Below are 221539 nucleotides of genomic sequence, written 5' to 3'. Positions count from 1 at the left end.
GGCTTCCGCGCAGGCTGCGATAGCGTCGCAGCAAGCGCATACGGCCTGCGCCACGGCGTCCGGCGCGGCCGCGAAGGCGGCTGAACCGGAAGCCAGCAGCACCAGGGCTGCGAGGGTGAGAGTGCGTTTCATGGTTTTGATCTCTGTTTGATTGAATGAGTTCGGTCATCTTCAACAGGATCAGCGTCGTGGGGGCGGGTCGTCCGCCTCCACGGTGAAATCGGCATGCCGCGCATCAAGGGATGGATAGAGGACAGACGCATAGACCCGTGCGGGGGTGGATTCACCGCCCTGGGGGACAAGGCCCTGGCAGATGGCCAGACACGCCTTATGGCATGAGATCCTGACGGTCTTCGGCTCGCACGGGACGCCGTCGCCGCTCATCGACATGGACGCCATATCCGGATCGACCGGAGCTTCGCAGGCGATCGAAGCGGTGGACACGAACAGCATGGCAAACGCCGCGAGCAGCGCGGTCGTCAGTCGGACGAGGTCATGACGCAGGAACGGCATTGTCTGATCATACTTCAACGGTCGGCGGAGCGACGATCTCATTTTGATCATTGCAATCGAGCCTACAGAGACGCCGGGGGCGGCAGGGTTCCCATGACCGCCACGACGCCGATCAGGGCGAGTCCCAGACCCGTTTCGATCAACAGGCTGCGCCGGAGCGCGCTCATGGCGGCGACGGAGGGTTGGCCCGTCTCCAGCGCAGAGCCCAGTGTCGGCGTCAGCCGGAACCGGTTGCTCGCCGCCAGCGCAAGCATCAAACCGAAGAGGACGAGCTTGGCGACCAGAAGCTGGCCGTAGAGGTTGCCCGCGATCGACGCCACGCGCTCGGGACCGATCAGGAACCAGCTGTTCACGAGACCGGTCAGCACCAGCAACAGGACCGCGAGCGTTCCAAGGCCGGCGAAGCCATGCAGGGCGCGATGGATTGCAAGGTCGTCCGGACCGGCTCGGCGCAGAAGCAGGGCCGTCAACGCCGCCAGGGCGCCCAGCCACAAGGCCGCTGCCACCGCGTGAATGATGTTGGCGACAAGATGGAGGGGCCCGCCAGGGCCCTCGGTGGCCGCGCCGTGACCCGTCCACGCGAAGCTGGCGGCCACCATCAGACCCAAGGCGGCCGTCACGCTCCAGAGCGCGCGACCGGGTTTCAGGGCGACCAAGGCGACGAGCCCAAGCAAGGCGGCGGCGGCCCGCACGACCATCGCCATGCCCAGGGCCGTGCCGGTGACCATGAAGGACAGGGACGCGGGTTTGACGGCTTCGCCCAGCGACCCCGCCATGACGGCCGTCTGTGCCACCAGGGCGGCGAGCGAGCCGAGCGCGACGATGATCGCGGCGAGGCGCAATGTCGGTCGCGACCATTCCAGGTTCGGCGCGTCGGCGTCTTTGAAGCTGTAGAGAAGGAACAGCGGCGCGCCGAGAAGGACGACGCCGCCGCCGTATTGAAGCCAGCGAAGCGCGATGACCGCGACTTCCAGCACGGCGTCAGCGCACCGTGAAGGCGTAGGATCCCGTCATGCGGTGGCCGTCGCTCGACGCGATACGCCAGTCGACACGGTAGGCGCCGGCGGCCAGCGGGCGAGCCAGCGCGCCCGTGAGGGTCCTGCCGTCCTCGGCCACCGAGGTGCGGATCGCGATCTTCTCCCCCGCCGCATTGACGACGTCGAAGCCGGAAAAGGCGGGAACGCTGCGTTCGCTGAAGGTCAGGATCAGCGTCCGGGTCGCGGCCACGGTGGAGTCGGGCGCCGGGGTGGCGCTGACCAGGCGAGCGTGGGCCGCCGCCGGTCCGGCGGCGAAGGCCACGACCGCCGCGACGGCGATGAAGGGCGCGGGGTGGAAGTAACGCATACTCAGTCTCCAGACGTTTGGCCGGTCCCGGCCTTCTGCTTCTCTACGCGCCACACGACCGCGTCCCTCATGAAGAGGAAGCGGGCGGCGGCTGAGGCCTTCCCCCGCACGCCGGGGTCAGCGGCGACGCTTCTCGAGGAGCGCCTGCATCTGGGCGATCTCCGCCTGTTGACCACGCACGATGCCGTCGCACAAAGCGATGATCTCCGGATCTGTCAGGGAGGCTTGCTCGCACATCAACACGGCCCCGGAATGGTGCGGGATCATCGATCGCAGGAATTCGTCGTCGCCAACGAACGCCTGGGTGCGCATGCCGATGAAGCTGCCGACGAAGATCACGGCCGCGACCGCGCCAATGGCCAGGTTTGTTTTGCGCGACGGGTACATGGACCGCATGAAGACGAGCATGAGGACCGCCATCGGCGCGACCATCATCAGGGTCATGTAGACGTTGTTCAGGTTGAGATAGAAGTGACCGAGCGTGGCGATCATCGTGTACATGACCAGGTACATGATGACGAAGTCGAGCGCCAACTCCAGGTACAGGCTTCGGTAAGGGCCAAGTCCACGAGCGTTGCCTTGACCGCCGTGGTCCATCTGTTGATGAGACATCGTCCGTATCCTCTTCAGAAATTTCAGTTCGTCATCGCCTGCCGCTGCGAATGCTTGGAGACTGCGGTCAGCGTCTAAATCAATCCGGCCCGTCACAGCCGGTTCCTCCCTTAGGTGGGTGGGCGGACTGTTGATTGCCTATCTTGGCTAAAGCCTCACCGCGCGCAGTCTCAGCGCATTGCCGATGACGCTGACCGAGGAGAGCGCCATTGCGAGCGCCGCAAGGGCAGGCGAGAGAAGCCAGCCGAAGACGGGATAAAGCAGGCCAGCCGCCACGGGGATGCCAAGGGCGTTGTAGCCGAAGGCGAAAACGAGGTTCTGGCGGATGTTGCCCATCACCGCACGGGACAGATGCCGTGCGCGCACGATGCCTTGCAGATCACCGCCCAGCAGCGTGACGCCGGCGCTCTCGATGGCGACGTCCGAACCCGCCCCCATGGCGACGCCGACATCGGCTGCGGCGAGGGCAGGGGCATCGTTGACGCCATCCCCCGCCATGGCGACGATCCGACCCTGCGAACGAAGCTGTTGAACGACAGACGCCTTGTCCTGCGGCAGAACCTCCGCCTGGACTTCGTCGATGCCGAGGCGACGCGCGACCGCTTCGGCCGTCGTCCGGTTGTCCCCGGTCATCATCACCAGCCGCAGACCGGCCGCTTTCAGCGCGAGGATCGCAGCCGGCGTGGTGGCCTTGATGGGATCGGCGATGCCGATGACCCCGGCCGCCTTTCCGTCGATCGCCACGAATATGGCGGTGGCGCCGTCGTGGCGAAGGGCCTCCGCCTTCGGCTCCAGCGCGGAGACGTCGATCGAAAGCTCGCCGAGAAAACGGGTGTTGTCCAGGGCGACCTGGCGGCCCTCAATCGTCCCGCGAACGCCGCGACCGACCGGGCTGTCGAAGTCCACGGCCTCGGTAAGGGGGATGTCCCGGTCCTTGGCTGCCCGGACAATCGCGTCGGCCAACGGATGTTCGCTGCCCCGCTCGAGGCTGGCCGAAAGACGCAAGATGTCGGCTTCAACGAAGCCGAGGGCGGGCAGGATCGCCGTTACCGACGGACGGCCCTCCGTCAGGGTGCCGGTCTTGTCCAGAACGAGAGTGTCGACCTTCTCGAAGCGTTCGAGCGCCTCGGCGTTTTTGATCAGGACGCCGGCGTGGGCGCCACGTCCCACCCCGACCATGATCGAGATCGGCGTCGCCAGACCCAACGCACAGGGACAGGCGATGATGAGCACCGAAACGGCGGCGACCAGGGCGTAGGACAAACGGGGCTCGGGACCGACCAGGCCCCAGACGACGGCGGCGAGCAGGGCGATCGCGATCACCGTGGGAACGAACCATCCGGAGACCGTATCGGCCAGCCGCTGGATCGGGGCGCGACTGCGCTGGGCCTGGGCCACCATCTGGACGATCTGCGACAGCAGGGTGTCGGCGCCCACCTTGTCGGCGCGCATGATGAAGGATCCGGTCTTGTTGAGCGCGCCGGCCACGACGCGGTCGCCGACATCCTTGGTCACCGGCATGGACTCGCCGGTCACCATGGATTCGTCGACAGCGACCCGACCCTCCAGGAGTTCGCCATCGACCGGGATCTTCTCTCCGGGCCTTACCCGCAGGCGGTCGCCGACGGCGATCTGGTCAAGCGAGACATCTTCATCGACGCCGTCCGCCCGGATTCGGCGCGCGGTCTTGGGCGTGAGGTCCAGCAGGGCTCGGATCGCGCCCGACGTCTGTTCGCGGGCGCGCAGTTCCAGAATCTGCCCGACGAGGACCAGCACGGTGATGACCGCCGCCGCCTCGAAATACACCGGCGCGCTTCCGTCGGCCTTCAGGAAGGCGGGCGGGAACAGGGTTGGCGCGACGACGGCCACGACGCTGTAAAGCCATGCCACGCCGACCCCCATGGCGATCAGGGTGAACATATTCAGCCGCCGGGTGCGCAGCGATGTCCAGCCGCGCTCGAAGAAGGGCCAGCCGCACCAGAGAACCACGGGGGTCGCCAAAGCGAACTGGATCCAGTTCGACATCTGGCCCGGGATGAACATGTGGAGATTGGCCAGGTGTCCGCCCATTTCCAGGGCGAAGACCGGCAGGGTCAGGACCAGACCAACCCAAAAGCGTCTGGTGAAGTCGATCAGCTCGTGGTTGGGCGGGGCTTCCGCCGTGACCGTCTCCGGCTCAAGCGCCATGCCGCAGATCGGGCAGGAGCCTGGGCCTTCCTGCCGGATCTCGGGGTGCATCGGGCAGGTGTAGATGGCGCCGGGAACGGCCGGCTCGGCCTCCACGCGAGGGTTCAGGTAACGCATCGGATCGCCGATGAATTTGGTCCGGCACCCCGCCGAGCAGAAGAAATAGTCCTGACCGCCATGACTGGCTCGGTGAGCGGTAGTCGTGAGATCGACCGACTTGCCGCAGACGGGATCCTTGACCGTAGCCGCGCCATCCAAGGCCTTCGCCCCGCAGCAGGCGTGACCCGAGGCATGATTGTGAGGATGCGTGGACATGTCGCTCTCTCCGGCTGACCGAAGGGCTCACATATACCCATGGGGGGTATATCGCAAGATACCCGTCTGGGGTATATGGGGGCGCTCAGGAGGACAGGCCGCATGCAAACCGACACGAAACCCAAAGTCCTCAACAGGCTCAGCCGGATCGAAGGCCAGGTGCGGGGAATCTCCCGCATGGTTGAAGATGACCGGTATTGCGTCGACTTGCTGACCCAACTTCAGGCCGTTCGAGCCGCGCTCCATCGCGTGGAGACCGAAGTGCTACGGGATCACCTCGACCACTGCGTCATGGGCGCCATGACCGGCGACGATCCCGAGGATCGCAAGGCCAAGGCCGGCGAGCTGATCGAGCTCTTGGCGCGGGCCGGACGGTAGAGTTGGCGGAACGAATGGGCCCTCCTGGTCGCTAACGTCGGATCCCAAGGAGCCGTCATGAAACGCATCAGCCTCGTCCTCGCCGCCTGCGCCTTGGCTACGGCCTGTTCCCCGCAAGCCGAAGAGCCCGCCGTAGCCGCGCCTGAGGCCGCCGCAGCGGCGGACGCCCATGGCGGAATGGAGGGCGGCATGGCTGCGCCTGCGCCCGGCGACTCCGTCGCCACCCAAGGCTACAAGGCATCGATGAACACGATGATGGAGGCGATGCCTCCCTTCACCGGGGACGCGGACATCGACTTCATGACGCAGATGCGAGGTCACCACGTCGCAGCCGTCTCGATGGCCCGTGTGGAGCTCGCGCAAGGCAAGGACGCCCAAGCGCGGAACCTGGCCCAGGCGGTGATCTCGGCTCAGGAGCGCGAAATCACCCTGATCGACGCCTGGCTCGCCCAGAAGGGAGCGTCAGCGACTCCCGCCGCCTGATCGCGAGATCAGGGCACCGCGTCCGAGGACCAACGGATGTGCGTAATCCGCCATCTGTCGTCCTCGTGGCGAAAGACCGATCGGCCAGTCCCGCCGTCGTCGAAAATCAGGACGCCGTCGGCCGCAAAGCCAGTGCGGCGTTTGCATTCCGGTCGTCGAGCGCGGCATGACAGGCATCGACGACGCTTGTCGCTATCGCCATACGATCGAGCCGGTAAGCTCGACGACGAACATGCGCATGAGATACAGTGTACGTCCGAGTGATGGTGCAAAGTGGCAAGGCGAATCGAACTCGTTGCATTGCATCTCGGTGCTCAGAAAGTCCGATAGACCGCAAAAGATGACGAATTCACGCAAATGTTATTGCTTAGAATTTTCTGAATGTTTTCAGAATACTTCCCGTTTGTCGGTTATTCAATCGGTCCGGCGACCGATATGCGAGAAAAAACCCCAAGCCGATCAGCGGCTTGGGGTAATTTGTGTAATCGAGTGGGAATAATTCAGGGCTCTCGATACCTTTCGAAATCGCTTCCGAATGTCCTTCTAAGTCGCTGACAAAAAAGTGAATTCTCTCAGGCCGAACATCATCACGGGAAAGAAGCCGCTCATGAAGACGCCGGCGGTCGGGTCGCCGGAAAAGAAGCGGTTCAGGTCGCCGGTCGCGCCATGATAGTCCCCGACCACGAACCAGGCGACATTGTTCAGGATGTGATGCAGGCCGGTGATGACCAGCAGTCGGTTCAGCGCGCCATAGACGAACAGGCCGATCTCGCCCGATCCCACTACCGTCCGGCTGAACGTCTCGATGGCCTGGTCGATCAGGCCGAAGGACAGGCCGACCACGGCGGCGAGGGCCACGGCGGCGCAACCGGCGACGATGGGCACGAACCGCCGCCCGCCGAAGAAGGCCAGATAGTCTGGCAGTTTCAGATCGGAAAAGCGGTTGTAGGCTGCGCCGGCGATCAGTCCAGACACGATCCCGATCGGCACGCCCAGCCGGGTCATGGCGCTGTCGCGAAATGTCTTGACCGCCGTCGCGGCGGCATCGGCGCCCAGCCCGACCGTGAGGTCATGAGGGGTGGAGATCAGGGGCTTGGCCGCCTCGACCGTGATCAGATAGGCGACCAGACCGGCCAGACCCGCGGCGCCGTGATTGTCGCGCGCCAGGCCGACCGCCACACCGACCGCGAAGAGCAGGCCGAGATTGGCGAACACCGCCTGGCCTGCCGCCGAGATGAAGGCGATGTTCAAAAGGTCCGGCTGGCCCAGACGAAGCAACAGGCCGGCGACGGGCAGGACGGCGATGGGCAGCATCAGGGCGCGGCCGAGCGGCTGGAGGCCTCCCAGCAGGTTGAGGCGGACGCGCCGATTGGCGGCGGGCTTCGCTTGATGAGAGGGGGCGGATGTCATGGGGCGCTCTCTCGTCGGTCAGTGTTGTCGATGCGCGGCGACGAGGGCGCGCACGGCTTCGGGTCCGTCCTGGGTCAGGGCCTTGCGCGCCAGGTCAATGCAGTCCGGCAATGTCAGTCCACGCACCACGGCCTTGATTTCGGCGATGCGGGCGGGCGCGACGGACAGTTCGCGAACGCCCAGGCCGATCAGGATGGCGGCGGCCGCGGGGTCCGACGCCATGCCGCCGCAGACGCCGATCCATTTCAACCCGGCCCCCTTATCGGCCGCCTGACCGATCAGGCGCAGCACCGCAGGGTGCAGGGCGTCGAGCTGGGCCGCCAACGCCGGATTTTGGCGATCCATGGCCAGGGCGTACTGGGTCAGGTCGTTGCTGCCGATGGAGATGAAGTCGATCTCGGGGAGCAGCAGGTCGACGGTGATGGCCGCCGCCGGGGTTTCGATCATGACGCCCAGAAGCGGGCGATGCGCGCCGGTTTCCTTCAGCGCTCGGTCGAGCAGGGCGCGCACCTGAAGGATTTCGGCGCGAGAGGCGATCATGGGCAGCATGATGCCGATGGGCCCCTCGGCGCGCACCCGGCAGGCCGCCCTCAGCTGAGTCAGCAAGAGGTCGGGCCGGGCCAGGCCGGAGCGAACGCCGCGCAGGCCCAGGGCGGGGTTGTCTTCCGGCGGGGTCGGCATATAGGCCAACGGCTTGTCGCCGCCGGCGTCCAGCGTCCTCAGAATGAACGGGCGGCCCCGCAGGGCGTCGGCGATGGCCTGGTAACAGGCCAGCTGCTCGTCCTCGCCGGGCGGCGTCGCCCGGTCCAGGAACAGAAATTCGGTGCGTAGCAGGCCGCAGCCTTCGGCGCCGCCCGTCACGGCCGGCGCGGCCTCGGCGACGTGGCCCAGATTGGCGAAGACCTCGACCCGAACGCCGTCGGCGGTGTGGCAAGGCGTGTCGGCGAGGGCCTGCGCCTCCTTGCGGCTGCGGGCGGCGGCGTCGCATCGGCTTTGCGCCTGGGCCTGACGCGCGGCGGTCGGATGCAGGATCAGTTGCCGGTTGTCGGCGTCAAGTATGGCCAGGGCGCCGGCCTCGGCCTGCTCCAGGTCCGGCCCCAAGGCGACCAGGGCAGGCAGACCTAGAGCCGCCGCAAGTATCGCCACATGGGAGGTCGGGCCGCCCTTGGCGATGCACAGGCCGCCGATCTGCCCCGGTTGCAGGCCGATCAGCTGCGAGGGCAAAAGGTCGTCTGCGATCAGGATGACGCCCGGCCCCAGGTTGGCGGCCGTCTGCGGCGCCGCCCCGGTCAGGACCGCGACGACTTGATGGCCCAGGTCCGTCAGATCGTCCGCACGCTCTGCCATCCGCGGGTCGCTGAGACCGCGGAACAGGGCGGCGGCGGCCTGCAGCGTCTCGCGCCAGGCGTAGGCGGCGCTGCGGCCCGCGCGGATATGAGTGATCGCTTCCTGCAGCAGAATGGGGTCGTCAAGAAGACCGAGGTGCGCCTGAGCGATGGCGCGCTGTTGCAGGGCGCCTTGGGTCGTCGCCCGCTCCAGCCGGTCGCGAATGACGCAAAGCGCATCGCCCAAGGCGGCGTGTTCGATCTCGACGCCCTGGCCGTCCATCGGGACTGAAACTTCGGCGGTCTGCAACCGAACTGTGCGGCCGAGGGCCAGGCCGGGCGAGGCGGTGACGCCGGTCAGAGTCCATTCGCCGTCCTCCGTCCTCGTCAGGAGCGAAATGGCGGCGGCGGCTGAAGGACTGCTGGGGCTTTCGTCTTTCGGCGCCTCCTCCTCCAGGCCGCCTTCGATCAGGCGCATGAGGGCGTCCAACGCCTGATCGGCCTCGACGCCCGAGGCGGACAGTTGCAGCAGGTCGCCGTCCGTCGCGTTCAGCCGCATCAAGGCGGTGGCGCTGGCGGCCGAGGCTGTGCGACCGTCGATCGCGATGCTCACATCGGCGTCGAACGGTCTGAGAATGGCGACGATCCGGGCCGACGGTCGGGCGTGAAGGCCGTGGGGCAGTGTGGCGCGCACGGTCCGCATTACGGTCGGCGTCACAGCAAGGTCGCTCGTCGCGACCATGGGACGGACGGCCAGCACGGGGTCTCCACACGAAACGCGGCGACGCGGGCCGAGCAAGCGGACTTGTTCCGCACCGCCCGTCACGATCATGGGGGAGATCAGATCGCGCGCCGTCTCGGCCGCCCGGTCCAGATCGACGGTCAGCAGCAGGTCGCCGGTTCGCACGCGGTCTCCGGCCGCGACATGCGTGGTGAAGCCTTCGCCCTTCAGCGCCACGGTGTCGATCCCGACATGGATCAGCAATTCCACCCCTTCATCCGATTTCAGGGTGACGGCGTGTCGGGTGACGGCGACGTCCACGACGACGCCATTGAACGGCGCCCGCACTGCCTCTTCGATCGGGTCGATCGCACCGCCTGGCCCGACCATGCCCTGGGCGAAGGCGGCGTCGGGCGTGTCTTCGAGCGGCGTCAACCAGCCGGCGAAGGGCGCATGGATCAGGATTTCGGTCATCGCAGCCGCCTCAGATCACCCGCAGTCCGCCCCGCCACACCCCGCGGGGGCGAAGCGCGGCGTCCAGCCACAGCAGATCGGCTCGGGCGCCGGGCGCCAGCACGCCTCGGTCATCCAAGCCCAGAAAGGCGGCGGGCGAGGCCGAGGCCATTTGAACGGCCTGTCCGACGGAGGCGCCCATCATGTCGACGGTGCCCCTCACGGCCTGATCCAGCGTCAGATCGGCCCCCGCAAGAGCGCCGTCTTCGCCCACATAGCGGCCGTCGCGCACCAGGATGCGACGGCCGTCGATGACGAAGGCGTCCATCTGGACGCCGATCGGCGGCATGGAATCGCTGACCAGGTTCAGCCGCTCCGCGCCCTTGACCCGGAACGCCAGCCTCAGGGCGACGGGATCGACGTGAACGCCATCGGCGATCAGACCACACCACGCCTGGGGATCGTCCAGGGCCGCGCCGACCAGGCCGGGCGCGCGATGATGCAGGGGCGACATGGCGTTGAACAGATGGGTGACGCCGCGTGCGCCGGCCTGAAAAGCCTGGCGGGCCTGGGCGACGTCGGCGTCGCTGTGGCCCAGGCTGACGATCACCCCGGCCCGGACCATGGCTTCGATCTGGCCGGGTTCGCACAGTTCGGGCGCCAGGGTGATCATCACCCGACCCCGACGCGGACGGGTCAGCAGCGCCATTGCGGTCTCGTCCAGCCGCCTCATCCGTTCCGGCGTGTGGATGCCGCGCCGTTCGGGGCTGATGAACGGACCTTCGACGTGGACGCCCAGCACCTGCTGTTCGCCCGCCGCGATCGCCGCATCGACGGCGTCCAGGGCCTGGGCGATGATGTCGGGCGTGGCGCTGACCAGGGTGGGCATGAAGCCTGTGACGCCGTGCGCCAGATGCGCCCGACCGATGGCGGCCAGACCCTCTGGCGTGGGGTCGTCATTGAACAGGACGCCGCCGCCGCCGTTCACCTGAAGGTCGATCAGGCCGGGGGACAGCCAGCCGCCCTCCAGATCGACCAATTCGTCGCCGTCCTCGGGGCCGGCGACGGTTTGCATGGTGGCGATACGGCCGTCGATGATCGTCAGACGGAACGGCGTCTCGACGGCGCCTTGCGGCGTCAGCACCTGACCGTTGGTGAAGTTAAGGTGCGACGAGGCTGAACCGGTCATCGGGTTTCCGTCACCTTCTTGAGGAAGGCCGGTCGGTCCGGGTCCAGACCGCGTCGCCGCGCCAGGGTTTCGGCGAAACGGTAGAAGCTCTGAATCTGTAAAATCGGCTGGATCGCCGGATGGGCGGTCAAGGCCGGTAGTCGCATGACCAGCGGCAGGGTTTCGGCGGTCTCGGCGACGGCCATAGCGACGGCGGCCCCGCGCGCGGCGAACTCGGCGCAGGCGGCCGCGACATCTTCGCCCCCGGCGTCCGACCCGGCGAAGGCCAGGACGGGAAATCCGTCGCGCACGATGGCCATGGGGCCGTGGCGCACCTCGGCGGAACTGAAGGCTTCGGCGTGGAGGGCGCAGGTCTCCTTGAGCTTCAGCGCCGCCTCGCGCGCGACGCCCAGGCCGTAGCCGCGTCCCAGAACGAACAGGCTGCGGTCGCTATCCAGCACCGGCAAGGCGTCGGACCAGTCGAGTTCGAAGGCGGCCTCAAGCTGCTCCGGCAGCGTCGTCAAGGCGTTTGTCAGAGCCGCGTCTTCGCTCCAGGCCGAGACCAGCGCCGCTTGGGCGGACATGGCGGCGATGAAGGATTTGGTGGCGGCGACCGACCTTTCCGGCCCGGCGGACAGGGGGAGTAGCACGTCCGCCGCCAGCGCCAGAGGCGAGGTTTCGTCGTTCACCAGGGCGACCAGACGCGCCCCGCGGTCCCGCCACGCCAGGGCGCTGGCCAGCAGATCGGGGCTGCGGCCCGATTGAGATACGGCCAGGCACAGCACATTGGCGCCGATCCCGGCGGCGGGAACGGCGCCATAGACCGAGGCGACCGAGGGCGCGGCGGCCGCGACAGGAACGCCGCACAGGGTCTCGATCAGATATTTTCCATAAACCCCCGCATGATCTGAAGACCCCCGCGCGCACACCACCACGCAGGACGGCGGGCGTGCCCGAAGGTCTTCGGCCAACCGCATCAGCGCATCGGCAGTGGCGGTCGTCTGCCGCCTGACGGCCTGAGCCGCCTCGGCGGCTTCCGAGAACATCAACGAGGTCAAACGCCCAACTCCGCCACCATGTCGTAAGCGTCGCCGCGATAGAAGGAGCGGGTCAGCTCCACCGCGCGACCGTCCTCGAGAAAGGCGCGCCGTTCGATCATCAGGCCGGCGTCGCCGGCGTCGATTTCCAGCAGCCGCCCGCGTTCGTCGCCCGCCGTCAGGGCGCGCAGCCTTTGAAGCGCGCGCACAGGGCGGAAACCGGCCGTGTCCAGCGCTTCATAGAGCGAGGCGCCCACGACCTCGATCGACGGCAGGGCGAAACCCGCGACGGTCGAAATCTCAAGCGCCATCGGCTGACCATCCGCAAGCCGCACCCTGCGGAAGCGATAGACGGGCGAACCGGGCGACAGGCCGAGGGCCATGGCCTCCTCGGGCGTGACTACGCCGGCGCTTCGGCCCAGCCAGCGGCTGCCTGGCGTGCGGCCCCGTGAAATCATGTCTTCGGAAAAAGAGGACAGGACGGCGAAGTTCTTTTCGACCCGCTCCGGGCGCGGCGCGGCGTCGGCGACATAGGTGCCCGATCCGCGACGACGAATCAGAACCCCGTCACGCACCAGCCCGTCCAGCGCCTTGCGCACCGTGACGCGGGATAGATCGTAGGTGTCGCAAAGCGTGCGTTCGCTGGGCAAGGCCGCGCCAGGCGCCAGCCGATCCTCGTTCACGGCGGCGCGCAGGGCGCGTTCCAGCCGCAGATACAACGGGCCCGACCGGCCCAGGCTGCCGATCTGCCGGATATCCGATGTCGGCAAAGGGGCTGTGATCGGCTTTTGCAATGATATGGACAATTCTGATTGTAAATGCAGAGTGCCACTTCTGAACCAGTTTGCGATCCAGTCAAGACGGATTGGGCATTGGTCTGAAATTGGTTGGAGCGGAGGCGGCGATGTTGAATTGCAACTTTGGGCAGCGGTGGGCTGGAGCGGCGCTGGGGGTGATACTGCTCGGCGGGACGGCAGGCGGGGCCTGGGCCGACCCTGTCGGGCTGATGCCCCTGCCGCGCGACGTTCGGGTGACGGGCGCGTCGAGAGAGGACGAGGGACTTCGCATCCAGGCCCCGTTCGCGGTTCGGTTCGACGGCTATCAGGACGCCCGTCTTCAGGCGGCGACGATCCGGTTTCAGGGCGACGTCAGCAGATTGGCGGGTCTGAGCGAGACTTCGGCCGGGGCCGTGGGGCCGGCCCTGATCATCGTGACCCGGCCCGATTCCAAGGCGAACCAGCTTGGGGCCGTCGAAGCCTATAGGCTGAACGTCGGCGCGGACGGCGTGCGCCTGACGGCCGATGGCCCTGACGGGGTGCTGAGGGGGCTGGCCACCCTGCGCCAGTTGCTGGAACGTCGCGGCGAGAACGCTGTCCTGCCCTATGTGGAGATCGACGATGCGCCGCGCTTCGCCTGGCGCGGGCTGATGATCGATACGGCGCGCCACTTCATGACCCTGGAGACGCTGAAACGGCAGGTCGACGCCATGGAACGGGTCAAGCTGAACGTGCTCCACCTGCACTTCAGCGACAACGAAGGCTTCCGTATCGAGAGCCTCCGCTATCCGCGCCTGACCACCGTCGCCAGCCACGGCCAATATTACACTCAGGACCAGGTCCGCGACTTGGTGGCCTATGCGGCGGCGCGCGGCGTTCGCGTCGTGCCCGAGATCGACCTGCCGGCCCACACCGGGGCGATCATGACCGCCTATCCCGAACTGGCGGCCGGCGCCTTCGACCCGAACAACCGAATCTCGATGTTCGGAGCGGCGATGGATCCGACCAAACCCGAGACCTACGCCTTCATCCGGGGTCTGCTTGAGGAAATGTCGGGTCTGTTTCCCGACGCCTACTTCCACGTCGGCGGAGACGAGGTCGCGGCGGCGGCCTGGACGAACAATCCCGCAATCCGCGCCTATATGGCCGAGCGCGGCTATGCCGACGCCGTCGCCTTGCAGGACCACTTCTTCGGCGAGGTGAACAAGATCGTCAAAGGCCTTGGACGAACATCCATGGGCTGGGAGGAGGTCGCGCATCAGCCGATCGACGACGATGTCGTCGTTCAGGCCTGGCGCAGTTCCCAAGCGACGGCCCACGCCACGGCCCAGGGCAATCGCGTCGTCGTCTCGGCGGGCTATTATCTGGATTTGCTGTGGTCGGGTGCGGATCACTACGGTCGCGATCCCCTTGATGTCGAGGCGACGCCGCCGGACAGCCCCGAGAAGGTCCTGGGTCCGAAGCCCGAGGGGCCGCTTGACGCGGCCCAGGCCGCCCTGGTCATCGGCGGCGAGGCTCCGCTATGGGCTGAAACCGTCACGGACGAAATGCTGGATGGGCGGTTGTGGCCACGCGCGGCCTTGATGGCGGAACGCTTCTGGTCCGGGGCCGAGGTTCGCGATCCGGTCGACGCCGCGCGACGGGGCGTCGTGGTGCAGGAGGCGCTGCGAACGCAGGGGCTGATGGACGACCAGCATAGACGGGCCATGGCCGCTCGCCTGGCGGCGCACGATGCAGACGCGGTCGAGACGCTGGCGTCGGTGGTCACGCCTGTTCGCAACATGGGGCGGCTCACGGACGTCTTCGCCGCCTTCCGCAGCGGTCGGCCGCCTCAGATCCCCAGCCTGACAGCCCTGGTGGATGTGTCAGCGCCCGACAGCGTGGAACTCTATCGTCTGAGAGGGTGGGCCTCGGCGCTGGTTTCGGGCGACCGATCCGCCGCTGCGCCTTTGGCGGCGGCGCTTGCGGGCTATCGCGACAACCATCCGCGCTTCGTCGCGGCGGCCCAGGGCGTTCCCGCGCTGGAGGCCGCCGTGCCGGCTTCGGAGGAAACGGCGCGGTTGGCGACTGCGGGCATCGCGGCCATCGACGCCATCGTCTCGGGCAAAGCCGCTCCGGCCGAATGGCGAACCGAAACGGCGGCTCTGCTGGCGAAGCAGGCCGAGGCGGAGGCGGCGTCGTCCAACGTCTATAAGATCATGGGCGGCGCGCCCCAGCCGCCGGCCTTGGTCCTGATGGGGCTCGCGCCGGTCGTGAAGACCCTGTTCGAGGCGGCGCCCCAATGACCGGACGGCGCAGGCATACGGCGAGCGACGCCGTGAAGCTCGCTTTGCTGATGGTGATCGGGGCGAGCCAGTTCCCACCGGTCCCGGCTACGGCGCAGTCCGCGTCGACTGCGACGACGGCCGCTGTCGGCATGGTCGACGATCCCTGTCCCGTCATGCCGGAGGAACCGCCGTCGGTCCGGGCCTTGGCCGAAGCCATGCTGGGTCCGGCGCCGGCCGACGTTCCCGCCCTGCTGGCCCTGACCCAGCAGCCGGACTTCCAGACCTATGACGCCGCCAAGAAGGCGCGCGAAGCCAGGGACTGGGCCGGGCTGTGCGTTTATCGCGCCGACAATGCGCGGATCATCGCCTCGGGCGTTCGGCCCGACGTGGTGATGATGGGCGATTCGATCACCGAGAACTGGGCGCGGGCGGTCCCGGATCTGATCGATGGCGTCCGCATAGTGGGGCGAGGAATCGGCGGTCAGACCAGCGGTCAGATGCTGGTGCGTTTCCAGGCGGATGTCCTGTCCTTGCGCCCGCGCCGCGTCCACCTCATGGCCGGCACCAACGACGTCGCCGGCAACGGCGGCCCCACCAGCCCGGACGCCTATCGCAACAACATCGTATCGATGACCGAACTGGCCCGGGCGAACGGGGTGGAGGTGGTCCTGGCCGCCATTCCGCCCGCGAACCGCTTCTTCTGGAACCCCGCGATCCAGCCGGCGCCGCGCATCGCCGAACTCAACGCCTGGCTCAAGGCTTATGCGGAGGAGAAGGGCTATTGCTTCATCGACTATGTCCCGGCTCTGGCCGACGACCGTCGCGGAATGCGGTCGGACTACAGCATCGACGGCGTTCACCCGAATCGCGCTGGCTATGCGGCCATGCGCGATCTGCTGATCAAGGCGATGGAAAAGACCAATTAGCGACAATTACGGTCATTCCAGACCAATTTGTTGTTCTGACGATCACAGCCGCGTTGCCCCACGTCGGTTCGACCATATGAAGCTTGCGCTATTTTACGGTCAGTGCTGACTATAAAGTTGGAACCGGGCGATCCCAACGCACCGGCGGATCAAGAAGGAGGGTTGAGGGTGGGCAGGTTTACGATTTCCCGACGGCTGACGCTTTTGGCGGCGACAGCCTTGAGCGCAACGAGCCTGACAGGCGGAGCGGCCTTGGCGCAATCGGCGTCGTCGGCGGGTGCGGATCAATTGGACGAGGTGGTCGTCACCGCCACCCGTCGCGAGCAGCGCCTTCAGGATGTGCCGCTTTCGGTCACGGCCGTATCCGGTGAGGCGCTGGAGAAGAGCAACTTCCGGGAGGTCAGCGACCTTCAGTATGTCGCGCCCAACGTGACCTTCTCCTCGACGAACCCTGTCTCCAACGGCGGCGGCTATCAGGTGCGCGGCGTCGGTACCCAGACCTATGATGGCGGCGTCGAACAGACGGTAGGCCTGGTGGTCGACGGCGTCGTCATCGGCCTGCCGCGCGATCCGGGCGCAACGGGCTTCGCCGACATCGAGCGAGTCGAGGTCCTGCGCGGTCCACAGGGCACGCTGTTCGGCAAGAACGCCTCGGCCGGCGTGATCCAGATCGTCTCCAAGAACCCCCGCATCGGCGAGTTTTCCGGCAACCTGGACGCCGCCTATGGCGAGCGCGACGAACAGATCGCGCGCGGCGCCCTGAACATTCCATTGGGATCGACGGCGGCCCTGCGCCTTGCGGGCTTCCACAACTCTCAAGACGGCGCCATCCCCTATGTGCTGCACGGGGGCCATGTCGGCGACCGGGACAATCAGGGCGTTCGCGGCAAGCTGTTGTGGCAGCCCAGCGACGCCCTCAGTCTGATGCTGACTGGCGAATACCAGACGGGCTTCGCCCGCGACTCAGTGATCATCCACCAGCTCGGGACCAACACCCGCTACAACGCCCTTTTCAACCAGTTCGCGGTCAAACCGGGCCCCGATTCCTACCGAGCCTATGACGACGGCGACTGGACGGCCGATACGACGGTGAAGGGCGTGGCGCTCCAGGCCGATTATCGCCTGGGCGATTTCACCCTGACCTCCATCACCGCCTATCGCGCGTCGGAGATGACCCAGCTTTCGGACATCGACCACGCCCCGATCAACATCTTCAACAACAGCGATGGAGGGCTGGATAGCCACCAGTTCACGCAGGAACTGCGCCTGACGTCGCCGGCGGGGGAGCGGCTCGAATATGTCGCGGGCCTTTTCTACTACAACACCGACGTCAAGGGTTGGACCACCCAGGGCGGGGACATCCTGAAATTCGTCTATAACAATCCGGCCTATCCCTCGGCGGTGCTCTACGGCGAGCGCATCCAGAGCAGTGAGACGGAAAGCTATGCCGCCTATGGTCAGGCGACCTATGCCCTGACCGAAAAGCTGAAGCTGATCGGCGGCCTGCGCTACACCAACGATAAGGTCGATGGCTCTCTGGTGATCAATCCCGTGCCGGGCCGCATGGTGCTCGGGGCTGGCGGCATGGTTCCTTACTCAGGTCAGGTTTCGGCCGATAACGTGTCGGGCCGCGTCGGGATTCAATATCAGCCCAGCCGCAATCTGATGCTCTATTCGACCTATTCGACCGGCTACAAGGGGCCGGCGATCGACAATCTGAACGGCGTGATCAGGAAGTGCGCCCAGAAACCGTTGAGAGCTACGAGGCGGGGGTCAAGTCGACGCTATGGAATGGTCGGTGGATGCTGAACGCCGCCGTCTATTCCTCCGACTTCAAGGACTTTCAGGCCCAAGCCCTGGACATGACATCGGCGACGCCGCGTCTGGGCCTGACGAACGCCGGCTTGATGCGTGCGCGCGGTGTGGAGCTGGAGACGAATCTTCGCCTGACCTCGCATCTGACAATCGGCGGCAGCGCCAGCTACAACGACGCGGAATACAAGGACTACATCGGCTCGTGCTATACTGGCCAGCCGGTCTCGCCGGTCGTCGGGCAGGGCTGCTATCTTCAGCCGGGAACCACAGGCGTCTATGTCGCCAACCTGGCGGGCGAGCGTTTAACCAATGCGCCAAAGTGGAGCTACAATGTACGCGCAGCGTATGAACGGCCGGTAGGCGGCGGGCTTCGTTTGGATGCATCGACGAACTGGGCGTGGCGCGATGACGCCTATGCGCTGACGGCGGACAAGGCCTCCGTTGTCGACGCCTACGGCATGTTGAACGCCAACCTTGGCATCGGGGCTGAAGACGGCTCCTGGCGTTTGGGGCTGTATGGCCGCAACATCCTGGATCAGATGTTCTTTGCATCGTTGCCGTCGTTGAGCCTGCTGAACGCCTTCAATACGGGCGGTCGCGAGCGCGCCATCAGTCCCGACGCTTTCCGCACCATCGGCATGAAGCTGAGCGTGGCGTTCTGACACTCTCCTGAGCCTGCCATTTGGCAAGGGCCGGACCTGTCTGCAGGTCCGGCCCTCTTTTTTCGGCCGAAGCGTGCTGCCCTATCTGAGCGTGGCCAGTTCGGCCTGCAGGGCCTCCAGTTTCTCGTCGGTGATCGCGCCCTGGCTGTAGGGCTGGATGGCCTTCAGCGACATGGTCTTGATCATCGGATAGGCCGAATGGTCGAAGATCGCGCCCACATGTTTGATCACCAGGGCCTTGGCGGCCGGATCGGCTTCCAGGGTTTCCAGCGGCGTGGCGTCCACCGAGAAGCGTGGCTGGGCATTGGCCGGAGCGGACTGCGTCTGGGGCGGGGCGGCTGGGGTCTGGGTCTGGGCGTGGGCGGCGCCGGCGGCGGCGGCGATGAACAGCATCGATGCAGCGGACGTCAGGGCGAGCTTTGTCATTCCGATACGGGTCCTTTTGTCGCGGCCTCCGAAATGAAGGCTCAGTTACAATCATTATTGACCGTTTTTGATTTCGTCCATACCGTCGCGATGAACGGGAAGACGCCGACCCGGGCCGAACGCGGCGAAACAAGGAGCGCGCCTTATGAATCGTCGTCATCTCCTTCTTGTCGGACTGGGGGCGAGTGCAGCGGCGACCGTGGTGGAACAGGCGGACGCTTCGACGGCGCGCCGAACCCCGCCGCGCCGCAACGAGGGCTTTCTCTGGGGGTCCGCCGGGGCGGCCTATCAGATCGAAGGCGGAAATGTCGCCAGCGACCTGTGGGTCATGGAGCATGTTCAGCCGACCATCTTCCGCGAACGGTCGGGCGATGCGGCGGACACCTACAATCGTGTCGAAGAGGACATCGCCCTGGCGGCGTTCCTGGGCTTCAACGCCCACCGGTTCTCGATCGAATGGTCCCGTATCGAGCCCGAACCCGGTCAGGTTTCATTAGCCGCCATCGCCTACTATCGAAAAGTCTTCGAGTGTGTTCGTCGTCACGGCATGACGCCCGTCGTCACCTTGCACCATTTCACCTCGCCCCGCTGGTTCGCGGCGGCCGGCGGGTTCGAGGTCCGCGAAGGCGTCGATCCCTTCGTCCGTTACGTCGAGATCGTCAGCAAGCATCTGGGCGATCTGTTCGGGCCGGTGGTGACGTTCAATGAACCGAACTTGGGCGGCCTGTTGTCGTGGGGCGCGCTGACGACGCAGTTGCGGCCGATCATCCAGGCCTCTCGCCAGGCCGCGGCCCGAGCGGTCAACGCCGAACATTTCGCGCCCCTCGTGCTGGGCGATTTCCGTCTTCAGACCCCGATCATCATCGAAGCGCACGAGCGCGCGCGCGAGGTCATCCGGCGTGAGACAGGCGGGCGCGTCCCGGTCGGCCTGAGCCTGGCGGTCAACGACGAACGCCCTGGCGGTCCCGACGCCCGCGTCGAGGCCAAGCTGGAGGATGCCCTGCTGCCCTGGTTGAGGGCCGAGGGCGATTTCGTCGGGGTCCAGAACTACACCTACAGCCTGGTCGGTGCGGACAAGGACCTGCCCAATCCCGACGGGGTCGAGCTGACGCAGATGAACTATCCCTTCGCGCCCGAGGCGCTGGAGGGCGCGATCCGTCTGGTGGCGAAATACTGGAACAAGCCAATCTACGTCACCGAGAACGGCATCGCGACCGAGGATGACGCCCGTCGCGTGGCCTTCATCGACAAGGCGGTTCCGGGCGTCTTCGCCTGTATGCGCGACGGCATCGATGTTCGCGGCTATATCCATTGGTCCCTGCTGGACAATTGGGAGTGGTTCGCGGGTTTCGGACCTAAATTCGGTCTGGTCTCGGTGGATCGCACCACCTTCCAGCGTACGCCCAAGCCGAGCGCCGCCCACCTGGGCCGGATCGCACGTGCGGGCTTGCCGAGAGACCTGCGATCGTGACTTTCAAAACCCCGGCCGTCGCCAAACCGCCCCGTCGCACACAGGAAAGCCGCAGCGCCGAGACCCGCGCCAAGCTTCTGGCGGCCGCCATTCAGTCGCTGCACGCGCGCGGCTATGCGGCCACCACCACCATGGTCGTCGCCGAGGACGCAGGCGTCAGCCGGGGCGCCATGCTGCATCAGTTCCCGACCAAGGTGGACTTGATGCTATTCTTGGTCGAGACCGTCTATCAACAGGAGATGGTGCTCTACCGCGAGAGGTTGGGGGCCATCGAAGACCCGCGCGAACGGCTGCTGTCGCTGCCCGAAGTGGCGTGGGAGGTGCTGTCGCGCCCCGAAGGCGTCGCGGTGCTGGAGATTCTGCAGGGCGCGCGCAGCGACGCGGAACTGGCCCGTCGGCTCAAGCCGCTTCAGATCGCCATCGAAAAGGATTCGTTCCAGGCGGTGGACCGCGTCGCCGAGGCGGCCGGGATTCCGGTGCCGCCCGTCGTTAAACGACTGATGGTGTGGTCCGTGCGCGGCCTGTCGATCGCCGAGCTTCTGGCAGAGGAACCAGGCGAAATGATCAAGTCCGTCAGGCTGCTACGGCGCCTGATGGCGCTTGGACTCGAAATGGGCGGCGACGCCCCCGTTACGGCGAGCGCGGGTTTTCGCGTGCGAGGCCGCGTCAAGACAAAGGAGACGACATCGTGAAACTGCTCGGACTGCTCATGGCCTCCACCCTGCTGACAGCGCCGGCCGGGCTGGCCGCAGCCGATGGCGCGGACAGCGGCGTCGCCGCCTCTGCGGCGTCGCAGGCCGATCGCCCGTGGATGAACACCGCCCTGTCGCCGGACGAACGCGCCCGGCTGGCGGTCGAGGCGATGACGCTGGACGAACAGATTTCGCTGATGCGGACCCAAATCGGCTTCGGCTTGCTTTCGCTGGGCATTCCGCTGCCGGACAGCGTGCCGGAGACGATGCGCAAACATACGCCCGAGGGCGCTCTCGGCTCGGCCGGCTTCATCGCTGCGATGCCGCGCCTTGGCCTGCCCGCGATCCAGATGACGGACGCCAGCCTGGGGGTCGGCAATCTGGGCGGCTTCCTGAGGCGGGGAGACGAGGCGACAGCCCTGCCGTCCAGCCTGGCGCTGGCGGGCAGCTTCAACACCGATCTGGCGCGCCAGGCCGGTCGCGTCGTCGGCGCCGAGGCCCACGCCAAGGGGTTCAACGTCCAACTGGCCGGCGGGGTCAATCTGACGCGCGAACCGCGCAACGGCCGGAATTTTGAATATGCGGGCGAAGACCCGCTTCTGGCGGGGCTGATCATCGGCGAGACCATCGCCGGCATTCAGGACGAGCATGTAGTCTCGACCTCCAAACACTATGCGTTGAACAGCCAGGAGACGGGCCGTTTCGTCTATGACGCCCGCATCGACGAGGGGGCGCTGCGCGAATCCGACCTGCTGGCGTTCGAGATCGCCCATGATCGCGGTCAGCCCGGAGCGGTGATGTGCGCCTATAACCGAATCAACGGGGTCTACGGCTGCGAAAGCCCATTCCTGCTGAACCAGGTCTTGAAGGCCGAATGGAAATATCCCGGTTGGGTCATGTCCGACTGGGGAGCGGTTCACAGTCTTAAGTCTTCGCTGGATGGGGGGCTTGATCAGGAATCGCCCCAGGACGATCCCTATTTCGACACCCTGAAGACCGAGGTGGAGGCGGGGCGCATCCCGGCGTCTCGCGTGGCGGAATCGGCCCGACGCATCCTGCGCAGTCTGTTCGCCGTCGGGGCGGTGGACGATCCGGCGGCGCCCGGCGGAACCATCGACAAGGACGCCCACGCCGCCGTCGCCGAGCAGATCGCGCTTCAAGGCATGGTGCTGTTGAAGAATGAAGGCGGCATGCTGCCGCTGGCCGCGACGGCGCGGAAGATCGTCGTCATCGGCGGCTTCGCGGACCGCGGCGTGATCGCCGGCGGGGGCGGGTCCTCCCAGGTCATGCCGTATGGCGGCAGTTTCCGCGACACGCGCGGTCGGGAAGGCGTGGCGGCCCTGCTGACGCCGGTTTACGGGCTGGATTCGCCGCTTAAGGCGTTGCAGGCGCGCCGACCCGACGCCGACATCCAGTTCGACGACGGTTCCGATCCGGCGCGTGCGGCCGCGCTGGCGCGCATGGCGGATGTCGCCATCGTCTTCGCCACCCGCCCCGAGGAGGAGGGGCTGGACGCGGAAAACCTGCTGTTCCCGCACGGTCAGGACGATCTGATCGCCGCCGTCGCCGCCGCCAATCCGCGCACCATCGCGGTGCTGGAGACCGGCAATCCAACCGCCATGCCCTGGCTGAGCCGCGTCGGCGCCGTGTTGCAGGCCTGGTATCCGGGCCAGCGCGGCGGGCAGGCCATCGCGCGCCTGTTGACGGGCGATGCAGCGCCTTCGGGCCGTCTGCCGATGACCTTCCCCGCGTCCGTCCAGCAACTGCCCCGTCCTGAAATCCCCGGCTTCGATCCGGCGATGCGGACGCCCCTGGGCTTGGGCAAGCCGGTCGAGCCCTTCAATCTGGACATGAACGAAGGTTCCGATGTGGGCTATCGCTGGTTCGAGCGGACCGACGCCAAGCCGATGTTCGCCTTCGGCTATGGCCTGACATACACCACCTTCGATTATCGCCGCCCCAGCTTCCACGGCGGCGACGGCCTGACCGCAGAAGTGACGCTGATCAACACCGGGTCGCGGGCGGGCATCGAGGTCGCCCAGCTTTATGCGGCGCCGCCGGGACGCACGCACCGTCTGGTGGGTTGGGCGCGGGTCGAGCTTCAGCCTGGCGAAAGCCGCCGCGTGACCATCAGCGCCGATCCGCGTCTGCTGGCGTCTTGGGACACAGAGGCGAAGGGCTGGCGACGGGCCGGCGGGCGGTTCGACGCCTATATCGGTCGGTCGGCCGAGCAGGTCGAGGGGCGCGCCCAGGTGCGGATCGGCGCCACGGCGGACGTGCCGCGCACGCTGGGCGGGGTTCGCTAGAATGCGGGCGGGGTTGGCGCTGGCCGCCGCGTTTGTGGCCGCCGTCGCCGGTCCGGCGGCGGGCCAGGATCGGGCGCCGATCGTTCGGGTCGAGCAGGGGCGACTGACCGGAACGGTGCAGGACGGCATCGCCGCCTGGCGCGGCGTACCCTATGCCGCCGCCCCGGTCGGACCGCTGCGCTGGCGTCCACCCCAGGCGCCGGCCCGGTGGAGCGGCCTTCGCGCAGCCGATGCGCTCAGCCCCGACTGCATGCAGGGCCGAATGCCCAATCTCCCCGGTGTGCGCCCGACGCCGCCGGCGCCGCTGTCCGAAGACTGTCTCTATCTCAACGTCTGGCGGCCCCAGACTACGCCGCGCGGCGAGAAGTTGCCGGTCATCGTCTGGATACACGGCGGGGCCTTCGTCAACGGCGGATCGTCGGACGCCGTGACCTGGGGCGACGCCCTGGCGCGACGGGGTGTGGTGGTCGTCACCTTCAACTATCGCCTGGGGCGTCTGGGCTTTTTCGCCCATCCTGAACTGACGGCGGAACATCCCGAAGACGGGCGCGGCAACTATGGTCTGATGGACCAGGTCGCGGCGCTGAAATGGGTCCGGCGCAACATCGCGGCCTTCGGCGGCGATCCGGCCAATGTCACGGTGATGGGGGAGTCGGCGGGCGGCATCGCCATCAATCTGTTGTTGGGTGCGCGGCCGGCCGAGGGTCTGTTCGACAAGGCTGTGATCCTGTCGGGCGCCGGGCGTGATTTCCTCGGCGGCGGACGCAGCCTGTCGCAGGACGCGCCTGGTGCCTTGTCGGCCGAAAGTCAGGGCAGGGCGCTGGCGACACGGCTGGGCGCAAACGATCTCGCGGCCCTGCGCGCCCTTCCGGCGGACCGGATCACGGGAGATCTGAACATGGTGACGCTGGTCATCGGCGGCCCGGCGGCCCTGTTCTCCGGCCCGATCCTGGACGGTCAGATGGTATCGCGCTCGCTGGAGGCCCAATACCGCGCCAACGGTCAACGTCCCATGCCCGTCATCGTCGGCGCCACCTCGGCCGATCTCAGCCTTGAACGGGCGTCCGATAAGGATGTGGCCTTCGCTCAGTTCGGAGACCGCGCCGATGAAGCGCGCCGCCTGTACGATCCGGCCGGGGATGTCCCCATCGACGGAATCAATCGCGCCATCGGCGCCGACCGCAACATGATCGAGCCGGCGCGGTTCGTGGCCCGATCCTTCGCCAGCCAGGGCGCGCCGGTGTTCGAATATCGTTTCGGCTATGTGGCGCAGGAGAAAAGGGCTGCAGCGCCGTGGGGTGCGGACCATGCCTCTGACGTGCCCTACGCCTTCGACCGGGTGCAGGCGTCCCTGGATGCGCCGACGGCGACGGACCAGGCGACGGCGACGCGGTTCGCCGACTATCTGGCCCGCTTTGCCCGCACCGGAAATCCGAACGGACCAGGCCTGCCGCAATGGCCGATCTACGGGGCCGACACGGACCAGCTGATGTCGATCCGGCCAGACGGCGCGTTCGTCGGAGAGGCCGATCCCCTGAAGGCGCGTCTGGACCTCATGCAGGGGGCGGCGGATCGCCGCTGGACGGAACGGCCGCAATGAACCGCCGTGCCTTCCTGACGGCCGCAGCGGGCATGACCGTCGCCGCAACCGCGCGGGCCGAAAGCCGTGCCGTCGCGCCCCCGTTCGATCTGGGCGTGCAGTTGTGGATGGTGCGTCAATCGATGGCGCGAGACTTTGAGGCCACGCTGTCGGCCCTGGCCGCCCTGGGCGTGCGTCGGGTCGAACTGGCCGGGGCGCCCCAAAGGTCAGCGGGGGAACTCAGGTCCGAGCTGGACGCCGCCGGTCTGGCTTGCGTCAGCGGCCACCTGCCCCTTCTGCACATGACAGATGCTGAGGCGGATCGCCAGTTTGCCTTCGCCGGCACGCTGGGGATGAAGACGGTGATCGCGCCCACGCCGGGCCGGGCGGACTTGCTGGATCTGGCGCCTGACGCTCGTCTCGCCGCCCTGATCGCCCGGCCGCTGGTGGCGGACGACTGGCGCTGGAACGCAGACCGGCTGAACGCCTTGGGCGAACGCGCCAGGGCCGCCGGGCTGGCCGTGGGCTACCATAACCACAATGTCGAGTTCGCGCCGCTGGACGGCGAAGAGACTGGCATGGCGCTCCTGCTGTCGCGCGTCGATCCGGCCCAGGCGCATTTTCAGATCGACGTCGGCAACGCCGTGCTGGGCGGCGCTGATCCCGTCGCCCTGTTGCAGCATTGGCCGGATCGTTTTCGGTCGGCCCATCTGAAGGACTGGCGCGCGCCGCTGACGCCGACCACGGGTCTGGCGTCGCCGCCTTCGGCGCCCTTTGGCGAGGGCGTGATCGACTGGTCGCGTTGGCGGGCCGCCTCGGCGCGCGCGGGACTGGAAACCTCCTTCATCGAACGCGAGAACCTGCCGGTCGAGGACGAGGTGGCGGGCGCCGCCCAGGCGTTGAACTATTTCGCCGAACTTCAGAGGTCTGTCTGATGCGAAAATCGCCCCTCATGTCCGATACGTCCCGTCGCCCTTGGCGGTTGGCGCGCCGGCTGGCGGGCGGCGTTGTGGCGGCGGCTTTGGTCCTCACGACCGTCCTGGTTGCCCGAACCCTGATGCTGAAACCTCAGGACGTTCCGGTTGCGGCCGCACCTGCGACGCCCGCCTTGTCCGTGAACGTCGCATCGGCCGCCGCGCGCCTGGGCGCGGCGATCCGTTTCCAGACGGTGTCGCATCAGAACCCTGCCGAGGACGACCGCAGCCAGTGGCTGGCCCTGCATGACTGGATGGCGCATACATATCCCGCCTTACATGCGGCGGCCCGTCGCGAGGCCGTGGGCGGCGACGGGCTGATGTGGACCTGGCCAGGACGCAATCCGGCACTCAAGCCCTTGGTCCTGATGGCGCACCAGGATGTGGTGCCGCCCTCGCCGGAAACCCTGTCGGAATGGACCTATCCTCCGTTTGGCGGGCAGGTGCGCGACGGCTTCGTCTGGGGGCGGGGCGCCATCGACGACAAGGGTTCTCTGGTGGCCCTGCTTGAGGCGGGCGAGGCCCTGGCCGCGCGCGGCTTCCAGCCCGAGCGCACGGTCATTATCGTCTCCGGTCATGACGAGGAGACGCGCGGGCAGGGCGCGCAGGCGGCGGCCGCCCTGTTGCGTCAACGCGGCGTTCGCGCTTGGATGGTGTTGGACGAAGGGTCCGCCATCATCGAGGACCATCCGGTCACAAAGGGACCGGCCGCCCTGATCGCGGTCGCCGAAAAGGGTTATGTCACCCTGAAGGTCACGGCGCGCGGCGACGCCGGCCATTCCTCCGCGCCGCCGCAAAGCACGGCGGTCTCGGTGCTGGCGCGGGCGATCACGGCCATCGAGGGACAGGCCTGGCCGCTGCGTTATGACGGGCCTTCGCGCGAGGGCTTGCGCGCCCTGGCGCCCCACGCGCCGTTCATGACGCGGTTTTTTCTGGCCAACGACTGGCTGTTCGGCGGTCTGCTGGCGAAACAGATGTCCAAGAACCCAGCCGGCGCAGCGGGTCTTCATACGACCATCGCGCCGACCATGCTGAGCGGTTCGCCCAAGGAGAACGTCCTTCCGCAAACCGCTTCCGTCTGGATCAACTATCGCATTGCGCCAGGGTCGTCCGTACAGGCGGTTCTGGCGCGCACGCGCAAGGCGGTGAAGGGTTTGCCGGTCGCGGTCGAACTGGAGGGTGCAGGCCGTGAACCGTCGCCCATTTCCTCGACCGAAACGGACGCCTATGCCTATCTGGCCGACGCGGTGGGCGAAATCGCGCCGGGCGTGCCCGTTGCCCCGTCCCTGATGATCGCGGCATCCGATTCTCGCTACATGACCGGCGTCGCGGACTCCGTCTTCCGCTTCGCACCCAACCGCTTCGCCATGACCGAACTAGGCCGCATCCACGGGGTGAACGAGCGCATCAGCCTGGACAATCTGGAGCGTAACATCCGTTTCTACGGGCGTTTGATGGTTGGGGAAAATCAAAACGGGAGGACGTCATGAAGCTTACACAGGCGTTGGCTGCTTTGATGTCGGCGCTGGTGACGACGTGCTGTTTCGGCCTGTCAGCCATGTCGCATGCTGAGCCTGCTCCGACTGGAGCATCCGACATCCATCCCTTGACCCCCCGGCCGGTTGAGCGGATTCGTCCGCCCGCATGGGACGCGGCCGAGCAGATGATACTGTGGTCAGCCGGCGCGCCGGGCCTTTCGGACTACAAGCCCTTAGCGGATATTCCGGGGTGGCCCGGTTCCTTTCTGAAGTCGACCCCTGCGCCGTCACTGCACATCTGGCGGCCTCGGCTCCCTAACGGCCGGACCTTGCTCGTCATTCCGGGCGGGGGCTATCTGTTCGTCTCCATCGCCAATGAGGGCGTCGAAATCGCCGAACGGTTCGCGGCCCAAGGCTATCTGGTCGCCGTGCTTGACTATCGTTTGCCCGGGGAAGGGTGGGGGGCGCGCGCCGATGTTCCTCTTCAGGACGCGCAGAGGGCTATTCGTCTGCTTCGTCTCCATGCGAGCGACTATGGCGTGCGGCCTGACCGGGTCACCGTTCTTGGCTTTTCCGCCGGAGGGCATCTGGCGGCCAGTCTGGCCGTTTCGTTCGACGAAATCGTCTATGGCGCGCAGGACGCCGCAGACGCCCTGAGCGCCCGGCCCGACGCCGCCGCCCTGATCTACCCGGTGCTGTCGATGGAGGCGCCGCTGGCGCATGCCGGATCGCGCAACCTGCTGCTGGGCGGATCGCCGTCCGATGATCTGGCGGCGAAACGCTCGCCGATCCGTCATGTCGATGACCGGACGCCGCCCTCGTTCCTGGTCCACAGCTGGGACGACGACACCGTCAACCCAGATAACGTTCTGGCTTGGAGCACCGCAGCTCATGCCGCCGGGCGGCCGCTGGAACTGCATCTTTTCCAAGAAGGAGGGCATGGCTACGGATTGGGCATACCGGGGTCGCCTGCGACGGTGTGGCCTGATCTGCTGTTGCGTTGGCTTGATCGTCAGTTTCTTGACTAGGCTCAGGACCCATTCAGGCGTTTCGGAAGCCTTCGAAATCGCTTCCGAGGTGAAATCCTATGATGACGGCGGTTCGATCCGAGCCGCGCCTTGACTTCGCCGGGTTGCGGCGCGACCTAGCCGCCTCGCTTTCGAGGTCGTTGATCCCCCATGTCCGTCAAGGTTCGTTTCGCCCCGTCGCCGACGGGTAGGCTGCACGTCGGCAATGTCCGCACCGCCCTGGTGAACTGGCTGTTTGCGAAAGGGCAGGGGGGGGCGTTCGTGTTGCGTATCGACGACACCGACCTGGCTCGCTCGACGGCCGAGTTCGAACAGGGGATCGAGGACGATCTGACCTGGCTGGGGATGACGTGGGATGAACGCCACAACCAGTCCAAGCGGTTCGACCGATATGAAGAGGCGGCGGAGAGGCTGAAGGCCTCCGGGCGTCTCTACCCAGCCTATGAGACGGCCGAAGAACTGGACCGTCGCCGAAAGGTGCAGTTGTCGCGCGGCCTGCCGCCGATCTATGACCGCGCCGCTCTGGAACTGACCGAAGAGCAGAAGGCCGCCTATGAGGCCGAGGGCCGTCGCCCGCACTGGCGCTTCAAGCTGGATGGCAAGCGCGTCGCCTGGGAAGACCTGGCGCGCGGCCATGCCGAGGTCGACACCGCCTCGATGTCCGATCCGGTTCTGATCCGCGAGGACGGCCTGTTCCTCTACACCCTGCCGTCGGTTGTGGACGACATCGACATGGCCATCACCCACATCATCCGGGGCGAGGATCACGTCACCAACACCGGCGCCCAGATCGAAATCTTCGAGGCGTTGGGCGCGCCCGTGCCGGGTTTCGCCCATATGCCTCTGCTGGTCGGCGCGGACGGGGCCGCCCTGTCGAAACGGCTGGGGTCGCTGTCGATCAGCGATATGCGCGACCAGGGTTACGAGCCCATCGCCATCACCAGCCACCTGGGCCGGATCGGCACGTCGGACCCGCTGGAGGTCGCCGAATCCATCGCGGCGCTGGGGGCCGGCTTCGCCTTCTCAAAGATGGGCCGTTCGCCGGCGCGCTACGACACGGCGGATTTGGACCGGCTGAACGCCCAGGCGCTGCACGTCATGCACTATGAGACGGCCAGGCCGCGGCTTCAGGCGCTGGGCGCCGACCTGGGCGAAACCTTCTGGTCCGTTGTGCGGGGCAATCTGAACAAGTTCGCCGATGTCGTTGAAATGGCGAAGATCATTCAGGGGCCGATCCAGCCGGTGATCGAGGACGCGGCCTTCATCGATGCGGCCGCGAAACTGCTGCCCGACGTGATCGACGAAACCGCCTGGCCGACCTGGACCAACGCCGTGAAGGCTGAGACGGGCGCCAAGGGCAAGGCGTTGTTCATGCCGTTGCGGCTGGCGCTGACCGGCCAGGCCCACGGGCCGGATATGGCCGCCCTGGCGCCGCTGATCGGGCGCGAGACACTGCAGCGGCGTCTGAGAGGCGAGGCGGCCTGAGCCGCCTCGACCCTTTGCCGGATCAGGCGTTGCAGACGGCCAGTTCTTCGGCGCTGAGTTCGACGCCCTTGTAGGCGAAGGCGGTCACAGGGCCGAACTTCTGAACCACGCGGCGGCAGGCGCGCGTGGCGGGCTGCTCCGTGCCGCCAGCGGCTGTGCAGGTCGCGCCCTCGCAGGACCAGCGAGCGCCGTCGATGATGGTGGCGCGAGCCGGCGCCTTGGCGGCGTCGGCCAGGGTCAGGCGAGTGGCGGCGGGCGTCTGGGCGACGGCCGGAGCGGCGGCGAACAGGGCGGCGGCGATAAGCAGGGCGCGCATGGGAAACTTTCCGCATCGAAGAACGGCGTCTTGCCGCCGCGTCCCCAATGTCAGTTTCGGATAAAAACTGTCAATACGTCGGCCGCGAATATAAGCGGCGATCACTTAGCGACGATCATGTCTTTGCTGCGGCGCCTCGGGAGTCTGGAGCTGGGCCCAGGCGTCCTCCACCGTGTCGGCGACGGTCCAGGCGTCCAGGAACGAAGGTGGGGTCATGCCCTCGTTCACGCTGTGGCGCATCAGGGCGAAAAACCCGTCCCAGAAGCCGTTCAGGTTCAGAAAGACGACCGGCTTGTGGTGCAGGTCCAGCCGTTTCCATGACAGCAGTTCGACCACCTCTTCCAAGGTGCCGATGCCGCCGGGCGCCACGACGAAGGCGTCCGACTGATCGTACATCAGCTGTTTGCGCTCGTGCATGGAGGTGACGACAACGGTCTCGACCTCGTCGAACAAGCGTTCGCGGCTGCGCAGGAACGCCGGCATGATGCCGACGACGCGGCCGCCCGCCTCATGCGCGCCCCGCGCGGACGCCCCCATCAGCCCCACGCCGCCGCCGCCGTAGACCAGCCGCCATCCGGCCTGGGCCGTTGCGCGGCCAAAGGCGTAGGCCGCCTCGGCATAGGCGGGGTCGGCGGTCTCGGAGGCGCCGCAGAACAGACAGACGGACGGGCCGTCGAACGGCTGGAACGAAACGGGGGGCAGGGACATGGGGCCTCGAACAGAACGAATGCCGGTCCGACCCATGGCCAAACCGGCGGCGCTCGCGCTAACACCAGCGCGAGCCGCTGGGTCGCCAGTCCTATATCGTCGAGGCCAAGGATGAAACGTCGGATCAGCATCGCGATCGTCGCGGCCCTGGCGGCGGCGGGCGCGACGCTGTCGGCCTGTTCGCGGGGCGATGGCGGGGTGGCTGGACCGGCTGGCGCGGAAAAGGCATCGCCGTGGGTTCGGCCTCCGCTGATCGACGGGGTGACGCGCGACGGCGGCGTGCTGATCGTGCGCGGGGCGGCCGATCCCGACGCCCGCGTGGTGCTGCGCGCACCGGACGTGGCGGCGGTGGCGGTCAACGCCGATGCGGCCGGGCGTTTCGAACTGAGGCTGCCGCCGCTCTACGGCGACATACGCCTGACGCCTGAGGTGCAGGTGGGCGAGGATGCCGCCGTCTCACCCGAAACGCTGGTGGTGATCCAGGGCGGAGCCGGGCCGATCGCCCTGATCGCCGCAGGCCAGCCGACGATCAGGCTGGACGGAAGGGGCCTGCTGGACGCGGTGGATTCGGATGGATCGACCCTGATGATCTCGGGTCCGGCTGGGCACAAGCCGCCCGTCGTCGCGGTGGGCGGGGTTGCGGCCAACGTCGCGCCGGCGTCGCGGGGGCGCTGGCGGGCCATGGCGGGCCGGGCGGGCTCCGTGGAGATCGTCGTGGACGGCCAGGCCTTCGACTATCCTGGAGACGCCGGGGAAGGCGGATTCTCCATCGCGCGCGCGGGCCAGGGATGGCGCATCAATTGGCCGGTGCAGCCCAACGGCCATCAGAGCGCCTGGCTGCCGGATCGCCCCGCCGCCGCTCGTTGAGATGTTGGAAACCAATTCGGTTAACGAATGAGAGCGCCCTTAAGGGCGCCATCACCGAACCTAGCTTCAGCCCGGCGGCCCCCTGCCGGGCTCTTTTTTGTCGTCGGCGTCCTCGGTGCGGTCGCGGAAAAGGGCTGCACGCGCCAGAAGGATCAGCGTCACCGGCGTCGTCACCGTCAGGAAAAGGCCGATCAGGATTTCGCGCGGCATGAAACGCCCTTCGACCGCCGTGAACCAGACGATGGAGGCCGCCAGCACCAGGGCCATGCCCAGGGTGGCGCCTAGGGTCGGGGCGTGCACCCGCTCGTAGAAGGTCTTGAGCTGGGCCAGGCCGATCGCGCCGATCAGCGACAGGGCGGCGCCGGCCAGGGCCAGGCCCGCGACCACGAAGGCGACCCAGGGGGGAACTTGGTCGGCGCTCATTCGATCACCTCGCCACGCATCAGGAACTTGGCCAGGGCGACGGTGGCGGCGAAGCCCAGCATGCCGATGATCAGGGCGGCCTCGAAATACAGCTGGCTGTTGGTGCGCACGCCGAACACGACGACCAACAGCATGGCGTTCAGATAAAGGGTGTCCATGCCCAGCACGCGATCCTGGGCGCGCGGTCCGCGAACGATGCGCCAGACCGCCAATCCCATGGCGCAGACCAGCATCAGCTGGGCCAGGCCTAGACCCCAGACCAGAACCGCCGCCGTCATTCGAAAATCTCCATCAGCCTGCGCTCGTAGCGGTCCTTGATCAGCCGTACCCATTCCTCCTCGTTGACCAGGTCGAGCACATGCAGCAGCAGCCGGCCGGTCGCCGGCTCGTATTCGACCCACAGGGTGCCGGGGGTGCTGGTCACGATGATGGCCAGGACGGCCAGGGCGTAGCGGTCGCGGAGCTCCAGCGGCACATGGATGAAGCCCGAGGTGCGACTGCGCCGCCGCCCCGCCACGATGATCTGCGCCACCGCCCAGTTGGAGCGCACGATGTCGGCGGCGACGTCTGCAAACAAGCTGAGGATGGCGGAAGGGCTCTTCACCCGCACCCGCTCGACCCTGAGGGCCAACATGATGGCGGGGGCGAAAAGCGCGATCAGCAGCCCCAGGGCGAGCGACGGCGGGGCGAGGGAGTTGCTGAGCAAAACGGAGGCGACGAACAGGCTCGCCGAGAGGATAGGGTAGGGCAGGATGCGTCTCATCGGCCGCCTCCGCTCAGGACGGCCTGAACATAGGCCTGCGGATCGGCCAGCCAGGCGGCGGTATGGTCGGTATAGACCAGGGCCGGGCCAGCGAAGACGGCCAGCAGCACGCAGGCGGCCAGGAGGCCCGCCAGGGCCGTCGCCTCGGCCGCGCCGACGACCAGGGCGGGAGCGTCGTCGTCGCGCGTCCAGATGGCGCCGACGCCCAGGCGGGTCAGGCCGATCAGGGCGCCGATGCTGGAGACCGACAGCACGGCCGTCAGAATCCAGGGCGCCGGGCCGCCCTGGCGCACCAGGGCGTCGATCATGGCCAGCTTGCCGACGAAGCCCGCCAGCGGGGGCAGACCCGCCAGCATCAGGGTGCAGATCAGGAACGCGCCGCCCAGGGCCGCCACGGCCGCCGGGATGACCAGCCCGGGCTCGTTCCTCTCGTCGTCGTCGAAGGGGTCGCGATATTCGTCGTCGAACACCGCCCGCGCCTCGCCCACGTCGGGCTCGCGGCCTCGCTGTAGGATCTCGGCCAACAGGAACAGGGCCGCACAGGCCAGGGTCGACCCGATCAGGTAATACAGGGCGCCGCTGAGCGCCGACGTATCGCCGACGCCGAGGATGGCCAGAACCGAACCGGACGAGATCATGACGCCGAACCCGGCCGCCCTGGACAGGTCGCGCGAGGCGATCAAGCCGAATGTGCCGAAGGCGACGGTCGCCAGGCCTCCGACCAGCAGCCAGGTCAGGCCGAACCCGGCCGACGCCCCGGCCTGGACGCCGAACAGCAGCAGGCTGAGCCGGATCACCACATAGACCCCGACCTTGGACAGGATGGCGAATACGGCGGCCGAAGGGGCGCTGGCCGCCGAATAGGTCGAGGTCAGCCAGAAGCCCAGCGGCCACATGGCGCATTTTATCAGGAAGGCCGTGCCCAGCACGGCCGCCCCGACGTGGAACAGGCCCAGGTCGCCGGCCGCGACGCCCGGAACCCGCACCGCCAGATCGGCCATGTTCAGGGTGCCCGCGACTCCATAGATCAGCGACACCCCGATCAGGAACAGCAGAGACGCCGTCAGATTGACGGCGATATAGAGCACGCCGGCCCGAACTCGCGCCTCGCCCGATCCGTGCAGGGCCAAACCGTAAGAGGCGGCCAGCATGACCTCGAAGAAGACGAACAGGTTGAACAGGTCTCCGGTCAGGAAGGCGCCGTTCACCCCCATGATCAGCGTCAGAAACAGGGCGTGGAAACGCGGCCCCGCCCGATCCCATCGCGCCAGGGCGAAGATCAGGGCTAAGCCGCCCAGCACGCTGGTCAGGGCCACCATCAGGGTCGAAAGCCGGTCCGCCACCAGGACCACCCCATAGGGCGCGGCCCAGTCGCCCAGGCGATAGACGCGCGCCGTGTCGCCGCCGCCCGCCGCCCCGGTCGCGCTTTCGTGCAGCAGAACCAAAGCCATGGCCAGTATGGCCGCCATGGCCGCCAGGCTCAGCGACGCCTTCAGGATGCGCCGACGCTCGTCGATCAGCAGCATGGCCGCAGCGACGGCCATGGGCAGCAGGATCGGGCCGATGATCAGATGGTCGTGCCAGTGGGTCATGCATCCGGCTCCTTGCCGTCCACATGGTCGCTGCCGGTCACGCCGCGCGCCGCCAGGATGACGACCAGAAACAGGGCTGTCAGGGCGAAGCTGATGACGATGGCCGTCAGCACCAGGGCCTGGGGCGTCGGATCGGCGTAGCGGGCGGGCTCCGACACGCCGTCGACCAGAACCGGCGGAGCGCCCGACTTCAACCGCCCCATGGCGAAGATGAAGATGTTGACCGCATAGGACAGCAGCGACAGGCCCATGATGACCTGGAATGTCCGCGGGCGCAGCATCAGCCAGACGCCCGACGCCGCCAGGACCCCGATGGCCAGGGCCAGAACCAGCTCCATCATGACGGTTCTCCCTCAGGGTCTGTCTGTTTGGGCTTGCGCAGCGACTGGTGCGCCAGGGCGACCAGGGTCAGGACGGTGGCTCCGACGACCAGCACCACCACGCCCAGGTCGAACAGGACAGCGCTGGCCAGGGGCACGCGGCCCAGGATCGGCACGTCGGCGTACCGGAACCAGGAGGTCAGGAACGGCCGGCCGAACACCCAGGCGCCTGCGCCGCTCAGCACCGCGATCACCAGGCCGGCCCCGATCCAGTTGATCGGGCGGATGGTCAGCCGCTCCTCCACCCAGCGCGCGCCCGAGGCCATGTACTGCAGGATGAAGGCGATCGACAGCGCCACCCCCGCCGCAAATCCACCGCCCGGCAGATCATGGCCGCGCAGGAACAGGTGCACGGCCAGCAGGATGATGAAGGGGAATATCCAGCGCATCACCACGCGCGGGATCAGCATGGTTTCCTTCAGCGTGTCGCCCTCGGACCGATGTTCGTGGTCGCGGTCGGATGCATTCTGAACCCGCTGCTGCGTGGGCCCGGGAAGGCTGTCGTCGGCGGGCCGGAACCGGCGCAATAGGGCGAACACGGTCAGGCCGACAATGCCCAGCACCGTGATCTCGCCAAAGGTGTCGAAGGCCCGGAAATCGACCAGGATCACGTTGACGATGTTGCGCCCGCCCGCATCGCGATAGGCGTGCTCGACGAAATAGCGCGAAATCCCCTCGACCGGCGGCCGGGTCATGACGGCGTAGGCTATGGCGGACAGCGACAGGCCCGCCGCTCCGGCCACGATCAGGTCCAGACGGCGGCGGCGGCGAGAGCGGCGCTCCATCGCCGCAGGCAGGCGGATGGTCTCCAGCCGCTTCGGCAGCCAGCGCAGGCCCAGCAGCAGAAGGACGGTCGTGACCACCTCCACCAGCAACTGCGTCACCGCCAGGTCGGGCGCCGACAGCCAGATGAAGGAGATGCAGCTGGCCAGGCCCGCGCCGCCCATCAACACCACCGCCGCCAGCCTGTGATACTTGGCCTGCCAGGCGGCGGCGACGGCGCAGGCCCCGCCGGCCAGCCAAAGGCCCGCGAAAGCCCAGTTGGACAGGGTGAAGGTCGGCGTGATCGGCACGATGACCAGACCCGCCCCCAGCGCCGCCAGCCCGCCGGCCAGCAGGGCGACCAGAACGATGGCTCTGAGCTGGGGCTGCTGGCGCGCCGAACCGAAGACGCGCACCATCGCGTCGGATCCCTTGAACAGGCCGGTCATGGCCTTTTCAAACAGCCACCCGCCGTTCAGCCGCTTCCAGCCCCAGGGGGCGCCGCGCGGATTGGCGTTGATGCGCCGGCCGAACACGACATACAGCGCCACGCCGCCTGCCAGGGCGACGATGCTGAGGATCAGCGGCAGGTTGAACCCGTGCCACAGCGCCAGGCTGTAGTAGGGCAGGTCGAACCCCAGAACCGACACGGCGGCGCTTTTCAGGAAGGGGCCGACCGTCACCGCCGGGAAGATGCCGACCACCAGGCACAACCCCACCAGCACCTCGACCGGACGACGCATCCAGGCCGGCGGCTCGTGCGGGGTGCGGTCCAGTTCGGTCGGCGGCGGGCCGAAGAAGGTCGTGTGGATGAAACGCAGCGAGTAGAGGACGCTGAAGGCGCTGGCCAGGGTCGCCAGTGCGGGCAAGATCAGGTTCAGGCCGTGGGTGTTCACGCTGGCTACCGCCTCGGCCAGGAACATCTCCTTGGATAGAAAGCCGTTCAGCAGGGGCACGCCCGCCATCGCCGCCGCCGCTACCATGGCCAGGGTGGCGGTGTAGGGCATGAAACGGAACAGTCCGCTCAGCTTTCTCATGTCGCGGGTGCCGGCCTCGTGGTCGATGATGCCGGCGGCCATGAACAGGGACGCCTTGAAGGTGGCGTGGTTCACCGTGTGGAAGATGGCGGCGATGCAGCCCAGCGGACTGCCCAGGCCCAGCAGCAGAACGATCAGCCCCAGGTGGCTGATCGTGGAATAGGCCAACAGGCCCTTCAGATCGTGCTGGAAGATGGCGCACCAGGCGCCCAGCAACAGGGTCGCCAGCCCTGCGCCCCCGACGATCAGATACCAGCTCTCGGTACCGGCGAAGACCGGCCAGAAGCGGATCAGCAGAAAGACCCCCGCCTTCACCATGGTCGCGGAATGCAGATAGGCGCTGACCGGCGTGGGCGCGGCCATGGCGCGCGGCAGCCAGAAATGGAAGGGGAACTGGGCGCTCTTGGTCATCGCCCCCAGCAGAATAAGCAGCAGGGCCGGCAGACAGAGCGGGCTGGCCTGAATGGCCTCCCGCGACGCCAGCACGACGTCCAGGTCGTAACTGCCGACGATCCGCCCGATCAAAATCATGCCGACCAGCAGGGCGACCCCGCCCGTCGCCGTGACCGTCAGCGCCATGCGCGAACCCTCGCGCGCCGCCGGGTTCTGGTGCCAATAGCCGATCAGGAGAAAGGAAAAGAGGCTGGTCAGCTCCCAGAACATCACCAGCTGGATCAGATTGCCCGACAGCACCACCCCCTGCATCGCCCCCATGAAGGCCAGCAGGAAGGAGAAGAAGCGCGGTACGGGATCCTTTGGCGACATATAATAGCGGGCGTAAAGGACCACCAAGGCGCCAATGCCCAGGATCAGGGCGCTGAACAGCCACGAAAGCCCGTCCAGCCGCAGCACCAGATTGACCCCCAGCGACGGCAGCCAGGGGATTTCGAACTTCAGCGTCTCTCCGTCCTGGAACATGGGCCACAGTGCGGCCAGACACCCCAGACTGACCAGGGCCACGATCCACGACAGGATGGCGGCGGCCGTGCGCGCATGACGCGGCAGGCCGGCCGCCGCCATCGCACCCATGAAGGGCAGGATCAGGATGATCAGGAGAAGAAAGCTGATGGACATGAAGGCGGCGCGTCTCTCCGAACACCGGGGGGCTTTGCCGAACGCTCAAGGTTCGGCAAGGTTCTCACCTAGGGGCTGGCGCAGGGGCCGTCAAAGCGACACCGGGGCGCGGCTGGAACGGTGTGGTCTCGGCTTCGGCGACAAGCGCGACAGCCCGGCTTCAAAGGGCGTGCGAACCGCGTCGACTGGCGAGAGCGGCCCTTCGGCGTGGGGGATTCGACGATGCGGCGAGCGGCTTTCACGCGATGGCGGCGCATCGGCGCCGACCGGCCGCTCATAGGTCAGCGTCGACGCCACCGTCCAGCGTCAGCTCTTGCAGCAGGGCCAGGAAGGCCCGCACGGCGGGGTTCGCCCTTCGACTTTCAGGCCAGAGGGCGGCGATGTTGTTCCGCTCGACGGCGAAATCGGACAGGATGGGGACCAATTCGCCGCGCGCCACATAGGGCGCCGCGATAAACGTCGCGAGCATGCCGATGCCGCCGCCGGCCGCGACAGCGGCGACCAGCGCTTCGCTGGCGTCCGCCATGATCCCTGACGGGGGAACGATCTCGATCTCCCGCTCGCCGATCCGAAACGGCCAGCGATAGGATTGCCCCGTGCTCTGGTAGCGCAGGTTGACGGTGTCGTGCCCCTCCAGGTCGTTCGGGCGCCCCGGCTCGCCCCGCTCGGCCAGATAGCCCGGCGATGCGAAGGCGCAGAGCCGATAGGGCACCAGCCGGCGCCACAGGAGCCGCGAATCCGCGGGCTCCCCGATCCGCACCGCGACATCGATGCCCTGCTCGACGATGTCGACGATCTGGTCGCTGAGCCGCAGATCGACCATGACGTCGGGATAGCGCCTGCGAAACGCAGGCAGGGCTGGTCCGATCAGATGGATGCCGATCGTCAGGGGCGCTGCGATCCGCAACGTGCCCGACGGCGCCGACCGGGCCATGATCGCGGCCTGCTCGATCTCCTCGGCGTCGCGCAACAGTCTGAGGGCGCGCTCGTGCAGGTCGCGGCCTTCCGGCGTCAGCGTCAGCGAGCGGGTCGTGCGGGTGAAGAGCGACACGCCCAGGCGCTGTTCAAGCCGTTGCACGCTTTTGCTCACCGCCGAAGGTGAGATGGAGAGCGAGCGGGCGGCGGCCGTATAGCTGCCCATCGACCCGGCCCGCGCGAAGGCGATCAGCCCGGTCAGCCTGTCCAGGCCGATCTGTTCCTTCATGGCATGATTAAAGCGACACAGGCCGGCATTATCAACCGAGTCCGCGCTGTCTATTTGTCGATCCTGATCGCATCGACGGTCTCGTCCCGAGAACGCGACGTTCAACACACCGATGCTCACAGCCGTCTCGCCGAGGCGGAGGGCTGGTCGAGCCATGAGGATCACGGAATGTCGGAAAAGACGATGAAGGCGATACGGCAACATGCGTTCGGCGGTCCGGAGGTGCTGCAATATGAGGATGCGCCGCAGCCCACCCTGCAGTCCGGCGAAGTGCTTGTCCGTGTTCATGCGGTCGGCCTCAATCCCCCTGACTGGTATCTGCGCGACGGGCTGAAGATACTGCCCCCGGAGTGGCGGCCGCCGGTGCAATTCCCGCTGATCCTGGGAACGGACATCTCGGGCCGCGTGGCGGAGATCGCGCCGGACGTCCAGGGGTTCGCGGTCGGCGACGAAGTCTATTCGATGGTGCGCTTTCCTACCGGGATGGGAGAGGCCTATGCCGAATATGTCAGCGTGCCGGTCTCCGATCTGGCGCACAAGCCGGCCGGGATCGATCATATCCATGCCGCCGCCGCGCCGATGTCGCTGCTGACGGCATGGCAATTCCTGATCGACGAAGGCCATGATGCGCCCAACCCGCTCCAGCCGGCCCCGCACGCGCCGGTTCCGCTCGAGGGGAAGACCGTGCTGGTCAACGGCGCGGCGGGCGGCGTCGGCCATTTTGCGGTGCAGATCGCCAAGTGGAAGGGCGCGCATGTGACCGCGGTCGCGTCGGGCCGGCATGAAGCCTTCCTGCGCGATCTCGGGGCCGATGCGTTCATCGACTATACCCAGGTCACGCCCGAAGACGTGGTGCACGATGTCGATCTCGTCGTCGACGCCATCGGCGGACCGACGACCGCCCGCTTCCTGCGAACGCTTAGGCGCGGCGGCGCGCTGTTCCCGATCTTCGGTCTTGGCGCCTCCGGCGGTGAAGAGGCGGAGCAGCGCGGCGTGACCGTCTCGACGACGCAGGTCCGTTCCAATGGCGCGCAGCTGGAAGAGGTCGGCCGCCTGCTGGATAACGCGACGATCCGCGTCGCGATCGACAGCGTCTTCCCGCTCGCCGACGCCCGCAAGGCGCACGAGCGCGCGGCCGAGGGCCACATCCGGGGCAAGATCGTGCTGACCGTGGACTGACCGGCGCTGAGGGCGGCGCGAGCCGGATGGTTCGTGTTCGCCCGGCCGTCTCCAGCGACAAACCAGGCCACGCTTCGCGGATTCCACCAAGTATCGACGACAACGGGGAAACGGCGGTTCGCTCAGGCAGTCGCCTCCTCGTCACGATGATCGGCGTCCCCGCGCTTCCAATAACCCGCCGCGTGAAGATTCTCGCGCGCGACCCGCCACTCCTGGACGGCGTGACGGCGAATGGCCTGGACGATGGACGATTCCGCCGCCACGAACACCAGCGTCTCGGGGCCCGGCGCCGACATCGCCCTGGCGGCCGCGACCAGTCTGCTGTTCGCGCCCCGACCGTCCCGGCAGAGCCATTGGAGGTTCATCGCCGCAGCGCTTTCGATCCGCTGCTCCTCCGCGCGATCCTCGATTTCGACGAAGACGTCGGCGCGCGTCGCCGCCGGCAGCGCCTCCAGGATGCTCGCCATCGCCGGCAGCGCCGTCTCGTCGCCGAACAGCAGATAGTGCGTGTGGTGCGGCTCCAGACGAACGCCGCCGCGCGGATGCGGCTCGCTGATCTCGAACCGGTCGCCCGCCTTCGCCTGCATGGCCCAGTTCGACGCCGGCCCGGCGTCTCCATGGACGACGAAATCCATGTCCAGCGCCCCGGTTACGGGATCGAAGCGCCGGACCGTATAGGCGCGTCCGCCGACGTCCGTCTCGCCGGGAACGAAGACCTTCAGCCATTGGGCCGGCAGCCCCTCGCGATAGGTCGTCAGGCGACGCCCGTCGATCGTGATCCTCCGCAGGCGCGGGGTGACGGACTGGACCTTCTCCACCGTAACGGCGTGCAGGGTGTAGGGCGGTCTGGCCATGAGGAACGCTTTCCTTTCTGCTGAAGGTCTAATATGTGAGCCATAACTCACATCGCCTACTCGCATTCCCAAGGCGCTTTCCATGATCGAGCAGCAACGGCCCTCTCCCCGAAAGCGGCCGAGACAAGCGCGCGCGCAGGAGACGGTCGCCGCCATCGTCGAGGCGACCGCTCGCATTCTGGAGGAGGACGGCCACCGTGCGTTCTCGACGAATGCGGTCGCGCGGCGGGCGGGGGTCAGCATCGGGTCGCTCTATCAATATTTCCCGGACAAGGACGCGCTGATCGGCGCCGTGGTCGCCCGGGAAGGTGATCGCTTGTTCGAGGCGGTGGAGACGGCCGCGTCCGTTCAGCCCGGCCAGGAAGCCATGGAGCGCCTGATCGACGCGGCCGTGGCGCATCAGTTCGGCCGTCCCGAACTCGCCCGGCTTTTGGATTTCGAGGAGGCGCGCCTGCCGTTCGACGCGGGCGTGCGCAGCCTCGACAAGCGCTTCAGGAGGCTGCTTGGCGAGATTCTCCATCGGGAGGACATGCCCCCGCAGGCGGATCCTCCAGCGGCCGCGCGCGACATCCTGGCGATCGTCAAGGGGATGGTGAACAGCGCCGGCGCCGAGGGCGAGCGCGACACATCCGGTCTGGCGCGGCGGGTGCGACGGGCGGTCTTCGGCTATCTGGAAACGGCATGATCCCCACGAGGGCTGGCACTGGCTGGCGACTGTCGATGACCGGAGTGTCGAACTTCACCACCATCATGGACCCGACGTTGAAACAGGACGGCCAGGGGTTCATTCTTGCGTCCCTGCTCTCTCTCTTTCTCGGCGCGGGAAACCGCGACAGTTCCGCCGGCGGCGTGGAGATGGCCTATTCCTGTTTCGCTTCGAATCCTCTGCATCGAAGACGACCCGATCGCGCAGCGTGAGATCGTCGCCGAACTGAGTCGCGCCGGATTTCTGGTCGAGGCGGTGGCCGACGGGGCCGAGGGGTTCAAACGCGCGTTGGAGGGCGACTATGCGGCGGTGACGCTCGACCGCAACCTCCCGAGCATGGACGGCCTCGAGGTCGTCCGGCGGTTGCGCGAAGAGGGGCGCGTGACGCCCGTCCTGATGATCAGCGCCTTCAGCGATGTCGATGACCGCGTCCGGGGCCTGCGCGCGGGCGGGGACGACTATCTGGCGAAGCCCTTCGCTTCCGAAGAGATGGCCGTCCGGGTCGAGAGCCTGATCCGTCGCCACGCGGCGGACTATCGCGAATCGTCTCTGACGATCGGTGATCTGGAGCTGGATTTCATCACCCGTTCGGTCCGGCGCGCGGGCGTGCCCATCGAGCTTCAGAATACCGAGTTTCGACTGTTGCGGTTTTTCATGCTGCATCCGAACGAACTGCTGACGCGCGCGGTCCTTTTCGAACAGGTCTGGAACTATCATTTCGACCCGAAGACCAATCTGATCGACGTCCATCTCGGTAGGCTGCGTCGAAAGCTGGACGGCGACGATGCGCCCAGCCGCATCGAGACCGTGCGGGGGAAGGGATTTGTGTTCCATGGCCGCTGAGGCGCGCGACTTCCAGGGCTCGCTGGCCCTGTGGCGGACCACTCCGTTTCGATTGCTCGCCATCCATGGGGCCGTCTTCCTGGCGGGCGTCCTAGCCCTGACGGGCGGCGCCTATTTCACGGCGGCGCGCTATCTGGGCGAACAAGGCGATCAGATCGTCATCGGCCAAGCGGCGGCCTTGCGCCGCCTGCCGCCCGAGACACTCGCCAATCAGGTCAGGCAAGCTCAAAGCGAGGATGTCCGCGAGGTCAGCCACTATGGACTCCTGGGCGCGGACGGGCGACCGATCGCCGGCGACGTCAAACGCATCCCCGTGACCCTGCCGTGGGATGGCATGCCTCACCCGCTGCACGACGGGGCGTTTCAGCCGGGCGCTCGCGGCCTGGTCGCAGTCCTGGATGACGGCCGCATTCTGTTCGTCGCCTATGACGCCAAAACGCTTTCCGGGGTTCGCGACATCCTCATCGCCTCGAGCCTGTGGGCGGCGGGCGGCATGATCATAATCGGTCTCATCCTGTCGGCGCTGACAGGGCTGGGACCAATCCGACGTGTCGCCCAGACGCGCAAGGCCGCTCAGCGCCTCAAGGACGGCGATCTTTCGGTGCGCTTTCCAGTGACGCGCCGGGGGGACGAGATCGACGCCCTGTCCGATGTGATCAACACCGTCATTCCCGAATTGGAGCGGTTGCTGCTGGAGGTGAAGAGCGTGGGCGACGCCGTGGCCCACGACCTCAAGACCCCGCTTAACCGATTGCGCGCCGATCTGCACCGCGCCCTGCAGATCTGGGAGCAGGGAAATCCCCGTGGAGAGGTCGCCGACGCCCTGGAGGCGACGGATGTTCTCCTCGGACGGTTCAAGGCGATCGAACGCATCGCCGAGGTGGATCGCCGCGATCGGCGTTCCGGCTTCGCCCCGTTCGAGGTGCGCCGACTGATCCTGGATATGGAGGAGATGTTCGCGCCGCTCGCCGAGGAGGCTGGCCTGCATTTCGAGGTCGAAACCCCGCTGCGCCTCGTCCTGGTCGCGGACCAGGAGTTGCTCGCCGAGGCCCTGTTCAATCTTCTCGACAACGCCGTGAAGTTCAACGAGGCGGGGAGTCGGGTGAAGCTTTTCGCCCGGATGCAGGGCGGGGACCTGTGGCTGGGCGTCGAGGACGACGGCCCTGGAGCGCCGGATTCCGACCTTCAGCAGATCACCCAACGCTTCTTCCGCAGCGCCCGGGACCGCGGGCGTCCCGGCGGCGGTCTCGGCCTATCGATCGTCGCTGCGGTGGCGCGACTGCACGCCTATGAACTCCGCCTCGAGAATCTGCGACCGGGGCTACGGGTCTCGCTGATTTGTCCGGACCCGGCGGCTCAGGGCGCGGCGGTTTCGGCGGACACGGTCATGGGCTTGCCGGCCTCCACCACATAGGTGGTGACGATCTCGGTCGGCTCGGGGCCGTTGCGGAAGCTGTGGGGCGTGTTGGGCGGGACCAAGGCCGCCGTTCCCGGCGTCAGGGTCTGGTCGGGGCGGCCTTCGATGCTCAGTACGCCGCCACCCGACAGGATGTAACCGGACTCGATACCGGGATGTTGGTGGCGCGGCGCCGAGCCGTTGGCCGGCACCGTCACTCGCATGATCATGGTCTCATAGCCGGCCGGGTAGGGCGTCCGCATGATTTCGACCTTGTTGCGGCCTTCGGCACCGGTCGGCGCGGCCTCCTGGGCGATCGCCGGGATGGCGGCGGCGGCGGCCAAGATCGAGAAAATGACGAGAGGCGTACGCATTTCAGGCTCGAGTCAATTGCGATCGCCATCGCGGCGACGCCTCAGTGAAACCTCTTCCCCGGTCGTCCGGCCATTAAATCCTTATTTAATTGCCGCCGGGCCTGGCCGTGGGGATTCACGGGCCTTGTCGCGCAGACCGTTCGCACGGTCCGCGCCTGTTTTCGAGAGACCGTTTCATGAGCCAGTCTTCGGACGCGCCGAGCCGCCTTCGTCTTCCCGCCGCCATCTTCTTCTGGATCTACGGCGGCCTGGCGGTGCTGACCGGCGCCGCCCTGACCTGGGGCGGCGTGCATCTGATCGCGCTTGGCGGCTCATGGTACTACGGCCTGGCCGGCGTGATGACGATGGCCGTCGGCGTCCTGCTGATCGCCAGACGTTTCGCCGGCGTGTGGCTTTACGCGGCCTTGGCGGCCGCCACCCTGGTCTGGGCGCTGATCGAAGCTGGTTTCGACGGGTGGGCCCTCATTCCCCGGCTGGACTGGCTGATCGTCATGGGACTGCTTCTCGCCGCCGGTTTCGCCCTGGCGCGCGAACGGCTGACAGGGTTCCGAGGGCGCGCCCATCTCATGCTCAGCGCCGGTCCCGCCGTCCTGGCTCTGGCGTTGATCCTCGCGCCCCTGGCTGTCGATCCTCACGTCGATCTCGCCGATCCCCACCTTGCCGCCGACCGCCCCGCCGCGCCGTTCAGCCGGATGGGCGTCGTCGCTCCCGACGGCAATGTCTCCGCCTCGAACACGGCGGCGAACTGGACGGGCTATGCAGGATCCAATCTCTCGAACCATTTCAGCCAGGCCGATCTGATCACGCCGGCCAACGTCGGCGGGCTCGTGCGGGCCTGGGAAGCCCACACGGGAGATCTGCCGGGGCCGGGCGTCACGACTGACTATCTGAACGAGAACACGCCGCTCATGATCGGGCGCACCCTCTATGTCTGCACCCCCACCCAGCAGGTCGTGGCCTATGACGCCGCCACGGGCGCGGAGAAGTGGCGCTTCAATCCTCAAGCCGACGCCAAGGCCCTGAAGACCGCCGGCGCCTACTGCCGCGGCGTGGCCTACTACAAGGCCCCGGCGGGCGTGACGGACTGCCCCGAACGCATCCTCTGGGGCGTCACCGGCGGTCGGCTCGCCGCTGTCGGCGCGCGCACCGGTCGGCTGTGCGCCGGCTTCGGCGAGAACGGCTATGTCGATCTCAAGAAAGGCATCGGCGATTTCACGCCCGGCTATTTCGGCAACACCTCCGCGCCGATCGTTTCACGGGGGCGGGTCATCATCGGCCACATGGTGCGGGACGGCCAGGACCGGTTCGCGCCGTCCGGCGTCGTCCGCGCCTATGACGCCGTGACCGGCCGGTTCAGCTGGGCCTGGGATCTGGGACGCCCCGGCGACACGAGCGAGCCGGGACCGAACGAACACTACACCCCGGGCACCCCGAACGTCTGGGCGCCGCTCGCCGCCGATGACGAACTCGGTCTCGTCTATCTTCCAACCGGCAACGCCTCGGGCGACTTCTTCGGATCCACCCGCACGCCGCAGGAGGAGGAATACACGTCTTCGATCGTGGCGGTGGAGGCCGAGACCGGGCGCGTGCGCTGGCATTTCCGCACGGTGAATCACGACCTGTGGGACTTCGACATCGGCCCCCAACCGAACCTGGTCGACTGGCCGACGAAGGGCGGGTCCCGACCGGCCGTGATCCAGGCGACCAAGTCGGGTCAAATCTTCGTCCTGGATCGCCGCACCGGCCAGCCGATCATGCCCGTCGTGCAGACCCCCGCGCCCCAGGGCGCCGATGGCGGCAACTGGACCGCGGCGACCCAGCCGATCTCGCCAGGCATGCCGATGACGGTCGGCGCACCCGGCAAGACCCCCGAACGGCTGACCGAGAGCGACGCCTGGGGGATCAGTCCGTTCGATCAGCTGATGTGCCGGGTTCAGTATCGGCGGCTGCGCTACGACGGCATGTTCACCCCGCCCATGGTCGGCGGCACCCTGGCCTATCCGGGCAATCACGGGGGCATCAACTGGGGCGGCGTCTCGGTCGATCTGCTGCGGGGGCTGATGGTGATCAACACCAATCGCCTGCCCTATGTGGAGCGCGTCATTCCGCGCGCCGAGATCGATGCGGCGGGGTCGAAGTCGCTGAACCAGAAGGGCTCGTCCAAGGGCTTGATGCCCCAGGTCGGACTGCCCGTGGGGGCGATGAAGGCTCCCTGGCTATCCGTCCTGGGCACGCCATGCATCGCGCCGCCCTGGGGCTATCTGGCCGGCGTCGATCTGCGGACCCAGGAGGTCGTATGGAAGCGGCCCTTCGGCTCGGGCTATGACACCGGCCCGCTCGGCATCAAGTCCCGGGTGCGGCTGCAGATGGGCACGCCCAGCGACTCCGGCGCCCTGACGACGGCGGGAGGCGTGACCATCATCGGCGCCACGCTGGACAATTTCATGCGCGCCTTCGACACCCAGAGCGGCGAAATGTTATGGGAAGAGCGCGTGCCTGCCGGTCCTCAGGGGGCTCCGCTGACTTACGAACTGGACGGCAAGCAATATGTCGTGGCGGTCGTGGGCGGCCATGCGCGCCTTGGAACGACGTTGGGCGACAGCGTGATCGCCTGGACCCTGCCGTCGCGCTGATCTTCAAGCATTGATCGAAAGGATATCGGCCATGGATCGTCGAACCCTTCTATTCTCGGCTGGCGCGGCGGCTCTCGTTGGCGGCGGGGCGGCGGCGCAGGCGTCCGAGCCCATTGCGACGTTGCGCAACGTCAGGATCGCCGGGCAGGCTGGCGAAGCTGTCGACCTGCGTTTGCGTGACGGCCGGATCGCTCAGATCGGCCGGTCGCTGCCGGCGAGCGACGGTCAGGACCTGGACTTGAGCGGCAAGTTCGTCTCGCCGGGCCTGATCTCCGCCCACTGCCACATCGGATCGGTCCAGGGCGTCTCGGTCGGCGCTCAGTTCTACACGAGGGAGAACATCGCCCGCCAACTGGGCGTCTACGCCGCCTATGGGGTGACGACCATCGCCTCGCTCGGACTGAATACAGACCTGTTCTACGCCATTCAGCGCGACGTGCGGACAGGCGCCATTCAGGGCGCGGATCTGTTCGGGGCCGATCGCGGCTTCGGCGTGCCGAATGGCGGCCCCCCGGCCCAGGCCACGTCCGCCCAACTCTTCCGTCCCGCTACTGAGGCCGAGGCGCGCGCAAATGTCCGGGAGAGCATCGAACGAGGCGCTGACTTCATCAAGCTTTGGCTCGACGACTTTCAGGGGGCCCATCTCGTCAAGATGGATCCTTCCATCTATCGCGCTATCATCGACGAGGCGCATAGAGGCGGCCGGAAGGTGATCGCGCACGTCTACTACCTCGAGGACGCCCGCGCCGTGCTGGAGGCCGGCGCCGACATCCTGGGCCATGGCGTCCGCGACCGGCCGGTGGACCAGGCCTTCATCGACCTGATGAAACGGCGCAAGGCCGCATGCATTCCCACCCTCGGTCTCGACGAGGCCTTCTATCTGTTCGCCGAACAGCCGGAGTTGCTTCAGACGCCGGCCCTTTCCGGCGCCCTTGATCCAGCGCTTCGAGCGCAGTTGTCGAACCTGCAATGGCGGGCGGGGACCCTGTCCAATCCGGCCTTGCCTCAATGGAAGGCCGCTTTTGCAACGAACAAGGCCAACGCGGCCGCCTTGCACCGGGCGGGCGTGACCTTGGCCTTCGGGGCGGATTCGGGCCCCATGCCTTTGCGCATTCCGGGCTTCGCGGAACACCGCGAACTCGCGCTGCTGGTCGAGGCCGGGCTGTCGCCGCGCGAAGCGATGACGATCGCGACCGAGGGGACCGCCTCTGTGATGGGTCTGGCGGATCGCGGTCGAATTCAGACGGGGATGCTGGCGGACCTCATCGTCCTTCCCGCCGACCCCTTCGCAGATGTTCGGACGATCGATCGGATCGAGGCGGTCTATCGTCTCGGCCGGCGTGTCGTCGCCACGCCCCGGGCGAGCTAGACGTTGGGCCGCCCGAGTCGCATCTTCAGACCGAGATGGTCCGAGGCTTAAACTGCGGTTGAGCTTTGCGGCTTCTCGGCGGACGCCGCTCGCAGTCCCGGGGTTTTCCGGTAGGTCGCCAGTGCCTGACCGACCACCTGGTCCATGTTGTAGTATCGGTAGGTCGCCAGCCGGCCCACGAAAACGACATCCGGCTCGGCGGCGGCCAGCGCCTCATACTTCTTGAAAAGCGCCTGGTTCTCCTCGCGCGGGATCGGATAGTAGGGGTCGCCGTCGGCCGCTGGATACTCGTAAGTCAAACTGGTCGCGTCATGGCGTTGGCCGGTAAGATGCTTGTATTCGGTGATCCGCGTGTAGGGCGTCGCCTCGTCCGGAAAGTTCACGGTCGCGACCGGTTGGACCCACGGCTGGTCCAGGGTCTGGTGGCGGAACCGCAGGGAGCGATAGGGCAGTTTTCCGTAACGGAAGTCGAAATATTCGTCGATCGGCCCAGTATAGACGAGTTGGTCATAGGCGACCTCGGCCATCACCTCGCGGAACTCGACACCTGTCCGAACGTCGATGTTGGGATGGTCGAGCATGCGTTCGAACATCCTTGTGTAACCCTCCAGCGGCATGGCCTGAAAGGCGTCGGTGAAATAGCGGTCGTCCGTATCGGTTCGGGTCGGAACCCGCGAGGTGACGGACTTGTCGAGGTCCGAAGGGTCCAGGCCCCACTGCTTGCGGGTGTAGCCCCGGAAGAAGGTCTCGTAGAGGTCCCGGCCGATCGCCGAGACCACCACGTCCTCCGAAGTGCGCACGATCGGCACAGGCTCGGCGCGCGTCGCGAGGAAGGTCGCCGCCGCCTCGTCCGTCTGCAGATCCAGGTCGTAGAGTCGGTTCAGGGTGGTGCGGTTGATCGGCATGGGGACGAGCATTTCCCCGATCTGGGCGAGGACGCGATGCTCATACGGACGCCAGCGCGTGAACCGTGACAGATAGGCGAAGACGTCGACCGAATTGGTATGGAAGATGTGCGGGCCGTATTCGTGGATCATGATCCCCGCCGCATCGAGGTGATCGAAGGCGTTGCCGCCGATGTGAGGCCGGCGATCGACGACGAGGACGCGCTTGCCCGCGTCCGCCGCCAGCCTTTCGGCCATCACCGCTCCGGCAAAGCCGGCGCCGACCACCAGGACATCGTAACGTCCGCTTGCACCCCGGGCGGGTCTGGCTCGCCTCTGCGCTCCTTTGGCCGCCCGCTGCGCCTGAACCCGGTCCAACTGGGCCGACATGCGCAGCAGCGTCTGATCCCACGACAGGTCGGCGAGCGCCTCGTCGACGTCGTCGAGCCAGGCGCCCGCTCCGCTTCGCGCCAGGGCGACGGCCTCGTCGCAGGCGGCGACAAAAGCCGCTGACGTGCCGGCGATCCAAACCGCCGAGAGGTCGCCGTAATGCCGCTCGACATCCCGGATCGGCGTCGACACCACGGGGCGTCCGCCGGCGAGGTATTCCGGCGTCTTGGTCGGGCTGATGAACCGGGTCGATTCATTGATGGCGAACGGCATCAGCGCCACGTCCCAGGTCGAAAGAGCGGCGGGCAGATCGTCATAGTCTCGCGGTCCGACGTATTCGATATTGTCGCGGCGCGGCAGGTCGGCTTCCGAAATCTTGACCACGGGGCCGACCATGACCAGCGTCCAGTCCGGCCGGGCGTCGGCGAGGTCTGCGATCAGCTCCAGATCCATCCGTTCGTCGATGACGCCGTAGAAGCCTAGCCGGGGACGGTCGCCGGTTCCCGCAGGCACGTCGCGAGCCTGGGCGAAATGGGTTCGGTCCACGCTGGAGGGAAACGGATGGATGTCGGGGTGGAGGTGCCGCTTCGCCTCGAATAGGCTGTAGCCCCCGGTGAACATCAGGTCCGCCGTGGCGATCAATTCCTGCTCCAGCGGACGCAGGCCTGACGGCGCGAAGCGGAAATTAGCCAGTTCGTCCATGCAGTCATAGACGACCAAGGAGGCATCGATATGCCGCGAAATCGGCAGCATCATCGGCGTGTAATACCATAGGATGGGATCGGCCACGTTCCAGGCGGCGAGCAGATCGTCGAGCAGACTGCGGAGGAGAGCCTGCAGGTCGTCCCCGGACAGGCCGTGCGGCGTGCGGGGGGTGACGACGACAACACCGCTTTGCGGACAGGGGCGCGCATCCATCCGGGCCTTTTCCCCCGGCCCCACCGGCGTCGGCTCCTCGACATAGAAGACAGGCCGATCGGCGGCGAAGCGCGTCATAAGATGTTGCGGGCGTTGAAAGACGAAGTCCCAGCGCAGGTGGGACAGGCAGACGATGGGCGAAGCCATACCGGTTCGGCGGGGCAGGGGAACGACGCGAGCGTCAGCGGCCGGGGACGACGGGGTGTTCGACGAGGGGGGCATGGGCGGCTTCCGGGCGTGACTAGGCGACAAGGGGTTGGGGAATGCAGAGCGGAGCGGTCGACGGCAGGGCAAGCCGGTCGGGGCGGTCCCACCACCCCGGCTGAAGATCGGCGGCAGGGGGTCCGCCCGAGGCGAGGCGGCGTACGGCGGTCCCCAGCGGCGTCTCGGGGACTCCCGGCGCGGCGGCGTCGAACACACCGGCTTCGTAACGGCCGTCGTCCTCGGTCAGCAGGCGGTCCCAGCCGACCGCGCCGAGCAGGGACCAGACGGTCACGGCCTCCACGGGCACGCCGGCTTCACGCGCCGCCAAGGCGGCGCGCCAGCACTGGTTCAACCAGACGGCCTGTTGCTCTGGATCGCAGCCCAGATGGCATTCGGTCACGGCGACCGGCAGGCCGTAACGGGCGTGCAGCGTTTCAAGGTTCCGCCGCCAGCCGGGGGTCCAGTCCGGCAGGGCGCGAACCGATTCGGTGTCGGCATAGGCCATCCGCCCATTGCCGCCGCGCAAGTTCGGCGGGTAGCGATCGATCCGGTGGTCAAGGAAGCGGTCGCTAGTGACATAATAATTCAGTCCGATGACGTCCGGCGGGGTGGGGGCGCCCGCCAAGGCGAGCAGCCGCGACGTCAATCCGAAGGCGGCGAGGCGCGCATACAGCGGATGACCGGGGCCGACCCGCCCGCAAAGCAAATCCCACGTCATCAGCCGGCGGTCGTTATCGAAAGCGGCCTGGGCCGCGCAGGGCGGGGTGGCGTCCGTCCGCCCGAAATCCTCGGTTTGAATGAGGCGGGCCTGCGGAACGACGCGCCGGATCGCCCGCATGGCCAGGCCTGTCGCCTCGATCTGGGTCAGCAGGGCGTTCCAGAACGCGGCTTCATCCCGAAGCCCGGGATGCCAGAGGCCGTAAAGGCAACTGAACCGCGCGGTCGTCAGCGGTTCGTTCACCGGCGTCCAGTCCGTCACCCAGGGATAGCGCTCAGCCACCCGGGCGGCATGGGCGGCTAGCCCCTCAGCAAACGAGGGCTGGGTCAGGTCGGTCCAGGTCGGGCCCGAGCCGTGGTGGATCAGTCCCACGATGGGGCGCACGTCAAGGGCCCGCAGGCGCAGCATGACAGCGTCCGTCCAGCGCCAGTCTAGGATACCGGGCGCCGTTTCCACCTTCTCCCAAAGCACGGCGACCCGGAGCGCCCGCAGGCCGAGGGCTGCGAAACGGTCCAGGTCATCGAGGCGGTTCTCATGGCCCGTGAGCTTGAGTTGATCGTAGGTCCGGTCGCCGACACGATTGACCGTGCACTCCGCGCCGCCCCAGAGGTCGAGCCCCGCCATGCTCAAGCGGCTGCGCCGATGGTGCGGTCGAAGCCGAACCGCGGTGCCTTGCGCCAAGCCATGGCCGTCGTAACGATCTCGTCCAGAGAGGATTGTTCGGCGCGCCATCCCAGCAGCCGTCCGGCGCGGGAGGGGTCCGCGACGAGCGCGGCGGGATCGCCCTCGCGGCGCGGGCCGATCGAATAGGGCGTCGCGCGCCCCGTCGCGCGATCGATGGCCCCGACGACATCGAGCACCGAATGGCCGGCGCCGGAGCCCAGGTTGATCGCCTCGAAGCCGTTGGGGCTAAGGGGCGCGGTCAGCGCCAGGACGTGAGCCCGGGCCAGGTCGCAGACATGGACGAAGTCGCGCAGGCATCCGCCGTCAGGGGTGGGATAGTCCGCACCATGGATCGTGAGCGCCGGTCCCAGGCCCAGCGCCGCCTCGATGGCGAGCGGGATGAGATGGCTTTCGCAAGCATGGGCCTCCCCCAGTTCGCCCGAGGGGTCGGCGCCGGCGGCGTTGAAATAGCGCAGCGCCACACCTTCCAGACCATAGGCCCGAGCATGGGCGGCGATCAGCCGCTCGGCGGCGAGTTTGCTTTCGCCATAGGGATTAATGGGAGCCGTGACCTCGTCTTCGTCGAGACGGCCGAGATCGTCGGCGACGGGCTGGCCATAGACCGCAGCGGTCGATGAAAACACCACTCGCCTGACCCCGGTCTGCCTCATCGCGCCCAACACCGCCGCGACCCCGTTCAGGTTGACGTCCCAAAACAGGTCTGGCGCGATCACCGATCGGGCGACCTCGATCAATCCGGCGAAATGGATCACCGCATCGACCTCGAAGAGTTTCATGACCTCGGCGAGGCGTGCCTGGTCCCGAACGTCGCCCTGGATCGACGATCCCCAGCGGACGGCGTCCCGGTGGCCGTTGCTGAAATCGTCATAGACGATAGGCCGCAGGCCGGACTGCGCCAGCGCCTTTGCGGTGTGCGAACCGATATAGCCGGCTCCGCCAGTGACCAGGACGGTCTTGAGGGTCATGAAACATCTCTCCGCATACGAAGAGAAGAAGACAACTTCCTCATCCGTTCCAAAAGTCGCCTAGCGGTCTTTTTGGCCCGCTGGCTTGTATGTGCTCGGCCCAGCAAAATTCTGATAGACGCTGCTGTCAGGGTGAGCACCCGGCCCGACGCCCCGCTGTAATCTTCGTGCGCAGCGAACCGCGTTAAATGGGAAGCGGATGGAAAACTCCGCCGCGTGAACCGTCTCCAAGGGCGCGAGTTGAAGGCGAATGTCGACTGATGATCCACAAACCTGTCGTCGCGCGCTTCGGGAGATCGGAGAGATCGCCGCCGTGGCGCGCTTGCCCGATACCCAGATGACGGACCGGGAAGCGCTGGAATCCATTTCCGCGATCGCCGAATGGGTGGACGAAGAGACATCGGGCGCTCAGCCGGATTGCGGCAGCATCATCCAACGCCTCAATACCCTGACGGCTGACATCGACTTCGACGCCCTGACGGATGGGGAGGCGCTCGTCCTTTTCAGGACGGTCCTTGAAGCGCTCCGCCGGGTCTGACGCCAGATGGGACTCCGCTCAGGTGAAAACGTCGCCTAGACGACTTTCGGAACAGGCGGTCAGAGGGGCCGGTTAGCGCTTGGTCATAACCGGAGCGGCCCAAATGTTCATGCACAACAAACGTCTTATGTACACGGTCCGGGTCGCCGAGCCGAACCCCGGCCTGGCGACCTTGATGCTGGAGCAATTCGGGGGACCGCAGGGCGAACTGGCTGCGGCGATGCGCTATTTCACCCAGGCCCTGGCGGAGGAGGATCCGGGCCGCAAGGACATGCTGCTGGATATCGCGACCGAGGAACTGAGTCATCTCGAGGTCATCGGCTCCATCGTCGCCATGCTGAACCGCGGCGCAAAGGGCAAGATGGCCGAGGCGGCGCTGGAGGAGGCCGATCTCTATCTTTCGCTGAATGACCGCGGGGAAAGCCACACCACGTCGATCCTGTACGGCGGCGCGCCGGCGTTGGTGAATTCGGCCGGGACGCCCTGGACCGCCGCCTATGTGGATTCGATCGGCGATCCCACGTGCGACCTGCGCTCCAACATCGCGGCGGAATCGCGCGCTAAGATCGTCTATGAACGGCTGATCAACGTGACGGACGACGTCGGGATCAAGGATGCGCTGGCCTTCTTGATGACACGCGAGGTCGCGCACCAGAAATCCTTCGAAAAGGCGCTCTACGCCATCGAGCCGAACTTCCCGGCCGGAAAGCTGGGCGGGCTGCCCGAGTTCAGCGACAAATACTACGACCTCTCGCGCGGCGAAGGCGATGCGCGCGGGCCCTGGAATGAAGGCGAACAATGGGAGTTCGTGGACGATCCCGACCTTCAGTCGGCGGTCGATGGGGGAGACGGAACCGCGAGCGTGGACCTGGACAAGGCGGACAGAGCGGCGGTTGCGGCCTTCGCGGAGCGGACCGCGTCGAACCCGGCCAGCAACCCTGTGACGGGCGCCGACCTCGGGGCCGGTCCCGGCGCGGGCAAGACCACGCAACTGGCGGAATAGGCGCGATTGGTCGACCTGATGCCGCGATTCTTCTTCCACCTGCGGGATCACCGTTTCACGCCCGACGAGATCGGGGAGGAATTCCCGGACGTCGGGGCCGCCGGCCGGGAAGCGCTGCGGGTCGCCGCAGACATGTTGCGCGACATGGACGAGCTTTCCGGCCGGGCGGATCTCGCCGTCGTCTGCACCGACGCTGCGGGCGAGGTGGTGTCGGCCGTCTGCGTATCGCAGCCGCCGGTCGAGGACGCCGGCGCCTTGCTGGCCGGCTGGCGCGAGCAGGCGGGACGACCATGTCGGGAAGGACCGCCGGCGTTTATGTGAACGACGATCTCGCGCAACGGCTGCGCCGCCCGAGCGTTGCAGGGCAGGTCAGGGCGCGAGGGCGTGAAGTGGACAGGCTTGTCGAGAAACTGCGTCGACGGGACGATCTAAGCCGCGAGGAAGAGGCCGCGCTCCGTGAGGTTCTCGGCGAAACCCAGATCGCCGCCGCCGGGACGGACATCATTCGCGAGGGCGATCGCCCCGAGTACAGCACCCTGCTGATCGAAGGTCTCACCGCGCGATACGTGACGCTGGGCGATGGCGGACGTCAGATCACCGAACTGAACGTCAGCGGCGATTTCATCGATCTGCACAGCTTCGTTATGAAACATATGGATCATGGGGTGATGGCCTTGACGGACTGCGTGATCCAGCCGGCGCCGCACGTCGCGCTGAGGCGGCTGACGGAAAACCATCCCCACCTTTCGCGGCTGCTCTGGCTCGACACGGTGATCGACGCGGCCATCCACCGTCAGTGTATCGCCTCCATGGGTCGGCGCAGCGCCCTGGCCCACATGGCGCATCTGCTGTGCGAACTGTGCACGAGGCTGGCCGTCGTCGGCGCCGCGCCGGATCGGGCGTTCGATCTTCCCCTGTCGCAGTCTGTCCTTGCCGATGTTCTCGGCCTTTCGACGGTGCATGTGAACCGGCTGATCTCGGAACTTCGCACCCGGCGGCTGCTTAACTGGGCGCAGGGAAGGGTCGTCGTTCTCGATTGGGACCGGCTGGTGGAACTGGCCGAATTCGATCCTGTATATCTGAGACTTCAGTCCGAGCCCGTGTGATCTCGCCGAAGCGACGCACGGTGAAGCCGTTCACCTATGTGAATGCGCAGCTGTCGAAGAAATCCCATGGTGCGGCATGACAGAGGCTCCCCTGCTGGCTTCCGCCGCGCCGATCACTGCCGAACGCCGACTTTCGGACCCGGCCGCAGGGGGCGAACCCACACAGGTCGCCGAACAGACCTTGCAGCTGTGGCGGGCTTTTGCGCCGTTGCCGCCGGAACGACGGCGCTGGGCGCTGGCGAAGGGTCGGGTGGAGGTTGCGGCTGCGGGCCAAGGGTTGGCCGTCAGCGACGAGGTCGCCGTGGTGGTCGCCGGCGTCTTGTGCGTCCATGTCGGCGGCTCGGGGCTGTCGTCGGACATTCTGGGACCCGGCGACGTCTTCTCCACGGGGTCCGGCCGGCAGGTCGCGGGGAACTGGATCACCGACGGACTGGTCTATCGGACATCGCTGGCCGACTGGACTGAGACGGCTGGCGTGGACGGTCTGTCTCACCTGCTCGAAGCGGTCGACCGGAGCAAGGTCCGCCTCGAGCGAGGTCTGCGGTGCGCATCCCGGCATCGTGCGACCGAGCGCGTCGCAGACCTGCTGTGCGCCCTGCATGACGTGACAGGCCTGACCACGGCCCCGCTGTCCCAGGAACGCCTGGGCGTGATGCTCGGCCTGCGTCGCACCACCGTCAATGCGTCGTGCCGCGCCCTTCACGACGCCGGTCTGACCCGCACGGCGCGCGGCCAGATTCGTCTGACCAGCATCGACGCCTTGAGAAGCACGGCTTGCGGCTGTCGCCGCATGGCGCAGTCATCCTGACGGCCGATCGTGAATCTGATCCGCTGACGGAACCGTTTGCGTAGTTTCGTCAGCGGATCCGGTTCAGGCTTAGGCGTGCGGCTTGAGGACGACCTTCGTCCATTCGTTCGGATTGTCGTGGAAGTTCTTGTAGGCCTCCGGCGCCTGTTCCAGCGGCAGGCGGTGGCTGATCAGGTCGGTCGTGTCGATCTTGCCCTCGAGCACCAGTTGAAGCAGTTCGGGCAGGTATTTCTGGACGTGAGTCTGGCCGGTCTTGATCGTCAGGCCCTTCTGCATCATCGCCCCGATCGGCAGCTTGTCGCCGATGCCGCCATAGACGCCGGGGATGGAGACGCGGCCGCCCTTGCGACAGGCCATCAGGGTCTCGCGCAGCACATGCTGGCGATCGGTGCCCAGCTTGGTCTCCTGCTTCACCGCGTCGATGATATTGTCGGGCGAAAAGCCGTGCGCCTCCATGCCGACGGCGTCGACGCAGGCGTCCGGCCCGATCCCGGCGGTCATCTCCATCAGGGCCTCGCGCACCTTGACCTCATGATAGTCGAGGACCTCCGCGCCGTTGGCGCGGGCCAGTTCCAGACGACGCGGATGGTGGTCGATGGCGATGATCCGCGCGGCGCCCATCAGCCTGGCGCTCTTGATGGCGAACAGGCCGACAGGCCCGCAGCCCCAGATGGCGACCGTGTCGCCCGGCTCGATGCCCGCATTCTCGGCGGCCATCCAGCCTGTGGGGAAGATGTCGGAAAGGAAGAGCACCCGCTCGTCCTCGATCCCGTCCGGCACGACGATCGGCCCGATGTCGGAATAGGGGACGCGGACATATTCGGCCTGACCGCCGGCGTAGCCTCCCGTCAGGTGCGAGTAGCCGAACAGGCCGGCTGTAGGATAGCCATAGGCGATTTCCGAGGCGTCGGACTTGTCGGCGGGGTTGGAGTTGTCGCAGGCGGAAAACTGATGCTTGCCGCAATGGAAGCAGGAGCCGCAGGCGATCACGAAGGGGACGACCACCTTCTGGCCGACCTTCAGGCGGGTGTTCCCTCTCCCGACCTCGATGACCTCGCCCATGAATTCGTGGCCCAGTATGTCGCCGTTCGACATGCCGGGGATGACGCTGTCGTAGAGGTGCAGGTCCGATCCGCAGATGGCGGTGGCCGTTATCTTGATGATCGCGTCTCGCGGGTTGACGATCTGCGGATCGGGGACGGTGTCCACTTGAACATTGTGTTTTCCGTGCCAGGTCAAGGCGCGCATGGGGTTTCCTCCGGGATCAGAAATGGCGGTCGGCGCGGGGCGCAGCGTCGGGCGCTTTCGAAGTCGGGATCTCACCCGTCTCCATCAGTTGTTTGAAGCGGCGCAGCTCCCGCCAGGCCTGCACCCGGGGCTCGCGCTGAAGCACCTTGGCGACCAGCTTGCCGACGGCGCCGGCGGGCGGGTCGTAGCTGATGAGCACGCGGACCTCCGTGCCCCGACCGAAGGGGTTGTCGCGGAACTCGACCCAGCCCTCGTGGTCGACATCGCTTTCCTCGGTCGATCGCCAGGCGATGTATTCTCCCGGGCGTTCCTCGGTGATCTCGCTGGCGAGTTCCATGTCGACGCCGGCCGGGCCGGCCACGGTCCAGCTTGAGCGTTTCTCATCGAGAATTTCCACGGATTTCACATTTTCCATGAAGCTCGGGAGGTTGGCGAAGTCCCGCCAGTAGGCGTAGAGCGCGTCCCGCGGTCGATTGATCATGACGGCGCGTACGCTGGTCGCGTCATATGCGCCCTCTACCCGATCGTCATCGGTGAAGGCCGGGCTCTGCACGTCGGCGTGGGTGGATAGGGGTTCGGACATAACTAGGATTCCTGAACTGTCTGAGGGGTGTCTGAGCCGCAGGCCGGGCGGCGCGCCTCGAAATCGAAGCGGTCTCCGCTCGACAGGACGTGGGTCTTGACGTCGAAGATCGACAGGGCGCGATCAGCCTTGGCCTCGGCGATGTTGGAGTGGGTCGCCGCCTCTCCATCGCCCATATGGACGGCGCCCGAACCGATCACCCGCCCGGCGCAGCGCTCGACGAGCAGGGCGGTGTCCTCGTCGATGTCGGCGAAATCCAGGCCGATGACCCCTGCGGCCCGGCGGGCGATCAGATTGGCGGTGGCGCGCAGGATCACGGTCTGCCCGGATGACGGCCTGGCGTCGGGCGTCAGTCCCTGGCGCGTCAGGACGTCGAGCGCCGCCGCGTCGTCGAAGCGTAGGCGGGTCATCACCGCTTCTGGCCCTCGCCACGCCAACTGCCTGGTCGTCGAGGCCGCAAAGTCCATCGATAGCCCTGATTCATCGCCGAACCCTTCATCGGAAGTGGAACAATCCTTCGATGGACCAACGGTTCCAGTGTCCGATTTGCGACTCGTCATCATCGGCAACAATCGGAAAACACTCGGGAACTTGCTCTCTCTCTTTCTCTTTCTCTTTCTCTTTCTTTCTCGTCGACTGGTTCGAGGCCGGACGTGGATCGGCGCGGAACGATTGGGGGGCTGTCGCCCTGGATAGGCGTGGCGGCTCGCTGCGGCGACCTCGACCGGGGGCGTCTACGGCCGCGCCAGGACGGGTCGGGGACCGGTCCCTTGAACTGTTGCAAACCGGACAGACGGAACCGAGGCGGCGCTGCGGTCTTGAGTGTCGAAACCCCCGGAGCATTCATGTCGCTGATCGATAAGGCCCTTGCCGCCATCACGCCCCAGCCGTCCGCCGAAAAGCGGGCAGAGGCCACCGAAAACGCCCGAGCCGTCGCATCGCGAGGCGATTGGCTGTCCGCAGTTCTCGACCATCACGATCAGATTCGGGAAGCCTTCGCCGTCGGTCGTGCAGCAAGGACGGCGGCCGAACGGACAGCGGCCATGAAGGCCTTGGCCCTGGTCCTCAATGGTCATTCGTTGGCCTAGGAACTGGTGCTCTATCCCGCGCTCGCCCAGGCGGGCGAAAAGGCCCATGCCGCGCATGCCTATCTGGAGCAGACGACGGCGAAAGCGCAGATGGCCGAACTCGAAAACATCGCGCCTTCGAAAACCGCCTGGATGGACAAGTGGGAACACATCGAGGGCGCGGTTCTGACCCATATGTTCGAGGAGGAGAGCGATTGGTTCCTCACCCTCAAGGACAAGGCGGAACAGCCGACGCGCCTGACCGAGCGCTATCTTGAAGAGTTCCACCGCTACGCCGGCGCGGCTTGAGGTCGGTCTGACGTCGTCTGGCCGCCCGCCGTTCTACCTGTCTGAGCCCGATCACCGCCCTGCTATCCATTACGGCGCCCGGATCGGGATACGAAGAGCTGCGGAAACGCCGTGGCGCTTCACCCAGGCGGGTTCGCCCTGGCGAAGCCGCAGGATCGGCGGGATCGGGTCGCGCTGAGAATGTGAGGTCGCCCGACATTCTCCTTGCCACCCCGGCCGCTGCGTCGCACTAGACCGGCCCGATGTCAGTAAACTCAATGATCCGACTGGAAGGCGTGACCCGCCGGTTTCGCACCGCCGCCGGGGAGCGCACGGCCCTGGATGCGGTCGATCTGTCCGTCACGGCAGGCGAGGTGTTCGGGGTGGTGGGCCGCTCCGGCGCCGGCAAGTCGACCCTGGTGCGGACCATCAATCTGCTGGAACGGCCCGACGCCGGCCGTGTCTGGGTGGGCGACCAGGACCTGATGGGGTTGAAACCGGCGGCACTGCGCGCCGCACGCCGTCGCATCGGCATGATCTTCCAGCATTTCAACCTGCTGCACAGCCGCACCATTCGCGACAACGTCGCCCTGCCTCTGGTGCTGGAAGGCCGCCCCCGCGACCTGATCGCCAGACGGGTCGATGAGTTGATGGAGCGGCTGGGTCTGGCGGAGCACGCCCGTAAATACCCCGCCCAACTGTCCGGCGGCCAGAAGCAGCGCGTCGGCATCGCCCGCGCCCTGGCCTGCGAACCGTCGATCCTGCTGTGCGACGAGGCGACCAGCGCGCTCGATCCCGAGACGACCGAGGACATCCTGTCCCTGCTGGACCGGCTGAACCGCGACCTGGGTCTGACCCTGGTGCTGATCACCCACGAAATGGAGGTGGTGCGCCGTGTCTGCGACAAGGTGGCGGTGATGGAGGGGGGGCGGATCGTCGAGACGGGCGCTACCGCCGATGTCTTCCTTAATCCTGGCGCCCCGGCGACGCGCAGCCTGCTGGCCGAGGGCGAAGCCCGCACGGCGACGCCGCGCCCTGTCGGCGGCATGGTCGCGCGTCTTGTCTTCCGTGGCCAGCAGACCTTCCAGCCGGTGCTAAGCCGCGTTTCGCGCGAAACCGGCGTCGATCACGCCATCCTGGCCGGCCGCATCGGCCGGTTCCGTGATCAGCCCTATGGTCAGCTGGAGATTTCGTTGCTGGGCGGCGATCCGCAGGCGGCGATCGAACGGCTCAGGGCCGAGGGCGTCGAGGTGGAGGTGATGGGCTGATGTTCGGTTCCAATATCGACTGGACCATCGTCGCCGAGGCCGCCGGCGACACAATGCTGATGCTGGTCGCGTCTCTGGCGATCACGATCGTCCTGGGCCTGCCGCTGGGTGTGGCCCTCTACGCCACCGGGCGCGGGCGAATATTGGAGAACCGCATCCTCAACGCCATTTTGTCCTTTGTGGTCAATGTGCTCCGCTCGGTGCCCTTCATCATACTGCTGATCGTCATGCTCCCCGTGACGGTGCTGCTGGTCGGCACGTCGTTGGGCGTAGCCGGGGCCATTCCGCCCCTCGTGGTCGGCGCCGCGCCCTTCTATGCGCGCCTGGTCGAGACGGCCCTCAGGGAGGTGGAGCGCGGCATGATCGAGGCGACCCAGGCCATGGGCGGCACGACGTGGCAGATCGTGCGCCGGGTGCTGCTGCCCGAGGCGCTGCCGGGCCTGATCGCCGGCGCCACCGTCACCGCCATCGCCTTGGTCGGCTACACGGCCATGGCCGGGGTCGTGGGGGCGGGCGGTCTGGGCGACCTGGCCATCCGCTTCGGCTATCAGCGGTTCCAGACCGACGTCATGGTGGTGACGGTAGTTCTGCTGCTCGTCATCGTACAAATTCTGCAAGTGCTCGGCGACCGTTGGGTGGCTAGGTTATCGCACCGCTAGGTCGAAGGTTTTCCCATGCTGCGCCGCTCCGTTTTCCTGTCCGCCCTGGCTCTGGCCCTGGTTCCCGCCTTGGCCGCCTGCGGGCGCCAGGCGGCGGACGGCAAGGGGCCGCTGAAAGTCGGCGCGACCGCCGTGCCGCACGCCGAGATCCTGGAACAGGTGAAGCCGATCCTGGCCAAGGAAGGGATCGACTTGCAGATCGTCGTCTTCAACGACTACGTCCAGCCCAACACTCAACTGGCCGAGAAGCGGCTGGACGCCAACTATTTCCAGACCAAGCCCTATCTGGACGAGTTCAACGCCGGTCGCGGCGCGAACCTGGTCACGGTCGCCGGCGTCCATGTCGAGCCGCTCGGCGCCTATTCCCGCAAGCACGGGACCCTGGCGGCCCTTCCGCACGGCGCCGAGATCGCCCTGCCGAACGATGCATCCAACACCGGCCGCTCATTGTTGCTGTTGCAGGCGGCGCGCCTGATTGCCCTGAAGAAGGGCGCCGATCCGTTGCAGACGGTGGCGGACATCGCGGGCAATCCCAAGGGGTTCCGTTTCCGCGAACTGGAGGCGGCCACCCTGCCGCGCGTTCTGGACCAGGTCGATCTGGCGGTGATCAACACCAACTACGCGCTGGACGCCGGCCTCAGCCCCCGCAACGACGCCCTGACGCTGGAGGGCGGCGACAGCCCCTATGTGAACTATCTCGTCGCCCGCGCCGACAACCGCGACGATCCGCGCATCAGGGCTCTGGCCGCCGCCCTCACCAGCCAGACGATCAAGGACTACATCAACCGCACCTACGCAGGCGCCGTCGTCCCGGCCCGATGAAGGTCCGGCCAGAACTGGCGAACGCCCTGCGCCATCTTGCCGGTCACTGCCAGCTAGGCCATCGTGGCATGTGTCAGTTGGGTGACACACTGTGCGAAAACCTCATGTCGAACCTTTCGCGCTGGAGTATCGGCGTTTTCGACATTGTCGTCTTCGAAAGCCCCGTGCCAACCTTCGGCCATGGGGGTATCCGACGAAAGGGCGCTGTGGCTGGCGAGCAAGGTGATGCCGCATGAGCCTGCGGTGCGGGCATGGTTGCGGCGGGGCGCGGCTGGAGCGGATGTCGACGACATCATTCAGGACGCCTATGCCCGACTAGTGACCTTGCCGGAAGTCAGCGGCATTGCGAACGTTCGCGCCTACTTTTTCCGCACCGCCCGTTCCGCGGCCGTCGACCGGCTGCGGCGTCAGAGCGTGGTGGCCATCGACGTGGTCGCAGACATCGACAGGTTGCAGATACCGCTTGACGCCGTCACGCCCGAGGACGAGGTCGTCGGACGAAACGAGCTGCAATTGCTGGCGCGAATGATCGCCAAACTGCCTGAAAAGACGCGCAGAATTTTCCTGCTCAGTCGGGTTTCCGGCCTTTCCCAGAAGGAAATCTCGCGCAAAACCGGCACGCCGGAAAGCACGGTGGAAAAACACATCGCCAAGGCCTTCGTTCTGTTGATGGCCGCCTACGCCGATGGAGGATATGATGCCCCCGGTGCGTCAAGGATGCGCGATGCACGTGACAGGCGAAGGATTCATGTCGGAGACGGAAACGGCTGAGGTGATCGACCAGCGGGCCGCCTCATGGGCGGCGCGGCTGGATCGCGCGCCGCTGACCGAGACCGAGCGGAAGGAATTGGACGCCTGGATAGGGGGCGACACCCGTCGTCTGGGCGCATTCGCCCGAGCCCGCGCGGTGGCCGTGCACAGCCGAAGGGCGGTCGCTCTGGGCGAAGCGCCTTGCGCTTCGGCGCAACCCCCTGTCGCCTCGCGGCGCGCCTTGCTGGCGGCCAGCGTCGCGGTCGTTTCGCTGGGCGGAGCCGGCTTGGCCGCCGCCTATTGGCGGCGGTCCCAGCGTTTGGAGACCATGCGGGGCGAAATCCGTTCCGTGGTTTTGGATGACGGCAGCATCGTCAGCCTGAACACGCTGTCGCGTGTCAGCGTCAGGTTTTCTCGTGATGTGCGCGAGGTCGTGATGATGTTCGGCGAGGTGTTGTTCGAAGTGGCGGGCGCCGACCGGCCCTTCGTGATCCGGGCGGCTGGCGCGACAATGACCACGCAAACGGGCCTTTTTCTTCTGAAAAGGCTGGATCAGTCGCCGTTGCAGATCACGACGCTTAAAGGAGCCTTGAACATCGTGTCGGGGCGCCATCAGAAGCTGGAATTGGCCGAGAACCGAACTCTGGCCGTCGGCGGCTTCGCCGTTCAGCACGCGCTTCAGCCAGGCCGGGTCGATGATCGCCGGGCGCAAGGTCTTCTGGCTTGGCGCGAAGGCAAGGTAGCCTTTCATGACGACACCCTGGCCGCCGCCGCCGCCGAGTTTTCTCGTTTTCGAGGCGCGCCGATCCAGTTCGACGGCGAGCAGATCGCTCAGATGCGCATCACGGGTTTATTCGAGGCCAACGATTCAGCCGCCTTCGCCAGAGCCGTCGCTCATAGTCTGAATTTGCGAGCGGAGATCGGCCCTGAGAGAATTCTGCTAAGCAAGGCCTGAAAATCGGCAGCCACGTGGAGGATTCCTGCGTCCGCGTCCGTCTTTGCATCAGTCCGGCGTGTCCGGGGGAACATAGGCAGACGGATCGGGGGATCTCATGGTGTCGTGGAAAAGACGTTTGGCGGCCGGCGCGGCGGGGGCGGTGCTTGTTTTGGCGGCGCATGGCGTCCAGGCCCAGGTCAGGCAATTCGACGTGCCGGCTCAACCGCTGGCCCAGGCCATTCCTGAACTGGCGCGCCAAGCCGGTGTGACCATCTCGGCCCCAACCGCCCATCTGGCGGGCCGCTCAGGTCCGGCCGTCTCGGGTTTCATGGATGTCGAGGATGCGCTGAACGCCCTCGTGGCCGACACAGATCTCTATGTCGCCTCGCACGAGGGGCTGACGATCGTCCTGCAGCGACGGGCCGAGGGTGATACGAGCGCCGCCGAGGTCCAGGAGGTCGTGGTGGTCGGCAGCCGGATCGCCGGGGCGCGGCTTAACGAGGCGCTGCCCGTCACGATAGTCGATCAAGCCGATCTGGACGCCATCGGGGCGGCGGATGGCGATGACTTGTATCGCGCCATCGCCCAGATCGGCGATGTCGGCTTCAACGATGCCGACACCGACAACGGCGGCATCAACAATGCGCGCGGCGACGTGGCGTCGATCGATCTGCGCTCCATCGGCACGGGCAACACCCTGGTCCTGCTGAACGGTCGACGGCTGGTGCCGCACCCCGGCACCCAGGTCGAGAGCTTCGTGCCGGTCCAGACGGTGAACACCAACGCCATTCCCACATTCGGTCTGCGCCGGGTCGAGGTGTTGGCCGACGGCGCGGCGGCGCTCTACGGCACCGACGCCGTGGCGGGCGTCGTCAACAATGTGCTGCGCGACAACTTCGAAGGCTTCACCGCCCAGGCCGCCATGGGCCAGGACGAAGGCGGGATGGAAGAGTATTCCTTCGACTTCCAGGCCGGGAAGGATTTCAACAACGGCAAGACCAACGTCTCGGTCATGGGCGGCTATCTTACCCGCGACCCGCTTTATATCTGGGAACGAGACTACGCGACGGTCGCCGGTCGCTTGGCCCGCTTCAATGGTCGGGCCGCAGGGCTCGACTACGGGACTTACAGCACCATCACCGCCTGGGCCGAAGGCATTCGCCTGAACCCCACAACGTACCAGCCCGCCGGGGCCACCACGCGCATGAACGGCCAAACCCTGACCGCCGCCAGCGGCACTTTCCACGTTCAACCCAGCACCAATCCGGGGTGTCTGGCTAACGGTTTCATAGCCGGCACTTGTTTCGACAACTCGACGCTGGCTACGACGACCGACGACAACAATCTTCGCTACGATCTCGACACGATGCGTACGATCTCATCGGCGGTGGATCGGGCGAACCTGTTCACGTTCGTCAATCATGAGTTCGACAACGGCGTCGAATTCTTCGGCGAGCTTGGTTACTACTGGGGCAAGACCTGGTCGCAGCGGCAGCAGGACACGCCGCTCGACACCCAGCGCGTGCTTATGTCGCCGACGGCCTATTGGAACCCGCTCGGCGCGGTCGGGGTGACGGCGCGTTTGCCCGGATTGACCACCGGCACGGGTACCGCGGCCTTTCCCAGCACGGGCGCGGCCGTGCAGATTCAGGACTTCCGGTTCTCGGACTTGGGCTATCGCACCATCGACGTGGATAACGTCACCACCCGGTATCTTGGCGGCTTGCGAGGTCATTGGCGTGGTTTCGACTGGGAGAGCGCCCTCCTGTACAGCAAGGCGAAAACCACCGATAAGATGGACGGAATCAGCATGACCGGCCTGCAGGCCGCGATCAACCTGACCACGCGAAACGCCTACAATCCCTTCGTCGGCGGCGACTTGAACAGCCCAAAGGACGGCGCGTTCGGACTTAACGACCAGGCGACGATCGACTCTATGTTGGTCAAGGTTTATCGCGAAGCCGAGACCGAGCTGATGCTTTGGGATTTCAAGGTCTCGAAGGGCGACTTCTACGCCGTGCCGGCCGGTCACATCGGCGTGGCCGCCGGACTCGAGGCGCGCCGCGAGACCTTCTCCGAAGATCGCGATCCGCGGCTGGACGGCACCCTGACCTTCACCGATCTGGCCGGGCAGGTGTCCCAGAGCGATGTCATGGGCGTGTCCTATACGCCGGACAGTCATGGCGCACGGAACGTCTATTCGGCCTTCCTCGAATTGGCGGTGCCGGTCGTCTCGCCGGAAATGAACTTGCCCTTCGTTCAGTCGATCGACGTGCAACTGGCGGGGCGGATCGAGAACTATTCGCTGTTTGGCACCGTGGGCGCGCCCAAGGTGGCCATGGCCTATCGTCCGAACGGCTGGCTGATGTTCCGGGGCGCCTGGTCGCAGGGCTTCCGTGCGCCGAACCTGCTGCAACTGCACCAGCCCGATTTCGAACGCTCCAACGCTCGCCGCGACTATGCGGCCTGCGCGGTGCAACTGGCTATCGGGGCCATTCCGAACCTGACCACCAGCAACGACTACTGCACCAGCGAAGACCGGATCGAGAGCCGTTCCGGCAACAAGGATCTGAAGGCCGAGGATTCCGAAAACCTGAGCTTCGGCATCGTTCTGGAGCCGGAGCTGTGGTCGGACAAGTACGGCGACCTGACCTTCACCGTCGACTACTGGAAAATCCGCCAGGAGAATCTGGTCGGCATCTTCGGCGGCACCAACCAGCTGATCATGGACTACTATTTGCGTCAGATCGGCAGCACCAACCCCAACGTGATCCGCGCCGCGCCCGACGCCCAGCAGATCGCCGACGGAACGGCTGCGGGGCTGGCGCCCGTCGGCACCTTGTTGTCGATCAAGGACGATTATCTGAACCTGCAGCCGCGCGAATCAGAAGGTCTGGACTTCAGGCTGTACTACAGCCTGCGCGACACACCGCTGGGCGACTGGCGTCTGAGCATTAACGCCAGTCAGAAGCTGAAGCTCTTCCAGGAGGCCAGCGAACAGCACCAGGTCCTGTTGGACGCCTTGGCTGACGGCGTGATCTCGGGCGTGAACGTGGGCGGCGTCGAGGATTTGATCCGTCGCAACGGCCGACCGGAATGGAAGGTGACGGCCTCGCTGACGTGGGATCTGGGGCCTTGGACCGCTGGGTGGTATTCCAGCTATGTCTCGGAATTCTACGACACCAGCGCAACCTTCGTGGATTCAGACCAGTACTGGATCGTGGACGATTGGCTGACCCACAATCTATACGTCCAGTATCAGCTGCCCCGCAGCGGTCCTCTGGGCGGGATGCGCATCCGCGTCGGCGCCCGCAACATCTTCGACGAGGATCCGCCGCTGACCGATGACCGCTTCGGCTACTCGGGCAGCGTGCACTCCAACCGTGGTCGCTGGTGGTACGCCAGCATCCGCAAGTCCTTCTGATCGAAGGGCCGGGCGGGGTCTGATCGCCGCCCGGCCGTCTTGGAGCAGACCATGTTTTCCATTGCATCCTCGGCCGGGTCGATCCGGCCGGTGCGGACGCTCGCGCGTATGTGGTTAGGCGCGCCCTTGTGGCGACGCATCCTGTTGGGGCTGGCGCTCGGCGCGGTCGCTGGCCTGATTTTGGGCGAGCGGGCGGCCGAGTTGAAATGGATCGGCGACCTGTTCGTGCGGCTGATCCGCATGCTGGTGACGCCGCTGGTCTTTGTGACCGTCGCGGCCGGCGTGGCGGCGATGTCCGATCCGGCGCGGCTTGGGTCGGTCGGGCTCAGGACGATCGTCCTTTATTTCGGCCTGATGCTGATCGGCGCGGCTCTAGGCTTGGCCATAGGCGCGCTGATCCAGCCTGGCGCCGGCATCGACCTGGCCGGCGTCGTGCCGACGCCGGTGGGCAAGGCGCAGCCAATCGCCGACACCCTGATGAATATCGTGCCGATCAATCCCGTCGCCGCCCTCGCAGGGGGCGACATTCTGGCGGTGATCTTCTTCGCACTTCTGATCGGCGGCGCCCTCTTGGCGGCTGGTGAAGAAGGGCGCCCGCTGCGCACCCTCCTGGATTCGTCGTCGGCCGTCTTATTGCTCATCGTGCGTTTCGTCATGGAGTTGGCGCCGTTGGGCGTTTTCGCGCTGATCGCCTGGGTGATGGGGACCAGCGGCCCCGCCGCCTTCGTCAGCATCTTTCGCTTGGCGTTTTGTGTGCTTCTGGGCGCGGCCTTTCAAACCCTCGTTATTCATGGCGGAATGCTGCGCCTGTTGGCGCGTGTTCCGGTCTTGCCGTTCTTTCGCGACATCGCCGACGCCATTGTCGTAGCCTTTTCCACCTCCTCCAGCGCAGCAACCTTGCCGGTGGCTCTTAGGGTCGCGCAGCGCAATCTCGGCGTGGGATCGGCCGTCGCCTCGACCGTTCTCCCGCTGGGCGTGACGCTGAGCATGGACGGCACGGCCATGTACGTCGGGCTCCTGGCGACTTTTTCGGCTCAGGTGTTCGGCGTGACGCTGGGTTTCGCTGACTATTTGGCCATCATGGGGGTCACGGCCCTTGTGGCCTTGGGCACCGCCCCTGTGCCTTCGGCGTCCCTTTTCCTTTTGGCGGCGGTGCTCTCGGTTATCGGCTTGGGGCCGGAGCAGACCGCACTGATCGTCGGCTTCATCCTGCCCTTCGACCGGCCGCTGGACATGATCCGCACCGTTCCGAACTGCACCAGCGACCTGTCTGTAGCGGTCGCCGTCGCGCGGATGGAGGGCGATCTGGACCTGGACACCTACAAGGCGAGGCCGATCGAATGACGATGCGCAAAACTCCCCTGGCGATCCTAGTCGCCATCGCCCTTTTCTCGGCGCCTCAGGTGCAAGCGCTGACCCGTCCGCAGCAGGTCGAAGGGCCAGACCAACCCCAGGCGCTGCTGAACTATGACTCCGTCCACCATCCGCTGATCTCCACCACTGGTATGGTGGTCAGCCAGAACGACATCGCCAGTCGTGTAGGCGCCGAAATCCTGGCGCGGGGCGGCAATGCGGTGGACGCCGCCGTGGCGACCGGTTTCGCTCTGGCCGTGACCTTGCCGCGCGCGGGCAATCTGGGCGGGGACGGCTTCATGCTGGTCCATGTCGCCGCCGAGAACCGCACCTATGCGTTGGATTACCGCTCAGCCGCGCCGCTGGCGGCGCGACCGGCAGACTACGACGCCAATCCACGTGACGCCCGTTACGGCTATCGAGCGCCAGGGGTTCCTGGGACGGTCGCGGGCCTCGCCCACGCCCATAGCCGCTGGGGCCGTTTGCCGTGGGCCGAGGTAGTCGAGCCCGCGCGCCGTCTGGCGGCGGACGGCGTTCGCCTTAGCCACGACGCCGCCTACGCCATGTCCTGGTCGAAGGGGGGGTTGAGCCGGTGGCCGGCGGGGCGGGCGGTGTTTCTACGCCCGGACGGCACGAGTCGGCAAGCTGGAGACCTGTGGATCCAGCCCGATCTGGCCTGGACCTTGGGCGAAATCGAGCGCGATGGGCCCGACGCCTTCTATCGAGGCGCGGTGGCGGATCGCATCGTGGCCTCCATGCAGGCTCACGGCGGCTTGATCACTCATGAGGATCTGGCCCGATATCGGCCGGCGGAACGAACGCCGATCGAAACCGACTACCGCGGCCATCGGGTAGTCACCATGCCGCCGTCCAGCGCCGGCGGCGTCATGCTGCTGGAGCTTCTGAACATCGTCGAACGTTTCGATCTGAAGGCCATGGGCGCCGATACGGCCGCCAGCCTGCACGTCATGTCCGAGGCGATGAAGTTGGCTCAGCTGGACCGCACCCGCTACATCGGCGATCCGGCGTTCAGTCGTCTGCCGACCGAACGACTGATCTCGCAGCCCTATGCCGATCGACGCTCGGCGCTGATCTCGACCGACGGGGTTCTGGCCGCCCCCAGCCTGGTCCCCGGCGATCCGTGGGAGGTGGAGGGCGTCGACACCACCCACTTCTCCGTCGTCGATGCGGACGGGAACGTCGTGTCCAACACCTATACGCTGGGATCGTCCTTCGGCTCGGGCGCGGTGATCGACGGGGCGGGCTTTCTGCTGAACGACCAGATGAAGAACTTCAACCGGCGCATGGGTTCGGATGGACGGCCGATCACGGCCAACGGCATGGAGCCGGGCAAGCGGATGATCTCGACCATGGCGCCGACCATCGTCTTCAAGGACGGTCGGCCCTGGCTGGTCACAGGGACGCCCGGCGGATCGACCATACCCAATAGTCTGTTCCAGCTGATCGTCGATGTCGTCGATCACGATATGAACGTGGCCGAGGCGACGGCGACGCCGCGCGTGCATCAGGATGGGGCGACGGGTCGGCTTCAGGTCGAAAGCGGCCTGAATCGCGACACGATCCGGCTATTGGAAGCCTTGGGACATCGGGTGGAGGTCGGGCAGACCATCGGCAGCACCCAGTCCATCCTGATCGAAGACGGCGCCTTGCTGGGCGCCGCCGATCCGCGTCGCCCGGATTCGGCGGCGGTCATTCCTTGACGGCGAAATCCTGAACACAACGGAGCAAGCTGAGATGAAGCGAACCATTCTGGCGGCGGCCGCCGTGGCCGCACTTCTGTGCGGTGCAGGCCCGACCTGGGCGCGACAGGACGCGCCCGGCCCATCAATGCCCGCAAGCGCTCATGTCGAGGCCGAGCGCGTGACCTTTCGCAGCATGGACGCGCCACGCACCGAACTGGTCGGCTATCTGTTCAAGCCCGCTGTTTCGACCCAGCAGGGCGGCGCGCCCGCCGTGGTCCTGATGCATGGGCGGGGTGGGGTCTACTCGTCTTTGGCGAACGGGGTCTACGAGGCCTCGACCCTGACGCGCCGTCTGAAGTTTTGGGCCGATTATTGGACCGAGCGCGGCTACTACGCCTTGGTCGTCGACAGTTTCGGGCCGCGCGGCTATCCGACCGGCTTCGCCGCCGGAACCTATGACTCCCGGCCGCCCGAGGTGAACGAAGTGACGGTTCGCCCGCTGGACGCCTATGGAGCGATGCGTTTTCTGCGTGGGCTGGACGGCGTCGCCGACGACCGCATCGGCCTGATGGGCTTCTCCAACGGGGCCAGCACGGTCCTGGCCGCCCTGGCGGACGACAAGCCGGGCGATATGCGTCGTCTGGGCTTTCGGGCGGGCGTGGCCTTCTATCCCGGATGCGGTCTGCAGAACCGCTTCCGCCAAGGCTACAAGACCTACGCGCCGGTGCAGGTCTTCATCGGTACGGCGGATCAGGAGGTCTCGCCCGACAGCTGCCGGCGGCTGGTGGAGCGCGCGCGGGCGGCGGGCGCGCCGGTCGAACTGACCGTTTACGAAGGCGCCGTCCACGGCTTCGACGATCCCAGCCGCAGCCGTCAGTCGGTCGCGGCGAATGCTGCGGCGACGCAGGATGTGCGCCAGAGGTTGGCCGCCTTCTTCGAAGCGCAGTTGACGCCGCGCTGAGCGCAGAACCCGCATGAAGAGGGGCGAAGACCTCAGTCTTCGCCCCCTTTCGTTTGGCTGCCTGCCGGTTACGGCGCCGTGGCGGGGCCGTAGAGCAGGGCGTTGAACAGGAAGCGAACCGAGGCTCGCGCCTGGGCGCGGTTGATCACGTCCGGTCCCAGTACGATCACACGGCCCTGTCCCAGGGGGGCGTCCACAAGGGCGGCGGCGCCCGCCAGCTTTTCAGGGCCGATGGCCCAGCCGCTGGAGACGACCGTCGGACTGGGATAGCGGCCGGCGATCCGGGCCTGATCGCGCACGGTGAAGGCCGCGTTCTCGTCGAAGAAGACGTTCAGCCGCTCGGGCGCGCCGAAGGCTAGGGGATGGCTCTTGTCCACGTCGATCGACAGAAGGGCGCCCGGAATGAACAGTTCGGTCGAGGGCAGGGGACGAGCGCGGCCGTCGACCATGGTCGACAACACGTCGTCGATGGGCGCGCCCAAGGCCATGGCCAGGCGGTGGGCCGACCCAGCCGTGACCACCGTGCCGCCCGCCTGGGCGAAGGCGGCGATCTGGGGCAGGGTGCGCTCGGCGGTGATGTCGCCCAGCCAGGCGCGATAGGCTTCCGGTATGGTCTCCGGCGCGGGCTGGCGACGCCCGGTTCCATTCGGAAAGTCGCGAGGCAGCAGATCGGGTGCGAAGACCAGGACATCGAAATCCCGCTTCAGATCGCCGGCGTCGAGGCGCTGGGGATAGACCACTTCGAACGGAAACTCGAACTGCTCCAGAAGCCAGCGGGTCCAGCCGGCCGACATCGAGCCGCCATAACGGTCGACCAGGCCCACGCGGATCGGCTTCAACGCGATCGCTTCGCCGCCGGGTTTGGCGTCGACCGCCTCGGCGTTCAGGCCCAGGTCATCCACCGCTTGACGCACCAGGGCGCTAGAGGCGTCGCTGGCCGGAATCCACAGGGCGCCGGGGTCCAGCATTCGGCCGTCCGCGCGCGTCGGCTGGCGTAGCCAGAAGACCGGCTGTCCAGCCTTCAGCAGGCGGTTGGTCAGGATGAAGCCGTTGACGGGGGCATGGTCCACGACGAATCCGGCCTGGCCCCGGCCGCTCAAACGCCCGGGCGGCGTTGCGATCAGGTCCGGCACGCGCTCCAAGGGCGCATCATAGGCGTCCAGAATGCGGTCGAACTTCACCCCCATCTGCAGCGCCAGCGTATAGCCGGTGGCGTCATAGGGCAGGGCGGGCGGGCCGCCCGGATACTGCAGATCGTGCGGGTGATCCTGCGGCTCGAACATGTCGAGCACATGGGGGCGATAGGCCTGGTTGGTCCGCACCACATAGGACCCGGCCGGATAGGTCTTGCCCGCGATGGTGAAGGCGCGGGTCGCCCGGTCCACGTCCACCCCGGTCTTGATCAGGCTGTTCAGGAAGGCGACGGCGGTGGGCAGGTCGGCCTGGTCCGCCGGGATCACATAGGCGCGCGGGTCGCGCTGGGCCGGATCGCGCAGCACCTTGTCATAGAGCGACGGATCGACCGCGCGGCCCGACCGCTCGCCCGCCGCCGCCTCCTCCAGGGCGTCGATGCGCGCGGGCGTGATGCGCCAGGTGTCGGTCTCGCCCCTGGCGATGGCGTTGGCGCCCATTCGCCAGATGTTGAACAGCAGCCGGTCGCGGTTGCGCGAGGCATAGTCCAGCACCGCCCGGTTGATCGACAGCGAATAGTCGATGGACTGCCTGAACCGCCACGTCTGCGGCGCGATGGGCGCGGGCAGATCGTTGCGCGGCAATTGCTTGTCGGGAACCAGGGCGATGCGGCTGGGCGACGGATGGCCGGTGATTTCGGTCAGTAGGCCCACGGCGTTGTGGAAATAGGTGACCGACCGTTCCATGCCGTTGTTCCAGGTCGAATAGGAGGCGCCGCTGCGCATCGTCGCGCCAGGCTTGCCTTCCTCGATCAGGCGGTTGTGCATGGCGGCGGCGACTTCCGACAGGGTGGTCATCGCCATGGGGTCGTAGTTGTAGTTGAAGGGGTCGCGGAAGGGCGGCATGAACACCACCGTTCCGGCCGGCGCGGTCTGGTGGTGGTTGTAGACGATCTGGGGGAACCACTCCCTGAACAGCATCCGGTTGACGTTGGTCGTCTCCGTCATCGCCGACAGATAGTAGTCGCGGTTGTTGTCGTGCCCGACATAGGCCTGATACAGGCGCGGCAGGCTGGCGAACTCGCGCTTGGTCGGATCGGCTTCCCGCATATACCAGTCCGACACTAGATCCCAGCCGTCCGGGTTCAGCGGCGCGAACAGGATGATGACGTCGTCCAGCACCCTCAGCGCTTCGGAATCCTGGGCCGTCAGCCATTCGTAGACGGCCGCGATCAGGGCCTGGGGCGGCACGGTCTCGGTGGCGTGCAGGCCGCCATCGATCCACACGACCGCCTTGCCTTCGGCCGCCAATGCGCGGGCGGCGGCCTCGTCCACGCCTTCGGCCTTGGCCAGGCGGCGGGCGATGTCGCGATAGTGGTCCAGACGGGCGATGTTGGCCGGGGACGAGACGACTGCGACATATTGGGTGCGGCCCTCGGTCGAGCGGCCGATCTCCAGCAGTTTCATCCGGTCCGACTGGCCGGCCAGGGTGTGAAGATAGCGTTCGAACTGCCGGTAGTTGATCAACCGATAGTCTTCGCCGACCGCATGACCGAACGCCTGCTCCGGCGTCGTGATCGTCTGAGCGCGGGCCATAGGCGCGCACAGGGCCAGGACAAGAGCGGCCAAGGCCGCTGCGGAATGCAGTTTCATGGTCGTGGCCCCTCGCCGCTGCCGTCAGGATCAAGGACGCAGCCCGCCTCCCGAATCCTCCATCGAAACCTCTATCGCGACTTGCAGTCAGCACCAATCAGCGGGCTCACGGGCTCAGAACCAGCCCTTGAGGCCGACGACGACCTGGGCGCCATCGCGGTCGCCGCCATGCGCCCGGACCATGTCTGCGGTCGATCCGAAGGCGCGGGTCCATTCGACGCCGAGATAGGGGGCGAACTCGCGCTTGATCTCGTAGCGCAGGCGAAACCCGGCCTGGATCGACGACAGGCCGGCGCCGATCCGCCGTTCGGGATTGTCGCGGGCCGAAAGCGCCACCTCGACGCGGGGTTGCAGGATCAGCCGTTGAGTGATGCGCTGGTCGTGTTCGGTCTCGACGCTGGCGGTTAGATCGCCCTGGGTGGACAGGAAGGCGGCCGCGTCGATTTCCAGCCAATAGGGGGCCAGACCCTGAAACCCCAGCACGGCGTGGGTCGTATCCGGCCCGTCGGGAAGAATATCCTGACGCACGCCGGCCTGCAGGTTCCAGAAGGGAGAGATGGCGCGGCTGTAGAGGGCCTGGAGTTCCGCCTCGTGAAGCCGACCGTGCGGATCGCCTTCGCCCTCGGCCTTCCACCAGAAGCGGTGGATGTCGCCGCCGGTCCAGCCCTGGGCGTCCCATACATAGGCGTCGGGGCCGTCGCCGAATCCCGCCTCCAGACGCTCGATGACGACGGCGGTCGTGCGGATGTCGCCGTTCTCGACGACCAGCAGACGACGCGAGGCGGTCATGGCCTCGGCGCCGAAGATCGCATCGGCGGCATGGGCGGGGCCGGTCAGGGCGGCGGCAGACGGGGCGGCGGCGGACGGCGGGTCTTCCGGCGCGGGCGTCGCCATGCCGCCCATGTCGTGACCGGCGTGCGGATCATGCGCCGACGAGCCGGGCGCCGGCGTCATGACATGGCCTGCGTGAGGATCGACGGTCTGGGGCGACGGCAGGGCCTGGACGGCGAGCGCCAGGGACGTCAGGGTCAGGAGAAGACCGCTCATGCGAGGTCTCCGTCCAGCGGTCGCACCGTCACCACATTGAACATGCCGGCGTGCATGTGCATCAGCAGATGACAGTGGAAGGCCCAATCGCCCGGCGCGTCGGCGGTCAGGTCGAACGCGACCTTGGACCCCGGCGCCACATTGACCGTGTGTTTCAACGGCTGATGGCCAGCCGGGCCGCCCGTCACCAGTTCGAAGAAATGGCCGTGCAGATGGATGGGGTGGGACATCATCGTGTCATTGACCAGGGTCACGCGCACCCTTTCGTTCCGCTCGAACCGGATCGGCTCGACCAGTTCGGAGAATTTGCGCCCGTCGAAACCCCACATGAACCGCTCCATATTGCCGGTCAGGTGGATCTCCAGGCTTCGCGACGGCGGGCGTGGGTCCCTGTTGGGGCTAAGGGAGACCAGATCGGTATAGACCAGCACCCGGTGCGGCGCGTCCTGAAGGCCCAGAGGCCGTTCGCCCAGACGGTCGGCGGGCGCGGGCGAGATTATGTCGACGCCGACCCCCACGGCCATGCCCGGCGGCGCCTTGGACGGATCGCGCATGGACATGGCGCCATGATCCATTGAGCCGTGGTCCATGTCCGCCATTGCGCCGTGATCCGTGCTCTCCATCCCCATGTCGCGCGGGGTCAGGTTCGGAACGGGTCTCAGCGCCGGAACCTCCGCCGTCATGCCCAGGCGCGGCGCCAGGGTCGCGCGCGCCATGCCGGATCGGTCGATGGCCTCGGCCACGATCGTATAGGCGCGGTCGTCGGTCGGACGGACGACGACGTCATAGGTTTCGGCGACCGAAATCTGGAACTCGTCGGTTTCGACCGGGCGGACGTTCTGGCCGTCGGCGCCCACCACGGTCATGGCCAGGCCGGGGATGCGGACGTTGAAGATCGACATGGCCGAGGCGTTGACGATGCGCAGGCGCACCCGCTCGCCGGGCCGGAACAGGCCGGTCCAGTTCTCCTGAGGCCCGTGACCGTTGACCAGATAGGTGTAGGTCGAGCCGTTGACGTCCAGGATGTCGCGCGGGTCCATCCGCATCGACCCCCACATCCGTCGTTCACGCAGGCCCATCCGGTCCGAGCCGTCGATCAGGCCGGATAGAGTGGTGCGCTGGCGATTGAAATAACCTGGCCTCTTCTTCAGCTTGTCCAGAATTTGGTGCGGATGCAGAAAACTCCAGTCCGACAGCACGAGCACATGCTCGCGGTCATAGGCGACCGGATCGGCGCCCGCAGGGTCTATGACGAGCGGGCCGTAATGGCCCATCGCCTCCTGCAGGTTCGAATGGCTGTGATACCAGTATGTCCCCGCCTGTCTGACCGGGAATTCATAGACGAAGGTCTCGCCGGCCTTGATGCCGAGGAAGCTGATGCCGGGCACCCCGTCCATCTGGAAGGGCAGCAGCAGGCCGTGCCAGTGGATCGAGGTGTCCTCGTCCAGGGTGTTGGTCACGCTCAGGCGCGCTTTCTGGCCCTCGCGCAGCCGGATCAGGGGGGCGGGCAGGGTTCCGTTCACCGTAACCGCATGGCCGGTGCGGCCGCCGACGGTGAACGTGGAATGCCCGACCGTCAGGTCGATGTTCGGACCCGTCAGGGTCGGCAGATCGGCCCCGATGCCCGACGATCCCGTCTGCGCCCAGGCCGGCAGGGCGGATTGCAGCGCCATCAGCCCGCCGCCGGCGGCGACGCCGCGCAGCAGGCTGCGGCGATCCAGTGAAGCCTGTCTCATATCGCCATCGCCAGCATGGCGACGGCCATGGCTATCATCATCAGGTTTTCGGTCAGGCTGACGAAGCCCAGCGGCACGTTCGACGATCCGCCGACGCAGGCGCATTTCAGTTCGCGCCGGTCGATATAGACCGCCTTGAACACCGAGGCCGCTCCCACGCCGCCGATGAACAGGGCGACCGGGGCCGACAGCCAGGTCAGGGCGCCGGCCAGCATCAGAACGCCCGCGCCCAATTCGGCGAAGGGATAGACATAGCCGTAGACCGGCCATTTCTGCGCCAGCAGGTCGTAGTTCAGGAACATGGTCGAGAATTTCTCGACGTCCTGCAGCTTCAGCATCGCCAGCAGGCACATGGCCGTCGCGATGAAGTTCGGCAGGATCGACAGGCTGGCCAGGGTCCCGAACCTCAGCCAGGCGATTGCCGCTGCGATCAGCAGGGCCACGGCGAACACGGCCAGGACGGGCGTATAGCTGGTCGCGCCGGGCGCCGGGACCTTCTGCCCGAAGAAGCGGCGCAGATCGTCGTGCCCGCCGATCCGTTGTCCGTCGATGAAGGTCTGGGGCGTGGTCCTGACGTCGTGTTCGGCCTTGAAGGCGTCGGTTTCGGCGCGGTTGGTCAGGTGGCGGTCATCGACCCGGTAGCCTTTGCGCTTCAGCAACCACAGGGATTTTCGGCCGTAGGGGCAGACATGCTCGGGCATGACCATCCGATACAAGGTGGCGGTCTTTTCGGCTGCGGGCATCGGCTTTCCGGAAAGGCTGACAAGGGGATTTCGCCCGTGTACGGTCTGTACCGTGGTACGGAGTCAAGCGATGGTGATGACGATCGGCCGACTGGCCAAGTCCGGCGGAGTAGGAGTGGAGACGATTCGCTACTATCAGCGGCGTGGTCTGCTACGCACGCCCTCGGGCGAGGGGACGACCCGGCGATATGAACCCGCCGATCAGGATCGCCTGCGCTTCATTCGCCAGGCGCAGACGGCGGGCTTCACTCTGGCACAGATCGGGGAATTGCTGACCTTGGACGCCGGGACGGATCGCACCAAGGTCCGCGCCATCGCTAAAGGCCGGATCGCCGAACTGGACCGTCAGATTGCGGAGTTGCAGGGCGCGCGGTCGGCGCTGCAGCGGCTGGCGTCGGACTGCGCGCGCAGCCAGGACGGGCCTTGCCCCATCCTGAAGGCGTTCGAACAGACTGTTACGGCGTAAAGTCGATGGTGCGTTCGAAGGGAGCGTCCACGGGGCGGCCGTTTTCCGTGATCGGCGTGACCTCGGCGTTGTTCATCAACGCCAACGCCGCCTCGCCGAAGCCATAGCCTGGCTTGCTTTCTTCCAGCACGACGCAGTCGGCCACATGGCCGGACGCCAGGGCGGTGCAGCGCAAGCGGACGCTGAACCGCTCCTGCGGAACGGTCGAGGCCTTCTGAACCTGCGCTGGTTTAAGATCGGCCAAGCCGCGGGGCAGGGCGTCGGTGGGCGCGCCCAGCAGGGTCGTCATCAGGGTCAGGCCGAGGATCAGGGTCATGGCGTGTCTCGCTTACGCCCTATTAAGATTTGATCGCGACCAATGTTCCACCGACCGATGAACTGTGTTCGGGGGCGTGTCCTGCGCGGCACAGATCGCCTCAGCCGGCCGCCCACGAATGGGGCCTCAAGGCGTCGCTGCGTTCGGCGCATAGCGTCTTTAACCAGGCGCGCACCGTGCGGAGTCGGGCGGTGTCGTGGACCTCGCGGTGGGTGGCCAGCCAGAACCGTCGCTCGAGCAGGATCGTGGGCAGCACCCGCTCCAGGCCCGTCGCCATGAAACAGGGCAGGACGCCGATGCCGCCGCCCGCGGCGATGATCTGCCTCTGCGCCTGGATCGAGGAGGAGGCCAGATGCGGCGTCAGGCCGGGCCGGATCTCGTCCAGGTATCGCAGTTCCGGCGCATAGATCAGATCGTCGACATAGCCGACGATGTCGAAGCCGTTCAGCGCCTCCACCGTCTGCGGCGCCTCGGCGCGCCAGATAGTCGGGGGCGGCGTAAAGGGCCAATTGATAGGGCGTCAGCGGCTCGACGATCAGCCGCGCCGCATCCGGCGCCGCCAGCGTGATGGCCATGTCCACCTCGCGGCGGCTGGGCGACAGAAACCCGGCGTTGGCGGCCAGTTCGATTCGCAGGCCTGGACCGGCGCGCCGCAGGTCCGCCAGCGCCGGGGCCAGCAGCGTCACGCCGAACCCCTCGGAGGCGCTGATGCGGACCACTCCGGCCAGCGTTTCCGGCTGGGTCACGCGGGCGACCGCTTCCATCGCGCCCTCCGCCTGAAGGCCGATATCCAGAAGCTGGGCGCCGGCCGCCGTGAGGTGCAGGCCTGTGGTGGAGCGCACCACCAGCGTCGATTTCAGCGCCGACTCCAGCCGCGCCACGCGACGGCCCACCGTCGCCGCATCCACTCCCAACCGCTGCGCCGCGCCGCCCAGCGACCCCGCCCTGGCCGCCGCCACGAAGATGCGCAGATCGTCCCAGTCGAACACGGTCCATGCCCCGCAAAAATGCAGATCGGTTCCTGCAACTTCGCATTATCGGGCCCGGCTTGGCGATGCTAGCAAGGCGGACACAAGAAAAACGATCATGGGAGACATCCAGGCCATGCGCGACATTCGCCATTTCATCGACGGCGCCGCCTTCAACGGCGCGTCCGGGCGCTTCGCCGATGTGTTCGACCCCAACACCGGCGAGGTGCAGGCGCGGGTTCAACTGGCCGGCGTCGGCGAGGTCGATCGCGCAATCCAGGCGGCGCAGAACGCCTTCGACGGCTGGGCCTCGACCAACCCGCAACGCCGCGCCCGCGTCATGTTCGACTTCAAGCGCCTGGTGGAGGCGAACATGGACGAATTGGCCGAACTGCTGTCCAGCGAGCACGGCAAGGTCGTCGCGGACTCCAAGGGCGACATCCAGCGCGGGCTGGAGGTGATCGAATTCGCCTGCGGCATCCCCCACGCCTTGAAGGGCGAATACACGCAAGGGGCCGGTCCCGGCATCGACGTCTATTCGATGCGCCAGCCGCTGGGCGTGGTCGCCGGCATCACCCCGTTCAACTTCCCCGCCATGATCCCGATGTGGATGTTCGGCGTGGCCATCGCGGTGGGCAACACCTTCGTGCTGAAGCCGTCCGAGCGTGATCCGTCGGTGCCGGTGCGTCTGGCCGAACTGATGCTGGAGGCCGGGGCGCCGAACGGCGTGCTGAACGTCGTGCATGGCGACAAGACGGCGGTTGACGCCATCCTGACCCACCCGCTGGTGCACGCCGTCAGCTTCGTCGGGTCGTCCGACATCGCCCACTATGTCTATCAGACCGGCGCCGCCAACCATAAGCGCGTCCAGGCCATGGGTGGGGCCAAGAACCACGGCATCGTCCTGCCCGACGCCGACATGGATCAGGTCATCAAGGACCTGTCGGGCGCGGCCTATGGCTCGGCCGGCGAACGCTGCATGGCCCTGCCGGTGGTCGTGCCGGTCGGAAAGAAGACGGCGGACGAACTGCGCGACCGGATGGTGGCGGAAATCCCGACCATGCGGGTCGGCGTCTCGACCGATGCGGGCGCCCACTATGGCCCCGTCGTCACCGCCCAGCACCGCGACCGCATCGCCGGCTGGATCGAGAAGGGTGTTCAGGAAGGCGCCGAACTGGTGGTCGACGGCCGCGACTTCAGCCTGCAGGGACATGAGAAGGGCTATTTCATCGGCCCGTCGCTGTTCGACCATGTGAAGCCCGAGATGTCGTCCTATCAGGAGGAAATCTTCGGCCCGGTGCTGCAGATCGTGCGCGCCGAGACCTTCGAGGAGGCGCTGGCCCTGCCGTCGAACCACCAGTACGGCAACGGCGTCGCCATCTTCACCCAGAACGGCCGCGCGGCCCGCGACTTCGCCGCCCGCGTTAATGTCGGCATGGTCGGGATCAATGTGCCGATCCCGGTGCCGGTCGCCTATCACACCTTCGGCGGCTGGAAGCGGTCGGCCTTCGGCGACATCAACCAGCACGGCATGGAGGGCGTCCGCTTCTGGACCAAGACCAAGACCGTGACGGCGCGCTGGCCCGACAGCGAACTGGAACACGCGGATTCGTCGTTCGTCATTCCGACGATGCGCTGATCCAAATACGATCCGTCACCCTCGCCCTTGTGGCGAGGGTCCAGACGCCCGGTGGTCGGAGTAGGCCCCCAGGCGTCTGGGTTTATGGATCCTAGGCGCAAGGCCTAGGATGACGAGTTGAGGTGGCTATGGATTTCGCCCTTAACGACGACCAACGCGCCATTCAGGACGCGGCGCGCGTCTTCGCCGACGCCGAACTGGCGCCGCATTCGGCCCGCTGGGACGAGGACAAGCATTTCCCCGTCGAAGTGATGAAACAGGCGGCCGAGATGGGCTTTTGCGGCATCTATACGGGTGAGGAACACGGCGGCATGGCCCTGGGCCGGGTCGAGGCGGCGCTGATCTTCGAGGAGCTGTCGCGCGGCGACGTGGCGACGGCGGCCTTCATCTCGATCCACAACATGGCGACGTGGATGATCGACCGCTTCGGCTCCGACGACCTGCGCGCGCGCTTCGTGCCGTCGCTGGTTAGGATGGAGCGGCCCTCAAGCAGCGAAGCGATAGGGCCACAAGGATGGATCGCCAGCTATTGCCTGACCGAGCCGGGTTCGGGGTCGGATGCGGCGGCGCTGCGGACCACGGCGGTGCGCGACGGCGACCACTATGTGCTGAACGGGTCCAAAGCCTTCATCTCCGGCGCAGGCGCGTCGGACGTCTATGTCGTCATGGTGCGGACGGGCGGGGAGGGGCCGAAGGGCGTCAGCGCGATCGTGGTCGAGGCCGGCACACACGGCCTGTCGTTCGGCGCGCAGGAGAGGAAGATGGGCTGGAACGCCCAGCCCACCGCCATCGTCCAGTTCGACGACTGCCGCGTGCCGGTCGCCAATCTGCTGGGCGAGGAGGGGGCGGGCTTCCGCTACGCCATGGCCGGGCTGGACGGCGGGCGCCTGAACATCGCCGCCTGTTCGCTGGGTGGGGCGCGGCTGGCGCTGGAGACGGCGCAGGCCTACGTGGCCACGCGCAAGCAGTTCGGCCGACCGATCGGCGAGTTCCAGGCTCTGCAATTCCGTCTCGCTGACATGGCGACGGACCTGGAGGCGGCGCGGTTGATGGTGCTGCGCGGCGCCTGGGCCATCGACACCGATCACCCCGAAAAGACCAAATGGTGCGCCATGGCCAAGCGGCTGGCCACCGACGCCTGTTTCCACATCGCAGATGAGGCGCTGCAGCTTCACGGAGGCTACGGCTATCTGAAGGACTATCCGCTGGAACGGATCGTGCGCGACCTTCGTGTCCACCGCATCCTGGAGGGCACGAACGAAATCATGCGCGTCATCGTCGCGCGGGAGATGGCGAAATGAGCGAAGCGGAGCTCATCACCCGCGTCGAAAATGGCGTCGGCCGCATCACGCTGAACCGCCCCAAGGCGATCCATGCGCTGAACCGTACCATGTGCGAGACGATGATCGCGGCGCTGCTGGCGTGGCGCACTGATGCGACAGTGCAATCCGTTCTGATCGACCACGCGGGCGAGCGCGGCTTCTGCGCGGGCGGCGATATTCGCATGATCGCCGAATCCGGGGCGGGCGACGGCGTGCAGGCCAAGGCTTTCTTCCTGGCGGAATATCGGCTGAACGCCCTGCTGTTCGGCTATCCCAAGCCGATCACAGCCATCGTGGACGGCGTCGTCATGGGCGGCGGGGTCGGGATCTCGGAGCCGGCGGCGGTCCGCATCGCCACTGAACGGACCACCTACGCCATGCCCGAGACCGGCATCGGCCTGTATCCCGAGGTCGGGGGTGGTTGGTTCCTGCCGCGCCTGCCGGGCCAGACCGGCGTCTGGATCGGCCTGACGGGCGCGCGGCTGAAGGCGGCGGACACAGTGGCCCTGGGCATCCACACCCATTTCACGCCCAGCGAGGGCGTCGAGGCGTTGAAGGCCGATCTGCTGGCCGCCCCCGGCGATCCGGCCGCCGTGGCTGCGCGCCACGCCAAGGACGCAGGGCCCGCGCCGCTGGCGCCGCATCGCGCGGCCATCGACCGACTGTTCGCTTTCGATACGGTGGAAGAGATTTTTACGGCGCTTGAGGCCGATGGGTCGGATTGGGCTTTGACGCAACTGGCGACGCTGAAGACCAAGTCGCCGACTTCTCTAAAGGTCACGCTGCGCCACATTCGCCAAGGCGCCAAGGCCGCGTCGTTCAGCGACAACATGGCCGTCGAATATGCGATCAGCGGTCGGATCGGCGGCACGCACGACTTCCAGGAAGGCGTAAGAGCCGTGATCGTGGACAAGGACAATGCGCCGCGGTGGTCGCCGGCGGACCTGGCGGACGTTCAGAACTCGACGCTGGACGCGCTGTTCGCGCCCCTGCCGGACAATGAAAAATGGACGCCGCTGCCCTGACAGCGACGCCGACATAGGGAGAGAGACCATGACCAAGATCGCCTTCATCGGCCTGGGAAACATGGGCGGCGGCATGGCCGCCAACCAGGCCAGGGCCGGGCATGCCGTCGCCGCCTTCGACCTGTCGCCCAGCGCGCTGGAGCGGGCCGCCTCAGTCGGCTGCGCGCCTGTCGGTTCGGTCGCCGAGGCGGTCAAGGACGCCGAGGTGGTGATCACCATGCTGCCCGCCGGGCCCCATGTGCTGAAGGTCTATTCCGAACAGATCGTGGGCGCGGCGCCCAGCAGCGCCCTTCTGCTGGACTGCTCCACCATCGACGTCGAGACGGCGCGAAAAGTGGCGGACCTGGCCAAGGGCGCGGGCTACGCCTTTGCGGACGCCCCGGTGTCGGGCGGCACGGCGGCGGCGGACGCCGGCACCCTGGCCTTCATGGTCGGCTGCGACGAGGTCGATTTCGCGCGTGTCGAGACGGCCCTGGCGCCGATGAGCCGCATCGCCATCCGCGCCGGCGATCATGGCGCTGGCCAGGCTGCCAAGATCTGCAACAACATGCTCTTGGGCATTTCCATGTTGGGAACGTGCGAGGCTATCGCCCTGGCCGAGAAACTGGGGTTGGACCCCGAACGGTTCTTCGAGATCGCGTCCAAATCCTCGGGCCAGTGCTGGAGCGTGACCAGCTACTATCCTTGGCCGGGCCCGGTTCCGACCGCGCCGTCCAACCGCGACTACCAGGCTGGTTTCGCCGCGGCCATGATGCTGAAGGACCTGAAACTGGCCCAGGACGCGGCCGCCAAGTCGGGCGCATCGACGCCGCTGGGCGCCCAGGCCGAAGCCCTCTACGCCCTGTTCGACGGCATCGGCCATGGCGGGCGGGATTTTTCGGCCGTGCTGCAACTCCTGCGCGGGCGACTTTCAGAACTGGACGTTTGAAGAAGTTTCGATTCTTCGCGACCTGAAGCCGAACGGCGGTTGCGGCGGCTTATGGCGGGGCGCCTGCGACCAAGCCGCGCGGGCGGCATGGGCGTCCACCTGCGGGTGTCGACCAGGTGATTGGAAATAAACAAGATTCTAGGCTGGTCCTGCGATGGCTATGCCCCGGCGCCCCGTCGGCCATGCTCTCGCTGCCGCAAATTGGTTGAATTGCGACCGTCGCCCGCTTGCGGCCATGATGAGTCCTATGCCATGTAACCGCTTACATTCTATATCGACGGATCTTCGATAAGAGGCCGGGACGATAGGTCAGGGAGACGAAGATTGGACATGGCCGCACCGACCGCCGCGTCGTCCAACGGGCGGGAAAGGTCGCCTCTCGGCAAGGCCGCCACCATGCGCGACGTGGCCGAGCGCGCCCAGGTGTCGGTGGCGTCGGTCTCTCGCGTGCTGAACGGCCTGGGCGTCACCTCCGACGCCACGCGTCAGCGTGTGCTCGATGCCGTGGAACATCTGCGATACGTCCCCCATTTCGGCGCCCGCAGCCTGTCGACCAGCAAGAACGACACCATCGGCGTGATCCTGCCGGACCTGTTCGGCGAGTTCTTTTCGGAACTGATCCGGGGCATGGACCTGGCCGCGCGGGCGCATGGCAAGCATTTGATCGTGTCCAGTTCGCATGACGGCGCCGACGACACCCTCGCCGCCGTGCGCTCCATGCGCGGGCGGGTGGACGGGATGATCGTCCTGTCGCCTCATCTCGGCGCCGCCAACCTGGCCTCGGAGTTCGCCGGCCGGATGCCCGTGCTGCTGATGAACGGCGGAACGGCCGAGGCGGGGCGCGCCTCCATCGTCATCGACAATCACGGCGGCGCGGTCGCGGCGGTCCGGCATCTGCTGGGCGGCGGTCGTCGCCGCATCGCCCATATTCGCGGCGCCGGCGGCAACGTCGAGGCCGACACCCGCGCCGCCGGCTATGTCGCGGCCCTGGACGGCCAGGCGCCGATCATCGTCGAGGGAGACTTCTCGCAGGCGTCCGGCCACCGCGTGGCGACCCGGTTGCTGGCTATGTCCGAGCGCCCCGACGCCGTCTTCGCCGCCAACGACATGATGGCCGTCGGCGCCCTGCTGGCCTTTCAGGAGGCCGGGGTGCGCTGTCCCGAAGACATCGCGGTGGTCGGTTTCGACGACGTGCCTATCGCCGCCCTGATGCGGCCCGCGCTGACCACCATGCGCGTCAATATCGCGGAAATCGGCCGCCGAGGCGTCGAACGCTTGATCGGCCTGGTGCAGGCTGGCCAGAGCGTCGACGCCCAGGACACCGCTTGCGAAATCGTTCGGCCGATCCTGGTCGAGCGCCAGTCCACCGCGGCGGCTTCGTCCGCCAGGTTCAACAAAGGGTGAGGGCCGTCATGCCGACGCCAGCCGATCCCATCAGGAGGGGAGAACTCAGGATGAACCCGTTCACTACACGCAAGGCCGCCTTGGCCGCCGCCTCGGCCATCGCCATAAGCTTGGCGGTCGTCGGCGGCGTACAGGCGCAGAACGCGACCACCACGCTTAGGGGCGCGGTCTTCGACGGGCAGACGGCCGAGGCCGGCGCCACCGTGGTCGCGACCGAAGTATCGACCGGCTATGCCACCCGATCGCGCGTCGGAACCGACGGGCGTTACGTGCTGTCTGGCCTGCGCCCAGGGACCTATCGGGTGCAGGTGACGAGCGCGGATGGTCAGACGGCCGAGGAAACCGTGACCCTTTCGCTCGGCCAGGTGGGCACGCTGAATCTCGACGTGGGCGCGACCGGCGCGACCGGCGCGGCTACGGAGGGCGCGACGGAACTGGGCGACATCGTCGTCACGGGGCGTCGCGTGTTCGAGGTGCGCACGCCCGAGGTCGCGACCAACGTCACCCAACAGCAGATCAACAACCTGCCGCAGATCAGCCGCAACTTCCTGAACTTCGCCGCCCTGGCCCCCGGCCTGCGCGTGACCGAGGACGACACTGAACGGACCATCTCGGCCGGCGGCCAGACGGCCCAGGCGATCAATGTGTTCATCGACGGTCAGAACCGCAAATCGCTGATCAACGACGGCGGCGTCGCCGGTCAGGACGACAGCCGCGGCACGCCCTTCCCGCAGGGCGCCGTGCAGGAATTCCGCGTCATCAGCCAGAACTTCAAAGCCGAGTACGAACAGGCCGGTTCGGCGATCATCACCGCCGTCACCCGCTCGGGCACAAACGAGTTCCACGGCGACGCCTTCGTCTTCTACCAAGACCCCGACTGGGTCGAGCAGGACGAGGTTTCCCGTCGTCGCGGCGCCGAAAAGGCCCCGGTGCGTCGTCTGCAATACGGCGCCAGCCTGGGCGGGCCGATCATCCAGGATCGCCTGCACTTCTTCGGCGCCTATGAGCGCAAGGACGAGGACCGGGTCGCCCAGTCGTTCCTGAACCGGACCGAATACAGCGACTTCTTCGCCGGGGACCTCGGCACCGTCTCGACGCCCTACGAGCAGGACGTCTTTTTCGGCAAGCTGTCCTGGCAGATCGACGACCGTCAGCGTCTGGAACTCAGCACCGAATACAAGACCGAAGAGGACATACGCGGCGCCAGCGGCCAGAACGCGCCCAGCCGCGCCGCTCGCAACAATGGCGAGACCCAGGCCTTCAACCTGCGTCACCAGTTCCAGGGCCAGCATTTCCTGAACGAGTTCTCGATCGACTATCTGAAGTCGAGCTACGAGCAGTCGGTGATCAACGGCGGCGACTATGGCCGCCAGTATGTGATCTTTAACGACAACCTGCCGGACAGCCCCTCCAACCCGGCCAGCGCGGGCTTCCAGTATAACGTCAACAATCGGAACTCGACCGTCTTTACCGCCGGCGGACGCGCCGACGCTCAGTTTCTGGAACAGAAAAGCACGACGATCCGCAACGATCTGACCATACCGGACCTGGAATGGATGGGCACGCACACCATCAAGATGGGTGCGAAATATTCGATGCAGAACTATTTCGTTCAGAAGGATTTCGGTCGCAATCCGACCTTCACCTACGACATCGACGCCCGGCCCGAAATCAATGGAAGCCGTGAGATTCCCGTCGCCGTGGATCTCGGCGTCGCCGTGCCGCCGGCCGATGTGGATAACAACGTCATCGGTCTCTACATTCAGGACGACTGGCAGATCACGGACAAGCTGGAAATCAACCTCGGCATCCGGTGGGACTACGAGGACAACGCCGTCAACAACGACTATCGCACGCCCGATTCGATCCGGGACATGCTGGCTGCGATCCAAAATCTGCCAGGTTACGATTTCCCGTCCTATTTCAATCCGAACGACTACATCTCCGACGGTGATCGCAAGGCCTTCAAGGGCGCGTTCCAGCCCCGCTTTGGCTTCTCCTACGATGTCTTCGGGGACGAACGGACGGTCGTCTTCGGCGGAGCCGGCCGCTACTATGATCGGATCGGTTTCAACTTCGCCTTCGACGAGCGTTTCAAGCCGTTCCAGTTCAACAAGACCATCTATTTCACGCGTGATGGGTCGCCGATTCAGACGGGCACGGACGGGTCGGGCAATCCGACCTTCACCAACACCGTGGCGTGGAATGCGTCCTATCTGACGCCGGCCGGTCTCGACCCTCTGCTGGCGGCGAGCCCGGGTTCAGGCGAGGTGTTCCTGGTCAAGAACGATTTCGAACCGCCGCGCACCGATCAGTTCAACCTCGGCGTACGCCAGAAATTCGGCGCCTGGCAGACGGCTCTGACCCTCGCCGCCGGTCGCACCAAGGGCGAGTCCGCCTGGTACATCGCCAACGCCTTGAACGAGACCGGAGGCCGCTTCAACGGTCCAAACCCGACATCGGTCGGATTCCCCCAGTTCCGCAACGCCATCTTCTTCCAGAACACGGACAAGGAACGGGAGTACAAGGCGATCTACATCACCGCCGACAAACCCTATAACGCCGAAGACCGCTGGGGCTTCAACGTCGCCTACACCTATATGGACGCGACCCAGAACGGCAGCCGGGACAACGGCTACGGCGCTTTCGACTTCGACTACAATGTGCCGGCCCTGTCGCCCAAGTATCGGTCGTCGACCGACGAGCGTCATCGTATCGTGGCCTCCGGTACGCTGGGTCTGCCCGCTGACTTCCTGCTGTCAGGCATCGTCACCCTGGGTTCGGGAATGCCGTACAACATCAACGATTGTCCGGACGCGCCGGCCGGCGGCCCCAACATCTGTTGGAACGCAGGAAACCCCGAGAAGCGAGCTTTCCTGCCTGGCCTCAACTTCGCCTATCGCCAGGTCGATCTACGCCTGACCAAGGGCTTCGATGTCTTCGGCGGACAGCGGGTGGAGTTCATCGCCGACGCGATCAACATCTTCAACTTCACCAACTACAAGTCCTTCGACACGGGCTTCAACAGCGCCCGCTATGGCGCGGGAACCGAAGTCTTCCTGCCGACGCGCAGCTTCCAAGTCGGTCTGCGCTACTCCTTCTAAGACCTGAGCCTGGGCCGTCTTTCGCTTGTCGGAAGGCGGCCCCTTCTTTTACGTTTCTGTTGTGCGAGCGTGCCCATGAACCGCCGAAACTTCCTGATGCGAACAACGGCGGGTGCGGCGGCTCTGGCGGTCGGGGTTCCGGTTATGGCCGAAGCGCGACAGGCGGCGAATTCGGCGGTCACGGGAGCGGTCAACGGGACGCAGCGGCGGCCGTTGCGGCTGGACCGTGAGATCGAGGAGCTTCAGGAGAGGACCTTCCGCTGGTTCGTGAAGGTCACGGATCGCCGGACCGGGCTGACGCCGGACCGCTGGCCCACGCCGTCCTTCTGTTCGGTGGCGGCCGTCGGCTTCGCCCTGACCTGCTGGCCCGTGGGCGTCGAGCGCGGCTGGATGAGCCGGGCCGAGGCGCGCGAGCGCACCCTGACCACGCTGCGCTTCTTCCATGATTTGCCGCAGGGGCCGGAGCCGACCGGGACGGCGGGGCACAAGGGCTTCTTCTATCATTTCCTAGACATGGAAACCGGGCTGCGGTTCGCGCAGAACGAATTGTCCACCGTCGACACCGCCCTGCTGATCGGCGGCATGCTATTCGCCGCCCGCTACTTCGACGGCCGCCACGCCGACGAGGCGGAAATCCGCCAGAAGGCCCAGGCCCTCTACGAGCGGATCGAATGGCCGTGGGCCGTGATCCGCGACAACCGCATCACCATGGGCTGGCATCCCGAAAGCGGCTTCATCCCCTCGGACTGGCACGTCTATAACGAGGGGATGCTGGTGCTGCTGCTCGCCATCGGCAGCCCGACGTATCCGGTGTCGGTCAATGTCTGGCACGAATGGGCCGCCAGCTACGACGAGAGCTGGACCGACCGCTGGGGCAGCTGGCACCTGAACTTCGCCCCCATCTTCGGCCATCAGTACAGCCATATGTTCATCGACTTCCGCGGCATCCAGGACGCCTGGATGCGCGGCCAGTCGGCTCAGTTGGGCGAGCAGCTCGACTATTTCGAGAACAGCCGCCGCGCCGTCTACGCCCAGCAGAAATACGCCCACGACAACCCGGGCGGCTGGGCGGGCTATACGTCCGAGGTCTGGGGGCTGACGGCGTGCGACGGGCCGGGCGATTTCAAACAGCTGATCGACGGCAAGGAACGCGAATTCTTCAGCTATTCCGCGCGCGGGCCGGGCGAACGCGACGACGGCACCCTGGCGCCGACGGCGGCGGCCAGCTCCATCGCCTTCGCGCCGGAGATCGTCGTGCCCTGCGTCAAGGCGATGAGGGCGAAATACGGTTCGGCCATCTATACGGAATGGGGCTTCCTCGACAGCTTCAACCCGACGCTGACGGTGCGGGACGGGCCGCTGCAGCACGGCCGGATCGTGGATGGCGTCGGCTGGGTGGACGGCGACTATCTGGGCATCGACCAGGGGCCGATCGTCATCATGACCGAGAACCACAGGTCTGAGTTCGTCTGGCGTTACATGCGCGGCGAGCCGAATCTGCGGCGGGCGCTGGACATCGCCGGCTTCACCGGCGGCTGGATGAACGGATGAACCTGGCGCCCCATAGACGCGGCGCATTGGCCCTGATGGCGGGCGGGGCGGCGGCGGCCTGCGCCCCGCGCCGATCAGGCGAGATCGTGCTGCGTTTTTGGGCCATGGGCAACGAGGGTGGGACGGTGGGCCAGCTGACGCCCGAGTTCGAGCGGCGCCATCCGGGCGTCCGCGTCGAGGTTCAGCCCCTGCCGTGGACAGCGGCGCACGAGAAGCTGCTGACCGCCTACGCCGGGGCCTCGCTGCCGGACGTCAGCCAGATCGGCAACAGCTGGGTGGCGGAACTGACGGCCATCGGCGCCCTGTCGCCGACCCCGCCCGAGGCCGCGAACCTGCTGAGCGACCAATTTCCGGCGGTGCTGGAGACCAACGAGATCGGCGGCCGGGCCATGACGACGCCCTGGTATGTCGATACGCGGCTGCTGTTCTATCGCAAGGATCTGCTGGCCCGCGCCGGGTTCGGGGCGCCCCCGCAGGACTGGGCCGAATGGAAGCGGGCGATGCACGGCGTCAAGCTCGCAGCGGGTCAGGGAAACTATGCGATCCTGTTGCCGCTCAACGAGTTCGAGCAGCTTCTGACCTTCGGGCTTCAGGTCGACGAACCCCTGCTGCGCGACCGGGCCACGCGCGGAAACTTCTCCAGCCCCGGCTTCGTTTCGGCCCTGGCCTTCTACAAGAGCCTGTTCGACGAGGGCCTGGCGCCGCTGGCGTCTTCGACGCAGATTTCCAACGTCTGGACCGAGTTCGCCAAGGGCTATTTCAGCTTCTACTTTTCCGGCCCGTGGAGCGTGGGCGATTTCCGCAGCAAGCTGCCGGCGTCGTTCCAGCCGCAATGGGCTACGGCTGGGGTGCCGGGGCCGAAGGGGCCGGGCGCGTCGGCGCCGGGCGGGTCCAGCCTGGCCGTATTCTCTTCGTCCCGGCATCAGGACGCGGCCTGGGCTCTGGTGCGATACCTGTCGGAGCCTGCCGTCCAGGCGCGTTTCAACGCCATCGTCGGCGACCTGCCGGCGCGTCGGAGCGCCTGGGGCCTGGCCCAGGTCGAACGCGACCCTATGCTGGCGCCGTTCAAGGGGCAGCTGGAACGGGCCAGGGCCGTGCCCAAGGTCCCCGAATGGGAACGGATCGTCACCGAGATGCAGATCGTCGCCGAGCGGATGGTGCGTGGCGAACATACGCCCGAGAGCGCCGCCGCCGAGATCGACCGCCGCGCCGACCGGCTGCTGGAAAAGCGCCGCTGGATGATGGAGCAGGGCAGGGCCGCATGACCGCCGCCGATCCCACAGTCACGCCGGTCAGGCGGGCGCGCGGCGTCGGCGCCCGCGAGCGCGCGGCCTGGGCCTTCGTGGCACCGGCATTGATCGCCATCGGCCTGTTCTTCGCCATTCCGGTGCTCGCGGCCTTGCTGCTCAGCCTGACCGATTTCGACATCTACGCCCTGGCCGACCTGGACAACCTGCGTTTCGTCGGGCTGCAGAACTATGAGCGGCTGCTGACCAACCCCCTGTTCTGGGGGGCGATGAAGAACACCCTGACCTTCGCCGTCCTGGGCGTTCCGCTGTCCATCGCGGCGTCGCTGGCGGCGGCGGTGATCCTGAATGCGCGGGTGGTGAAGTGGCGGCCGATCTGGCGGGTGATGTTCTTCGCGCCCTACGTCACCACCCTGGTCGCGACGGCGGTGGTTTGGCGCTATCTGCTGCACACCCGCTACGGCGTGATCAACTGGGGGCTTGAGAGCATCGGCCTGCCCGCAATCGACTGGCTGGGCGACCCCTCCACCTCCATTCCCGCCATCCTGATGTTCGTGGTCTGGAAGATCTTCGGCTACAATATGCTGATCTTCCTCGCTGTGCTGCAGACCGTGCCGGACGACCTGTACGAGGCCGCGCGCATCGACGGCGCCGGGCCGTGGAAGCAGTTCCGCCATGTCACCCTGCCGGCCATCGCACCGACCCTGCTGCTGGTCTCGATCATCTCGGTCGCCAGCTTCTTTCAGCTGTTCGCCGAGCCCTATGTGATGACGCAGGGCGGGCCGGCCCAGAGCACGGTGACGGTGCTGTATTTCATGTACGAGGAAGGTTTCAAATGGTGGAACCTGGGCTCCGCCAGCGCCGTCGCCTTCGTCCTGTTTTTGTGCATCCTGGCCATCACCCTGGTCCAACTGGCCGTCGCCAAGCGGGTGGGGGCGTATCAATGAGTTGCTCCCCTCACATCCGTCATCCTCGCCCTTGTGGCGAGGATCCATACGCTCGGTGCATCCGCAGGGTGCGCCATCGTCGGACACCGGGAGTCTGGATCCTAGGGACAAGCCCTAGGATGACGACGAAAGAGGAGGAAGGACGATGAAACTTCGGTCCATCCTCCTCAACCTCGCCGTCGCCTTCATCGCCCTGGTGGTGCTGTTCCCGCTGGTCTGGATGGTGTCGGTCAGCTTCATGGCGCCCGGCGAAGCGGCTGTCTTCCCGCCGCCGCTGTGGCCCAAGACCTGGACGCTGGAGCATTATCGCGACCTGTTTTTGAACCAGGGTATGGGCCGCTATCTGTGGAACAGTTTCGCCCTGGCGACCCTGGCGACGATCCTGGCCTTGGGGTTCACGGTCCCGGCCGGCTACGCCTTCGCCAAGCTGAGGTTCAGGGGACGCGAACGGCTGTTTCAGTTCCTGGTCGCCGCCCTGGTGGTGCCGGCCCAGATCGGCACCCTGCCGCTGTTCCTGATGCTGAAGGGGATGGGGCTGGTGAACACCTATGCCGGGGCGCTGGTGCCTTGGCTGGCATCCATCTTCGGCCTGTTCCTGGTGCGCCAATATGCGCTAAGCATTCCCGACGAGATGCTAGAGGCCGCACGGATCGACGGCGCCGGCGAGGGCCAGATCTTCCGCCGCGTGGTCTTGCCGACGTTGCAGCCGATCATCGTGACGCTCGGGCTGTTCGTCTTCCTGGGCAGTTGGAACGACTTCCTGTGGCCGCTGATCATCTTGACGGACCAGTCAAACTACACCCTGCCGGTCGCTTTGGCGGCCCTGTCGCGCGAGCATGTGCAGGACATCGAACTGATGATGGCCGGCGCCGTGGTCACGGTCGCTCCCGTGCTCATCCTCTTCCTCGCCCTGCAACGCTACTACATCCGCGGCATGCTTGCGGGCAGCGTGAAGGGGTGATCTTCGAAGCCGTTCCTCCGCTTCAAGTTCGTCATCCTAGGCCTTGTGCCTTGGATCCATACACCCGGTGTCGAAGGCGCGCCCCGCTCTCGACGGAGTCTATGGATCCTAGGCACAAGGCCTAAGGATGACGGGGAGAGGAGACTGAATCTGGAGCAGTCCGAATGCGTTCTCTGACCTCGGCCATCGCCCTCGGCGTCGCCCTGATGGCCGCCCCCGCCTTCGCCCAGCAGACGAAGGTGCTGGATGAAATGGAGGACGCCGCCGCCTGGACGGCCGACGCCTCCACCGACGTGTCCTCGACCGTGTCTTCGGTCGCGGGGCATGACGGGCGGGCGGTGCGGCTGACCTACAACTTCAACGGCAAGGCGGGTTACGCCTTCGCGGCGCGCGCCCTTCCGTTCGACCTGCCCGACAACTATGAGATCAGCTTCTGGGTGCGCGGCGCGGGGCCGACCAACACCTTCGAGGTCAAGTTCACCGACGCCTCGGCCGAGAACGTCTGGTGGAAACAGACGGCCCGCTATGATTTCCCCGAAGGCTGGACCCGGTTCGTCATCAAGCGGCGCCAGGTGTCCAAGGCGTGGGGCCCCAGCCCCGAGACCGAACTGCGCCGCGCCGAGCGGGTCGAGTTCGTCGTGGTGGCGGCCGAGGGCGGTCGCGGCTTCATCGACATCGACCAACTGTCGATCCGCGAACTGCCGCTCGATCCGGCGGTCCCGCCCCAGCCGGTCGCCAGCGACGGCCGCTCGCCTTCCACCGCGTCGCGCGCCGTGGACCTGAACGCCAGGACCGCCTGGGCCCCGCCGATCGACGGAAGCCCGGTCCTGACCCTGGACCTGGGTTACGAGCGCGAGTTCGGCGGCCTGACCCTGCGCTGGGGCGAATGGGGCGCGGCGGCGGGCTATCGCGTCTCGACCTCGCTGGACGGGCGCGACTGGCGGGAACTGGCGAGAGTCGCGGGCGGAAACGGCGGCGTCGATTGGCTGAGGACGCCCGAGGCGACGGCGCGCTGGCTTAGGCTGGAACCGCTGAAGCCCGTTCCCGCCTCCGATGTCGTCGGTTCGTCCGGCGCGGGCCAGCGGCTGGGCGCGGCCCAAGCGACAACCTATGCGCTAAACGAGATCGAGGTCGAGCCGCTGGCCTTCGGCGCCGACGCGACGGTGTTTGTCGAGGCGGTGGCCAAGGAGAATCGGCGCGGCCTTTATCCGCGCGGCTTCTCCGGAGAGCAGTCCTATTGGACGCTGGTCGGCGTCGACGGGGGCGGGGAGAGCGGTCTGATCGGCGAGGACGGCGCCATCGAACTCCGTCGCGCCGGACCCAGCATCGAGCCTTTCGTCGTCGACAACGGCCGACTGATCACCTGGGCCGACGTCGGCATCCAACAGGGCTTGAGGGACGGCGACCTGCCGATCCCGAAGATCACATGGACCGCCGACGACTGGACGCTGAAGATCACCAGCTTCGCCGACGGCGCGCCGGATCAGGCGCAGCTGTGGGGGCGCTACGATCTGACCAACACCTCGCCCCATCCACTAACCTTGACCCTGGCCCTGGCCGCACGGCCCATGCAGGTGAATGCGCCGCGCCAGTTCCTGGCGATTCCCGGCGGGGTCAGCCCGGTCGAGAAGATCGCCTGGGACGGCGGCCAGCTGATCTTGAACGACGCGGTTCGGGTGCAGCCGTTGGCGACGCCGGATCAGGTGGCGCTGGCGACCTTCGATACGGGCGGCGATCCGCAGTCTCTGGTCCTGCCGTCGGCGCTGCGTCCAGCGGGCGATCCTGCGGCGACGACGGACGCCACGGGTCTGGCCTCCGCCGCCCTGACCTATAAGGTGACGCTGCAACCCGGCGAGACGCGCACCGTGGGTTGGGTGTCGCCCCTGTCCGGCAACGCCCTCGCGCCTGAGCCGATGGGGCAGGCGGCGGCTGTGCTGGAAACGGTCGAGACCCGACTGGCGGCCGAATGGCGCACGAAACTTGATCGGGTCGAACTGACCCTGCCGCCGGCGGCCCAGCGGATCGAGGACGCGCTGAAGTCGTCCCTGGCCCATATGCTGATGTCGCGCCAGGGGCCGATCCTGCAACCCGGCACCCGCAGCTACAACCGCTCCTGGATCCGCGACGGGGCGATGATGGCCGAGGGGCTGAACCGGTTGGGCATGGCCGAGCATTCGGCCGACTATCTGCGCTGGTACGCCCCCTATGTGTTCGAGAACGGCAAGGTCCCTTGCTGCGTCGATGCGCGCGGCGCCGATCCGGTGCCCGAGAACGACAGCCATGGCGAGTTCGTCTTCCTGGCCGCCGAAACCTATCGCTACACCAAGGACGAGGCCCTGCTGCGTCAGGTCTGGCCGCAGGTGCAGAAGGCCATCGCCTATATGGACGAGCTGCGCGCCTCGACACGGACGGCGGCCTTCCAGACGCCGGACCAGCGCCACCTGTACGGCCTGCTGCCGCCGACGATCAGCCACGAGGGCTATTCGGACAAGGCGGCCTATTCCTACTGGGACGATTTCTGGGGGCTGCTGGGCTACAGGGACGCGGTCTTCATCGCCGAGACCCTGGGCGACCCAGAGGCCGCCGCCCGCTACGCCGCCACCCGAGACCAGTTCGCCGCAGACATCCGCGCCTCGATCACGGCGACGGCGGCGCATCATGGAATCGACTGGATCGCCGGGGCGGCGGATCGGGGCGACTTCGACGCCACCTCGACCACCATCGCCCTGTCGCCGGCGGGCGAGCAGGATAATCTGCCGCCAGAGCTGATGGCGCGAACCTTCGACCTCTATTGGGAAAACTTCCAGAACCGGCTGAGCAACCGCACGGCGTGGAAGGACTACACCCCCTATGAATGGCGGTTGGTCGGGGCCTTCGTGCGGCTGGGCCAGAAGGAGCGGGCGCTGGCGGTGCTGGACTTCCTGATGGCCGACCGCCGGCCCGAGGCCTGGAACGGCTGGGCCGAGGTGGTGGGCCGCGACAAGCGCGAGCCGCGCTTCATCGGCGACATGCCCCACGCCTGGATCAGTTCCGACTATATCCGCTCGGCGCTGGACCTGTTCGCCTACGAGCGGGACCGCGACCACGCCCTGGTGCTGGCGGCGGGCGTGCCGGAGCGGTGGCTGGATACGCGGGAGGGCGTCGGGGTGCGCGGTCTTCGCACTGCTTACGGCCCGCTGACCTACGCCTATCGCAAGGAACGGCGGGGGTATGTGCTGACCCTGGGCGACGGCGCGACCCCACCGGGCGGGTTCGTGCTGCAATGGCCGGCGGGGCAGGGGCGGCCCGAACGGGTGCGGATCGACGGTCGTGCGGCGGCGTGGTCAGGCGACGAACTGACGATACCGGTGGGCGCGCGGCGGGTAGAGATGCGTTGAAGAACGGCTTCCTTCTCCCGGTAGGAGAGGGATCAGAGTCTTCGGAACGCCTTGCCGTTCGCGTCGAACAGGTGGGCCTGTTTGGCCGGGACGTGCAGCGTCAACCGCTCGCCGGCCTTGGCCCGCAGGTCGCCCGCCAGCTGAATCGTCAGCGTATCCTCGGACGCCGGATGCTTCAGGTGCGCCATGGTCGTCGCGCCCAGGGTTTCGACGAACATGACCTCGGCGGTCATGGCATCGTCGTCGCCGGTCATGGTCAGGTGTTCGGGGCGGACGCCCAAGGTGACGGCGTCGCCGGCCTTGGCCGTTCCCGCATCCACGGCGATGCGGATCGTCTCGCCCGCAGCGGTCTTCACCGTCGCGCCGGTCTGAGCCGCCTCGACGATTTCGGCGGCTAACAGGTTCATCTTCGGGCTGCCGATGAACCCTGCGACGAACAGATTGGCGGGGCGTTCGTACAGGTCCATCGGCGCGCCGACCTGTTCGATCCGCCCGCCGTTCAACACCACGATCCGGTCGGCCAGGGTCATGGCCTCGACCTGGTCGTGGGTAACGTAGATCATGGTGGTCTTCAGTTCGGCGTGCAGTCGCGCGAACTCGTAGCGCATCCGCACCCGCAGGGCGGCGTCCAGGTTGGACAGGGGCTCGTCGAACAGGAAGACCTGGGGCTCGCGCACGATGGCGCGGCCGATGGCGACGCGCTGGCGCTGGCCCCCCGACATGGCCTTGGGCTTGCGGTCCAGATAATCGGTGATGCCGAGCGCCTCGGCGGCGGCGCGGACGCGGCAGTCGATCTCGGCCTTGTCCGTCTTGGCCAGCTTCAAGCCGAAGGCCATGTTCTCATAGGCCGTCATGTGCGGGTAGAGCGCATACGATTGGAACACCATCGCGATGCCCCGGTGGGACGGCGACAGGTCGTTGACCATGCGGTCGCCGATCCAGACCTGGCCCGTCGTCGCCTCTTCCAGACCGGCGATGGTGCGCAGCAGGGTGGATTTGCCGCAGCCCGAGGGGCCGACGAAGACCACGAACTCGCCATCGGCGATCTCCAGGTCGACGCCCTTCAGCACCTCGACGGCGCCGAACGCCTTCTTCACGTCGACCAGACGGACGTTCGCCATGCTTCCTGTTTCCTGCGGCTTCTATTTTGGCGCACCGTAACCGGTTACATCGCCGGATCAATGGCGTCCGTGATGTCTGCGCGATCCGTCGCGGCCGGGCGCGGCGTAGCGGGCAAGATGGCCTGGTCGGCGACGAAAATTGCAAAATTGCAAAATTCGTCTTTCACAAAACGGCCCCGCTGGCTAGAAGCCGCCACCGACCGCAGGGGGAACGACGATGGCGCAGCGCAGGCTTTTGATGGCGACCGTTTCGGGCGCGTGGCTGGCGGCGGCTGCGAGCGCTCCCACCCAGGCGCAAGACGGGGCTCAGGACCAGGCGCAGGTGGAAGATGTCGTCGTGACCGGCTCCCGCATCGCCGGCGGCGACCGGATCGCGCCGGTCGAGACGGTCGGGCGCAACGTCATGGACGCGGCGGGGGTCGCCGACGCCTCGCAACTGGTGCGGCTGGTCACGGCCAATGCGGGATCGGAAGCCCAGGTCGATCAACTGAACCAGCCCCAGAGCTCGGGCACGGCCCAGTTCAATCTGCGTAATCTCGGCCTCGGTTCGACCCTGGTCCTGGTGGACGGCCAGCGCTGGACGACCAGCGCCGTTGTCGCAACCGACGGCGCGGCCTTCGTGGACATCAACTCGCTCGTACCCATGATCGCGCTGCAGCGGGTCGAGGTGGTCAAGGACGGGGCCTCGGCCGTCTATGGCTCGGATGCGGTGGCCGGCGTGGTCAACTTCATCACGCGTCACGACGTGGGCCGGCCCGAGGTTTCGGCGAAATACGCGGTCGCCGACGGGTCGGAAGAGAGCGTGATCCAGGCCATCGGCGGACTGGACCTGCTGGGCGGGAATCTGACGCTGGCGGCGTCGCATTTCCACCGGTCGGCCCTGGGATCGGACGAACGGGACTTCACCCAGGCCGAACGCTATGGCCGGGCGGCATGGACGGCCGTGACCAGCTATGGCCAGCCGGGGGCCTATTTCCGGCCCAGCGGCAATGGCTTTTCGCCCGACCCGGCCTGCGGAGACCCGGCCTTCGCCAGCGCCTATCTGAATACGCCGAGCGACGCCTTCTGCCGGCTGGACTATTCGGACTTCTTCGACCTGGCGCCGGAGGAGACACGGACGCAGGCGTTCGCCGACTGGCGTCGGCCTGTCGGACAGATGAACCTGTCGCTGCAAGGCGCCTGGTCGTCGACCCGGACCCGCGCGCGCCAGACGCCGTCCCTGCCGATCCTGGCCCAGTCGCTAATGGTCCCGGCCTCGCACCCCGACAATCCGTTCGGCGAGGCGGTGCTGTTCCGGGGGCGGCTGCTGGGGGCGGAGGCCGGGGCGTCGGCGGCCGATTTCGAATACGAGACCTGGCGCCTGTCGGCGGGTCTGGACGGACAGTTCGCCAATGGCTGGACCTGGACCCTGGCCGCGACCAGCAGCCGCCAGCACGTCGCATACGACAAGCCCGACACCATCGGCAGCGCGTTGCAAAGGGCGCTGAACGGCTTCGGCGGGGCGGGCTGCGATCCGGCGACGGGGACGGCGGGCGTCGGCGCCTGCCAGTATTTCAATCCGTTCGGCAGCGCTTGGCTGGGGACCGGCACAGCCAATGGCGCAGCCCTGATCGACAGCCTGATCGGCTATACCGGCCTGCGGGGCGCGGCGAGCCTGACCACGGCGGACGCCGCGACCAGCGGTCAGGCCCTGGCCTGGGGCGGCGGAGCTATCGATCTGGCGCTGGGCGTCCAGTATCGCCGCAGCGGCTTCCGGCACGACTGGAGCGATCTGGTCAACGCCGGAGACCTGCTGACCGCCGGCTATTCCCCCGACTTCGAGGGCGATCAGGAGGCGTTGGCCGCCTTCGCCGAGGCGCGCCTCCATCTGGGCGAGCGGATCGAGGGGCAGTTGGCCGGCCGCTACGAATCCTACAACGGGGAGGGACGGTTCAGTCCCAAGGCCGCCATCCGCTGGGATGCGACGGACAGGCTGGCGTTGCGGGTCTCATGGGGCCAGGGCTTCCGCGCCCCGTCCGTCTACGCCCAGTCCGGGGCTCAGGCGTCGCAGCCGTCGGTGTTCGACCGGGGCGCCTTCGTCTTCGTCAACACCCTGACCTCGGGCGATGCGGGGCTGAAGCCCGAGAAGTCCGAGAGCCTGAGCCTGGGCGCCTTGTGGCGGCCGCTGGACGGGCTGGAGTTCAGCCTGGACGCCTGGCGTTTCGACTATGCGGATCAGGTGATCAAGGAGTCGGCGCAAGGCCTCATCGACCAGGCGGCGGCCGATACGGCGGCGGGGCGGACAGGAACCCCGGCGCAGGCGCGCATCACCCGCTCGCCCAGCGGCGCCCTGACCTTCGTGCAGCTGTATTTCGTCAACGCCTCGTCCATCGAGACGCAGGGGCTTGATCTGGCCGCGCGCTATGGCCGCGACCTGTGGGGCGGGCGGGCGACGGCGTCGGCGACCTGGACCTATGTCGACCGCTACGACATCCGGTTGAACGACGGTGCGGCCCGGACATCGGGCGTCGGCTCGACCAATCTGAGCAATATCGGCCGGTCTTTGCCGCGCAATCGCGGGGAGTTCGCCCTGGGATGGAGCGGCGGGACGAGCGCCCTGACGGCCCTGGTCCACTATACCGACGGCTATCGCAACGACCGCAGCGGCATAACCGATACGACCATCGCCAGCCAGACGACGGCGGATATGCTGTACAGCCGCACCCTCGGCGCCGATATCGACCTGGCGCTGGGCGTGGTCAATGTGTTCGACAAGGCACCGCCCCTGGCCCAGTTCGCCCTGGGCTACGATCCCGTCGTCGCCGATCCGCGCGGGCGGGTGTTCAGCGTCGCCCTGACCAAGCGGTTCTGAGGCCAGAGCGCGTTTGCGCCCGCAATCGGTCGGTGTATGCATGCCCTTGCAAGGGGACGATCCATGACGACCGACGGCGAGACGCGCAAACAGGCGCTCAAGGACCTGTCCGAGGACGCCCTGGGCTTTGGCGGCGTCGACATCCGCACGGTGCGGGATCTGCTGATTCGTCCGCGCCTGGTGCTTCAGGCCTGGATGATCGAGGGGCCGACCGGCGGCGGGGTCTACGCCAAGCCGCTGAAGCTGTATCTGGGGCTGAACGCGATCTTGATGCTGATCGTGTTTCTGCGGGGCGGAATCGACGGGGTTCTGGATCAACTGCCGCCGGACCTGCTGACGTCGCTGATCACCCAGTCGGGCAAGTCGCGCGACGCCTTCATGGCTGCGGCCGATGGCTGGATGTCGTTCGTCACCGTGCCGCTGATGGCGCCGCTCTACGCTCTGGCGGCCCTGCCGTTCCTGCGTCTTTGGGACGCCGAGGACCTGGGCTGGCGTCGAGGCTTTCGCGCCGCCTTCGCCTATCTGAACGCCTGGACCGTGCCGATGACGCCGCTGTTCTGGTTCGTCTTCGGCACGGGGCCCGTTGCGATGATCGGCAGCATCGTCCTGTTCCTTCTAGGCGTGGCGACTTTCCTGAGGATGGGCCGGGGGCGTTGGTATCGCGGGGGCGCCGTCGGCCTGGGCAAGGCTCTGGTGCTCCAGATCGCCATCAGCGCCGTCATGATGGTCGGATCGCTGCTGATCGCCGGCGTGGGCGTTCTGGCGGGCTTGTTGGCCTGAAGGCGGGCGACGCTTTAAGGGGGGCGGCTTGGGTGAAGTCGGCGCCTGAGCTAAGTCCGCCGCATGAGGAGCATCGCATGAACCCCACCCTTTACGGCATTCCCAACTGCGACACGGTCAAGAAGGCGCGGGTCTGGCTGGAGCAGCATGGGATCGACCATGTCTTCCACGACTACAAGAAGGCCGGGGCGGATGCGGGCCGGCTGGGCCAGTGGGTCGACGAACATGGGTGGGAGACGGTGCTGAACCGCGCCGGGACCACGTTCAGGAAACTGCCGGACGCCGACAAGGCCGGAATCGACAAGGCCAAGGCCGTCGCCCTGATGCTGGCCCAGCCGTCGATGATCAAACGGCCGGTGCTGGACCTGGGCGACAGGCGGCTGGTCGGGTTCAAGCCCGAGCTTTACGAGGCCGCGTTCAGATAAGCCGCAGCGTCGCGGCGACGCCGAAGTGATCGGACGGATATTCGCCGTTCGTGGGCGTGTCGCCGAACAGATGAGCAGCGACAGGCGCGAAGGCCGATCGCTCGGCGAAGATGTGGTCGATGACGCGGTTCGGGTGGCCCTTGGCCGGGTTCAGGGTGGTGGCGACCGAACCACGCGGCAGGACGCTGAAGAAACGCGGGCCGGTGAGGACAGACAGGCCGGAATCGTCCTGGGCGGCGTTGAAGTCGCCCAAAATCACCAGGGGCGCGCCGTCGTTCGGCAGCCAGTCCAGCAGGGACGCGATCTGGCGCGCCCGCACCGAGCCGGCGTCGTCCTGCCAGGCCAGATGGGTGACGACCACATCGACGGGGCGACCCTGGACCGTCACGCGAAGACGCAGGGCGGTTCGATAGTCGTCCAGCGGCTGAAGCCGGGTCGAGGCCTCGGTCAGAACGGGCAGGCGGGTGAGAAGGGCGTTGCCGTAACGGCGAGGCGCGCCCTCGGGGTCGGTGGAGACGAAGGCGACGCGATAACCGCCCAGCTCGCGCGCCAGCATGGCCGCCTGATTTTCCAACCCGACGGCGGAGTCCTGCAACACCTCCTGTAGGGCGATGACGTCGGCGTCCTGAGCCTTCAGCGCCGCGACCAGCAACGGACGGCGCGCCGCCCAGTCGCCCTGATCGTGCCAGATGTTGAAGGTGACGAGCTTGAGTTCGACTGCCGGACGGATTGGCGGGACCGCGGCGCAGGCCGCGAGCGGCGTCAGCGCCACGGCGCCCAGCAGGCTGCGGCGCGCCATCATATGGGGATCAGTCCTCGACCTCGGTGCTGGGCCGGTCGTGGCCGTCGGCGCTTTCCGTGACCCACTGGCCGTTCGCAGTCTCGTATTCGATGGCGGCGGTCTGGTCGGGCACCTTCTGCTCGCGGGCCGCGCGGACGGCGGCGGCCTTGGCGGCGTCGTGGCTGGCGAAGGTTTCTGAATAGGTGCCGCCGAACTGGTAAGCCCAGCCGCCGTCGTGTTCGACGATGCGATAGGTGACATGAGCCATGCGGCGCTCCTTTGCAGATGACCCGGACGTTAGACCGAACCGACCGCGAGGCAAACCATGCGGCGAGCGTCACCTTACGAAGATTTCACGTCCTCCGGCGCATCCGTGCTCGCGTCCCGCAGCCTCTTGTCGTCAGAAGGCCGCCGCATCAGGCTGCTGCAACCGATCAAGAAAGACCGCGTCATGGATCTGACCCCCATCATCATCGTCTTCATCGTCTTCGCCTCGATCGTCAGCGTGATCGTGGGCCCGTCCTTCCTGAAGAATCGCGAGCGGCGCGAGATGCAGCTGACGGTCCGCCATGCGGTGGACAACGGCCAGACCCTGCCGCCCGAACTGATCGACGCCATGACCAAGGACGTGGAGAAGGGGCTGCCCTCTCGCACCAAGGACATCCGCAAGGGCGTGCTGAGCCTTGCGGCCGGCGTGGGCGTCGGCGGCTTCGCCCTGGTGGTGCAGAGCGCGACGCGCGACTGGGGCAATGGAGAAAGCGCGCTGTTGGGCGTCGCCTGCATCCCCGCAGCCATCGGAATCGCCTTTATCGTCCTGGGCTTCTTCAACCCGAACAAGGCCTGACGTTCACCTGAAGGGGGAAACGTCATGAGCAAATCCTTGCGCGATTTCCACGACGTCGAGCTGGCGGCCCAGGCGGCCGCCGGCGGACGGCGGGAGTATGGCGAACTGGTCCGCCGGCACGGCTCGGCGGTGCGGGGCCTGTTGCGCCGCATGGGGGCCGCGCCGTCCCTGGCCGACGACGTGGCCCAGGACGCCTTCCTGCAGGGCTTCCAGCGATGTTCGGAGTTTCGCGGGCAGGGGACGTTTGCGGGCTGGATCAAGAAGATCGCCGCGCGCCTGTATCTGAAACGAGTGGCCAAGGAAGCCCGCTATGTGGCCGAGGCCGAGGCCGAACGGGCGGATGTCGGGATCGACCACGGCGGCCTGATGGATCTGGACGAGGCGCTGAAGACCCTGAGCGAGAGCGAGCGTGTCTGCGTGTCCCTGTGCCACGGCGCGGGGATGTCCCATCCCGAAATCGCTGCGGCCATGAATTTGCCGCTCGGCACGGTGAAGTCCCATGTCAAACGTGGTCTGGATAAACTCCGCGCGCGGCTGTCGCCTGCGCACGGCTCAGGCGGGAGGTCGGTCCATGTCGGCTGACGAATTCGATCCGGCGATCGAACGGCTGTTCGCGCAGACGCCGCGACTGGCCGACGAGGCGCTGTTCCTGGCCACGCTCCAGGCCAGGCTGGAGAAACGCTCGCGCTGGCGCGCCCTGACCCTGACGGCGGCCGGACTGGTCGGCGGGGGCCTGGCGGTGCGCGAGGGCGTGAACTTCAACTTCACGGCCGAGGGCGACACCACCCTGTCGCAGGCGGCGCACGCGGCGGCGATGACGGCGCAGGGGGCGGCCCGGACCGGGCTGCAAGCCCTGGGTTTCGGCGATCTGGGCCTGGGCGGTCTGGACCTGATCGGCGGTTCGGGGGTGCTGACCTTCTGGATCGCCGCCGGGGCCGTGATCGCCCTGTTGGCGGCGGGCATGATGAAGCTGTCGCAGGACGTGTGAGGTGACACCGGGCGGACGCGGGCCTATCTGACGCCCTTACGCTAGGGAGGCCCCAAGATGTCCGTTCACGTTCAGGAGACCGTCAAACGCTTCTCCGTGCCCGATATCGCGGGGCGCAAGGGGGGCGAGCCGATCGTCTGCCTGACCGCCTATGACGCGCCGATGGCGGCGCTGCTGGACCCGCATTGCGACGTGCTGCTGGTCGGCGACAGCCTGGGAATGGCCGTCCACGGCCTACCCAATACGGTCGGCGTGACCTTGGAGATGATGATCCTGCACGGCCAGGCGGTGATGCGGGGCGCTCGACGCGCCCTGGTGGTCGTGGACATGCCGTTCGGCTCCTACGAAGGCGGCAAGGAGACGGCCTACGCCAACTGCGTGCGGGTGATGAAGGAAACCGGCGCCCAGGCGGTGAAGCTGGAGACCAGCGTCGAACTGGCCGAGATCGTCGCCTTTCTGGTCCGGCGCGGCATCCCGGTCATGGGTCATGTCGGCCTGCGTCCCCAGGCGATCCTGGCCGAGGGCGGGTTCAAGGCCAAGGGACGGACCGACGGCGAGCGCGACCGGGTGCTGGCCGAGGCCCGCGCCACGGCGGAGGCCGGCGCCTTCTGCATCGTGATCGAGGGCGTCGCCGAATCGTTGGCGCGCGAGATCACCGAGACGCTGGATGTCCCGACCATCGGCATTGGGGCCTCGGCTGCCTGCGACGGCCAGGTGCTGGTGGTCAACGACATGCTGGGGATGTTCGACTGGACGCCCCGGTTCGTACGCAAATACGCCGATCTGCGCAGCGAGATCGACCGGGCCGCCGCCGCGTTCGCCGCCGATGTGAAAACCCGCCGTTTTCCTGCCGAAGTCGAGACCTACTTCTCGAAAAAGCCGGCGTCGCAGTAACGGACGACGTTGCGGCCCATGCGCCGACCTTCTAGGGTCCGCGCCGGTTTGCATTCGAGATTTTGGGGCGACGTTTCAGTGGTTGATGTCTTCGAGCAGGTCGAGGAGGAGCTTCGCTCCGAGAAGTTGAAGCGCCTCGCCCGCACCTGGCTGCCGGTCGCCGGCGTCGTGCTGGCGGTCGCCCTGATCGGCGCCTTGGGCTGGTGGGGCTGGGACAGCCTGAACTCCAGCAAGGCCGCCAAGGCCGCCGAAGCCTATGATCGCGGCATGGAGGCCTTGCGCGCCGACAAGCCGATGGACGCCCGCGCCGCCTTCGAGGAGGCGGTCAAGGAGGGCAACGGCGCCTATAAGACCTTGGCCCTGCAGCAGCAGGCCGGCCTGGCCGTCAGCGCCAACAAATTCCCCGAGGCGGTGCGCCTGTTCGACGAGGCGTCCAAGGCGTCCAGCGATCCGATCCTGTCCGATCCGCCCGCGCTGAAGGCCGCGTTCCTGATCATGGACACCGCGTCGCTGGCCGATATCGAGAAGCGGCTGGAGCCGCTGGCGGAGGACAAGCGCCCGCTGCACGCCTTCGCCCAGGAAGCCCTGGCCCTGGCCCGCCTGCAACACGGCAAGACCAAGGAGGCGCGCGAGGTCTTCGTCCAGTTGCAACTGGGCCAGGACGTGCCGGATTCGATCCGTCAGCGGGCTCAGATCGCCGTGGAAAGCATCGACGCCGGAACCGTCGGCGCGCTGAAGCCCATCATCGACGCCGCCGCCAAGGCCACGCCGCCCGCCGCCGGCGCCGCCAACGCACCGACTCCCTCTGCGGCTTCCGCGGCCCCTGCGGCCGCGTCCGCCCAACAGTGACGACCCCTTTTAGGACGCCCCAGATGAACCGAGTTCTGAAAGTCGCGCTGATCTGCGGCGTCGCCGCGACCATGGCGTCGTGCGGCACCGTGCGCCGCAACCTGCCCTTCGGTCTGGGCGGCAAGGAAGACGCCAAGGCGACGGCCTCGGCCGGCGACCGGATTTCGGTGCTGGAATTCGATCAGCAGCTGGCGCCGTCGGCCGCCCTGTCCGGCCGCGACTTTTTCCTGCCCGGCCCGCAGGCCGTCACCGCCTGGACCCAGCCCGGCGGCACGGCCGAGAACCTGGTCGAACACGTCATCGCCGCTCCCGAGTTCCAGATCGCCTGGAAGCGCGGCGTCGGCTCCGGCTCGGCGCGCGTCGGCAACGTCATGGCGCCCATCGTGGCGGCGGACGGCAAGGTTTTCGTGCTGGACGGCGAATCGACCGTCTCGGCGGTGTCGGCCGACACCGGCGCGGTGCTGTGGAAGGTCAATGTCAAGAACACGGATCGCGACCGCAACGGCGGGTTCGGCGGCGGGGTGGCCGTCGGCGCGGGCAAGGTCTTCGTCTCGTCGGGCTATCGCTCCATGTCGGCGCTGGACGCCAACACCGGCGCGGTGATCTGGACCCAGCAGGTGGACGCCCCGATCCACGGCGCCCCGACCGTTTCTGGAAACCGTGTCTTCGTCGTCGACGTGGACAGCCAGTTGTTCGCCTTCGACGCCGCCACCGGCGCCCAGGACTGGACCTATCGCGGCATCGCCGAGCCGGCGCGGGTGATGCGCGCCTCAAGCCCGGCGGTCAGCGGCACCACGGTCGTCGCCCCCTTCGCCTCGGGCCAACTGGTCGCGCTGAGCACTCTGAACGGCCAGGCGGTGTGGGAAGAGACCCTGTCGCGCACCAGCCGCACCAGCGCCCTGTCCGAGGTCCGCGACGTGGCGGGCCGCCCCGTCATCAGCCGGGGCATGGTCTATGGCGTCAGCCATTCCGGCGTCATGTCGGCCCTGGACCTGCGCTCGGGCCAGCCCAAGTGGCAATTGCCGGTGACGGGCGTCAACGCGCCCCTGCCGGTCGGGGACGCGGTGTTCGTGGTTTCCAAGGCGGGCCAGTTGATCACCGTCAACCGCGACACTGGCCAGATCTACTGGACGCGCGAGCTGAACGAGGGCCGCGAACGCCGCGAGGGCGGCTTCCTGACCTTCGGCCGCCGCACCATCCGTCCGCAATGGTCGGGGCCGCTCCTGGCCTCCAATCGCCTGGTGATGGTCAATTCGTTCGGCGAGGCCGTGGCGTTCGATCCCAAGACCGGCGCCGCCCAGGCCACGCTGAAGCTGGGCGCCCCCGCCTATATCGCCCCGACCGCCTACAACGGCGCCCTCTATGTGCTGACCGATAACGGCCAACTGATCTGCATCCGCTGATTTTCAGCCCGAACTAAGCTAGAAGGCCGACATGGCTCTGAAGGTCGCCATCGTCGGCCGCCCCAATGTGGGCAAATCGACACTGTTCAACCGCCTCGTCGGCAAGCGCCTGGCGCTCGTCGACGATCGCCCCGGCGTGACCCGCGACCGGCGATACGCCGACGGCAACATCGGCGACATGGACCTGACGCTGATCGACACGGCGGGCTACGAGGACGTCGCCGACGACAGCCTGGAAGCCCGGATGCGCGAGCAGACCGAGGCCGCGCTGGACGACGCCGAACTGGTCATGTTCATGATGGACGCCCGCGAGGGCGTGACGTCGCTGGACCGGATCTTCGCCGAGCGCCTGCGCCGGGTGCACAAGCCGATCATCCTCTTGGCCAACAAGTCCGAGAGCCGCGAGAGCGGCGGCGGCGTCGGCGAGGCGCACGCCCTGGGCTTTGGCGAACCCGTCGCCATCTCGGCCGAGCACGGCGAAGGGATGGCCGATCTATACGCCGCCATCGTAAACGCCTCGCAGGACATCTTCGTCGAGGAGATCGACGAGCCGGACAAGCCGATCCGCATCGCCGTCATCGGTCGGCCGAACGCCGGCAAGTCCACCCTGATCAATCGCCTGATCGGCGACGACCGGCTGTTGACCGGGCCGGAAGCGGGCATCACCCGCGATTCCATCTCGGTCGACTGGTCGTTCGAAGGCAAGAACATCCGTCTGGTCGACACGGCCGGGATGCGCCGCAAGGCGCGGGTGCAGGAGAAGCTGGAGAAGTTGTCGGTCGCCGACACCATCCGGGCCATCACCTTCGCCGAGGTGGTCATCCTGATGATGGACAAGGACGACGCCTTCGACACCCAGGACCTGCAACTGGCCGACCTGGTCGAGCGGGAAGGGCGGGCGCTGGTCTATGTCGCGTCCAAATGGGACCTGGAGGAAGAGCCCCAGTCCCGCATGGCCAAGCTGAAGGCCATGGCCGAGGACAAGCTGCCGCAGTTGAAGGGTTCGCCCTTTGTCGCCCTGTCGTCGCACAGCGGCCGGGGCGTCGAACGGCTGATGCCCGCCGTGCTCCAGGCCTATGACACCTGGTCGGTCAAGGTGAAGACCAAGGACCTGAACACCTGGCTGTCGATGGCGACCCAGCGGCACCCGCCCCCCGCCGTTGACGGCAAGCGGATCAAGCCGAAATACATCGCCCAGACCAAGGCGCGGCCGCCGACCTTCGTGCTGATGGCCAACCGGGCCGAGGCGATGCCAGAGCACTACAAACGCTATCTGGTCAATTCGATCCGCGAGAGCTTCGACCTGCCCGGCACGCCGATCCGGCTGAACGTCAAGTCCAGCGGGAACAACCCCTATGCCGAGGGCGGCGCAAAGTCGGGGCCGGAACGGTTCAAAGGCGCGGCCAAGACCGCCCCCCGCCGCGTGCAGAAGGCGGAAAAGGAGGAGGCCCTGTCCCGCCTGCCCGGCAAGGCGTTGGAGCAGAAGAAGGCGCGCAAGGCGCAACCCAAGATGCTGGGCGGCCTGAAGGCCAGCGCGTCGAAAAAGGCGGGTTCGTCCGTGGCGGTCCAGAAGGGCGCCCGCGGCGGCGCCCGCCAGGTCTCGCGCTCGGGCCGCGTCCGCACCGGCCAGAAGGGCGGCGTCAAGCGTTGAGGGTCGCGCGCTGATCCCATGAGCGAAGCGTCCACCGTCCTGCCCGACCGGCCGACCGCGCGCTGGCTGATCCTGGACAAGCGGGGGCGGGTGCTGCTGTTTCGCTTTGTCTATGCCCAGGGGCCACTGACGGGGACCGCCTTCTGGGCCACGCCCGGCGGGGGCTGCGAACCGGGCGAAACCTATGAGGACGCCGCCCGGCGTGAACTGTTCGAAGAGACAGGGCTGAGCGTCGCCGATCCGGGGCCGCAGGTGGCGCGCGTCCGTGTGCGCTTTCGCCTTCCGGACGGGCGAATGGCCAATGTGGACCAGCGCTTCTTCCTGCTGCGCACCCGGGATTTCGACCTGTCGCCCGAGGGCTGGACCGAGGAAGAGCAAAGGGTGCTGGTCGAACACCAATGGTGGGATGTCGCCGACATCCGGGCGTCGAATGAAACGATCTGGCCCACGGAACTGGCCGAGATGCTGGAGGGTATCAGCTAGGAGTCGTTCAGATCAGCGCGTCGGGCGTCGGACCGGCCCGCCAGTCGCGGAACCTGACGCTCAGGGGCGGCTGAACGTCGGCGCGGGCCAGGTCCAGGATCAGGGGAGCGATCTCGGAGGGATGGGGCAGGGCGGACGGGTCTTCGCCGGGATAGGCCTGGGCCCGCATGGCGGTGCGCATCCGGCCGGGATCGACGATGCTGACGCGGATCGGGGTGCTCTCGACCTCGTCGGCCCAGGCCTTCATGAGAGCCTCGGCGCCGGCCTTGGTCGCCGCATACATGCCCCAGAAGGCGCGGGGCGCGGTCGCCACGCTGGTCGTCAGATGGATGGCCCGCCCAGCGTCCGAGGCGCGAAGCAGCGGCTCCAGCGAGCGGATCAGGCGATAGACGGCGGTGAAGTTGGTCTTTTCGACCTTGGCGAACTCGCGCGGGTCGGCGTGGGCGACCGGCGTCAGGCCCGACGGCCCCATGGTCGCCGCCGCGTGAACCCAGATGTCCAGCCGCTTGAACCGCTCGAAGATCGCCCCGCCCAGCCGGTCGATGCCGCCGCCGTCCACCAGGTCGAAGGGAACCAGGGTCGCATGGCGGCCGGTGGCGGCGAAGATGGCGTCGTCCAGTTCCTCCAGTCTGCCCTGCGTCCGCGCCGTGGCGATGACGTGCGCCCCGGCCTTGGCCAGCGCCAGGGCGCTCTCGTAGCCAATGCCGCGCGAGGCGCCGACGACAAGGGCGATACGGTCGTTCAGTGGAAGTTCGGACATGGCCGCTGATAGCGCGGCCCGCCCCTTCAAGCCAAGAGCCGGGACCTAGGCGCTGACCAGCAGGGACAGTTGCCTGGCGCCGAACTCGCGGCCGCCTTCCTCGATCTCGCGATCCAGCAGGCGGGTAGGATAGTCGCCGGTGAAATAGTGGTCGGTGAACTGAGGGTTGGCGTTGTCGCGGCCGGTTTCGCCCATGGCGCGGTAAAGGCCGTCGATGGACAGGAAGCCCAGGGAATCGACCTCCAGCAACTCGCGCATCTCATCCAGGGTCTTGTTGGCGGCCAGCAACTGGGCGCGCTCGGGCATGTCGATGCCGTAGAAGTCGGGATAGAGAATCTGCGGGCTGGCCGAGCGCAGATGGACTTCCGTGGCGCCGGCGGCGCGCACGGCGCGGACCAGCTTCACCGAGGTCGTGCCGCGCACGATGGAATCGTCGATCAGCACGACTCGCTTGCCCGCCAGGGCCGATCTATTGGGGCTGTGCTTCATCCGAACGCCCTTCTGGCGGGCGCCCTGGCTGGGCTGGATGAAGGTGCGCCCCAGATAGTGGCTGCGGATGATGCCCATTTCGTAGGGAATGCCGCTTTCCTGCGCGTAGCCCAGGGCGGCGGGGACGCCAGAATCGGGCACCGGCACGACGATGTCGGCCTCGACCCCCAGTTCGCGGGCCAGGCCCCGGCCCATCTCCTTGCGCACCTCATAGACCGAGCGGCCGTTCACGACCGAGTCCGGGCGTGAGAAATAGACGTACTCGAACAGGCAGGGGCGGGCGGCGCGGGCGGGGAAGGGCTTGATCGATTCCAGGCCGTTCTCGTCGATGACCACGACCTCGCCGTGTTCGACGTCGCGCACGAAGGTCGCGCCGATCATGTCCAGCGCGCAGGTCTCGGACGCCAGCACCCAGGCCTCGCCGATCTGGCCCAGCACCAGGGGACGGATGCCCAGCGGGTCGCGCGCGCCGATCATCTTGTGGCGGGTCTGGGCGACCAGGGCGTAGCCGCCCTCGATCCGCGCCAAGGCGTCGATGAAGCGGTCGACGATCTTGGCCTTGCGGCTGCGGGCGATCAGATGAAGGATGACTTCGGAATCCGAGGTGGACTGGAAGATGGCCCCTTCGCCGACCAACTGGCTGTGCAGGAATTTGAAGTTGGTCAGATTGCCGTTGTGGGCGATGGCGATGCCGCCCTGGTCCAGGTCGGCGAACATCGGCTGGATATTGCGCAGGAAGCTGCCGCCGGCGGTGGAGTAGCGGGTGTGGCCGACGGCCGCCCGCCCCGGCATCCGCTTCATCAGGTCGGCGCCGCCGAAGGCCTCGCCCACCAAGCCCTGGTGCCGTTCGGTGTAGAAGCGCTCGTTCTTGATGCTGGCGATGCCGCAGGCTTCCTGGCCGCGATGCTGCAAGGCGTGCAGGCCCAAGGCGACGACGGCGGAGCCCTCGTCCTCTTCCGCGCCCCAGACGCCGCAAACGCCGCACTCCAGCCGGAGTTGATCGTCCTCCGGCTCGCGCCAGTGTTCGCGGTGAACGACGGGATCGGCGATTTGGTGGCGCATCGTGGGCTCCGATGACCTGGGGAAACTTAAGGGGCGGCTTCGCGGCGCGAGTTAGGCTCTGATTGCGTCGGGGGCAAGGCTTCGCCGTCGGAAAACCCCCTGCGTACGGATGAATCGACAACGGGCGCGATGGCGTCGGCGCCCCGACCGATGCTGGGCAGGACGATCTGGATCGTTCGCGCACCCAGTGCGCTGACCGGATAGAGGGCGGCGCCGGAGAGCCAGCGCGGCGTACGCTCGCCCGGGAGGGCGGCGACGACGACCAGGTGCACCGCCCCGATCAGGATCAGGGCGCGCAAGCCCCCGATCACGAAACCGAAGACCCGGTTCGCCACCCCCAGATGCGGATGGTCCCTGGCCCCCTTAGACAGCATTCCCCCGATCAAGCGCAGGCCGAAATAGATCACGAAGAAGGTCAGGACGGCGGCCAGGATCGACCCGGCCCATTCGGGATCGACCAAGGCGCGGGCGAACCCTGCGGTCCAGGGCAGGGCGATCAGGGCGACCAGGGCGGCCAAGATTGCGCTGAGCAGGGTGATGATCTCGCGCACCCCGCCCCGCACCCAGCCGGCGGCGACGGAGAACAGAATCACCACGATGGCGAAGACGTCGTATCCGGTCACGTGGGCCTTGCTCTCCAATGCGCCTCGCCAACCCCTTGGCCCGTCATCCTTAGGCTAGGCCCCGGATCCATGCGCCGGCCGCCGCCGGCGAGCCCCGTCCTCGACGGAGTCTATGGATCCTCGCCACAAGGGCGAGGATGACGAACTGAGATGAAGGCGCGACCGTCGATCCCCTAATAGCGGTTCTGCGAGATTCGTTCGACCACATCCGTCAGGCGGGCGGCGGATGTGACCTTGACCCCCTTAGTTTTGGCTTGAAGCGCGGGGCCCAACACCTGGTCGAAGCCCAGCTTCTGCGCCTCGCGCAGCCGGGCTTCGGCGCGACCGACGCTGCGGACCTCCCCCGACAGGCCGATCTCGCCGAAGACGACGCAGCCCTGGGGCAGGGACGTGTCCAGGGCCGAACTGATCAGGGCCGCCGCCGCCGCCAGGTCCGCCGCAGGCTCGACGATGCGCAGGCCGCCGGCGACGTTCAGATAGACGTCCTTGTCCCCGAAACCCAGGCCGCAACGCGCCTCCAGCACCGCCAGCAGCATGGCCAGGCGGCCCGAGTCCCATCCCACCACGGCCCGGCGCGGCGTGCCATAGGCGGACGGTGCGACCAGGGCCTGCATCTCGACCAGCACCGGCCGCGATCCTTCGATCCCGGCGAAGACGGCGGCGCCCGGCGCCCGCTCCTTGCCCTCGCCCAGGAAGAGGGCCGACGGATTGGCCACTTCGCGCAGGCCGCTGTCGCCCATTTCGAACACGCCGATCTCGTCGGTGGCGCCGAAGCGGTTCTTGCCGGCCCGCAGAATGCGGAACGGATAGCCGCGCTCGCCCTCGAAGGTCATGACGGCGTCGACCAGGTGTTCGACCACGCGCGGGCCGGCGACCTGGCCGTCCTTGGTGACGTGGCCGACCAGGACGATGGCAGGGCCGTCGTTCTTGGCCAGGCGCACCAGTTCGCCGGCGCACGCCCGGACCTGGGTGATGGAGCCGGGGCCGCTGTCGTGCACGTCGGACCACAGGGTCTGGACCGAATCGACGATGACGATGTCGAACCGTTCGCGCTTCAGCGTGCCCAGGATTTCGCGCAAGGCCGTCGCCGCCGCCAGTTCGACCGGCGCTTCGGCCAGACCCATGCGCTTGGCCCGGGCGCGTATCTGCTCGACTGCCTCTTCGCCTGAGATATAGGCCACGCGGGCGCCGCCCAGGGCCGCCTTGGCCGCCACCTCCAGCAAGAGGGTGGACTTGCCCACGCCCGGATCGCCGCTGAGCAGGATGGCCGAGCCCGGCACGACCCCGCCGCCGCAGACCCGGTCGAACTCGGCCACTCCCGTGGCGATGCGCAGCGGTTCGGGCGCGTCAGACTGGAGGGTTTCGAACTGGATTCCGCGCGAGCGCGCCGAGGCGGCGGACGGTTTGATGGCGCCGGGCGGGGCCGACCGGCTTTCCTCGCTCAGGGTGTTCCACTGGCCGCAGGCGCCGCATTGGCCCGACCATTTGCCGTGAACCGCGCCGCAGGATTGACAGACATAGAGGGCGGAATCGCGAGCCATAGGCTTCCTTAGCAGGTCGGGGCCGGCGTCGCTTGCGCCATCGCCACGACAAAACCGGACGTATGCGCAACCTTTGCAATAGTCAGGTATTGAGAACCTGTCGCACACCCTTGCTTTTCAAATGCCGGGGACGCCGATACCCTGTTTGCTCGAATCCCAGAGGCGCCCCATGACCGATCCGACGTCCCCCTCGCAACCCGCCGTCGATCCGGCCCTGACCGCGCGGGTCAAGGGCATATTGCTGCAACCCGTCTCGGAATGGCGGATGATCGACGGCGAGTTCGCCACGATCAAGACCCTGTTCACCCGCTACGCGATGATCCTGGCCGCCATCGGTCCGGTGGCGACCCTGATCGGCAGCGTGGCGTTCGGTCATGCGTCGATCGTCAGCGCCCTGGTGCTGGCCATCGTCTCCTACGGCCTGAACCTGGCGGGGGTGTATCTGCTGGGCCTGATCATCAACGCCCTGGCTTCCAGCTTCGGTTCGACGCCGAATCCGGTGCAGGCGATGAAGCTGGCGGTGTACGCCTCGACCGCGTCCTGGATCGCGGGGGTGTTCAACCTGATCCCGGCCCTGGGCGCCTTGACCATCATCGGGGGCGTCTACAGCCTGGTGCTGCTGTTCCTGGGCCTGCCGATCCTGATGAAGACGCCCGAGGACAAGAAGATCGTCTATTATGTCGTCGTCCTGATCGCCGGCGTGGTTCTGGCCATGATCATGATGGCGGTCCTGGGGGCCATCGCCGTCAGTTTCGTGGCGTCCACCGCCGGGATCGCGGCCCTGGGACGCGGTTACTGAGAATAGGCGCGCGGCACGCGCGGCGTGATCGAGGTCAGCAACTCGTAGCTGATGGTCCCGGCCGCCGCCGCCGCATCGTCCAGCAGGCGGTTCGGACCGAACAGTTCGACCGGATCGCCCAAGGCGACGTCCAGGCCGGTGATCTCCACCGCGCAGACGTCCATCGACACCCGGCCCAGCAAGGGGCGCGTCTCGCCGGCGATCCAGACCGCGCCCGCCGGCGAATAGGCCCGCAGCACGCCGTCGGCGTAGCCGGCCGCCACCGTGGCGACCCGGATCGGGCGGTCGGCGACATAGCCCTGGGAATAGCCGACGCTTTCCCCCGCCGGCACGTCGCGCACCTGCAGCACGCGGGCGGTCAGGGTGGCGACAGGCGCGATCCGCGTATCGGGCCGGCCTTCGGGTCCGCCCCCGTACAGGCAGACGCCCGGCCGCACGGCGTCGAAGGCGAAGTCCGGCCCCAGGAAACAACCGCTGGAGTTGGCGAAGGACCGGATCGCGCCCGGATAGCGGCCGACCACGCCCGCGAACAGGTCGCGCTGGCGCCGGTTCATCGGATTGGCCGGATCGTCGGCGCAGGCCAGGTGGGTCAGGACCAGGGCCAGTCCATCGAAGGTCTCGGGCGCGTCCTCGGGCCGGAAGCCCAGCCGGTTCATGCCGGTGTCGATCTGAAGACCGCAGGCGCCGCCGCCTGCCGCCGCCCAGTCCTGCATCTGCGCCGGATGGTTCAGCACGGGCCGCACATCCGCCGCCTTCAACGCGCCCGCTTCGCCCGCTCGGCAGCCGTCGAGCACATAGATCACCGGCCCGCCCGCGGATTGCGGCCCCAAGGCGTCCCTCAAACGCAAGCCCTCGGTCACACGCGCCACGAAGAAGGTCCTGGCCCCCTCGGCCATCAGCCGCGTCGCCACGACCTGCGCCCCCAGGCCATAGCCGTCCGCCTTGACCACCGGATGCACCGGCAGGCCGCTGACCTGGCCCAGGGTGCGATAGTTGCGGGCCACGGCGTCCAGATCGACGGACAGGACGGCGGGGGCGGCGGTCGGATCGGTCATGACGCCCTTATGCGCCAACGCCGCGCCGATGGAAGAGGCTACTCGTAGCTGACTTCCTCATACCCATGCGCCAGGTTGCCGAAGCGGACGGTGTCGGCGTCGAAGGCCAGTTTGACGATGCCGATGGGGCCGTGGCGCTGCTTGCCGATGACCACCTCGGCCTGACCCTGAAGCCGGTCCATGTCCTGCTGCCATTGCAGGTGTTCCTCGGTGCCCTCGCGCGGCTCGGCCCGGCCCAGATAGTAGCTTTCCCGATAGACGAACATCACGCAGTCGGCGTCCTGTTCGATCGAGCCGGATTCGCGCAGGTCGGACAGTTGCGGCCGTTTGTCCTCGCGCTGTTCGACCTGACGCGACAACTGCGACAGGGCGATGATCGGCACCGACAGCTCCTTGGCCAGGGCCTTCAGTCCGCCGGTGATCTCCGACACCTCCTGCACGCGGTTCTTCTGGCTATTCCCGTCGCCGGTCGTCACCAGTTGCAGATAGTCGACGATGATCAGGTCCAGCCCGTGCTCCATCCGCTTCAACCGGCGTGCGCGGGCCGCTAGCTTGGAGATGGACAGGCCGCCGGTGGCGTCGATGTAGAGGGGGCTTTCGCCGATCTCGACCGCCGCGTCGCGCAGCTTGCCGAAGTCCGAGGCGTCGATCTCGCCCTTGCGCAGCTTGTCCGACGACACGCCGGACGCATCGGCCAGGATACGCATGGCCAGCTGTTCGGCGCTCATTTCCAGCGAATAGAAGGCGACGACCCCGCCGTTGACGGTCTTGCGCCCCTCCGGCGTCGGCTCCCACTGATAGGCGCGGGCCACGTTGAACGCCATGTTGGTGGCCAGGGCGGTCTTGCCCATCGACGGACGGCCCGCCAGGATCAGAAGGTCGGACGGGTGCAGGCCGCCCAGCTTCCGGTCCAGATCGTGAAGGCCAGTGGCCAGACCCGCCAGCTTGCCGTCGCGCTGATAGGCCTCGGCCGCCATCTGCACGGCGCCGGACAGGGCGTGGGAGAAGCTGACGAAGCCGGACGAGGGCTTGCCCGTCTCGGCCAGCGAATACAGGGTCTGTTCGGCCTGTTCGATCTGCTCGTCGGCGGGCGTCTCGGGATTGGGCGCCTCCTTGATGATCTCGCCGCCGATGCGGATCAGATCGCGACGCAGGGCCAGGTCATAGACGACGCGGGCATAGTCGGGGGCGTTGGCGGCGGGCGGGGCGCGGTCCACCAGATCGGCCAGATAGCGCAGGCCGCCGAACTCCTGAAAGGCCGGGTCCTGCTTGAACCGCTCCATCAGAATGGTCGGCTCGGCCAGCATCCCCTGACGGATATGGTCCTCGATGGCGTCGTAGAGCCGCTGGTGAAAGGGCTCGTAGAAGTGCGAGCCGCGCAGCCGGTCGCTGAGCCGCTCGAACACGGCGTTGTCGAACATCAGCGACCCCAGCAGGGCCTGTTCCGCCTCCAGGTTATGGGGCATCGAACTGACGCCGCTGGAATCCATCGGCGAGGACGAGAAGGGCAGGGGGGCGAAGGCGTTCATCGGCTTAACGTTTAGCCCTCGCACGCGCCTGCGTCAGACCAGGACGCCCCCTGGCCGGTGGACAGATTGACCGGCTTTGGGGACGAACCGGAATTGTCGAATGACGACAGTCCCGCACCCGCGGCCACCGAAAAAGGGCGCCCCGAAGAGCGCCCTTTCCGTCATTATGAAAAGATCAGAAGCTGTAGCTGAGCCGTCCATAGAAGAACCGGCCGTTGAAGCCGTAGGGGGAGTAGCTGGGATAGCCGACCGACCCCGTCGCGCCATTGACGGTGGTTGGCGTGGCGGTGGGATATTCGTCAGTCAAATTGTTCACGCCGATGGCCGCGGTGATGCCGATGGGCAGGGTGTAGCGGCCTTCCAGGTCGATCAGGAATGCGTCGCCGGTCTCATAGTCCAGGGTGGAGTTGTTGTTGGCCACCAGGACGCTGTCGTAACTGGTGCCGCGCAGGGTGGCGCCGAAGGCGTTCTGCGACCAATCGATGCTGGCGACGATCTTCTTCTCGGGCGTGCCCTGCTCGAACGACAGTTTCGAGGAGCGGTCGAACAGGAAGGAATTCGACGGCGCAATGGCCAGGTTGCTGGGCACCGGCGGCGTCTTGGTGACTTCCGTGGTGTTGAAGTTGCCGGCCAGGGTGAAATCGAACCGACCGAAGTCCTGCTGGGTGCGATAGCGAGCCACCACGTCGACGCCGCTGGTAGTGGTGTCGACGCCGTTTAGGAAGAAGCGGGCGCCGGTCACGCCATAAGGCGCCAGCAGGGCCTGGATCGCGGCGGTGGACTGGGCCGTCTGGCTGGGCCGCGAGACGCCGAGGGTTTCCGAATAGATGATCCGGTCCTGCACATCGATGCGATAGGTGTCGACCGTCAGTTCGAAGCCTTCGTGTCGGAAGACCGCGCCTAGCGAATAGTTGGTCGAGGTTTCAGGCTCCAGTGGCTTGGCTCCCAGGGCGATAGCGATGGGATCATCGACTCGATAGCTGCCGTTCTGTTGCAGGCTGACGCCGCTGCCGGTGGCGACCAGATTGGTGGCCACATAGCTGAAATACTGCTGTTGCAGGGCGGGGGACTTGAAGCCGGTGGAAATGGCGCCGCGGATGGCGAAGGCGGGCGTGAAGTCGTAACGGCCCGAGATCTTGCCGGTGAACTGATCTCCGAAGTCCGAATAGTCCTCGTAACGCCCGGCTAGGCCGACGCTGAACTGTTCGGAGAATTTGCCCTCAAGATCAATGTAGGCGCTGATGTTGTGGCGATCCACATCGACGGCGTTTGTCGGTGCGAAACCGGGGAAGCCCTGAGATCCCGATCCGCCTGCGGTCACTGGCCCCTTGTTATAGGAGGCGGGCTCGCCCTCGGACACGCTGAAGTCTTCCCGGCGGTATTCGACACCGATCGCTACGTTCAGCGGTTCATACAGGTTGACTTCGATCTGCTTGACCGCGTCCACGCCGATGGTCAGTTGGCCATAACCCAGCGAACCGGCGTCGAATTCGGTCTGGGAGGCCGCGCCGTAGGAGGCGTTCAGGCTGTTGATGACGCGATAATCCAGTTCATTGCGACCATAGCCGACCGACAGGTCCCAGTCGAAGCCCAGCGCAGGCCCTTTGACTCCGCCGTAGATGTTGTAGTCGGTGATATCGGCGGCGATGATCGGCAGGAAGCCGTTCGGATAGATGGCGACGACATTGTTGGAGTTGTTGAAGGCGCGCGCAGTGGCCGCAGCCTCGGACTTGCGGCTCTGATAGCCGCTGAAGGCATAGGCCTGCCATTCGCCGCCGATCGGCTTGCCGGCGTTTAGATAGCCGGAATAGGCCTCGGTGTAGGGGTCGCCGAAGCGCCCGATGACCGTGTTGGAACTGCCATTGCTGACGGCGCTCGGGGCGGCGTAGTCCGAGCGATTAGTGGGCTGACGTTTCTGTATTTCCCCGGACAGGGTCAGGAAGCCGTCGCCGAACAGAGGCAAGCCGATCCAGCCCGCCAGCGAGGTCTGTTCGCCATCGCGACGGCTATGTTCGCCACGAGCAGTGGTGAAATCGGTGTCGTAGATGCCGTAGTTGGCGGTGACGCCGCCGCCACCGGAAGCTTCGCGCAGGCGAAGGTTGATGACCCCGGCGATGGCGTCGGCGCCATATTGCGCCGAGGCGCCGTCGCGCAGCACTTCGACCGAGCCCAGGGTCACTGAAGGAATGGTGTTCAGGTCGAACGCCGTCGAACCGCGCCCCAGGGCGCCGTTGACGTTGAGCAGGGCGCCGATATGGCCGCGCTGTCCGTTGATCAGGACCAAGGTCTGGTCGGGCGCAAGACCCCGCAAAGTGGCGGGACGCACATGGTCCGAACCATCGGAAATGGCGGGACGAGGAAAGTTGATCGACGGCGCCGTGGCGGCCAGCGCGGCGGCCAATTCCGTGCCGGTTCCATTGCGGGTCAGAGTCTCGCCCGAAATCACGTCGACGGGCGCCACGCTGTCCAGTCGGCTGCGGCCGGCGGTGCGGGTTCCGGTGACGACGATTTCCCCGACTTCGGTAGCGTCGTCAGATGCGGGCGTGGCTTGCTGGGCGAAGGCTTGCGGCGCCGCCATAAGCGCGCTGGTGGAGGCGAAGGCCAGCAGGAAGGCGCGGCCGGAAAACAGCGTCATGATAATCCCCAAACGTCAGCGGCCTTTGTTCTGGGGCATCGACCGGCCACGGAGACGCCGCCCCCGGCCGGCGGCTGCCGCGCAATGAAATCGTCGCGGAACAGACAGATCACGGCCTTGCTTGAGGGTGTTCACCGCGTATGGCCATGGTCAAGACAGACTTTTGCGCAATAGCCGCAAGCGGCCCACACAGAGTCGCGGGCGTTGCAAACTTGTCATAGTCATTCGATGGGGCCGCCGGTGGGCAGACACGTGCGGGGGTCGTTTACAACAAAAAAGGGCGCGTCCCATGCGGAACGCGCCCTAGATGTTTCTGCGATCCGGTCGGATCAGGCTTCGTCGCCGAAGCCTTCCTGTTGACCGGCGCCGCCTTCGATCAGTTCCTGGGCCGATTGCTCGGCGGCCTGGCGCTCGTCGTCGAACTGGCTGCGGATCACGTCCTCGCCCTTGGCTTGGCGCTCGGCCTCGTCCATCGAGCGGGCGATGTTGATCTTGACCGTGGCGCGGACCTCGGCGTGCAGGCGGACCGGCACTTCGTGGACGCCCAGGCTCTTGATCGCCGTGTTCAGGACGACCTGCGAGCGCTCGACCTTGCCGCCTTCGGCCTGGATGGCCTCGGCGACGTCGCGACCGGCGACCGAACCGTACAGGTGTCCGGTTTCACCGGCCTGACGGATCATGACGTAGGTCTGGCCGTCGATCTTGTCGGCGACCTTCTGGGCGTCGGCCTTGTTCTTCTCGTTGCGCTGCTCGATGGCGGCGCGGTCGAGTTCGAACGCCTTCAGGTTGGCGGCGGTGGCCCGGCGGGCCTTGTCGCGCGGCAGAAGGAAGTTGCGGGCGAAGCCGTCCTTGACGGACACGACGTCGCCGATGGCGCCGAGATTCTCGACGCGTTCCAGCAGAACGACCTTCATCTTACTTCACCACATACGGCAGGAGGGCCAGATAGCGGGCGCGCTTGATGGCTTTGGCCAGTTCGCGCTGCTTCTTCTGGGAGACGGCGGTGATGCGCGAAGGCACGATCTTGCCGCGTTCGGAGACGTAACGCTGGAGCAGCTTGACGTCCTTGTAGTCGATCTTCGGCGCATTGGCGCCCGAGAACGGGCAGACCTTGCGGCGACGATAGAAGGGGCGGCGGCCAGCCGAGCCGGAGCCGGCCGGGGCGCCCGGGGTGGGGGCAGTCGTATCGGTCATGTTCCGGTCTCCTTATTCGGCGTCGGCGGCGGCGTCGTCGCGCGGGGTGCGTTCGCGCTCGCGCTCGCGTTCACGCTCGCGGCGGGCCAGCAGCGGCGACAGTTCCAGGTCGAGTTCCTCGACGCGGACAGTCAGCCAGCGCAGCACGTCCTCGTTGATCGACAGCTGACGCTCGACTTCGGCCATGGCGGCCGGAGGGGCGTCGACGGCCAGCAGCGAATAGTGAGCCTTGCGGTTCTTCTTCACGCGGTACGTCAGGTTGCGCAGACCCCAGTACTCGATCTTGGCGACGGAGCCGCCGCCTTGCACGATCAGGTCCTTGATGGTGTCGTTCAGCGCTTCGGCCTGTTGCGCCGAGATGTCCTGGCGCGTCATGACCGTGTGCTCGTAAAGAGCCATGCGGTAGTCTCCCTTGTGGGCGTCGGCGCGGAAACGACCGGGTAAGTCGGTCTCCACGATGGCTCCTGACGCGGCGGCCGGACCGAACGTCCAACCCTTTGGTGTTCCGCGACAGGACCGAAGCCCTGGAAAGCGGGCGCGTATAGGGGAAAAGGACGCATCAGGCAAGGACGCTGGGCGCTTGTGGCGTTTCTCGCGCCCGCCTAAACCAGCGGCATGCCGAAGCTGACGTCAGCGGTCGATCCGCAAAGCGAAAAATACAAGTCCCTGCACGCGCGCAACAGCGCCCTGGTCGCCGAGTTGCGCGATCATGTGGCCAAGGCCGCGCGCGGCGGGTCGGACAAGGCGCGCGAACGCCATGTGGCGCGGGGCAAGCTGTTGCCGCGTGACCGGGTCGAGCGCCTGCTGGACCTCGGCTCGCCCTTTCTGGAGATCGGCCAACTGGCGGCGCACGGGATGTACGACGGCGAGGCCCCGGCGGCGGGCGTCATCGCCGGCATCGGCCGGGTGTCGGGCCGCGAGGTGATGATCGTCGCCAACGACCCCACGGTGAAGGGCGGCGCCTATTTTCCGATGACGGTGAAGAAGCACCTGCGCGCCCAGGAGATCGCCGAGCAGAACCGCCTGCCGTGCGTCTATCTGGTCGACTCGGGCGGGGCCAACCTGCCGCACCAGGCCGAGGTGTTTCCCGACCGCGACCATTTCGGCCGCATATTCTTCAACCAGGCCCGGATGAGCGCCAAGGGCATCGCCCAGATCGCCTGCGTCATGGGCCTGTCCACCGCCGGCGGCGCCTATGTGCCGGCCATGTCGGACGAGACGATCATCGTCAGGAACCAGGGCGCCATCTTCCTGGCCGGTCCGCCCCTGGTGAAGGCCGCGACGGGCGAGGTCATATCGGCCGAGGAGTTGGGCGGGGCCGAGACCCACGGCCGTCGCTCGGGCGTGGTCGACCATGTGGCCGAGAACGACGAGCATGCGCTGGAGATCGTACGGTCCATCGTCGCCAATCTGAACACGACCAAGACCGTCGAGATGGATGTGCGCGAGCCGCGCGCCCCAGCCTTCGACCCCGAGGAACTGTACGGGCTGATCCCCGAAGACGTGCGCGCGCCCTATGACGTGCGCGAGGTGATCGCCCGGCTGGTGGACGGCTCGGACTTCGACGAGTTCAAGACGCTGTACGGCTCGACCCTGGTGTGCGGTTTCGCGCGCATCTGGGGTTATCCGGTGGCCATCCTGGCCAACAACGGCGTGATCTTCTCGGAGAGCGCCCAGAAGGGCGCGCACTTCATCGAACTGGCCTGCAAGCGCAAAATCCCGTTGCTGTTCCTTCAGAACATCTCGGGCTTCATGGTCGGCGGCAAATACGAGGCGGGCGGCATCGCCAAGGACGGCGCCAAGCTGGTCACCGCGGTCGCCTCGGCCGAGGTTCCCAAGTTCACCGTCCTGATCGGCGGCAGTTTCGGCGCCGGCAATTACGGCATGTGCGGCCGGGCCTATTCGCCGCGCTTCCTGTTCACCTGGCCCAACAGCCGGATCGGCGTCATGGGCGGGGAACAGGCGGCCAGCGTCCTGGCCACGGTCCACCGCGACGCCGAGACCTGGTCGCCCGAGGACGCCGAGGCCTTCAAGGCGCCGATCCGCCAGAAATACGAGGACGAGGGCAATCCCTATTACGCCACCGCCCGCCTGTGGGACGACGGCGTCATCGACCCGGCCCAGACGCGCGACGTCCTGGGCCTGGCGATCAGCGCCAGCCTGAACGCCCCGATCCCGGAGACCACCTTCGGCCTGTTCAGGATGTAAGGTCGGTTCAGAAAGCCGTTCGTTTCACCAAATCCCCCTCGTGCTTTGATCCTTCGAAGGAACCCCCGATGACCGATAAACCGACCGAAGCCGACCTGAACGCCCTGGACGTAACCGACGCCGAGGCGGCCGAGATCAACAGCATCGCCCAGCCGTTGGTGCCGGACGCTGCGCCGGATGCGAACGATGACCTGGTGCAGATCGATTCGACCGCCGACGGGGTCGTCTTCGTCACTATCAACCGGCCGGAGAAGAAGAACGCCTTCGACGCCGCGACCATCGCCGCCCTGCACGAGGCGTTCGAGACGCTGCATGGCGCGGACCGTGTGCGGGCGGTCTTCATCCGCGGGGCGGGCGGCGCCTTCAGCGCCGGAGCCGACCTGAACTGGATGCGCGACGCGGCCGGCTGGTCCGAGAGCGACAATCGCGACGACGCCTTGGGCCTGGCGCGGATGCTGAAGGCGCTGCATGACGTGCCGGCGCTCACTGTGGCGGTGGTCGAGGGCAATGCGGTGGGCGGCGGGGCCGGCATCGTCGCCGCCTGCGACATGGCCGTAGCGGTCGAGGGCGCGCGCTTCGCCTTCTCCGAAGTCAAGCTGGGCCTGATCCCGGCGACCATCGCCCCCTATGTGATCGAGGCCGTCGGGGCCCGGCGCGCCCGCCAGCTTTTTCTGACCGGCAACGCCTTCGACGCCGACTACGCCGCCCACGCCGGGCTGATCGACCTGGTGCTGCCCGAAGGGTCGGTGGACGAGTTCATCGGCATGCTGAGCGACAGCCTGACCGGCAATGCGCCGGGCGCGATGGGCGACGCCAAACGCCTGGTCAACGACATCGCCTACCACAAGATCGACACCGGCCTGCTGGACGAAACCGCCAAACGCATCGCCCGCGCGCGGGTCTCGGAGGAGGGACGCGAGGGCGTCGCCGCCTTCCTGGAAAAGCGCAAGGCAAGCTGGACGGTCTGAACGGGGCCAGTTCAACAGATTGAAGGGCGTCATTCCGGGGCGTCCGAAGGACGAACCCGGAACCCAGGGGGCTTTCACCAGCGCATGACGAGGTCGGCGTCTGGACCGCCTCCTGGCTTCCGGGTTCCTCGCTGCGCTCAGCCCCGGAATGACGGGTGAATTCGTTCAGGCGTAGTTGAAGCTGATCGAGATGCGGTCGGCCTTGGCCTGGTTGGTCGGCACCTCGTGCCGCAGCCAGCTTTCCCACATCAGGACCGTGCCTGCCTGGGGCCGCAGATAGACGAAGGGGCGTTCGGCCTCGGTCGCGTCTTCCGTCACGCCGGGCCGGGCCATCATGAAGGGCAGGCGCGGATCCTCCAGCTTCAGCGACGAGGCGCCGTCCGGCACGTCGATATAGACCGTGCCCGACAGGAAGGCGTGGGGGTGGATATGGCCGGTGTGGCCGCCGCCGGGCTTCAGGATATTGACCCACAGATTGTCCAGCCGCGGCTTTCTGGCCAGGTCGAAGTTCAGCGCGCGGGCGTAGGCGACGGCGTGACGATCCAGATGGCGCTTCAGCTCCGCAAACTCGGGGAACCGCTGCGGCAGGTCGTTCAGCGAGGCGTAGGAGGTGTAGCCGCGATAGGCGTTGTCGCGGCACCAGCGGCGGCCGGCCGCATCCTCCTCGGCCATCATTCGGACGACGTCGATCAGCTGTTCGTTGAACGCGGCCCAGCCCCGTCCCTCGGAGAGGGAGGCTTCGTAGACCTGGGTGACAAAGAGAGGGCGCAGAGACATCGGTTCGGCTTAACGCCTGGAGAGGCGCCTGAGAAGGGTCGTGGGAGCGCTCGCCACCCGCGCACGATCCGGCTAATAACCCATCATGTTCAAGTCCGTCCTTGTCGCCAATCGCGGCGAAATCGCCTGCCGCGTCTTCCGCACCGCCAAGCGGATGGGATTGCGCACCATCGCCGTCTATTCCGAGGCCGACGCCGGGGCCCTGCATGTACGCGAGGCCGACGAGGCGGTGCTGATCGGCCCGGCGGCGGCGCGCGAGAGCTATCTGGACGCCACGAAGGTCCTGGCGGCGGCCAAGGCGACCGGCGCCGAAGCGATCCACCCCGGATACGGCTTCCTGTCCGAGAACGCCGACTTCGCCGAGGCCGTCGCGGCGGCGGGCCTGATCTGGATCGGGCCTGACCCGTCGTCGATCCGGGCCATGGGTCTGAAGGACGCGGCCAAACAGCTGATGATCGAGGCCGGGGTGCCCGTCACGCCCGGCTATCAGGGCGCGGACCAGTCGGAGGCGACCCTGACGGCGGAAGCGGCGCGGATCGGCTATCCGGTGCTGATCAAGGCGGTCGCGGGCGGCGGCGGCAAGGGGATGAAGCGGGTCGACGATCCGGCCGATTTCGCCGCCGGTCTGGCCAGCGCCAAGCGGGAAGGGGCTGCGGCCTTCGGCGACGATCGGGTTCTGATCGAACGCTACATAACCCGCCCGCGCCACATCGAGGTTCAGGTGTTCGGGGACAGGCACGGAAACGTCGTCCATCTGTATGAGCGCGACTGTTCGCTGCAACGCCGACACCAGAAGGTGATCGAGGAGGCGCCGGCGCCGGGCATGAGCGAGGCCGTGCGCGCCGCCGTGACCGGGGCCGCGATCAAGGCGGCCCGGGCGGTGAACTATGTCGGGGCCGGAACCATCGAGTTCATCGCCGACGCCTCGGACGGGCTGAAGGCGGACGGCGTCTGGTTCATGGAGATGAACACCCGACTGCAGGTCGAGCATCCCGTGACCGAGAGCGTGACCGGCGTCGATCTGGTCGAATGGCAGTTCCGCGTCGCGGCGGGCGAGCCGATCCCCCTGAAGCAGGATGAGGTTCAGCTGAACGGCTGGGCCATGGAGGCGCGGCTGTATGCCGAGGATCCGGCGAACGGCTTCCTGCCGTCGATCGGCCGGCTGGAGCATTTCGTCATGCCAGACGACATCCGTGTCGACACGGGCGTGGAGCAGGGCGGTGAGGTCAGCCAGTTCTACGACCCGATGATCGCCAAGCTGATCGTGCACGAAGACACGCGCGAGGCGGCGGCGGCGCGCCTGGCCGAAGCGGCCGGGGAGGTCGAGGTCTGGCCGGTCAAGGCCAACGCCGGCTTCCTGAAACGCTGCCTTGAGCACCCGCGCTTCGTCGCCGGCGACGTGGATACGGGCTTTATCGCGGCCGAGGAGGCGGCGCTGCGACCCCGGCCGTCCGACGAGGCGACGCTGGCGGCGCTTACTCTGATCGCGGAGGCTACGACGGAGGCGGCGGAAGCTCCGTCGGATCGTTTCAGCCCCTGGGGCGGACAGCCGGGCCTGTCCTATGGTGTGCGCCTGAACGGACCGCCGCAGACGACGGTGTGGGCCCATGTCGATGGTCAGGGCGTCTCGGCCGCCGTGACGCCGATCGAAACGGGTTGGCTCGGCGGATCGGGCGAACGGGCCCATGCCGGTTTCGACCAGGTGCAGGCCGGGGACCGGGTGTTCGGCTATCAGACCGTCGACGACGGCTTCGTTGTGTTCGTCGATGGCGAGGCGCGTCGTGTCGCGCCCTATCGCGCCGCTGTCGGATCGGGCGCCGCCGCCGCTTCGGACGGCTCGCTGCGCGCGCCCATGCCGGGCAAGATCGTCGCTGCGCCGGTCAAGGCCGGCGACGCCGTGACCAAGGGCCAGCCGGTCGTGGTGCTGGAAGCCATGAAGATGGAACACGCCCTGACGGCCCCATTCGACGGATTGGTCGAGAGCGTGGCGGGCCTGGGCGATCAGGTGGTCGAGGCCGCCGTGCTGGCGGTGGTCAGGGCGCGCTAAAGCCCCACGGGGCGTCGGCGTCTTTCAGATCGGGGGCCGCCACATAGCTCTGGCGACCCGGACGCCTGTGCTCGGGTCGAGCAGGCACAGGCTCAATTCGTCGTGACGGCCGGCATGGGCCGTGAGGCGGGATGATCAACCCGTACATGCTGGCCCCGTAAGGCGCTCAGGGAAAGCGGCGCCGGTCAGGCTGCAGCAGGCCGCTCATTAAGAATCTGGCCAATGCGCCCACGGGCCATTAGGTGGGCGCCATGTTGCTGAACATCATCAAGCTTGGCGTCGGCGTGCCCGACGTCGAATGGCTGGAAAATCGCGCCAGGTCGGGAAAGCCCCTGATCGTCCACACGCGGATGACGCCCAAACGCGCCGCCGAGATCGAGGACGGCGGCTCGCTGTATTGGGTGGTCAAGGGCGTCATCGTCTGCCGCCAGCTGGTCTTGGACATCGCCACCCTGGGGCAGGGCAAGGACAGTCGTTGCGAGATCACGCTGGAGCCCAGGGTCGTCCGCACCGCCCCGATGGCGCGGCGACCGTTTCAGGGCTGGCGCTATTTCGAGGCCAAGGATGCGCCGGCGGACATGAGCGAACTGGATGCGGGCGAGGCGCCGGAGGAACTGGTGCGTCAGCTGCGCGAACTGGGCGCCTGGTAGCGCCAAATCCACAAAGTTTTTGGGAGTTGACCCCGGCCGGCGCGCATGGCCTGTGCCGCCTCCCATGATCGCGTTCAGCCCCCAGACCCGCCACACCCTTCGCGAACTGACCCATCTGGCCTGGCCGGTGGTCATGGCGCGGCTGGGCATCATGACGATGGGGCTGACCGACGCCATCGTGGTGGGACATTACGCCAGCCGCGAACTGGCCTATCACTCCCTGGCCTGGGCGCCGTCGTCGGTGGTTCTGACTACGGCGGTCGGCCTGATGATGGGGGTCCAGGTCATGACCGCGCGTCTGAGGGGCGAGGGGCGGGGCGACGAGGTCGGGGCCGTGCTGCGCCGCGGCCTGGTCTACGCCTTGCAGATCGGGGTGATCTCGATGATCGGCCTCTTGCTGCTGGGGCCGTTCGGCATGGTCCATATGGGCCTGGAGGACGGGCTGGCCGAAGGCGCGTCGCCCGTCCTGATGATCTTCGCCCTGTCGATGCCGGCCTATCTGATTTCGGTGGCGGCGCAGTTCTTTCTGGAGGGGCTGCATCGGCCCAAGGCCGGCATGGTCGCCATGTGGGTGGCCAATGCGGTCAATCTGGCGCTGAACATCGTTCTGGTGCCCGACCTTTTGGGGTTGGGCGTCCACGGCGCGGCGGCCTCGGCCTGGGCGACCTTCGGCGCGCGCACGGCCCTGGCCGTGTTCCTGGCCATCTATATCCTGCGCCTGCCCGAGGCGCGGGCCTGGGGGCTGTTCGCCAAACCCAGACGCGACCGTTCGGTCGAGGTGGAGCAGATCCGGGTCGGGATCGGCGCGGGGTCGTCCAACTTCATCGAGGTCGGGGCCTTCGCGGCCATGACCCTGTTCGCCGGACAGCTGGGCGCGGCCGAGACGGCCAGCTGGGCCGTGGTCATCAATGTGTCCGCCATTGTCTTCATGGTGCCCATGGGCTTGTCATCGGCGACGGCGGTGCTGGTGGGGCGGGCCTATGGGGCAGGGGACAAGGCGGGCGTGATGCGCAGCGGCCTGCTGGGCATCGGGGTGGTGACGGTTCTGGCCTTCATCATCGCCATCGGCCTGTGGCTGGCCGCGCGGCCGGTGGTCAGCGCCTATACGTCCGACCCCGCCATCCTGGCCATCGCGGCCCCGGCCCTGGTCCTGGCGACCCTGTTCTTCGTCGCCGACGCCCAGCAGGTCGTGGCCGCACAGGCCAACCGCGCGGCGGGCGACGTGGTCTGGCCCACGCTGATGCACCTGCTGTCCTATGGGATCATCATGATCCCGCTGGGCTGGTGGCTTGCGCACCGGATGGGCGTGAACGGCCTGGTCTGGTCGGTCATCGTCGCCAGCGTCATCTCCGGCGTCCTGCTGACGGGGCGGTTCTTGCGGGTGGCGAAGCGAGCAAGGCGCGAGTGACGGGCGGCGGGTGACGAGCGAGGTCTTTCCGATTTCCGGGAAATCGCACTTGCCGTGACCGCCAACGGTCGCCACTAACCACTCGCCACCCATCACTCGCCACTCGGTATCATGTCCCGCATCCTCATCACCTCGGCGCTGCCCTACATCAATGGCATCAAGCACCTGGGGAATCTGGCGGGGTCGATGTTGCCGGCCGACGTCTGGGCGCGGTTCAAGCGGGCCCAAGGTCATGAGGTGCTCTATATCTGCGCCACCGACGAGCACGGCACGCCGGCCGAACTGGCCGCCGCCGCCGCCGGTCAGGACGTGCGCACCTATTGCGACGAGCAGCATGAAATTCAGAAGGCGGCGGGCGAAGCGTTCGGCCTCAGCTACGACTGGTTCGGCCGATCCTCGAACCCGCAGAACCATCGGCTGACCCAGCATTTCGCGGAGGCTTTGGAGAAGAACGGCCTGATCGAGGAACGGGTCGATCGGATGATCTATTCGATCGACGACGCCCGCTTCCTGCCCGACCGCTATGTCGAAGGCACCTGCCCGCACTGCGGCCATGTCGGCGCGCGGGGGGATCAGTGCGACAACTGCGGGCGGCTGCTGGACCCGACTGACCTGATCGATCCCTATTCGTCGGTGTCGGGCTCCAGGAACCTGGAGGTTCGCGACACCCGCCACCTGTATCTGCTGCAGACCAAGATCGAGCCCGAAATCCGCGCCTGGGTCGACGCCAAGAGCGGCTGGCAGGTGCTGGCCAAGTCCATCGCCTACAAACATCTGGACGAGGGGCTGATCGACCGGGGCATCACCCGCGACCTGGCCTGGGGCGTGCCCGTGACCAAGAACGGCTTTCCCCGGCCGGGCATGGAGGACAAGGTCTTCTACGTCTGGTTCGACGCTCCCATCGAATATATCGCGGCGACCGAGGAATGGGCCGAGGGGACCGGGAACAACTGGCGCGACTGGTGGCGTCTTGACGAGGGGGCGGAGGACGTCCGCTACGTCCAGTTCATGGGCAAGGACAACGTCGCCTTCCACACGGTTTCCTTCCCGGCGACCATCATCGGTTCGGGCGAGCCATGGAAGACGGTGGACCAGCTGAAGGCCTTCAACTGGCTGAACTGGTATGGCGGCAAGTTCTCGACCAGCCAGAAGCGCGGCGTCTTTATGGACCAGGCGCTGGAGTTGCTGCCGGCCGACTATTGGCGCTGGCGGCTGACGGCCTACGGGCCGGAACACGCGGATTCGGCCTTCACCTGGGAGGACTTCCAGGCCTCGACCAACAAGGACCTGGCCGACGTGCTGGGCAACTTCGTCAACCGCATCGTCAAGTTCGCCGAGTCCAAGTTCGACGGCGTCGTGCCCGAGGGCGGCGAGCCGGGGCCGGTCGAAGCCAAGCTGGAGGCCGACATCCGCGCCGCTGTCGCCGAGGCGACCGAGCAGTTCGAGGCGATGGAGTTCCGAAAGGCGGCCGTGGCCATCCGCGCCGCCTGGGTGCTGGGCAACGAATATCTGCAGGTCGCGGCGCCCTGGACGGCGTTGAAGACCGATCGCGATCAGGCGGCGGTGGGGGTGCGGACGGGTCTGAATCTGGTCGCCCTGTTCGCGCGTCTGGCGGCGCCGATCCTGCCGTTCACGGCGCCGAGGATCGCGGCCTCGGTCGGATCGACCGACCTGTCGTGGCCCGATGCGGGCGCGGACCTGCTGAACGTCCTGCCGGTCGGGGGCAAGGTCGAGGCGCAGGGCGTGCTGTTCGCCAAGATCGAGGACGCCCAGGTGGCGGAATGGTCCGAACGGTTCGGCGGAGCGGACGCCTGATCGAGCGGGCAGGGAGCAGCGAAAGATGACGCCGAACCTCGCGCCCCTGACCGAACCGCAACGCGCGGCGATCCGCGAGCGCCTGGCTCGCAGCGGTCGGGCCCAGGTCGATGGCGTGCTGATCGAGGCGGACGCCCTGGCCCTGCACCGGGCGGCGGTCCAGGCTGAGTACAACGTGGTGACGCGGCGCGGGTCGGGTCATGTCGATCTGCCGGCGGCCTGGCTGGCGTCGCTGACGCCGCAGCAGAAGACAGGTCTGGGCCAGGCGGTCCAGGCTTCCGCGCGCGACGACTTTCAGTATCTTTACGACAATCACCCGATCTACGATCTGGCGGAGGCGGGTCAGGTGGCGCCGGTCTGGGCCGAACTGCTAGCCTTTCTGAACGGCGAAGCCTTTCTGAGCCTTATGCGCGACCTGACAGGCGAGCCCCGCATCGCTCTGGCCGACGCCCAACTGACGCGGTTCCGGGCGGGCCATTTTCTGACCGAGCACGACGACCATGCCGAGGGCAAGAACCGTTTCTTCGCCTATGTGCTGAACCTGACGCCGGCCTGGCGCATCGAATGGGGCGGCCTGCTGGCCTTCCACGGGGCTGACGGCAATGTGGCCGAAGCCTTCACTCCGCGCTTCAACACCCTGAACCTGCTGAAGGTGCCGTCGCCTCATTCCGTGACGCAGATCGCCCTTTCCGCAGGCGCCGAACGGATTTCGGTGACGGGATGGTTGAGGGCGGGCTGATCAACTCGCTGCGAACACCACCGGCAAGCCGGCCGCGTGCCAGGCTTGAATGCCGCCGGTCAGGTTGAACAGGGGCTGGCCGTCCGGACCGGTCGGGCCGACGAAGGCGCAGACCTGGTGGCTGCGGCCGCCCTTCAGGCACTGGACGACGATCTTCTTGTCGGCGGGCAGGTCCAGCGCCTCCCAAGCGGCGGGCATCTGGCTGAGCGGCGCCAGGATCGCGCCTTCGATGCGGGCGGCCGCGAACTCGTCCGGTTCGCGCACGTCGATCAGGACGGCTTCGCCGGACCCCAGCCAGGCGGCGGCTTCCTCGACCGTGACCGTGGCGACCGTCATCGGGCGGGCGCCGTGGGCTGGGCCGGGGCGTGGACGGGACTGTCCGCGGTGCGCTTCTGGCCCAGGTGTTTGGCGGCTTCCTCGGGGCCGATCTCCAGGAAGGCCGGGGCGGAGGCGTTGAACTGCTCCAGATGGCCGGTGCGCACCACGACCTGGCGCGCGCCGTCCCAGATCATGTGCAGGGCGACATAGAGCACCACGACCAGGCCGATATAGCCGATCCAGCTGAAGCGATGCAGCAGCTTGGCGATATAGGTGGCGGCGACCCCCATCAGGGCGATGGACAGGATCAGGCCGAAGACCATGATCCACGGATGTTCGTGCGCCGCACCGGCGACAGCCAGCACATTGTCCAGCGACATGGTGATGTCGGCGACCATGATCTGGATCAGGGCGGCGCCGAAGCTCTTGCGCTTGACGCCCAGTTCCTCGGGCGAGGGGCCGGTGCCGTGCTCGATGCTGAGCGCAAGCTGAAGCTCGGCCTCGGCCTCGGCCTGGTCGTGGGTCGCCTGTTCGCGCAGTTCGCGCCACATCTTCCAGCACACCCACAGCAGCAGCAGGCCGCCCGCCAGCAACAGACCGACCAGGGCCAGAAGCTGGACGGTGATCAGGGCGAAGCCGATGCGCATGACCACGGCGGCGGCCAGGCCGATCAGAATGGCCTTCTTGCGCTGGTCCTGGGGCAGGGCGGCGGCGGCCAGGCCCACGGCGACGGCGTTGTCGCCGGCCAGCACCAGGTCCATCAGCAGGACCTGGCCCAGGGCCGCAGCCTGGCTGGCGAGTTCGGGAGACGAGAGGAATTCCATTCCCGCTCTCTAACGCCGGTGCGGCGTTCTGTCAGCCGCGTTGCGCGCGCGCCGCCTCATAAAGCGCCACGGCGGCGGCGTTGGACACGTTCAGGCTCTCGAAACCGCCGGGCATGGGGATTTTGGCCAGGACGTCGCAGTGTTCGGCGACCAGGCGGCGGATGCCGTCGCCCTCCGACCCCATGACCAGGACGGTGGGCTGCGAATCGAACGCCTCTTCCAGCGTCTGTTCGCCCGACCCGTCCAGCCCCACCGCCCGCCAGCCCAGATCGGCCAGGCGCTCCAGCGCGCGCGACAGGTTCGTTACCCGCGCATGGGGCAGGCGTTCGGTCGCGCCGACGGCCGCCTTGGCCAGGGCGCCGGCCAGGGCCGGGGCGTGGCGCTCCTGAACGATGACGCCTCGAGCGCCGAAGGCCAGGGCCGAACGGAAGATGGCGCCGACGTTCTGGGGATCGGTCAGCTGGTCCAACATGACGATGATCCCCCGCGCCGGCTCGGCCAATTCCTCCAGCGACACGCCTTCCAGCGGCTGGACCTTGAACGCCATGCCCTGATGCACCGCGCCGGCGGGCAGCATCCGGGTCAGGGCCTGATTGTCCATGACCTCGATCTTGTGGCCGTGGTTCAGCCGCCCGTCCTCGATCTCCTGGGCGCGCTCGGCGGTGACGATCAAGCGGCCCGTTCCGCGCCGGGCGGGATTCGCCAGCGCGGCCAGAACCGGGTGCCGGCCCCATAGGAAATTATCGGCCTCGGCCTTGGACCGATCCGGCGAACGGGGCGGACGAGGACCGTCTTCGCGCCCGGAAAATCCTTGCGGGGCAGGCTTTTGCGCCTTGTCGCGCGGCCCGCTGGCTCGGCCTCCGAAGGCTGGCTTTTTACCGCTTTTACGGTCGTTGCGTTCTGATTTCGACGACACTATAAGACGCCCTCCGATTTGGAGCCCCAAGGGCTTTCGGGTCTGGGCGCCCCCTCTACTGCAGAGGAGGCGACATACCGAAGGCTTTTGTTTCGTCCCGCTTGAATAAGGGCGGAACGGAGGGGTCCGGCGGTTCGAAAAGGCGCGTTGGGGGAATGTCCCGAGCGGCAAAGGGGGGGGACTGTAAATCCCCTGCGTAAGCTTCGAAGGTTCGAGTCCTTCTTCCCCCACCACGCGCCTTGCGAACACGACGGATCAGGACGCCGGAGAGGATCGGCTGCGGCGTTCCCCTAGAACTTCCGCAGTCTCCGCGCGGGTATAGCACAATGGTAGTGCAGCAGCCTTCCAAGCTGAGGATGTCGGTTCGATCCCGTCTACCCGCTCCAGGTTTTTAGATCAGCATCGCGCCCCTCCGCTGACGGACCAGGGCCTTGAGGAGTTTTGGCCATGGCCAAGGAAAAGTTCGAACGGACGAAGCCGCACTGCAACATCGGCACGATCGGTCACGTCGACCACGGCAAGACGACGCTGACGGCGGCGATCACGATGACGCTGGCGAAGGCGGGCGGGGCGAAGGCGATGAACTACGCCGACATCGACGCGGCGCCGGAAGAGAAGGCGCGCGGGATCACGATCAACACGGCGCACGTGGAATATGAGACGGCGAACCGTCACTATGCGCACGTCGACTGCCCCGGCCACGCCGACTATGTGAAGAACATGATCACGGGCGCGGCGCAGATGGACGGCGCGATCCTGGTGGTGTCGGCCGCGGACGGCCCGATGCCGCAGACGCGCGAGCACATCCTGCTGGCCCGTCAGGTCGGCGTGCCGGCCCTGGTGGTGTTCATGAACAAGGTCGACCTGGTCGACGACGAAGAACTGCTCGAGCTGGTCGAGATGGAAGTGCGCGAGCTGCTCAGCAGCTACCAGTTCCCGGGCGACGAAATCCCGATCACCAAGGGTTCGGCCAAGGCCGCGACCGACGGCGTGAACCCGGAAATCGGCGAACAGCGCGTTCTGGCCCTGATGGAGACGGTCGACGCCTACATCCCGCAGCCGGAGCGTCCGGTCGACCTGCCGTTCCTGATGCCGGTGGAAGACGTGTTCTCGATCTCGGGCCGCGGCACCGTGGTCACGGGCCGCGTCGAGAAGGGCGTCATCAAGGTCGGCGAGGAAGTCGAGATCGTCGGCATCCGTCCGGTCCAGAAGACGACCTGCACGGGCGTGGAAATGTTCCGCAAGCTGCTGGACCAGGGCCAGGCGGGCGACAACGTCGGCGTTCTGCTGCGCGGCACCAAGCGTGAGGACGTCGAGCGCGGTCAGGTTCTGTGCAAGCCGGGTTCGATCACCCCGCACACCAAGTTCCAGGCCGAAGCCTACATCCTGACGAAGGAGGAAGGCGGCCGCCACACGCCGTTCTTCACCAACTATCGTCCGCAGTTCTACTTCCGCACGACGGACGTGACCGGCATCGTGCATCTGAAGGAAGGCGTCGAGATGATCATGCCGGGCGACAACGCCGAGCTGAGCGTCGAGCTGATCACGCCGATCGCGATGGACCAGGGCCTGCGCTTCGCCATCCGCGAAGGCGGCCGCACGGTCGGCGCGGGCGTCGTGGCCAAGATTATCGCCTAAGCGCGACGATCGGCCCCCTGGGCGCGAGCCTGCCGGGGTCGAAAGACAGAGTAGCGTAACAGAGCGGCCCCCGGAGCGATCCGGGGGCCGTTTCGCCGTGGGGGCGTCAGGCTTCGACAACCGAGCGGGCGATCTTGCCTGCAACCGAAAGCTCTGGTTTACGTTCGAAGACGGACGTTAACCTTTTGGCAACCACATGCGACGCGCCATCCGCCTTGGCATTTTCATCGGCGCCGTTCTGGGAATGAGCGCCTGCGCGACCCAATATGACGCCGACGGCCGCTCGACATCGGGCGCCTATGGCGGGATCGAGGCCGGGCGCACGGGCTGAGACGCAAGGAAAACGTGGCGCTGGCCGCCTTCCTGCCCTAATGTAGGGCTGCGGACGCCGGATGTTGCGCCGCGTTGGTCTCCAAAACCCCTAGATGTTACTCATCGCTATTGTCGTCGTTCTGCTCCTGGTGGTGCTCAACGGCTTGTTCGCCATGACCGAATTGGCGGTCGTCTCCTCCCGCAGGTCCAAACTCCAGGCCAGGGCGGAGCGGGGGGACCGGGGGGCGCGAGCGGCGCTGAAGCTGTCGGAGGAGCCGACGCAGTTCCTGTCGGCGGTCCAGGTCGGCATCACCCTGATCGGCATTCTGGCGGGCGCCTACGGCCAGGCGACCATCGCGGGCGAACTGGACCGCATCCTGGAAGTCGCCTTTCCGGCGCTGACGGCCTATACTGAGGTCTTCGCCACGGCCCTGGTGGTCGTGTGCATCACCTATGTCTCGCTGATCATCGGCGAACTGGTGCCCAAGCGCCTGGCGCTGATCTTTCCCGAGTCGGTGGCCTCCAAGATGGCAGGACCGATCTCGACGCTGGCGATCGTGCTTAAGCCGTTCGTCCTGCTGCTGACCGCCTCGACCTCGGGCATATTGAAGGTGCTGGGAGTCAAGGATCGCGACGGCTCGGACGTGACCCAGGAGGAGGTGGCCACCATCCTGGCCGAAGGCACCTCCGCCGGCCTGATCGAGCCGGAAGAGCAGGAGATGATCGAGGAGATCATGCGCCTGGGCGATCGGCCGGTGCGCGTGGCCATGACGCCGCGCCACGACGTCTTTTGGATCGCCCTGGACGATCCCGAGGAGGTCGTCCGCGAGGAAATCCGCACCTGCCCCTATTCGCGCATCGTGGTGGCGCGCGAGAACGACGTCGATAATCCCCTGGGCTTGGTCCACAAGAAGGACGTGCTGGACGCGCTGTTGACCACGGGCAAGATCGACATCGAACCGCTGGTCGCCGAACCCGCCTTCATTCCGCAGTCGACTTCGGTGTTGAAGGCGCTGGAGATACTGAAGGGTTCGCGGGTCCACATGGCCTTCATCGTCGACGAATACGGCGCCTTCGAAGGCGTCGTGACGGCGACCGATATTCTGGAGATGATCGCCGGCGACTTCGACGAGGGACACGACGAGGAACAGGCCTGGATTCATCAGCGCGCCGACGGCAGCTGGCTGGTGGATGGCCAGACCGACCTGGACGACCTGGCCGACGCCCTGGGCGAGGATTTCGGCGAGCACGAAGGGTTCCACACGGTCGCCGGCCTGATCCTGCACCAGATCTCGCGCGTGCCGGACGAGGGCGAGGTGCTGCAGGTCGGGCGATTCGAAGTCGAGGTCGTGGACATGGACGACCGCCGGATCGACAAGCTGATCTTCAAGGAACTGATCAAGGCCGAGGACGAGCGGGACGCCATCGCCGCCCATCTGGAAGACTAGCTGTCGCATTGGCGGGGTCGGCGTCACATCGCCCTTGAAATACAGGGCGGCGTCGGGCATACGCCCCCCTCTGGCGAACGCGCGGACCGGACGGTGCGCGCGATTGTCTAGGAGTTTAGCTCAGCTGGTAGAGCACCGGTCTCCAAAACCGGGGGTCGTGGGTTCGAGTCCCCCAACTCCTGCCAATCCCCCCTGTCGCTGCCGGATGGGACTTCCCATCTGGGGCGACAGGAACAATTGTGTGAAGAGCAACTGATGGCCAAGGCCAAAACTCCCGGCAAGCGGCCTCAAGGCAGCGCGAAGCCCCAGGTCGCTGCGGCCGCGGCCGCCATCACGGTCGATTCGCCCGAGCCGAAGAAACCCCGCACCAGCCCTGGCCAGTTCATCAGCCAGGTTCGCGCCGAGGGCCGAAAGATCGTGTGGCCCAGCCGCAAGGAAACCTGGATCACCTCGGTGATGGTTTTCATCATGGTCCTGATCGCCTCGATCTTCTTCTGGATCGTGGACACCGGCCTGGGCTACGCCTTCCGCTACATCATCGCTCTCGGATCCTGAGAAAGACGCGCCCATGACCGATGCAGCGCCTGCAAAGCCCGCCAATCCGCGCCACAAGTGGTATATCGTCAACGCCTATTCGAACTTCGAAAAGAAGGTCGCCGAGCAGTTGCGCGATCAGGCCAAGCAGCAGGGCCTGGAAGACGCCTTCTCCGAAATCCTGGTCCCGACCGAGGATGTCGTCGAGATCCGTCGCGGCCGCAAGGTGAACTCCGAGCGCAAGTTCTTCCCCGGCTATGTGCTGGTGAAGATGGAGATGACGGATCAGGCCTACCACCTGGTCAAGAATACGCCGAAGGTGACGGGCTTCCTGGGCGCCGCGGGCGGCACCAAGCCGCTGCCGGTCTCGGAGCGCGAGGTCCAGAACATCATCGGGGCCGTGGAAGAGGGCGTCGAGCGTCCCAAGCCCACGATCCGCTTCGACATCGGCGAGAAGGTCAAGGTCATCGACGGTCCGTTCGCCAGCTTCGACGGCTCGGTCGAGAGCGTGGACGAGGAACACGCCCGCTTGCGCGTCGCCGTGTCCATTTTCGGCCGCGCCACGCCGGTCGAGCTGGAATATGCCCAGGTGGAGAAGGTCGCGGGCTGAGGCCGGCGAGATTCGAGATTTGAAGCCGCGTCCCAAGGGGCGCGGCTTTTTCGTTTCAGCGTGCCAATTTCTTTCGTCATCCCCAGGGCTTGTCCCTGGGATCCAGACTCGCGGTGTTGAGGATTGCGCAATCCGCCCAAGCACCGGGAGTCTGGATCCTCGCCACAAGGGCGAGGATGACGTGTTGTGAAGCGGCGGCCGGCCATAGTCGTTGTGTCTTTGCGGTCGTTCTGTTACACGCGCGCCTTCGCTCGGCGGGCCTCGGCTCGCGGGGCGGCAAATCCGTGGGAGGCAGCCATGCCGCACCACGGCTCACCGGCCCTGCGTTCGTTCGCCGGGTCATTCATAGGAGAGACCAATGGCCAAGAAGATTCTCGGCTATATCAAGCTGCAAGTGCCGGCCGGTTCGGCCACGCCTTCGCCCCCGATCGGCCCGGCTCTGGGTCAGCGCGGCGTGAACATCATGGGCTTCTGCAAGGAGTTCAACGCGCGCACCGAGAAGGAAGCCAAGGGCACCCCGCTTCCGACCGTCATCACCGTCTATCAGGACAAGTCGTTCACCTTCGTCACCAAGACGCCCCCGGCGACCTGGTACCTGAAGCAGGCCACCGGCCTGAAGTCGGGCTCCAAGCTGGTCGGCCGTGAAGTCGCCGGCAAGATCACCGTGGCCCAGCTGCGCGAGATCGCCGAGAAGAAGATGAAGGATCTGAACGCGAACGATCTGGACGCCGCGACGAAGATCATCGAAGGCTCCGCCCGCGCGATGGGCCTTGACGTGGTGGAGGGCTAATCCATGGCTAAGCAAACCAAGGCTCAAAAGGCCCGCACCGGCGTCACCCAGGACCTGCTGCCCTTCTCCGACGCCATCAAGCTGGCCAAGGAAAACGCCAAGGCCAAGTTCGACGAATCCCTGGAGATCGCCGTCAACCTGGGCGTCGATCCGCGTCACGCCGACCAGCAGGTCCGCGGCGTGGTGAACCTGCCCTCGGGCACCGGCCGTGACGTCCGCGTCGCCGTCTTCGCCAAGGACGCCAAGGCGGCCGAGGCTGTCGCCGCCGGCGCCGAACACGTCGGCGCCGAGGATCTTTACGAAAAGATCGCCGGCGGCTTCATGGAGTTCGACCGCGTCATCGCCTCGCCGGACATGATGGCCCTGGTCGGTCGTCTGGGCAAGGTGCTGGGCCCGCGCGGCCTGATGCCCAACCCCAAGGTCGGCACCGTGACCCCGAACGTGGCCCAGGCCGTCAAGGACGCCAAGGGCGGCGCCGTCGAGTTCCGCGTCGAGAAGGCGGGCATCGTCCACGCCGGCATCGGCAAGGCGTCCTTCACCCAGGACGCCCTGGAAGCCAACGTCAAGGCCATCGTGGACGCCCTGGTCCGCGCCAAGCCGTCGGGCGCCAAGGGCACCTATGTGAAGCGCATCAGCCTGTCCTCGACGATGGGTCCGGGCTTCAAGGTCGACCCGGCCTCGCTGGGCGCCTGATCGGTTCTCGCGGATCGGCCTCATGCCGCGCGCAAGCGCGACAGGCTGCAAGGAATGAAGGCCCCGGAGAGCGATCTCCGGGGCCTTTGTCTTTCTGACGGCGACGCCGACCGGTCAGTCCGTCCTGTCGCCGTCGAACATGGTGTTGCCGTTCGCGGTCGTCGCCGGAATGGGCTGGATGACGTCGAAATGCTCGACGATCTTGCCGTTCTCGACGCGGAAGATGTCCACGATGGCCCGGCCGGCGTCTGCCGGTCCGTCCTGAGACTGAACGTGCAGGGCGACCAGATCGCCGTCCGCCAGCACGCGGTGGATGATGGCGCGCGACTGCGGGTGTTCGCGGAAGAAGCCCTCGAAATAGCCGTAGAAGGCCGCCGCGCCGTTCGGGACTCGCGGATTGTGCTGGATGTAGCGATCGCCGATGTAGAGGCGGGCGGCCTCGGTCGGGCGATGCCGGTTGAAGGCCAGGTCATAGAAGGCGGTGACGATTCTTGCGTTCTCGGCCTCGGTCGGCGTGCGGTTGGCTGTCGCCACGTCGGACCGGGGGGCGGCCAGGGCGGCGGGCGCGAACCCCGCCGCCAGACCGACCGTCGCCATCGCCGCCAGAATAAGGGGCTTCATGACGTCGTCTCTCAATAGGCGGCGGTGAAGCGAGCGCGGCTGTGTTTGTGCTGCTCCAGCTCGTCGACCATGGCGATGGCGTAGTCGGCGAAGCTGATCTTGCTTTCGCCCTTGTCGTCTACGACCAGCTGGTCCTCGCCGGTGCGGAAATGGCCCAGGCGCGGGCCTTCCTCGATCACTGCGGCGGGCGAGAAGAAGGTCCAGTCGATGTCCTTTTCACCGCGCAGGGCGTCCAGGAAGACGATCCCGCCTCTTGCGAAGGTCTTCCATTCCTCCGGGAACTCGGGCGTGTCGATCAGGCGGACGCCGGGCGCGACCTCAAGGCTGGCGGCGCCGCCGGTGACGAGCAGACGCGCGACGCCAGCAGTCTTGAGCGCGGTCAGCAGGGTTTCGGCGGGCACGTCGAAATGCAGGGCGCTGATGACGGCGTCCGATCCCTCGATCAGCTTGGCCAGGGCGGCGGGGTCCGAGGCGTCGCCGGCGATGGGGGTGACGCCGGGCGCAGCGGGAATGGCGTCGGGCTTGCGGGCGATGGCGACGACGGCATGACCGCGCGCGGCCAGTTCCTTGGTGATTTCCGATCCAGCGCGGCCGCTGGCGCCGAGGACTGAGACTTTCATGGAAGGCTCCTTCAGGTTTCCAATGGATACCAGGTGCGCTATGGAGGGGGACCATGCAAGACGGCACCTTTTCCTCACCTGGTCACTTGGACGAAACCTGGACGCGCGGCGACGTGTTCGCCGCCGGATGCCCGACGCGGCGACTGCTGGACCGGATCGCCGACAAGTGGAGCGCCCTGGTCCTGATCGTGCTGGGGGAGGGGCCGATCCGGTTCAACGCCCTGAAGCAGCGGGTGGACGGGGTGTCGCAGAAAATGCTGAGCCAGACGTTGAAGTCGCTGGAGCGCGACGGGCTGGTGTCGCGCTCGGTCCAGGGCGCCGCGCCGGTGTCCGTCACCTATGCGGTGACTCCGTTGGGGATGACGCTGATGGCGGCGATGCAGTCGATGATCGACTGGGCGGAGACCCGGATGCCCGAGGTGGCGGCGGCCCAGGCCGACTACGACCGGCGATCCTTCGAAACCCACTGAACGGCCAGTTTTTTTATCTCGGCCGGCGAACGGCCACGCTCCGCCCGCGTTCCGTTGCGACAAGGCAAGGGAGCGTCATGTTCGGTTTGGGTAGGTTGAGGGGCGACAAGCCCATGACGGGCGGCGATCCCTGGAAGGGCCGGCTGGCGTTCGGCGCGGTCGTGCTTGTGGCGGGCTATTTCGCGGTCCAGCTGGTGGTGACGCTGCACACCCTGTGGCTGCTGATCTTCGGGGCCATCGTGGTGGCGGTGATCCTGCGTGCGCTGGCCGATCCCATCGTGCGCTGGCTGAAGACGCCGGACCCGCTGGCGGTGTTCCTGTCGCTGATGATCGTGGCGTCGGTGCTGGCCGGAGTGCTGACGCTGTTCGGCGCCCAGATCGCCAACCAGGTGAACACCCTGACCGCCATCCTGCCGCAGGGTTGGGCGCAGGTGCAGAGCTGGATCGCGGCCCAGCCCTACGCCGCCCAGATTCTGGAGCAGCTCCAGAATCTGGGCAGTCGGGCCGGAGAGGCGTTGCAGGTGGCGCAGAAATTCGCCTTGGGCTTCGCCTCGGGCGTCACCACCCTGGTGCTTGTCATCGTGGCCGGCGTATTCCTGGCCATCGAGCCGGCCAAGTCGCGCGAAGGGTTGCTGTCGATGCTGCCGCTGGATCGGCGCCCGCGGATGCGCGAGGTGCTGAACGCCTGCGGCAAGGCGTTGAAGGGCTGGCTGAAGGCGCAACTGTTCTCGATGGTGCTGGTCGGCGCGATGACCGGCGTGGGGCTGGCGATCATCGGCGTGCCCTCGGCCCTGGGGCTGGGGCTGCTGACGGGCCTGGCGCAATTCGTGCCCATTGTCGGGCCGATCGTGTCGACCATTCCATCAGTCCTGGTGGCGGCCACGCAAGGGTGGGAGACGGCGCTGCTGGCGGTGCTGCTTCATGTCGTCATCTCTCAGCTGGAGGCCAACTTCATCACGCCCATGGTGCAGAAGAACGTGGCCAACCTGCCGGTCGTGCTGGGCATCTTCGCCGTGGTGGGGATCGGCTCGCTGTTCGGGCCGCTGGGGGTGCTTTTCGCCACGCCGCTGGCCCTGGTGCTGCACACCCTGGTGACGATGCTGTATCGTCAGGACGTGCTGCACGACCCCGAGGCCAAGGCGCCGGGCGAGAAATAATCCGGTCATCCGTGCGCTGACAACTTGACGCAGCGGTCGCGATCCCGTTTCGAGAGCGGCGCCGAACGGCCGCCATGGGCGAGGAGAAGGACGTGACGCTGACAAACCGACCCACTCCGCGCGGCGAGGCCTGAGCTTGGCGCGCGTCGGCTCCAAACGCACGGCCCGGTCCGAGACCCGTCAGGTGGCGGCCTTGCCCTGGCGGCTGGAGAACGGCCAGCGGCGCATCCTGATGATCACCTCGCGCGAGACGCGCCGCTGGGTCATTCCCAAGGGCGGTCGAATGGTCGGCAAGACCGATCCCGAGGCCGCCGCCCAGGAGGCGATGGAGGAGGCGGGGGTCAAGGGCGACATCGACAGCCAGTCCATCGGCGTCTTCCGCTACGCCAAGGGAATGCGAGACGGGGGCGTGCGCCAGTGCGTGGTCTCGGTCTATCCGCTGGAGGTGCTGATCCAGATGGGCGTCTGGCCCGAGGCCCATCAGCGCGAGCGGCGCTGGATGACGCCGGGCGAGGCGGCGGACCTGGTGCACGAACCTGATCTGGCCGCCCTGATTCGCGACTTCGCCGCCACGCCGCTGGCCGATTAGACAACCGCCGGTCGATTTGCGCTGGTCAGCAGGGCCGCCGCCTGCCGATAAGGGAGGGCGGGAGGCTGTCATGATCACTATCCGAAATCTTGCGCTGGGCCTGGCGTTCGGCTTGGCTGCGGCGGGGGCCGCGACGGGGGCTGCGGCCCAGAGCCAAGATCAGACCCAGGGCGAAGGTCCGCGCGTCGAAGTCAGGCGGGAGCCCTTGCTGGTCGTCCGGCAGGACGACGGTCTGGCGCGTCGCACCGGCTTGGCGCGCGAACTCATCGCTTTGTCGGCGGGACCGAACTTCGCCAAGGAGATCGAGCGGAGCATAGGCGCGGAACTCGAAAAGATCGGCGAGGGGCAGGGCGAAGAGGCCGCCTGGGTCCGCACCGCCATGCCGCCGATTATGGGCCGCATGGCGACGCGGTTGATGGATGAAATGGCGCCCGCCTATGCCGAAATCTATACCGAGGAGGAACTGCGCGGACAGATCGACTTCTACCGCAGTCCGGTGGGGCGGGCGGTCGCGACCAAAACGGTTCCATTGGCTATAGCCACGCAGGAAGTTCAGGTCTCGGTCATGACGGATTTCATGACAGAGCTTCAAAGCAAGTACTGCGCCCGCTTCACCTGCGACCCGGGCCAGAGCGGGGTCAAGTCCAGGCGTTGAGACCTAACCGTCCAGTTCGGGGTAACGGCGGAAGATGCCGTCCTGGTTGAAGGGGATGCGGCGGTCGCTGGCCAGATAGGCGGCGATACGGGGCAGGGCGGCGACGCGGTCGCGAACGGCGGCGACCCTGGGCGCGGTCGCCAGCGCTCGGGCCGTCGCCTGGGGAAAGGCGTAGGCCAGGCCCTCGACCACCTGGAACAGCGACAGGTCGCCATAGGTCGGGCGGTCGCCGACCATCCAGTCAGGGCCATTCGGATTGCGCTCCAGCACCGTCTCGGCCCAGGTCAGGAATTTGGGAATGCGCGCCTGGCGGAAGCCCTCGGCGCGCCGGGCCGCCTCCGGCTTCTGTTTGTCGTAATAGGCCGTCAGATCGACGGGGTGATGGGTGTCGTGCGCCTCGACCACCAGGTCGGCCAGGGTCAGCTGGATCTGGTTCAGCCAGGCGCGGTCGCTGTCGCCGTCGGGACTGAGGCCCAGTTGCGGCCCCAGCCAGGCCAGGATGGCCGCGACCTGGCCGATGATCCGGCCGCCCAGACGGACGAAAGGCGGGGCGAAGGACGGCGTGGCGGCCTGGGCCATCAGGGCCTCCATGGCCGCGCCGTCGTCCTGGCGCGAGACGTCGACATAGTCGGCGCCCGCCGCCTCGAACGCCAGGCGCACGAATTCGCCGCGTCCCTGGATGGTCGGCCAGTAATAGAGTTCATAGGCCATGCGATCCGCGCCTTGCTTTTGTCGATCCGTGCCTGTAAGAGCGCCGCTTCCCGTTAGAGGTTCATCTTCTGACGGTCCTGTCCGAGAACTTCGGGGCGTGGGGGCCACCTGCGCCGTAACTGTCAGAGAGCCCTCTGGCGCCGTGGGGAGATGGGGACGCGACCTTGCGCCGTCAGCCCGCATTCCGGGACGGACGCCGTCAGCCGCATCCTTCGGACAATAAGACCGGCCTGAACGCTTCGCGGCGACGCGGCGCGCTTTGGCCAATCCGTCGTCGGGAATAAGCCCGGCGGCGAATACCAAGACTGGAGACCGCAATGGATCGCGCTCAAAAAGCCGAGTCTATCGAATCGCTCAAGGGCGTGTTCGCCGAGGCCGGCAGCGTGGTCGTGACCCACAACTTGGGTCTGACCGTTGCGGAAATGGAAGACCTGCGTGGTCGCCTTCGCAAGGAGGGCGGCGCGTTCAAGGTGGTCAAGAACCGCCTGGCGCTGAAGGCGCTCGAAGCCGAAGAAGGCAGCGACTACCACGGCCTGTTCAAGGGCCCGGTGGGCATCGCCTACTCCGAGAACCCCGGTACGGCCGCCAAGGTCGCCACCGAGTTCGCCAAGGCCAACGATCGCTTCAAGATCGTCGGCGGCTTCATGGGCGAAACCGTCGTCGATCAGAAGGGCGTCGAGGCTCTCTCGAAGCTCCCGACGCTGGACGAGGTTCGCGGTCAACTCATCGGCCTGCTCAATGCGCCTGCGACCCGTATCGCCGGCGTGCTGCAAGCACCCGCCGGTCAGCTGGCTCGCGTGTTCAACGCCTACGCCACCAAGGAAGCCGCGTAAGCGGTCCCGCCTTTCATCTCTGCATCACTCTCTGAACCTCATCCTCCGAAGGAAAACTGACAATGGCCGACCTCGCCAAGATCGTCGAAGACCTGTCCGCGCTTACCGTTCTGGAAGCCGCTGAACTCTCCAAGCTGCTGGAAGAAAAGTGGGGCGTCAGCGCCGCTGCTCCGGTCGCCATGGCTGCTCCGGCCGCCGGCGGCGGCGCTCCGGCTGAAGCCGCCGAAGAGCAAACCGAATTCACCGTCGTCCTGCTGGACGGCGGCGACAAGAAGATCAACGTGATCAAGGAAGTCCGCGGCGTCCGTTCGGACCTGGGCCTGAAGGAAGCCAAGGACCTGGTCGAAGGCGCTCCGCAGAACGTCGTCGAGAACGTCTCCAAGCAAGCCGCCGACGAAGTCGCCAAGAAGCTGACGGAAGCCGGCGCCAAGGTCCAGATTAAGTAATCCGGGCCTCGGCACTGCCGAAGATCGCGGGGCCGGTGGGAAACCACCGGCCCCGTTTTCGTTTCGGACACCCGGCTACGGTGGCGCGCGAACGGTTCGACCCCATCTGAGACGCCGGACGAAGAAGGAACGATCCATGAAGATCCTGATGGTGCTGACCTCTCACGACGAACTCGGCGATACGGGCAAGAAGACGGGATTTTGGCTGGAGGAACTGGCCGCGCCCTATTACGCCCTGAAGGATGCGGGGGCCGAGATCGTGCTGGCTTCGCCCAAGGGCGGGCAGCCGCCGCTTGACCCCAAGAGCGACGACCCGGACGCCCAGACCGAGGATACGCGCCGCTTCAAGGCCGACGCCGAGGCGCAAGCCGCCCTGGCCTCGACCCTGGTCCTGTCGTCGGTGAATGCCGATGATTTCGACGCCGTCTTCTATCCCGGCGGTCACGGGCCGCTGTGGGACCTGGCCAACGACGCGGATTCGATCGCTCTGATCGAGGCCTTCGCCAAGGCGGACAAGCCGACCGGCTTCGTCTGTCACGCGCCGGGCGTGCTGAAGGCGGTGCGCGGGCCGGACGGGAAGCCGCTGGTCGAAGGACGCAAGGTGACGGGATTCACCAATACGGAGGAACAGGCCGTGGGCCTGACGGAAGTGGTGCCCTTCCTGGTCGAGAACGTGCTTATCGCCAATGGCGGCGACTATTCCAGGGGGCCGGACTGGGGCAGCTATGTGGTGACGGACGGCAAGCTGGTGACGGGCCAGAACCCCAGCTCGTCGCGCGCGGCGGCCCAGGCCCTGCTGGAGCTGTTGAAGGGCTGAACGATTGCGTCTCCTCCCCGCCAAGCGCGGAGGAGACGGGTTGTTTCGGCTCAGCGCCTGCGGGGCGCGAGGATGTCGAACAGGCGATCCGGCGTCCCCTCGATCCGCTCCAGCCGGGGGTAGCGCAGGCCGTCGCGGTAGTCGAAGGCGACCGTGCGGAAGCGGTCGCCGGATTTGAGCAGCAGCTCCAGCGGGGCGTCGGTTCCCTTGGCGGCGGCGACGGCGTCGCGCAGGACCTCGGCCGAGCCGGCCTTGCCGTTGACGGCCACCAGAGACCAGCCGGCGCCGATCCCCTGGTCGAAGGCGGGGCCGCCCCAGCGGATGTTGGTCAGCTTGTCGCCCGACAGGGTGAAGCCCAGCGAATACTGGAAGTCGTTGGCCCAGCCGGTCTGGACCGCCTTTTCGTCGGCGTTCGGCGTGTCGGTGTAGGTCAGTCGCCAGCCGGCGCGGGCCAGGCCGTCCAGCGGCGCCTTGGCGTCGGTGCCGACCGCATCCAGGCGGCTGCGCAGGAAGCTGGCCCAGTCGTGCGGATAGACGGCGTTCAGGGCCGCGACCACGTCCTGGAAGGTATAGCCCTGGGGCGCCCATTGGCCGTCGTCATGGCCGAAGAAACCCCGTGCGAAGTCATCGAGGGACTTCCTGCCGTTCGTGCCCTCGCGGATCAGGGTGTCGGCGTCCAGCCAGACCAGCAGGCTTTCGCGGTAATAGTCGCCGGTGCCGCGCATCCACGACGGATACTGGCCGGGCACGCGATAGCCCAGGAGGTTGTGGTTGTTTGTGTCCTGAAGCGCGCGCCATTGGCGGCCCGGCTGGTTGTCGTAGAAGGCCGCGACATTGGCCAGGGTGGCCAGGGCCACGCCCCTGGAATGCAGGCCCGAGCGCGCGGCCAGGACGTCGCCCCAGTATTCGGTCTGGCCCTCATAGACCCACAGCAGGGTGTTCTGGGTCGGGACGTTGTGGTTGGCGGTAAGCTCGTCCGCCGGGCGCATGAACTTGCCGTTCCAGGAATGCGCATATTCGTGGGGCAGCAGGCCCCGGTCGCCCGCGCTCTTGGCCCAGTCGGCGAAGAAGGTCGGGGCGCCGGTGTTCTCGGAGCTGCGATGATGCTCCAGCCCGATGCCGCCCATCTGGTCGGTCAGGGCGAACAGGAACTCGTAATGGTCGAAGTGGCGGGCGCCGAACAGGCGGTCGGCCTGCTGGACCATGGTCTCGAACAGCTTCAGCTGGTCGTCGGTCGCCGCCAGCCCCTTGGCCTCGTCGGCCAGAATGTTCAGATGGACCTTGTCGCCGCTGGGGTCGATGTCGACGCGGCGATAGTGGGCGCCGGCGAAGACGGGGCTGTCGATCAGGGTGTAGAGGTCGGTGGGGGCGAAGGTCGCCACGTCGCCTTCCTGGGACGCCGTCGTCAGGGCCGTGCCGTATTTCCATCCGGCGGGCAGGACCAGCGACGGGGCGACCTGGATCTGGCGGCTGAAATAGCCGGCCGGATAGAGGATGGCCTTCTCCCACTGAAGATTGACCATGGCCGGGGTCATCAGCACGCGCCAGTTCGAGCTGTCGGGCTGGGTCAGCTGCTGGAACTCGACCTCGATGGCGTCGACGCCCGCCGGGATGTCGAGGTGGAAGGCGTAGGGGTCGAGCGTGTCGCGCAGCCATTCGATCCGCCGGCCGTCGGCGGTGACGGTCAGGCCCGACAGAAGCTGGATCGGGCCGGTCGCGGCGTGGTTGCCGGGCAGGTATTTCGGATAGAGCAGGGTCAGCGGCCCCGGCGCCGCGACGGGGATGGTCTGGCTGACGCGGATGATGCGGCGATCCAGGTCGGTGATGTCGGCGCGGTACTGGATGACGCCGGGATAGGGCCGGTCCTGCGGCGCGGGGATGGCCGGCTGGTCGCGGGGCAGGGCCAGGGGCGCCTGGGCTGCGTCGACGACGACGGGGGTGGACTGGAAGCTGTGGGCCAGGGCGGGAAGGGCGACGCCGCTCATCAGAAGGGCGAGGCAGGCGACGGTCAGGCGGGTACGCGGCATTCGGTCATCCGGTTCGGCGGGGAAGCCGCACCGTCGGGCGCGCGGGGCGATGCGTCAAGCATGAGCCGCCGGGTGCGGCGTTAAAGACCCCTCCGTCACGGCGCGAAGGCGCGCCGCGCCTCCTCCCCACGGAGTGCGGAGGAGATCCTTCATTCGGTCTTCAGCGCCGCCTGGGCGTCAGGATGTCGGTCAGGCGGTCGGGCGCGCCGGGGATGCGTTCCAGGCGCGGGTAGCGAAGGCCGTCGTGGTAGTCGAGGACGACGGTCTTGAACTGGTCGCCGTCCTTGACGATCAGGGTGACGGGCACGGCCGGGTCCTTGGCGGCGGTCACGGCGGCGGTGAGGCGGTCGGGGGTCGAGGCCTGGCCGCCCACGGCGACGATCTCCATGCCCACGGCCAGGCCCGCCTTGAAGGCCGGGCCGTTCCACTGGACGCTGCGGATCTTGTTTCCCTCGCCGGTCTGGAAGCCCAGGGAATAGGTGAAGTCGTTGCGCTTCAGCTCCGAATACAGGGTCTTCATATAGTCGGTGGGCGTGTCGGCGTAGGTTAGGCGCCAGCCCCCGCGCGCCAGCCCGTCCAGCGGGGCGCGGGCGTCGGGGCCGTCCGCATCCAGGCGACTGCGCAGGAAGGTCGCCCAGTCGTTGGCCACCACGCCGTTCAGGGCGGCGACCACGTCGTCGAACGTATAGGGGGCGGGCGCATAGTCGCCGTCCTGGACGCCGTAGAAGGCGCGGGCGAAGTCGTCGAGCGACTTCCTGCCGTTCGTCTTCTCCCGGATCAGGGTGTCGACGTCGAGCCAGATCAACTGCCCCTCCGAATAGTAGTCCTCGTCGCGCTGCCACGACAGCCAGCCCTTGGCCTGGCGCTGACTGATGATCGGGTCGTTGGTCGTGTCCTGCATCGCGCGCCATTCGCGCCCGACGCGGGTGTCATAGGTCGCGGCGGTCAGGGCCAGGGAGTCCATCGCCTGCTGGGCGGTAAGAAGGCCGGACCGGGCGGCGATCACCTGGCCGTAGTATTGGGTCTGGCCCTCATAGACCCACAGCAGGCTGTTCTGCAGGGGACTGTTGAAGTTCGGCACATACTGGTCGGCGGGGCGGCGCCATTTGCCGTCCCAGGAGTGGTTCATCTCGTGGCTGAGCAGGTCGCGGTCGGCCAGATGCGTCGCCCAGCCGGTGAAGAAGGCGGGATCGACCGAATTCTCCGAACTGCGATGATGCTCCAGCCCGATGCCGCCCAGCTTGTCGGTCATGGCGATCAGGAAGTCGTAGTGATCGAAGTGGCGCGCCCCGTACAGGCGGTCCATCTGCGTCACCAGATTGCGCAGGATCTGGATCTGCTCGTCCGTGGCGTTCAGATTGTCGGCCTCGTCCGCCACGATATTGGCGCGCACCGGCGAGCGGCCGCCGGGGTCGAGGTCGATCTGGCGATAGTGGACGCCGGCGAAGACGGGGCTGTCGATCAGCACCTCCAGATCGACCGGCTTGAAGGTCTGGAGATCGCCGTCCTTGGTCTCGGGCTCCAGCGCCGTGCCGAAGGACCAGCCCGAGGGGAACCTGACCGTCGGCTGGATCGTGATGTTCCGCGACCAGTGGCCGGCCGGATAGAGCAGCATCTTCTCCCACTGGATGTTCAGCATTTCGGGCGTCATGGTGATGCGGCCCTGGGCGCCGGTGGTCGGCGACAGGTGCTGGAGCTTCACCTCCAGGGCGGTCGCGCCGGCCGGGACGACGATGTGGTAGGCGAAGGGACGAAGGGTGTCGCGCACCCATTCCACCCGCTGGCCGTCGGCGCTGATCTCGAGCCCCGCCAACTGGGGGATCGGGCCGACCGGCCCGTGATTGCCGGGCAGCCATTCGGGGAAATAGAGCACCATCGGGCCGGGGCGGGCGACCGGAATGGTCTCGGTCACGGCGAAGATGCGCTGGGCCAGATTGGTGGCGTCGACATTCAGCCGGATCACGCCGGGATAGGCGACGTCCTGGGCGTCCGGGATCGGCGGCAGGGGCGCGGGCAGGGCGGGGGCGTAGGTCGACGCCTGCTGAGCCAGGGCGGCGGGGGCGGCCGAGACGACAAGCAGCGCCAGGCCGAGGCCGGGCGCGGCGGTGCGAAGACGGGTCGGGATCATCACGGACACTCAGACTGCCTGGGGGGAGGCGCGACAGTCCGCCGCAGGGGGCGGCGCGTCAAGCCGGCAGGGAAGTTGGACTTCAGAAAAAACAGTCCAACGAGTCCAAGAGTCCAAGTTTTCAGTCCGGGCGATCAGAGGTCGTGGGGCGCGGCGCGCATGGCGCCGATCGCCGTCTTCAGGTCCGCCAGATTGCGGCCGACCCTCTCGTTGAGGCGGCGGATGCGGTCGGCGTCGCGGTCGTGGGCCAGGGCGGCCAACTCCTTGTGCAGTCGGGTCCAACCCCGCGCCTCGATCATGCGGCCCTGGCGGATGGCGCGGGCGGCGTTGAACCAGGCCTGTTCGCAAAGGTCGGCCGCGACCGGCACGCCGTCGTCGTACGGATAGGCGTCGGCTTGCGCGGCGGAGGTGTCGTCCCGTGGCGAGGCCGGCGGGGCGGCGTCCGTTTCCGGGGCGCCGGCGGCGTCGGGATCGTCGTCGATCGGCGCGGGCGCCGGCATCCAGTTGCGATAGTCGCCGGGATCGTCCGAGACGTGGAAGGGCGCGCCGGACGCCGGCTGGTCCATGCGCCGCCAACCCTCCTGCTGGGCGCGCCAGCGGAAGGTGGACAGAGGCAGGCTGTGGCGCTCGCAAACCTCGGCGGCCGAGCCGCCCGCCAGATAGTCGGCGCGGGCTGCGGCCCAGGTCTCGGCCGAGCGTCGGGTCTGGGGCGGCGGCGGGGAGTCGGGCAGGTATCGGAGGTGATCGGTCATGCCGGCCATGATACGGCCGCCGCCTCCTATGGCCGGAAGATGGACGCTGCCGGCAGGCAAGGCGTTGAAAAGACAGGCGACGCCGCGCCGGAATAGGATGGAGCGCGCCCACCGCCCCGCCTGAAACGCCGGTTCAGCCCGGCTTGACCTCCAGCAGTTCGACCGAGAACCGCAGGGTGGAGTTGGGCGGCAGTTCGTCGCCGCCGACCCAGCGCGAGCCATAGGCCAGGGAAGCGGGAATGACGAATTCGTAGATCTCGCCGACGTGCATCAGGCCCACGCCCTCGGTCCAGCCCTTGATGACGCGGTTCAGAGGGAATTCGGCCGGTTCGTTGCGGGAATAGGAGCTGTCGAACTCGCGCCCGTCGATGAAGGTCCCGCGATAGTGGACCTTGACCGTGTCGGTCGGGCCGGGGCGCGGGGCGTCGGGATGGGCCTTGCCGACGCGGCGATACTGAAGCCCGCTCTCGGTCGTGGTCCAGCCGCGCCGGGCGCCGTTCCAGGCCAGATAGTCGGCGTTGCCCCGGTCCCAGACCTGCTGGGGCGTAAGGCCCGCTTCGCCCTGCACCTGGGCGGCGGCGCGGGCGGCGGCGGAGGCCGTCTCGGCATAGGTCACGGGCTTGTGCGTGGCGCAGGCGGACAGAACGCCGGCGGAGAGGGCGAGGACGGCGAACAGGGGCAGGGCGGTGCGAGTCATGAAGCGACGCTAGAGGACGGCGATCATGGCGGCAATGCGTGACTTTTCCTCCCCGTTGCGTAGCAATGGGGAGGGGGACCGCGAAGCGGTGGAGGGGCTGTTTGCGGTCTGAACCGATCATTTTTCAGCGGGCTGCGAAGATGCGACGTAGCTTGACGCCGCCGGAGGCGAGGCTGTGGGCCTGTCTGAAAGGCGGCAAGCTGGGCGGCTTCAAGTTTCGACGTCAGCATCCGATCGGACCCTATATCCTGAACTTCTATTGCGCGGCAGCGCGGCTGGCCGTCGAGGTGGACGGCGCGATCCATGAGCAGGACGGTCAGGCCACGCATGATCTGCGCCGCACCGCCTGGCTGGCCGCGCAGAAGATCGATGTGGTTCGCTTTTTCGCCTTGAGCGTAAGAGATGGGCTGGATGAAATCCTGATGTTCCGGCGGGCGAGGTTCGCGCGCGGTCAAGAGAACGTCAGCGAAGCTGAAACAGCCCCTCCACCACGCCCTTCGGGCGCGGTCCCCCTCCCCATCGCGTGCGACGGGGAGGATAGGCCTTTATTTCGTCGCGAATGCGCGTATATGTGCGCGTTCCCGCAACACTCCATTTGAGTCTGCGCGCAAGCGCCGAGGCCCGGTCCGTCGCCCTCCGACCGGAGCGAAGGCGCGGCTCCTTCCCCAGGGAGCCGGTACATTTCAGGCGTCCTGGCCCGGCAGCGGGCCGAGGGTGGACGCCGAAACCCTGGCTGCGGACGCTGAGAGGCGCGCCGTGGCTGCTGCATTTCGCGCGCGGCTTCCCGGGTCGTGCGTCATGGGAAACACTGAATGACTGACGTCGCCCACGATCTCGCCATCAACGGTCAGATCGCTTCCGCCACCTCGTTCACCGGCAAGAAGCGCATCCGCAAGTCCTTCGGGCGCATTCCCGAAGCGGTGCAGATGCCGAACCTGATCGAGGTTCAGCGCGCCTCCTACGAACAGTTCCTGCAGCGCGAGGTCCGTCCGGGCCAGCGTCGCGACGAGGGCATCGAAGCGGTCTTCAAGTCGGTGTTCCCGATCAAGGACTTCAACGAACGCGCCATCCTGGAATACGTCTCGTACGAGTTCGAAGAGCCGAAGTACGACGTCGAGGAATGCATCCAGCGCGACATGACCTATGCCGCGCCGCTGAAGGTCAAGCTGCGCCTGATCGTGTTCGAAACCGACGAGGAAACGGGCGCCCGTTCGGTCAAGGACATCAAGGAGCAGGACGTCTACATGGGCGACATCCCGCTCATGACGGACAAGGGCACCTTCATCGTCAACGGCACCGAGCGCGTGATCGTGTCGCAGATGCACCGTTCGCCGGGCGTCTTCTTCGACCACGACAAGGGCAAGACGCACTCTTCGGGCAAGCTGCTGTTCGCCGCCCGCGTGATCCCCTACCGCGGGTCCTGGCTGGACTTCGAGTTCGACGCCAAGGACGTGGTCTATGTCCGCATCGACCGCCGCCGCAAGCTGCCGGCCACGACCTTCCTGATGGGTCTGGGCATGGACGGCGAGGAAATCCTGAAGACCTTCTACGAGACCGTGCCCTACGAGAAGCGCGGCGAGGGCTGGGTCACGCCTTACAAGGCCGAGCGCTGGCGCGGGGTGAAGCCCGAGTTCGACCTGGTCGACGCCGACACCGGCGAAGTGATCGCCCAGGCCGGCCAGAAGATCAGCGCGCGCGCCGCCAAGAAGCTGGGCGACACCACGACCTCGCTGTCGCTGGCCGCCGACGCCCTGCTGACGAAGTATCTGGCCAATGACGCGGTGAACTTCGAGACCGGCGAAATCTTCGCCGAGGCCGGCGACGAACTGGACGCTCCGACCATCGAAGTGCTGGAGCAGAACGGCTTCACCACCATCGAGGTGTTGGACATCGACCACGTCACGGTCGGCGCCTATATGCGCAACACCCTGCGCATCGACAAGAACGACAACCGCGAGGACGCCCTGTTCGACGTCTATCGCGTGATGCGTCCGGGCGAGCCGCCCACCCCCGAAGCCGCTGAGGCCATGTTCAACTCGCTGTTCTTCGACAGCGAACGCTACGACCTGTCGGCCGTCGGCCGGGTCAAGATGAACATGCGCCTGGAAACCCCCGAGGTCTCCGACGAGATCCGCGTCCTGCGCAAGGAGGACGTGCTGAAGGTGCTGCAGATCCTGGTCGGCCTGAAGGACGGCCGGGGCGAGATCGACGACATCGACAACCTGGGCAACCGCCGGGTCCGCTCGGTCGGCGAACTGCTGGAGAACCAGTACCGCGTCGGTCTGCTGCGGATGGAGCGCGCCATCAAGGAGCGCATGTCCTCGGTCGATATCGACACGGTCATGCCGCACGACCTGATCAACGCCAAGCCGGCCGCCGCCGCGGTTCGCGAGTTCTTCGGTTCGTCGCAGCTGTCGCAGTTCATGGACCAGACGAACCCGCTGTCGGAAATCACCCACAAGCGTCGCCTGTCGGCGCTTGGGCCGGGCGGTCTGACGCGCGAGCGCGCGGGCTTCGAGGTCCGCGACGTCCACCCGACCCACTATGGCCGCATCTGCCCGATCGAGACGCCGGAAGGCCCGAACATCGGCCTGATCAACTCGCTGGCCACCCACGCACGGGTGAACAAGTACGGCTTCATCGAAAGCCCCTACCGTCGCGTCAAGGACGGCCAGGCCCAGGGCGAGGTGGTCTACATCTCGGCCATGGAGGAGTCGAAGTACACGATCGCCCAGGCCAACATCGAACTGAAGGACGGCCAGATCGTCGAGGACCTGGTCCCCGGGCGGATCAACGGCGAATCCCAGCTCCTGAACAAGGACGCCGTGGACATGATGGACGTGTCGCCGAAACAGGTCGTTTCGGTCGCCGCCGCCCTGATCCCCTTCCTGGAAAACGACGACGCCAACCGCGCGCTGATGGGCGCCAACATGCAGCGTCAGGCCGTGCCTCTGGTGCAGTCGGACGCGCCGCTGGTCGGCACCGGCATGGAGGCGGTCGTGGCCGTGGACTCCGGCGCCGTCGTGGTCGCCCGTCGTGACGGCGTCGTCGAACAGATCGACGGCACCCGCATCGTCGTGCGCGCCACCGGCGACGTGGACGCCGCCCGTTCGGGCGTCGACATCTATCGCCTGTCGAAGTTCCAGCGTTCCAACCAGTCGACCTGCATCAACCAGCGCCCGATCGTGCGCGTGGGCGACGAGGTCAAGAGCGGCGACGTGATCGCCGACGGTCCGTCGACGGACCTGGGCGAACTGGCCCTGGGCCGCAACGCCCTGGTCGCCTTCATGCCGTGGAACGGCTACAACTTCGAAGACTCCATCCTGATCTCCGAGCGCATCGTGCGCGACGACGTCTTCACCTCGATCCACCTGGAAGAGTTCGAAGTCGCCGCCCGCGATACGAAGCTGGGGCCCGAGGAAATCACGCGCGACATCCCCAACGTCGGCGAGGAAGCCCTGCGCAACCTCGACGAGGCGGGCATCGTGGCCATCGGCGCCGAGGTCCAGCCGGGCGACATCCTGGTCGGCAAGGTGACGCCGAAGGGCGAAAGCCCGATGACTCCGGAAGAGAAGCTGCTGCGCGCCATCTTCGGCGAGAAGGCTTCGGACGTGCGCGACACCTCGCTGCGCCTGCCGCCCGGCGTCGCCGGCACCATCGTCGACGTTCGCGTCTTCAACCGTCACGGCGTCGACAAGGACGAACGCGCCCTGGCCATCGAACGCGCCGAGATCGAACGCCTGGGCAAGGACCGCGACGACGAGCTCAAGATCCTGGAGCGCAACGTCTATGGCCGCCTCAAGCCGCTGATCATCGGCAAGAACGCCGTGTCGGGCCCGAAGGGCATCGGCCGCGGCGAGCTGACCGAAGAGAAGCTGGCCGAGGTCAGCCGGGGTCTGTGGTGGCAGATCGCCCTGGACGACGAAAAGGCCATGGGCGAGCTGGAGGCGATGAAGCGCCAGTTCGAGGACGCCCGCAAGCAACTGGACCGTCGTTTCGAAGACAAGGTCGAGAAGCTGCAGCGCGGCGACGAACTGCCCCCCGGCGTGATGAAGATGGTCAAGGTCTTCGTGGCCGTGAAGCGCAAGCTGCAGCCCGGCGACAAGATGGCCGGCCGTCACGGCAACAAGGGCGTCATCTCCAAGATCCTGCCGATCGAGGACATGCCGCACCTGGAGGACGGCACCCACGTCGACGTCGTTCTGAACCCGCTGGGCGTGCCGTCGCGCATGAACATCGGCCAGATCTTCGAGACCCACCTGGGGTGGGCCGCAGCGGGCCTGGGCAAGCAGATCTCCGGTCTGCTGGAAGCCTGGCAGCAGGGCGGTCAGAAGCAGGCCCTGATCGACCGGCTGACCGAAATCTACGGCGAGGACACCCCTCTGCCCCAGGACGAGGAAGAGCTGATCGAACTGGCGAAGAACCTGTCCAAGGGCGTGCCCTTCGCGACCCCGGTCTTCGACGGCGCGCACATCTCGGACATCGAGCGTCTGCTGGAAGAGGCGGGGCTGAACAAGTCGGCCCAGTCGATCCTGTACGACGGCCAGACCGGCGAACAGTTCAAGCGTCCGGTCACGGTGGGCTACATCTACATGCTGAAGCTGCACCACCTGGTCGACGACAAGATCCACGCCCGCTCCATCGGCCCGTACTCGCTGGTCACGCAGCAACCGCTGGGCGGCAAGGCGCAGTTCGGCGGTCAGCGCTTCGGGGAAATGGAGGTCTGGGCGCTGGAAGCCTACGGCGCCGCCTACACCCTGCAGGAGATGCTGACGGTGAAGTCGGACGACGTGGCTGGCCGGACCAAGGTCTACGAGGCCATCGTCCGCGGCGACGACAGCTTCGAGGCCGGCATTCCCGAGAGCTTCAACGTGCTCATCAAGGAAATGCGTTCGCTGGGTCTGAACGTGGAGCTGGAGAACAGCTGAGGCGCGCGCCGCCTCAGGGTGGCGAGTAACGAGCGGCGAGTGGCGAGTGAAGAAATTCAGCGCCGTGATCGCCCTTCTTGCTCGCCACTAACCACTCGCCACTCGACACTATTTTCAAGCGGCCCTCGCGCCGCAGAAGGAAAACAAGATGAACCAGGAAGTCCTGAACATCTTCAACCCGGTCCCGGTCACGCCGACCTTCGACCAGATCAAGATCGCCCTGGCCTCGCCGGAGAAGATCCGGTCGTGGTCGTTCGGCGAGATCAAGAAGCCGGAAACCATCAACTACCGCACGTTCAAGCCCGAGCGTGACGGCCTGTTCTGCGCCCGTATCTTTGGCCCGACCAAGGACTACGAATGCCTGTGCGGCAAGTACAAGCGCATGAAGTACAAGGGCATCATCTGTGAGAAGTGCGGCGTCGAAGTCACCCTGGCCCGCGTTCGCCGCGAGCGCATGGGTCACATCGACCTGGCCGCCCCGGTCGCCCACATCTGGTTCCTGAAGTCGCTGCCCAGCCGCATCTCGCTGATGCTGGACATGGCGCTGAAGGACGTTGAGCGCGTCCTGTATTTCGAGAACTACATCGTCACCGAGCCGGGCCTGACCCCGCTGAAGCAGAACCAGCTGCTGACGGAAGACGAATTCTATCGCTATCAGGAAGAATACGGCGACGACGGCTTCACCGCCGAGATCGGCGCCGAGGCCGTCCGCAACCTGCTGATGGGCATCGACCTGCACGCCGAGGCCGAGAAGCATCGCGGCGAACTGGCCGACAACCCGTCGGAAATGAAGGCCAAGAAGGCGTCCAAGCGCCTGAAGCTGATCGAGGCCTTCCTGGAATCGGGCAACAAGCCCGAGTGGATGATCCTGACCATCGTGCCGGTCATCCCGCCGGAACTGCGTCCTCTGGTGCCGCTGGACGGCGGTCGTTTCGCCACGTCGGACCTGAACGACCTGTATCGCCGCGTGATCAACCGCAACAACCGCCTGAAGCGCCTGATGGAGCTGCGGGCGCCGGACATCATCATCCGTAACGAAAAGCGGATGCTGCAAGAGTCCGTCGATGCGCTGTTCGACAACGGCCGTCGCGGTCGCGTCATCACCGGCGCGAACAAGCGTCCGCTGAAGTCGCTGGCCGACATGCTGAAGGGCAAGCAGGGCCGCTTCCGTCAGAACCTGCTGGGCAAGCGCGTCGACTATTCGGGCCGTTCGGTCATCACCGTGGGACCGGAACTGAAGCTGCACGAGTGCGGCCTGCCCAAGAAGATGGCGCTGGAGCTGTTCAAGCCCTTCATCTATGCGCGCCTTGACGCCAAGGGCCTGTCGGGCACCGTCAAGCAATCCAAGCGCATGGTCGAGCGCGAGCAGCCCGCCGTCTGGGACATCCTGGACGAGGTCATCCGCGAGCACCCGGTTCTGCTGAACCGCGCGCCGACGCTGCACCGTCTGGGCATCCAGGCGTTCGAACCCAAGCTGATCGAGGGCAAGGCCATCCGCCTTCACCCGCTGGTCTGCACCGCCTTCAACGCCGACTTCGACGGCGACCAGATGGCCGTTCACGTCCCGCTGAGCCTCGAGGCCCAGCTGGAAGCGCGCGTGCTGATGATGTCGACCAACAACATCCTGTCGCCCGCCAACGGCAAGCCGATCATCGTGCCGTCGCAGGACATCGTCCTGGGTCTGTACTATCTGTCGCTGGTCAAGGACGGCGAGCCGGGCGAAGGCAAGCTGTTCGCCAACATCGGCGAGATCGATGCGGCGCTGGACGCCAAGGTCGTGACCCTGCACACGCGCATCAAGGCGCGCTGGACCGAGCAGGACGCCGAAGGCAAGGAAGTGACCAAGGTCATCGACACGACGCCGGGCCGGATGAAGCTGGCGGCCCTGCTGCCGCGCAATCCGAACGTCGGCTATCGCCTGCTCGAGAAGAACCTGACCAAGAAGGAGATCGGCAACCTGATCGACGTAGTCTATCGCCACTGCGGTCAGAAGGCGACGGTCATCTTCGCCGACCAGATGATGGGCCTGGGCTTCCGCGAGGCGGCCAAGGCGGGCATCTCGTTCGGCAAGGACGACATCGTGATCCCGGCCAAGAAGGCCGAACTGGTCGCCGAGACCCGCACCCAGGTCGAGGAGTACGAACAACAGTACGCCGACGGCCTGATCACGCGCGGCGAGAAGTACAACAAGGTCGTCGACGCCTGGGCCAAGGCCACGGACCGGATCGCCGACGCCATGATGGGCGAGATCGCGCAGCCGCGCGTGCTGATCGAGGGCGAGAACCCCGACATCAACTCGGTCTTCATGATGGCCAACTCGGGCGCCCGCGGTTCGCAGGCGCAGATGAAGCAGCTGGGCGGGATGCGCGGCCTGATGGCCAAGCCGTCGGGCGAAATCATCGAGACGCCGATCACTTCGAACTTCAAGGAAGGCCTGACCGTCCTCGAATACTTCAACTCCACCCACGGCGCCCGCAAGGGTCTGGCCGACACCGCGCTGAAGACCGCCAACTCGGGTTATCTGACCCGCCGTCTGGTGGACGTGGCGCAGGACTCCATCGTCACCGAACAGGACTGCGGCTCGACGCGCGGCATCACCCTGCGGGCGGTGATGGAGGGCGGCGACGTCCTGGTCTCGCTGGGGCAACGCATCCTGGGCCGCTACGCGGCCGAGGACATCAAGGAGCCGGGCACGGACACCGTCCTGTTCCCCGCCGACACCTATCTGGTCGAGGAAGTCATTGAGGCCGTCGAGGCCGCCGGGGTCCAGTCGGTCAAGGTGCGTTCGGCCCTGACCTGCGAAGCCGAGGCCGGCATCTGCGCCCACTGCTACGGCCGTGACCTGGCGCGCGGCACCAACGTCAACATCGGCGAAGCGGTCGGCGTCATCGCCGCCCAGTCGATCGGCGAGCCGGGCACCCAGCTGACGATGCGGACCTTCCACATCGGCGGCACGGCTCAGGTGGCGGAAACCTCCTTCATGGAGGCGACCAACGCCGGCGTGGCCAAGGTGGTCGGACCGACCGTCGTCGCGGCCCACGGCGACCTGGTGGCCATGAGCCGCAACGTCACCGTGACCGTGGTCGTGGACGGCAAGGACCGCGAGACGCACAAGGCGCCTTACGGCGCGCGCATCCGCGTCAAGGACGGCGGCGAGGTCAAGCGCGGCCAACGTCTGGCCGAGTGGGACCCCTACACCACCCCGATCCTGACGGAAGTCGGCGGCGTGGTGCGGTTCGAGGACCTGGTCGAGGGCCTGTCCGTCAAGGAAGAGACCGACGAGGCGACGGGCATCGCCCAGCGCGTGGTCTCCGACTGGCGCGCCAGCCCGCGCGGCTCGGACCTGCGTCCGGCCATGGGCGTCACCCTGGGCGACGCCTACGCCAAGCTGTCGTCCGGTTCGGACGCCCGCTATCTGCTGCCCGTCGGCGCGGTTCTGTCCGTAGCGAACGGCGACGAGGTCAAGCCGGGCGAGATCATCGCTCGCGTCCCGACCGAAGGCGCCAAGACCCGCGACATCACCGGCGGTCTGCCGCGCGTGGCCGAACTGTTCGAAGCGCGTCGTCCGAAGGACTGCGCCGTCATCGCCGAGATGGACGGCCGGGTCGAATTCGGCCGCGACTACAAGAACAAGCGTCGCATCAAGATCACGCCGGAACCCAACGCCGACGGAGTCCAGGGCGAACCCGTCGAGTTCCTGATCCCCAAGGGCAAGCACATCTCCGTCCACGACGGCGATCTGATCCAGAAGGGAGACTACATCATCGACGGCAACCCCGATCCGCACGACCTGCTGCGCATCCAGGGCGTCGAGGCGCTGGCCGAATATCTGGTGAACGAGGTGCAGGAGGTCTATCGCCTGCAAGGCGTGCCGATCAACGACAAGCACATCGAAGTCATCGTGCGTCAGATGCTGCAGAAGGTGGAAGTCCTGGATGCGGGTGAAACCACCCTGATCCGCGGCGACACCGTCGAAGTCGCGGAAGCGGCCCTGGAGAACGCCAAGGTCGAGAAGCGCGGCGGCCGCATCGCCACCACCCAGCCGGTCCTGCTGGGCATCACCAAGGCGTCGCTGCAGACCCGCAGCTTCATCTCGGCGGCGTCCTTCCAGGAAACCACGCGCGTCCTGACCGAGGCTTCGGTCCACGGCAAGAAGGACATGCTGGAAGGCCTGAAGGAGAACGTGATCGTCGGCCGCCTGATCCCGGCGGGCACGGGCGCCTATCTGCGCTCGCTGCAGAAGATCGCCAACGAGCGCGACGCGGAACTGACCCAGGCTCGCGAAGACGCGATCGAGCCGCTGCCGGCCGATCTGCAACTGGAGCTGGAGAGCAGCGAAGGCTGATCTCTCCGGGTTCGGAACGACGACAGAGGGCGGCGCCGGAGACGGCGCCGCCCTTTTGTCCTTGTGAAGCGAGGCGGCGTCAGTCCTCCCGGCCGCCGATCCTCAAGCCGCCAATGCTTGCTGAAAAGCCCTGGCGACGGCGCTCGCCGCGATTGATGGTGGTCTCCGCGCCCTGACGCATATCGACGCTTGGCACGTCGGGCAGATGCGAACCGGCGCAGCCCGTGCCGAAGTTCGAACCGGGACAGTCGGCGGGACCGACCACGCCCACGCCGCCGGACAAGGGGCGGCGCCGCGCCTCCCACTCCGCCAGGCGCCGCGCGCCTTGGCGAGCGAAGGCGGCGTCGCGTTCCGGGTCGCCCGAGCCGGCGATGGGGGCGGCGTTCTGGCCGCGCTGCATGGCGTCCTCGCGGCAATGGGCGCGCTCGGCGGCGTTCAGCTGATCCGGGGTTGAACAGCCGATCAGTCCCTGGCGCAGGGTGCGGGCCATGGCGTTCGTCCGGCTGTTCGGATCGACCCGCCACGGATCGTCTGGCGTCTGCACGCCCTGAGGCGCCGGCGCGGCGAGCCTGGGGCGCAAGGGGGCGGGGCGGGCGTCCAACTGCGGCGTCGGCTGGGTCGCCCAGCGCGACCGGGTCTGGCGCGCATCCGGGGCGGGCGTCGCGGCCGCGACCTCGGTGGAGGACTGGACCGGGACACGCGGCCGCTCGTCGGGCAAGAGCGGGCGCGGCGCGATGTCGACATAGAGGATCGGCTGATCGGGCGCGGGCGACGGCCCGTCGATGCCCAGGGCGGTGAAGGACAGCACCGCGATCAGGCCGACGTTGATCGCCACCGAAGCCGCCGCCAATCCGATCTTGCGCAAATCCGGCCGCCGCAATCGAGGCCGAGCGAGCGGAGGGTGCGCTGACAAGACGGTCATTTGCGACGCTTTCTGAGGTTGGGCAAAAGGCCGTCCCGCGAAGAGAATAGCTCGACAGATATGTTGGCGCCGCCACATTCGACGATAGGGCCGAGTTGCAGGCAGGGTTCGTCGGCGTCCGTAGGCGCGGCCCGCTGATTTTCCCAGGCCGCCAGACGGCGCGCGCCCTGGCGGGCGAAGGCGGCGTCGCGCTGGGCGTCGCCCGTTCCCGCGATGACGGCGGCGTTCGTGGCCTCGACCCAGCGATCCTCGCAGGCGCGTCGCGCGTCGAATGACAACCGATGCGGCGCATCGCATGAGGGGGTGATCGCGTTTGGACGGGGCGCGGCTGTGTTGACGCGCCATCCGGGGTCTATGCCTTCGTCTTCGCGCGCGGCGATCTGAGGATGCTGCTCCGATGCTAGGTCCCTGTCCGAACCGTGCGGCGGCGCGTTCGGCTTCTCGCGTCGCGCCCCAGGGGGCTCGCCCTGCGTGTGACCATTCGGTCGTTTCGATGCGCGAGCCAGGGTGGGCCAAGTCTCGTCGAGATAGACGATCATCGGCGGGGCGTGCAGCGACGGCCGTCGTGGATCAGGGTCGGTTACGGACAAAAGTACGACGGCTCCGGCATTGAGGCCGATAGCGGCCGCTGCAAAACCGGCCCTGCGCCAATCCAAGCGCGGTTTCCCTATCCGTCCGGGCGCCGCCGCACTCATCGCGCCGTCCCTCGGCTCAAACCTATGTCGTGCGACGACGTCAGGAACGGCGACATCGTCAGTTCATGCCCAGCAGCGACCGAAGACCAGGATAGGGGCCATCGCCTTCGCGGTAGTCCCGCCAGCGTTTCTTGACGGCGGCCTCCTTTTCGAAAGCCGCAGTACGGGCGTCGCCCGTGCGAATCAGCGGCGCCCAAGGGCCCGCTTCCAGGACGGCCGGCGCATCGCAGACCACGCCGCCGTCTAACGGCATTCTGTCCGGGTGAGCGCAAACCGGCGCGTCGGTCCGATCCGGGCTTTCCCGAGGCCAAGTCGTGCCTACTGACGATTGGCGGCGAACCGTCCATTGCGGGTCATAGGCGGGAGAGGGGGGCGGATCGGACCAGGCGCCGTTGGGGGATGCCGCCGCGATTCCTTCGAAACGACGGGGCGACGCTGGATCGGCCCTAGGCCTGTCGTTCAGAATCCTGTCCTCGACACCTGCTTTGGACGACGTTGCGAATGGTGTCGATGCGCTGACGACGACCGGCTCCATGTCGATATAGACCGGCCCCGACGTTGGAATTCGACGCTGAGTCGGTCGTCGTTCCTCCAGGGACATCAGCGCCAGCAGGCCGGCGTTCAGCGCGAGCGACAGCGTGAGCGCCCCTGTCTTGGTCAGCCTCGCCATTCACCATCTCCGGTTGGTTGCACGATCAAGCTGAACGGGAAGCGTGGCGGGTTTCAGGCCGATTAGAGTTCTATTGGGGACCGCAATCGGATGGCGGGGAGGGGAAAGGGCGGGTGTTAACGCGCTTCTTGACCTGACGCCCCAACGCGCGTAGAAGCCGCCCACTTTCGAGGCGTGGCCGGTTCGCCGGTCGCCGAGAACGTGACAATCGAACGGACGGCCTGTGCGCCGCCGGAACGCCCGAAGCGCGCGTTCCGGCCCTTTGTGTTTTCGTGTTCCGGTCCGCCGGAGCGGACCGGGGGGTGTTTGGGGCACGTCCTCAGTCTCGATGACACCCGGGCGAGGGGATGGTCCCCCGTTCACAAGAAGGCGAGAGGCGCTTCGGTCGAAAGACACACGCCTCCATCAGAAGTCGAGACGAGTTTCGAATGCCTACGATCAACCAGCTGATCCGCAAGCCGCGCAAGCCCAAGCCCACCCGCAACAAGGTGCCGGCCCTGGAGGGTTCGCCCCAGCGCCGCGGCGTCTGCACCCGCGTCTACACCACGACCCCGAAGAAGCCGAACTCGGCTCTGCGTAAGGTCGCCAAGGTCCGTCTGGCCAAGAACGGCTACGAAGCCGTGTGCTACATCCCCGGCGAAGGCCACAATCTGCAGGAACACTCGGTCGTTCTGATCCGCGGCGGCCGCGTGAAGGACTTGCCCGGCGTCCGCTACCACATCCTGCGCGGCGTTCTGGACACCCAAGGCGTCAAGGACCGCAAGCAGCGTCGTTCGCACTACGGCGCCAAGCGTCCGAAGTAAGCCATTCGCTTTCGGGCCGTCGCGCCCGGACGCCTTTTCGAGATCTTCCCGGCGAGCGCCGGGCACTGCAAGGAATAACCCATGTCGCGTCGTCACCGCGCCCAGAAACGTGAAGTTCTGCCGGATCCCAAGTTCGGGGACCTGGTCGTCACCAAGTTCATGAACTACGTCATGTACGAAGGTAAGAAGGCCGTCGCCGAAAACATCGTGTACGGCGCCTTCGACATCCTGGCCGACAAGAAGAAGGACCAGGAGCCGGTCGCCACCTTCCACGCCGCCCTGGACAACGTCGCCCCGTCGGTCGAAGTCCGCTCGCGCCGCGTCGGCGGCGCCACCTATCAGGTGCCCGTCGAAGTCCGCCCGGACCGCCGCCGCGCCCTGGCCATCCGCTGGCTGGTCAACGCCGCGCGCAAGCGTGGCGAGAACACCATGACGGAAAAGCTGGCCGCCGAACTGCTGGATGCCTCCAACAACCGCGGCACCGCGGTCAAGAAGCGCGAAGACACCCACAAGATGGCCGAAGCCAACCGCGCCTTCAGCCACTATCGCTGGTAACGCCTTCAAAGCGTCATCCGCACTGACTATCTAAGGGTTTCCGGCGCGGGCGGTTTGAGCTAAATCGCCCGCGCTCGCTTATCCGCCGCATCGACGATCATCCCGAGGGCGCGTTTCGCGTCCTGCACTACTTCTCCAAGGCACGTTTTCATGGCTCGTACGCACAAGCTCGAGGACTACCGCAACTTCGGCATCATGGCCCATATCGACGCGGGCAAGACGACGACGACCGAGCGGATCCTGTATTACACCGGCAAATCCCACAAGATCGGCGAAGTCCACGACGGCGCCGCGACCATGGACTGGATGGACCAGGAGCAGGAACGGGGCATCACCATCACCTCGGCCGCGACGACCGCCTTCTGGCAGAACAAGCGCCTGAACATCATCGACACTCCTGGCCACGTGGACTTCACCATCGAAGTCGAACGTTCGCTGCGCGTGCTGGACGGCGCCGTGACGGTGCTGGACGGCAATGCCGGCGTCGAGCCGCAGACCGAAACCGTCTGGCGCCAGGCCGACAAATACTCGGTGCCGCGCATCGTCTTCGTCAACAAGATGGACAAGATCGGCGCCGACTTCGACAAGTCGGTGGAATCGATCCGCGACCGCCTGGGCGCCAAGGCCGTGCCGATCCAATTCCCGATCGGCGCCGAAAGCTCGCTGAAGGGCCTGGTGGACCTGGTCCGCATGAAGGCCGTGGTCTGGGACAACGACGGCCTGGGCGCGTCCTACCATGACGAAGACATCCCCGCCGACCTGGTCGACAAGGCCAACGAAGCCCGCCAGTACCTGATCGACAACGCCGTCGAGCTGGACGACGAGGCGATGGAGGCCTACCTCGAAGGCGCCGAGCCCGACGAAGCCACCATCAAGAAGTGCATCCGCAAGGCCGTGCTGACCGGCGCCTTCTATCCGATCCTGTGCGGCTCGGCCTTCAAGAACAAGGGCGTGCAGACGCTGCTGGACGCCGTGGTCGACTATCTGCCGTCGCCGCTGGACATCCCGCCGACCCCTGGCATCGACTTCAAGACCGGAGAGCCGGTCGTGCGCAAGGCGTCGGACGACGAACCCCTGTCGGTCTTGGCGTTCAAGATCATGGACGACCCCTTCGTCGGTTCTCTGACCTTCTGCCGCCTGTATTCGGGCAAGATGGAGACGGGCATGAGCCTGCTGAACTCGTCGCGCGACAAGCGCGAGCGGGTCGGCCGGATGCTGCAGATGCACTCCAACAACCGCGAGGACGTCAAGGAAGCCTACGCCGGCGACATCGTCGCCCTGGCCGGCCTGAAGGAAACCCGCACCGGGGACACCCTGTGCGACCCGATCAAGTCGCCCGTCATCCTGGAGAAGATGGAGTTCCCGGCCCCGGTGATCGAGATCTCGGTCGAGCCCAAGACCAAGGGCGACCAGGAGAAGCTGGGCGTCGCCCTGGCCAAGCTGGCTTCGGAAGATCCCTCCTTCACCGTCTCGACCGACCACGAGTCGGGCCAGACCATCCTGAAGGGCATGGGCGAGCTGCACCTGGACATCAAGATCGACATCCTGAAGCGCACCTACAAGGTCGAGGCCAACATCGGCGCGCCGCAGGTGGCCTATCGTGAATCGCTGGGCCGCAAGGTCGACATCGACTACACCCACAAGAAGCAGACCGGCGGCACGGGCCAGTTCGCCCGCGTCATGATCACCTTCGAACCCGGCGAGCCGGGCTCGGGCTTTGTGTTCGAGAACCAGATCGTCGGCGGCGCGGTGCCCAAGGAATACATCCCGGGCGTCGAAAAGGGCCTGAACTCGGCCAAGGACAACGGTCTGCTGGCCGGCTTCCCGCTGATCGACTTCAAGGCGACCCTGACGGACGGCAAGTTCCACGATGTCGACTCCAGCGTGCTGGCGTTCGAAATCGCGGCGCGCGCCGCCTTCCGCGAACTGAAGGAGAAGGGCGCGCCCAAGCTGCTCGAGCCGATCATGGCGGTGGAAGTCGTGACCCCCGAGGAATACCTCGGCTCGGTCATCGGCGACCTGAACGGCCGTCGCGGCATGATCCAGGGTCAGGACATGCGCGGCAACGCCACCGTCGTGAACGCCTTCGTGCCGCTGGCCAACATGTTCGGTTATGTGAACACGCTGCGCGGCATGTCGCAGGGCCGGGCCCAGTTCACCATGCAGTACGACCACTACGAGCCGGTGCCGCAACACGTCGCCGACGAAGTGATCAAGAAATACGCCTAAGCTTTTCCTTTCGGAAAAGCGCACCTAAATAGCGCCCGGTCGGCCAATGGCCGGGCGCCCTTAACCCCAAACTGAAGGAACCCCGGTTCGGGGACCTAGGAGCTAGAAAATGGCCAAGGAAAAGTTCGAACGGACGAAGCCGCACTGCAACATCGGCACGATCGGTCACGTCGACCACGGCAAGACGACGCTGACGGCGGCGATCACGATGACGCTGGCGAAGGCGGGCGGGGCGAAGGCGATGAACTACGCCGACATCGACGCGGCGCCGGAAGAGAAGGCGCGCGGGATCACGATCAACACGGCGCACGTGGAATATGAGACGGCGAACCGTCACTATGCGCACGTCGACTGCCCCGGCCACGCCGACTATGTGAAGAACATGATCACGGGCGCGGCGCAGATGGACGGCGCGATCCTGGTGGTGTCGGCCGCGGACGGCCCGATGCCGCAGACGCGCGAGCACATCCTGCTGGCCCGTCAGGTCGGCGTGCCGGCCCTGGTGGTGTTCATGAACAAGGTCGACCTGGTCGACGACGAAGAACTGCTCGAGCTGGTCGAGATGGAAGTGCGCGAGCTGCTCAGCAGCTACCAGTTCCCGGGCGACGAAATCCCGATCACCAAGGGTTCGGCCAAGGCCGCGACCGACGGCGTGAACCCGGAAATCGGCGAACAGCGCGTTCTGGCCCTGATGGAGACGGTCGACGCCTACATCCCGCAGCCGGAGCGTCCGGTCGACCTGCCGTTCCTGATGCCGGTGGAAGACGTGTTCTCGATCTCGGGCCGCGGCACCGTGGTCACGGGCCGCGTCGAGAAGGGCGTCATCAAGGTCGGCGAGGAAGTCGAGATCGTCGGCATCCGTCCGGTCCAGAAGACGACCTGCACGGGCGTGGAAATGTTCCGCAAGCTGCTGGACCAGGGCCAGGCGGGCGACAACGTCGGCGTTCTGCTGCGCGGCACCAAGCGTGAGGACGTCGAGCGCGGTCAGGTTCTGTGCAAGCCGGGTTCGATCACCCCGCACACCAAGTTCCAGGCCGAAGCCTACATCCTGACGAAGGAGGAAGGCGGCCGCCACACGCCGTTCTTCACCAACTATCGTCCGCAGTTCTACTTCCGCACGACGGACGTGACCGGCATCGTGCATCTGAAGGAAGGCGTCGAGATGATCATGCCGGGCGACAACGCCGAGCTGAGCGTCGAGCTGATCACGCCGATCGCGATGGACCAGGGCCTGCGCTTCGCCATCCGCGAAGGCGGCCGCACGGTCGGCGCGGGCGTCGTGGCCAAGATCATCGCCTAAGCGCGACGATCGGCCTCCAAGGCGCGAGCCTGCCTGGGCCGAAGGACAGAGTAGCGTAACAGAGCGGCCCCCGGAGCGATCCGGGGGCCGTTTTGCTGGGACGGCCGCAAGGCTGCGTCGAACGGTCGTTGGGCGATCCGATAGCGGCGGTTCGCAACGAGCGCGGCCTTCGGGCGTTAGGAGGGGCCGCCGAACAGCCAAGGTTCTCGATGCGTCCGATCCTCCTGCTCGCCTGCCTGATGGGGCTGGCCGCCTGCGCCATCCATCCGGGCAAGGTCGATCATGTCCGTTTCGCCAGCGATGCGAAGACGGTGCTGGCCACCACCCAGGAAGGGGCGTTGCGCGGGGCGGAGGGCGACGGAACCCGGGCCTTCCTGGGCGTGCCCTATGCCGCGCCGCCGGTGGGGGAGCGGCGATGGCGGGCGCCGCAGCCGGTTCAGGCCTGGGCCGGCGTGCGCGACGCGACGCGGATCGGGGCGGACTGCACCCAGGCCATCGGCCGGCGCGCGATCCTGGGCGGGGGCGGCGGGATCGTCGTAGGGTCCGAGGACTGCCTGTACCTGAACATCTATGCGCCGGCGGGCGAAGCGGAGCGGACCAGGCCGGTGATGGTCTATATCCCCGGCGGGGCCTTCACCGTGGGGGCGGGCGCCAACTACGACCCGTCCAAGCTGGCCCGCGAACAAGGGCGGGTGGTGGTGACGCTTAACTATCGGCTGGGCGCCCTGGGCTGGCTGGCCCATCCGGGGTTTCAGGCGACCGGCGAAGGGTTGGGCGGCAACTTCGGCCTGATGGACCAGCAGGCGGCGCTGAAATGGGTGCATCGGAACATCGCGGCCTTCGGCGGCGATCCGAACGACGTGACCCTGTTCGCGGAAAGCGCGGGGGCCTGGAGCGCCTGCTATCTGATGGTGTCGCCGCGGTCGCAAGGGCTCTATCAGCGCGTCATCCTGCAGAGCGGGGGGTGCCTGGAGCCGTCGTCCCTGGTCGCCGCCCAGGACGCCGCCCAGTCGGGGCCGATGTTCGCCGAACGGCTGGGGTGCGCAGGCGAGGACCAGATCGCCTGCCTGAAGGCGATGCCGGCCTGGCGGTTGTCGCGCGCGGCCTCGCTAAGGGCGGGGATCAACGGGCCGGGGTCGTGGGGGCCGGTCCACACCGACGCGACCGTGCCGGAAAACCCCGCCGAAGCGTTGCGCGAGGGGCGGTTCACCTAGGTTCCGGTCCTGATCGGCACGAACCTGGACGAGGGGCGGCTGTTCGCCAACGAGGTCAAGACGATGGATCGCTATCGGAAAGAGACGATCTGGATGTACGGCGACCAGGGCCAGCGGGTGCTGGCTCGCTATCCGGTAGGCCCGGACGGCCCGGCCTATGCCATCGCGGCCAATTTCACCGATCAGAGGTTCGCCTGTCCGTCGCAGGCGCTGCGGCGGGTGCTGTCCGCCCATGTGCCGGTGTGGGGTTACGAGTTCGCGGATCGCCAGGCGCCGTTCGTGCTGCCCGACTGGGTCGTGGGCCTGGACCTGGGCGCCTATCATGCCAGCGAGTTGGCCTATGTCTTCGGGACCAGTTGGGTATTTGCGGACGTTAAACGGTTCACGCCGGCGCAGAAGGCGTTGTCGGAGCGGATGCAGCGGCTATGGGCGGCGTTCGGCACGGAGGGGTTCGCGGCCGAATGGCCCCGCGTCGAGGGTGCGGGGCCTGTCAGGGTTTTCGCGCCCCAGGGCGACCGGATGGACGACGACTTCTTCGCGCGCCACCACTGCGCCTTCTGGGACGGGACTCCGTTCGGGGCGGTGCACTGACGCTTAAAGGAAGCGGACGGTCACGCCGGGCTTGACCTTGTCGGCCAAGGTCCAGGCGTCCCAGTTGGTCAGGCGGACGCACCCGTGCGACGCCGTCTTGCCGACCAGTTCCGGGTCGGGCGCGCCATGGATGCCGTAACTCGGCTTGTTCAGGTCGATCCAGACGACGCCGACCGGATTGTTGGGACCGGGCTTGACCACCACCTTCTCCTTGCCGTCGCCATAGCTGAGCTTGGACGGGTCGTAGGTGTAGTCGGGATTGCGGGCCACGCCGTTGACCTTGACTGTGCCGGTCGGGGTCGGATTGTCGCCGCTGCCGATGGTGGCGGGAAAATAGGCCAACAGCCTGCCTTGGGCGTCATAGGCGCGCACCGACCCCTCCTTCTTGTCCACGTCGATGTGATCGACATCGCCCGGCAGGGGCGAATGATCGACGGCGGGGACCAGCAGGGCCTGGCCGACCTTGTCGAAGTCGGCGCCGGGATTCATGGCGCGCAGCAGGGCCTCGGTGACATAAAAACGTTCGGCCAGGGCCTCCACGATATTGGCGTAGCCCATGTGCGGAGCCTGGCCCTGGGCCGCCAGATCGGTCGGGACCACGCCGATATAGGGGCCGGCGACGTCCTGTTGCGTGATCCGATAGGTGGTCGTCACGGGGCCGGCGCCCCCCGCCCGCAGCCGCCCCATGACCTCGGCGTCCAACTGGCCGTTCACCGGCAACCCCTGCGCCTTCTGGAAGGCGGATATGGCCTGGCGCATGTTGGAGCCGGCTAGGCCGTCGATGGCGCCGGGCGAAAAACGCGCGCGCTCGAGCAGCACCTGGGCGCGGATCAGGGCGGGGTCGGGCTGGGCCTGAGGCTGAGTCGCGCCAGCCGGGTCCTGGCCTGGCGGCGTCGGCTGGGCGGGGGGCGCATAGGCGGCGTTCTCGATGGCGTCGCGAGACAGGGGGCCGGTCTGGCCGACCTGGGCGGCGGGGGCGTCGGGCTCGTTCCGGGGCGAACAGGCGCTCAGGGACAGGATGGCGAAGGCGGCGAGATAGGCGGGATGGTTCATCAAGAAGCTTTCAGCAGTCGGTCGCAGGGGCGGCGCGCGGGATCAATTCTGTTCGCCGGTCGCAGGATCGGTCTCGGTCTCGCCCGAGTTGGATGAGCCTTCCGCGCCCTCGGGCTCGGTCGCCGGGCGGGGCGGCTGGCCAGGCTTGTCCGGGCGGAGGTTTTCGTTCTCGACTTTGCGGTCGTCGGGGCGGCTGTCGGTCATTTTCGTCTCCCTTGGAGGGGAGGCAACGCGCGGGACGGGCGACGGCTCCGTCAACACCCGTTCACCATGCCCATCAACCGTGCCGAAACGCGGGGGGCGTATGGGTTCGGCTGGAACGGACCTTGCTGCACAAGGTTCGACGAGGACGGCATGAGCGGAAAACTGCAGGTCGAGATCGCGGAGGCCGGCGCGCTGAATGGCGAGGCCGTAGCCCTGTGGCGCGCCTGGACGGCCGAGAGCCCCGATTTGGCCAGCCCCTATTTTCGCTGGGACTACGCCGAGATCGCCAGTCGCGTCTGCCCTGGGGCCGCCATCGCGGTGTTCCGGCGCCAGGGGCGGATCGTAGGCTTCTTCCCGCATCAGAGGCGCGGCGGAGCCGTGCAGCCTCTGGGCGCGCCGATGAACGACTATCACGGCGTGATCGCGCCGGTGGGGGAGACGATCACCCTGGAGGACACCGCGCGGCTGCTGAAGGCGCGGCGGCTGGCCGTGCCGGGCTGGATCGGGGCGGGCGAGGCGGGCCAGGCGCGCCAGACCGTCCAGGCGGCCATGCCCGAGGAGGGCTATGACGCCTGGTACGCCGAACGCCGCCGCACCTTCGGCAAATATTTCAAGGACAAGGAGCGGGCGCGTCGCAGCCTGGAGGCCGAGCTGGGGCCGATCCGGGTGGAGCGCGGCCTGCGAGACCCGGCCCTGCTGGACCAGCTGATCGACCTGAAGGCGGCGCAGTATCGGCGCTCGGGCCTGCACGACATCTTCGCCTGCGGCTGGACGCGGGACCTGCTGCACGCCCTGATGGCCGAGCCGCGCGCGGATTTCGGCGCCTCGATGGCGGCGATGCACGCGGGGGAAAAGCTGGTGGCGGTGGAATTCTCGCTGCACGCCGGGCGGCAGTACCATTTCTGGTTCCCGGTCTATGAGCCCGCCCTGGCGCGGTGTTCGCCCGGAATCCTGTTGAGCATGGACACGATGCGGCTGGCCTCGGCCGAGGGGTTCCGGGTGTTCGACTTCGGCTTCGAAGGCGAGCCCTACAAGAAGTATTTCGTCAACGCCCGCCAGACGGTGCGCGAGGCCGTGGTCTTGCGGCCCGGTTTGGGACAGGCGCTGGCCGACATGGCGGCGGGCGCGCTGGCGCAGGCGGGCGACAGGGGCGAGAGGGTCCGAACCTCCCTGCGCCGACGCTGGACCACCATAGAAGCGTGCGAACCGACGTCGGCCGGACGGCTGAGGGGCGCCGCCGCCGCGGCCCGCGCCGCCGCGCGCAAGCTGGCCGCCAGGAAGAAGACGTCCGCGCGCGTCGCCCATGCTTGAAGAAGAGGCTGCGATGACCGAACGCCGCACCCGTTATCCCGGCCCGATCGCCGAGGCCAGGGATCATCCCCATACGCTGGTCGCGCAGGGATTCGCCGAGGATGCGGCCCTGGCGGCCGTGCTGGATCGGTATCCGGCCGAACTGTTCGACATCAACCTTTACGACTTCGACGACGAGGGTCAGGTCAGCCTGCGTACGGGCGCGCGCGGGCGCCTGTCGGGCGCGGACCTGCTGGAGGCGATCAAACAGGGTCGTCTGTGGGTCAATCTGCGCGAGGTCGAGACGGGGTGGCCCGAGTTGTGGGCCGCCGCCATGAAGGATTTCGCGGCCATCCAGGCGACCTATCCGGGGATGCGGGCGGTTCGGAACGCGGGGCAGTTGATCCTGTCCTCGCCCAAGGCGCGGGTGCCCTATCACTTCGATGCGGCGGGGGTTGTGCTGTTCCACCTGCGCGGTCGCAAGCGGATCTTCGTCTATCCGGGCGACGAAGGGCATCTGCCCGAGCGCAACATGGAACAGGTGGTGGCGCGTCAGACGACCGAGGAACTGCCCTATGCCCTGGCGTTCGAGGACGACGCCCAGGTGATGGACCTGGAGCCGGGCCGGGCGCTGACCTGGCCGCTGTATGCGCCGCATCGGGTGGAGAATCTGGATCGGTTCTGCGTCAGCCTGTCGATGGATTTCCAGACCTGGCCGTCGCGGTTCAGGAACGGGGCGCTGTTCACCAATGCGGTGATCCGCGGCCGAGGCGGGCGGCCGCGCCAGACCGACGGCATGAGCACGCCCGAACTGGCGGCGCGCTGGGCCGCGTCCCTGGCGCTGAAGCGGGCGGGGGCGATGAAAAGCCGTATCGCCCATTTCGAGCGCGACTTCGAACCGGAAGTCGGGGCGGCGGACGGAGCGGGACTGCTGAAGGCGTTCTGAGACCTTCGCGTTAAATCGAGTTCATGACCTGAAGTTAAAATGACTTTGCGGCGGGCGTCGCGCACCTTCCTTGCACAGACGGGAAGGGAAAGCCGACATGAAGACCGCACTGATCGCCGCCGCCGCCGCCGCCGCTCTGACGGGCTTGGCCGCCGCCCCCGCCTCGGCCGCCGAGGTTCAGATCCGCAACGCCGTGGCGCGGGTCGTGGTGATCGTGGAGGACCGCCAGGACATCGGGGTCGAGGTGACGCAGGGCGGATCGCGACTGCCGGCCATTCAGGTGCGCCGCGACGGTCGCGACGTCCGCATCGACGGCGGACTGGGCCGCAACGGGGCTTTCTGGGCCAATGGCGGCAATCGCATCCGCAGTTGCAACACCGGCCGGGCCGACGCCGCCGATCCGGGACGGGGCGCGACGGTCGAGGTGCGCGACCTGGGTCGGTTGCGCCTGGAGGATGCGCCGATGATCGTGATTCGCACGCCGCGCGACGTGGACGTCAGCGCCGGCGGGGCCGTGTTCGGTTCGATCGGACGGGGCGCTCGCTCGGTCGATCTGGACAGCGGCGGATGCGGCGCCTGGAACGTCGCCAATGTCGACGGCCGTCTGTCGCTGGGCGTGGGCGGGTCCGGCTCCATCCGCGCGGGAACGTCGCGCGCCCTGCACGCCAACGTGGGCGGGTCGGGCAGCATCTATTCCGGCGCGACGGGCGACCTGAGGGCGGCGGTCGGCGGCTCGGGCAATGTCGATGTGGCCAGCGCCGGCGGCCAGGGCGATCTGTCCATCGGCGGCTCGGGCGGAGTCAATGTGCGCCAGGGGCGGATGGACAAGCTGTCGGTCGCCATCGGCGGATCGGGCGACGTGCGCTACGGCGGGGCGACCCGCGATCTGAGCGTGGCCATCGCCGGCTCGGGCAATGTCCGCGTCGCTTCCGCCACCGGGGCGGTGTCGCGCACCGTGGTCGGATCGGGCTCGCTGCAGATCGGGCGCTGAGGTCCGCCTCTTCGCTTGAAACGGAAGGCCCCCGGTCGTGGAACCCCGGGGGCCTTCTCGTATGCGCGATGGAAAAAGCCCCGGCGGATCGCTCCGCCGGGGCCTCTTTGTCTTCCAATGGGGACCGGCGGCTGGATCAGAAGCCGCGCAGGCCCGGCAGGCCCGCCAGGGTGCGGCCCAGGTTGGCGCCGGCGCGATCCAGCGATTGCAGCGTGCCGCCGAAGTTGTAGCGGGCGCCCACGACGAAGTTGTCGGAATCGACGTCCACGTCGTTCAGCGAAACGCGCTGCCACGAGCCGAACAGGCTGAACGGGCTGTTGTCCAGCTGGTACTCGGCGCCGACGCCATAGGCCCAGGCGTCGATTTCGCCGACCGAGTCCACGTCGACGTTGTTGTAGGACACGCCGGCGTTCAGGCGCAGCGACGGGTTGACGTAATAGGCGGCGTCGCCGCCGAACGTCCAGGCGTCAGCGCCGTCCAGATCGGTGTAGGCGACCACGCCGGTCAGGGTGGCGGACAGCAGATACTTCTGCACTTCGCCGCCGACCGAGAAATAGTTCTCGCCGCCGATGTCCGACACGCCCGCGAAGGCGCCGGCGCGCAGGTCCGAGCCGAAGGTCTTGGTCAGGTGAGCGGCGGCCGCGCCGACGGTGTCGTCGCCGAAATCGCTGTCGGCGTAGGCGACCGAACCGTTGACGGTCACGGTCCATTCCGGGGCGACCTTCACGGCGGCGACGCCGTCCAGGGTCGCGCCGTCGGTCTTCAGGCCTTCGGTGTCGGTGTGGGCATAGCCCAGGCCGACCGAGCCAACGGACTCTTGAGCAAAGGCCGGGGCGGCGAACAGGGCGGCGGCGGCCGAGGCGAGGAGGATCGTCTTCATTTTGTTTTGTCCTTAGCAGTCATGCCCGGATGGGGGTCCGGGAGGGGCGCCTGCTATCAGCATACGGACTAAGCGCAGCATCAAACCGCCGTTCGCCAAGCCGCTGTCGTCAAGTTGTTGCGCGTCTGTCACGCACTACGGCAAGAATGTGTCGTCATAGCGGAGCAGCTGAGGCAAGGCCTTCGTGTCCGTCCACGATAGAGGGACTTAACCCGAAGCGGGGCCGAGCACCGTCGATTTCCGCGCCGGATCGGACGGCTGACGGGGCGTGAGGGAAACCTGCCTGCGCCTCGGTTTCGCCGCTTGACGAAAACGGAATCGGTAGGCATAAGCCACCACTCTTGTTGGACCGGCTGTGCACTTCGGTGCAGACGCGGTTCGCAAGAACGACCTAAGTCACTGTTCTTTGCAGCTTCTTGGGACTTCAACGGCCTTCGCGGGCGACTGCGTGGGCCGATCGTTTTTGCGGATTTGCGTATCCTGAGGGCCTAGCGCCCGAAGGCCTTCGGTCTTTGAAATGGTTCACAGGGACGCGGTCCTCCGACCGCATTGGAAGTAAGCACCGATATGGATCAAAGCATCCGCATCAGGCTCAAGGCCTTTGATCATCGCGTCCTCGATTTCTCGACGCGCGAGATCGTCAACACCGCCAAGCGCACCGGCGCGACCGTTCGCGGTCCGATCCCGCTGCCGACCCTGATCGAGAAGTTCACCGTGAACCGCTCGCCGCACGTCGATAAGAAGTCGCGTGAGCAGTTTGAAATCCGCACGCACAAGCGCGTGCTCGACATCGTCGACCCCACCCCGCAGACCGTGGACGCGCTCATGAAGCTCGACCTGTCCGCCGGCGTGGACGTCGAGATCAAGATTTAAAGTAGAAAGAGGCGGGATCCGATGCGCACGGGCGTGATCGCCAAGAAGCTGGGCATGACCCGCGTGTTCGCCGATGACGGCGCGCACGTTCCGGTCACTGTGCTGCAGCTCGACGGCTGCCAAGTCGTCGGCCAACGTACCCAGGAGCGTGACGGCTACGTCGCTCTCCAACTGGGCGCTGGCGCGAAGAAGGCTAAGAACACCAACAAGGCTCAACGCGAGACCTTCGCCAAGGCGGAAGTCGAGCCGAAAGCCTATGTCACCGAGTTCCGCGTCGATGCGGACGGTCTGCTGGACGTGGGCGCCGAACTGTCGGCTGAACATTTCGTGGTCGGCCAGAAGGTGGACATCCAGGGCGAGACCATCGGCAAGGGTTTCGCCGGCGCCATGAAGCGCTGGAACTTCGGCGGCCTTCGCGCCACCCACGGCGTGTCGCTGTCGCACCGTTCGCACGGTTCGACGGGCAACCGTCAGGATCCGGGCCGTACCTTCCCGGGCAAGAAGATGGCCGGTCACTACGGCGCCGAAACCGTCACCACCCAGAACCTGACCGTCGTCCGCGTGGACGCCGAGCGCGGCCTGATCCTGATCAAGGGCGCCGTACCCGGTCACGACGGCGGCTACGTCAAGGTTCGCGACGCCATCAAGAAGGCCCGTCCGGCCGACGCCCCGTTCCCGGGCGCCGTCAAGTCGGCTGGCAAGTCCAATGGGGCCGCTCAACCCGCCTCGACCCCGGCTGAAGAAGCCCCCGTCGAAGCGACCGAAGGCGGTGAAGCGTAATGAAACTCTCTGTCATCCAACTCGACGGCAAGGCCGCCGGCGACGTGGAGCTGTCGGACGCCGTCTTCGGCATCGCCGATATCCGCGGCGACCTGCTGGCCCGCACCGTGAACTGGCAACTGGCCAAGCGCCGCGCCGGCACGCACAAGGTTCAAACCCGTAACGAGAACTCTCGCACGGGCAAGAAGATGTACAAGCAGAAGGGCACCGGCGGCGCTCGTCACGGTTCGCGCCGTGCGCCGCAGTTCGTCGGCGGCTCGCGCGCCTTCGGCCCGGTCGTTCGCGACCACGGCTTCTCGCTGCCGAAGAAAATCCGCGCCCTGGCCCTGCGTCACGCCCTGTCCTCCAAGGCGAAGTCCGGCGACCTGATCGTCGTCGACACCGTCTCGGTCAAGGAAGCCAAGACGGCCGCCCTGCGCGAGACCTTCGGCAAGCTGGGCTGGACCAAGGCTCTCATCATCGCGGGTCCGGAAGTCGATGCGAACTTCGGTCTGGCCGCACGCAACATCCCGCACATCGACGTGCTGCCGAGCGCCGGCCTGAACGTCTATGACATCCTGCGGGCTGACAAGCTGGTGCTGACCAAGGCCGCCATCGAGGCCATCGAAGCCCGCTTCAGCGATAAGGAAGCCGCGTAATGGCCGCTCAACCTACCGCCAAGCACTACGACACCATCCTGGCCCCGGTGATCACCGAAAAGGCCACGATCCTGTCCGAGCAGAACAAGGTCGTCTTCCGCGTCGCCGACACGGCGTCCAAGGACGAGATCGCAGCCGCGGTCGAAAGCCTGTTCAAAGTCAACGTCGTCAAGGTCAACACCCTGGTTCAAAAGGGCAAGACCAAGCGCTTCCGGGGCATCCTGGGTCGTCGCGTCGACATCAAAAAAGCGATCGTGACCCTGGCCGACGGCCAGTCGATCGACGTCACCACGGGGCTCTGATCAGATGGCCTTGAAACATTACAATCCGACTTCGCCGGGCCGTCGCGCCCTCGTGCTGGTCGACCGTTCGGAACTCCACAAGGGCCGCCCGGAAAAGTCGCTGACCGAAGGCCTGACCAAGTCGGGCGGACGCGGGCAGGGCGGTCGCATCGCGGTCCGCTTCCGCGGCGGCGGCGCCAAGACCCTGTACCGCAAGATCGACTTCAAGCGTCGCAAGTGGGACATGGTCGGCACGGTCGAGCGTCTGGAATACGACCCGAACCGCACGGCCTTCATCGCCCTCGTGACCTACGAAGACGGTGAAAAGACCTACATCATCGCGCCGCAACGCCTCAAGGCGGGCGACACGATCGTGGCGGGCGAAAAGACCGACGTGAAGCCGGGCAACGCCATGCCGCTGCGTTCGATGCCGGTGGGTACGATCATCCACAACATCGAAATGAAGCCCGGCAAGGGCGCCCAGCTGGCCCGTTCGGCCGGCGCCTACGCCCAGCTGGTCGGCCGCGATCAGGGCTACGCCCAGATCCGTCTCGGCTCGGGCGAGCTTCGCATGGTCCTGGACGGCTGCATCGCCACGGTGGGCGCGGTCTCGAACCCCGACCACATGAACCAGAACCTGGGCAAGGCCGGTCGCAAGCGTCACATGGGCTTCCGCCCGCACGTTCGCGGCGTCGCCATGAACCCGATCGACCACCCGCACGGTGGTGGTGAAGGCCGGACCTCCGGCGGTCGCACCCCCGTCACCCCGTGGGGCAAGGACACCAAGGGCACCCGTACCCGCAAGAACAAGGCTACGGACAAGTTCATCATCCGTACCCGCCACGTTAAGAAGGCTCGCTAAGAATGGCCCGCTCCTCCTGGAAAGGCCCGTTTGTCGACGGGTATCTGCTCAAGAAGGCCGACGCCGTTCAATCGTCGGGCCGCAAGGACGTGATCAAGACCTGGTCGCGCCGCTCCACCATCCTGCCGCAGTTCGTCGGTCTGACGTTCGGCGTCCATAACGGTCAGAAGCACGTGCCCGTGTCGGTCTCGGAAGAGATGGTCGGCCTGAAGCTCGGCGAGTTCGCCCCGACCCGGAACTTCCCCGGTCACGCGGCGGACAAGAAGGCCAAGAGGAAGTAACCGATGGCCCAGACCAAGAACACCCGGCGGGTCGGTTCGACCGAAGCCCGCGCCAAGCTGGTCAACGTTCGCATCAGCCCGCAAAAGCTGAACCTGGTGGCCGCCTCGATCCGCGGTCTGCCGGTCCAGAAGGCGCTGAACGAGCTTGAATTCAGCCGCAAGCGCATCGCCGGCGACGTCCGCAAGGTCCTGTATTCGGCGATCTCCAACGCCGAGAACAACCACAACCTCGACATCGACAACCTGGTCGTCGCCGAGGCCTTCGTGGGCAAGAACCTGGTGATGAAGCGTTTCGCGAGCCGCGCTCGTGGTCGCTCGTCGCGCATCCTGAAACCGTTCAGCGAGATCACCATCGTGGTCCGCGAAGCCGGCGAGGCCGCCTGATGGGACAGAAAATCAATCCGGTCGGTCTGCGCCTCGGCGTGAACCGCACGTGGGACAGCCGCTGGTTCGCCGGCGGCGCCGACTACGCCCGCCTGCTGCACCAGGACCTGAAGCTGCGCGAGTGGCTGAAGGAACGCCTGGCCGCCGCCGGCGTGTCGCGCATCATCATCGAGCGCCCGCACAAGAAGTGCCGCATCACCATCTACGCCGCCCGTCCGGGCGTCGTGATCGGCAAGAAGGGCGCCGACATCGAGAAGCTCCGCAAGGACATCTCGGCCCGCACCGAGGGTGAAGTTCACCTGAACATCATCGAGGTCCGCAAGCCGGAAACCGACGCCCAGCTGATCGCCGAGAACATCGCGCAGCAGCTGGAGCGCCGCGTGGCCTTCCGCCGCGCCATGAAGCGTTCGATTCAATCGGCCATGCGTCTGGGCGCCAAGGGCATTCGCATGAATGTCTCGGGTCGTCTGGGCGGCGCGGAAATCGCGCGTATGGAATGGTACCGCGAAGGTCGCGTGCCGCTGCACACGCTGCGCGCCGACATCGACTACGGCTTCTACGAAGCCAAGACGACCTACGGCATCATCGGCGTGAAGGTCTGGGTGTTCAAAGGCGAAGTGCTCGAGCACGATCCGATGGCCCAGGACAAGCGTTGGGCCCAGGAAGCCTCGGGTCCGTCCTCGAACGAAGGCCGCGAACGCGGCGGCCCCCGTGGCGACCGCGGTCCGCGTCGCGACCGGGGACGTGAGAACTAAGTCATGTTGCAACCGAAGAAGACCAAGTACCGCAAGGCCTTCAAGGGCCGGATTCACGGCTCGGCCAAGGGCGGTTTCTCGCTGAACTTCGGGTCGTACGGCCTGAAGACGCTGGAGCCGGAACGCATCACCGCGCGTCAGATCGAAGCGGCTCGCCGCGCGATCACCCGCCAGATGAAGCGTCAGGGCCGGGTGTGGATCCGCGTCTTCCCCGACCTGCCCGTCACGGGCAAGCCGGCCGAAGTGCGGATGGGCAAGGGCAAGGGCGCCGTGGACCACTGGGCCGCGCGCTGCCACCCCGGCCGCATCCTGTTTGAAATCGACGGCGTTCCGGACGATGTCGCCCGCGAAGCGCTCCGTCTCGGCGCAGCCAAGCTGCCGGTCCGCACCAAGGTCGTGACCCGCATCGACGCCGGCGTCGCTCATGTGGAGGCTGCCGCCTAATGACCAAGATCGCCGATCTGCGGTCGCAAACGACCGATCAACTGGCCGACGAGCTGCTGAAGCTCAAGAAGGAACAGTTCAACCTGCGCTTCCAGGCGGCCACCGGCCAGATGGAAAAGACCCACCGCGTGGGTGAAGTGCGCAAAGACATCGCCCGCATCTCGACGCTTCTGCGCGAGAAGCGTGCGGCCTCGTAAGGAAACGAATATGCCCAAGCGAATTCTCGAAGGCGTGGTCGTGTCCGACAAGGGCGAGAAGACCGTCGTCGTCAAGGTGGAGCGCACCCTGCTGCACCCCGTTCTGAAGAAGATCGTTCGTCTTTCGAAGAAGTATCACGCGCACGACGAAGCCAACGCGCTCAAGGTCGGCGACATCGCTCGCATCGTCGAGTGCGCCCCGAAGTCCAAGCTGAAGCGTTGGGAAGTCCTTTCCAACGCCTCCGCCTCGTAATCAGAAGGATCTGATCTTATGATCCAGATGCAAACTAACCTGGAAGTGGCCGATAATTCGGGCGCCCGCCGGGTCATGTGCATCAAGGTGTTGGGCGGCTCCAAGCGCCGCTACGCCTCGATCGGCGACACCATCGTCGCCTCCGTGAAGGAAGCCATCCCGCGCGGCCGCGTGAAGAAGGGCGATGTCGTTCGCGCCATCGTCGTGCGCACCGCCAAGGACATCCAACGCAAGGACGGCTCGGTCATCCGCTTCGACAAGTCGGCCGCCGTCATCGTCAACAAGCAGAACGAGCCCGTCGGCACGCGGATCTTCGGCCCGGTTCCCCGCGAACTGCGCGCCAAGAACCACATGAAGATCATCTCGCTGGCACCGGAGGTCCTGTAACATGGCCGCCAAGATCAAGAAGGGCGACCGCGTCGTCGTCCTCACCGGCAAGGACAAGGGCCGCACGGGCAATGTGCTGAAGGTCCTGCCTTCCGAAAACCGCGTCGTCGTCGAAGGCGTCAACATGGTCCAGCGCCACACGCGCCCGAGCCAGGCTGACCCGCAAGGCGGCATCAAGAACAAGGAAGCCTCGCTTCACCTGTCGAACGTCGCGATCGCCGACGCCAACGGCAAGGCGACCCGCGTCGGCTTCAAGATCGATGGGGACGCCAAGGTCCGCATCGCCAAGACGACGGGAGACGTCATCTGATGGCGACCGAAAAGTACACACCGCGCCTGAAGGGCGAGTATCAGGCTCGCATCCGCCAGGTGATGAAGGACAAGTTCGGCTATACGAACGAAATGCAGGTGCCCAAGCTGGACAAGATCGTCCTGAACATGGGCATCGGCGAAGCCGTGGCGGACTCCAAGAAGGCGGCGACCGCCCTCAAGGACCTGACCGCCATCGCCGGTCAGAAGGCCGTCGCCACCAAGGCCCGCAACTCCATCGCCGGCTTCAAGCTGCGCGAAGGCATGGTCATCGGCGGCAAGGTCACGCTGCGCGGCGACCAGATGTACGAGTTCCTGGACCGGTTCATCACGATCGCCCTGCCGCGCGTGAAGGATTTCCGTGGTCTGAAGGGCACGTCCTTCGATGGTCGCGGCAACTACGCCACCGGTCTGAAGGAACACATCGTGTTCCCGGAGATCAACTACGACCAGATCGATCAGATGTGGGGCATGGACATTGTCGTCTGCACCACGGCCAAGACCGATGAGGAAGCCAAGGCTCTCCTCACCGAGTTCAAGTTCCCGTTCGTGAAGAACTGAGCGGGAAGGGAAGAGCACAATGGCTAAGAAAAGCGCCGTAAACCGCAACGAAGCCGTCAAGGCCCTGGTTGCGAAGTATGCCGCAAAGCGCGCCGCCCTCAAGGCGACCGCCAACGACGAGAACCTGCCGCTGGAGGAGCGCTTCGAGGCGCGCCTGCAACTGGCCGCCCTGCCGCGCAACTCCGCGCCGAGCCGCATTCGCAACCGCTGCGAAGTGACGGGTCGTCCGCGCGCGTTCTACCGCAAGCTCAAGATGAGCCGGATCGCGCTGCGTGAACTGGGCAACCTGGGCCAGATTCCCGGCCTGACGAAGTCGAGCTGGTAAGGGGAGCGAACAGACATGATGATCAACGATCCCCTGAGCGACATGATCGCTCGCATCAAGAACGCGGCGACCCGCAAGCGTTCCAAGGTGCTGACCCCGGCCTCGCGTCTGCGCCAGCGCGTCCTCGACGTGCTGCAGGACGAAGGCTACATCCGCGGCTACAACCTGGTTCAGAACCCGGGTGAGTTTCCGCAGTTCGAGATCGAGCTGAAGTACTTCGACGGCCAGCCCGTCATCGCCGAGATCGCGCGCGTGTCCAAGCCGGGCCGCCGCGTCTACTCCGCGATCGGCGATCTGAAGCCCGTCAAGAACGGCCTCGGCATCTCGATCCTTTCGACTTCGAAGGGCGTCATGTCCGACGCCGCCGCTCGCGACGCCAATGTCGGCGGCGAAGTCCTCTGCAGGGTCTACTGATATGTCCCGTATCGGCAAGAAAACCATCGCCGTGCCGAAGGGCGTGACTGTCACGCTCGACGGCCAGAACATCACGGTCAAGGGTCCCAAGGGCGAACGCGCCTGGACCGTCGCCGAAGAGATCGAAGTCAAGCAGGAAGGCGACGACCTGTCGCTGACCCCGCGTTCGGACACGCCTCGCGCCCGCGCGATGTGGGGTCTGTCGCGGACCCTGGTCGACAACATGGTCACGGGCGTCACCTCGGGCTTCGAAAAGTCGCTGGAGTTGGTCGGCGTGGGCTACCGCGCCGCGATGAAGGGCGACGCCCTGTCGCTGCAACTCGGCTTCTCGCACGAAGTCGACATCGACCCGCCGGCCGGCGTCAGCTTCGCTGTTCCCAAGCAGACCGAGATCAAGATCTCGGGCTCGGACAAGCAGGCTGTCGGTCAGGTCGCCGCGGTCATCCGCAAGCTGCGTCCGCCGGAGCCCTACAAGGGCAAGGGCGTCCGTTACGCCGGCGAGACCGTGCGTCGCAAGGAAGGCAAGAAGAAGTAAGTCATGGCTCTCTCTCTTCGACAACAAGCCAAGCGCCGCTCGGAGCGCACTCGCCGTCGCCTGAAGGCCGTCGCCAATGGTCGTCTGCGTCTGTCGGTCTACCGTTCGGACAAGAACATCTCGGCCCAGATCATCGACGACGCCCAGGGCGTGACCGTCGCCTCGGCCTCGTCGCTGGAAGGCGGCAAGGGCAAGCGCGGTTCGGACACGGCCGCGGCCGCCGCGATCGGCAAGCTGATCGCCGAACGCGCCATCGAGAAGGGCGTCAAGGACGTCGTCTTCGACCGCGGCGAGTACATCTATCACGGACGGGTGAAGGCGCTGGCGGAAGCCGCGCGTGAAGCCGGCCTGAACTTCTAAGGGACGCGACAGATGGCGCAACAACCCCAACGCGGCGGCGGCGGCAATGATCGCAACCGTCGTGACAACCGCAACGCCCCCGCTGTCGACGGCCCGGATTCGGACATCGTCGAGAAGCTGGTCCACATCAATCGCGTCGCCGCCACCGTCAAGGGCGGGCGTCGCTTCAGCTTCGCGGCCCTGATGGTCGTCGGCGACGGCAAGGGCCGCGTCGGCTTCGGCCACGGCAAGGCGCGCGAAGTGCCGGAAGCCATCCGCAAGGCGACCGAAGAAGCCAAGAAGACGATGATCCGCGTTCCGCTTCGCGAGAACCGCACCCTGCACCACGACGGCGCCGGCCGTTGGGGCGCCGGCAAGATCATGATGCGCGCCGCCCCTCCCGGCACCGGCGTCATCGCGGGCGGTCCGATGCGCGCGGTCCTCGAAACCCTCGGCGTCCAGGACGTCGTGGGCAAGTCGACCGGTTCGTCGAACCCCTACAACATGATCCGCGCGACGTTCGAGGCCCTGAAGGTCCAGTCGTCGCCGCGTCAGGTCGCTTCGAAGCGTGGCAAGAAGGTCGCCGACCTGATGGGCCGCCGCAATGACGGCGCCTCGGCGCCGGAAGCCGTGGAGTCCTAAGTCATGGCCGAGAATAAGACCGTCACCATCAAGCAGATCGGTTCGCCGATCCGCCGCAAAAACGACCAGCGCGCCACCCTGGTGGGCCTGGGCCTGAACCGCATGGGCCGCGAAGCGACCCTGGAGGACACCCCTTCGGTTCGCGGCATGATCGCCAAGGTCCACCATCTGGTGGAAGTGGTCGAGAAGTAAGCCCCGCTCTTCGGAGCGGGAGTGGCGAGTGGTTGGTGGCGAGTGGCGAGCAGGGAAGCGGCGATTTCGTCGTTTTTCCTTGACTCGCCGCTCAACACTCGCCACTCGCCACTTTCTTTTTTCCAAGCCGAGTCCGGACGATGTCCGGGCGCTAGCACCCGAAAGGATCAGGCACATGAAACTCAACGAAATCCGCGACAACGAAGGCGCGCACAAGAAGCGCATGCGTGTCGGCCGTGGCCCCGGTTCGGGCAAGGGCAAGACCTCGGGCCGCGGCGTCAAGGGCCAGAAGTCGCGCACCGGCGTCAGCCTGCTGGGCTTCGAAGGCGGCCAGATGCCGCTGTACATGCGCATGCCCAAGCGCGGCTTCAACAATCCGAACGCCCTGAAACTGGCCGAAGTGAACCTGTGGCGCCTGCAAGACGCCATCGACGCCGGCAAGCTGGACGCCTCGTCGGAAATCAAGGGCGACGCCCTGGTGGCCGCCGGCGTGATCCGCCGCGTCAAGGACGGCGTGCGCCTGCTGGGCACCGGCGAGGTCAAGGCCAAGCTGAACCTGGTCGTCTGGTCGGCCACGGCCGGCGCCAAGAAGGCCATCGAAGCCGCCGGCGGTTCGGTCGTCGAACAACGCATCGAAGCCGAAGCCAAGGCCGCCGCGCGCGTCGAGAAGCGCAACGCCGCCAAGGGCAAGGCCCCGGCCGCCAAGGCGCCCCAGGGCGACGCCAACAAGGTCTCGGCCCGCGCCAAGCGCACCGCCGCCAAGGCCTGATCACCGCGTCGTCGCGGTCCTTTTAGGCCGTGGCCTGGATACACCTGCGACGACGAAAGAACGGAAGCGGCTCTCGCATGAGGGCCGCTTTCCGCCTATCTGACGACTCAATCAGTCGTGGGGACGCATAATGGCTTCGGCCGCAGAACAACTCGCCGCCAATATGAACATGGGCTCGTTCGCGAAAGCGACCGAGCTGCACAAGCGCCTGCTGTTCACGCTGGGCGCGCTCCTGGTCTATCGGATCGGGACCTATGTGCCGATCCCGGGCATCAACTCGCAGGCCTTCCTGCAGTTCTTCCAGGATCCGTCGGGCCAGCGCGGCATCCTGGACATGTTCAACATGTTCTCGGGCGGCGCGGTCGAGCGTATGGCGATCTTCGCGCTGAACGTGATGCCCTACATCTCGGCCTCGATCATCGTGCAGCTGATGGGCACGGTCTATCCGCCCTGGGAGAAGCTGAAGAAGGAAGGCGGCGAGAGCGGCCGCAAGCAGCTGAACCAGTACACCCGCTATTTGACGGTGTTCCTGGCGCTGGCCCAGTCGTTCGGCATCGCGGCCGGCCTGAACAGCACGGCGGGTCTGGTCGACAATCCGGGCGTCTTCTTCATCGCCTCGACGGTCGTGACCCTGACCGGCGGCACCATGTTCCTGATGTGGCTGGGCGAGCAGGTGACGGCGCGCGGCGTCGGCAACGGCATCTCGCTGATCATCTTCGCCGGCATCGTGGCGGTCCTGCCGTCCACCATCGCGCGCCTGCTGGGCCTGGCCCAGCAAGGCCAGATGTCGGCCTTCGCCCTGCTGTTCATCGCCATCCTGGCGGTGGCCACGGTCGTCTTCATCGTCTTCATGGAACGCGCCCAGCGCCGTCTTCTGATCCAGTATCCGAAGCGCCAGGAAGGCAACAGGATGGCCGGGGGCGAGCGTTCGTTCCTGCCGCTGAAGGTCAACACCGCCGGCGTCATCCCGCCGATCTTCGCCTCTTCGCTGCTGATGCTGCCGACGACGGTCGCGACCATGACCGCCAACGCCGACCTGCCCGGCTGGCTGAGCTGGCTGCCGCTGGTGACGGCGCAGCTGACGCACGGGCAGCCGTTGTTCATGGTGCTCTACGCCGCCCTGATCATCTTCTTCTGCTTCTTCTACACCTCGATCACCTTCAACCCCGAGGATACGGCCGAGAACCTGCGCAAATACGGCGGATTCCTGCCGGGCATCCGTCCGGGCAAGCGCACGGCGGAATATCTGGACTATGTGCTGACCCGCCTGACGGTGATCGGCGCGGCCTATATCACCGCAGTCTGCCTGCTGCCGGAGTTCATCGTCAGCCAGTTCGGCAACAGCCTGTATTTTGGCGGAACGTCTATCTTGATCGTGGTCTCGGTGACGATGGACACTGTCGCCCAGATTCAGTCCCAACTGCTGGCCCACCAGTACGAAGGCCTGATCAAGAAGGCCAAGCTGCGCGGACGCGGTGGCCGTGGCGCGCCAACGCCGGTGCGTCGCTAAATCCAAGCTGACAGACGCCTAGGGGAGGGCTGAAGCGTGAACTTGATCCTGTTCGGACCGCCGGCGGCGGGCAAGGGCACCCAGGCCAAGCGGCTGGTGGAAGAGAAGGGCATGGTCCAGCTCTCCACCGGCGACATGCTGCGGGCGGCGATCGCCTCGGGCTCGGACCTGGGACTCAAGGTCAAGGACGTGCTGGCGCGCGGCGATCTGGTCACGGACGAGATCGTCATCGCCCTGATCGAGGACCGCCTGCCCGAGGCCGAGGCCGCAGGCGGCGCCATCTTCGACGGCTTCCCCCGCACCGTGGCCCAGGCCGAGGCCCTGGACGCCATGCTGGCCAAGCGCGGGGCCCAGATCGACGCCGTGGTGCGGCTGAAGGTCGATGACGCCGCCCTGACCGAACGGATCGCCAAGCGGTTCGCCGAACAGGGACGGCCCGACGACAATCCCGAATCCTTCAAGGTTCGGCTGGAGGCCTACAACCGCAACACCGCCCCGCTGCTTCCCTATTACGAGAAGCAGGGCAAGCTGACCGAGGCGGACGGCATGGGCTCGATCGAATCGGTCGCAAAGGCCATCGACGAAGCTCTGGCGTGACCAAAGTCCGCCTCGGGCGTTAGACGTCCGATGACCGACGACGACGTCAGGCCGGACAAATGGCGCGCCCGCAGACGCTGGCGCGCCTTCGCCGTTTTCTGCGTTGTCGCCGGGGCCGAGATCGGGCTGTTCCTGTTGCTGGGCCAAGTGAACGGCCGCGCGCCGCAGCCGCCCGCCCCCTCGGAGCCGCAGCCGTTCGAGGTCGTGCTCTACGACCCGCCGCCCCCCGCTTCCGACCAGCCGCCGGCGCCTGAGACGGGAGGAGGGGCTCCCGCCGCCGCCTCGCGCATCCACACGCCGCCGCCGCCGAAACAGGCGCGTCCCCCGGAACTGCCCGCGCCGCCAAAACAGGCCCCGGCGCCCGCACCTGTCGTCGGCGTCGCCCCCGCGCCGTCGCCCCAGCCCGGATTCGGCCAGGGCGGGCAGGGGACAGGCGCAGGCTCCGGCGTCGGTTCGGGAGCCGGCCCCGGCTCCGGTTCGACCGGGCCGCGTCTGGTCACGGGGCCGACCATCGGTCAGATCCGCGCCAGCCACCCGCCTCGCGCGCGCAGCCGCTACGGCCGGGCCGAACTGTCGTGCGTCATTCGGCTGGACAATCGGCTGGACGATTGCCGCATCGTGGACGAAACTCCGCCGGGCCTGGGCTTCGGGGCGGCGGGCCTTCAGGTTTCGGGCTTCTTCCGCTTCCAGCCGCCGACCGAGAACGGCCGTCCGGTCCAGGGCCAGCGCGTCACCGTCGGCATCGACTTCGGGCGTCCGCCGCGCTGAACCACGCCAGACGTTGACGGCCTGTGAATCATCTGTATAAGGGCGCCTTCCCGCGAAGGGCGCCACGCTCCTGGTTTGTTAACCGGAGCGTTTGTTGCGTCTGACTAACGCGTATCTGGAGAATTTCGTGGCCCGTATCGCTGGCGTCAACATCCCGACCAACAAGCGCGTGGAAATCGCGCTTCAATACATCCATGGCATCGGCCCCGCGGCCGCCAAGGACATCACCGGCAAGGTCGGCATCGACGCCGCGCGCCGCGTCAACCAGCTGACGGACGCCGAAGTGCTGTCGATCCGCGAGACGATCGACCGCGACTATACGGTGGAAGGCGACCTGCGTCGCGAAACCTCGATGAACATCAAGCGTCTGATGGACCTGGCCTGCTATCGCGGCCTGCGTCACCGCAAGGGCCTGCCGGTCCGCGGTCAGCGCACCCACACCAACGCTCGCACCCGCAAGGGTCCGGCCAAGCCGATCGCCGGCAAGAAGAAGTAAGAGAGAGCTGACCGATGGCCAAGGAACCGGGTCGCGTAAAGCGCCGCGAACGCAAGAACATCACCTCGGGCGTCGCCCACGTGAACGCCAGCTTCAACAACACGATGGTGACGATCACCGACGCGCAAGGAAACGCGATTTCCTGGTCGTCGGCCGGCCATATGGGCTTCAAGGGTTCGCGTAAGTCGACCCCCTACGCCGCCCAGATGGCCGCGGAAGACGCCGGCAAGAAGGCCCAGGAGCACGGCGTGAAGACGCTGGAGGTCAATGTTTCGGGTCCGGGTTCCGGCCGGGAATCGGCTTTGCGCGCCCTGCAGTCCGTCGGTCTGACGATCACGACCATCCGCGACGTCACGCCGATGCCGCACAATGGCTGCCGTCCGCCCAAGCGTCGTCGCGTCTGATCGCGACTTCGTTCCAGGCACACCCCATCTCCGTCGGCTCCACCATGGCCTCGTCGACAAGGCCGGAGCCGACGAAACCCGTTCGAGGGACAAAATGATCGAAAGAAACTGGCAAGAGCTGATCCGTCCCGAGAAGCCCCAGATCGAGACCGGCTCCGACGCCCAGCGCAAGGCGCGCCTGGTGGCCGAACCCCTCGAGCGTGGCTTCGGCGTGACCCTCGGCAACGCGCTGCGTCGCGTTCTGCTGTCGTCGCTGCAAGGCGCGGCTGTCACCGCCATCCAGATCGACGGCGTGGTCCATGAATTCTCGTCGCTGGAAGGCGTGCGCGAAGACGTGGTCGACATCGTCCTGAACATCAAGCAACTGGCGCTGCGCATGCACGCCGAAGGCCCCAAGCGCATGACCCTGCGCGCCACGGGCCCCGGCGCGGTGACGGCCGGCCAGATCGACGTGCCGGCGGACATCGAGGTCCTGAACCCCGATCACGTCATCTGCACCCTGGACGACGGCGCCTCGATCCGCATGGAACTGACCGTCCAGAACGGCAAGGGCTATGTGGCCGCCGAACTGAACCGCCCGGAAGACGCGCCCATCGGCCTGATCGCCGTGGACGCCCTGTATTCGCCGGTCAAGAAGGTGGCTTACCGCGTCGAGCCGACCCGCCAGGGTCAGTCGCTGGACTACGACAAGCTGCTGCTGGAAGTGGAGACCAACGGCGCGGTGACGCCTGTGGACGCCGTGGCCTACGCCGCGCGCATCCTGCAGGACCAGCTGCAGATCTTCATTACCTTCGAAGAGCCCAAGAAGGCTGTCGAGCAGTCGGACGGCAAGCCCGACCTGCCCTTCAACCCGGCCCTGCTGAAGAAGGTGGACGAGCTGGAACTGTCGGTCCGTTCGGCCAACTGCCTGAAGAACGACAACATCGTCTACATCGGCGACCTGATCCAGAAGACCGAGGGCGAAATGCTTCGCACCCCGAACTTCGGCCGCAAGTCGCTGAACGAGATCAAGGAAGTTCTCGCGACGATGGGCCTGAGCCTCGGCATGGACGTGCCGAACTGGCCGCCCGAAAACATCGAAGACCTGGCCAAGAAGTTCGACGACCAGATCTAAGTTCAACCCTCCGCCCGTCTCCTTTCGGGGAGAATGCCGGGGCGGTTAGAAGATTACGGGTCTAGGTCTCCGATCAGGAGATACCGGGCCCGGAGTAGGAGAGACCCAGATGCGCCACGGCGCCGCCCATCGTAAACTCGGTCGCACGACCAGCCACCGCACCGCCATGTTCGCCAACATGGCCGCCTCGCTGATCAAGCACGAGCAAATCACCACGACCCTGCCCAAGGCCAAGGAACTGCGTCCCTTCGTCGAGAAGCTGGTCACTCTGGCCAAGAAGGGCGATCTGCACGCGCGTCGTCAGGCCATCAGCCAGGTCCGCGACGTGCCGCAGGTCGGCAAGCTGTTCGAAACGCTGGGCCCGCGCTACAGCGAGCGCAACGGCGGCTATATCCGCATCATGAAGGCCGGCTTCCGCCACGGCGACAACGCCCCGATGGCCGTGATCGAGTTCGTTGATCGCGACGTCGAAGCCAAGGGCAAGGACTCCGGCCCGGTCCTGGCCTACGAAGGCGACGAAGACTAAGACCTGGTCGAAAGACCAGACGCCGAAAGGGCGGTCGGAGCGATCCGGCCGCCCTTTTGCTTTGCGGGCGGATGGGGCATGAGCCGGTCATGAGCGCCGTCATCGTCGATTATCGCCCCGAACACGCCGCCGCCTGGGCGCGGCTGAACGCCGCCTGGCTGGCCGAGGGCGGCTTCGAGATCGAGGCCAAGGATCGGTCGGCCATCGACGATCCCCAGGGCAGCTTCCTGGACAGGGGCGGGCGCATCTTCATCGTCGAGCAAAACGGCGAAGCCGTCGGCTGCTGCGCCCTGGTTCCCATCGCGGACGGGGCCGAGGTGTGCAAGATGACGGTGACGCCGGCGGCGCGCGGTCAGGGGCTGGCGCGGCGCCTGCTGGAGGCCTGCGAGGCGGCGGCGCGGGAAGCGGGCGTCCAGCGCCTCTATCTGGAGACCAACAGCGGATTGAGGACCGCTATCGCTCTATACGAACGGTTCGGCTTCGTCCATCTGCCTGCGCGGCCGACGCCCTATGCGCGCGCCGACGTCTTCATGGAAAAGCGCCTCTAGCTAGCCGTCCAGCACGGCCGCCAGGGCCATCAGCCATATGAGCAGAATGCACAGGCCATAGGCGATCTGATCCTGGCGAGAACGGCGGGGCGGTCGGGGCGGCGGGTTCGGGTGCGGCATCGCCAAGGTTCAAGCCGATAGGCGCCGGCTGCGAAATCGATTAAGCGGTGATGGCTATGTGAGGGGAGGTCACATGACCGGCCGTGCGCCGCCGCCTTTGAACGCATTGAGAACCTTCGAGGCGTTCGCGCGTCACGCCAGCATGACGCGCGCGGCGGGCGAATTGTGCGTGACGCACGGGGCCGTAAGCCGCCAGATCGCGGCGCTTCAGGAAACACTGGGCGTGCGGCTGGTCGGCGGACCGCGTCACGCCCTGACCTTGACCGAGGCCGGTCGGCGGCTGGCGGACGGTCTGACGCCCGCGTTCGGCGCCATCGCCGATTCGGTGGCCCAGGCGCGGGGGGAGACGGTGCGCGAGATCGAAATCTCCTGCCTGGGAACCTTCGCCCTGAAATGGCTGATTCCGCGCCTGCCGGCGTTCTCGCAGGTCCATCCCGAAATCCGGGTGCGGCTGTCGGAATCCTATCTGCCGGTCGATTTTCGCCGGGATCGGTTCGACGGCGCCATCCGCATCGTGGAGCCGGGCCAACGTCACCCTCGCACCGAAAGCACGCGCTTCCTGGATCAGCACCAAGGGCCGGTGGGCGCGCCGGACCTGATGGCGGCGCTGCAGACCTTGCAGGCGGTCGCCGCTGCGCCGCGCCTGCGCTCGGCCACCTTTCGCCAGGCCTGGACGGTGTGGGCCGACCTTGCGGGGGTGACGCTGGACGAGGACGCGCCCGAGCGGGAGTTCGCCCATAATCATTCGCTGGTCGAGGCGGCCGCTTCCGGCCTGGGCGTGGCCATCGCGCCTTGGGCCTTCGTCGCGCCGGACATCCTGGGGGGACGTCTGGCGGCGCCGTTCGGCTTTGTGAAGCGAGCATCCTGGTTCGCCTTCCTGCGGCCGGAGGGGCGACGGGATGCGGCCGTGGACGCCTTTCGCGACTGGCTGGCGCGCGAGGGCGAACGCAGCCCGCCGCCGCCTATTCCTTCGACAAATCCTGCCGGTTGAACCAGGCTGCAGCGGCCGCGAAGGGCAGTCCGATCCATAGGCCGAGGCCAAGCAGTCCTTTCGCCGCCGCGTGGTCGGGCAGGTCGGCCGCCGTTCCGCCTTCGATGACCGCCTTCAGCAGGTCGGTCGCCAAGCCGGGCGACAGCAGGGGCAGCAGCCAGCCGTCCGGCGTCACGCCCATGGGAAGCAGGATGTTCGGCAGGAAATATTGGCCGATCCCGATCACCAGGGGGGCGAACAGGGCCGCCAACAGGGACCGCGTCATGACCGCCGCCAGCAGGCCCAGCATGGTGAACTGCAGGATGCGCGCCCAGCCGGTCAGGGCCAGAAGACCGAAATCGGCGGCGGCCCCGCCGGTCATGGAGAAGGCGAGCGGGCGGCCGAACACCGCCGCCTGGATCAGGCCGGCGATCACATCGGACGCCAGGGCGGCCAAGGTCGCCAGCACGATCACCAGGACAGCCACCACGACCTTGCCGGCGATCAGGTTGGATCGGGTGTTGCGCGCGCTGATCAGCCGCCAGGTCTCCCAGCGATAGTCGCCGGCGTAGAGTGTGGCCGCCCCGATCAGCACGAACATCAGGATGGCGGGATTGGCGAAGTCGCCGGCGCTCTTGACCAGGGCCAGGCCCAGGTCGAGCGGGCCGCCCTTCATCAGCTCGGGCGGCAGCTTGCCGACCAGCTTGGCCTCGTTGGCCTTGGCGACGACGAAGCCGACGGTGGCCAGCAGGACGCCCATGATCGGCACGAACAGCACGCTCCAGAACAGGGCGGTGCGGTTGCGCGACAGTCGATAGGTTTCGGAACGGATCGCGTCAGCCAGCACGGTTCTGCTCCTGCACGCCGGTCCAGCCGGTTTCGCTCATGAAGACGTCTTCCAGGTCGGCGCCGATCCAGCGGGCCTCTTCGATATCGACGCCCGCCTCGACCAAGGCCTTGATCAGGGCGGGGGCGTCGGCGCGCGGCGTCGCGGCCAGCAGGGCGTCGCCGTCCAGCGTGGCGCGTTCGCCCAGCACGGCCATGGCCCTGGCCAAGGGGGTGACGGCCAGGCGAAGGCGCTGGCCCGAGGCGGTCAGGTCTGAAACGCGCCCCTCGGTGATGACCTTGCCCTTGTTGAAGATGGCCACGCGGTCGCAGACGCGCTGGACCTCCTGAAGCTGGTGGCTGGCCAGGATCACGGTCACGCCGTCGTTGTCGGCCAGGCTGCGGATCAGGGCGCGCATCTCCTGGATGCCGGGCGGGTCCATGCCGCTGGTGGGTTCGTCCAGGATGACCAGGTCGGGCTTGGTCATCAGGGCGGCGGCGACGCCCAGCCGTTGCAACATGCCGACCGAGAAACCACGCACGCGGCGGTTCGCCGCCTCGGTCAGGCCGACGCGCTGGAGCCAGTTGTCGATCTCGGCCCGGCTGACGCCGCCGTGGGCCTGGGCCAGCCAGACCAGCACCTGGCGCGCCGTCATGAAGGGGGGAAAGCGCGGCGTCTCGATCATCGACCCCATTCGGCGCATCGACGTCGGATCGCCGACCCGGCCGCCCATGACCGTGGCGTCGCCTTCGGTCGGGCGAATCAGGCCCAGCAGGGTGCGGAACAGGGTCGACTTGCCCGCCCCATTCGGGCCCAGCACGCCATAGACCCCGCCGCGCGGGATCGACAGGGTCAGGCCGTCGAGGGCCTTCACCGCCCCGTAGGTCTTGGTGAGGCCGCGGATTTCGATGACGGTGTCCATACCGCAAGCTTGGCGCGAGAACGCCGTTCCGACAAGCCGTCGTGCGACTGTCGCGCATTAAGTTTAGGCAAGGTTTTCGTGTCGTTTCGGAGTTCGCCCATGTCCCGTTTCCCGCTCGCCGGCCTGGTCGCCGGCCTGCTCGTCGCCGGGGCGATGGCCCTGTCGTCCTGTGCGGGCGCGCCGCCCGCCCAGACGCCGCCGATCGCGGCGGCGACGACGGTCCAGGCCGGGGCGCCGGACCGGGTGATCCTGATCTCCATCGACGGTTTCCGGCCCGACTACCTGGGCCAAGGCCAGACGCCGGTGCTGGACGGCCTGGTCGCCGGGGGCGCGTTCGGGCCGATGCGGCCGTCGTTTCCCAGCGTGACCTTCCCCAACCACTATACGCTGGTGACGGGGCTGCATCCCGACCATCACGGCGTGGTCGGCAACCGCTTCACCGACGCGCAGCTGGGCGTCTTCACCATGGCCAGCAAGGAGACGGGCTTCTGGGACCAGGGCGAGCCGATCTGGGTCAGCGCCGAAAAGGCCGGGGTGCGGACCGGCACCATGTTCTGGCCGGGCTCCGAGGTCGAAATCCATGGCGTGCGTCCCAGCCAATGGGCCCCGTTCGACCAGGGGATGCCTGGCGATTCGCGCGTGGACCGGGTGCTGTCCTGGCTAGACCTGCCGGCGGACAAGAGGCCCAGGCTGGAGACGCTGTATTTCGACATCGTGGACACCGCCGGCCACCGGCATGGCCCGGATTCGCCGGAAACGCGCGCGGCCGTCGCCTCCGTCGACGCCTCGATCGGGCGCCTGGTCGAGGGACTGAAGTCGAGGGGGCTTTACGAGCGGACGCTGCTGGTCGTGGTGTCGGATCACGGCATGGCGGCGACCTCGCCCGACCGGGTGATCTGGATCGACGACATCATCGACCCGTCGGCGCTGAGGATCGGCTATGGCGGCGCGGTTCTGACCGCCGATCCGGCGCCGGGACGCGAGGCCGAGGTGCAGCAGAAGCTGGTCGGCCGCCATCCGCACATGGACTGCTGGAACAAGGCCGATTTGCCGGCCCGGCTTGTCTATGGCTCCAATCCGCGCGTGGCCCAGATCGTCTGCCTGGTCCAGACCGGGTGGCTGACCGCCACGCGCGACCGGCCCGTCACCCGTCCGGGCGGGGCCCACGGCTATGACAATCAGGCGCCGGAGATGGCGGCGGTGTTCATCGCGCACGGGCCGGGCGTGATCGCCGGGCGTGGATTGACCGATCTGGACAGCGTGGACGTGCAGCCGTTCCTGGCGCGAATGCTGGGCGTCGCGGCGCCCGCCGGCGACGGTCGGCCACAGGATACGCTTCCCATAACGACCCCCTGATTGGCGGACGCGCGATTTCGGCGCACAATGGCGGCCGCAGGGGCAGGGAGGCGGCGATGCGCAAGGGGCTTTGGGTCGCGACCCTTTCGGCGGCCTGTCTGATGGCGCCGGTCGCCGTCGCCGACGCCACCGCGACGGCGGCGACCCTGGCATTGATCGCCAATCCGCAAATCTGCGGTCGCGTCGGGCCCGTGGGCGAGGTTCGACCCACGGCGGACATGGTCATGGCTCCCGGTTTCGGCAGCGACGGCTTTCCGGTCGACGCCAAGACGCCGGAGGCCCAGGCCTGGTTCGACTATGGCGTTCGACTGCGCTGGGCGTTCGAACATTCGGAATCGGTGCGGGCCTTTCGGAAGGCGCGGCTGCTGGACCCGTCGTGCGGCATGTGCGCCTGGGGCGAGGCCTGGGCCATAGGGCCGAATCTGAACGGCGGCGGATACGACCCCGGCTCCGTCGCCACCGGCCTTCGCGTCGCGCGCGAGGCGCGTCGGCTGGCCCGCGATGCGACACCCGTGCAGCGCCAGATGATCGACGCCCTGATCCAGCGCTATTCCGGCGAGGAAACGACCCGCGCCCTGCGTTTCGCCCGCGCCATGGACCGCATCGCCAAGCGCAATCCCGACGACGCCTCCATCGCCAGCATCGCCGCCGACGCCTGGATGCTGGAGCCCGAGGGCGAGTGGTGGGACAAGGACGGCAAGGCGGCCGACCCCGCCGTGACGCGCGCCATGACGATCCTGGAGCACGCCCTGACGGTCAAGCCGGACGATCCGGGCGCCATCCACCTGTATATCCATCTGACCGAATGGTCGGACGACCCGCATCGCGCCCTGGCGTATGGCGAGCGGCTGGCCCGGCTGGCGCCGGGCGCCAGCCACCTGGTGCACATGCCGTCGCACACCTTCTATCGCGTCGGGCGCTACAAGGACGCGATGATGTCCAACGTCGACGCCGTGGCGCTGGACAAGAACTACGACCGACTGGTCGGCCCGCCCGGCGGCATTCGCGGCATGAGACTGCACGCCCACAACATCCATTTCGGCATGGGCGGCGCCCTGATGGCGGGCGGGGCCGAGCGGGGTCTGGAACTGGCCGACTGGTATATGGCGACCTATCCGCAGCTGCTGGCGCCGCCCGAGGCTGGCGAGGACGACTATTGGATCTATCGCCAGATCATGGCGGCGGACGCCTATGCCCTCTACGGCCGGTTCGGCACGGCGGATCAGGTCGCGGCCCTGGCTGAACCGGACGCCGGGCGGCCGCTGATGCGGGTGGGCTGGCGCTATGCGCGGGGCGAGGCGGCGGCGCGTCGCGGCGATGCGCCTGCGGTGCGGGCCGAGGCGGCGGGCATTGCGGCGCTGCTGGCCGACAAGGCGTTCAAGGGGCCGATGGCGGATCGCCAGGCCGGCTTCGCCGAACTGTTTCAAAAGGTGCTGGAGGGCCGGGCGGCCATGATCCAGGCCGACTATCCCGCCGCCATCGCCGCCTATGGCCGAGCCGCCGAAATCCAGGCCATGAACCCAGAAGGCGGCGATCCGCCGTTGATCTGGTATCCGACGCGCCGCAGTTTGGCGGCGGCCCTCCTGGCGAATGGCGACCCGGCCGGAGCCAGGGCCAAGATCGACGAACTGCTGAAGGACTGGCCCGCCGACCCCTACAGCTATTACGTCCTCTACCGCGCCGAACAGGCGATGGGCGACGAAGCCGCCGCCAATGAGGCCCTGCGCCATGCGGGGGTCGAATGGATCGGCGGGCGGATGACCCTGGCGGAGGCTTAGGGCGCGGCCTTACTTCTTGGCCGCCTCGATCATTTTGCCGATCTCGGCCGGATCGATGCTGGCGGCGGCCTTGCCGTTGACGAAGAAGGTGGGCGTGCCCTGAAGGCGCAGGGCGGCGGCCGTGGTGTGGATGTCGGCGATGTGGCGGGTGGTCTCGGGCGAGGCCAGGGCCGCCTTGGCGCGGGTCATGTCCACGCCGTTCGCGGCCAGAATGGCGTCGATTGAGGCCAGGGTCAGGGCGCGCTCGTTCATCAGGGCGTCGTAGACGTCCAGATATTTGCCCTGCTGGTGCGCGGCCAGGGCGGCGCGGGCGGCGTATTGCGAGGTGACGTCGTCGCCCCGGTCCAGGATGGGCCAGTCCTTGAAGACGAAGCGGACCTCCGGGTGGGCGGCCATAAGGGCGCGATAGTCGTGGGCCACGGCCTTGCAGCCGGGGCAGCGGAAGTCGAAGAATTCGATCACCGTCACCTTGGCGTCGGCCGGTCCGAAGGCGGGGTCGCGGCTGTCGGGCGCCAGCAGGCCCGCATTGGCGGCGGCGGCGGCGTTGGTTTCGTCCACGCGCGCCTGGCCCTCCTTGGCCTGCAGCGCCAGGCTGGCCTCCTGAAGCACCTCGGGGTGCTCCAGCAGATAGGTGCGGACGTTCGCGCCGCCGTTGAAATAGGGCGTGGCGGCCAGGCCCAGGGCGACGACCGAAAGCCCCAGGGCGACATAGCCGGCGCGGCCGCCGCTCAGCAGGCCGGTCCTGGGTTGGTGCGCGGCCGGGGCTTCGGGCGCAGGCGCGGGGGCGTCGTCGGTCATGGATGCTCGCAGTCTTACAAGGGTCAGTTCAGGGTCGTAGGCCGGCGGGCGGCGTCGCGCCGGTCAAGGTCGCGCAGGTCGTCGGGCGTGGCGCCCGAGGCCAGGACGATGTCGACCGCGCGGCGCCATTCGATGGAGCCGGGGTCGAGCATGGAGCGGGCGCGCAGGGCGAACTGCGTCGCCTGCTTCTCGTCGCCGCCGGCGAAATAGTATTCGGCCGAGGCCAGACGCGCCTCGCCCTCCTTGCCCTGGGAGGCATAGGCCTGGGCCAGCAGACGCCAGGCCATGGTGTTGTCCTTTTCGGCGACGACGGCGCGCCGCAACTGGTCGATGGCCTCGTCCAGATTGGACTTGTCGTTGGTTTCGATCAGCGCGTGGGCCAGGTTGATGCGCAGAAGGGGGGCGTCGGGCTTCAGCCGCACGGCTTCGCGGTGAGAGGCGACCGCCTCGGCCGGGCGACCCTCCTCGAACAGGATCTGGCCCTTCAATTCCTGAAAATAGGGGTTGGCGACGTCGCCGGCGATCAGGGCGTCGACCGCCGCCAGGGCCTTGTCGGTCTGGCCGTCTCGATACCAGGCGATGGCGCGCGCGTAGCGGCCGGGCAGGGAGTCGTCGGCGGACGGATAGTCCCGCAGCGTCGCATTCGGCGAATCCATGAAGGCGTGGATCTTGGCCAGGATCAGGGCGTGCTGGGCCATCCGTTCGGGACTGTCGCGATGATCGTAGTGCGGCTGTTCCTGCACATAGCGGCGCAGGGTCTCGATACGCTGGGACGACAGGGGGTGGCTGCGGAAATAGGGATAGCGCCGGGCGTCGGAAAACACCTCCTGCGAGCGGAAATTGTCGAAGAACGACACCAGGCCCGCCCCGGATTCGCCGGCCGCCTCCAGTCCGCGGACGCCGGTCAGATCGGCCTCGCCCTCCTGGCCCTGCATATACCGCAGCGCGCCCAGCGCACCGAAATACTGGCTGGAGCCCAACAGGGCCACGCCTGCGTCGGGGGCGCCCGCCGCGATGGCCAGGGCACCCAGTGCCATGGTCATGAACATCGGTTGTTTGCCGGCGTTCTGGGCGCCGTCGCGCAAGGTGTGGCGGTTCTTGATGTGGCCCGCCTCGTGCGCCATCACCCCCAGCAGTTCGTTGGGCGTCTTGGTGCGCAGGATCAGGCCGGTGTTGACGCCCATGATCCGCCCGCGCGTGGCGAAGGCGTTCAGTTCGTCGTCATTGACCAGCAGAACCTGGATGTCCGACGGGTTCAGCCCCATGGCCGCAAAGACCGGGTCGGCCCATTCCCGCACGATGCCCTCGACCTCGGTGTCGCGGATCAGGCTCTGGGCGGAGGCCTGGCCGGCGATGCAAAGGGCCGTAAGGGCCGTGGCCGCCGCCGCCAGAAGACGGGATGCAGATCGGGGAAGCCACCTCATGGCTGAACTCCAATAGCGACCGACCCCCGCCTGCATCCTGACAATCTAATCGTGACCGATCAGCGGCGCCACCACCCGCGCTTGGGCTTTTCGGGCGGCGCGACGATCTGGTTCGGATCCTCCGCGATGATGGCCTCCACGTCGATCTCCGGCCTGGGCGCGACGAAGGGCTCGGCCAGGACGGCGGGCTGGGGCGCCGCCTTCGTCTCGGCGATGGCGCGTTCGATAGCCAGCCCCGCCTGAGGCGTGACGTCCAACTGCGCCGGGGCGCCTTCGAGCGTCGCCTCGTTCGGCTCGATGGCCGTGTCGGGGTGAGGTTCGAAATGGGCCTCGGCGGCCGGCGTCTCGGCGGCCGGCGTCTGGGCGGTCTCGACCGGAGCCGTTTCCGTCTTGGCGGCCGTCTTGCGGCGCACGCGACGACGCTGAGGCTCGGGCGCCAGTTCGGGGGAGGTTTCCGTAACGGCCTCAGCGGCCGGTTCGGCGGCCTCGACCATCACGGCCATCGGCGTCTCGGGCGAGCCGTCGGGCGGCATGCCTTCGTTGGTGGCGCGGTTCTCGACCTTGATCTCGTGCGCCGCGCCGGCTTCGACGCCGCGACCCCGGCCGCGACGACGACGGCGGCGCGAACGTCCGCCTTCCTCGTTGGCGCCGTCGCCATTGGCGTCTTCGATCGCGACCTCCAGGCGTTGCCCGTCCGCTTCGGCCGCCGGACGCTCGGCGCGCTCGGGACGTTCGCCCGGGCCTTCGCTCCGGCTAGGATTCAGCGGATCGAACCAGACGTAGGGATCGTCCAGAGACGGCGTGCGGCCGCGCACCCAGGCGTAGACGTCGCGCTCTCCATCCTCGCGCATCCGTCGACCGCCGCGACGGCCCCGACGGCGACGGCGGCCGTTCTCGTCCTCCTCGTCGTCCGAGGCGTCGTCCAGGCTGACGGCGTCGACGGCCTCTTCGTCGCGACGCCCGCCGCGACGGCGGCGACGGTTTCGGCCGCGCCCGACGCTGTCGTGACGCTCGGCGCGCTCGCGCGGCTCGTCGTCGTCGGTGTCCTCGCGCTCCAGCGAGTCCTCGTCTTCGTCCTCGTCGTCGGGGACGATCTCCTCGTCTTCGTCGTCCTCTTCGTCCTCGTAGAGGGAGGGGTCGAAGTCGTCGTCCAGGTCGGGCAGTTCGACCTCGGGCGCGACGAAGTCCTCGTTGGTCTCGGTGCGCTCGATATTGTGTTCGCCCTGGCCCAAGCTATCGTCGATCTGGACGATGACGTTCAGGCCGCGGCGCTCCAGAAGCGACTGCAGATAGGCGCGCTTGTGGTTCAGGATGTACAGGCCGACGGCGGTGCAGACCTTCAGCACCACCACGCCCGCGCCGTTCTTGCCGGCCTCGATGTCGACCGCGCGCAGGGTCATCAGGGCGGCGGATTCGGCCGAGCGGATGCGGCCGGTGCCCTGGCAATGCGGGCAGGCCTCGGTCGCGCCCTCGATCACGCCCAGGCGGCGACGCTGGCGGCTGATCTCCATCAGGCCGAAGGGCGAGATGCGGCCCATCTGGATGCGGGCGCGGTCGCTGGACAGGGCGTCCTTCAGCACCTTCTCGACGGCGCGGTTGTTCTTGCCCTCGTCCATGTCGATGAAGTCGATCACGACTAGGCCGGCCAGGTCGCGCAGGCGCAGCTGGCGAGCGGCCTCGACGGCCGCTTCCATATTGGTCTTGAACGCCGTCTGCTCGACGTTGCGTTCCTTGGTGGCGCGGCCCGAGTTGACGTCGATGGCCACCAGGGCCTCGGTCTGGTTGATCACCAGATAGCCGCCCGACTTCAGCGGCACGACCGGCTGGTGGATCTGGGTCAGCAGTTCCTCGATGCCGTTGGCGGCGAACAGGGGACGCGAGCCGCGATACAGGTGAACCTTCTTGGCCTGGGCCGGCATCAGCACGCGCATGAAGTCGCGCGCCTCCTTGAAGCCCTCGACCCCCTCGACCTGGATGCCGTCGAAGTCCTTGTCGAACATGTCGCGCACGGCGCGGCGGACCAGGTTCTCTTCCTCGTAGATGACCGAGGGGGCGTGAGAGGCCAGGGTGGTCTCGCGGATCGTCTCCCACAGGCGCAGCAGATATTGATAGTCGCGCTTGATCTCGGCCTTGGTGCGCTTGGCGCCGGCCGTGCGGATGATCAGCCCCATGCCTTTCGGCACGTCCAGGGCCGCGACGGCGCTCTTCAGGCGGCGACGGTCCGAGGTGTTGGTGATCTTGCGCGAAATGCCGCCGCCCTTGCCCGTGTTGGGCATCAGCACGCAGTAGCGGCCGGCCAGCGACAGCCATGTGGTCAGGGCCGCGCCCTTGGCGCCGCGCTCGTCCTTGACGACCTGAACCAGCAGGATCTGGCGGCGCTTGATCACGTCCTGGATCTTGTAGCGGCGCATCAGCCGGCGCTTCAGACGCTCCTCGTCGGCCAGTGCGGCGTCGGGATCGACGTCGTCGCTGACGGATTCGCGGTCCAGATCGTCCTCGTCGTCATCGTCCTGCGGCTCGGCCATGATGGCTTCGCGGTCGGCGACGGGGATCTGGTAATAGTCGGGATGGATTTCGTTGAAGGCCAGGAAGCCGTGGCGATTGCCGCCGTATTCGACGAAAGCGGCCTGGAGGCTGGGCTCTACGCGGGTGACTTTGGCCAGGTAGATGTTGCCGCGAAGCTGGCGCTTCGCTCGGGATTCGAAGTCGAACTCCTCAATCTGGCGTCCGTCCACGATGGCGACCCGGGTTTCTTCCGGGTGGGCCGCGTCGATCAGCATTGTCTTTGACATTGAAGGTCTCTCTCTGGCGCGCGCTGGCCGGCCGGCCCGGAACACCGGGTCGGATCGTGGCGGCTCGCCGAATGAAGCTAGGGGCCGGCGCGCGCGACATCCCCTCGCCGAGAACGGCGAAGCGGGCTTGATCAAGCCGTTGGGGTGCGCAGGCGTTAAGGCCCATGGAAGTCGTCGGTCCTGAACCGGGCGCGCCAATCCCTTGGGAAGGCCGCGTCCCTGGTCCGCTCTTCGAATCCTCGGCGATGCCGGGAGATTCTAGGATTGGTGAAAGTCAGCGCCGCGAGGAGGGCGCGCCAGGCTTCGCACGGGCGAAATCGGCGCGATCGGTTCGCGAGCGGTCACAGCATAGTCACGCAACTCGCGAATTAAAAGGCGTTCGCCTTAACCCCCTGAATACGAGCCTCTGGCATCCTGGCGGTCGAGTAGGCTTTCAGTAGGTTCGCCAGCGCAATGAGCGGTCGCGTTTTGACAGGTCTGATGCGCTGGGGCGCGAAGGAATGGGCGATGACCGCCCTGGCCTTCGCGGTCATCTGCGCCGTCGGCCTGTTCGGCACGCGCGGTCTGGCCTGGGGCGCCCAGGGCGATGTGATCAGCGTGCGCTTCGGTGCCGACGGTGATCGGACCCGCGTTGTCATCGATCTGGAAAAGGCCGCGCAGGGCCGCGTTGTCGATACGGGCAGAGGGGGACGAGTCACTCTGGCCCTTAACGGCGTGGCGCCGGGACGGGGGCTGAACGGGGACGGATCGGGACTGGTCCGGTCCTACGCCGTCTCGGCCTCGGGCGGATCGTCGCGCATCCAGCTGGAGCTGGCGCGCGGCAGCGAGATCGAACGACGTTTCCTGCTGCCGCCCGGCGACGGAGTCGGCCACTATCGCTACGTCATCGACCTGAAGGCGGTGGGCGGGGCGGTCGCCGCCGCCCGCGCGCCTTCGCCCGCGCCGCAGACGCCGCGCCGCGCCGAAAAGCCCCTGATCGTCATCGACGCCGGCCATGGCGGCGCCGACCCCGGCGCCAGCGGGGCCAGCGCGCGCGAAAAGACCGTCACCCTGGCCGCCGCCTTGGCCCTGAAGAACGAGTTGGAGCGCACCGGCCGCTATCGCGTGCGCCTGACCCGCGACGACGACCGGTATGTCGATCTGTATCGCCGCGTGGCCATTGCGCGCCAGGCGGATGCGGATTTGTTCATCTCGCTGCACGCCGACGCCGGCGCCGATCCGGCCCTGCGCGGCGCCAGCGTCTACACCCTGTCCGAACAGGGCGCCGGCCGGGCGGTGCGCGAGTTCACGCGCGGCGACAACTGGCACCGCGAACTGCATCTGCCGGGGCGCGATCCGTCGGTGGACCGCATTCTGCTGGACATGACCCAGCGCGCGACCCAGAACCGTTCGGCGCAGTTCGCGCGGGTGCTGCTGACCCATCTGGAAGGTTCGGAAACGCCGCTCCTGCGCCGCAGCCACCGCGACGCCGGCCTGGCCGTGCTGCTGGCGCCCGACGTGCCGGCGGTGCTGCTGGAGATGGGCTTCATCACCAATCCCGAGGACGAGCGGATGCTGACCGACGAACGCGCCCGCCGCCGCCTGATGAAGACGGTCGCGGACGGCATCGACCGCTATTTCCGCGAGCCGGCCGTCCCCCTGATGACCGCATCGAACGACGTGGCCGCCGACCAGTCCTAAGCCTTAGGCCAGGCCGGCTTTCTTCAGCGTCTTCCAGGCCTTGATGACGCGCTGAAGCTTGGCCTCGGCGCCGCGGTCGCCGCCGTTGGTGTCGGGGTGGAAGCGTTTCAGCATCTCGCGATAGCTGGCCTTTATCCTGACCTTGTCGGCGCCGGGGTCCAGGCCCAGGTCGGCCAAGGCCGCACGTTCCAGCTTGCCGACGCGCCGGTCCTCGGTCGGGGACTGGGGCGTCTGGTCCCCGCGACGGCCGAACAGGCCGAAGCTGTCGCGCCACGAGCCGGCGCCCGTCGTGTTGGCCGTACCCATCTTGGCGGCGAAGGCGGCGGCCTCGCGCGAGAACTTGCCGGCCTTCATCTCCCAGGTCGGACGGCCGCCGGTCATGGCCTCGTTCTCCTGGGCGGCGCGGACCTCGCCCTCGCTCATGCCGGCGTAGAAATTCCAGCCCTTGTTGTATTCGCCGGCGTGGGCCTGGCAGAAATCGTAGAAGTCGTTCAGCCGGTCGCGCGACTTGGGCGCCTTGGCGGTCGCGGCCTTGCGGCAGTCGGGCCACTGGCACGGCTTCTCGCCGGGCTTGAGGTGCAGGACGTCGGCCTGGGCCGCCTCCTCCTCGGGCTTGGGCGGCTTCACGCGGATGTCGGTGAAGCGCGGCTTGTATTGAAAGGAGGCGGACATCAGCCGAAGTGTAGGGCCGAATTGGACGGCATCAAGGAATCGATCATGTCGGAAGGCCCGGTCGCGGCGATTATTCGTGAAAAACTGACGGAGGGGCTGGCCCCCCGGCGGTTGGAGATCGAGGATGACAGCTGGCGTCACGCCGGCCACCACCACGACGGCGGAATGGACGCCATGCCCGGCGGCGAAAGCCACTTCAATCTGGTGATCGTGTCCGACGCTTTCCAGGGGCTGTCGCGACTGGCGCGCCAGCGGGCGGTCAACGCGCTGTTGAAAGCGGAGCTGGCCGGGCCGATCCACGCCCTGTCGATCCAGGCCCTGACCCCTCAGGAGGCCGGGTAAGGAAAACAGCGTTCACATCGTCTTAGAAACTTCGTCCTAGCGTCACGCGACCAAATGGAAGGCGGGGACTCTGGCCATGGTGGAATCGGACGGCGTAGCCAAGGCGCTGCCAGTCGATCAGCGCGCCGGGGATGCGTCCCAGGCCCTGACCGCGATCCTGCAGACGCAATACCTGCGCTATATGATCATCGCCTCCTGGGCGCTGGGCCTGTTGGGCACCATCGGCTGGCTGAAGGCCGCGCTGTGGTTCGTCCTGACGCTGGCCGCCGGCTCGATCCGCGGGGTGGTCGAGCATCGGCTGAGCCACCGGGTCGACGCCGGCTGGGGCATGTTGTTCCCCGTCGTCGCCACCGTGACGACCGGCGCCTGGGCGGCGGCGCCGCTGCTGGCCTGGTTTTCGGGCGCCAGCTTCGGCCAGCCCCTGGCGCTGGCCCTGATCATATCCGGCTATGTGCTGGTGTTCGCCCAGCTGCGCAGTTCGCCGCGCCAGGCCTTGATCATCTCCTCGCCCTATGGAGCGGCGGCTGTCGTCATCCTGATGAGCCTGTGGGGCACGGACGAGTTCTGGTCCATGCTGATGGTGGTGCCGTTCACGGCGGCGGGCCTGTTCGTTCTGGTCACGATGACCCTGTTGCGCGAGAACCGCATCCGCGCCTTCCAGCAGCACCAGGCGCACCTGATCGAGGAGTTGGAAGCGGCCCGCGACAAGGCCAACGCCGCCAACGAAGCCAAGTCCAATTTTCTGGGCGTGATCTCGCACGAGCTGCGCACGCCGATGAACGGGGTGCTCGGCGCCGCTCAATTGCTGAGCGCCACGCGGCTGGAGACGACCCAGCGTGAATATCTGTCGATCATCCGCAACTCGGGCGACAATCTGCTGTCGCTGCTGAACGACATCCTCGACATGACCAAGATCGAGGCGGGCAAGATGAATTTCGAGGCCGTCGACATCGCCGTCGACAGCCTGCACAAGCGCATCACCGGCCCGTTCGAGGCCCAGGCCGAGGCCAAGGGGCTGGAGTTCGTCACCACCTTCGAAGGCGAGATGCCGACGGTCGTGCGCGGCGATCCGTTGCGGGTCTGCCAGGTGGTCCAGAACCTCCTGTCCAATGCGGTCAAGTTCACCGAGGCGGGGCGCATCCACTACATCGTGCGGGCGCACCGGATATCGGACCAGCGCGTGCGGTTCGAATTCGCAGTGTGCGACAGCGGCGCGGGGATCGCGGCGGCGGATCTGGAGCGGCTGTTCATGCCCTTCACCCAGGTCGACAGTTCTTCCACGCGCCGGTTCGGCGGCACGGGGCTGGGCCTGACCATCGCGCGGCGCATGGCTAACATCATGGGCGGCGACATCACCGTGACCTCCAAACTGGGCGAAGGCTCCTGCTTCACCTTCGATCTCGAGGCCGAGGTGGTGGAATGGGCCAAGCCGGTCGTGGCCGAAGAGGTCCATGCCGAGATCGTGGGCGGCGAATCGCTGCGGGTGCTGGTGGTCGAGGACCATCCGGTCAACCGCATGATCCTGGAGGCCTGGATGAATTCCGCCAGCCATGTCGCCACCGCGGCGGAAGACGGCCGGGCCGCAGTGGACATCGCCGCCGACCAGCCGTTCGACCTCATCATCATGGACGTGAACATGCCGGTGATGGACGGGCTGAGCGCGACGCGCCTGATCCGCGACGGCGGGGGGCTGAACGCCGACACGCCGATCGTGGTGCTGTCGGCCTCGGCGCGGTCGGAAGATCACGAGGCGGGGCTGAACGCCGGGGCCGACGCCTATCTGAACAAGCCCATCGACTTCGCCGCCCTGGCCGCCCTGATGGGACGGGCGAGCGGCGGACGCGAGGCGGTGGCCCAGACGGCCGCCCCGGCCGAGACCTCGGTCGCCGCCTGACGCCGGGCTCGACGATCCGCGGCGCCTGTAGAAGGGAAACCTCCAGGGCCTTCTTCGTTGTGGAGGGACGGCGACGCCCGGCGCGCCGGATGACAGCGAAAGCCTGTTCGCGCTTTCGGAGGAGCCGCGTTGCGGTTTCGCCTGAAACGACCAGGCTTCAAGGATGGAAATGCGCGCCTTCGCCGAGCTTCTGGACCGCCTGTCCCTGACCGCGTCGCGCAACGCCAAACTGGTCCTGGTGCGCGACTATCTGCGGGCGACGCCGGACCCTGACCGGGGATGGGCCCTGGCGGCCCTGACCGGCGACCTGACGTTCGACGCCGCAAAGCCGGCCATGATCCGAAAGGCGGTGGAGGGGCGGGTGGACAGCGTGTTGTTCGGCTGGTCCTACGACTATGTCGGCGACCTGGCCGAGACGGTCGCCCTGATCTGGCCGGCCGCACCCGACCGGCGCCCCAACCGCGAGCCGGAACTGAGCGAGGTGGTCGAGGCGCTGAGGACCGCCAGCCGGGCCGAGGTGCGGGGCCTGCTTGAGACTTGGCTGGACGCGCTGGAGCCGAAGGGGCGGTGGGCGCTGCTGAAACTGATGACCGGGGCGCTGCGCGTCGGCCTGTCGGCGCGGCTGGCCAAGACGGCGGCGGCGATGATGCGGCCCGACGCCGCGCCCGCCCCCCCGTCGCCGGACGGCCGCGAGGACGAGACGGCGCTGGAAGCGCTGGACGCCTCGGCCATCGAGGAGGTCTGGCATGCGGTGGAGCCCCCCTACGCCGATTTGTTCGCCTGGCTGGAGGGACGGGCGGATCGCCCCAGCCCGGACGGGCCCGGTCGGTTCCGCCCCGTCATGCTGGCGGTCGCGATCGACGAGGCGGTCGATCTGCCGAAACTGTCGCCGGCCGACTACGCCGCCGAATGGAAGTGGGACGGCATACGCGTCCAGGCCGTGCTGGAGGGCGAGGCGCGCAAGCTGTACTCGCGGACCGGCGACGAGATTTCGGCCGCCTTTCCCGACGTGATGGACGCCCTGGCCTTCGAGGGGGCCGTCGACGGCGAACTGATTGTCTGGCGCGACGGGGCGGCGGCGCCGTTCGGCGATCTGCAACAGCGGCTGAACCGCAAGACCGTGGACGCCAAGGCCATGCAGGCCTTTCCGGCGGCGGTGGTGGCCTATGACCTGCTGGCCCAGGATGGCGAGGACCTCAGGGGCCTGCCGCTGCGTGAGCGCCGCGCGCGGCTGGAGGCTCTGGTGGCCGGCCATGCGGGCCGACGGCTGCACCTGTCGCCCCTGGTCGAATACGGCGGCTGGGATCGGTTGGCCCAGCTTCGGGCCGATCCGCCGGTGGGGGCGGCCGCCGAGGGGCTGATGCTGAAACGCTGGGACAGCCCCTATCTGGCGGGGCGGCCCAAAGGGCCGTGGTTCAAGTGGAAACGCGATCCGCATGTGATCGACGCCGTCCTGATGTACGCCCAGCGCGGGCACGGCAAACGCTCCAGCTTCTATTCCGACTACACCTTCGGCGTCTGGACCGAGGAGGGGGCGCTGACGCCGGTCGGCAAGGCCTATTTCGGTTTCACCGACGAGGAGTTGAAACAGTTGGACAAGTTCGTGCGCGACCACACGGTGGACCGTTTCGGACCGGTGCGTTCGGTGCGGGCCGAGCGCGACTTCGGCCTGGTGCTGGAGATCGCCTTCGAGGGGCTGAACCGATCGACGCGGCACAAGTCGGGGGTGGCGATGCGGTTTCCCCGCGTCAGTCGCATCCGCTGGGACAAGCCGGCGCGAGAGGCCGACACCCTGGACGCTGTGATGGACCTGCTGGACGCCATCGAAAGCGGCGGCGGCCGGATCGCCAAGGCCTGAAAACAGGCCCCGAAAATCGGGCCACGGGGGTTCCAATCGGCGCGCCAGGCGTTAGACCCGGCCCATGTCCAATACCGCAGCCCCCATCGCCGAAGCCGTCGCCGCAGGACGGCAAGCCATCGCCGTGGACGCCGCCATGATCGCCAAGCTGACCGACATGGCCGGCGACTTCGCGATCAATTTCAGCATCGCCGCCCTGATCTTCGTCGCGACCCTGTTCGCGGCGAAATGGGCGTCCGGGGCCGCGCGCAGGACCCTGTCCCGCGTGCGCGGATTCCGCCACGACCCGACGGTGCTCAGCTTCGCCGTTCAGGTGGTACGGATCGTCGTCATCATCATCGGCATGATCGCGGTGCTGCAGCGGCTGGGGGTGCAGACGACCTCGATCATCGCGGTTCTGGGCGCGGCGTCGCTGGCGGTCGGCCTGGCCTTGCAGGGCACGCTGACGAACGTGGCGTCCGGGATCATGCTTCTGATCCTGCGACCCTACAAGGTCGGCGACGTGGTGGACGTGGGCGGCATGTCGGGCACGGTCCAGCGTCTGGACCTGTTCACCACCCAGTTGTCGAACGCCAACAACCACAAGATCGTCATTCCGAACTCCAAGGTCCTGGGCGATTCCCTGACCAATCTGACCGGCCAGAAGACGCGCCGGATCGAGATCAACTTCACCGTCGGCTATGGCGACGACCTGAACGAGGCGCGCAGGGTTCTGACCGACGTGGCGGGCGCCCACGACAAGGTGCTGCACGATCCACAACCCTGGTCCGGCGTGACGGGCCTGTTGGACAGCGCGGTGCAGGTCACGCTCCACGCCTGGGTCGAGGTCGGCGACTGGTGGCAGACCCAGGCCGACCTGATGCAGGGCGGCAAGGAGGCGCTGGACGCCGCTGGGATCGAGATTCCCTTCCCGCACCAGGTCGCCGTGCCCTATGGCGACGAGGACGTCATGCCGGTGGTGCGGGTCAAGACCGCCGACGACGACCACGCGGACCGGAAGGCCACGACCCGCTGATGCGTTACGATTTCGGCTCCGACAACACCGCCGGCATGGCGCTCAGCGCCATCGAGGGGCTGGTGCGCGCCAACAAGGGGTTCGCCCGGGCCTACGGCGCCGACGACGTCACCGCGCGGGCCGCGGACCAGATCCGCCAGCGGCTGGACGCCGACGCGGAGGTGCGGTTCGTCTTCAGCGGCACGGCGGCCAACGCCATCGCCCTGTCGATGCTGGCCCAGCCCTTTGAGGCCGTGCTGGCCCACCATTCGGCCCACATCTGCACCGACGAGACCGGGGCGCCGGGCTTTTTCGGCCACGGCGTCGGCCTGATCGGGCTGCCGGGCTTCTCGGGCAAGATCGACACCCTGGCCCTCGAGGCGCAACTAGGCGAGGCCGAGGTCGGCCATCGCCAGCCGCCTGCCGCCCTGTCCCTGACCCAGGCGACGGAATACGGCGCGGTCTATACCGAGGAGGAGTTGCGCCACCTGATCGAGCCGGTGAAGGCGCTGGGCTATGGCGTACACATGGACGGCGCGCGGCTGGCCAATGCGGCGGCGGCGGGCTTCGACCTGAAGGATATTCCGCGCCTTGGCGTGGACGTGCTGGTGTTCGGCGGCGCCAAGGCCGGCGCCAACTGCGCCGAGGCCATCGTCCTGTTCGACAAGACCCTGGCGCGGCGGCTGGACAATCGGCTGAAACAGGCCGGCCAGACGGCGTCCAAGGCGCGGCTGCTGTCCGGGCCGATGCTGGGCCTGCTGGAAAGCGGCGACTGGGAGGCGGGCGCCGCCCACGCCAATCTGATGGCGCAGCGGCTGGCGGCCGGCATCGCTACGCGCGCGTCATTCGTCCTGGCCCACCCGGTCGAGGCCAACGCCGTCTTCGTGCGGATGTCGCCCGAGGCGCACGCCCGCCTGAACGCGGCGGGCTGGGCCTGCTATGCGTTCGACGACGGATCGGTGCGGTTCGTCTGCTCGTGGGCGACGCAGAGCGCGGCGGTGGACGAGCTGATCGAGGCGATCGTCGCCCTGGATTGAGCCCGAATCCGCGCCGGGAGCGCGGCGCGGCCTTTCGCCCGTCGCAAAGGTCTTGCATATGCGGGGAATGGCGATGCGCGGCGAGCGCTCCGGCAGCCGGCGCGACCCGATGGTCAAGGCGCAGCAGGCAGGGAGCATACAGGACAATTCGGATGGACCGCCGACGCTGAAGGCGTTGGCGGACCTGGCGCGGCTGGTGGGGCGTTCGGGCGCGCCTCATCTTCGGCTGCGGCTGATCTCGGCCATCGTGCTGACCCTGGCGGGCAAGGGGCTGGGCGTCCTGGCGCCCCTGGTGCTGGGCGCGGCGGTGAACCGTCTGGCGGCGGGGCAGGGCACAGCGGTCGCCGTCGGCTGGGGGTTCGCCGCCTTCGCCTTGGGCTGGACCTTGGTGCGGTTCCTGTCGGCGGCCTCGCCTCTGATTTCGGACGTAGTTTTCGCCCCCGTCCGCGCCGCCGCCCAGCGCGCCACGGCGGCCGAGGCCTTCGCCCATGCGCTCAGCCTGTCGCTGGACTTCCACCAGACAAAACGCTCGGGCGCCCTGTCGCGGACGATGGATCGCGGATCGCGGGCGGTCGACTTCCTGCTGCGCATCCTGGCCTTCAACCTGGTCCCGACCGGAGTCGAACTGCTGCTGGCCGCGGCGGTGCTGGGCGGGAAATACGACTGGCGGTTCGCCGCCGTCGCCGTCGCCGTGGTGGCGATCTACACCATCGCCACCTTCGCCATGTCCAACTGGCGGCTGGAGCATCGGCGCATCATGAACGCCGCCGATTCGGAGGCGGCAGGCGTCTCGGTGGACGCCCTGCTGAACTACGAGACGGTCAAGTCCTTCGGCGCCGAAACCCGCGCCGCCCAGACCTATGAACGAGCGCTGGGCGACTACGCCCAGGCTTCGCTGAAGGCCAACAGCTCGCTGGCCATGCTGAACGGCATGCAGGCCCTGGTGATGAACCTGGGGCTGGGCGTGATGGCGGTGATGGCGGGGTTCGAGGCGGCGGCGGGTCGGATGGGGCCGGGCGACGTGACGGCCGCCGTCCTGATCATGATCTCCCTATATGCGCCCCTGAACATCCTGGGCTTCGCCTACCGGGAAATCCGCCAGTCCTTCATCGACATGGAGGAGATGCTGAAGGTGACACGACAGACGCCGCAGGTCGCCGATGCGCCGAACGCCGTCCCCCTGCCGCGCCCGGTCGATGCGCGCGGCGCCTCGGTGGCGTTCGAGCGCGTCGGCTTCCGTCACGACGCCAGGGCCAACGGCCTGGAAGACGTCAGCTTCTTCGCCGCGCCGGGCACGACGACGGCCCTGGTCGGGCCGTCGGGTGCGGGCAAGTCGACCATCGTCAAACTGGCCCTGCGCCTGCTGGACCCGCAGGAGGGGCGGGTGCTGATAGACGGCCACGACGCGCGCGCCGTGACCCAGGCGTCGCTTCGCGCGGCGGTCGCCCTGGTGCCGCAGGACGTGGCCCTGTTCAACGACACCCTGGCCGCCAACATCGCCTTCGCCCGTCCCGACGCCGACGAGGCCCAGGTCTGGGCGGCGGCCGAAGCGGCGGAGCTGGCCGACTTCATCCGGGGCCTGCCCGAGGGGATGCAGACCAAGGTGGGGGAGCGGGGGTTGAAGCTGTCGGGCGGCGAGCGTCAGCGGGTCGGCATCGCCCGCGCCCTGCTGGCCGATCCCTGTATCCTGATCCTGGACGAGGCGACCAGCGCCCTGGACAGCCGCACCGAGGCGGCGATCCAGAAGACGCTGAGAAAGGCCAGAAAGGGCCGCACCACTCTGGTCGTGGCGCACCGTCTGTCCACCGTCGCCGACGCGGACCAGATTTTGGTGCTGAAGGCCGGTCGCATCGTCGAACGCGGCGCCCATCACGAACTGGTGGCGCGCCAGGGCGGGGAATACGCCGCCCTGTGGAAGAAGCAGACGCGGGCCGGAAAGGCGGCTCAGCCTTCCGATTGAGTCTCCGCCGGAAGTTTGCGCTTCAGCACTTCGTGCAGATTGCTCAGAATGGCGCTGCGGGCTTGGGCTTCTTCGGGCGGCAGGGACAGCAGCACCTTCATGGCCTGGGCGTGGACGGTGGCGATGCGCCAGTCGAAGCCGCCCTGGCGCGGCGCCGCGTCCAGCAGGTCGCACAGCCCCTTGGCCGCCGTGCACAGATCATCCATCGAAAAGGGGCTTGCCGCGTCGATGATCTGGCTGGAGGCCGAATAGGCCGCGTCCAGCCGCAGCGGCTCGATCAGGTCGGGCGCGGGCCTGGCCAGCAGGGCGGCGATATTGTCTGCGATGATGGCGCGGGCCTGGTCCTGCAGGGCGTCCAGATTGGCCTTGGCCTGGGCCAGGGCGGCGCCGACGCTGACGCCGCCGGGGCGATCCACCATCTCGGCCAGGCGCGAGCGCCGTTGGGTGTGGGTGATGACGGTCATAGGGCCACGCTCTCCACGGCGGTCTTGCGGCGCAACATGTCGGCGCGGCGTTCGACGCCCTCGTACTCGGTGTGGCGGAACCGGCGATCCGGTCCCAGATAGTCGCCGACCTCCAGGAAGGGCCGGGTGTCGCGCGCGACCCACAGAATCCGCTCCAGCAGAAGGGCCGGGCTGAAGGGCTTGGTCACGACGAAGTTGGCGCCGCAGTCGCGCGCCTCGGCCACCCGGCCGCGCCGGATGTGGCTGGCGGTCATGATGACGGGAATGAAGGCGTTGGGGTTGGGCCCGGACCGGCGCAGCCAGCGGATCAGCTCGAACCCGTCGATGTCGGGCATGTCGGTGTCGACGACCAGAAGGTCGATGGTCTTTTGGGCCAGCAGCTGTTTGGCCTCGGCGCCGCTGCCGACGGCGAAGCTGGGGCGGATGCCGAAGCCGGCAAGGGCGTTGGCCGTCAGGGTCAGGGAGAAGGGCGAATCGTCCACGATCATCGTCACCGCGCCGCCCAGGTTGAAGACGGCGCTCTCGCGGAGGCTCTCGCCGCCGTTCATGCTGCGCAATCTCGCGTGGCGAAGCTTCGGGTCGAACCCGCCGTCTTGATCATGGCCGGCCGCGCGCCCCGTAACCGCTGTGGATAGGCGGCCAGACTGTCAGACGAGGGTGGATTCCGGGTTAACGCCGGGCGCTTGTCCCTACAGGGCGCCGATGGCGTAGAAGCGGTCGGCGCGCTGCTTCCTGATCTGCTGCGGCGACAGGCCGGCGAAGCCGCGCAACTCCTCGGCCAGGACGTCGCCCACCTTGGCGATGGCGGCGTCGCGGTCGGTGTGCGCGCCGCCGGTGGGCTCCTCGATCAGGCGATCCACGATCTTCAGCTGCAGCAGGTCCGGGCCCGTGATCTTCATGGCCATGGCCGCGTCCCTGGCCCGCGCCCCGTCACGCCACAGGATGCCGGCGGCGCCCTCGGGCGAGATCACCGAATAGATCGAATGCTCGAGCATCAGCACCCGGCTGGCGGCGGCGATGGCGATGGCCCCGCCCGAACCGCCTTCGCCGGTAATGGTGGCGACGGAGGGCACGCCCAGGGTCAGGCAGCGCTCGGTCGAACGAGCGATGGCCTCGGCCTGACCGCGCTCCTCGGCGCCCAGGCCCGGATAGGCGCCGGCCGTGTCGATGAAGCTGAGCACCGGCAGGCCGAACTGTTCGGCCATGTCCATCAGGCGCACGGCCTTGCGATAGCCCTCGGGCCGGGCCATGCCGAAGTTGTGGGTGATGCGGGTCGTGGTGTCGTGACCCTTCTCGTGGCCCATGACGACCACCGGACGGCCGCGAAAACGCGCCAGGCCGCCCAGGATCGCCTGGTCGTCGCCGAACTGGCGATCGCCGTGCAGTTCGGTCCAGTCGGTGAACAGGCCGGCGACATAGTCGACGAAGTGCGGACGCTGGGGGTGGCGCGCGACCTGGGTCTTCATCCAGGGATCCAGACCGGCGTAGGTCTTCTTGCGCAGCTGATCGGCCTTTTTGCGCAGGGCCTCGATCTCGCTGTCGAAGTCGCCCGAGGTGTCGGACAGGGCCGAGAGTTCCTCGATCTTGGCTTCCAGATCGGCGATCGGCTTTTCGAAGTCGAGATAGTGCGTGGCCATCAAGGCGTCCGGGACTGCAGCGGGCGAAAACGCCCTAGAGGAAGGCGGGGGAACCTAGAGACGTCAAGGCCGCCGGGCAAGCGGGGTTCAGTCGTCGCGCGCCAAGGGGTGGTTTTGGTGGACGATCTGGGACAGGCGGTCGGTGGCGACGTGGGTGTAGATCTGGGTGGTGGCGATGTCGGCGTGGCCCAGCAGGGTCTGGACGACACGCAGGTCGGCGCCGCCTTCCAGCAGATGGGTGGCGAAGGCGTGGCGCAGGACGTGGGGGCTGACGCGGGCGGGGTCTATGCCGGCCGTAATCGCGGCCTCGTCCAGCAGTTGGGCGAAGCGGCGCGGGGTCAAGTGGCCGCTGCGGCCGGACGAGGGAAACAGCCAGGGGCTGTCCGGCGCCTGCGGTTTTCGTCTGGCGTCGCGGGCGGCCAGCCACGCCTTGATCGCCTCTCGCGCTGCGGCGTTAAGGGGGGCCAGGCGCTCCTTGCCGCCCTTGCCGCGCACGATCAGATAGGCTGGATCGCGCCGCACCGCCTCGACCTTCAGCCCCAGCAACTCCGAGACCCGCAGGCCCGAGGCGTAAGCCATCTCGACCAGAGCGACCAGACGCAGGCCCGCCGCCGCATCGCGCGCGGCGGCCGCGGCCAGCAGGGCGTCGATCTCGGTGCGGGACAGGGTCTTGGGCAGGGGGCGGCCCTGTTTCGGGGCGTCGAGCCGGCGCGACGGATCGTCCGTTCGCCAACCCTCGGCCAGGGCGAAACGATAGAATTGACGCGCGGACGAGCGGCGGCGCGCAGCGGTGGCGGCGGACAGGCCCCGACGCGACAGGTCGGCGAACCAGGCCTCCACGGCTTGCGCATCCGCCCCCATCAGCCCGCCGTCGCCGGCCAGGCAGGCTTCGGCGTCGGCCAGGTCGCGGCCATAGGCGGCCAGGGTGTGGGGCGAGGCGTCGCGCTCCACCGCCATCATCTCCAGAAAGGCCTCGATCTGGGGCGTCATCGGAGGATCGACGCCTCGAACGGCTGGCGCGGGATCAGGCTTGGTGTAGAGGTTTCAGAGATCATGCCTGCCTGCGCCGTCGCCTTCGCCATGCCTTCGACCGTCCGTTCCGCCAGGGCCGCCGGATGAGGCGGCGCGCGAATCCGGCGCCGACGCGCACCATAGCCCTGGTCGGCCTGATGGGGGTGGGCAAATCGTCGGTGGGGCGCCGGTTGGCCAATCGGCTGAAACTGCCGTTCGCGGACGGGGACGTGGAGATCGAGGCGGCCGCCGGCATGACGGTGTCGGAAATCTTCGCGGCCCTGGGCGAGGATGAGTTCCGGGCGGGCGAGGCGCGGGTGATCCGCCGCCTGCTGGAAGGCCCGCCGATCGTCCTGGCGACCGGCGGCGGGGCGATGATGAACCCGGAGACACGGGCGTTGCTGAAGGAACGCGCCGACACCATCTGGCTGAGGGCCGACCTGGCGGTGATCGCCGAGCGGGTCGCGCGGCGCGACACCCGCCCCCTGCTGCGCGACAAGGATCCCCTGGCGGTGCTGACCGCCTTGGCCGAGACCCGCTATCCCCTCTATGGCGAGGCGGACCTGACGGTGGACGTGGGCCAGGGCTCGCACGGCCAGGCTGTCGACGCCATCCACAAGAACCTGCGCCGGCACTGGCGCAACCGGCGACGCGCGGAGACCCGGACATGACGACAATCTCGGTCAGCGGCGGGGCCTTCGCCGCCTATGACGTCGTGGTCGGGCGCGGCCTGCTGGCCCAGGCGGGCGAGCGGATCGCGCCCCTGGCGAAAGGGCGCACGGTCATCGTCACGGACGACACGGTGGCGGCGATCCACGGCGCGGCCCTGGCCGAATCCCTGGCGGCGGCGGGCATGGGAAGCGAGATCTTGGCCGTGCCGGCGGGCGAGAGGTCCAAGTCCTTCGCCCAACTGGAGCGGGTGCTGGATCGGCTGCTCGAGATCGGTCTGGATCGCAAGGACGTGGTCGTGGCCCTGGGCGGCGGTGTCGTTGGCGATCTAGCGGGTCTAGCGGCGGCGCTCTACATGCGCGGGATCGACTTCGTGCAGGTTCCGACGACCCTGCTGGCCCAGGTGGATTCCTCTGTGGGCGGCAAGACGGCCATCGACACGCCGCGCGGCAAGAACCTGGTCGGCGCTTTCCATCAGCCGCGCCTGGTGCTGGCCGACATCGACGTTCTGGCCACCCTGCCGGAACGGCAGGTGCGCTCGGGCTGGGCCGAGGTGTTGAAGCACGGGCTGATCTGCGACGCGACCTTCTTCGACTGGCTGGCGGGCCAGGGGGCGGCGGGCGCGGGCGGCGATCCGGCGGCGCTGGAACGGGCGGTGATCCGCTCGGTCGAGATCAAGAGCGCCGTGGTTGGGGAGGACGAGAAGGAGGCGGGCCGGCGCGCCTTGCTGAACCTGGGCCACACCTTCGGCCATGCGGTGGAGACGGAGGTCGGCTTTGATGAGGACGCTCTGGCGCACGGCGAGGCCGTGGGCCTGGGGTGCTGCATGGCGTTCCGCTACTCGGCGCGCGAGGGGCTGTGTTCGGCGGCCGACGTCGAACGGGTCGAGGCGGCGGTCGCGGCGGCGGGCCTGCCGATCCGGCTGGACCAGGCGGGGGCGTTCGCGGCGGACCGGCTGCTGGCCCTGATGGCGGGCGATAAGAAGGCCGAGGGCGGGGCGCTGACCCTGATCCTGGCGCGCGGGATCGGCCGGGCCTTCGTCGCCAAGGGGGTGGATGCGGCCAAGGTGCGGGCCTTCCTGATCGAGGAAGGCGCATCCGCGTGATGCGGATCGCCATGGTCCCTCTGGAGGATCGGTTCGTGCGGCTGGAGCCGTTCGAGGAGGCTTCGAGGGGCGAGGTGCGGGCCGCGCTGGACTGCGATCCGGACGCCTGGGGCATCATGGTCGCGCCCGCCTATGGCGACCATTTCAACGGCTGGTGGGCGAGCGCTCTGGCGGGCATGCGGGTCGGGACCCGGATCGCCTATGCGGTGCGTCGACGGTCGGACGGGGCGGTGGTCGGCACGACCAGTCTGTACGAGATCAACCCGGCCTATCGGCGCTGCGAGATCGGCTCGACCTTCTACCGGCCCGAGGCGCGGGGCGGGCCGATCAATCCGGCCTGCAAGCGGCTGTTGCTCGGTCACGCCTTCGAGGCCGGCGCGATGCGGGTCGAGATCGTCACCGACGCCGTCAACGCCCAGAGCCAGGCGGCGATCCTGAAGCTGGGCGCAAAGGCCGAAGGCGTGCTGAGGAAGCACAAGATCACCTGGACCGGCCGGGCGCGCGACACGGCGATCTTCGCCGTCGTCGACGACGACTGGCCCAAGGTGCGTGAGGGTCTGGACCGGCGGCTGGCGGCCTTCTAGTCGACCGCGCGGCATTGGGTGGGCTGGCGGCCCTCGACGGACCATGTGGCAAGGACGCCCTTGCCGCGCAGTTCGATGTTGGAGGCCCGGTACCAGATGCCGTCGGCGGCGCGCTCCTGATACAGGTCCACCGCCTCGCCGGAGGAGTTGCGGACGGTGGCCATCTGGCGGGGGTTGTCGAAGTCGACGGATAGGCGTTCGCCGTTGTCGCACAGGTAGACCGTGTGGACGACGCGGTTCAGGGTGCGGTCCTGGATCTCGGCGCCGGTGCGCTGGCGGGCGGTCTGGGCCTCGATGGCGCGCGCCTTGACCTCGTCGCCGGTGCGGGGCGCCTTGTCCGGGTCGGGGCCGCAGGCGGTCAGGAGCGCCAGTGCGGCGAGGCCGCTGAACACGATCGACTGCGGCAGATCCGGCTTGAACAACGCGATTTCCTCCAACGGCGCCGCTTGGCGCGGCGATCTAACGTGCGCGGACTGGCGCCGTTCCCCGCCGCTGGCGGAAGAAGGACCGGAGCAGGGCCGACGCCTCCTCCGCCAGAAGCCCCGAGTCGGTCGCCGGGCGCCAGTGGCAGGTCGGCTGTTCGAACAGGCGCGGGCCGTGGACGACGGCTCCGCCCTTGGGATCGTCCGCGGCCCAGACGACGCGGCCGATGCGGGCGTGGCTGATGGCGCCGGCGCACATGGCGCACGGCTCCAGCGTCACATAGAGGGTCAGGCCGGTCAGGCGATAGTTCTCCAGCGCCGTCGCGCCCCGCCGCATGGCCACGATCTCGGCGTGAGCGGTGGGGTCATGGGCGCCGATCGGGCCGTTGGCGCCGGTCGCGACCACCCTGCCCGAGGTCGGATCGACAAGAATTGCGCCCACCGGCACCTCTCCTGCGTCCGCCGCCGCTTGCGCTTGGTCCAGCGCCATGCGCATGAACCGCTCATCATGGTCCGCCATACAGACGACAACGACAAGAAGCCCCGCGCCCGTCAAGACGAACGGTCGCCCCGGCCCTTCAAATCCTCCGGTCCCCGCAAGAGCGGCGACGGGACGAGACCATACGGCGACAAGCCGCGCAGCCCAGACGACGCGGCCAAGCGTTTCGGGGCCAAGTCCGATCGGCCGCGCACCGACAAGCCTCGCACCGACAAGGGCGGCAAGTCCAAGACGCCGGAGACCGCGCTGCGCGCCGAGCGAATCGCCAAGACCATGGCCCGCGCCGGCATCGCCTCGCGCCGCGAGGTCGAACGGCTGATCGGCCTGGGCAAGGTGGCGGTCAACGGCCGCATCCTGGACACGCCCGCCACCCTGGTGACGCGCGACGACGTGATCACCGTGGATGGCAAGCCGATCGGCTCGACCCAGGCGACGCGCGTCTGGCGCTATCACAAGCCCGCGGGCCTCTTGACCAGCCACAGCGATCCGACCGGGCGGCCGACGGTGTTCGACGCCCTGCCGGCCGGTCTGCCGCGCGTGATCTCGGTGGGGCGGCTGGACCTGGCGACCGAGGGGTTGCTGCTGCTGACCAACGACGGGGAGCTGAGCCGGGCGCTGGAGCTGCCCTCGACCTCGCTGGTGCGCCAGTACCGGGCGCGGGCGCGGGGCAAGATCACCCAAGCCCAACTGGATGCGCTGAAGGACGGGGTCGTCGTGGACGGCGTGTCCTATGGCCCCATCGAGGCGACGCTGGACAAGGCCAAGGAGAGCAAGTCCGAGGACGGCAAGGCCCC

The 221539-nt window shown here is 67.2% G+C and carries 212 protein-coding genes, 3 tRNA genes and 2 pseudogenes (2 of these 217 only partly in view); 139 read left to right on the top strand and 78 right to left on the bottom strand.

The features are described 5' to 3' along the window. The 6 genes from AC0L6G_RS06480 to AC0L6G_RS06455 all read right to left on the bottom strand — a co-directional run. Positions 1–132 carry the 5' portion of a hypothetical protein gene (locus AC0L6G_RS06480; protein WP_164952583.1) on the bottom strand. Its footprint begins 15 nt before the window's first position, so the window shows 132 of its 147 coding nt (coding positions 1–132); its start codon is at positions 130–132; its stop codon lies beyond the left edge, outside the window. A gap of 48 nt (positions 133–180) precedes the next feature. Further along, the gene (locus tag AC0L6G_RS06475; protein WP_040349358.1) at positions 181–513 is read right to left on the bottom strand and encodes a hypothetical protein; all 333 of its coding nucleotides are present in this window, start codon (positions 511–513) and stop codon (positions 181–183) included. Between the two features lie 62 nt (positions 514–575). After that, positions 576–1490 carry a copper homeostasis membrane protein CopD gene (copD, locus tag AC0L6G_RS06470; protein WP_008260446.1) on the bottom strand — a complete coding sequence of 305 codons (915 nt, stop codon included), beginning with the start codon at positions 1488–1490 and terminating at the stop codon, positions 576–578. A gap of 4 nt (positions 1491–1494) precedes the next feature. Next, a complete protein-coding gene (gene copC, locus AC0L6G_RS06465) occupies positions 1495–1857 on the bottom strand; it encodes a copper homeostasis periplasmic binding protein CopC (protein ID WP_473253011.1) in 363 nt (120 codons plus the stop codon). Positions 1858–1974: 117 nt separating this feature from the next. Beyond that, positions 1975–2469, bottom strand: a complete 495-nt coding sequence (locus tag AC0L6G_RS06460) for a DUF305 domain-containing protein (RefSeq protein WP_228763639.1) — start codon at positions 2467–2469, stop codon at positions 1975–1977. 147 nt (positions 2470–2616) lie between these two features. Next, complete coding sequence (locus tag AC0L6G_RS06455; RefSeq protein WP_473253010.1) at positions 2617–4971, bottom strand: heavy metal translocating P-type ATPase; 2355 nt, start codon at positions 4969–4971, stop codon at positions 2617–2619. 102 nt (positions 4972–5073) lie between these two features. On the opposite strand from AC0L6G_RS06455, the gene AC0L6G_RS06450 reads away from it, so the two are divergent. Next, on the top strand, positions 5074–5349 hold the full coding sequence (locus tag AC0L6G_RS06450) for a metal-sensitive transcriptional regulator (RefSeq protein ID WP_040349360.1): 276 nt from the start codon (positions 5074–5076) through the stop codon (positions 5347–5349). 57 nt (positions 5350–5406) lie between these two features. Beyond that, positions 5407–5832, top strand: coding sequence for a DUF305 domain-containing protein (locus AC0L6G_RS06445; RefSeq protein WP_008259726.1), 426 nt, complete (start codon positions 5407–5409; stop codon positions 5830–5832). Positions 5833–6375: 543 nt separating this feature from the next. Here the strand turns inward: AC0L6G_RS06445 and AC0L6G_RS06440 are convergent. From AC0L6G_RS06440 to AC0L6G_RS06420, 5 genes are read right to left on the bottom strand one after another with little or no spacing between them, the layout of a single operon-like run. Further along, on the bottom strand, positions 6376–7242 hold the full coding sequence (locus tag AC0L6G_RS06440) for a PTS transporter subunit EIIC (protein ID WP_473253009.1): 867 nt from the start codon (positions 7240–7242) through the stop codon (positions 6376–6378). A gap of 18 nt (positions 7243–7260) precedes the next feature. Beyond that, positions 7261–9762, bottom strand: a complete 2502-nt coding sequence (gene ptsP, locus AC0L6G_RS06435; RefSeq protein WP_473253008.1) for a phosphoenolpyruvate--protein phosphotransferase — start codon at positions 9760–9762, stop codon at positions 7261–7263. A gap of 10 nt (positions 9763–9772) precedes the next feature. Next, positions 9773–10930 (bottom strand): N-acetylglucosamine-6-phosphate deacetylase, encoded by a 1158-nt coding sequence (gene nagA, locus AC0L6G_RS06430; RefSeq protein WP_293824861.1) that lies wholly within the window; start codon positions 10928–10930, stop codon positions 9773–9775. Further along, positions 10927–11955: an SIS domain-containing protein gene (locus tag AC0L6G_RS06425; RefSeq protein WP_293824864.1), complete on the bottom strand. Its 1029-nt coding sequence runs from the start codon at positions 11953–11955 to the stop codon at positions 10927–10929. The genes nagA and AC0L6G_RS06425 overlap by 4 nt, the downstream gene beginning before the upstream one ends. An 8-nt stretch (positions 11956–11963) precedes the next feature. After that, positions 11964–12716, bottom strand: coding sequence for a GntR family transcriptional regulator (locus tag AC0L6G_RS06420; protein ID WP_293824866.1), 753 nt, complete (start codon positions 12714–12716; stop codon positions 11964–11966). Between the two features lie 182 nt (positions 12717–12898). Here AC0L6G_RS06420 and AC0L6G_RS06415 point away from each other — a divergent pair, with 182 nt between their 5' ends. From AC0L6G_RS06415 to AC0L6G_RS06405, 3 genes and pseudogenes are all read left to right on the top strand, one after another. Further along, on the top strand, positions 12899–15007 hold the full coding sequence (locus tag AC0L6G_RS06415) for a beta-N-acetylhexosaminidase (protein WP_473253007.1): 2109 nt from the start codon (positions 12899–12901) through the stop codon (positions 15005–15007). A gap of 32 nt (positions 15008–15039) precedes the next feature. Next, complete coding sequence (locus AC0L6G_RS06410; protein WP_293824871.1) at positions 15040–15915, top strand: GDSL-type esterase/lipase family protein; 876 nt, start codon at positions 15040–15042, stop codon at positions 15913–15915. A gap of 102 nt (positions 15916–16017) precedes the next feature. Further along, a pseudogene (locus tag AC0L6G_RS06405) lies at positions 16018–18392 on the top strand (TonB-dependent receptor). An 81-nt stretch (positions 18393–18473) separates the two neighbouring features. Here the strand turns inward: AC0L6G_RS06405 and AC0L6G_RS06400 are convergent. Continuing rightward, positions 18474–18818, bottom strand: a complete 345-nt coding sequence (locus AC0L6G_RS06400; RefSeq protein ID WP_293824874.1) for a hypothetical protein — start codon at positions 18816–18818, stop codon at positions 18474–18476. 145 nt (positions 18819–18963) lie between these two features. Here AC0L6G_RS06400 and AC0L6G_RS06395 point away from each other — a divergent pair, with 145 nt between their 5' ends. From AC0L6G_RS06395 to gltX, 8 genes are all read left to right on the top strand, one after another. Further along, a complete protein-coding gene (locus tag AC0L6G_RS06395; RefSeq protein WP_293824877.1) occupies positions 18964–20289 on the top strand; it encodes a glycoside hydrolase family 1 protein in 1326 nt (441 codons plus the stop codon). Next, a complete protein-coding gene (locus AC0L6G_RS06390) occupies positions 20286–20981 on the top strand; it encodes a TetR/AcrR family transcriptional regulator (protein ID WP_293824879.1) in 696 nt (231 codons plus the stop codon). Before AC0L6G_RS06395 ends, AC0L6G_RS06390 begins: the two co-directional genes overlap by 4 nt. Beyond that, a complete protein-coding gene (locus AC0L6G_RS06385) occupies positions 20978–23287 on the top strand; it encodes a beta-glucosidase family protein (protein ID WP_293824882.1) in 2310 nt (769 codons plus the stop codon). Before AC0L6G_RS06390 ends, AC0L6G_RS06385 begins: the two co-directional genes overlap by 4 nt. 13 nt (positions 23288–23300) lie before the next feature. Continuing rightward, positions 23301–24887: a carboxylesterase/lipase family protein gene (locus AC0L6G_RS06380; RefSeq protein WP_293824885.1), complete on the top strand. Its 1587-nt coding sequence runs from the start codon at positions 23301–23303 to the stop codon at positions 24885–24887. After that, a complete protein-coding gene (locus tag AC0L6G_RS06375; protein ID WP_293824888.1) occupies positions 24884–25801 on the top strand; it encodes a sugar phosphate isomerase/epimerase family protein in 918 nt (305 codons plus the stop codon). The genes AC0L6G_RS06380 and AC0L6G_RS06375 overlap by 4 nt, the downstream gene beginning before the upstream one ends. Before the next feature lie 17 nt (positions 25802–25818). Beyond that, positions 25819–27330: a M20 family peptidase gene (locus AC0L6G_RS06370; protein ID WP_293824891.1), complete on the top strand. Its 1512-nt coding sequence runs from the start codon at positions 25819–25821 to the stop codon at positions 27328–27330. Continuing rightward, positions 27327–28346 carry an alpha/beta hydrolase gene (locus AC0L6G_RS06365; RefSeq protein WP_473253006.1) on the top strand — a complete coding sequence of 340 codons (1020 nt, stop codon included), beginning with the start codon at positions 27327–27329 and terminating at the stop codon, positions 28344–28346. The genes AC0L6G_RS06370 and AC0L6G_RS06365 overlap by 4 nt, the downstream gene beginning before the upstream one ends. 150 nt (positions 28347–28496) lie before the next feature. Then, complete coding sequence (gltX, locus tag AC0L6G_RS06360; RefSeq protein WP_293824895.1) at positions 28497–29831, top strand: glutamate--tRNA ligase; 1335 nt, start codon at positions 28497–28499, stop codon at positions 29829–29831. A gap of 22 nt (positions 29832–29853) precedes the next feature. On the opposite strand, the gene AC0L6G_RS06355 is transcribed toward gltX, so the two are convergent. Together AC0L6G_RS06355 and AC0L6G_RS06350 are read right to left on the bottom strand one after the other, a co-directional pair. Then, entirely contained in the window at positions 29854–30147 is a 294-nt protein-coding gene (locus AC0L6G_RS06355; protein WP_291535949.1) for a DUF8200 family protein, read from the bottom strand. Positions 30148–30252: 105 nt separating this feature from the next. Next, a complete protein-coding gene (locus AC0L6G_RS06350) occupies positions 30253–30855 on the bottom strand; it encodes an LOG family protein (RefSeq protein WP_291535950.1) in 603 nt (200 codons plus the stop codon). Between the two features lie 111 nt (positions 30856–30966). Between AC0L6G_RS06350 and AC0L6G_RS06345 the strand changes: the two genes are divergently transcribed. After that, complete coding sequence (locus AC0L6G_RS06345; RefSeq protein WP_293827851.1) at positions 30967–31722, top strand: hypothetical protein; 756 nt, start codon at positions 30967–30969, stop codon at positions 31720–31722. A 66-nt stretch (positions 31723–31788) separates the two neighbouring features. On the opposite strand, the gene mnhG is transcribed toward AC0L6G_RS06345, so the two are convergent. The 7 genes from mnhG to AC0L6G_RS06310 form a co-directional block, all read right to left on the bottom strand. Further along, positions 31789–32145, bottom strand: coding sequence for a monovalent cation/H(+) antiporter subunit G (gene mnhG / locus AC0L6G_RS06340; RefSeq protein ID WP_291535953.1), 357 nt, complete (start codon positions 32143–32145; stop codon positions 31789–31791). Further along, complete coding sequence (locus tag AC0L6G_RS06335; RefSeq protein WP_293827852.1) at positions 32142–32423, bottom strand: K+/H+ antiporter subunit F; 282 nt, start codon at positions 32421–32423, stop codon at positions 32142–32144. The genes mnhG and AC0L6G_RS06335 overlap by 4 nt, the downstream gene beginning before the upstream one ends. Beyond that, entirely contained in the window at positions 32420–32908 is a 489-nt protein-coding gene (locus AC0L6G_RS06330) for a Na+/H+ antiporter subunit E (protein ID WP_293827853.1), read from the bottom strand. The genes AC0L6G_RS06335 and AC0L6G_RS06330 overlap by 4 nt, the downstream gene beginning before the upstream one ends. Next, positions 32905–34500, bottom strand: coding sequence for a monovalent cation/H+ antiporter subunit D (locus AC0L6G_RS06325; RefSeq protein ID WP_473253005.1), 1596 nt, complete (start codon positions 34498–34500; stop codon positions 32905–32907). Before AC0L6G_RS06325 ends, AC0L6G_RS06330 begins: the two co-directional genes overlap by 4 nt. Beyond that, positions 34497–34841: a Na+/H+ antiporter subunit C gene (locus AC0L6G_RS06320; protein ID WP_291535959.1), complete on the bottom strand. Its 345-nt coding sequence runs from the start codon at positions 34839–34841 to the stop codon at positions 34497–34499. Before AC0L6G_RS06320 ends, AC0L6G_RS06325 begins: the two co-directional genes overlap by 4 nt. Then, positions 34838–37753 carry a monovalent cation/H+ antiporter subunit A gene (locus AC0L6G_RS06315; RefSeq protein WP_293827856.1) on the bottom strand — a complete coding sequence of 972 codons (2916 nt, stop codon included), beginning with the start codon at positions 37751–37753 and terminating at the stop codon, positions 34838–34840. The genes AC0L6G_RS06320 and AC0L6G_RS06315 overlap by 4 nt, the downstream gene beginning before the upstream one ends. A 274-nt stretch (positions 37754–38027) precedes the next feature. Beyond that, entirely contained in the window at positions 38028–39077 is a 1050-nt protein-coding gene (locus AC0L6G_RS06310; protein ID WP_293827858.1) for a LysR family transcriptional regulator, read from the bottom strand. Positions 39078–39125: 48 nt separating this feature from the next. On the opposite strand from AC0L6G_RS06310, the gene AC0L6G_RS06305 reads away from it, so the two are divergent. Further along, a complete protein-coding gene (locus AC0L6G_RS06305) occupies positions 39126–40136 on the top strand; it encodes an NADP-dependent oxidoreductase (protein WP_293827860.1) in 1011 nt (336 codons plus the stop codon). A 122-nt stretch (positions 40137–40258) separates the two neighbouring features. Here AC0L6G_RS06305 and AC0L6G_RS06300 read toward each other — a convergent pair whose 3' ends face one another. After that, positions 40259–40990, bottom strand: coding sequence for a siderophore-interacting protein (locus AC0L6G_RS06300; RefSeq protein ID WP_293827862.1), 732 nt, complete (start codon positions 40988–40990; stop codon positions 40259–40261). A gap of 82 nt (positions 40991–41072) precedes the next feature. Between AC0L6G_RS06300 and AC0L6G_RS06295 the strand changes: the two genes are divergently transcribed. The 3 genes from AC0L6G_RS06295 (at position 41073) to AC0L6G_RS06285 (ending at position 43953) form a co-directional block, all read left to right on the top strand. Next, positions 41073–41675, top strand: coding sequence for a TetR/AcrR family transcriptional regulator (locus tag AC0L6G_RS06295; RefSeq protein WP_293827864.1), 603 nt, complete (start codon positions 41073–41075; stop codon positions 41673–41675). 177 nt (positions 41676–41852) lie between these two features. Beyond that, complete coding sequence (locus AC0L6G_RS06290) at positions 41853–42539, top strand: response regulator transcription factor (RefSeq protein ID WP_473253217.1); 687 nt, start codon at positions 41853–41855, stop codon at positions 42537–42539. Beyond that, the gene (locus AC0L6G_RS06285) at positions 42529–43953 is read left to right on the top strand and encodes a sensor histidine kinase (protein ID WP_293827866.1); all 1425 of its coding nucleotides are present in this window, start codon (positions 42529–42531) and stop codon (positions 43951–43953) included. The genes AC0L6G_RS06290 and AC0L6G_RS06285 overlap by 11 nt, the downstream gene beginning before the upstream one ends. Here AC0L6G_RS06285 and AC0L6G_RS06280 read toward each other — a convergent pair. Next, on the bottom strand, positions 43896–44309 hold the full coding sequence (locus AC0L6G_RS06280) for a cupin domain-containing protein (RefSeq protein WP_293827868.1): 414 nt from the start codon (positions 44307–44309) through the stop codon (positions 43896–43898). The two genes, AC0L6G_RS06285 and AC0L6G_RS06280, sit on opposite strands and share 58 nt — an antisense overlap. A gap of 176 nt (positions 44310–44485) precedes the next feature. Between AC0L6G_RS06280 and AC0L6G_RS06275 the strand changes: the two genes are divergently transcribed. Together AC0L6G_RS06275 and AC0L6G_RS06270 are read left to right on the top strand one after the other, a co-directional pair. Then, a complete protein-coding gene (locus AC0L6G_RS06275; RefSeq protein ID WP_473253004.1) occupies positions 44486–46942 on the top strand; it encodes a membrane-bound PQQ-dependent dehydrogenase, glucose/quinate/shikimate family in 2457 nt (818 codons plus the stop codon). 31 nt (positions 46943–46973) lie between these two features. Beyond that, on the top strand, positions 46974–48311 hold the full coding sequence (locus AC0L6G_RS06270; protein ID WP_293827872.1) for an amidohydrolase family protein: 1338 nt from the start codon (positions 46974–46976) through the stop codon (positions 48309–48311). A 47-nt stretch (positions 48312–48358) separates the two neighbouring features. Here the strand turns inward: AC0L6G_RS06270 and glf are convergent, their stop codons facing one another. From glf to galE, 3 genes are all read right to left on the bottom strand, one after another. Beyond that, positions 48359–50650 (bottom strand): UDP-galactopyranose mutase, encoded by a 2292-nt coding sequence (gene glf, locus AC0L6G_RS06265; RefSeq protein ID WP_293827874.1) that lies wholly within the window; start codon positions 50648–50650, stop codon positions 48359–48361. 94 nt (positions 50651–50744) lie between these two features. Continuing rightward, complete coding sequence (locus tag AC0L6G_RS06260) at positions 50745–52049, bottom strand: glycoside hydrolase family 1 protein (protein WP_293827876.1); 1305 nt, start codon at positions 52047–52049, stop codon at positions 50745–50747. Positions 52050–52051: 2 nt separating this feature from the next. Continuing rightward, on the bottom strand, positions 52052–53074 hold the full coding sequence (gene galE / locus AC0L6G_RS06255) for a UDP-glucose 4-epimerase GalE (protein ID WP_473253003.1): 1023 nt from the start codon (positions 53072–53074) through the stop codon (positions 52052–52054). 250 nt (positions 53075–53324) lie between these two features. Here galE and AC0L6G_RS06250 point away from each other — a divergent pair, with 250 nt between their 5' ends. From AC0L6G_RS06250 to AC0L6G_RS06230, 5 genes are all read left to right on the top strand, one after another. Next, complete coding sequence (locus AC0L6G_RS06250; RefSeq protein ID WP_293827914.1) at positions 53325–53612, top strand: hypothetical protein; 288 nt, start codon at positions 53325–53327, stop codon at positions 53610–53612. Between the two features lie 103 nt (positions 53613–53715). Then, a complete protein-coding gene (locus tag AC0L6G_RS06245; RefSeq protein WP_291535974.1) occupies positions 53716–54615 on the top strand; it encodes a manganese catalase family protein in 900 nt (299 codons plus the stop codon). A gap of 6 nt (positions 54616–54621) precedes the next feature. Next, positions 54622–54936 (top strand): DUF6894 family protein, encoded by a 315-nt coding sequence (locus AC0L6G_RS06240; RefSeq protein ID WP_291535976.1) that lies wholly within the window; start codon positions 54622–54624, stop codon positions 54934–54936. Between the two features lie 68 nt (positions 54937–55004). After that, positions 55005–55721 (top strand): Crp/Fnr family transcriptional regulator, encoded by a 717-nt coding sequence (locus AC0L6G_RS06235; RefSeq protein ID WP_473253002.1) that lies wholly within the window; start codon positions 55005–55007, stop codon positions 55719–55721. A gap of 76 nt (positions 55722–55797) precedes the next feature. After that, complete coding sequence (locus tag AC0L6G_RS06230; RefSeq protein WP_293827917.1) at positions 55798–56529, top strand: Crp/Fnr family transcriptional regulator; 732 nt, start codon at positions 55798–55800, stop codon at positions 56527–56529. A 69-nt stretch (positions 56530–56598) separates the two neighbouring features. On the opposite strand, the gene AC0L6G_RS06225 is transcribed toward AC0L6G_RS06230, so the two are convergent. From AC0L6G_RS06225 to AC0L6G_RS06215, 3 genes are read right to left on the bottom strand one after another with little or no spacing between them, the layout of a single operon-like run. Continuing rightward, positions 56599–57777, bottom strand: a complete 1179-nt coding sequence (locus AC0L6G_RS06225; protein ID WP_293827919.1) for a zinc-dependent alcohol dehydrogenase — start codon at positions 57775–57777, stop codon at positions 56599–56601. A 16-nt stretch (positions 57778–57793) separates the two neighbouring features. Then, entirely contained in the window at positions 57794–58360 is a 567-nt protein-coding gene (locus AC0L6G_RS06220; RefSeq protein ID WP_473253001.1) for an SRPBCC family protein, read from the bottom strand. A 2-nt stretch (positions 58361–58362) separates the two neighbouring features. Next, positions 58363–58770 carry a type 1 glutamine amidotransferase family protein gene (locus tag AC0L6G_RS06215; RefSeq protein ID WP_293827922.1) on the bottom strand — a complete coding sequence of 136 codons (408 nt, stop codon included), beginning with the start codon at positions 58768–58770 and terminating at the stop codon, positions 58363–58365. A 435-nt stretch (positions 58771–59205) separates the two neighbouring features. Here AC0L6G_RS06215 and AC0L6G_RS06210 point away from each other — a divergent pair, with 435 nt between their 5' ends. The 11 genes from AC0L6G_RS06210 to AC0L6G_RS06160 all read left to right on the top strand — a co-directional run bounded on the left by AC0L6G_RS06210 (position 59206) and on the right by AC0L6G_RS06160 (position 71592). After that, the gene (locus tag AC0L6G_RS06210; RefSeq protein ID WP_473253000.1) at positions 59206–59448 is read left to right on the top strand and encodes a hypothetical protein; all 243 of its coding nucleotides are present in this window, start codon (positions 59206–59208) and stop codon (positions 59446–59448) included. Positions 59449–59454: 6 nt separating this feature from the next. Then, positions 59455–59736, top strand: a complete 282-nt coding sequence (locus tag AC0L6G_RS06205; RefSeq protein WP_473252999.1) for a hypothetical protein — start codon at positions 59455–59457, stop codon at positions 59734–59736. 257 nt (positions 59737–59993) lie between these two features. Beyond that, complete coding sequence (locus tag AC0L6G_RS06200; protein ID WP_293827925.1) at positions 59994–60983, top strand: methionine ABC transporter ATP-binding protein; 990 nt, start codon at positions 59994–59996, stop codon at positions 60981–60983. Further along, positions 60983–61642, top strand: coding sequence for a methionine ABC transporter permease (locus AC0L6G_RS06195; protein WP_293827927.1), 660 nt, complete (start codon positions 60983–60985; stop codon positions 61640–61642). The genes AC0L6G_RS06200 and AC0L6G_RS06195 overlap by 1 nt, the downstream gene beginning before the upstream one ends. Positions 61643–61657: 15 nt before the next feature. Beyond that, on the top strand, positions 61658–62464 hold the full coding sequence (locus tag AC0L6G_RS06190; protein WP_293827929.1) for a MetQ/NlpA family ABC transporter substrate-binding protein: 807 nt from the start codon (positions 61658–61660) through the stop codon (positions 62462–62464). Between the two features lie 180 nt (positions 62465–62644). Next, positions 62645–63235, top strand: coding sequence for an RNA polymerase sigma factor (locus AC0L6G_RS06185; protein WP_293827931.1), 591 nt, complete (start codon positions 62645–62647; stop codon positions 63233–63235). Positions 63236–63500: 265 nt separating this feature from the next. Next, the gene (locus AC0L6G_RS06180; protein ID WP_293827933.1) at positions 63501–64169 is read left to right on the top strand and encodes a FecR family protein; all 669 of its coding nucleotides are present in this window, start codon (positions 63501–63503) and stop codon (positions 64167–64169) included. A gap of 118 nt (positions 64170–64287) precedes the next feature. Further along, the gene (locus AC0L6G_RS06175) at positions 64288–67575 is read left to right on the top strand and encodes a TonB-dependent receptor (RefSeq protein ID WP_473252998.1); all 3288 of its coding nucleotides are present in this window, start codon (positions 64288–64290) and stop codon (positions 67573–67575) included. Between the two features lie 51 nt (positions 67576–67626). After that, complete coding sequence (locus tag AC0L6G_RS06170) at positions 67627–68919, top strand: dicarboxylate/amino acid:cation symporter (RefSeq protein WP_293827937.1); 1293 nt, start codon at positions 67627–67629, stop codon at positions 68917–68919. Continuing rightward, positions 68916–70649: a gamma-glutamyltransferase gene (gene ggt, locus AC0L6G_RS06165; protein WP_473252997.1), complete on the top strand. Its 1734-nt coding sequence runs from the start codon at positions 68916–68918 to the stop codon at positions 70647–70649. Before AC0L6G_RS06170 ends, ggt begins: the two co-directional genes overlap by 4 nt. 34 nt (positions 70650–70683) lie before the next feature. Further along, the gene (locus tag AC0L6G_RS06160) at positions 70684–71592 is read left to right on the top strand and encodes a dienelactone hydrolase family protein (protein WP_473252996.1); all 909 of its coding nucleotides are present in this window, start codon (positions 70684–70686) and stop codon (positions 71590–71592) included. Positions 71593–71660: 68 nt separating this feature from the next. Here the strand turns inward: AC0L6G_RS06160 and AC0L6G_RS06155 are convergent, their stop codons facing one another. The 4 genes from AC0L6G_RS06155 to AC0L6G_RS06140 all read right to left on the bottom strand — a co-directional run bounded on the left by AC0L6G_RS06155 (position 71661) and on the right by AC0L6G_RS06140 (position 77901). Beyond that, a complete protein-coding gene (locus AC0L6G_RS06155) occupies positions 71661–74375 on the bottom strand; it encodes a M14 family metallopeptidase (protein ID WP_473252995.1) in 2715 nt (904 codons plus the stop codon). Positions 74376–74489: 114 nt separating this feature from the next. Further along, positions 74490–75422, bottom strand: a complete 933-nt coding sequence (locus AC0L6G_RS06150; protein WP_473252994.1) for a copper resistance protein B — start codon at positions 75420–75422, stop codon at positions 74490–74492. Continuing rightward, complete coding sequence (locus AC0L6G_RS06145) at positions 75419–77158, bottom strand: copper resistance system multicopper oxidase (protein WP_473252993.1); 1740 nt, start codon at positions 77156–77158, stop codon at positions 75419–75421. Before AC0L6G_RS06145 ends, AC0L6G_RS06150 begins: the two co-directional genes overlap by 4 nt. Next, complete coding sequence (locus tag AC0L6G_RS06140; RefSeq protein ID WP_293825774.1) at positions 77155–77901, bottom strand: MauE/DoxX family redox-associated membrane protein; 747 nt, start codon at positions 77899–77901, stop codon at positions 77155–77157. Before AC0L6G_RS06140 ends, AC0L6G_RS06145 begins: the two co-directional genes overlap by 4 nt. A 70-nt stretch (positions 77902–77971) precedes the next feature. On the opposite strand from AC0L6G_RS06140, the gene AC0L6G_RS06135 reads away from it, so the two are divergent. Beyond that, positions 77972–78367: a MerR family DNA-binding protein gene (locus AC0L6G_RS06135; RefSeq protein ID WP_293825776.1), complete on the top strand. Its 396-nt coding sequence runs from the start codon at positions 77972–77974 to the stop codon at positions 78365–78367. Here AC0L6G_RS06135 and AC0L6G_RS06130 read toward each other — a convergent pair. The 3 genes and pseudogenes from AC0L6G_RS06130 to AC0L6G_RS06120 all read right to left on the bottom strand — a co-directional run. Then, on the bottom strand, positions 78357–78683 hold the full coding sequence (locus AC0L6G_RS06130; RefSeq protein ID WP_293825778.1) for a TonB family protein: 327 nt from the start codon (positions 78681–78683) through the stop codon (positions 78357–78359). The two genes, AC0L6G_RS06135 and AC0L6G_RS06130, sit on opposite strands and share 11 nt — an antisense overlap. A gap of 100 nt (positions 78684–78783) precedes the next feature. Further along, positions 78784–79140 carry a LysR substrate-binding domain-containing protein gene (locus AC0L6G_RS06125; protein ID WP_473252992.1) on the bottom strand — a complete coding sequence of 119 codons (357 nt, stop codon included), beginning with the start codon at positions 79138–79140 and terminating at the stop codon, positions 78784–78786. Between the two features lie 85 nt (positions 79141–79225). Beyond that, positions 79226–79642, bottom strand: a pseudogene (locus tag AC0L6G_RS06120) (LysR family transcriptional regulator); the annotation flags it as partial. Between the two features lie 145 nt (positions 79643–79787). On the opposite strand from AC0L6G_RS06120, the gene AC0L6G_RS06115 reads away from it, so the two are divergent. The 11 genes from AC0L6G_RS06115 to AC0L6G_RS06065 all read left to right on the top strand — a co-directional run bounded on the left by AC0L6G_RS06115 (position 79788) and on the right by AC0L6G_RS06065 (position 97156). Next, complete coding sequence (locus AC0L6G_RS06115; RefSeq protein ID WP_293825842.1) at positions 79788–81290, top strand: CoA-acylating methylmalonate-semialdehyde dehydrogenase; 1503 nt, start codon at positions 79788–79790, stop codon at positions 81288–81290. A gap of 122 nt (positions 81291–81412) precedes the next feature. Then, entirely contained in the window at positions 81413–82591 is a 1179-nt protein-coding gene (locus AC0L6G_RS06110; RefSeq protein ID WP_293825781.1) for an acyl-CoA dehydrogenase family protein, read from the top strand. Beyond that, entirely contained in the window at positions 82588–83637 is a 1050-nt protein-coding gene (locus AC0L6G_RS06105; protein WP_293825783.1) for an enoyl-CoA hydratase/isomerase family protein, read from the top strand. The genes AC0L6G_RS06110 and AC0L6G_RS06105 overlap by 4 nt, the downstream gene beginning before the upstream one ends. A 28-nt stretch (positions 83638–83665) precedes the next feature. Beyond that, a complete protein-coding gene (gene mmsB / locus AC0L6G_RS06100) occupies positions 83666–84565 on the top strand; it encodes a 3-hydroxyisobutyrate dehydrogenase (RefSeq protein ID WP_293825785.1) in 900 nt (299 codons plus the stop codon). A 330-nt stretch (positions 84566–84895) separates the two neighbouring features. After that, entirely contained in the window at positions 84896–85969 is a 1074-nt protein-coding gene (locus AC0L6G_RS06095) for a LacI family DNA-binding transcriptional regulator (protein ID WP_293825787.1), read from the top strand. A gap of 50 nt (positions 85970–86019) precedes the next feature. Then, entirely contained in the window at positions 86020–89073 is a 3054-nt protein-coding gene (locus AC0L6G_RS06090) for a TonB-dependent receptor (RefSeq protein WP_473252991.1), read from the top strand. A 75-nt stretch (positions 89074–89148) separates the two neighbouring features. After that, positions 89149–90624: a glucoamylase family protein gene (locus AC0L6G_RS06085; protein ID WP_473252990.1), complete on the top strand. Its 1476-nt coding sequence runs from the start codon at positions 89149–89151 to the stop codon at positions 90622–90624. Then, on the top strand, positions 90621–91889 hold the full coding sequence (locus AC0L6G_RS06080; protein WP_473252989.1) for a sugar ABC transporter substrate-binding protein: 1269 nt from the start codon (positions 90621–90623) through the stop codon (positions 91887–91889). Before AC0L6G_RS06085 ends, AC0L6G_RS06080 begins: the two co-directional genes overlap by 4 nt. Beyond that, entirely contained in the window at positions 91886–92818 is a 933-nt protein-coding gene (locus AC0L6G_RS06075) for a carbohydrate ABC transporter permease (protein ID WP_473252988.1), read from the top strand. Before AC0L6G_RS06080 ends, AC0L6G_RS06075 begins: the two co-directional genes overlap by 4 nt. A 145-nt stretch (positions 92819–92963) precedes the next feature. Beyond that, complete coding sequence (locus AC0L6G_RS06070) at positions 92964–93779, top strand: carbohydrate ABC transporter permease (protein ID WP_473252987.1); 816 nt, start codon at positions 92964–92966, stop codon at positions 93777–93779. A gap of 164 nt (positions 93780–93943) precedes the next feature. After that, the gene (locus AC0L6G_RS06065; RefSeq protein ID WP_473252986.1) at positions 93944–97156 is read left to right on the top strand and encodes a discoidin domain-containing protein; all 3213 of its coding nucleotides are present in this window, start codon (positions 93944–93946) and stop codon (positions 97154–97156) included. Positions 97157–97188: 32 nt separating this feature from the next. Here the strand turns inward: AC0L6G_RS06065 and AC0L6G_RS06060 are convergent, their stop codons facing one another. Beyond that, a complete protein-coding gene (locus AC0L6G_RS06060) occupies positions 97189–98277 on the bottom strand; it encodes an ABC transporter ATP-binding protein (RefSeq protein WP_293825797.1) in 1089 nt (362 codons plus the stop codon). Between the two features lie 217 nt (positions 98278–98494). On the opposite strand from AC0L6G_RS06060, the gene AC0L6G_RS06055 reads away from it, so the two are divergent. From AC0L6G_RS06055 to AC0L6G_RS06045, 3 genes are all read left to right on the top strand, one after another. Beyond that, a complete protein-coding gene (locus tag AC0L6G_RS06055; protein ID WP_293825799.1) occupies positions 98495–101128 on the top strand; it encodes a TonB-dependent receptor domain-containing protein in 2634 nt (877 codons plus the stop codon). Positions 101129–101191: 63 nt separating this feature from the next. Further along, positions 101192–101908 (top strand): hypothetical protein, encoded by a 717-nt coding sequence (locus AC0L6G_RS06050; RefSeq protein ID WP_291536006.1) that lies wholly within the window; start codon positions 101192–101194, stop codon positions 101906–101908. Positions 101909–101985: 77 nt separating this feature from the next. Next, positions 101986–102333, top strand: a complete 348-nt coding sequence (locus AC0L6G_RS06045) for an ArsC family reductase (protein ID WP_293825800.1) — start codon at positions 101986–101988, stop codon at positions 102331–102333. On the opposite strand, the gene AC0L6G_RS06040 is transcribed toward AC0L6G_RS06045, so the two are convergent. Continuing rightward, the gene (locus tag AC0L6G_RS06040; protein ID WP_473252985.1) at positions 102326–103132 is read right to left on the bottom strand and encodes an endonuclease/exonuclease/phosphatase family protein; all 807 of its coding nucleotides are present in this window, start codon (positions 103130–103132) and stop codon (positions 102326–102328) included. The two genes, AC0L6G_RS06045 and AC0L6G_RS06040, sit on opposite strands and share 8 nt — an antisense overlap. 10 nt (positions 103133–103142) lie before the next feature. Next, positions 103143–103382 (bottom strand): hypothetical protein, encoded by a 240-nt coding sequence (locus tag AC0L6G_RS06035; protein WP_293825804.1) that lies wholly within the window; start codon positions 103380–103382, stop codon positions 103143–103145. A gap of 183 nt (positions 103383–103565) precedes the next feature. On the opposite strand from AC0L6G_RS06035, the gene AC0L6G_RS06030 reads away from it, so the two are divergent. The 8 genes from AC0L6G_RS06030 (at position 103566) to AC0L6G_RS05995 (ending at position 110226) form a co-directional block, all read left to right on the top strand. Further along, positions 103566–103958, top strand: a complete 393-nt coding sequence (locus AC0L6G_RS06030) for a DUF6249 domain-containing protein (RefSeq protein WP_293825806.1) — start codon at positions 103566–103568, stop codon at positions 103956–103958. Positions 103959–103982: 24 nt separating this feature from the next. Continuing rightward, positions 103983–104540 (top strand): RNA polymerase sigma factor, encoded by a 558-nt coding sequence (locus tag AC0L6G_RS06025; RefSeq protein ID WP_291536013.1) that lies wholly within the window; start codon positions 103983–103985, stop codon positions 104538–104540. Next, positions 104530–104946 carry a hypothetical protein gene (locus AC0L6G_RS06020; protein WP_291536015.1) on the top strand — a complete coding sequence of 139 codons (417 nt, stop codon included), beginning with the start codon at positions 104530–104532 and terminating at the stop codon, positions 104944–104946. Before AC0L6G_RS06025 ends, AC0L6G_RS06020 begins: the two co-directional genes overlap by 11 nt. A 57-nt stretch (positions 104947–105003) precedes the next feature. After that, on the top strand, positions 105004–105840 hold the full coding sequence (panB, locus tag AC0L6G_RS06015; protein WP_291536016.1) for a 3-methyl-2-oxobutanoate hydroxymethyltransferase: 837 nt from the start codon (positions 105004–105006) through the stop codon (positions 105838–105840). A 78-nt stretch (positions 105841–105918) separates the two neighbouring features. Then, on the top strand, positions 105919–106689 hold the full coding sequence (locus AC0L6G_RS06010; protein ID WP_473252984.1) for a tetratricopeptide repeat protein: 771 nt from the start codon (positions 105919–105921) through the stop codon (positions 106687–106689). A 23-nt stretch (positions 106690–106712) separates the two neighbouring features. Further along, complete coding sequence (locus AC0L6G_RS06005; RefSeq protein ID WP_473252983.1) at positions 106713–108092, top strand: PQQ-binding-like beta-propeller repeat protein; 1380 nt, start codon at positions 106713–106715, stop codon at positions 108090–108092. 31 nt (positions 108093–108123) lie between these two features. Continuing rightward, positions 108124–109743, top strand: a complete 1620-nt coding sequence (gene der / locus AC0L6G_RS06000) for a ribosome biogenesis GTPase Der (protein WP_473252982.1) — start codon at positions 108124–108126, stop codon at positions 109741–109743. 18 nt (positions 109744–109761) lie between these two features. After that, entirely contained in the window at positions 109762–110226 is a 465-nt protein-coding gene (locus tag AC0L6G_RS05995; protein WP_473252981.1) for an NUDIX hydrolase, read from the top strand. A gap of 7 nt (positions 110227–110233) precedes the next feature. On the opposite strand, the gene AC0L6G_RS05990 is transcribed toward AC0L6G_RS05995, so the two are convergent. The 4 genes from AC0L6G_RS05990 to radA all read right to left on the bottom strand — a co-directional run bounded on the left by AC0L6G_RS05990 (position 110234) and on the right by radA (position 114701). Further along, positions 110234–110986 carry an SDR family NAD(P)-dependent oxidoreductase gene (locus tag AC0L6G_RS05990; protein WP_293825814.1) on the bottom strand — a complete coding sequence of 251 codons (753 nt, stop codon included), beginning with the start codon at positions 110984–110986 and terminating at the stop codon, positions 110234–110236. A gap of 45 nt (positions 110987–111031) precedes the next feature. After that, positions 111032–112537, bottom strand: a complete 1506-nt coding sequence (purF, locus tag AC0L6G_RS05985) for an amidophosphoribosyltransferase (RefSeq protein WP_473252980.1) — start codon at positions 112535–112537, stop codon at positions 111032–111034. Positions 112538–112563: 26 nt separating this feature from the next. Then, a complete protein-coding gene (locus AC0L6G_RS05980; protein WP_473252979.1) occupies positions 112564–113160 on the bottom strand; it encodes a CvpA family protein in 597 nt (198 codons plus the stop codon). 173 nt (positions 113161–113333) lie between these two features. Beyond that, entirely contained in the window at positions 113334–114701 is a 1368-nt protein-coding gene (gene radA / locus AC0L6G_RS05975; RefSeq protein ID WP_293825818.1) for a DNA repair protein RadA, read from the bottom strand. 169 nt (positions 114702–114870) lie between these two features. Here radA and AC0L6G_RS05970 point away from each other — a divergent pair, with 169 nt between their 5' ends. Beyond that, positions 114871–115500, top strand: coding sequence for a Yip1 family protein (locus tag AC0L6G_RS05970; protein WP_293825819.1), 630 nt, complete (start codon positions 114871–114873; stop codon positions 115498–115500). On the opposite strand, the gene alr is transcribed toward AC0L6G_RS05970, so the two are convergent. The 6 genes from alr to rpsF all read right to left on the bottom strand — a co-directional run bounded on the left by alr (position 115494) and on the right by rpsF (position 122312). Further along, positions 115494–116555: an alanine racemase gene (gene alr / locus AC0L6G_RS05965; protein ID WP_293825821.1), complete on the bottom strand. Its 1062-nt coding sequence runs from the start codon at positions 116553–116555 to the stop codon at positions 115494–115496. The two genes, AC0L6G_RS05970 and alr, sit on opposite strands and share 7 nt — an antisense overlap. 38 nt (positions 116556–116593) lie before the next feature. Further along, entirely contained in the window at positions 116594–118084 is a 1491-nt protein-coding gene (locus AC0L6G_RS05960; RefSeq protein WP_293825822.1) for a replicative DNA helicase, read from the bottom strand. Between the two features lie 175 nt (positions 118085–118259). Continuing rightward, positions 118260–120719 carry a TonB-dependent receptor plug domain-containing protein gene (locus AC0L6G_RS05955; RefSeq protein ID WP_293825824.1) on the bottom strand — a complete coding sequence of 820 codons (2460 nt, stop codon included), beginning with the start codon at positions 120717–120719 and terminating at the stop codon, positions 118260–118262. A gap of 329 nt (positions 120720–121048) precedes the next feature. Then, entirely contained in the window at positions 121049–121633 is a 585-nt protein-coding gene (rplI, locus tag AC0L6G_RS05950; RefSeq protein ID WP_055754943.1) for a 50S ribosomal protein L9, read from the bottom strand. Between the two features lies 1 nt (position 121634). Beyond that, positions 121635–121913 (bottom strand): 30S ribosomal protein S18, encoded by a 279-nt coding sequence (gene rpsR, locus AC0L6G_RS05945; protein ID WP_054766014.1) that lies wholly within the window; start codon positions 121911–121913, stop codon positions 121635–121637. 12 nt (positions 121914–121925) lie between these two features. Continuing rightward, entirely contained in the window at positions 121926–122312 is a 387-nt protein-coding gene (gene rpsF / locus AC0L6G_RS05940) for a 30S ribosomal protein S6 (protein WP_291536056.1), read from the bottom strand. A 216-nt stretch (positions 122313–122528) separates the two neighbouring features. On the opposite strand from rpsF, the gene AC0L6G_RS05935 reads away from it, so the two are divergent. Continuing rightward, complete coding sequence (locus tag AC0L6G_RS05935) at positions 122529–124121, top strand: carboxyl transferase domain-containing protein (RefSeq protein WP_293825833.1); 1593 nt, start codon at positions 122529–122531, stop codon at positions 124119–124121. Positions 124122–124189: 68 nt separating this feature from the next. Beyond that, entirely contained in the window at positions 124190–125089 is a 900-nt protein-coding gene (locus AC0L6G_RS05930) for an enoyl-CoA hydratase-related protein (protein ID WP_293825835.1), read from the top strand. Positions 125090–125254: 165 nt separating this feature from the next. On the opposite strand, the gene AC0L6G_RS05925 is transcribed toward AC0L6G_RS05930, so the two are convergent. Further along, the gene (locus AC0L6G_RS05925) at positions 125255–125866 is read right to left on the bottom strand and encodes a TIGR02466 family protein (RefSeq protein ID WP_293825837.1); all 612 of its coding nucleotides are present in this window, start codon (positions 125864–125866) and stop codon (positions 125255–125257) included. Positions 125867–125951: 85 nt separating this feature from the next. Between AC0L6G_RS05925 and AC0L6G_RS05920 the strand changes: the two genes are divergently transcribed. The 5 genes from AC0L6G_RS05920 (at position 125952) to AC0L6G_RS05900 (ending at position 132525) form a co-directional block, all read left to right on the top strand. Continuing rightward, the gene (locus tag AC0L6G_RS05920; protein ID WP_293825839.1) at positions 125952–127913 is read left to right on the top strand and encodes an acetyl/propionyl/methylcrotonyl-CoA carboxylase subunit alpha; all 1962 of its coding nucleotides are present in this window, start codon (positions 125952–125954) and stop codon (positions 127911–127913) included. Between the two features lie 251 nt (positions 127914–128164). Continuing rightward, a complete protein-coding gene (locus AC0L6G_RS05915) occupies positions 128165–128563 on the top strand; it encodes a DUF1489 family protein (protein WP_293825841.1) in 399 nt (132 codons plus the stop codon). 64 nt (positions 128564–128627) lie between these two features. Beyond that, on the top strand, positions 128628–129971 hold the full coding sequence (locus AC0L6G_RS05910; protein WP_473252978.1) for an MATE family efflux transporter: 1344 nt from the start codon (positions 128628–128630) through the stop codon (positions 129969–129971). Between the two features lie 111 nt (positions 129972–130082). Further along, a complete protein-coding gene (metG, locus tag AC0L6G_RS05905; RefSeq protein ID WP_473252977.1) occupies positions 130083–131786 on the top strand; it encodes a methionine--tRNA ligase in 1704 nt (567 codons plus the stop codon). 25 nt (positions 131787–131811) lie between these two features. After that, the gene (locus AC0L6G_RS05900) at positions 131812–132525 is read left to right on the top strand and encodes a 2OG-Fe(II) oxygenase (protein WP_293828745.1); all 714 of its coding nucleotides are present in this window, start codon (positions 131812–131814) and stop codon (positions 132523–132525) included. Here AC0L6G_RS05900 and AC0L6G_RS05895 read toward each other — a convergent pair whose 3' ends face one another. From AC0L6G_RS05895 to rlmB, 3 genes are read right to left on the bottom strand one after another with little or no spacing between them, the layout of a single operon-like run. Continuing rightward, entirely contained in the window at positions 132526–132861 is a 336-nt protein-coding gene (locus AC0L6G_RS05895) for a rhodanese-like domain-containing protein (protein WP_293828743.1), read from the bottom strand. Next, positions 132858–133667 (bottom strand): TerC family protein, encoded by an 810-nt coding sequence (locus tag AC0L6G_RS05890; protein ID WP_293828742.1) that lies wholly within the window; start codon positions 133665–133667, stop codon positions 132858–132860. Before AC0L6G_RS05890 ends, AC0L6G_RS05895 begins: the two co-directional genes overlap by 4 nt. A 31-nt stretch (positions 133668–133698) precedes the next feature. After that, on the bottom strand, positions 133699–134583 hold the full coding sequence (gene rlmB / locus AC0L6G_RS05885) for a 23S rRNA (guanosine(2251)-2'-O)-methyltransferase RlmB (RefSeq protein ID WP_293828740.1): 885 nt from the start codon (positions 134581–134583) through the stop codon (positions 133699–133701). Positions 134584–134732: 149 nt separating this feature from the next. On the opposite strand from rlmB, the gene AC0L6G_RS05880 reads away from it, so the two are divergent. The 10 genes from AC0L6G_RS05880 to rplA all read left to right on the top strand — a co-directional run bounded on the left by AC0L6G_RS05880 (position 134733) and on the right by rplA (position 140608). Further along, positions 134733–134816 (top strand) — tRNA-Tyr (locus AC0L6G_RS05880). Positions 134817–134895: 79 nt separating this feature from the next. Beyond that, positions 134896–134969, top strand: a tRNA-Gly gene (locus AC0L6G_RS05875). 61 nt (positions 134970–135030) lie between these two features. Then, positions 135031–136221 (top strand): elongation factor Tu, encoded by a 1191-nt coding sequence (gene tuf, locus AC0L6G_RS05870; RefSeq protein ID WP_314187333.1) that lies wholly within the window; start codon positions 135031–135033, stop codon positions 136219–136221. A 196-nt stretch (positions 136222–136417) separates the two neighbouring features. Continuing rightward, positions 136418–136552 carry a hypothetical protein gene (locus tag AC0L6G_RS05865; protein WP_291540514.1) on the top strand — a complete coding sequence of 45 codons (135 nt, stop codon included), beginning with the start codon at positions 136418–136420 and terminating at the stop codon, positions 136550–136552. 94 nt (positions 136553–136646) lie between these two features. Further along, entirely contained in the window at positions 136647–137981 is a 1335-nt protein-coding gene (locus AC0L6G_RS05860; RefSeq protein WP_473252976.1) for a hemolysin family protein, read from the top strand. A gap of 109 nt (positions 137982–138090) precedes the next feature. Next, a tRNA-Trp gene (locus AC0L6G_RS05855) sits at positions 138091–138166 on the top strand. Positions 138167–138236: 70 nt separating this feature from the next. Further along, positions 138237–138536, top strand: a complete 300-nt coding sequence (secE, locus tag AC0L6G_RS05850) for a preprotein translocase subunit SecE (RefSeq protein WP_291540519.1) — start codon at positions 138237–138239, stop codon at positions 138534–138536. 13 nt (positions 138537–138549) lie between these two features. Next, positions 138550–139125, top strand: a complete 576-nt coding sequence (gene nusG / locus AC0L6G_RS05845; RefSeq protein ID WP_017506694.1) for a transcription termination/antitermination protein NusG — start codon at positions 138550–138552, stop codon at positions 139123–139125. A gap of 358 nt (positions 139126–139483) precedes the next feature. Then, the gene (rplK, locus tag AC0L6G_RS05840) at positions 139484–139915 is read left to right on the top strand and encodes a 50S ribosomal protein L11 (RefSeq protein ID WP_293828271.1); all 432 of its coding nucleotides are present in this window, start codon (positions 139484–139486) and stop codon (positions 139913–139915) included. A 3-nt stretch (positions 139916–139918) separates the two neighbouring features. Beyond that, positions 139919–140608, top strand: coding sequence for a 50S ribosomal protein L1 (gene rplA, locus AC0L6G_RS05835; RefSeq protein WP_293828269.1), 690 nt, complete (start codon positions 139919–139921; stop codon positions 140606–140608). 114 nt (positions 140609–140722) lie between these two features. Here the strand turns inward: rplA and AC0L6G_RS05830 are convergent, their stop codons facing one another. Continuing rightward, positions 140723–141229 carry a nuclear transport factor 2 family protein gene (locus tag AC0L6G_RS05830; protein ID WP_293828267.1) on the bottom strand — a complete coding sequence of 169 codons (507 nt, stop codon included), beginning with the start codon at positions 141227–141229 and terminating at the stop codon, positions 140723–140725. An 11-nt stretch (positions 141230–141240) separates the two neighbouring features. Next, entirely contained in the window at positions 141241–141849 is a 609-nt protein-coding gene (locus tag AC0L6G_RS05825) for an NAD(P)-dependent oxidoreductase (protein ID WP_293828266.1), read from the bottom strand. Between the two features lie 53 nt (positions 141850–141902). Between AC0L6G_RS05825 and AC0L6G_RS05820 the strand changes: the two genes are divergently transcribed. The 4 genes from AC0L6G_RS05820 (at position 141903) to AC0L6G_RS05805 (ending at position 144720) form a co-directional block, all read left to right on the top strand. Further along, positions 141903–142319, top strand: a complete 417-nt coding sequence (locus AC0L6G_RS05820; RefSeq protein ID WP_291540272.1) for a winged helix-turn-helix transcriptional regulator — start codon at positions 141903–141905, stop codon at positions 142317–142319. Positions 142320–142396: 77 nt separating this feature from the next. Beyond that, the gene (locus tag AC0L6G_RS05815) at positions 142397–143476 is read left to right on the top strand and encodes an AI-2E family transporter (RefSeq protein ID WP_291540270.1); all 1080 of its coding nucleotides are present in this window, start codon (positions 142397–142399) and stop codon (positions 143474–143476) included. Between the two features lie 136 nt (positions 143477–143612). After that, a complete protein-coding gene (locus AC0L6G_RS05810) occupies positions 143613–144065 on the top strand; it encodes an NUDIX hydrolase (RefSeq protein WP_293828265.1) in 453 nt (150 codons plus the stop codon). 70 nt (positions 144066–144135) lie between these two features. Beyond that, positions 144136–144720: a DUF2059 domain-containing protein gene (locus AC0L6G_RS05805; protein WP_293828264.1), complete on the top strand. Its 585-nt coding sequence runs from the start codon at positions 144136–144138 to the stop codon at positions 144718–144720. A 3-nt stretch (positions 144721–144723) separates the two neighbouring features. Here the strand turns inward: AC0L6G_RS05805 and AC0L6G_RS05800 are convergent, their stop codons facing one another. Beyond that, positions 144724–145431: a glutathione S-transferase gene (locus tag AC0L6G_RS05800; RefSeq protein ID WP_473252974.1), complete on the bottom strand. Its 708-nt coding sequence runs from the start codon at positions 145429–145431 to the stop codon at positions 144724–144726. 317 nt (positions 145432–145748) lie between these two features. Here AC0L6G_RS05800 and rplJ point away from each other — a divergent pair, with 317 nt between their 5' ends. From rplJ to AC0L6G_RS05785, 3 genes are all read left to right on the top strand, one after another. Then, complete coding sequence (gene rplJ / locus AC0L6G_RS05795; protein ID WP_291540259.1) at positions 145749–146264, top strand: 50S ribosomal protein L10; 516 nt, start codon at positions 145749–145751, stop codon at positions 146262–146264. Positions 146265–146326: 62 nt separating this feature from the next. Further along, the gene (rplL, locus tag AC0L6G_RS05790) at positions 146327–146710 is read left to right on the top strand and encodes a 50S ribosomal protein L7/L12 (RefSeq protein ID WP_293828262.1); all 384 of its coding nucleotides are present in this window, start codon (positions 146327–146329) and stop codon (positions 146708–146710) included. 136 nt (positions 146711–146846) lie between these two features. Next, positions 146847–147527, top strand: a complete 681-nt coding sequence (locus AC0L6G_RS05785; RefSeq protein WP_293828261.1) for a type 1 glutamine amidotransferase domain-containing protein — start codon at positions 146847–146849, stop codon at positions 147525–147527. 50 nt (positions 147528–147577) lie between these two features. On the opposite strand, the gene AC0L6G_RS05780 is transcribed toward AC0L6G_RS05785, so the two are convergent. The 4 genes from AC0L6G_RS05780 to AC0L6G_RS05765 form a co-directional block, all read right to left on the bottom strand. Then, entirely contained in the window at positions 147578–149554 is a 1977-nt protein-coding gene (locus AC0L6G_RS05780) for a M61 family metallopeptidase (RefSeq protein WP_293828260.1), read from the bottom strand. Positions 149555–149714: 160 nt separating this feature from the next. After that, a complete protein-coding gene (locus tag AC0L6G_RS05775) occupies positions 149715–151682 on the bottom strand; it encodes a M61 family metallopeptidase (RefSeq protein WP_473253216.1) in 1968 nt (655 codons plus the stop codon). A gap of 134 nt (positions 151683–151816) precedes the next feature. After that, entirely contained in the window at positions 151817–152434 is a 618-nt protein-coding gene (locus tag AC0L6G_RS05770) for a hypothetical protein (RefSeq protein ID WP_293828157.1), read from the bottom strand. Between the two features lie 133 nt (positions 152435–152567). Further along, positions 152568–153131 carry an FKBP-type peptidyl-prolyl cis-trans isomerase gene (locus AC0L6G_RS05765; RefSeq protein WP_293828158.1) on the bottom strand — a complete coding sequence of 188 codons (564 nt, stop codon included), beginning with the start codon at positions 153129–153131 and terminating at the stop codon, positions 152568–152570. A gap of 152 nt (positions 153132–153283) precedes the next feature. Between AC0L6G_RS05765 and AC0L6G_RS05760 the strand changes: the two genes are divergently transcribed. From AC0L6G_RS05760 to rpoC, 3 genes are all read left to right on the top strand, one after another. Further along, positions 153284–153730: an endonuclease domain-containing protein gene (locus AC0L6G_RS05760; RefSeq protein WP_473252973.1), complete on the top strand. Its 447-nt coding sequence runs from the start codon at positions 153284–153286 to the stop codon at positions 153728–153730. A 213-nt stretch (positions 153731–153943) separates the two neighbouring features. Then, positions 153944–158059: a DNA-directed RNA polymerase subunit beta gene (rpoB, locus tag AC0L6G_RS05755; protein WP_293828159.1), complete on the top strand. Its 4116-nt coding sequence runs from the start codon at positions 153944–153946 to the stop codon at positions 158057–158059. A 148-nt stretch (positions 158060–158207) separates the two neighbouring features. Beyond that, complete coding sequence (rpoC, locus tag AC0L6G_RS05750; RefSeq protein WP_293828161.1) at positions 158208–162404, top strand: DNA-directed RNA polymerase subunit beta'; 4197 nt, start codon at positions 158208–158210, stop codon at positions 162402–162404. 79 nt (positions 162405–162483) lie between these two features. On the opposite strand, the gene AC0L6G_RS05745 is transcribed toward rpoC, so the two are convergent. The 3 genes from AC0L6G_RS05745 to AC0L6G_RS05735 all read right to left on the bottom strand — a co-directional run bounded on the left by AC0L6G_RS05745 (position 162484) and on the right by AC0L6G_RS05735 (position 164691). Then, positions 162484–163269, bottom strand: coding sequence for a hypothetical protein (locus AC0L6G_RS05745; RefSeq protein WP_293828163.1), 786 nt, complete (start codon positions 163267–163269; stop codon positions 162484–162486). A gap of 53 nt (positions 163270–163322) precedes the next feature. Next, complete coding sequence (locus AC0L6G_RS05740) at positions 163323–163604, bottom strand: hypothetical protein (protein WP_473252972.1); 282 nt, start codon at positions 163602–163604, stop codon at positions 163323–163325. Between the two features lie 475 nt (positions 163605–164079). Then, a complete protein-coding gene (locus AC0L6G_RS05735) occupies positions 164080–164691 on the bottom strand; it encodes a hypothetical protein (RefSeq protein ID WP_293828166.1) in 612 nt (203 codons plus the stop codon). Positions 164692–165119: 428 nt separating this feature from the next. On the opposite strand from AC0L6G_RS05735, the gene rpsL reads away from it, so the two are divergent. From rpsL to AC0L6G_RS05705, 6 genes are all read left to right on the top strand, one after another. Beyond that, positions 165120–165494 carry a 30S ribosomal protein S12 gene (rpsL, locus tag AC0L6G_RS05730; RefSeq protein ID WP_008260482.1) on the top strand — a complete coding sequence of 125 codons (375 nt, stop codon included), beginning with the start codon at positions 165120–165122 and terminating at the stop codon, positions 165492–165494. 81 nt (positions 165495–165575) lie between these two features. Further along, positions 165576–166049 (top strand): 30S ribosomal protein S7, encoded by a 474-nt coding sequence (rpsG, locus tag AC0L6G_RS05725; RefSeq protein ID WP_248121325.1) that lies wholly within the window; start codon positions 165576–165578, stop codon positions 166047–166049. Between the two features lie 150 nt (positions 166050–166199). Continuing rightward, complete coding sequence (gene fusA / locus AC0L6G_RS05720; protein ID WP_314187339.1) at positions 166200–168278, top strand: elongation factor G; 2079 nt, start codon at positions 166200–166202, stop codon at positions 168276–168278. Between the two features lie 109 nt (positions 168279–168387). Beyond that, the gene (tuf, locus tag AC0L6G_RS05715; protein ID WP_314187333.1) at positions 168388–169578 is read left to right on the top strand and encodes an elongation factor Tu; all 1191 of its coding nucleotides are present in this window, start codon (positions 168388–168390) and stop codon (positions 169576–169578) included. Between the two features lie 209 nt (positions 169579–169787). Continuing rightward, positions 169788–170792: a carboxylesterase/lipase family protein gene (locus AC0L6G_RS05710; protein WP_473252971.1), complete on the top strand. Its 1005-nt coding sequence runs from the start codon at positions 169788–169790 to the stop codon at positions 170790–170792. Between the two features lie 63 nt (positions 170793–170855). After that, positions 170856–171383: a carboxylesterase family protein gene (locus AC0L6G_RS05705; protein ID WP_473252970.1), complete on the top strand. Its 528-nt coding sequence runs from the start codon at positions 170856–170858 to the stop codon at positions 171381–171383. Between the two features lie 3 nt (positions 171384–171386). On the opposite strand, the gene AC0L6G_RS05700 is transcribed toward AC0L6G_RS05705, so the two are convergent. Both AC0L6G_RS05700 and AC0L6G_RS05695 read right to left on the bottom strand, forming a co-directional pair. Continuing rightward, complete coding sequence (locus AC0L6G_RS05700; RefSeq protein ID WP_473252969.1) at positions 171387–172436, bottom strand: L,D-transpeptidase family protein; 1050 nt, start codon at positions 172434–172436, stop codon at positions 171387–171389. A gap of 42 nt (positions 172437–172478) precedes the next feature. Continuing rightward, positions 172479–172640: a hypothetical protein gene (locus AC0L6G_RS05695; RefSeq protein WP_167400474.1), complete on the bottom strand. Its 162-nt coding sequence runs from the start codon at positions 172638–172640 to the stop codon at positions 172479–172481. A 150-nt stretch (positions 172641–172790) separates the two neighbouring features. On the opposite strand from AC0L6G_RS05695, the gene AC0L6G_RS05690 reads away from it, so the two are divergent. The 3 genes from AC0L6G_RS05690 to AC0L6G_RS05680 all read left to right on the top strand — a co-directional run bounded on the left by AC0L6G_RS05690 (position 172791) and on the right by AC0L6G_RS05680 (position 175867). After that, complete coding sequence (locus tag AC0L6G_RS05690; protein ID WP_293828862.1) at positions 172791–173951, top strand: GNAT family N-acetyltransferase; 1161 nt, start codon at positions 172791–172793, stop codon at positions 173949–173951. Between the two features lie 13 nt (positions 173952–173964). Continuing rightward, positions 173965–174876, top strand: a complete 912-nt coding sequence (locus tag AC0L6G_RS05685; protein ID WP_293828861.1) for a transcriptional regulator — start codon at positions 173965–173967, stop codon at positions 174874–174876. 97 nt (positions 174877–174973) lie between these two features. After that, entirely contained in the window at positions 174974–175867 is an 894-nt protein-coding gene (locus AC0L6G_RS05680) for a head GIN domain-containing protein (RefSeq protein ID WP_473252968.1), read from the top strand. A gap of 136 nt (positions 175868–176003) precedes the next feature. On the opposite strand, the gene AC0L6G_RS05675 is transcribed toward AC0L6G_RS05680, so the two are convergent. Next, a complete protein-coding gene (locus AC0L6G_RS05675; protein WP_150823982.1) occupies positions 176004–176747 on the bottom strand; it encodes a porin in 744 nt (247 codons plus the stop codon). Positions 176748–177314: 567 nt separating this feature from the next. On the opposite strand from AC0L6G_RS05675, the gene rpsJ reads away from it, so the two are divergent. The 30 genes from rpsJ to AC0L6G_RS05525 all read left to right on the top strand — a co-directional run bounded on the left by rpsJ (position 177315) and on the right by AC0L6G_RS05525 (position 194042). After that, on the top strand, positions 177315–177620 hold the full coding sequence (rpsJ, locus tag AC0L6G_RS05670) for a 30S ribosomal protein S10 (protein WP_003164367.1): 306 nt from the start codon (positions 177315–177317) through the stop codon (positions 177618–177620). Between the two features lie 21 nt (positions 177621–177641). Then, the gene (gene rplC, locus AC0L6G_RS05665) at positions 177642–178400 is read left to right on the top strand and encodes a 50S ribosomal protein L3 (RefSeq protein WP_473252967.1); all 759 of its coding nucleotides are present in this window, start codon (positions 177642–177644) and stop codon (positions 178398–178400) included. Continuing rightward, the gene (gene rplD, locus AC0L6G_RS05660) at positions 178400–179038 is read left to right on the top strand and encodes a 50S ribosomal protein L4 (protein WP_473252966.1); all 639 of its coding nucleotides are present in this window, start codon (positions 178400–178402) and stop codon (positions 179036–179038) included. The genes rplC and rplD overlap by 1 nt, the downstream gene beginning before the upstream one ends. Beyond that, a complete protein-coding gene (locus AC0L6G_RS05655) occupies positions 179038–179340 on the top strand; it encodes a 50S ribosomal protein L23 (protein WP_017506057.1) in 303 nt (100 codons plus the stop codon). Before rplD ends, AC0L6G_RS05655 begins: the two co-directional genes overlap by 1 nt. A 4-nt stretch (positions 179341–179344) precedes the next feature. Beyond that, positions 179345–180181 carry a 50S ribosomal protein L2 gene (rplB, locus tag AC0L6G_RS05650; RefSeq protein WP_291540423.1) on the top strand — a complete coding sequence of 279 codons (837 nt, stop codon included), beginning with the start codon at positions 179345–179347 and terminating at the stop codon, positions 180179–180181. A 2-nt stretch (positions 180182–180183) separates the two neighbouring features. Next, positions 180184–180462 carry a 30S ribosomal protein S19 gene (gene rpsS / locus AC0L6G_RS05645; RefSeq protein ID WP_473252965.1) on the top strand — a complete coding sequence of 93 codons (279 nt, stop codon included), beginning with the start codon at positions 180184–180186 and terminating at the stop codon, positions 180460–180462. 3 nt (positions 180463–180465) lie between these two features. Further along, positions 180466–180846, top strand: a complete 381-nt coding sequence (gene rplV, locus AC0L6G_RS05640; RefSeq protein ID WP_291540428.1) for a 50S ribosomal protein L22 — start codon at positions 180466–180468, stop codon at positions 180844–180846. After that, positions 180846–181601, top strand: a complete 756-nt coding sequence (rpsC, locus tag AC0L6G_RS05635; RefSeq protein ID WP_473252964.1) for a 30S ribosomal protein S3 — start codon at positions 180846–180848, stop codon at positions 181599–181601. The genes rplV and rpsC overlap by 1 nt, the downstream gene beginning before the upstream one ends. Positions 181602–181604: 3 nt before the next feature. Next, positions 181605–182045 carry a 50S ribosomal protein L16 gene (rplP, locus tag AC0L6G_RS05630; RefSeq protein WP_017506052.1) on the top strand — a complete coding sequence of 147 codons (441 nt, stop codon included), beginning with the start codon at positions 181605–181607 and terminating at the stop codon, positions 182043–182045. Next, entirely contained in the window at positions 182045–182242 is a 198-nt protein-coding gene (gene rpmC / locus AC0L6G_RS05625; protein ID WP_054765463.1) for a 50S ribosomal protein L29, read from the top strand. The genes rplP and rpmC overlap by 1 nt, the downstream gene beginning before the upstream one ends. A gap of 10 nt (positions 182243–182252) precedes the next feature. Then, complete coding sequence (rpsQ, locus tag AC0L6G_RS05620) at positions 182253–182495, top strand: 30S ribosomal protein S17 (protein ID WP_008262472.1); 243 nt, start codon at positions 182253–182255, stop codon at positions 182493–182495. An 18-nt stretch (positions 182496–182513) separates the two neighbouring features. Beyond that, positions 182514–182882 (top strand): 50S ribosomal protein L14, encoded by a 369-nt coding sequence (gene rplN, locus AC0L6G_RS05615; protein ID WP_003164378.1) that lies wholly within the window; start codon positions 182514–182516, stop codon positions 182880–182882. A gap of 1 nt (position 182883) precedes the next feature. Beyond that, positions 182884–183192: a 50S ribosomal protein L24 gene (gene rplX / locus AC0L6G_RS05610; protein WP_292020060.1), complete on the top strand. Its 309-nt coding sequence runs from the start codon at positions 182884–182886 to the stop codon at positions 183190–183192. Next, a complete protein-coding gene (gene rplE / locus AC0L6G_RS05605) occupies positions 183192–183752 on the top strand; it encodes a 50S ribosomal protein L5 (RefSeq protein WP_293826174.1) in 561 nt (186 codons plus the stop codon). Before rplX ends, rplE begins: the two co-directional genes overlap by 1 nt. A gap of 19 nt (positions 183753–183771) precedes the next feature. After that, on the top strand, positions 183772–184077 hold the full coding sequence (gene rpsN / locus AC0L6G_RS05600) for a 30S ribosomal protein S14 (protein WP_017506048.1): 306 nt from the start codon (positions 183772–183774) through the stop codon (positions 184075–184077). Between the two features lie 15 nt (positions 184078–184092). Further along, on the top strand, positions 184093–184491 hold the full coding sequence (gene rpsH, locus AC0L6G_RS05595) for a 30S ribosomal protein S8 (RefSeq protein ID WP_054765468.1): 399 nt from the start codon (positions 184093–184095) through the stop codon (positions 184489–184491). A gap of 1 nt (position 184492) precedes the next feature. Next, positions 184493–185026: a 50S ribosomal protein L6 gene (rplF, locus tag AC0L6G_RS05590; protein WP_291540549.1), complete on the top strand. Its 534-nt coding sequence runs from the start codon at positions 184493–184495 to the stop codon at positions 185024–185026. Positions 185027–185029: 3 nt separating this feature from the next. Then, entirely contained in the window at positions 185030–185386 is a 357-nt protein-coding gene (rplR, locus tag AC0L6G_RS05585; RefSeq protein ID WP_154726238.1) for a 50S ribosomal protein L18, read from the top strand. A 12-nt stretch (positions 185387–185398) separates the two neighbouring features. Then, entirely contained in the window at positions 185399–186007 is a 609-nt protein-coding gene (rpsE, locus tag AC0L6G_RS05580) for a 30S ribosomal protein S5 (protein WP_293826168.1), read from the top strand. Positions 186008–186010: 3 nt separating this feature from the next. Then, positions 186011–186199 carry a 50S ribosomal protein L30 gene (gene rpmD, locus AC0L6G_RS05575; protein ID WP_291540330.1) on the top strand — a complete coding sequence of 63 codons (189 nt, stop codon included), beginning with the start codon at positions 186011–186013 and terminating at the stop codon, positions 186197–186199. A gap of 175 nt (positions 186200–186374) precedes the next feature. Then, positions 186375–186968, top strand: coding sequence for a 50S ribosomal protein L15 (gene rplO / locus AC0L6G_RS05570; protein ID WP_293826166.1), 594 nt, complete (start codon positions 186375–186377; stop codon positions 186966–186968). A gap of 130 nt (positions 186969–187098) precedes the next feature. Further along, positions 187099–188478 carry a preprotein translocase subunit SecY gene (gene secY / locus AC0L6G_RS05565; RefSeq protein WP_293826164.1) on the top strand — a complete coding sequence of 460 codons (1380 nt, stop codon included), beginning with the start codon at positions 187099–187101 and terminating at the stop codon, positions 188476–188478. Between the two features lie 36 nt (positions 188479–188514). Continuing rightward, the gene (locus AC0L6G_RS05560; RefSeq protein WP_291540337.1) at positions 188515–189075 is read left to right on the top strand and encodes an adenylate kinase; all 561 of its coding nucleotides are present in this window, start codon (positions 188515–188517) and stop codon (positions 189073–189075) included. Between the two features lie 30 nt (positions 189076–189105). Beyond that, positions 189106–189843, top strand: coding sequence for an energy transducer TonB (locus AC0L6G_RS05555; RefSeq protein ID WP_293826162.1), 738 nt, complete (start codon positions 189106–189108; stop codon positions 189841–189843). Between the two features lie 127 nt (positions 189844–189970). Then, the gene (gene rpsM / locus AC0L6G_RS05550) at positions 189971–190339 is read left to right on the top strand and encodes a 30S ribosomal protein S13 (protein WP_291540341.1); all 369 of its coding nucleotides are present in this window, start codon (positions 189971–189973) and stop codon (positions 190337–190339) included. A 14-nt stretch (positions 190340–190353) separates the two neighbouring features. After that, the gene (gene rpsK / locus AC0L6G_RS05545) at positions 190354–190743 is read left to right on the top strand and encodes a 30S ribosomal protein S11 (RefSeq protein ID WP_201100505.1); all 390 of its coding nucleotides are present in this window, start codon (positions 190354–190356) and stop codon (positions 190741–190743) included. A gap of 94 nt (positions 190744–190837) precedes the next feature. Further along, positions 190838–191857: a DNA-directed RNA polymerase subunit alpha gene (locus tag AC0L6G_RS05540; protein WP_293826153.1), complete on the top strand. Its 1020-nt coding sequence runs from the start codon at positions 190838–190840 to the stop codon at positions 191855–191857. Between the two features lie 109 nt (positions 191858–191966). Continuing rightward, positions 191967–192383, top strand: a complete 417-nt coding sequence (gene rplQ, locus AC0L6G_RS05535; RefSeq protein WP_087119301.1) for a 50S ribosomal protein L17 — start codon at positions 191967–191969, stop codon at positions 192381–192383. Positions 192384–192472: 89 nt separating this feature from the next. Further along, complete coding sequence (locus tag AC0L6G_RS05530; RefSeq protein ID WP_473252963.1) at positions 192473–192931, top strand: GNAT family N-acetyltransferase; 459 nt, start codon at positions 192473–192475, stop codon at positions 192929–192931. A 193-nt stretch (positions 192932–193124) separates the two neighbouring features. Continuing rightward, complete coding sequence (locus AC0L6G_RS05525) at positions 193125–194042, top strand: LysR substrate-binding domain-containing protein (RefSeq protein WP_473252962.1); 918 nt, start codon at positions 193125–193127, stop codon at positions 194040–194042. Here AC0L6G_RS05525 and AC0L6G_RS05520 read toward each other — a convergent pair. Both AC0L6G_RS05520 and AC0L6G_RS05515 read right to left on the bottom strand, forming a co-directional pair. After that, the gene (locus tag AC0L6G_RS05520; RefSeq protein ID WP_473252961.1) at positions 194014–194868 is read right to left on the bottom strand and encodes an ABC transporter permease subunit; all 855 of its coding nucleotides are present in this window, start codon (positions 194866–194868) and stop codon (positions 194014–194016) included. The two genes, AC0L6G_RS05525 and AC0L6G_RS05520, sit on opposite strands and share 29 nt — an antisense overlap. Beyond that, the gene (locus AC0L6G_RS05515; protein WP_473252960.1) at positions 194858–195769 is read right to left on the bottom strand and encodes an ABC transporter ATP-binding protein; all 912 of its coding nucleotides are present in this window, start codon (positions 195767–195769) and stop codon (positions 194858–194860) included. Before AC0L6G_RS05515 ends, AC0L6G_RS05520 begins: the two co-directional genes overlap by 11 nt. Before the next feature lie 99 nt (positions 195770–195868). On the opposite strand from AC0L6G_RS05515, the gene AC0L6G_RS05510 reads away from it, so the two are divergent. Together AC0L6G_RS05510 and AC0L6G_RS05505 are read left to right on the top strand one after the other, a co-directional pair. Next, positions 195869–197125 (top strand): alkaline phosphatase family protein, encoded by a 1257-nt coding sequence (locus tag AC0L6G_RS05510; protein ID WP_473252959.1) that lies wholly within the window; start codon positions 195869–195871, stop codon positions 197123–197125. A 56-nt stretch (positions 197126–197181) separates the two neighbouring features. Further along, on the top strand, positions 197182–198903 hold the full coding sequence (locus tag AC0L6G_RS05505) for a tetratricopeptide repeat protein (protein WP_473252958.1): 1722 nt from the start codon (positions 197182–197184) through the stop codon (positions 198901–198903). 9 nt (positions 198904–198912) lie between these two features. Here the strand turns inward: AC0L6G_RS05505 and AC0L6G_RS05500 are convergent, their stop codons facing one another. The 3 genes from AC0L6G_RS05500 to AC0L6G_RS05490 are packed head-to-tail and all read right to left on the bottom strand — an operon-like array spanning position 198913 to position 203917. Beyond that, the gene (locus tag AC0L6G_RS05500) at positions 198913–199701 is read right to left on the bottom strand and encodes a DsbA family protein (RefSeq protein ID WP_293826136.1); all 789 of its coding nucleotides are present in this window, start codon (positions 199699–199701) and stop codon (positions 198913–198915) included. A 23-nt stretch (positions 199702–199724) separates the two neighbouring features. Next, the gene (locus AC0L6G_RS05495) at positions 199725–201125 is read right to left on the bottom strand and encodes a M48 family metalloprotease (RefSeq protein WP_293826134.1); all 1401 of its coding nucleotides are present in this window, start codon (positions 201123–201125) and stop codon (positions 199725–199727) included. Between the two features lie 59 nt (positions 201126–201184). Further along, positions 201185–203917 carry an Rne/Rng family ribonuclease gene (locus tag AC0L6G_RS05490; RefSeq protein WP_293826132.1) on the bottom strand — a complete coding sequence of 911 codons (2733 nt, stop codon included), beginning with the start codon at positions 203915–203917 and terminating at the stop codon, positions 201185–201187. Between the two features lie 507 nt (positions 203918–204424). Between AC0L6G_RS05490 and AC0L6G_RS05485 the strand changes: the two genes are divergently transcribed. Then, positions 204425–205597, top strand: a complete 1173-nt coding sequence (locus AC0L6G_RS05485; RefSeq protein WP_293826129.1) for an N-acetylmuramoyl-L-alanine amidase family protein — start codon at positions 204425–204427, stop codon at positions 205595–205597. Positions 205598–205600: 3 nt separating this feature from the next. Here AC0L6G_RS05485 and AC0L6G_RS05480 read toward each other — a convergent pair whose 3' ends face one another. Beyond that, positions 205601–206269, bottom strand: a complete 669-nt coding sequence (locus AC0L6G_RS05480; protein ID WP_293826126.1) for a J domain-containing protein — start codon at positions 206267–206269, stop codon at positions 205601–205603. 45 nt (positions 206270–206314) lie between these two features. On the opposite strand from AC0L6G_RS05480, the gene AC0L6G_RS05475 reads away from it, so the two are divergent. The 6 genes from AC0L6G_RS05475 to AC0L6G_RS05450 all read left to right on the top strand — a co-directional run bounded on the left by AC0L6G_RS05475 (position 206315) and on the right by AC0L6G_RS05450 (position 214354). Beyond that, the gene (locus tag AC0L6G_RS05475; protein WP_293826125.1) at positions 206315–206611 is read left to right on the top strand and encodes a BolA family protein; all 297 of its coding nucleotides are present in this window, start codon (positions 206315–206317) and stop codon (positions 206609–206611) included. Positions 206612–206687: 76 nt separating this feature from the next. Next, positions 206688–208505 carry an ATP-binding protein gene (locus AC0L6G_RS05470; RefSeq protein WP_473252957.1) on the top strand — a complete coding sequence of 606 codons (1818 nt, stop codon included), beginning with the start codon at positions 206688–206690 and terminating at the stop codon, positions 208503–208505. Positions 208506–208674: 169 nt separating this feature from the next. Then, positions 208675–210363 carry a cisplatin damage response ATP-dependent DNA ligase gene (locus AC0L6G_RS05465; RefSeq protein ID WP_473252956.1) on the top strand — a complete coding sequence of 563 codons (1689 nt, stop codon included), beginning with the start codon at positions 208675–208677 and terminating at the stop codon, positions 210361–210363. Positions 210364–210427: 64 nt separating this feature from the next. Then, positions 210428–211378 carry a mechanosensitive ion channel family protein gene (locus AC0L6G_RS05460; RefSeq protein WP_293826118.1) on the top strand — a complete coding sequence of 317 codons (951 nt, stop codon included), beginning with the start codon at positions 210428–210430 and terminating at the stop codon, positions 211376–211378. Beyond that, a complete protein-coding gene (locus tag AC0L6G_RS05455) occupies positions 211378–212394 on the top strand; it encodes a threonine aldolase family protein (RefSeq protein ID WP_291538589.1) in 1017 nt (338 codons plus the stop codon). The genes AC0L6G_RS05460 and AC0L6G_RS05455 overlap by 1 nt, the downstream gene beginning before the upstream one ends. Before the next feature lie 73 nt (positions 212395–212467). Further along, positions 212468–214354, top strand: a complete 1887-nt coding sequence (locus tag AC0L6G_RS05450; protein WP_473252955.1) for an ABCB family ABC transporter ATP-binding protein/permease — start codon at positions 212468–212470, stop codon at positions 214352–214354. Here AC0L6G_RS05450 and AC0L6G_RS05445 read toward each other — a convergent pair. From AC0L6G_RS05445 to AC0L6G_RS05430, 4 genes are all read right to left on the bottom strand, one after another. Next, on the bottom strand, positions 214339–214818 hold the full coding sequence (locus AC0L6G_RS05445) for a chemotaxis protein CheE (RefSeq protein ID WP_293826115.1): 480 nt from the start codon (positions 214816–214818) through the stop codon (positions 214339–214341). The two genes, AC0L6G_RS05450 and AC0L6G_RS05445, sit on opposite strands and share 16 nt — an antisense overlap. Next, positions 214815–215366, bottom strand: coding sequence for a response regulator (locus AC0L6G_RS05440; RefSeq protein ID WP_293826113.1), 552 nt, complete (start codon positions 215364–215366; stop codon positions 214815–214817). The genes AC0L6G_RS05445 and AC0L6G_RS05440 overlap by 4 nt, the downstream gene beginning before the upstream one ends. 141 nt (positions 215367–215507) lie before the next feature. After that, positions 215508–216455, bottom strand: a complete 948-nt coding sequence (locus AC0L6G_RS05435; RefSeq protein WP_293826111.1) for an acetyl-CoA carboxylase carboxyltransferase subunit alpha — start codon at positions 216453–216455, stop codon at positions 215508–215510. An 87-nt stretch (positions 216456–216542) separates the two neighbouring features. Then, entirely contained in the window at positions 216543–217445 is a 903-nt protein-coding gene (locus AC0L6G_RS05430) for a site-specific tyrosine recombinase XerD (RefSeq protein WP_473252954.1), read from the bottom strand. A 125-nt stretch (positions 217446–217570) separates the two neighbouring features. Between AC0L6G_RS05430 and AC0L6G_RS05425 the strand changes: the two genes are divergently transcribed. Genes AC0L6G_RS05425 through AC0L6G_RS05415 form a run of 3 tightly spaced genes read left to right on the top strand, consistent with a single transcriptional unit; the run spans position 217571 to position 219824 of the window. Beyond that, the gene (locus AC0L6G_RS05425) at positions 217571–218137 is read left to right on the top strand and encodes a shikimate kinase (protein ID WP_293826107.1); all 567 of its coding nucleotides are present in this window, start codon (positions 217571–217573) and stop codon (positions 218135–218137) included. Continuing rightward, on the top strand, positions 218134–219240 hold the full coding sequence (gene aroB, locus AC0L6G_RS05420; protein ID WP_293826105.1) for a 3-dehydroquinate synthase: 1107 nt from the start codon (positions 218134–218136) through the stop codon (positions 219238–219240). Before AC0L6G_RS05425 ends, aroB begins: the two co-directional genes overlap by 4 nt. Then, positions 219240–219824, top strand: a complete 585-nt coding sequence (locus AC0L6G_RS05415) for a GNAT family N-acetyltransferase (protein ID WP_293826227.1) — start codon at positions 219240–219242, stop codon at positions 219822–219824. The genes aroB and AC0L6G_RS05415 overlap by 1 nt, the downstream gene beginning before the upstream one ends. On the opposite strand, the gene AC0L6G_RS05410 is transcribed toward AC0L6G_RS05415, so the two are convergent. After that, positions 219821–220246, bottom strand: a complete 426-nt coding sequence (locus AC0L6G_RS05410; protein WP_293826103.1) for an MliC family protein — start codon at positions 220244–220246, stop codon at positions 219821–219823. The two genes, AC0L6G_RS05415 and AC0L6G_RS05410, sit on opposite strands and share 4 nt — an antisense overlap. Before the next feature lie 37 nt (positions 220247–220283). Next, on the bottom strand, positions 220284–220742 hold the full coding sequence (gene tadA / locus AC0L6G_RS05405) for a tRNA adenosine(34) deaminase TadA (RefSeq protein WP_293826101.1): 459 nt from the start codon (positions 220740–220742) through the stop codon (positions 220284–220286). A gap of 12 nt (positions 220743–220754) precedes the next feature. Between tadA and AC0L6G_RS05400 the strand changes: the two genes are divergently transcribed. Next, positions 220755–221539, top strand: the 5' portion of a protein-coding gene (locus tag AC0L6G_RS05400) for a pseudouridine synthase (RefSeq protein WP_293826100.1). Its footprint extends 733 nt past the window's final position; only the first 785 of its 1518 coding nucleotides appear in the window; the start codon lies at positions 220755–220757; its stop codon lies off the right edge, out of view.

The organism is Brevundimonas sp. D3-1P (genome assembly GCF_055809335.1).
Note: the sequence above shows the minus strand (reverse complement) of the source record. Positions and strands in the feature narration are given on the sequence as shown.

What these genes read in the sequence shown, in the direction of transcription:
- AC0L6G_RS06475 (WP_040349358.1), bottom strand. Translation starts at nt 513, where the DNA reads ATGCCGTTCCTGCGTCATGACCTCGTCCGACTGACGACCGCGCTGCTC.
- copC (WP_473253011.1), bottom strand. Translation starts at nt 1,857, where the DNA reads ATGCGTTACTTCCACCCCGCGCCCTTCATCGCCGTCGCGGCGGTCGTG.
- AC0L6G_RS06460 (WP_228763639.1), bottom strand. Translation starts at nt 2,469, where the DNA reads ATGTCTCATCAACAGATGGACCACGGCGGTCAAGGCAACGCTCGTGGA.
- AC0L6G_RS06455 (WP_473253010.1), bottom strand. Translation starts at nt 4,971, where the DNA reads ATGTCCACGCATCCTCACAATCATGCCTCGGGTCACGCCTGCTGCGGG.
- AC0L6G_RS06450 (WP_040349360.1), top strand. Translation starts at nt 5,074, where the DNA reads ATGCAAACCGACACGAAACCCAAAGTCCTCAACAGGCTCAGCCGGATC.
- AC0L6G_RS06445 (WP_008259726.1), top strand. Translation starts at nt 5,407, where the DNA reads ATGAAACGCATCAGCCTCGTCCTCGCCGCCTGCGCCTTGGCTACGGCC.
- AC0L6G_RS06440 (WP_473253009.1), bottom strand. Translation starts at nt 7,242, where the DNA reads ATGACATCCGCCCCCTCTCATCAAGCGAAGCCCGCCGCCAATCGGCGC.
- ptsP (WP_473253008.1), bottom strand. Translation starts at nt 9,762, where the DNA reads ATGACCGAAATCCTGATCCATGCGCCCTTCGCCGGCTGGTTGACGCCG.
- nagA (WP_293824861.1), bottom strand. Translation starts at nt 10,930, where the DNA reads ATGACCGGTTCAGCCTCGTCGCACCTTAACTTCACCAACGGTCAGGTG.
- AC0L6G_RS06425 (WP_293824864.1), bottom strand. Translation starts at nt 11,955, where the DNA reads ATGTTCTCGGAAGCCGCCGAGGCGGCTCAGGCCGTCAGGCGGCAGACG.
- AC0L6G_RS06400 (WP_293824874.1), bottom strand. Translation starts at nt 18,818, where the DNA reads ATGACAAAGCTCGCCCTGACGTCCGCTGCATCGATGCTGTTCATCGCC.
- AC0L6G_RS06395 (WP_293824877.1), top strand. Translation starts at nt 18,964, where the DNA reads ATGAATCGTCGTCATCTCCTTCTTGTCGGACTGGGGGCGAGTGCAGCG.
- AC0L6G_RS06375 (WP_293824888.1), top strand. Translation starts at nt 24,884, where the DNA reads ATGAACCGCCGTGCCTTCCTGACGGCCGCAGCGGGCATGACCGTCGCC.
- AC0L6G_RS06370 (WP_293824891.1), top strand. Translation starts at nt 25,819, where the DNA reads ATGTCCGATACGTCCCGTCGCCCTTGGCGGTTGGCGCGCCGGCTGGCG.
- AC0L6G_RS06365 (WP_473253006.1), top strand. Translation starts at nt 27,327, where the DNA reads ATGAAGCTTACACAGGCGTTGGCTGCTTTGATGTCGGCGCTGGTGACG.
- gltX (WP_293824895.1), top strand. Translation starts at nt 28,497, where the DNA reads ATGTCCGTCAAGGTTCGTTTCGCCCCGTCGCCGACGGGTAGGCTGCAC.
- AC0L6G_RS06355 (WP_291535949.1), bottom strand. Translation starts at nt 30,147, where the DNA reads ATGCGCGCCCTGCTTATCGCCGCCGCCCTGTTCGCCGCCGCTCCGGCC.
- AC0L6G_RS06350 (WP_291535950.1), bottom strand. Translation starts at nt 30,855, where the DNA reads ATGTCCCTGCCCCCCGTTTCGTTCCAGCCGTTCGACGGCCCGTCCGTC.
- AC0L6G_RS06345 (WP_293827851.1), top strand. Translation starts at nt 30,967, where the DNA reads ATGAAACGTCGGATCAGCATCGCGATCGTCGCGGCCCTGGCGGCGGCG.
- mnhG (WP_291535953.1), bottom strand. Translation starts at nt 32,145, where the DNA reads ATGAGCGCCGACCAAGTTCCCCCCTGGGTCGCCTTCGTGGTCGCGGGC.
- AC0L6G_RS06335 (WP_293827852.1), bottom strand. Translation starts at nt 32,423, where the DNA reads ATGACGGCGGCGGTTCTGGTCTGGGGTCTAGGCCTGGCCCAGCTGATG.
- AC0L6G_RS06330 (WP_293827853.1), bottom strand. Translation starts at nt 32,908, where the DNA reads ATGAGACGCATCCTGCCCTACCCTATCCTCTCGGCGAGCCTGTTCGTC.
- AC0L6G_RS06325 (WP_473253005.1), bottom strand. Translation starts at nt 34,500, where the DNA reads ATGACCCACTGGCACGACCATCTGATCATCGGCCCGATCCTGCTGCCC.
- AC0L6G_RS06320 (WP_291535959.1), bottom strand. Translation starts at nt 34,841, where the DNA reads ATGATGGAGCTGGTTCTGGCCCTGGCCATCGGGGTCCTGGCGGCGTCG.
- AC0L6G_RS06315 (WP_293827856.1), bottom strand. Translation starts at nt 37,753, where the DNA reads ATGTCCATCAGCTTTCTTCTCCTGATCATCCTGATCCTGCCCTTCATG.
- AC0L6G_RS06305 (WP_293827860.1), top strand. Translation starts at nt 39,126, where the DNA reads ATGTCGGAAAAGACGATGAAGGCGATACGGCAACATGCGTTCGGCGGT.
- AC0L6G_RS06300 (WP_293827862.1), bottom strand. Translation starts at nt 40,990, where the DNA reads ATGGCCAGACCGCCCTACACCCTGCACGCCGTTACGGTGGAGAAGGTC.
- AC0L6G_RS06295 (WP_293827864.1), top strand. Translation starts at nt 41,073, where the DNA reads ATGATCGAGCAGCAACGGCCCTCTCCCCGAAAGCGGCCGAGACAAGCG.
- AC0L6G_RS06285 (WP_293827866.1), top strand. Translation starts at nt 42,529, where the DNA reads ATGGCCGCTGAGGCGCGCGACTTCCAGGGCTCGCTGGCCCTGTGGCGG.
- AC0L6G_RS06280 (WP_293827868.1), bottom strand. Translation starts at nt 44,309, where the DNA reads ATGCGTACGCCTCTCGTCATTTTCTCGATCTTGGCCGCCGCCGCCGCC.
- AC0L6G_RS06275 (WP_473253004.1), top strand. Translation starts at nt 44,486, where the DNA reads ATGAGCCAGTCTTCGGACGCGCCGAGCCGCCTTCGTCTTCCCGCCGCC.
- AC0L6G_RS06270 (WP_293827872.1), top strand. Translation starts at nt 46,974, where the DNA reads ATGGATCGTCGAACCCTTCTATTCTCGGCTGGCGCGGCGGCTCTCGTT.
- glf (WP_293827874.1), bottom strand. Translation starts at nt 50,650, where the DNA reads ATGGCTTCGCCCATCGTCTGCCTGTCCCACCTGCGCTGGGACTTCGTC.
- AC0L6G_RS06260 (WP_293827876.1), bottom strand. Translation starts at nt 52,049, where the DNA reads ATGGCGGGGCTCGACCTCTGGGGCGGCGCGGAGTGCACGGTCAATCGT.
- galE (WP_473253003.1), bottom strand. Translation starts at nt 53,074, where the DNA reads ATGACCCTCAAGACCGTCCTGGTCACTGGCGGAGCCGGCTATATCGGT.
- AC0L6G_RS06250 (WP_293827914.1), top strand. Translation starts at nt 53,325, where the DNA reads ATGTCGACTGATGATCCACAAACCTGTCGTCGCGCGCTTCGGGAGATC.
- AC0L6G_RS06245 (WP_291535974.1), top strand. Translation starts at nt 53,716, where the DNA reads ATGTTCATGCACAACAAACGTCTTATGTACACGGTCCGGGTCGCCGAG.
- AC0L6G_RS06230 (WP_293827917.1), top strand. Translation starts at nt 55,798, where the DNA reads ATGACAGAGGCTCCCCTGCTGGCTTCCGCCGCGCCGATCACTGCCGAA.
- AC0L6G_RS06225 (WP_293827919.1), bottom strand. Translation starts at nt 57,777, where the DNA reads ATGCGCGCCTTGACCTGGCACGGAAAACACAATGTTCAAGTGGACACC.
- AC0L6G_RS06220 (WP_473253001.1), bottom strand. Translation starts at nt 58,360, where the DNA reads ATGTCCGAACCCCTATCCACCCACGCCGACGTGCAGAGCCCGGCCTTC.
- AC0L6G_RS06215 (WP_293827922.1), bottom strand. Translation starts at nt 58,770, where the DNA reads ATGACCCGCCTACGCTTCGACGACGCGGCGGCGCTCGACGTCCTGACG.
- AC0L6G_RS06210 (WP_473253000.1), top strand. Translation starts at nt 59,206, where the DNA reads ATGTCGCTGATCGATAAGGCCCTTGCCGCCATCACGCCCCAGCCGTCC.
- AC0L6G_RS06200 (WP_293827925.1), top strand. Translation starts at nt 59,994, where the DNA reads ATGATCCGACTGGAAGGCGTGACCCGCCGGTTTCGCACCGCCGCCGGG.
- AC0L6G_RS06195 (WP_293827927.1), top strand. Translation starts at nt 60,983, where the DNA reads ATGTTCGGTTCCAATATCGACTGGACCATCGTCGCCGAGGCCGCCGGC.
- AC0L6G_RS06190 (WP_293827929.1), top strand. Translation starts at nt 61,658, where the DNA reads ATGCTGCGCCGCTCCGTTTTCCTGTCCGCCCTGGCTCTGGCCCTGGTT.
- AC0L6G_RS06185 (WP_293827931.1), top strand. Translation starts at nt 62,645, where the DNA reads ATGGGGGTATCCGACGAAAGGGCGCTGTGGCTGGCGAGCAAGGTGATG.
- AC0L6G_RS06170 (WP_293827937.1), top strand. Translation starts at nt 67,627, where the DNA reads ATGTTTTCCATTGCATCCTCGGCCGGGTCGATCCGGCCGGTGCGGACG.
- ggt (WP_473252997.1), top strand. Translation starts at nt 68,916, where the DNA reads ATGACGATGCGCAAAACTCCCCTGGCGATCCTAGTCGCCATCGCCCTT.
- AC0L6G_RS06160 (WP_473252996.1), top strand. Translation starts at nt 70,684, where the DNA reads ATGAAGCGAACCATTCTGGCGGCGGCCGCCGTGGCCGCACTTCTGTGC.
- AC0L6G_RS06155 (WP_473252995.1), bottom strand. Translation starts at nt 74,375, where the DNA reads ATGAAACTGCATTCCGCAGCGGCCTTGGCCGCTCTTGTCCTGGCCCTG.
- AC0L6G_RS06150 (WP_473252994.1), bottom strand. Translation starts at nt 75,422, where the DNA reads ATGAGCGGTCTTCTCCTGACCCTGACGTCCCTGGCGCTCGCCGTCCAG.
- AC0L6G_RS06145 (WP_473252993.1), bottom strand. Translation starts at nt 77,158, where the DNA reads ATGAGACAGGCTTCACTGGATCGCCGCAGCCTGCTGCGCGGCGTCGCC.
- AC0L6G_RS06140 (WP_293825774.1), bottom strand. Translation starts at nt 77,901, where the DNA reads ATGCCCGCAGCCGAAAAGACCGCCACCTTGTATCGGATGGTCATGCCC.
- AC0L6G_RS06135 (WP_293825776.1), top strand. Translation starts at nt 77,972, where the DNA reads ATGGTGATGACGATCGGCCGACTGGCCAAGTCCGGCGGAGTAGGAGTG.
- AC0L6G_RS06130 (WP_293825778.1), bottom strand. Translation starts at nt 78,683, where the DNA reads ATGACCCTGATCCTCGGCCTGACCCTGATGACGACCCTGCTGGGCGCG.
- AC0L6G_RS06115 (WP_293825842.1), top strand. Translation starts at nt 79,788, where the DNA reads ATGCGCGACATTCGCCATTTCATCGACGGCGCCGCCTTCAACGGCGCG.
- AC0L6G_RS06105 (WP_293825783.1), top strand. Translation starts at nt 82,588, where the DNA reads ATGAGCGAAGCGGAGCTCATCACCCGCGTCGAAAATGGCGTCGGCCGC.
- mmsB (WP_293825785.1), top strand. Translation starts at nt 83,666, where the DNA reads ATGACCAAGATCGCCTTCATCGGCCTGGGAAACATGGGCGGCGGCATG.
- AC0L6G_RS06095 (WP_293825787.1), top strand. Translation starts at nt 84,896, where the DNA reads ATGGCCGCACCGACCGCCGCGTCGTCCAACGGGCGGGAAAGGTCGCCT.
- AC0L6G_RS06090 (WP_473252991.1), top strand. Translation starts at nt 86,020, where the DNA reads ATGAACCCGTTCACTACACGCAAGGCCGCCTTGGCCGCCGCCTCGGCC.
- AC0L6G_RS06085 (WP_473252990.1), top strand. Translation starts at nt 89,149, where the DNA reads ATGAACCGCCGAAACTTCCTGATGCGAACAACGGCGGGTGCGGCGGCT.
- AC0L6G_RS06080 (WP_473252989.1), top strand. Translation starts at nt 90,621, where the DNA reads ATGAACCTGGCGCCCCATAGACGCGGCGCATTGGCCCTGATGGCGGGC.
- AC0L6G_RS06075 (WP_473252988.1), top strand. Translation starts at nt 91,886, where the DNA reads ATGACCGCCGCCGATCCCACAGTCACGCCGGTCAGGCGGGCGCGCGGC.
- AC0L6G_RS06070 (WP_473252987.1), top strand. Translation starts at nt 92,964, where the DNA reads ATGAAACTTCGGTCCATCCTCCTCAACCTCGCCGTCGCCTTCATCGCC.
- AC0L6G_RS06065 (WP_473252986.1), top strand. Translation starts at nt 93,944, where the DNA reads ATGCGTTCTCTGACCTCGGCCATCGCCCTCGGCGTCGCCCTGATGGCC.
- AC0L6G_RS06060 (WP_293825797.1), bottom strand. Translation starts at nt 98,277, where the DNA reads ATGGCGAACGTCCGTCTGGTCGACGTGAAGAAGGCGTTCGGCGCCGTC.
- AC0L6G_RS06055 (WP_293825799.1), top strand. Translation starts at nt 98,495, where the DNA reads ATGGCGCAGCGCAGGCTTTTGATGGCGACCGTTTCGGGCGCGTGGCTG.
- AC0L6G_RS06050 (WP_291536006.1), top strand. Translation starts at nt 101,192, where the DNA reads ATGACGACCGACGGCGAGACGCGCAAACAGGCGCTCAAGGACCTGTCC.
- AC0L6G_RS06045 (WP_293825800.1), top strand. Translation starts at nt 101,986, where the DNA reads ATGAACCCCACCCTTTACGGCATTCCCAACTGCGACACGGTCAAGAAG.
- AC0L6G_RS06040 (WP_473252985.1), bottom strand. Translation starts at nt 103,132, where the DNA reads ATGGCGCGCCGCAGCCTGCTGGGCGCCGTGGCGCTGACGCCGCTCGCG.
- AC0L6G_RS06035 (WP_293825804.1), bottom strand. Translation starts at nt 103,382, where the DNA reads ATGGCTCATGTCACCTATCGCATCGTCGAACACGACGGCGGCTGGGCT.
- AC0L6G_RS06030 (WP_293825806.1), top strand. Translation starts at nt 103,566, where the DNA reads ATGGATCTGACCCCCATCATCATCGTCTTCATCGTCTTCGCCTCGATC.
- AC0L6G_RS06025 (WP_291536013.1), top strand. Translation starts at nt 103,983, where the DNA reads ATGAGCAAATCCTTGCGCGATTTCCACGACGTCGAGCTGGCGGCCCAG.
- AC0L6G_RS06020 (WP_291536015.1), top strand. Translation starts at nt 104,530, where the DNA reads ATGTCGGCTGACGAATTCGATCCGGCGATCGAACGGCTGTTCGCGCAG.
- panB (WP_291536016.1), top strand. Translation starts at nt 105,004, where the DNA reads ATGTCCGTTCACGTTCAGGAGACCGTCAAACGCTTCTCCGTGCCCGAT.
- AC0L6G_RS06005 (WP_473252983.1), top strand. Translation starts at nt 106,713, where the DNA reads ATGAACCGAGTTCTGAAAGTCGCGCTGATCTGCGGCGTCGCCGCGACC.
- der (WP_473252982.1), top strand. Translation starts at nt 108,124, where the DNA reads ATGGCTCTGAAGGTCGCCATCGTCGGCCGCCCCAATGTGGGCAAATCG.
- AC0L6G_RS05995 (WP_473252981.1), top strand. Translation starts at nt 109,762, where the DNA reads ATGAGCGAAGCGTCCACCGTCCTGCCCGACCGGCCGACCGCGCGCTGG.
- AC0L6G_RS05990 (WP_293825814.1), bottom strand. Translation starts at nt 110,986, where the DNA reads ATGTCCGAACTTCCACTGAACGACCGTATCGCCCTTGTCGTCGGCGCC.
- purF (WP_473252980.1), bottom strand. Translation starts at nt 112,537, where the DNA reads ATGCGCCACCAAATCGCCGATCCCGTCGTTCACCGCGAACACTGGCGC.
- radA (WP_293825818.1), bottom strand. Translation starts at nt 114,701, where the DNA reads ATGGCTCGCGATTCCGCCCTCTATGTCTGTCAATCCTGCGGCGCGGTT.
- AC0L6G_RS05970 (WP_293825819.1), top strand. Translation starts at nt 114,871, where the DNA reads ATGACCGATCCGACGTCCCCCTCGCAACCCGCCGTCGATCCGGCCCTG.
- alr (WP_293825821.1), bottom strand. Translation starts at nt 116,555, where the DNA reads ATGACCGATCCGACCGCCGCCCCCGCCGTCCTGTCCGTCGATCTGGAC.
- AC0L6G_RS05960 (WP_293825822.1), bottom strand. Translation starts at nt 118,084, where the DNA reads ATGAACGCCTTCGCCCCCCTGCCCTTCTCGTCCTCGCCGATGGATTCC.
- AC0L6G_RS05955 (WP_293825824.1), bottom strand. Translation starts at nt 120,719, where the DNA reads ATGACGCTGTTTTCCGGCCGCGCCTTCCTGCTGGCCTTCGCCTCCACC.
- rplI (WP_055754943.1), bottom strand. Translation starts at nt 121,633, where the DNA reads ATGAAGGTCGTTCTGCTGGAACGCGTCGAGAATCTCGGCGCCATCGGC.
- rpsR (WP_054766014.1), bottom strand. Translation starts at nt 121,913, where the DNA reads ATGACCGATACGACTGCCCCCACCCCGGGCGCCCCGGCCGGCTCCGGC.
- rpsF (WP_291536056.1), bottom strand. Translation starts at nt 122,312, where the DNA reads ATGGCTCTTTACGAGCACACGGTCATGACGCGCCAGGACATCTCGGCG.
- AC0L6G_RS05935 (WP_293825833.1), top strand. Translation starts at nt 122,529, where the DNA reads ATGCCGAAGCTGACGTCAGCGGTCGATCCGCAAAGCGAAAAATACAAG.
- AC0L6G_RS05930 (WP_293825835.1), top strand. Translation starts at nt 124,190, where the DNA reads ATGACCGATAAACCGACCGAAGCCGACCTGAACGCCCTGGACGTAACC.
- AC0L6G_RS05925 (WP_293825837.1), bottom strand. Translation starts at nt 125,866, where the DNA reads ATGTCTCTGCGCCCTCTCTTTGTCACCCAGGTCTACGAAGCCTCCCTC.
- AC0L6G_RS05920 (WP_293825839.1), top strand. Translation starts at nt 125,952, where the DNA reads ATGTTCAAGTCCGTCCTTGTCGCCAATCGCGGCGAAATCGCCTGCCGC.
- AC0L6G_RS05915 (WP_293825841.1), top strand. Translation starts at nt 128,165, where the DNA reads ATGTTGCTGAACATCATCAAGCTTGGCGTCGGCGTGCCCGACGTCGAA.
- AC0L6G_RS05910 (WP_473252978.1), top strand. Translation starts at nt 128,628, where the DNA reads ATGATCGCGTTCAGCCCCCAGACCCGCCACACCCTTCGCGAACTGACC.
- metG (WP_473252977.1), top strand. Translation starts at nt 130,083, where the DNA reads ATGTCCCGCATCCTCATCACCTCGGCGCTGCCCTACATCAATGGCATC.
- AC0L6G_RS05900 (WP_293828745.1), top strand. Translation starts at nt 131,812, where the DNA reads ATGACGCCGAACCTCGCGCCCCTGACCGAACCGCAACGCGCGGCGATC.
- AC0L6G_RS05895 (WP_293828743.1), bottom strand. Translation starts at nt 132,861, where the DNA reads ATGACGGTCGCCACGGTCACGGTCGAGGAAGCCGCCGCCTGGCTGGGG.
- AC0L6G_RS05890 (WP_293828742.1), bottom strand. Translation starts at nt 133,667, where the DNA reads ATGGAATTCCTCTCGTCTCCCGAACTCGCCAGCCAGGCTGCGGCCCTG.
- tuf (WP_314187333.1), top strand. Translation starts at nt 135,031, where the DNA reads ATGGCCAAGGAAAAGTTCGAACGGACGAAGCCGCACTGCAACATCGGC.
- AC0L6G_RS05865 (WP_291540514.1), top strand. Translation starts at nt 136,418, where the DNA reads ATGCGACGCGCCATCCGCCTTGGCATTTTCATCGGCGCCGTTCTGGGA.
- AC0L6G_RS05860 (WP_473252976.1), top strand. Translation starts at nt 136,647, where the DNA reads ATGTTACTCATCGCTATTGTCGTCGTTCTGCTCCTGGTGGTGCTCAAC.
- secE (WP_291540519.1), top strand. Translation starts at nt 138,237, where the DNA reads ATGGCCAAGGCCAAAACTCCCGGCAAGCGGCCTCAAGGCAGCGCGAAG.
- nusG (WP_017506694.1), top strand. Translation starts at nt 138,550, where the DNA reads ATGACCGATGCAGCGCCTGCAAAGCCCGCCAATCCGCGCCACAAGTGG.
- rplK (WP_293828271.1), top strand. Translation starts at nt 139,484, where the DNA reads ATGGCCAAGAAGATTCTCGGCTATATCAAGCTGCAAGTGCCGGCCGGT.
- rplA (WP_293828269.1), top strand. Translation starts at nt 139,919, where the DNA reads ATGGCTAAGCAAACCAAGGCTCAAAAGGCCCGCACCGGCGTCACCCAG.
- AC0L6G_RS05830 (WP_293828267.1), bottom strand. Translation starts at nt 141,229, where the DNA reads ATGAAGCCCCTTATTCTGGCGGCGATGGCGACGGTCGGTCTGGCGGCG.
- AC0L6G_RS05825 (WP_293828266.1), bottom strand. Translation starts at nt 141,849, where the DNA reads ATGAAAGTCTCAGTCCTCGGCGCCAGCGGCCGCGCTGGATCGGAAATC.
- AC0L6G_RS05820 (WP_291540272.1), top strand. Translation starts at nt 141,903, where the DNA reads ATGCAAGACGGCACCTTTTCCTCACCTGGTCACTTGGACGAAACCTGG.
- AC0L6G_RS05815 (WP_291540270.1), top strand. Translation starts at nt 142,397, where the DNA reads ATGTTCGGTTTGGGTAGGTTGAGGGGCGACAAGCCCATGACGGGCGGC.
- AC0L6G_RS05805 (WP_293828264.1), top strand. Translation starts at nt 144,136, where the DNA reads ATGATCACTATCCGAAATCTTGCGCTGGGCCTGGCGTTCGGCTTGGCT.
- AC0L6G_RS05800 (WP_473252974.1), bottom strand. Translation starts at nt 145,431, where the DNA reads ATGGCCTATGAACTCTATTACTGGCCGACCATCCAGGGACGCGGCGAA.
- rplJ (WP_291540259.1), top strand. Translation starts at nt 145,749, where the DNA reads ATGGATCGCGCTCAAAAAGCCGAGTCTATCGAATCGCTCAAGGGCGTG.
- rplL (WP_293828262.1), top strand. Translation starts at nt 146,327, where the DNA reads ATGGCCGACCTCGCCAAGATCGTCGAAGACCTGTCCGCGCTTACCGTT.
- AC0L6G_RS05785 (WP_293828261.1), top strand. Translation starts at nt 146,847, where the DNA reads ATGAAGATCCTGATGGTGCTGACCTCTCACGACGAACTCGGCGATACG.
- AC0L6G_RS05780 (WP_293828260.1), bottom strand. Translation starts at nt 149,554, where the DNA reads ATGCCGCGTACCCGCCTGACCGTCGCCTGCCTCGCCCTTCTGATGAGC.
- AC0L6G_RS05775 (WP_473253216.1), bottom strand. Translation starts at nt 151,682, where the DNA reads ATGATCCCGACCCGTCTTCGCACCGCCGCGCCCGGCCTCGGCCTGGCG.
- AC0L6G_RS05770 (WP_293828157.1), bottom strand. Translation starts at nt 152,434, where the DNA reads ATGACCGATCACCTCCGATACCTGCCCGACTCCCCGCCGCCGCCCCAG.
- AC0L6G_RS05765 (WP_293828158.1), bottom strand. Translation starts at nt 153,131, where the DNA reads ATGACTCGCACCGCCCTGCCCCTGTTCGCCGTCCTCGCCCTCTCCGCC.
- rpoB (WP_293828159.1), top strand. Translation starts at nt 153,944, where the DNA reads ATGACTGACGTCGCCCACGATCTCGCCATCAACGGTCAGATCGCTTCC.
- rpoC (WP_293828161.1), top strand. Translation starts at nt 158,208, where the DNA reads ATGAACCAGGAAGTCCTGAACATCTTCAACCCGGTCCCGGTCACGCCG.
- AC0L6G_RS05735 (WP_293828166.1), bottom strand. Translation starts at nt 164,691, where the DNA reads ATGGCGAGGCTGACCAAGACAGGGGCGCTCACGCTGTCGCTCGCGCTG.
- rpsL (WP_008260482.1), top strand. Translation starts at nt 165,120, where the DNA reads ATGCCTACGATCAACCAGCTGATCCGCAAGCCGCGCAAGCCCAAGCCC.
- rpsG (WP_248121325.1), top strand. Translation starts at nt 165,576, where the DNA reads ATGTCGCGTCGTCACCGCGCCCAGAAACGTGAAGTTCTGCCGGATCCC.
- fusA (WP_314187339.1), top strand. Translation starts at nt 166,200, where the DNA reads ATGGCTCGTACGCACAAGCTCGAGGACTACCGCAACTTCGGCATCATG.
- tuf (WP_314187333.1), top strand. Translation starts at nt 168,388, where the DNA reads ATGGCCAAGGAAAAGTTCGAACGGACGAAGCCGCACTGCAACATCGGC.
- AC0L6G_RS05710 (WP_473252971.1), top strand. Translation starts at nt 169,788, where the DNA reads ATGCGTCCGATCCTCCTGCTCGCCTGCCTGATGGGGCTGGCCGCCTGC.
- AC0L6G_RS05705 (WP_473252970.1), top strand. Translation starts at nt 170,856, where the DNA reads ATGGATCGCTATCGGAAAGAGACGATCTGGATGTACGGCGACCAGGGC.
- AC0L6G_RS05700 (WP_473252969.1), bottom strand. Translation starts at nt 172,436, where the DNA reads ATGAACCATCCCGCCTATCTCGCCGCCTTCGCCATCCTGTCCCTGAGC.
- AC0L6G_RS05695 (WP_167400474.1), bottom strand. Translation starts at nt 172,640, where the DNA reads ATGACCGACAGCCGCCCCGACGACCGCAAAGTCGAGAACGAAAACCTC.
- AC0L6G_RS05690 (WP_293828862.1), top strand. Translation starts at nt 172,791, where the DNA reads ATGAGCGGAAAACTGCAGGTCGAGATCGCGGAGGCCGGCGCGCTGAAT.
- AC0L6G_RS05685 (WP_293828861.1), top strand. Translation starts at nt 173,965, where the DNA reads ATGACCGAACGCCGCACCCGTTATCCCGGCCCGATCGCCGAGGCCAGG.
- AC0L6G_RS05680 (WP_473252968.1), top strand. Translation starts at nt 174,974, where the DNA reads ATGAAGACCGCACTGATCGCCGCCGCCGCCGCCGCCGCTCTGACGGGC.
- AC0L6G_RS05675 (WP_150823982.1), bottom strand. Translation starts at nt 176,747, where the DNA reads ATGAAGACGATCCTCCTCGCCTCGGCCGCCGCCGCCCTGTTCGCCGCC.
- rpsJ (WP_003164367.1), top strand. Translation starts at nt 177,315, where the DNA reads ATGGATCAAAGCATCCGCATCAGGCTCAAGGCCTTTGATCATCGCGTC.
- rplC (WP_473252967.1), top strand. Translation starts at nt 177,642, where the DNA reads ATGCGCACGGGCGTGATCGCCAAGAAGCTGGGCATGACCCGCGTGTTC.
- rplD (WP_473252966.1), top strand. Translation starts at nt 178,400, where the DNA reads ATGAAACTCTCTGTCATCCAACTCGACGGCAAGGCCGCCGGCGACGTG.
- AC0L6G_RS05655 (WP_017506057.1), top strand. Translation starts at nt 179,038, where the DNA reads ATGGCCGCTCAACCTACCGCCAAGCACTACGACACCATCCTGGCCCCG.
- rplB (WP_291540423.1), top strand. Translation starts at nt 179,345, where the DNA reads ATGGCCTTGAAACATTACAATCCGACTTCGCCGGGCCGTCGCGCCCTC.
- rpsS (WP_473252965.1), top strand. Translation starts at nt 180,184, where the DNA reads ATGGCCCGCTCCTCCTGGAAAGGCCCGTTTGTCGACGGGTATCTGCTC.
- rplV (WP_291540428.1), top strand. Translation starts at nt 180,466, where the DNA reads ATGGCCCAGACCAAGAACACCCGGCGGGTCGGTTCGACCGAAGCCCGC.
- rpsC (WP_473252964.1), top strand. Translation starts at nt 180,846, where the DNA reads ATGGGACAGAAAATCAATCCGGTCGGTCTGCGCCTCGGCGTGAACCGC.
- rplP (WP_017506052.1), top strand. Translation starts at nt 181,605, where the DNA reads ATGTTGCAACCGAAGAAGACCAAGTACCGCAAGGCCTTCAAGGGCCGG.
- rpmC (WP_054765463.1), top strand. Translation starts at nt 182,045, where the DNA reads ATGACCAAGATCGCCGATCTGCGGTCGCAAACGACCGATCAACTGGCC.
- rpsQ (WP_008262472.1), top strand. Translation starts at nt 182,253, where the DNA reads ATGCCCAAGCGAATTCTCGAAGGCGTGGTCGTGTCCGACAAGGGCGAG.
- rplN (WP_003164378.1), top strand. Translation starts at nt 182,514, where the DNA reads ATGATCCAGATGCAAACTAACCTGGAAGTGGCCGATAATTCGGGCGCC.
- rplX (WP_292020060.1), top strand. Translation starts at nt 182,884, where the DNA reads ATGGCCGCCAAGATCAAGAAGGGCGACCGCGTCGTCGTCCTCACCGGC.
- rplE (WP_293826174.1), top strand. Translation starts at nt 183,192, where the DNA reads ATGGCGACCGAAAAGTACACACCGCGCCTGAAGGGCGAGTATCAGGCT.
- rpsN (WP_017506048.1), top strand. Translation starts at nt 183,772, where the DNA reads ATGGCTAAGAAAAGCGCCGTAAACCGCAACGAAGCCGTCAAGGCCCTG.
- rpsH (WP_054765468.1), top strand. Translation starts at nt 184,093, where the DNA reads ATGATGATCAACGATCCCCTGAGCGACATGATCGCTCGCATCAAGAAC.
- rplF (WP_291540549.1), top strand. Translation starts at nt 184,493, where the DNA reads ATGTCCCGTATCGGCAAGAAAACCATCGCCGTGCCGAAGGGCGTGACT.
- rplR (WP_154726238.1), top strand. Translation starts at nt 185,030, where the DNA reads ATGGCTCTCTCTCTTCGACAACAAGCCAAGCGCCGCTCGGAGCGCACT.
- rpsE (WP_293826168.1), top strand. Translation starts at nt 185,399, where the DNA reads ATGGCGCAACAACCCCAACGCGGCGGCGGCGGCAATGATCGCAACCGT.
- rpmD (WP_291540330.1), top strand. Translation starts at nt 186,011, where the DNA reads ATGGCCGAGAATAAGACCGTCACCATCAAGCAGATCGGTTCGCCGATC.
- rplO (WP_293826166.1), top strand. Translation starts at nt 186,375, where the DNA reads ATGAAACTCAACGAAATCCGCGACAACGAAGGCGCGCACAAGAAGCGC.
- secY (WP_293826164.1), top strand. Translation starts at nt 187,099, where the DNA reads ATGGCTTCGGCCGCAGAACAACTCGCCGCCAATATGAACATGGGCTCG.
- AC0L6G_RS05555 (WP_293826162.1), top strand. Translation starts at nt 189,106, where the DNA reads ATGACCGACGACGACGTCAGGCCGGACAAATGGCGCGCCCGCAGACGC.
- rpsK (WP_201100505.1), top strand. Translation starts at nt 190,354, where the DNA reads ATGGCCAAGGAACCGGGTCGCGTAAAGCGCCGCGAACGCAAGAACATC.
- AC0L6G_RS05540 (WP_293826153.1), top strand. Translation starts at nt 190,838, where the DNA reads ATGATCGAAAGAAACTGGCAAGAGCTGATCCGTCCCGAGAAGCCCCAG.
- rplQ (WP_087119301.1), top strand. Translation starts at nt 191,967, where the DNA reads ATGCGCCACGGCGCCGCCCATCGTAAACTCGGTCGCACGACCAGCCAC.
- AC0L6G_RS05530 (WP_473252963.1), top strand. Translation starts at nt 192,473, where the DNA reads ATGAGCGCCGTCATCGTCGATTATCGCCCCGAACACGCCGCCGCCTGG.
- AC0L6G_RS05525 (WP_473252962.1), top strand. Translation starts at nt 193,125, where the DNA reads ATGACCGGCCGTGCGCCGCCGCCTTTGAACGCATTGAGAACCTTCGAG.
- AC0L6G_RS05515 (WP_473252960.1), bottom strand. Translation starts at nt 195,769, where the DNA reads ATGGACACCGTCATCGAAATCCGCGGCCTCACCAAGACCTACGGGGCG.
- AC0L6G_RS05510 (WP_473252959.1), top strand. Translation starts at nt 195,869, where the DNA reads ATGTCCCGTTTCCCGCTCGCCGGCCTGGTCGCCGGCCTGCTCGTCGCC.
- AC0L6G_RS05505 (WP_473252958.1), top strand. Translation starts at nt 197,182, where the DNA reads ATGCGCAAGGGGCTTTGGGTCGCGACCCTTTCGGCGGCCTGTCTGATG.
- AC0L6G_RS05500 (WP_293826136.1), bottom strand. Translation starts at nt 199,701, where the DNA reads ATGACCGACGACGCCCCCGCGCCTGCGCCCGAAGCCCCGGCCGCGCAC.
- AC0L6G_RS05495 (WP_293826134.1), bottom strand. Translation starts at nt 201,125, where the DNA reads ATGAGGTGGCTTCCCCGATCTGCATCCCGTCTTCTGGCGGCGGCGGCC.
- AC0L6G_RS05490 (WP_293826132.1), bottom strand. Translation starts at nt 203,917, where the DNA reads ATGTCAAAGACAATGCTGATCGACGCGGCCCACCCGGAAGAAACCCGG.
- AC0L6G_RS05485 (WP_293826129.1), top strand. Translation starts at nt 204,425, where the DNA reads ATGACCGCCCTGGCCTTCGCGGTCATCTGCGCCGTCGGCCTGTTCGGC.
- AC0L6G_RS05480 (WP_293826126.1), bottom strand. Translation starts at nt 206,269, where the DNA reads ATGTCCGCCTCCTTTCAATACAAGCCGCGCTTCACCGACATCCGCGTG.
- AC0L6G_RS05475 (WP_293826125.1), top strand. Translation starts at nt 206,315, where the DNA reads ATGTCGGAAGGCCCGGTCGCGGCGATTATTCGTGAAAAACTGACGGAG.
- AC0L6G_RS05470 (WP_473252957.1), top strand. Translation starts at nt 206,688, where the DNA reads ATGGTGGAATCGGACGGCGTAGCCAAGGCGCTGCCAGTCGATCAGCGC.
- AC0L6G_RS05465 (WP_473252956.1), top strand. Translation starts at nt 208,675, where the DNA reads ATGCGCGCCTTCGCCGAGCTTCTGGACCGCCTGTCCCTGACCGCGTCG.
- AC0L6G_RS05460 (WP_293826118.1), top strand. Translation starts at nt 210,428, where the DNA reads ATGTCCAATACCGCAGCCCCCATCGCCGAAGCCGTCGCCGCAGGACGG.
- AC0L6G_RS05455 (WP_291538589.1), top strand. Translation starts at nt 211,378, where the DNA reads ATGCGTTACGATTTCGGCTCCGACAACACCGCCGGCATGGCGCTCAGC.
- AC0L6G_RS05450 (WP_473252955.1), top strand. Translation starts at nt 212,468, where the DNA reads ATGCGCGGCGAGCGCTCCGGCAGCCGGCGCGACCCGATGGTCAAGGCG.
- AC0L6G_RS05445 (WP_293826115.1), bottom strand. Translation starts at nt 214,818, where the DNA reads ATGACCGTCATCACCCACACCCAACGGCGCTCGCGCCTGGCCGAGATG.
- AC0L6G_RS05440 (WP_293826113.1), bottom strand. Translation starts at nt 215,366, where the DNA reads ATGAACGGCGGCGAGAGCCTCCGCGAGAGCGCCGTCTTCAACCTGGGC.
- AC0L6G_RS05435 (WP_293826111.1), bottom strand. Translation starts at nt 216,455, where the DNA reads ATGGCCACGCACTATCTCGACTTCGAAAAGCCGATCGCCGATCTGGAA.
- AC0L6G_RS05430 (WP_473252954.1), bottom strand. Translation starts at nt 217,445, where the DNA reads ATGACGCCCCAGATCGAGGCCTTTCTGGAGATGATGGCGGTGGAGCGC.
- AC0L6G_RS05425 (WP_293826107.1), top strand. Translation starts at nt 217,571, where the DNA reads ATGAGGCGGCGCGCGAATCCGGCGCCGACGCGCACCATAGCCCTGGTC.
- aroB (WP_293826105.1), top strand. Translation starts at nt 218,134, where the DNA reads ATGACGACAATCTCGGTCAGCGGCGGGGCCTTCGCCGCCTATGACGTC.
- AC0L6G_RS05415 (WP_293826227.1), top strand. Translation starts at nt 219,240, where the DNA reads ATGCGGATCGCCATGGTCCCTCTGGAGGATCGGTTCGTGCGGCTGGAG.
- tadA (WP_293826101.1), bottom strand. Translation starts at nt 220,742, where the DNA reads ATGCGCATGGCGCTGGACCAAGCGCAAGCGGCGGCGGACGCAGGAGAG.